222 protein-coding genes, 1 tRNA gene, 4 pseudogenes and 1 riboswitch (1 of these 228 cut by a window edge) are annotated in these 226330 nt (G+C 69.2%); of the genes and pseudogenes, 110 read left to right on the top strand and 117 right to left on the bottom strand.

The annotated features are described in order from the left end of the window. On the top strand, positions 1–268 hold the final stretch of the coding sequence (locus MRB58_RS10015; RefSeq protein ID WP_244781566.1) for a N,N-dimethylformamidase beta subunit family domain-containing protein. The gene continues 1904 nt to the left of window position 1, outside the view; 268 of the gene's 2172 nt are visible here — the last part of the coding sequence; the start codon falls outside the window, past its left edge; its stop codon occupies positions 266–268. Between the two features lie 83 nt (positions 269–351). Here MRB58_RS10015 and MRB58_RS10010 read toward each other — a convergent pair whose 3' ends face one another. The 10 genes from MRB58_RS10010 to MRB58_RS09965 form a co-directional block, all read right to left on the bottom strand. Continuing rightward, positions 352–1761, bottom strand: a complete 1410-nt coding sequence (locus MRB58_RS10010; protein ID WP_244781565.1) for an amidase — start codon at positions 1759–1761, stop codon at positions 352–354. Continuing rightward, entirely contained in the window at positions 1758–1943 is a 186-nt protein-coding gene (locus tag MRB58_RS10005) for a hypothetical protein (protein WP_244781564.1), read from the bottom strand. Before MRB58_RS10005 ends, MRB58_RS10010 begins: the two co-directional genes overlap by 4 nt. After that, on the bottom strand, positions 1940–3580 hold the full coding sequence (locus tag MRB58_RS10000) for an ABC transporter ATP-binding protein (protein ID WP_244781563.1): 1641 nt from the start codon (positions 3578–3580) through the stop codon (positions 1940–1942). Before MRB58_RS10000 ends, MRB58_RS10005 begins: the two co-directional genes overlap by 4 nt. Continuing rightward, positions 3577–4455, bottom strand: coding sequence for an ABC transporter permease (locus tag MRB58_RS09995; RefSeq protein ID WP_244781562.1), 879 nt, complete (start codon positions 4453–4455; stop codon positions 3577–3579). The genes MRB58_RS10000 and MRB58_RS09995 overlap by 4 nt, the downstream gene beginning before the upstream one ends. Further along, a complete protein-coding gene (locus MRB58_RS09990) occupies positions 4452–5432 on the bottom strand; it encodes an ABC transporter permease (protein ID WP_244781561.1) in 981 nt (326 codons plus the stop codon). Before MRB58_RS09990 ends, MRB58_RS09995 begins: the two co-directional genes overlap by 4 nt. Positions 5433–5514: 82 nt before the next feature. Beyond that, positions 5515–7107, bottom strand: a complete 1593-nt coding sequence (locus tag MRB58_RS09985) for an ABC transporter substrate-binding protein (RefSeq protein ID WP_244781560.1) — start codon at positions 7105–7107, stop codon at positions 5515–5517. 210 nt (positions 7108–7317) lie between these two features. Continuing rightward, positions 7318–8397: an ABC transporter ATP-binding protein gene (locus MRB58_RS09980; RefSeq protein ID WP_244781559.1), complete on the bottom strand. Its 1080-nt coding sequence runs from the start codon at positions 8395–8397 to the stop codon at positions 7318–7320. A 19-nt stretch (positions 8398–8416) separates the two neighbouring features. Continuing rightward, positions 8417–9247 carry a carbohydrate ABC transporter permease gene (locus MRB58_RS09975; protein WP_244781558.1) on the bottom strand — a complete coding sequence of 277 codons (831 nt, stop codon included), beginning with the start codon at positions 9245–9247 and terminating at the stop codon, positions 8417–8419. After that, complete coding sequence (locus tag MRB58_RS09970; protein ID WP_371747258.1) at positions 9244–10197, bottom strand: carbohydrate ABC transporter permease; 954 nt, start codon at positions 10195–10197, stop codon at positions 9244–9246. Before MRB58_RS09970 ends, MRB58_RS09975 begins: the two co-directional genes overlap by 4 nt. A gap of 13 nt (positions 10198–10210) precedes the next feature. Beyond that, entirely contained in the window at positions 10211–11488 is a 1278-nt protein-coding gene (locus MRB58_RS09965) for an ABC transporter substrate-binding protein (RefSeq protein ID WP_244781557.1), read from the bottom strand. 312 nt (positions 11489–11800) lie between these two features. Here MRB58_RS09965 and MRB58_RS09960 point away from each other — a divergent pair, with 312 nt between their 5' ends. Genes MRB58_RS09960 through MRB58_RS09945 form a run of 4 tightly spaced genes read left to right on the top strand, consistent with a single transcriptional unit; the run spans position 11801 to position 15466 of the window. Continuing rightward, positions 11801–12799, top strand: coding sequence for a TRAP transporter substrate-binding protein (locus MRB58_RS09960; RefSeq protein ID WP_244781556.1), 999 nt, complete (start codon positions 11801–11803; stop codon positions 12797–12799). A gap of 3 nt (positions 12800–12802) precedes the next feature. Then, a complete protein-coding gene (locus tag MRB58_RS09955; protein ID WP_244781555.1) occupies positions 12803–13396 on the top strand; it encodes a TRAP transporter small permease in 594 nt (197 codons plus the stop codon). Beyond that, positions 13396–14697, top strand: a complete 1302-nt coding sequence (locus MRB58_RS09950) for a TRAP transporter large permease (protein WP_244781554.1) — start codon at positions 13396–13398, stop codon at positions 14695–14697. The genes MRB58_RS09955 and MRB58_RS09950 overlap by 1 nt, the downstream gene beginning before the upstream one ends. Before the next feature lie 7 nt (positions 14698–14704). Continuing rightward, positions 14705–15466: an aspartate/glutamate racemase family protein gene (locus tag MRB58_RS09945; RefSeq protein ID WP_244781553.1), complete on the top strand. Its 762-nt coding sequence runs from the start codon at positions 14705–14707 to the stop codon at positions 15464–15466. Positions 15467–15492: 26 nt separating this feature from the next. Here the strand turns inward: MRB58_RS09945 and MRB58_RS09940 are convergent, their stop codons facing one another. Beyond that, positions 15493–17211, bottom strand: a complete 1719-nt coding sequence (locus MRB58_RS09940) for a methyl-accepting chemotaxis protein (protein WP_244781552.1) — start codon at positions 17209–17211, stop codon at positions 15493–15495. Positions 17212–17370: 159 nt separating this feature from the next. On the opposite strand from MRB58_RS09940, the gene MRB58_RS09935 reads away from it, so the two are divergent. Then, complete coding sequence (locus MRB58_RS09935) at positions 17371–18984, top strand: AMP-binding protein (protein ID WP_244781551.1); 1614 nt, start codon at positions 17371–17373, stop codon at positions 18982–18984. A gap of 52 nt (positions 18985–19036) precedes the next feature. On the opposite strand, the gene MRB58_RS09930 is transcribed toward MRB58_RS09935, so the two are convergent. Beyond that, a complete protein-coding gene (locus tag MRB58_RS09930) occupies positions 19037–19390 on the bottom strand; it encodes a DUF5818 domain-containing protein (RefSeq protein WP_244781550.1) in 354 nt (117 codons plus the stop codon). A 174-nt stretch (positions 19391–19564) separates the two neighbouring features. On the opposite strand from MRB58_RS09930, the gene MRB58_RS09925 reads away from it, so the two are divergent. The 4 genes from MRB58_RS09925 to MRB58_RS09910 all read left to right on the top strand — a co-directional run bounded on the left by MRB58_RS09925 (position 19565) and on the right by MRB58_RS09910 (position 22558). Continuing rightward, positions 19565–19777 (top strand): DUF1328 domain-containing protein, encoded by a 213-nt coding sequence (locus MRB58_RS09925; RefSeq protein ID WP_244781549.1) that lies wholly within the window; start codon positions 19565–19567, stop codon positions 19775–19777. A gap of 125 nt (positions 19778–19902) precedes the next feature. Then, positions 19903–20835, top strand: coding sequence for a histone deacetylase (locus MRB58_RS09920; protein WP_244781548.1), 933 nt, complete (start codon positions 19903–19905; stop codon positions 20833–20835). Positions 20836–20886: 51 nt separating this feature from the next. Next, positions 20887–21903 carry an aspartate carbamoyltransferase gene (gene pyrB, locus MRB58_RS09915; RefSeq protein WP_244781547.1) on the top strand — a complete coding sequence of 339 codons (1017 nt, stop codon included), beginning with the start codon at positions 20887–20889 and terminating at the stop codon, positions 21901–21903. 7 nt (positions 21904–21910) lie between these two features. Further along, positions 21911–22558, top strand: a complete 648-nt coding sequence (locus MRB58_RS09910; RefSeq protein ID WP_244781546.1) for a hypothetical protein — start codon at positions 21911–21913, stop codon at positions 22556–22558. A 2-nt stretch (positions 22559–22560) separates the two neighbouring features. Here the strand turns inward: MRB58_RS09910 and MRB58_RS09905 are convergent, their stop codons facing one another. From MRB58_RS09905 to mnmE, 5 genes are all read right to left on the bottom strand, one after another. Next, a complete protein-coding gene (locus MRB58_RS09905; RefSeq protein WP_371747257.1) occupies positions 22561–23439 on the bottom strand; it encodes a ParB/RepB/Spo0J family partition protein in 879 nt (292 codons plus the stop codon). Beyond that, the gene (locus MRB58_RS09900; RefSeq protein ID WP_244781545.1) at positions 23439–24245 is read right to left on the bottom strand and encodes a ParA family protein; all 807 of its coding nucleotides are present in this window, start codon (positions 24243–24245) and stop codon (positions 23439–23441) included. The genes MRB58_RS09905 and MRB58_RS09900 overlap by 1 nt, the downstream gene beginning before the upstream one ends. Further along, on the bottom strand, positions 24242–24817 hold the full coding sequence (rsmG, locus tag MRB58_RS09895) for a 16S rRNA (guanine(527)-N(7))-methyltransferase RsmG (protein WP_256461717.1): 576 nt from the start codon (positions 24815–24817) through the stop codon (positions 24242–24244). The genes MRB58_RS09900 and rsmG overlap by 4 nt, the downstream gene beginning before the upstream one ends. A gap of 40 nt (positions 24818–24857) precedes the next feature. After that, positions 24858–26717: a tRNA uridine-5-carboxymethylaminomethyl(34) synthesis enzyme MnmG gene (gene mnmG / locus MRB58_RS09890; RefSeq protein ID WP_244781544.1), complete on the bottom strand. Its 1860-nt coding sequence runs from the start codon at positions 26715–26717 to the stop codon at positions 24858–24860. A 119-nt stretch (positions 26718–26836) separates the two neighbouring features. Further along, positions 26837–28135: a tRNA uridine-5-carboxymethylaminomethyl(34) synthesis GTPase MnmE gene (gene mnmE, locus MRB58_RS09885; RefSeq protein WP_244781543.1), complete on the bottom strand. Its 1299-nt coding sequence runs from the start codon at positions 28133–28135 to the stop codon at positions 26837–26839. An 11-nt stretch (positions 28136–28146) separates the two neighbouring features. Here mnmE and MRB58_RS09880 point away from each other — a divergent pair, with 11 nt between their 5' ends. Then, on the top strand, positions 28147–30105 hold the full coding sequence (locus MRB58_RS09880; protein WP_244781542.1) for a thioredoxin domain-containing protein: 1959 nt from the start codon (positions 28147–28149) through the stop codon (positions 30103–30105). 6 nt (positions 30106–30111) lie between these two features. Here the strand turns inward: MRB58_RS09880 and rho are convergent, their stop codons facing one another. From rho to hemE, 3 genes are all read right to left on the bottom strand, one after another. Then, positions 30112–31368 (bottom strand): transcription termination factor Rho, encoded by a 1257-nt coding sequence (gene rho / locus MRB58_RS09875; protein ID WP_244781949.1) that lies wholly within the window; start codon positions 31366–31368, stop codon positions 30112–30114. Between the two features lie 185 nt (positions 31369–31553). After that, positions 31554–31985, bottom strand: a complete 432-nt coding sequence (hemJ, locus tag MRB58_RS09870) for a protoporphyrinogen oxidase HemJ (protein ID WP_244781541.1) — start codon at positions 31983–31985, stop codon at positions 31554–31556. Continuing rightward, positions 31982–32992 (bottom strand): uroporphyrinogen decarboxylase, encoded by a 1011-nt coding sequence (gene hemE / locus MRB58_RS09865; protein ID WP_256461716.1) that lies wholly within the window; start codon positions 32990–32992, stop codon positions 31982–31984. The genes hemJ and hemE overlap by 4 nt, the downstream gene beginning before the upstream one ends. Before the next feature lie 423 nt (positions 32993–33415). Between hemE and MRB58_RS09860 the strand changes: the two genes are divergently transcribed. The 4 genes from MRB58_RS09860 to dnaQ all read left to right on the top strand — a co-directional run bounded on the left by MRB58_RS09860 (position 33416) and on the right by dnaQ (position 36466). Then, positions 33416–34267 carry a pyruvate, water dikinase regulatory protein gene (locus MRB58_RS09860; protein WP_256461715.1) on the top strand — a complete coding sequence of 284 codons (852 nt, stop codon included), beginning with the start codon at positions 33416–33418 and terminating at the stop codon, positions 34265–34267. 2 nt (positions 34268–34269) lie between these two features. Continuing rightward, the gene (locus tag MRB58_RS09855) at positions 34270–35079 is read left to right on the top strand and encodes a shikimate dehydrogenase (RefSeq protein WP_244781538.1); all 810 of its coding nucleotides are present in this window, start codon (positions 34270–34272) and stop codon (positions 35077–35079) included. Beyond that, positions 35076–35669 carry a dephospho-CoA kinase gene (gene coaE / locus MRB58_RS09850; RefSeq protein ID WP_244781537.1) on the top strand — a complete coding sequence of 198 codons (594 nt, stop codon included), beginning with the start codon at positions 35076–35078 and terminating at the stop codon, positions 35667–35669. Before MRB58_RS09855 ends, coaE begins: the two co-directional genes overlap by 4 nt. A gap of 80 nt (positions 35670–35749) precedes the next feature. Further along, positions 35750–36466 (top strand): DNA polymerase III subunit epsilon, encoded by a 717-nt coding sequence (gene dnaQ / locus MRB58_RS09845; protein WP_244781536.1) that lies wholly within the window; start codon positions 35750–35752, stop codon positions 36464–36466. A 3-nt stretch (positions 36467–36469) separates the two neighbouring features. Here the strand turns inward: dnaQ and secB are convergent, their stop codons facing one another. Both secB and MRB58_RS09835 read right to left on the bottom strand, forming a co-directional pair. Beyond that, positions 36470–36958 (bottom strand): protein-export chaperone SecB, encoded by a 489-nt coding sequence (secB, locus tag MRB58_RS09840; protein WP_244781535.1) that lies wholly within the window; start codon positions 36956–36958, stop codon positions 36470–36472. A gap of 137 nt (positions 36959–37095) precedes the next feature. Then, entirely contained in the window at positions 37096–37596 is a 501-nt protein-coding gene (locus tag MRB58_RS09835) for an FxsA family protein (protein WP_371747256.1), read from the bottom strand. Between the two features lie 219 nt (positions 37597–37815). On the opposite strand from MRB58_RS09835, the gene MRB58_RS09830 reads away from it, so the two are divergent. From MRB58_RS09830 to MRB58_RS09820, 3 genes are read left to right on the top strand one after another with little or no spacing between them, the layout of a single operon-like run. Next, positions 37816–38526, top strand: a complete 711-nt coding sequence (locus MRB58_RS09830; RefSeq protein WP_244781533.1) for a Tim44/TimA family putative adaptor protein — start codon at positions 37816–37818, stop codon at positions 38524–38526. A 16-nt stretch (positions 38527–38542) separates the two neighbouring features. Further along, positions 38543–39613 (top strand): murein transglycosylase A, encoded by a 1071-nt coding sequence (locus MRB58_RS09825; RefSeq protein WP_244781532.1) that lies wholly within the window; start codon positions 38543–38545, stop codon positions 39611–39613. Beyond that, positions 39610–40164: a Smr/MutS family protein gene (locus tag MRB58_RS09820; protein WP_244781531.1), complete on the top strand. Its 555-nt coding sequence runs from the start codon at positions 39610–39612 to the stop codon at positions 40162–40164. The genes MRB58_RS09825 and MRB58_RS09820 overlap by 4 nt, the downstream gene beginning before the upstream one ends. Here the strand turns inward: MRB58_RS09820 and MRB58_RS09815 are convergent. From MRB58_RS09815 to MRB58_RS09795, 5 genes are all read right to left on the bottom strand, one after another. Then, a complete protein-coding gene (locus tag MRB58_RS09815; RefSeq protein ID WP_244781530.1) occupies positions 40134–40637 on the bottom strand; it encodes a hypothetical protein in 504 nt (167 codons plus the stop codon). The genes MRB58_RS09820 and MRB58_RS09815 overlap by 31 nt on opposite strands. A gap of 69 nt (positions 40638–40706) precedes the next feature. Continuing rightward, positions 40707–41288 (bottom strand): hemerythrin domain-containing protein, encoded by a 582-nt coding sequence (locus MRB58_RS09810; RefSeq protein WP_244781529.1) that lies wholly within the window; start codon positions 41286–41288, stop codon positions 40707–40709. Beyond that, positions 41285–42319: a tryptophan--tRNA ligase gene (trpS, locus tag MRB58_RS09805; protein WP_244781528.1), complete on the bottom strand. Its 1035-nt coding sequence runs from the start codon at positions 42317–42319 to the stop codon at positions 41285–41287. Before trpS ends, MRB58_RS09810 begins: the two co-directional genes overlap by 4 nt. Before the next feature lie 147 nt (positions 42320–42466). Then, positions 42467–44629 carry a pyrroloquinoline quinone-dependent dehydrogenase gene (locus tag MRB58_RS09800; protein ID WP_244781948.1) on the bottom strand — a complete coding sequence of 721 codons (2163 nt, stop codon included), beginning with the start codon at positions 44627–44629 and terminating at the stop codon, positions 42467–42469. Next, positions 44629–45006, bottom strand: coding sequence for a hypothetical protein (locus MRB58_RS09795; RefSeq protein ID WP_244781527.1), 378 nt, complete (start codon positions 45004–45006; stop codon positions 44629–44631). Before MRB58_RS09795 ends, MRB58_RS09800 begins: the two co-directional genes overlap by 1 nt. Positions 45007–45344: 338 nt before the next feature. Next, positions 45345–45434, top strand: a riboswitch (glycine riboswitch). A gap of 131 nt (positions 45435–45565) precedes the next feature. Between MRB58_RS09795 and MRB58_RS09790 the strand changes: the two genes are divergently transcribed. Beyond that, positions 45566–46816 carry a D-amino acid dehydrogenase gene (locus MRB58_RS09790; RefSeq protein WP_244781526.1) on the top strand — a complete coding sequence of 417 codons (1251 nt, stop codon included), beginning with the start codon at positions 45566–45568 and terminating at the stop codon, positions 46814–46816. Positions 46817–46855: 39 nt separating this feature from the next. On the opposite strand, the gene MRB58_RS09785 is transcribed toward MRB58_RS09790, so the two are convergent. Then, entirely contained in the window at positions 46856–47653 is a 798-nt protein-coding gene (locus tag MRB58_RS09785) for a metallophosphoesterase family protein (protein WP_244781525.1), read from the bottom strand. A gap of 88 nt (positions 47654–47741) precedes the next feature. Between MRB58_RS09785 and MRB58_RS09780 the strand changes: the two genes are divergently transcribed. Continuing rightward, positions 47742–48368 (top strand): hypothetical protein, encoded by a 627-nt coding sequence (locus MRB58_RS09780; RefSeq protein ID WP_244781524.1) that lies wholly within the window; start codon positions 47742–47744, stop codon positions 48366–48368. A gap of 70 nt (positions 48369–48438) precedes the next feature. Here the strand turns inward: MRB58_RS09780 and MRB58_RS09775 are convergent, their stop codons facing one another. Next, positions 48439–49851, bottom strand: a complete 1413-nt coding sequence (locus MRB58_RS09775; protein WP_244781523.1) for a uracil-xanthine permease family protein — start codon at positions 49849–49851, stop codon at positions 48439–48441. A 196-nt stretch (positions 49852–50047) separates the two neighbouring features. On the opposite strand from MRB58_RS09775, the gene MRB58_RS09770 reads away from it, so the two are divergent. Further along, entirely contained in the window at positions 50048–51283 is a 1236-nt protein-coding gene (locus MRB58_RS09770) for a urate hydroxylase PuuD (protein ID WP_244781522.1), read from the top strand. Here MRB58_RS09770 and MRB58_RS09765 read toward each other — a convergent pair. Both MRB58_RS09765 and MRB58_RS09760 read right to left on the bottom strand, forming a co-directional pair. After that, positions 51280–52569, bottom strand: coding sequence for a hypothetical protein (locus MRB58_RS09765; RefSeq protein ID WP_244781521.1), 1290 nt, complete (start codon positions 52567–52569; stop codon positions 51280–51282). The genes MRB58_RS09770 and MRB58_RS09765 overlap by 4 nt on opposite strands. Then, a complete protein-coding gene (locus MRB58_RS09760) occupies positions 52566–53357 on the bottom strand; it encodes an N-formylglutamate amidohydrolase (protein ID WP_244781520.1) in 792 nt (263 codons plus the stop codon). The genes MRB58_RS09765 and MRB58_RS09760 overlap by 4 nt, the downstream gene beginning before the upstream one ends. A 148-nt stretch (positions 53358–53505) precedes the next feature. Here MRB58_RS09760 and MRB58_RS09755 point away from each other — a divergent pair, with 148 nt between their 5' ends. From MRB58_RS09755 to MRB58_RS09730, 6 genes are all read left to right on the top strand, one after another. Beyond that, complete coding sequence (locus tag MRB58_RS09755; RefSeq protein ID WP_244781519.1) at positions 53506–55359, top strand: ATP-binding cassette domain-containing protein; 1854 nt, start codon at positions 53506–53508, stop codon at positions 55357–55359. Next, positions 55356–56513 (top strand): ABC transporter substrate-binding protein, encoded by a 1158-nt coding sequence (locus tag MRB58_RS09750; RefSeq protein WP_244781518.1) that lies wholly within the window; start codon positions 55356–55358, stop codon positions 56511–56513. Before MRB58_RS09755 ends, MRB58_RS09750 begins: the two co-directional genes overlap by 4 nt. After that, the gene (locus MRB58_RS09745) at positions 56513–57217 is read left to right on the top strand and encodes an ABC transporter ATP-binding protein (protein ID WP_244781947.1); all 705 of its coding nucleotides are present in this window, start codon (positions 56513–56515) and stop codon (positions 57215–57217) included. Before MRB58_RS09750 ends, MRB58_RS09745 begins: the two co-directional genes overlap by 1 nt. Before the next feature lie 6 nt (positions 57218–57223). Then, complete coding sequence (locus MRB58_RS09740) at positions 57224–58111, top strand: branched-chain amino acid ABC transporter permease (RefSeq protein WP_244781517.1); 888 nt, start codon at positions 57224–57226, stop codon at positions 58109–58111. 11 nt (positions 58112–58122) lie between these two features. Next, the gene (locus MRB58_RS09735; protein ID WP_244781516.1) at positions 58123–58782 is read left to right on the top strand and encodes a cysteine hydrolase family protein; all 660 of its coding nucleotides are present in this window, start codon (positions 58123–58125) and stop codon (positions 58780–58782) included. Positions 58783–59351: 569 nt separating this feature from the next. Continuing rightward, entirely contained in the window at positions 59352–59747 is a 396-nt protein-coding gene (locus tag MRB58_RS09730; RefSeq protein WP_244781515.1) for a MerR family DNA-binding transcriptional regulator, read from the top strand. Between the two features lie 132 nt (positions 59748–59879). Here the strand turns inward: MRB58_RS09730 and MRB58_RS09725 are convergent, their stop codons facing one another. The 6 genes and pseudogenes from MRB58_RS09725 to leuS all read right to left on the bottom strand — a co-directional run. Then, positions 59880–60392, bottom strand: a complete 513-nt coding sequence (locus MRB58_RS09725) for a hypothetical protein (RefSeq protein ID WP_244781514.1) — start codon at positions 60390–60392, stop codon at positions 59880–59882. A 126-nt stretch (positions 60393–60518) separates the two neighbouring features. Next, positions 60519–61544: a DNA polymerase III subunit delta gene (gene holA / locus MRB58_RS09720; protein WP_244781513.1), complete on the bottom strand. Its 1026-nt coding sequence runs from the start codon at positions 61542–61544 to the stop codon at positions 60519–60521. Then, positions 61541–62065, bottom strand: a complete 525-nt coding sequence (gene lptE / locus MRB58_RS09715) for an LPS assembly lipoprotein LptE (protein WP_244781512.1) — start codon at positions 62063–62065, stop codon at positions 61541–61543. Before lptE ends, holA begins: the two co-directional genes overlap by 4 nt. Continuing rightward, positions 62052–62579, bottom strand: a complete 528-nt coding sequence (locus MRB58_RS09710; protein WP_371747288.1) for a class I tRNA ligase family protein — start codon at positions 62577–62579, stop codon at positions 62052–62054. The genes lptE and MRB58_RS09710 overlap by 14 nt, the downstream gene beginning before the upstream one ends. A 24-nt stretch (positions 62580–62603) precedes the next feature. After that, positions 62604–62762, bottom strand: a pseudogene (locus MRB58_RS24940) (class I tRNA ligase family protein); the annotation flags it as partial. Between the two features lie 120 nt (positions 62763–62882). After that, positions 62883–64865, bottom strand: a pseudogene (leuS, locus tag MRB58_RS09705) (leucine--tRNA ligase); the annotation flags it as partial. Positions 64866–64945: 80 nt separating this feature from the next. On the opposite strand from leuS, the gene MRB58_RS09700 reads away from it, so the two are divergent. The 10 genes from MRB58_RS09700 to MRB58_RS09655 all read left to right on the top strand — a co-directional run bounded on the left by MRB58_RS09700 (position 64946) and on the right by MRB58_RS09655 (position 75768). Continuing rightward, entirely contained in the window at positions 64946–65623 is a 678-nt protein-coding gene (locus MRB58_RS09700; RefSeq protein ID WP_256461714.1) for a YggS family pyridoxal phosphate-dependent enzyme, read from the top strand. Continuing rightward, on the top strand, positions 65620–66054 hold the full coding sequence (locus tag MRB58_RS09695; RefSeq protein WP_244781511.1) for a GFA family protein: 435 nt from the start codon (positions 65620–65622) through the stop codon (positions 66052–66054). The genes MRB58_RS09700 and MRB58_RS09695 overlap by 4 nt, the downstream gene beginning before the upstream one ends. A gap of 88 nt (positions 66055–66142) precedes the next feature. Further along, complete coding sequence (hemH, locus tag MRB58_RS09690) at positions 66143–67207, top strand: ferrochelatase (RefSeq protein WP_244781510.1); 1065 nt, start codon at positions 66143–66145, stop codon at positions 67205–67207. A gap of 119 nt (positions 67208–67326) precedes the next feature. Beyond that, on the top strand, positions 67327–68301 hold the full coding sequence (gene dctP, locus MRB58_RS09685; protein WP_244781509.1) for a TRAP transporter substrate-binding protein DctP: 975 nt from the start codon (positions 67327–67329) through the stop codon (positions 68299–68301). A 22-nt stretch (positions 68302–68323) separates the two neighbouring features. Beyond that, complete coding sequence (locus MRB58_RS09680; protein WP_244781508.1) at positions 68324–68935, top strand: TRAP transporter small permease; 612 nt, start codon at positions 68324–68326, stop codon at positions 68933–68935. A 4-nt stretch (positions 68936–68939) separates the two neighbouring features. Further along, positions 68940–70259: a TRAP transporter large permease gene (locus MRB58_RS09675; protein ID WP_244781507.1), complete on the top strand. Its 1320-nt coding sequence runs from the start codon at positions 68940–68942 to the stop codon at positions 70257–70259. After that, complete coding sequence (locus MRB58_RS09670) at positions 70256–71788, top strand: malonyl-CoA synthase (RefSeq protein ID WP_244781506.1); 1533 nt, start codon at positions 70256–70258, stop codon at positions 71786–71788. Before MRB58_RS09675 ends, MRB58_RS09670 begins: the two co-directional genes overlap by 4 nt. A 219-nt stretch (positions 71789–72007) precedes the next feature. Further along, entirely contained in the window at positions 72008–72943 is a 936-nt protein-coding gene (locus MRB58_RS09665; RefSeq protein ID WP_244781505.1) for a Na+-dependent transporter, read from the top strand. A gap of 134 nt (positions 72944–73077) precedes the next feature. After that, positions 73078–74838 carry a DUF3300 domain-containing protein gene (locus MRB58_RS09660; RefSeq protein ID WP_244781504.1) on the top strand — a complete coding sequence of 587 codons (1761 nt, stop codon included), beginning with the start codon at positions 73078–73080 and terminating at the stop codon, positions 74836–74838. 24 nt (positions 74839–74862) lie between these two features. Next, positions 74863–75768 carry a DUF2950 family protein gene (locus MRB58_RS09655; RefSeq protein ID WP_244781503.1) on the top strand — a complete coding sequence of 302 codons (906 nt, stop codon included), beginning with the start codon at positions 74863–74865 and terminating at the stop codon, positions 75766–75768. Positions 75769–75772: 4 nt separating this feature from the next. Here MRB58_RS09655 and MRB58_RS09650 read toward each other — a convergent pair whose 3' ends face one another. The 4 genes from MRB58_RS09650 to MRB58_RS09635 are packed head-to-tail and all read right to left on the bottom strand — an operon-like array spanning position 75773 to position 79476. Beyond that, the gene (locus MRB58_RS09650; protein WP_244781502.1) at positions 75773–76546 is read right to left on the bottom strand and encodes a HesA/MoeB/ThiF family protein; all 774 of its coding nucleotides are present in this window, start codon (positions 76544–76546) and stop codon (positions 75773–75775) included. Continuing rightward, complete coding sequence (gene dut, locus MRB58_RS09645) at positions 76543–76989, bottom strand: dUTP diphosphatase (RefSeq protein WP_244781501.1); 447 nt, start codon at positions 76987–76989, stop codon at positions 76543–76545. Before dut ends, MRB58_RS09650 begins: the two co-directional genes overlap by 4 nt. 39 nt (positions 76990–77028) lie before the next feature. Then, entirely contained in the window at positions 77029–78222 is a 1194-nt protein-coding gene (gene coaBC / locus MRB58_RS09640) for a bifunctional phosphopantothenoylcysteine decarboxylase/phosphopantothenate--cysteine ligase CoaBC (RefSeq protein ID WP_244781500.1), read from the bottom strand. Between the two features lie 57 nt (positions 78223–78279). Next, complete coding sequence (locus MRB58_RS09635) at positions 78280–79476, bottom strand: penicillin-binding protein activator (protein ID WP_244781499.1); 1197 nt, start codon at positions 79474–79476, stop codon at positions 78280–78282. Between the two features lie 30 nt (positions 79477–79506). On the opposite strand from MRB58_RS09635, the gene rsmI reads away from it, so the two are divergent. The 3 genes from rsmI to MRB58_RS09620 all read left to right on the top strand — a co-directional run bounded on the left by rsmI (position 79507) and on the right by MRB58_RS09620 (position 82152). Next, complete coding sequence (gene rsmI, locus MRB58_RS09630; RefSeq protein ID WP_244781498.1) at positions 79507–80382, top strand: 16S rRNA (cytidine(1402)-2'-O)-methyltransferase; 876 nt, start codon at positions 79507–79509, stop codon at positions 80380–80382. Positions 80383–80455: 73 nt separating this feature from the next. Further along, on the top strand, positions 80456–81385 hold the full coding sequence (gshB, locus tag MRB58_RS09625; RefSeq protein WP_244781497.1) for a glutathione synthase: 930 nt from the start codon (positions 80456–80458) through the stop codon (positions 81383–81385). 2 nt (positions 81386–81387) lie between these two features. Beyond that, positions 81388–82152 carry an FkbM family methyltransferase gene (locus tag MRB58_RS09620; protein ID WP_244781496.1) on the top strand — a complete coding sequence of 255 codons (765 nt, stop codon included), beginning with the start codon at positions 81388–81390 and terminating at the stop codon, positions 82150–82152. Between the two features lie 81 nt (positions 82153–82233). On the opposite strand, the gene MRB58_RS09615 is transcribed toward MRB58_RS09620, so the two are convergent. Then, the gene (locus MRB58_RS09615) at positions 82234–83034 is read right to left on the bottom strand and encodes an RNA methyltransferase (protein ID WP_244781495.1); all 801 of its coding nucleotides are present in this window, start codon (positions 83032–83034) and stop codon (positions 82234–82236) included. Beyond that, positions 83031–83915, bottom strand: coding sequence for a class I SAM-dependent methyltransferase (locus MRB58_RS09610; protein ID WP_244781494.1), 885 nt, complete (start codon positions 83913–83915; stop codon positions 83031–83033). The genes MRB58_RS09615 and MRB58_RS09610 overlap by 4 nt, the downstream gene beginning before the upstream one ends. 135 nt (positions 83916–84050) lie before the next feature. Here MRB58_RS09610 and MRB58_RS09605 point away from each other — a divergent pair, with 135 nt between their 5' ends. From MRB58_RS09605 to MRB58_RS09575, 7 genes are all read left to right on the top strand, one after another. After that, positions 84051–84782 carry a CoxG family protein gene (locus MRB58_RS09605; protein ID WP_244781493.1) on the top strand — a complete coding sequence of 244 codons (732 nt, stop codon included), beginning with the start codon at positions 84051–84053 and terminating at the stop codon, positions 84780–84782. A gap of 48 nt (positions 84783–84830) precedes the next feature. Continuing rightward, on the top strand, positions 84831–85319 hold the full coding sequence (locus tag MRB58_RS09600) for a (2Fe-2S)-binding protein (protein WP_244781492.1): 489 nt from the start codon (positions 84831–84833) through the stop codon (positions 85317–85319). A gap of 3 nt (positions 85320–85322) precedes the next feature. After that, positions 85323–86120, top strand: a complete 798-nt coding sequence (locus MRB58_RS09595; protein ID WP_244781491.1) for a xanthine dehydrogenase family protein subunit M — start codon at positions 85323–85325, stop codon at positions 86118–86120. Further along, entirely contained in the window at positions 86117–86656 is a 540-nt protein-coding gene (locus MRB58_RS09590) for a prolyl-tRNA synthetase associated domain-containing protein (protein WP_244781490.1), read from the top strand. Before MRB58_RS09595 ends, MRB58_RS09590 begins: the two co-directional genes overlap by 4 nt. A gap of 78 nt (positions 86657–86734) precedes the next feature. Beyond that, complete coding sequence (trxA, locus tag MRB58_RS09585) at positions 86735–87670, top strand: thioredoxin (RefSeq protein ID WP_244781489.1); 936 nt, start codon at positions 86735–86737, stop codon at positions 87668–87670. 27 nt (positions 87671–87697) lie between these two features. Continuing rightward, positions 87698–88378 carry an LON peptidase substrate-binding domain-containing protein gene (locus tag MRB58_RS09580; protein WP_244781488.1) on the top strand — a complete coding sequence of 227 codons (681 nt, stop codon included), beginning with the start codon at positions 87698–87700 and terminating at the stop codon, positions 88376–88378. Between the two features lie 73 nt (positions 88379–88451). Continuing rightward, entirely contained in the window at positions 88452–88634 is a 183-nt protein-coding gene (locus MRB58_RS09575; protein WP_244781487.1) for a Trm112 family protein, read from the top strand. A gap of 106 nt (positions 88635–88740) precedes the next feature. Here the strand turns inward: MRB58_RS09575 and MRB58_RS09570 are convergent, their stop codons facing one another. From MRB58_RS09570 to pheS, 4 genes are all read right to left on the bottom strand, one after another. After that, entirely contained in the window at positions 88741–89031 is a 291-nt protein-coding gene (locus tag MRB58_RS09570; RefSeq protein WP_244781486.1) for a YggT family protein, read from the bottom strand. A gap of 136 nt (positions 89032–89167) precedes the next feature. Further along, positions 89168–91567: a phenylalanine--tRNA ligase subunit beta gene (gene pheT / locus MRB58_RS09565; RefSeq protein ID WP_244781485.1), complete on the bottom strand. Its 2400-nt coding sequence runs from the start codon at positions 91565–91567 to the stop codon at positions 89168–89170. Positions 91568–91603: 36 nt separating this feature from the next. Beyond that, positions 91604–92194 carry a DUF922 domain-containing protein gene (locus tag MRB58_RS09560; RefSeq protein ID WP_244781484.1) on the bottom strand — a complete coding sequence of 197 codons (591 nt, stop codon included), beginning with the start codon at positions 92192–92194 and terminating at the stop codon, positions 91604–91606. Next, positions 92191–93255, bottom strand: a complete 1065-nt coding sequence (pheS, locus tag MRB58_RS09555; protein WP_371747287.1) for a phenylalanine--tRNA ligase subunit alpha — start codon at positions 93253–93255, stop codon at positions 92191–92193. The genes MRB58_RS09560 and pheS overlap by 4 nt, the downstream gene beginning before the upstream one ends. 258 nt (positions 93256–93513) lie before the next feature. Here pheS and MRB58_RS09550 point away from each other — a divergent pair, with 258 nt between their 5' ends. Both MRB58_RS09550 and MRB58_RS09545 read left to right on the top strand, forming a co-directional pair. Next, the gene (locus tag MRB58_RS09550; RefSeq protein ID WP_244781482.1) at positions 93514–94170 is read left to right on the top strand and encodes a sterol desaturase family protein; all 657 of its coding nucleotides are present in this window, start codon (positions 93514–93516) and stop codon (positions 94168–94170) included. 4 nt (positions 94171–94174) lie between these two features. Then, complete coding sequence (locus tag MRB58_RS09545; protein WP_244781944.1) at positions 94175–94855, top strand: SDR family NAD(P)-dependent oxidoreductase; 681 nt, start codon at positions 94175–94177, stop codon at positions 94853–94855. A 78-nt stretch (positions 94856–94933) separates the two neighbouring features. Here the strand turns inward: MRB58_RS09545 and rplT are convergent, their stop codons facing one another. The 6 genes from rplT to MRB58_RS09515 form a co-directional block, all read right to left on the bottom strand. Beyond that, positions 94934–95320, bottom strand: a complete 387-nt coding sequence (rplT, locus tag MRB58_RS09540; protein ID WP_244781481.1) for a 50S ribosomal protein L20 — start codon at positions 95318–95320, stop codon at positions 94934–94936. A 4-nt stretch (positions 95321–95324) separates the two neighbouring features. Continuing rightward, on the bottom strand, positions 95325–95531 hold the full coding sequence (gene rpmI, locus MRB58_RS09535) for a 50S ribosomal protein L35 (protein ID WP_244781480.1): 207 nt from the start codon (positions 95529–95531) through the stop codon (positions 95325–95327). 181 nt (positions 95532–95712) lie between these two features. Then, positions 95713–96186, bottom strand: a complete 474-nt coding sequence (locus tag MRB58_RS09530) for a hypothetical protein (RefSeq protein ID WP_244781479.1) — start codon at positions 96184–96186, stop codon at positions 95713–95715. Continuing rightward, the gene (rlmN, locus tag MRB58_RS09525; protein WP_244781478.1) at positions 96187–97395 is read right to left on the bottom strand and encodes a 23S rRNA (adenine(2503)-C(2))-methyltransferase RlmN; all 1209 of its coding nucleotides are present in this window, start codon (positions 97393–97395) and stop codon (positions 96187–96189) included. Beyond that, positions 97396–97893, bottom strand: coding sequence for an invasion associated locus B family protein (locus MRB58_RS09520; protein ID WP_244781477.1), 498 nt, complete (start codon positions 97891–97893; stop codon positions 97396–97398). It lies immediately after the preceding gene. Positions 97894–98202: 309 nt separating this feature from the next. After that, entirely contained in the window at positions 98203–99087 is an 885-nt protein-coding gene (locus MRB58_RS09515; protein ID WP_244781476.1) for a LysR family transcriptional regulator, read from the bottom strand. 103 nt (positions 99088–99190) lie between these two features. Here MRB58_RS09515 and MRB58_RS09510 point away from each other — a divergent pair, with 103 nt between their 5' ends. Beyond that, positions 99191–99406 carry a DUF1127 domain-containing protein gene (locus MRB58_RS09510; protein ID WP_244781475.1) on the top strand — a complete coding sequence of 72 codons (216 nt, stop codon included), beginning with the start codon at positions 99191–99193 and terminating at the stop codon, positions 99404–99406. Positions 99407–99539: 133 nt separating this feature from the next. Here the strand turns inward: MRB58_RS09510 and MRB58_RS09505 are convergent, their stop codons facing one another. From MRB58_RS09505 to ispG, 3 genes are all read right to left on the bottom strand, one after another. Beyond that, a complete protein-coding gene (locus MRB58_RS09505; protein ID WP_244781474.1) occupies positions 99540–99923 on the bottom strand; it encodes a YkvA family protein in 384 nt (127 codons plus the stop codon). Further along, a complete protein-coding gene (locus MRB58_RS09500) occupies positions 99920–100207 on the bottom strand; it encodes a 4a-hydroxytetrahydrobiopterin dehydratase (RefSeq protein ID WP_244781473.1) in 288 nt (95 codons plus the stop codon). The genes MRB58_RS09505 and MRB58_RS09500 overlap by 4 nt, the downstream gene beginning before the upstream one ends. Positions 100208–100306: 99 nt before the next feature. Next, entirely contained in the window at positions 100307–101554 is a 1248-nt protein-coding gene (gene ispG / locus MRB58_RS09495; protein WP_244781472.1) for a flavodoxin-dependent (E)-4-hydroxy-3-methylbut-2-enyl-diphosphate synthase, read from the bottom strand. Positions 101555–101855: 301 nt separating this feature from the next. Here ispG and MRB58_RS09490 point away from each other — a divergent pair, with 301 nt between their 5' ends. The 4 genes from MRB58_RS09490 (at position 101856) to MRB58_RS09475 (ending at position 106635) form a co-directional block, all read left to right on the top strand. Further along, complete coding sequence (locus MRB58_RS09490) at positions 101856–102632, top strand: 3-hydroxybutyrate dehydrogenase (RefSeq protein ID WP_244781471.1); 777 nt, start codon at positions 101856–101858, stop codon at positions 102630–102632. Between the two features lie 19 nt (positions 102633–102651). Further along, the gene (locus MRB58_RS09485; RefSeq protein ID WP_244781470.1) at positions 102652–103590 is read left to right on the top strand and encodes an endonuclease/exonuclease/phosphatase family protein; all 939 of its coding nucleotides are present in this window, start codon (positions 102652–102654) and stop codon (positions 103588–103590) included. Between the two features lie 43 nt (positions 103591–103633). Continuing rightward, positions 103634–104647 (top strand): patatin-like phospholipase family protein, encoded by a 1014-nt coding sequence (locus MRB58_RS09480; protein WP_244781469.1) that lies wholly within the window; start codon positions 103634–103636, stop codon positions 104645–104647. A gap of 161 nt (positions 104648–104808) precedes the next feature. Beyond that, positions 104809–106635: a monovalent cation:proton antiporter-2 (CPA2) family protein gene (locus MRB58_RS09475; RefSeq protein ID WP_244781468.1), complete on the top strand. Its 1827-nt coding sequence runs from the start codon at positions 104809–104811 to the stop codon at positions 106633–106635. 58 nt (positions 106636–106693) lie between these two features. On the opposite strand, the gene MRB58_RS09470 is transcribed toward MRB58_RS09475, so the two are convergent. Both MRB58_RS09470 and MRB58_RS09465 read right to left on the bottom strand, forming a co-directional pair. Next, a complete protein-coding gene (locus MRB58_RS09470) occupies positions 106694–108034 on the bottom strand; it encodes an HlyD family type I secretion periplasmic adaptor subunit (RefSeq protein WP_244781467.1) in 1341 nt (446 codons plus the stop codon). Between the two features lie 21 nt (positions 108035–108055). Next, a complete protein-coding gene (locus tag MRB58_RS09465; protein ID WP_256461713.1) occupies positions 108056–109879 on the bottom strand; it encodes a type I secretion system permease/ATPase in 1824 nt (607 codons plus the stop codon). Positions 109880–110178: 299 nt separating this feature from the next. Here MRB58_RS09465 and MRB58_RS09460 point away from each other — a divergent pair, with 299 nt between their 5' ends. Continuing rightward, positions 110179–112266, top strand: a complete 2088-nt coding sequence (locus tag MRB58_RS09460) for a diguanylate cyclase domain-containing protein (protein ID WP_244781465.1) — start codon at positions 110179–110181, stop codon at positions 112264–112266. Between the two features lie 43 nt (positions 112267–112309). Here the strand turns inward: MRB58_RS09460 and MRB58_RS09455 are convergent, their stop codons facing one another. Both MRB58_RS09455 and MRB58_RS09450 read right to left on the bottom strand, forming a co-directional pair. Beyond that, entirely contained in the window at positions 112310–112735 is a 426-nt protein-coding gene (locus MRB58_RS09455) for a Crp/Fnr family transcriptional regulator (RefSeq protein WP_244781464.1), read from the bottom strand. Between the two features lie 43 nt (positions 112736–112778). Continuing rightward, positions 112779–113477 carry a response regulator transcription factor gene (locus tag MRB58_RS09450; protein ID WP_244781463.1) on the bottom strand — a complete coding sequence of 233 codons (699 nt, stop codon included), beginning with the start codon at positions 113475–113477 and terminating at the stop codon, positions 112779–112781. A 133-nt stretch (positions 113478–113610) separates the two neighbouring features. Between MRB58_RS09450 and MRB58_RS09445 the strand changes: the two genes are divergently transcribed. Beyond that, positions 113611–114201, top strand: a complete 591-nt coding sequence (locus tag MRB58_RS09445) for a L,D-transpeptidase (RefSeq protein ID WP_244781462.1) — start codon at positions 113611–113613, stop codon at positions 114199–114201. Continuing rightward, positions 114192–115052, top strand: a complete 861-nt coding sequence (gene dapF / locus MRB58_RS09440; protein WP_244781461.1) for a diaminopimelate epimerase — start codon at positions 114192–114194, stop codon at positions 115050–115052. Before MRB58_RS09445 ends, dapF begins: the two co-directional genes overlap by 10 nt. A gap of 4 nt (positions 115053–115056) precedes the next feature. On the opposite strand, the gene MRB58_RS09435 is transcribed toward dapF, so the two are convergent. Continuing rightward, positions 115057–115749, bottom strand: a complete 693-nt coding sequence (locus MRB58_RS09435) for a thermonuclease family protein (RefSeq protein WP_244781460.1) — start codon at positions 115747–115749, stop codon at positions 115057–115059. A gap of 162 nt (positions 115750–115911) precedes the next feature. Then, positions 115912–116289, bottom strand: a complete 378-nt coding sequence (gene rplS, locus MRB58_RS09430) for a 50S ribosomal protein L19 (RefSeq protein WP_244781459.1) — start codon at positions 116287–116289, stop codon at positions 115912–115914. A gap of 311 nt (positions 116290–116600) precedes the next feature. Between rplS and MRB58_RS09425 the strand changes: the two genes are divergently transcribed. Next, on the top strand, positions 116601–117050 hold the full coding sequence (locus MRB58_RS09425; protein ID WP_244781458.1) for an Hsp20 family protein: 450 nt from the start codon (positions 116601–116603) through the stop codon (positions 117048–117050). Between the two features lie 5 nt (positions 117051–117055). Continuing rightward, positions 117056–117322 (top strand): DUF1150 domain-containing protein, encoded by a 267-nt coding sequence (locus tag MRB58_RS09420; protein WP_244781457.1) that lies wholly within the window; start codon positions 117056–117058, stop codon positions 117320–117322. A 104-nt stretch (positions 117323–117426) separates the two neighbouring features. On the opposite strand, the gene MRB58_RS09415 is transcribed toward MRB58_RS09420, so the two are convergent. After that, on the bottom strand, positions 117427–117972 hold the full coding sequence (locus MRB58_RS09415; protein WP_244781456.1) for a hypothetical protein: 546 nt from the start codon (positions 117970–117972) through the stop codon (positions 117427–117429). 112 nt (positions 117973–118084) lie between these two features. Here MRB58_RS09415 and MRB58_RS09410 point away from each other — a divergent pair, with 112 nt between their 5' ends. The 5 genes from MRB58_RS09410 to MRB58_RS09390 all read left to right on the top strand — a co-directional run bounded on the left by MRB58_RS09410 (position 118085) and on the right by MRB58_RS09390 (position 123998). Next, positions 118085–118915, top strand: coding sequence for a hypothetical protein (locus tag MRB58_RS09410; RefSeq protein ID WP_244781455.1), 831 nt, complete (start codon positions 118085–118087; stop codon positions 118913–118915). Positions 118916–119029: 114 nt separating this feature from the next. Next, positions 119030–120049 carry an ABC transporter substrate-binding protein gene (locus MRB58_RS09405; protein ID WP_244781454.1) on the top strand — a complete coding sequence of 340 codons (1020 nt, stop codon included), beginning with the start codon at positions 119030–119032 and terminating at the stop codon, positions 120047–120049. Positions 120050–120427: 378 nt separating this feature from the next. After that, positions 120428–121468 (top strand): ABC transporter substrate-binding protein, encoded by a 1041-nt coding sequence (locus MRB58_RS09400; RefSeq protein ID WP_244781453.1) that lies wholly within the window; start codon positions 120428–120430, stop codon positions 121466–121468. Between the two features lie 123 nt (positions 121469–121591). After that, positions 121592–122623 carry an ABC transporter permease gene (locus tag MRB58_RS09395; protein WP_371747254.1) on the top strand — a complete coding sequence of 344 codons (1032 nt, stop codon included), beginning with the start codon at positions 121592–121594 and terminating at the stop codon, positions 122621–122623. Positions 122624–122711: 88 nt separating this feature from the next. Then, positions 122712–123998: a glycine betaine/L-proline ABC transporter ATP-binding protein gene (locus MRB58_RS09390; RefSeq protein ID WP_244781452.1), complete on the top strand. Its 1287-nt coding sequence runs from the start codon at positions 122712–122714 to the stop codon at positions 123996–123998. A 62-nt stretch (positions 123999–124060) separates the two neighbouring features. Here the strand turns inward: MRB58_RS09390 and MRB58_RS09385 are convergent. Beyond that, positions 124061–124669 (bottom strand): annotated as a pseudogene (locus MRB58_RS09385) (IS630 family transposase); the annotation flags it as partial. A 62-nt stretch (positions 124670–124731) separates the two neighbouring features. Between MRB58_RS09385 and MRB58_RS09380 the strand changes: the two are divergent. After that, positions 124732–125664: an IS1595 family transposase gene (locus MRB58_RS09380; protein WP_244781451.1), complete on the top strand. Its 933-nt coding sequence runs from the start codon at positions 124732–124734 to the stop codon at positions 125662–125664. A gap of 76 nt (positions 125665–125740) precedes the next feature. Here MRB58_RS09380 and MRB58_RS24935 read toward each other — a convergent pair whose 3' ends face one another. Next, positions 125741–126481 carry a DUF3800 domain-containing protein gene (locus tag MRB58_RS24935; RefSeq protein WP_371747253.1) on the bottom strand — a complete coding sequence of 247 codons (741 nt, stop codon included), beginning with the start codon at positions 126479–126481 and terminating at the stop codon, positions 125741–125743. Positions 126482–126492: 11 nt separating this feature from the next. Here MRB58_RS24935 and MRB58_RS09375 point away from each other — a divergent pair, with 11 nt between their 5' ends. Then, positions 126493–126741, top strand: a complete 249-nt coding sequence (locus MRB58_RS09375; RefSeq protein WP_244781450.1) for a hypothetical protein — start codon at positions 126493–126495, stop codon at positions 126739–126741. Positions 126742–126758: 17 nt separating this feature from the next. Here MRB58_RS09375 and MRB58_RS09370 read toward each other — a convergent pair whose 3' ends face one another. From MRB58_RS09370 to MRB58_RS09360, 3 genes and pseudogenes are all read right to left on the bottom strand, one after another. After that, positions 126759–127679 carry a P63C domain-containing protein gene (locus tag MRB58_RS09370; protein ID WP_244781449.1) on the bottom strand — a complete coding sequence of 307 codons (921 nt, stop codon included), beginning with the start codon at positions 127677–127679 and terminating at the stop codon, positions 126759–126761. A 44-nt stretch (positions 127680–127723) separates the two neighbouring features. Then, positions 127724–128104, bottom strand: a complete 381-nt coding sequence (locus MRB58_RS09365) for a helix-turn-helix domain-containing protein (protein WP_244781448.1) — start codon at positions 128102–128104, stop codon at positions 127724–127726. A gap of 1380 nt (positions 128105–129484) precedes the next feature. Further along, positions 129485–130762 (bottom strand): annotated as a pseudogene (locus tag MRB58_RS09360) (polyhydroxyalkanoate depolymerase); the annotation flags it as partial. A gap of 131 nt (positions 130763–130893) precedes the next feature. Here MRB58_RS09360 and MRB58_RS09355 point away from each other — a divergent pair. The 5 genes from MRB58_RS09355 to MRB58_RS09335 all read left to right on the top strand — a co-directional run bounded on the left by MRB58_RS09355 (position 130894) and on the right by MRB58_RS09335 (position 136432). Then, positions 130894–132186 carry an ActS/PrrB/RegB family redox-sensitive histidine kinase gene (locus MRB58_RS09355; RefSeq protein ID WP_244781447.1) on the top strand — a complete coding sequence of 431 codons (1293 nt, stop codon included), beginning with the start codon at positions 130894–130896 and terminating at the stop codon, positions 132184–132186. A 78-nt stretch (positions 132187–132264) separates the two neighbouring features. Further along, positions 132265–132828, top strand: a complete 564-nt coding sequence (locus tag MRB58_RS09350) for an ActR/PrrA/RegA family redox response regulator transcription factor (RefSeq protein WP_305853227.1) — start codon at positions 132265–132267, stop codon at positions 132826–132828. Positions 132829–133032: 204 nt separating this feature from the next. Next, positions 133033–134229 carry a chromate efflux transporter gene (chrA, locus tag MRB58_RS09345; RefSeq protein WP_244781445.1) on the top strand — a complete coding sequence of 399 codons (1197 nt, stop codon included), beginning with the start codon at positions 133033–133035 and terminating at the stop codon, positions 134227–134229. 59 nt (positions 134230–134288) lie between these two features. Continuing rightward, a complete protein-coding gene (locus MRB58_RS09340) occupies positions 134289–134774 on the top strand; it encodes an MmcB family DNA repair protein (protein WP_244781444.1) in 486 nt (161 codons plus the stop codon). 62 nt (positions 134775–134836) lie between these two features. Beyond that, complete coding sequence (locus MRB58_RS09335; RefSeq protein WP_244781443.1) at positions 134837–136432, top strand: helicase HerA-like domain-containing protein; 1596 nt, start codon at positions 134837–134839, stop codon at positions 136430–136432. 45 nt (positions 136433–136477) lie between these two features. On the opposite strand, the gene MRB58_RS09330 is transcribed toward MRB58_RS09335, so the two are convergent. The 6 genes from MRB58_RS09330 to MRB58_RS09305 form a co-directional block, all read right to left on the bottom strand. Then, on the bottom strand, positions 136478–136702 hold the full coding sequence (locus MRB58_RS09330) for a DUF2093 domain-containing protein (protein WP_244781442.1): 225 nt from the start codon (positions 136700–136702) through the stop codon (positions 136478–136480). A 4-nt stretch (positions 136703–136706) separates the two neighbouring features. Beyond that, a complete protein-coding gene (locus MRB58_RS09325) occupies positions 136707–137429 on the bottom strand; it encodes an aldolase (RefSeq protein WP_244781441.1) in 723 nt (240 codons plus the stop codon). 92 nt (positions 137430–137521) lie between these two features. Continuing rightward, positions 137522–138664 (bottom strand): esterase-like activity of phytase family protein, encoded by a 1143-nt coding sequence (locus tag MRB58_RS09320; RefSeq protein WP_244781440.1) that lies wholly within the window; start codon positions 138662–138664, stop codon positions 137522–137524. A gap of 77 nt (positions 138665–138741) precedes the next feature. Further along, complete coding sequence (locus MRB58_RS09315; RefSeq protein WP_244781439.1) at positions 138742–139197, bottom strand: N-acetyltransferase; 456 nt, start codon at positions 139195–139197, stop codon at positions 138742–138744. Between the two features lie 151 nt (positions 139198–139348). After that, positions 139349–139633 carry a hypothetical protein gene (locus MRB58_RS09310; protein WP_244781438.1) on the bottom strand — a complete coding sequence of 95 codons (285 nt, stop codon included), beginning with the start codon at positions 139631–139633 and terminating at the stop codon, positions 139349–139351. Between the two features lie 223 nt (positions 139634–139856). Next, complete coding sequence (locus MRB58_RS09305) at positions 139857–141272, bottom strand: TldD/PmbA family protein (RefSeq protein WP_244781437.1); 1416 nt, start codon at positions 141270–141272, stop codon at positions 139857–139859. 144 nt (positions 141273–141416) lie between these two features. On the opposite strand from MRB58_RS09305, the gene sdhC reads away from it, so the two are divergent. The 5 genes from sdhC (at position 141417) to MRB58_RS09280 (ending at position 145121) form a co-directional block, all read left to right on the top strand. Then, a complete protein-coding gene (gene sdhC / locus MRB58_RS09300) occupies positions 141417–141827 on the top strand; it encodes a succinate dehydrogenase, cytochrome b556 subunit (RefSeq protein ID WP_244781436.1) in 411 nt (136 codons plus the stop codon). After that, on the top strand, positions 141827–142270 hold the full coding sequence (gene sdhD, locus MRB58_RS09295) for a succinate dehydrogenase, hydrophobic membrane anchor protein (protein WP_244781435.1): 444 nt from the start codon (positions 141827–141829) through the stop codon (positions 142268–142270). Before sdhC ends, sdhD begins: the two co-directional genes overlap by 1 nt. Positions 142271–142272: 2 nt before the next feature. Beyond that, on the top strand, positions 142273–144084 hold the full coding sequence (gene sdhA, locus MRB58_RS09290) for a succinate dehydrogenase flavoprotein subunit (RefSeq protein ID WP_244781941.1): 1812 nt from the start codon (positions 142273–142275) through the stop codon (positions 144082–144084). A 74-nt stretch (positions 144085–144158) separates the two neighbouring features. Then, a complete protein-coding gene (locus tag MRB58_RS09285; RefSeq protein WP_244781434.1) occupies positions 144159–144506 on the top strand; it encodes a hypothetical protein in 348 nt (115 codons plus the stop codon). A 192-nt stretch (positions 144507–144698) separates the two neighbouring features. After that, positions 144699–145121 (top strand): BA14K family protein, encoded by a 423-nt coding sequence (locus tag MRB58_RS09280; protein ID WP_244781433.1) that lies wholly within the window; start codon positions 144699–144701, stop codon positions 145119–145121. 59 nt (positions 145122–145180) lie between these two features. Here MRB58_RS09280 and MRB58_RS09275 read toward each other — a convergent pair whose 3' ends face one another. Continuing rightward, positions 145181–145609: an EamA family transporter gene (locus MRB58_RS09275; RefSeq protein ID WP_244781432.1), complete on the bottom strand. Its 429-nt coding sequence runs from the start codon at positions 145607–145609 to the stop codon at positions 145181–145183. 62 nt (positions 145610–145671) lie between these two features. Then, complete coding sequence (locus MRB58_RS09270; protein ID WP_244781431.1) at positions 145672–146829, bottom strand: glycoside hydrolase domain-containing protein; 1158 nt, start codon at positions 146827–146829, stop codon at positions 145672–145674. Positions 146830–147083: 254 nt separating this feature from the next. Here MRB58_RS09270 and MRB58_RS09265 point away from each other — a divergent pair, with 254 nt between their 5' ends. Further along, complete coding sequence (locus MRB58_RS09265) at positions 147084–147692, top strand: 2-hydroxychromene-2-carboxylate isomerase (RefSeq protein ID WP_244781430.1); 609 nt, start codon at positions 147084–147086, stop codon at positions 147690–147692. 63 nt (positions 147693–147755) lie between these two features. Here MRB58_RS09265 and cysN read toward each other — a convergent pair whose 3' ends face one another. From cysN to MRB58_RS09245, 4 genes are all read right to left on the bottom strand, one after another. After that, positions 147756–149657, bottom strand: a complete 1902-nt coding sequence (gene cysN / locus MRB58_RS09260; protein WP_244781429.1) for a sulfate adenylyltransferase subunit CysN — start codon at positions 149655–149657, stop codon at positions 147756–147758. Then, positions 149657–150562, bottom strand: coding sequence for a sulfate adenylyltransferase subunit CysD (cysD, locus tag MRB58_RS09255; RefSeq protein WP_244781428.1), 906 nt, complete (start codon positions 150560–150562; stop codon positions 149657–149659). The genes cysN and cysD overlap by 1 nt, the downstream gene beginning before the upstream one ends. 86 nt (positions 150563–150648) lie before the next feature. Continuing rightward, positions 150649–151458, bottom strand: coding sequence for a 3'(2'),5'-bisphosphate nucleotidase CysQ (gene cysQ, locus MRB58_RS09250; RefSeq protein WP_244781427.1), 810 nt, complete (start codon positions 151456–151458; stop codon positions 150649–150651). A gap of 118 nt (positions 151459–151576) precedes the next feature. Next, positions 151577–152344 carry a sulfite exporter TauE/SafE family protein gene (locus MRB58_RS09245; RefSeq protein WP_244781426.1) on the bottom strand — a complete coding sequence of 256 codons (768 nt, stop codon included), beginning with the start codon at positions 152342–152344 and terminating at the stop codon, positions 151577–151579. Between the two features lie 714 nt (positions 152345–153058). On the opposite strand from MRB58_RS09245, the gene MRB58_RS09240 reads away from it, so the two are divergent. The 3 genes from MRB58_RS09240 to MRB58_RS09230 all read left to right on the top strand — a co-directional run bounded on the left by MRB58_RS09240 (position 153059) and on the right by MRB58_RS09230 (position 156808). Continuing rightward, positions 153059–153973, top strand: a complete 915-nt coding sequence (locus MRB58_RS09240) for a cation diffusion facilitator family transporter (protein ID WP_244781425.1) — start codon at positions 153059–153061, stop codon at positions 153971–153973. Positions 153974–154183: 210 nt separating this feature from the next. Beyond that, positions 154184–155302 (top strand): sensor histidine kinase, encoded by a 1119-nt coding sequence (locus MRB58_RS09235; RefSeq protein ID WP_244781424.1) that lies wholly within the window; start codon positions 154184–154186, stop codon positions 155300–155302. A 72-nt stretch (positions 155303–155374) separates the two neighbouring features. Further along, positions 155375–156808, top strand: coding sequence for an alkaline phosphatase D family protein (locus tag MRB58_RS09230; RefSeq protein ID WP_244781423.1), 1434 nt, complete (start codon positions 155375–155377; stop codon positions 156806–156808). A gap of 16 nt (positions 156809–156824) precedes the next feature. Here the strand turns inward: MRB58_RS09230 and MRB58_RS09225 are convergent, their stop codons facing one another. Continuing rightward, a complete protein-coding gene (locus MRB58_RS09225; RefSeq protein WP_244781422.1) occupies positions 156825–157586 on the bottom strand; it encodes an SDR family oxidoreductase in 762 nt (253 codons plus the stop codon). 217 nt (positions 157587–157803) lie between these two features. Here MRB58_RS09225 and ada point away from each other — a divergent pair, with 217 nt between their 5' ends. Both ada and MRB58_RS09215 read left to right on the top strand, forming a co-directional pair. Beyond that, entirely contained in the window at positions 157804–158901 is a 1098-nt protein-coding gene (gene ada / locus MRB58_RS09220) for a bifunctional DNA-binding transcriptional regulator/O6-methylguanine-DNA methyltransferase Ada (protein WP_244781421.1), read from the top strand. Beyond that, positions 158891–159613 carry a 2OG-Fe(II) oxygenase gene (locus MRB58_RS09215; RefSeq protein WP_244781420.1) on the top strand — a complete coding sequence of 241 codons (723 nt, stop codon included), beginning with the start codon at positions 158891–158893 and terminating at the stop codon, positions 159611–159613. Before ada ends, MRB58_RS09215 begins: the two co-directional genes overlap by 11 nt. A 21-nt stretch (positions 159614–159634) precedes the next feature. On the opposite strand, the gene uraD is transcribed toward MRB58_RS09215, so the two are convergent. From uraD to MRB58_RS09180, 7 genes are all read right to left on the bottom strand, one after another. Continuing rightward, complete coding sequence (uraD, locus tag MRB58_RS09210) at positions 159635–161110, bottom strand: 2-oxo-4-hydroxy-4-carboxy-5-ureidoimidazoline decarboxylase (RefSeq protein WP_244781419.1); 1476 nt, start codon at positions 161108–161110, stop codon at positions 159635–159637. Then, positions 161100–162137, bottom strand: coding sequence for a guanine deaminase (locus MRB58_RS09205; RefSeq protein WP_244781418.1), 1038 nt, complete (start codon positions 162135–162137; stop codon positions 161100–161102). The genes uraD and MRB58_RS09205 overlap by 11 nt, the downstream gene beginning before the upstream one ends. Beyond that, positions 162131–162940, bottom strand: a complete 810-nt coding sequence (gene xdhC / locus MRB58_RS09200) for a xanthine dehydrogenase accessory protein XdhC (RefSeq protein ID WP_244781417.1) — start codon at positions 162938–162940, stop codon at positions 162131–162133. The genes MRB58_RS09205 and xdhC overlap by 7 nt, the downstream gene beginning before the upstream one ends. 63 nt (positions 162941–163003) lie before the next feature. Further along, entirely contained in the window at positions 163004–164284 is a 1281-nt protein-coding gene (locus tag MRB58_RS09195) for a TRAP transporter large permease (RefSeq protein WP_244781416.1), read from the bottom strand. Between the two features lie 188 nt (positions 164285–164472). Beyond that, complete coding sequence (locus MRB58_RS09190) at positions 164473–165030, bottom strand: TRAP transporter small permease (RefSeq protein WP_244781415.1); 558 nt, start codon at positions 165028–165030, stop codon at positions 164473–164475. Beyond that, the gene (locus tag MRB58_RS09185) at positions 165027–165494 is read right to left on the bottom strand and encodes a GFA family protein (RefSeq protein WP_244781414.1); all 468 of its coding nucleotides are present in this window, start codon (positions 165492–165494) and stop codon (positions 165027–165029) included. The genes MRB58_RS09190 and MRB58_RS09185 overlap by 4 nt, the downstream gene beginning before the upstream one ends. Before the next feature lie 5 nt (positions 165495–165499). Then, positions 165500–166471 carry a sialic acid TRAP transporter substrate-binding protein SiaP gene (locus MRB58_RS09180; RefSeq protein WP_244781413.1) on the bottom strand — a complete coding sequence of 324 codons (972 nt, stop codon included), beginning with the start codon at positions 166469–166471 and terminating at the stop codon, positions 165500–165502. A gap of 319 nt (positions 166472–166790) precedes the next feature. On the opposite strand from MRB58_RS09180, the gene MRB58_RS09175 reads away from it, so the two are divergent. Beyond that, positions 166791–168143 carry an esterase-like activity of phytase family protein gene (locus MRB58_RS09175; protein ID WP_244781412.1) on the top strand — a complete coding sequence of 451 codons (1353 nt, stop codon included), beginning with the start codon at positions 166791–166793 and terminating at the stop codon, positions 168141–168143. 168 nt (positions 168144–168311) lie between these two features. Here the strand turns inward: MRB58_RS09175 and xdhB are convergent, their stop codons facing one another. Then, positions 168312–170636 carry a xanthine dehydrogenase molybdopterin binding subunit gene (xdhB, locus tag MRB58_RS09170; RefSeq protein WP_244781939.1) on the bottom strand — a complete coding sequence of 775 codons (2325 nt, stop codon included), beginning with the start codon at positions 170634–170636 and terminating at the stop codon, positions 168312–168314. 53 nt (positions 170637–170689) lie between these two features. On the opposite strand from xdhB, the gene MRB58_RS09165 reads away from it, so the two are divergent. Next, the gene (locus tag MRB58_RS09165; protein WP_244781411.1) at positions 170690–170902 is read left to right on the top strand and encodes a hypothetical protein; all 213 of its coding nucleotides are present in this window, start codon (positions 170690–170692) and stop codon (positions 170900–170902) included. Positions 170903–170912: 10 nt separating this feature from the next. Continuing rightward, complete coding sequence (locus MRB58_RS09160) at positions 170913–171794, top strand: NAD(P)/FAD-dependent oxidoreductase (protein WP_244781410.1); 882 nt, start codon at positions 170913–170915, stop codon at positions 171792–171794. A gap of 2 nt (positions 171795–171796) precedes the next feature. Here MRB58_RS09160 and MRB58_RS09155 read toward each other — a convergent pair whose 3' ends face one another. Both MRB58_RS09155 and MRB58_RS09150 read right to left on the bottom strand, forming a co-directional pair. Beyond that, positions 171797–172597, bottom strand: a complete 801-nt coding sequence (locus MRB58_RS09155; RefSeq protein ID WP_244781938.1) for an exodeoxyribonuclease III — start codon at positions 172595–172597, stop codon at positions 171797–171799. Positions 172598–172710: 113 nt separating this feature from the next. Next, entirely contained in the window at positions 172711–173568 is an 858-nt protein-coding gene (locus MRB58_RS09150; RefSeq protein WP_244781409.1) for a CoA ester lyase, read from the bottom strand. Between the two features lie 73 nt (positions 173569–173641). Between MRB58_RS09150 and MRB58_RS09145 the strand changes: the two genes are divergently transcribed. Both MRB58_RS09145 and MRB58_RS09140 read left to right on the top strand, forming a co-directional pair. Then, complete coding sequence (locus MRB58_RS09145; RefSeq protein ID WP_244781408.1) at positions 173642–174463, top strand: PfkB family carbohydrate kinase; 822 nt, start codon at positions 173642–173644, stop codon at positions 174461–174463. 13 nt (positions 174464–174476) lie between these two features. Beyond that, on the top strand, positions 174477–175199 hold the full coding sequence (locus tag MRB58_RS09140; protein WP_244781407.1) for a DUF429 domain-containing protein: 723 nt from the start codon (positions 174477–174479) through the stop codon (positions 175197–175199). Positions 175200–175202: 3 nt separating this feature from the next. On the opposite strand, the gene glmM is transcribed toward MRB58_RS09140, so the two are convergent. The 12 genes from glmM to MRB58_RS09080 form a co-directional block, all read right to left on the bottom strand. Further along, positions 175203–176546 carry a phosphoglucosamine mutase gene (gene glmM, locus MRB58_RS09135; RefSeq protein ID WP_244781406.1) on the bottom strand — a complete coding sequence of 448 codons (1344 nt, stop codon included), beginning with the start codon at positions 176544–176546 and terminating at the stop codon, positions 175203–175205. Positions 176547–176695: 149 nt separating this feature from the next. Beyond that, entirely contained in the window at positions 176696–177262 is a 567-nt protein-coding gene (locus MRB58_RS09130; protein ID WP_244781405.1) for a mismatch-specific DNA-glycosylase, read from the bottom strand. A gap of 149 nt (positions 177263–177411) precedes the next feature. Further along, complete coding sequence (gene ftsH / locus MRB58_RS09125) at positions 177412–179337, bottom strand: ATP-dependent zinc metalloprotease FtsH (RefSeq protein WP_244781404.1); 1926 nt, start codon at positions 179335–179337, stop codon at positions 177412–177414. Between the two features lie 137 nt (positions 179338–179474). Continuing rightward, on the bottom strand, positions 179475–180695 hold the full coding sequence (gene tilS, locus MRB58_RS09120) for a tRNA lysidine(34) synthetase TilS (protein WP_244781403.1): 1221 nt from the start codon (positions 180693–180695) through the stop codon (positions 179475–179477). Further along, positions 180692–181597, bottom strand: coding sequence for a tetratricopeptide repeat protein (locus MRB58_RS09115; protein WP_244781402.1), 906 nt, complete (start codon positions 181595–181597; stop codon positions 180692–180694). Before MRB58_RS09115 ends, tilS begins: the two co-directional genes overlap by 4 nt. A 60-nt stretch (positions 181598–181657) precedes the next feature. Further along, positions 181658–182098, bottom strand: coding sequence for a peptidoglycan-associated lipoprotein Pal (pal, locus tag MRB58_RS09110; RefSeq protein WP_244781401.1), 441 nt, complete (start codon positions 182096–182098; stop codon positions 181658–181660). 224 nt (positions 182099–182322) lie between these two features. After that, entirely contained in the window at positions 182323–183300 is a 978-nt protein-coding gene (locus MRB58_RS09105) for an ABC transporter permease (protein WP_244781400.1), read from the bottom strand. Between the two features lie 45 nt (positions 183301–183345). After that, positions 183346–183771, bottom strand: coding sequence for a VOC family protein (locus MRB58_RS09100; protein ID WP_244781399.1), 426 nt, complete (start codon positions 183769–183771; stop codon positions 183346–183348). Between the two features lie 174 nt (positions 183772–183945). Beyond that, a complete protein-coding gene (locus MRB58_RS09095) occupies positions 183946–185049 on the bottom strand; it encodes an ABC transporter permease (RefSeq protein ID WP_244781398.1) in 1104 nt (367 codons plus the stop codon). After that, a complete protein-coding gene (locus tag MRB58_RS09090; protein WP_244781397.1) occupies positions 185046–186602 on the bottom strand; it encodes an ABC transporter ATP-binding protein in 1557 nt (518 codons plus the stop codon). The genes MRB58_RS09095 and MRB58_RS09090 overlap by 4 nt, the downstream gene beginning before the upstream one ends. A gap of 13 nt (positions 186603–186615) precedes the next feature. Next, a complete protein-coding gene (locus tag MRB58_RS09085) occupies positions 186616–187623 on the bottom strand; it encodes a BMP family protein (RefSeq protein WP_244781396.1) in 1008 nt (335 codons plus the stop codon). 108 nt (positions 187624–187731) lie between these two features. Beyond that, positions 187732–188571, bottom strand: coding sequence for an isopenicillin N synthase family oxygenase (locus MRB58_RS09080; RefSeq protein WP_244781395.1), 840 nt, complete (start codon positions 188569–188571; stop codon positions 187732–187734). 151 nt (positions 188572–188722) lie between these two features. Between MRB58_RS09080 and MRB58_RS09075 the strand changes: the two genes are divergently transcribed. Continuing rightward, on the top strand, positions 188723–189346 hold the full coding sequence (locus MRB58_RS09075; RefSeq protein ID WP_244781394.1) for a LysE family translocator: 624 nt from the start codon (positions 188723–188725) through the stop codon (positions 189344–189346). A gap of 228 nt (positions 189347–189574) precedes the next feature. Here MRB58_RS09075 and metH read toward each other — a convergent pair whose 3' ends face one another. From metH to MRB58_RS09060, 3 genes are read right to left on the bottom strand one after another with little or no spacing between them, the layout of a single operon-like run. After that, positions 189575–193264, bottom strand: a complete 3690-nt coding sequence (gene metH / locus MRB58_RS09070; protein ID WP_244781393.1) for a methionine synthase — start codon at positions 193262–193264, stop codon at positions 189575–189577. Between the two features lie 11 nt (positions 193265–193275). Continuing rightward, positions 193276–194142, bottom strand: a complete 867-nt coding sequence (gene metF, locus MRB58_RS09065) for a methylenetetrahydrofolate reductase [NAD(P)H] (RefSeq protein WP_244781392.1) — start codon at positions 194140–194142, stop codon at positions 193276–193278. Further along, positions 194139–195164: an ArsR/SmtB family transcription factor gene (locus MRB58_RS09060; protein ID WP_371747252.1), complete on the bottom strand. Its 1026-nt coding sequence runs from the start codon at positions 195162–195164 to the stop codon at positions 194139–194141. The genes metF and MRB58_RS09060 overlap by 4 nt, the downstream gene beginning before the upstream one ends. A gap of 339 nt (positions 195165–195503) precedes the next feature. Here MRB58_RS09060 and MRB58_RS09055 point away from each other — a divergent pair, with 339 nt between their 5' ends. Then, complete coding sequence (locus tag MRB58_RS09055; RefSeq protein ID WP_244781391.1) at positions 195504–196853, top strand: MATE family efflux transporter; 1350 nt, start codon at positions 195504–195506, stop codon at positions 196851–196853. A gap of 100 nt (positions 196854–196953) precedes the next feature. Here the strand turns inward: MRB58_RS09055 and MRB58_RS09050 are convergent. Next, positions 196954–197038: transfer RNA gene (locus MRB58_RS09050), tRNA-Leu, on the bottom strand. A 239-nt stretch (positions 197039–197277) separates the two neighbouring features. Here MRB58_RS09050 and MRB58_RS09045 point away from each other — a divergent pair. The 19 genes from MRB58_RS09045 to MRB58_RS08955 all read left to right on the top strand — a co-directional run bounded on the left by MRB58_RS09045 (position 197278) and on the right by MRB58_RS08955 (position 216044). Next, entirely contained in the window at positions 197278–198141 is an 864-nt protein-coding gene (locus MRB58_RS09045; RefSeq protein WP_244781390.1) for a hypothetical protein, read from the top strand. A 125-nt stretch (positions 198142–198266) separates the two neighbouring features. Next, positions 198267–199082 (top strand): ion transporter, encoded by an 816-nt coding sequence (locus MRB58_RS09040; RefSeq protein WP_244781389.1) that lies wholly within the window; start codon positions 198267–198269, stop codon positions 199080–199082. Beyond that, positions 199079–199867 (top strand): alpha/beta fold hydrolase, encoded by a 789-nt coding sequence (locus tag MRB58_RS09035; protein WP_244781388.1) that lies wholly within the window; start codon positions 199079–199081, stop codon positions 199865–199867. Before MRB58_RS09040 ends, MRB58_RS09035 begins: the two co-directional genes overlap by 4 nt. A 21-nt stretch (positions 199868–199888) precedes the next feature. After that, the gene (locus MRB58_RS09030; RefSeq protein ID WP_244781387.1) at positions 199889–200854 is read left to right on the top strand and encodes a DMT family transporter; all 966 of its coding nucleotides are present in this window, start codon (positions 199889–199891) and stop codon (positions 200852–200854) included. Between the two features lie 372 nt (positions 200855–201226). Next, the gene (locus MRB58_RS09025) at positions 201227–201856 is read left to right on the top strand and encodes a hypothetical protein (protein ID WP_244781386.1); all 630 of its coding nucleotides are present in this window, start codon (positions 201227–201229) and stop codon (positions 201854–201856) included. Further along, complete coding sequence (locus MRB58_RS09020) at positions 201853–203556, top strand: methyl-accepting chemotaxis protein (protein ID WP_244781385.1); 1704 nt, start codon at positions 201853–201855, stop codon at positions 203554–203556. Before MRB58_RS09025 ends, MRB58_RS09020 begins: the two co-directional genes overlap by 4 nt. Before the next feature lie 277 nt (positions 203557–203833). Continuing rightward, on the top strand, positions 203834–204388 hold the full coding sequence (locus tag MRB58_RS09015) for a F0F1 ATP synthase subunit delta (protein ID WP_244781384.1): 555 nt from the start codon (positions 203834–203836) through the stop codon (positions 204386–204388). 1 nt (position 204389) lies between these two features. Next, positions 204390–205946: a F0F1 ATP synthase subunit alpha gene (gene atpA, locus MRB58_RS09010; RefSeq protein ID WP_244781383.1), complete on the top strand. Its 1557-nt coding sequence runs from the start codon at positions 204390–204392 to the stop codon at positions 205944–205946. Between the two features lie 27 nt (positions 205947–205973). Next, on the top strand, positions 205974–206867 hold the full coding sequence (locus MRB58_RS09005) for a F0F1 ATP synthase subunit gamma (protein WP_244781382.1): 894 nt from the start codon (positions 205974–205976) through the stop codon (positions 206865–206867). A gap of 139 nt (positions 206868–207006) precedes the next feature. Continuing rightward, positions 207007–207750: an FkbM family methyltransferase gene (locus MRB58_RS09000; RefSeq protein ID WP_244781381.1), complete on the top strand. Its 744-nt coding sequence runs from the start codon at positions 207007–207009 to the stop codon at positions 207748–207750. Next, positions 207747–208502, top strand: coding sequence for an FkbM family methyltransferase (locus MRB58_RS08995; protein WP_244781380.1), 756 nt, complete (start codon positions 207747–207749; stop codon positions 208500–208502). Before MRB58_RS09000 ends, MRB58_RS08995 begins: the two co-directional genes overlap by 4 nt. Positions 208503–208627: 125 nt before the next feature. Continuing rightward, positions 208628–210046 carry a F0F1 ATP synthase subunit beta gene (gene atpD / locus MRB58_RS08990; RefSeq protein ID WP_244781379.1) on the top strand — a complete coding sequence of 473 codons (1419 nt, stop codon included), beginning with the start codon at positions 208628–208630 and terminating at the stop codon, positions 210044–210046. Then, positions 210047–210280, top strand: a complete 234-nt coding sequence (locus tag MRB58_RS08985; protein ID WP_244781378.1) for a hypothetical protein — start codon at positions 210047–210049, stop codon at positions 210278–210280. It abuts the gene before it with no gap. Further along, a complete protein-coding gene (atpC, locus tag MRB58_RS08980; protein WP_244781377.1) occupies positions 210280–210672 on the top strand; it encodes an ATP synthase F1 subunit epsilon in 393 nt (130 codons plus the stop codon). The genes MRB58_RS08985 and atpC overlap by 1 nt, the downstream gene beginning before the upstream one ends. 70 nt (positions 210673–210742) lie before the next feature. Continuing rightward, positions 210743–211321: a hypothetical protein gene (locus MRB58_RS08975; RefSeq protein ID WP_244781376.1), complete on the top strand. Its 579-nt coding sequence runs from the start codon at positions 210743–210745 to the stop codon at positions 211319–211321. 251 nt (positions 211322–211572) lie between these two features. Next, positions 211573–212418, top strand: a complete 846-nt coding sequence (locus tag MRB58_RS08970) for a metal-dependent hydrolase (protein WP_244781375.1) — start codon at positions 211573–211575, stop codon at positions 212416–212418. Continuing rightward, positions 212415–213224, top strand: a complete 810-nt coding sequence (locus MRB58_RS08965; protein WP_244781374.1) for a class I SAM-dependent methyltransferase — start codon at positions 212415–212417, stop codon at positions 213222–213224. The genes MRB58_RS08970 and MRB58_RS08965 overlap by 4 nt, the downstream gene beginning before the upstream one ends. A gap of 88 nt (positions 213225–213312) precedes the next feature. Then, complete coding sequence (gene ahcY, locus MRB58_RS08960) at positions 213313–214728, top strand: adenosylhomocysteinase (RefSeq protein WP_244781373.1); 1416 nt, start codon at positions 213313–213315, stop codon at positions 214726–214728. 197 nt (positions 214729–214925) lie between these two features. Further along, positions 214926–216044, top strand: a complete 1119-nt coding sequence (locus MRB58_RS08955) for a pyridoxal phosphate-dependent aminotransferase (protein ID WP_244781372.1) — start codon at positions 214926–214928, stop codon at positions 216042–216044. A gap of 29 nt (positions 216045–216073) precedes the next feature. On the opposite strand, the gene MRB58_RS08950 is transcribed toward MRB58_RS08955, so the two are convergent. Next, a complete protein-coding gene (locus MRB58_RS08950; RefSeq protein ID WP_244781371.1) occupies positions 216074–216352 on the bottom strand; it encodes a hypothetical protein in 279 nt (92 codons plus the stop codon). Positions 216353–216677: 325 nt separating this feature from the next. Here MRB58_RS08950 and MRB58_RS08945 point away from each other — a divergent pair, with 325 nt between their 5' ends. Further along, positions 216678–217778 carry a calcium-binding protein gene (locus MRB58_RS08945; protein ID WP_244781370.1) on the top strand — a complete coding sequence of 367 codons (1101 nt, stop codon included), beginning with the start codon at positions 216678–216680 and terminating at the stop codon, positions 217776–217778. Between the two features lie 28 nt (positions 217779–217806). Here the strand turns inward: MRB58_RS08945 and MRB58_RS08940 are convergent, their stop codons facing one another. The 3 genes from MRB58_RS08940 to MRB58_RS08930 form a co-directional block, all read right to left on the bottom strand. Further along, complete coding sequence (locus MRB58_RS08940; protein ID WP_244781369.1) at positions 217807–218955, bottom strand: DUF3095 domain-containing protein; 1149 nt, start codon at positions 218953–218955, stop codon at positions 217807–217809. Between the two features lie 193 nt (positions 218956–219148). Next, entirely contained in the window at positions 219149–219355 is a 207-nt protein-coding gene (locus MRB58_RS08935) for a hypothetical protein (protein ID WP_244782093.1), read from the bottom strand. A 111-nt stretch (positions 219356–219466) separates the two neighbouring features. After that, the gene (locus MRB58_RS08930; RefSeq protein ID WP_244781368.1) at positions 219467–219955 is read right to left on the bottom strand and encodes a YtoQ family protein; all 489 of its coding nucleotides are present in this window, start codon (positions 219953–219955) and stop codon (positions 219467–219469) included. 171 nt (positions 219956–220126) lie between these two features. Here MRB58_RS08930 and MRB58_RS08925 point away from each other — a divergent pair, with 171 nt between their 5' ends. Beyond that, positions 220127–220426, top strand: a complete 300-nt coding sequence (locus MRB58_RS08925) for a YrhK family protein (RefSeq protein WP_244781367.1) — start codon at positions 220127–220129, stop codon at positions 220424–220426. Positions 220427–220504: 78 nt separating this feature from the next. On the opposite strand, the gene MRB58_RS08920 is transcribed toward MRB58_RS08925, so the two are convergent. The 6 genes from MRB58_RS08920 to MRB58_RS08895 all read right to left on the bottom strand — a co-directional run bounded on the left by MRB58_RS08920 (position 220505) and on the right by MRB58_RS08895 (position 226173). Continuing rightward, entirely contained in the window at positions 220505–221368 is an 864-nt protein-coding gene (locus tag MRB58_RS08920; protein WP_244781366.1) for a BA14K family protein, read from the bottom strand. Between the two features lie 119 nt (positions 221369–221487). Continuing rightward, the gene (locus MRB58_RS08915) at positions 221488–221793 is read right to left on the bottom strand and encodes a hypothetical protein (RefSeq protein ID WP_244781365.1); all 306 of its coding nucleotides are present in this window, start codon (positions 221791–221793) and stop codon (positions 221488–221490) included. Between the two features lie 16 nt (positions 221794–221809). Continuing rightward, complete coding sequence (locus MRB58_RS08910) at positions 221810–223141, bottom strand: acyclic terpene utilization AtuA family protein (RefSeq protein WP_244781364.1); 1332 nt, start codon at positions 223139–223141, stop codon at positions 221810–221812. Positions 223142–223145: 4 nt separating this feature from the next. Then, a complete protein-coding gene (locus MRB58_RS08905) occupies positions 223146–224186 on the bottom strand; it encodes a cyclase family protein (RefSeq protein ID WP_244781363.1) in 1041 nt (346 codons plus the stop codon). 91 nt (positions 224187–224277) lie between these two features. Next, positions 224278–224847 carry a c-type cytochrome gene (locus MRB58_RS08900; RefSeq protein WP_244781362.1) on the bottom strand — a complete coding sequence of 190 codons (570 nt, stop codon included), beginning with the start codon at positions 224845–224847 and terminating at the stop codon, positions 224278–224280. 75 nt (positions 224848–224922) lie between these two features. Then, positions 224923–226173, bottom strand: a complete 1251-nt coding sequence (locus MRB58_RS08895) for a PQQ-dependent sugar dehydrogenase (RefSeq protein WP_244781361.1) — start codon at positions 226171–226173, stop codon at positions 224923–224925. Between the last annotated feature and the right edge of the window lie 157 nt (positions 226174–226330).

Raw genomic sequence — 226330 nt, 5'->3', positions numbered from 1 at the left:
CCGCTCCGAGGGCCACTCGGAAAAGTTCATCGTCGTCCACGAGGAGATGCTCACCCACCTCACGACGGTGCCGCAGGAGCCGGCGCCGGCGCTGGTCCGGGCCGAGATCGTCTTCTTCGAGACACCGAAGGGCGGGGCGGTGTTCTCGACCGGGTCGATCACCTTCTGCGGCAGCCTGCCGGACAAGGGCGGTGAGCCGGGCACGGCGCGGATGCTCGCCAACGTCTTCCGCCGCTTCAGCGACCCAGCCCCGTTCCAGATGCCGTGACGGGGAGCCCCCCCCTGAGGCGCGTCTGCGCGCCGGGGGGATCCGGGCGGGTCGACCGCCCGCCCGCAGGTGCGACCGGCCGGCTACGCCGTAACGGTCGGCCGATGGCTCTCGTGAAAGCGGAGCGTCCGCTCCAGCGCGCGCGCCGCACGCAGCAGCTTGCGCTCGGCGAAGGGCCGGGCCACGAGCTGGATGGCCACCGGGACGCCGTTCCCGTCCAGACCGACGGGCAGCACGAGCGCGGGAAGGCCGAGGAAGTTGAAGGGCCGCGAGCAGTGCCCGCTGTCCGACACTTTTCCCGCGAAGCCCGGCGTGTTGTACGGCACGATCTGCGGCACCTCCATCGGCCAGGCCGGGGTGGCGACGATGTCGACCTCGGCGAACGGTCCGGCGAGCGCCGCCGCGAGGAGCGTGCGGCGATGCATCACCGCCGCGAGGTAGGCCTGGGCCGGCACGAAGGCACCGCCGACGAGGCGGGTCAGCGTCTCGGCGCCATAGTCGGCCGCGCGGGTCGCCAGCCACTCACGGTGCTGCGCCGAAGCCTCCACCGCGATCATCGTCAGGGTCAGCCGGTTGGCGACCTCGATCCCCGGCAGGGCGACGTCGCGAATGGCGGCGCCTTCGGACGCCATCGCCGCGATCGCCGCCTCGAGGCGGGCGCCGACCGTGGTCGTGACGGGATCGAAGAAGTAGCTCCGGGCGACGCCGAAGCGCAGGCCCTCGTAGCCGTCCTCGATGCCGGCCAGCGGATCGCCGAACGGCGCGTCCACGGACTGCGGGTCGGCGGGGTCGGGGCCGGCGAGCGCGCAGAGCATCAGCGCGGTATCGCGCACGGTGCGGCAGAGCGGACCGGCGGTGTCGAGGCTGCCGGAGAGCGGGAAGATGCCGGAGCGGCCGACGCGCCCGGCGGTCGGCTTGAGGCCGACGAGCCCGCAGGCTGCCGCCGGCAGGCGGATGGAGCCGCCGGTATCGGAGCCCATCGCGGCGGGGATCGCCCCCGACGCCACCGCCGCGCCCGACCCGCTGGACGAGCCGCCGGTCGAATGCGCCGTGTTCCACGGGTTGCGGGGCGGGCCGGTGTGGATGTTGCGCCCCTCGGTGCCGAGCGCGAACTCGACGGTGTTGAGGCGGCCGAGGTCGAGCGCGTCGGCGGCGTCGAGGCGGGTCACCGCGTGAGCGGTCGTCTCGGCGACGCGGCCGGCAAGGATCCGCGACCCGGCCTCGGACAGCCGGCCGGCGCGGTCGTAGAGGTCCTTGTGGGCGAGTGGCGCGCCGGCCAGTGGGCCGACCGGCTCGCCGGCGGCAAGGCGCCGGTCCAGCGCCTGCGCTCCGGCGCGCGCGGCCTCTGGCTCCAGCCGGGCGACGGCGTTGAGCGGACCGGAGATGCGCTCCAGCGCCGCGAGGTGGGTCTCGGCGAGGTCCGCCGCGCTGACCGTTCGGGTGGCCACCGCGGCCAGGATCGCCTCCAGCGAGGCGCCGAGTGTCTCGTTCACGTGTCCTCCCGCCCGGCGATGAGCAGGGGCATGATGTCGAGTGGCGCCGCGGCCTCGCTCGGTGCGTGTGGCAAGGCGGCGGCGACCGTCGCCAGGGCGGCGGCGGTCTCCTCGGCCTGATCCACGACGGCGGGATCGATGCCCTGCGCCGTCAGGATCGCGCGCCAGTCGGGCCCGCTCACGCGGGCGCCGTGGCCGCAGCCGGCCCCTCGGTCGAGGTCGACCACTCCCGACCCGGGATCGAGGCGAACAGCTCGCGCGTGTAGGCGTGGGACGGCGCGGCGAAGACGCCGGCGGTGGCGCCGGCCTCCACCACCTCGCCCCGCTGCATGACGATGATCTTGTCGCACACCTGGGCGGCGACCCGCAGGTCGTGCGTGATGAAGACCATCGACAGGCCGAGCCGCTCGCGGATCTCCTCCATGAGCTTCAGGACCTGCGCCTGGACCGACACGTCGAGCGCGGAGACCGGCTCGTCGGCGACCAGCACCTCCGGCTCCAGCGCGAGCGCGCGGGCGAGGCCGATACGCTGGCGCTGCCCGCCGGAGAACTCGTGCGGGTAGCGTTCCGCGACGCGCGGGTCGAGGCCGACGAGGTCGAGCAGCTCGCGCGCCCGTTCGTGCGCCTTGCGGGCGGGCTTGCCGAGGTTGATCGGCCCCTCGACCAGGATGTCCGCCACCTTCCGCCGCGGGTTGAGCGAGGCGTAGGGATCCTGGAAGACCATCTGCACGCGGTTGCGGTGCGGTTTCAGCGCGCGCCGGTCCATCGCCGCGATGTCGACCCCGTCGAGGTCGATTTTTCCGGTATCGGGTTGCAGGAGCCGCACCAGGCAGCGCGCCACGGTGGTCTTGCCGGAGCCCGATTCACCGACGATCCCGAGCGTCTCGCCGCGGTCGAGCGTGAAGCTCACGTCCTTGGCGGCATGGAAGGACGAGCCCTTGCCGAACAGCCCACCGCCGGAGCGGTAGATCTTGTTCAGCCCTTCGACGGTGAGCATCCGCCGGCCGAAGCCGGACCGGGCGGCGCGCGGCGTCAGGCTCGGCACGGCGCCGATCAAGGCCTTGGTGTAGTCCTCGCGCGGGGCGTTGAGGATCTGCTCCGCCGAGCCGACCTCCACCAGCTTGCCGTACTGCATCACGGCGATCTGGTCGGCGATCTCCGCCACCACGCCGAAGTCGTGCGTGATGAACATGACGCCGGTGCCGTGCCGCTCCTGCAGCTCGCGGATCAGGCGCAGGATCTGTGCCTGGGTGGTGACGTCGAGCGCGGTGGTGGGCTCGTCCGCGACCAGGATCTTCGGGTCGAGGATGAGCGCCATCGCGATCATCGCGCGCTGCCGCTGGCCGCCGGAGAGCTGGTGCGGGTAGGCGGCCATGATCCGCGGCGGGTTCGGCAGTTGCACCTCGGCGAAGAGGTCGAGGATCTTTTGCCGTCGCTCCCGCCCGCTGAACTTGGTGTGGACCGTCAGCACCTCGTCGATCTGCTTGCCCACGGTCATCAGCGGGTTCAGGGCCGTCATCGGCTCCTGGAAGATCATCGAGAGCTTTTCGGCCCGCATCAGCCGGCGCTCGTTGGGCGTCAGCTTCAGGAGGTCGCGCCCCTCGAACATGATCTCGCCGGCGGTGGTCTCCACCTTCGGCGGCAGGAGGCCCATCGCGGCGCGCGCGGTAAGCGACTTACCCGACCCGGACTCGCCCACCACGCAGGTGATCTCGCCCGGATTGACGGTGATATTGAGGTCTTCCACGGCGTAGGTGCGGTCGGCGCCTTTCGGCAGCGCGATCGACAGGCCGCGGATATCGAGCAGCGGCGCGGTCATGACGAACGCTCCCTCAGCCGCGGGTTCAGGGCATCGTTGAGACCCTCGCCGACGAGGTTGATGGCGAGAACCGTCAACAGGATGGCGATGCCGGGGAAGGTGCAGATCCACCACGCGCGGCGCAGCACGGTACGGCCGGCGCCGACCTCGAAGCCCCAGCTCATCACGTTGGGATCGCCGAGGCCGAGGAAGGCGAGCGCGCTCTCGATCAGGATCGCGGTGGCGACCAGGAGCGAGCCGGCGACGATGATCGGCGAGATCGCGTTGGGCAGGATCTGCACGACGATGATCTTCCAGTCGGGCATGCCCATCAGCACGTTGGCCTGCACGAACTCGCGGTTGCGCAGCGAGATGAACTCGCCCCGCACCAGGCGGGCCAACGGCGGCCAGGAGACCACCGCGATGGCGATCACCACGTTCTCGATCGACGGGGTCAGGATCGCGACGAGCAGGATCGCGAAGATGAACGACGGGATGGTCTGAAAGACCTCCGTGATGCGCATCAGGATATCGTCGATCCAGCCGCCGTAGTAGCCGGCGAGGCCCCCCATCAGGGTGCCGAGCGCGACCGCCACCAGCGTCGCGATGACGCCGATCATCAGCGACGTGCGCGCACCGTGGGCGATGGCGGCGGCGATGTCGCGGCCGAGCGTGTCGGTGCCGAGCGGGAAGCCCTCGGACAGCGGCGGCAGCATCGGCCGGCCGGCCAGCGAGAACGGGTCCGCAGGGTAGAGAATCGGCGCCAGCGCCGCCATCAGCAGGACGAGGATCAGGAACACGAGGCCGACGACGGCCGACTTGTTCCGGGCGAAGCGCCGCCAGAACGCGAAGCGTTGCGGGGGCGCGGTGAGGGTTGCGGTTGCCGCGTCCGTCACGACAGCTCAATCCGCGGATCGAGGAACGTGTAGAGGATGTCGACCAAAAGGTTCACCACCAGGACGATCACGGCAGAGAGCAGGAAGATGCCGAGAAGAAGGTTGAGGTCGCGCGCGAAGAGGGACTCGTAGGCGAGCTGGCCGAGACCGGGCCACCCGAACACCGTCTCCACGATCACCGAGCCGCCGATGATGGCCGAGACCTGCACGCCCGCCATGGTGACGACCGGCAGGAGCGCGTTGCGCAGAACGTGGCGGAAGGTGATGCGGCTTTCCTTGACGCCTTTGGCGCGGGCGGTGGTGACGTAGTCCATCCCCGACTGCTCGAGCATCGAGGCGCGCATGAGGCGCGTGTAGAGCGCCAGGTAGAAGAGCGAGAGCGTGACGGCCGGCAGCACCAGGTGGTGCGCGATGTCCCACACGCGGTCCCAGCCCTCATTGAACTCAGCGAAGTTTTCCATCCCGGAGGTCGGGAACCAGCCGAGGTTGATGGAAAAGACGACGATCAGCATCAAGCCGACCCAGAAGAGCGGCGTCGCGTAGCTGACGAGCGCCAGCACGGAGATGAGGCTGTCGCGCCAGGTGTTGAGATTGACCGCGGCGAGCAGGCCGAGGATGGCGCCGACACCGACCGACAGGACGATCGTCGTCACCATGAGGATCATGGTGGGGCCGAGCCGCTGGAGGATGAGCTCCCAAACGGGCATCTCGTGCCGGAAGGAATAGCCGAGGTCGCCGACGGCCACGCGGCCGATATAGTTGGCGAGCTGGATGGGCAGTGGCTGGTCGAGGCCGAATTTGGCGCGAAGCTGCTCCATGTATTCGGGCGTCGCGGACCCGGCCTCACCGGCCAGAACGTCGACCGCATCGCCGGGGGCGAGCTTCAGCAGACAGAAATTGAGAATGATGATCGCCAGGAGAATCGGGATCGCCTGGACGATCCGGCGCGCGACGTAGCGCAGTCGTGCGTTGGGCATCAGCCCTCCGATTTTTTGTAGGGCGCGAAGTGCGCCGGACACGATTGGCCGCCGGTGCAAGCCGGCGGCCAATCCAACGCTGTTACTGCTCCAGCCAGAAGTCGACGAAGCTGGTGTAGACGCCGAGCGGGCCGGTTTCGCCCGGGCCGTGCAGCTTGCTGTTGTAGACCGTGACGAACTCCATCTCGTGCATGAAGGCGATCGGCGAAGCCTCGACGATCAGCTTCTGGAACTCGGCGTAGAGCTCGGCGCGCTTGGCGGGGTCGGACTCGACGGACGCCTTGTCCATCAGCTCGTCGGTCTCCGGGGTCGACCAGCCCATGGCGTTCACGAACACCGTACCCTGGCGGATCTGGTTGGAGTGGAACTGGCGATGCACGCCGAGAACCGGGTCCGGCAGACCGTACAGGAAGTTGGACGAGAACTCGTAGTCGTAGTCGGTGTAGAGGCGCTTCAGCCAGGTGGGCACGTCCTCGACCCGCAGGTCGACCTCGATGTCGAGCTCGCCGAGTGCCTGCTTCACGTACTCGCCGAGACGGTTCCACTCCTCGCCATAGGGGATGGAGTCGAAGGTCACGGAGAAGCGCGGGCCGCCGTCGGCCGGGTAGCCAGCCTCGTCGAGCAACGCGGCCGCCTTTTCCATGCGGTCGTCGACCGTGAAGTCGATGACGTCGTCGGTGTAGAGGCCGGTGGGCTCGAAGAGAGAGGAGATCGGGCCGGTGGCGGGCTTACCGAAGCCGAACCAGATGTTGTCGATGATGAACTGACGGTCCAGCGCGTACGAGATCGCCTGCCGCACCTTCGGATCGTCGAAGGGCTTCGCGGCGGTGTTGAACTGGATCTGCATCAGCGGCGCGATGTAGCCGTAGCCGTTCGTCGTCACGCTGATGTAGGGCAGCGCCTCCATCCGCTCGACGTCGAAGTAGGGCACGGCGCCGAACGCGGCGTACTGGATCTCTTCGCTCTCCATCGCGGCGGTGCGGGTGGCCGCGTCACCGATGAAGCGCACCACGAGGCGGTCGAGGTAGGGCTTGCCCTCCTGCCAGTAGTCCTCGTTCTTGTCGAGGCGGACGTACTGGCCCTTGCGCCACTCGGTGAACTTGAACGGGCCGGTGCCGATCGGCTTGTTGGCCGTCTCGTTCTCGCGCGGGTCGCCACCCTCGAAGATGTGCTTGGCGACGATCGGGCTCTCGTAGCCGTTCAGCGAGACCAGAAGGTAGGGCGCCGGCTCGGAGAGGTGGAAGACCGCGGTCATCTCGTCCGGCGTGTCGACCGACTCGACGACGTTCAGCGTCGAACCGCCGCGCGGGTGGATCTCGCGCAGGACGTCCATGATGCCGAACTGCACGTCGGCCGAGGTGAACGGCTCACCGTCGTGCCAGGTGACGCCTTCCTGGAGATGGAAGGTGATGGTGAGGCCGTCTTCGCTGACCTCCCAGGACTTGGCGAGGCCGGGCTCGATCTCGAAATCGTCCCCGACCGTGATCAGGCCCTCATAGACCTTCGCCGCGACCTGGCCGATCGGGCCGGAGGTCGACAGGTAGGGGGCGAGGTTGGGCGGCTCCGGCTGGACGACCATCACCATGGTTCCGCCGCTCTCCTGAGCGACGACAGGTGTCGCCACCAGGCCGACGGCAACGCCGACAGCGGCCAGCATAGTCTTGAAAGACGACATAGGCTCCCCGTTCGATTGAAGTCGATTCCAAGCGGCTGCCTCAGCGCCGTGAGACATCAGCGCTCGTTCACGCGATTCTTATCCGCTTTCGTTTTGATCACGAATGGTCAGGAGGGGGGCAGGGTGCACAAATTTTAACAGAATCGCTAGGCAACGCGTCTAAACATTAAACACCCGCCGACTCTCGCGCTTTCGTCGGCCCATCAACCCTTATGGCGCGAGTGTGACCCCGTCTGCCGCAAAGAGGTGCACCTTCGCATCGTCTGCACGCAAACAGATCACCTCTCCTTCGCGCCGCACGGGGTCGCCGGCGACGCGCACCACCGTGACCGCGCCGCCCGCCTCGCGCACGTGGACGAGGTGGCTTTCGCCGAGCGCCTCGATCAGTTCCACGGTGCCCTGGAACGGTCCCTCGCCGGGGGCGACGACGGCGATGTCTTCCGGCCGGATTCCGACGGTCAGCATCTCGCCGGCGGCGGCATCGACGCGCCGCGGCAGCGTGAGGGTGACGCCCTCACCCGTGAGGCGGACGCTGCCCGGCGCGGCCTCGACCACCGCCATCGCGCGCAGGTTCATCGTCGGGGCGCCGAGGAAGGTGGCGACGAAGAGATTGGCCGGACGGCGGTAGAGATCGAGCGGGGCGCCGGCCTGTTCGACCCGCCCACGGTTGAGGACGACGATGCGATCGGCCAGGGTCATCGCCTCCACCTGATCGTGGGTGACATAGATCATCGTCGCGTCGAGACGCCGGTGCAGCCGCTGGATCTCCAGCCGGGTCTGGGCCCGCAGTCCGGCGTCGAGGTTGGAGAGCGGCTCGTCGAGCAGGAAGAGCTCGGGGTCGCGCACGATCGCCCGGCCGATGGCGACGCGCTGGCGCTGCCCGCCGGAGAGTTCACGCGGCAGGCGCCCCAAGAGCGGTGTCAGCTCCAGCGCCTCGGCCGCCTCCTCGACCCGCCGCCGCACGCCCGCGCGACCCAGCCCCGACCGGCGCAGACCGAACGCCATGTTCTTGAACACCGTCATGTGCGGGTAGAGTGCGTAGGTCTGGAACACCATCGCGACACCGCGCTGCACCGGCGGCAAGGCGTTCACCCGTGCACCGTCGATCAGGATGTCGCCGTCGGTCGCATCGTCGAGCCCGGCGATCAGGCGCAGGAGGGTGGACTTGCCGCAGCCCGAGGGGCCGACGAAGACTACGAACTCGCCGTCCGCGATGTCGAGGTCGATGTCGTGCAGCACCTCGACGTCGCGGTACGCCTTGCAGATGCCGCGCAGCGCCAGCGTCACCATCGCGCGTCCTCCAAGCGGCTCATCCCTTCACCGCCCCGGCGGCCAACCCGCCGACGATCTTGCGCTGGAACACCAGGACGAGGGCGATCAGCGGCACCGTGACGATCACCGACGCGGCCATGATGCTCCCCCACGGCAACTCGTAGGCGCTGCTGCCGCTCAGCAGCGCGATGGCGACGGGCACCGTTCGCACGTCGTTGGAGAGGGTGAAGGTGAGCGCGAACAGGAACTCGTTCCACGCGACGATGAAGGAGAGGAGCCCCGTCGTCACCATCGCCGGCCACAGGAGCGGCAGGAAGATCCGCACGATGACCTCCAGCGGCGTCGCCCCGTCGACGTAGGCGGCCTCCTCCAGCTCGGTCGGAAGCTGGCGCATGAAGGTCGTCAGGACCCACACGGTGAAGGGTAGCGTGAGGATGAGGTTGGCGAGAACGAGGCTGCCGAGCGCGTTGTAGAGCCCCAGCCAGCGCACCAGCTCGAACATGCCCGATAGCACCGCCACCTGCGGAAACATCGACACGGCGAGGATGGTCATGAGCAGCAGCCCGCGCCCCCGGAACCGGATGCGCGCCAGGGCGAACGCCGCCGTCACGCCGAGCGCCAGCGAGATGGCGACTACCGCCCCCGCCACCACGACCGAGTTGAGGATGTTGCGGCCGAACGGTTGGTCGCGGAACACGGCGCGGTAGTTTTCGAGCGTCGCCTGCGGCAGCACGTGCACCGCGAAGAGCTGCGACGGCGGCGTGAAGCTCGACACCACGGCGTAGTAGAAGGGAAAGAGCGACACCGCCACGATGAGCCCGACCAGCGCCGCGAAGGCGACCTTGCCGGACAGACGCCACCCCTTCACGCCCGCTCTCCCGAAAGGTCGACGCGGCCCACGACGATGTAGGCGATGGTGAGCAGCGCGATGATGAAGAAGAGCAGCGTCGCCGCCGCGGACCCGTAGCCGACGTCCTGGAAGTCGACCAGTTGCTGGCGCGCATAGACCGACATCGACATCGTGCCCTCGGCGTTGGAGGTGAGGACGTAGATGAGGTCGAACACCCGCATCGCGTCGAGCCCGCGGAAGATCACGGCCACGGCGATCGCCGGGTAGATCAGCGGCAGCGTGACGCGAAAGAAGACCGTCACCGGGGAGATGCCGTCGACCCGCGCCGCCTCGTAGCAGTCGCGCGGCAGCATCTGCAGCGCGGCGAGGATGAGGAGCGCCATGAACGGCGTCGCCTTCCACACGTCCACCATGACGACGGCGAGCATCGCGGTGTCGGGATCGGCGGTCCAGGCGACGGGCGCGGCGATCAGACCGAGGCCCATCAGCATCGCGTTGATGACGCCGAACTGATCGTTCAGCATCCAGGCCCACATCTGCGCCGAGACGATCGTCGGGATCGCCCACGGGATGAGCACGATGGCCCGCACCGCGCCCCGGCCGGGAAAAGGCACGTCGAGCGTCAGCGCGACGACGAGGCCGAACACCAGCTCCAGACTGACCGAGATCAGCGTGAAGCGCACCGTGTTGCCCACGGCGTTCCACCATGTCGGATCCGTGAGCAGACCGCCCCAGCTGGGGTTGTAGAAGTTCTCCAGGCCGATGAAGGCCGCCTCGTCCATCGACGAGAGCGTCGCGTCGGTGAAGGCAAAGGCCATTGTTCGCAGCAACGGCCAAAGCGCGACGCCGGCGAGCACCACCAGCATCGGCGCCAGGAGCAGCGCGGCGGAGCGCACCTTGGCGCGGGTCAGCTCGCCGCGGCGGGCCGGGCGGCGAGGGGCTTGGCCGATGGCCGGGCGCGGCAGCATCCAGGCGCCGGGCCTACCAGCCGCGGCGCTTGATCCGGTTCAACTCGCCGTCCAGCTCCGACAGCGCCTCAGCCGGCGCCATCTCGCCCGACAGCACCGTGTGGACGGCGTTGAACACGGCGTTGGAGACCCGATTGTACTTGTCTTTCGTCTGCGACGAGGGCCGGGCGACGGCGGCGGAAAAGGTCTCGTATATCGCGTCCAGATAGGGCAGGCGCGCGCGCACCTGCTCGTCCTCGTAGAGTGCCGGGATCGTCGGGATGAAGCCGCCCTCGGTGGCGCGCCGCTGCTGCACCACGCGCGAGGTGAGGTAGCGCACCAGGTTGATCGCGATGTCCGGGTTCCGGGAATAGCGCGACACGGCCAGAAGCTGCCCGCCGAGGGTGCCGGTGTGGCTGCCGTCCGCCCCGCCCCGCGGCAGCGCCGTCACGTCGACCCGGCCGTTCACCATGCTGGCGGGTGAGTTGGCCAGTGCGTAGGCATAGGGCCAGTTGCGCATGAAAACGGCGTTGCCGCTCTGGAACAGGCTGCGGGACTCTTCCTCGGAGTAGTTCAGCACCCCGGTCGGCGTGATGGTGCCGATCCAGCCCGCGGCCGTCTCCAGCGCCGCCACCGCCTGCGGGTTGTCGGCCGTGACCTCGCCGTTCCCATCGACGAAGGTGCCGCCGCCGAAGCTGTCGACCCATTCCAGAGCGTTGCAGGTGAGCCCCTCGTAGGCGCGGCCTTGGAAGACGTAGCCCCACATCTCGTCCTGCCCGGCGGCGCGCTCGCCATCCATCACGGTGGTGGCGACCTCGGTCAGCTCGGCCCAGGTGGCGGGGGGCGCGGCGCCGTATTTCTCCAGCAGGTCGGCGCGATAGTAGAGGAGCCCCGCATCGGCGAACCAGGGTATCGCCTTCAACTCGCCGTCGACAACGCTGCTCTCGATCAGCGCCGGGAAGTGCGCCTTTTCCGAGCCCAGCAGCTTGGGCCGCAGGTCGACGAAGTGCTCGCCCAGCAACCCCGGCCAGATCACGTCGATCTGATAGACGTCGATGTCGTCGCCGCCGGCGGAGAGGATCTGCTGGTAGAGCGCCAGTCGTTCGGTCGCCGAGTTCGGGGTGGAGACGATCTCGACGGTGTGGCCGGTTTCCCGGGCCCACTGGTTCGCCGTCTCGGTGCACAGGCGCAGCTCGATGCCGAGGGCGCTGCATGCGAGGGAGAGGGTCGCCGCTTCGGCATGCGGTGGCGTCGCGACCCCCGCGAGGCCGGCCCAGGCGATACCGAGCGCAACAGCTGACGTCCGTCGCATAGTGCCAATCCCCCTCGATATCGCGGCATCATCGGCCTTGTCCTGGAGTCGATGAGTTGTCGCATGACGTCAACCACTGGGTTGCAGTTTCTGCCCGTAGCGTTGGCATGCAATTCGTGCATCCGCCGCGCGCCCGCCGCAGAAGAGCCGCGAATCTCGACGGTTTCTCTGGACGGATGCTGATCGCCGCGGTCAATCTCCGCAGAGGTGAATTCGGCGCGACGCCGGGCCACGACCAAAGTGGCATGCCAAATGCACGAGTGCCGAGTGATCCCGCCCCCGGGCGACGCTAAACCGAATGAGGAGAGCACGATGAAACTGAGCGGAACGCGCAAAATCGCAGCCGCGCTGGGCCTCGCTGCCCTGACGGCCGCCGGACCGGCCAGCGCCGCGACCACCTGGCTGATGGCCTCGGGGTATCCGGAGGACAACTTCCACACCAAGAACATCCGCATGTTCATCGAGGAAGTGGAGGAGAAGAGCGGCGGCGAGCTGACCATCGACCTGCAGCCGAACGACTCGCTCATCAAGCTCGATTCCATCAAGCGCGCGATCCAGTCCGGCCAGATCCCCATCGGCGAACTGCGCCTGGGCGTCTATGGCAACGAGGATCCGATGTACATCCTCGCCGGCCTGCCCTTCGTCGCCCCGACCTACGCGACGGCGTGGGACCTGAAGGACGCGCAGAAGCCCTACTTCGACAAGCTGTTCGGCGATGCGGGCATGAAGGTGCTCTACTATACGCCGTGGCCGGGCCAGGGCTTCTATACGAAGTTCCCGATCGAGGAGGCGAGCGACCTCGAGGGCGTGAAGCTGCGCATCTACTCGACGTCGACGCAGGAGATGGGTGAACTCCTCGGCTTCCAGGCAACGATCCTGCCGTTCGCCGAGATCCCGCAGGCCTTCTCCACCGGCCTGATCGAGGCGCTGTTCACCAGCCCGCAGACCGGCATCGACATCCAGGCCTGGGACAACACCGACCACTTCACCGACGCCGGCGCGATCTACACCAAGAACGCCGTCGTCGTCTCCAGCGCCGCGTTCGACGCCCTCGACGAGGCCACGCAGAAGGTCGTCCTCGACGCCGCCGTCGCCGCCGAGAAGCGGGGCTGGGAGATGTCCGAAGCGACCAACAAGGAGCAGCAGGGCATCCTGGCCGACAACGGCATGACCGTGAGCCAGGCACCCGACTGGCTGATCGAGAAGATGAAGACGATCGGCGGCAAGATGCTCGTCACCTGGAAGGAGAGCGCAAGCCCCGAGGCGATCGAGGCCGTCACCCCCTACTTCCAGGCGCAGGGCCTGGAGTAGTCCATGGCTGACAGCGGCCGAAGCGGACCCCTGCGCCAATCGCTGGACGGGGTCTATCTCGTGAGCGGCGTTCTCGCCGGTCTGTTTCTCATGGGGATCGCGCTCAGTATCATCGCGCAGATCATCGGCCGCTTTGCCGGCGTGACCATCGACGGGACGGAGTTGGCCGGCTTCTGCATGGCCGCCTCCACCTTCCTGGGCCTCGCCTATACGCTCAAAGCCGGCACCCACGTGCGCGTCACCCTGGCGACGCGCGCGCTGCCGGCGGTCCTGAAGCGGGGGGTCGAGGTGGTGTGCTGCCTCATCGGCCTCGCCGCCTCGGCCTACTTCACGTACTTCGCCATCAAGCTGGTGCTTCAGTCGTACCAATTCGGCGACGTCTCTCCCGGGCTGATCGCGGCGCCGTTCTGGATCCCGCAGCTCGGCATGGCGACCGGCGGCACCTTGCTGGCGATCGCCTTCGTGGACGAGCTGATCATCGTGCTCCAGGGCGGAACGCCCGGGTACCAGACCGAAGAGGGCGTGCTCGCGGGTGAACCCGTCGAGAGTGTCGTCCCCGATGCCGGCGTGCCGGCCAACGCGGAGCGTTCCATCTGATGGCTGCCGGCGTCGTTTCCATCGTCCTCCTGGCCGTCATGCTGATCCTGCTGGCGGGCGGCGTCTGGATCGCCGTCTCGCTCGGCATCGTCGGCTGGGTGGCGCTGGAGTTCTTCACCCCGGCCCCGGCCGGTTCGCTCCTCGCCTCCACCGTCTGGGATTCGTCCTGGAACTGGGCGCTCACCGCGCTGCCGCTGTTCGTGTGGATGGGCGAGATCCTGTTCCGCACCCGCCTCAGCCAGGACATGTTCATGGGCCTTTCGGCCTGGCTCTCCTGGCTGCCGGGGCGGCTGGTCCACGTCAACATCGTCGGCTGCGGCATCATGGCGGCGGTGGCCGGCTCTTCCGCCGTCACCTGCGCCACCGTCGGCCGTATCTCGCTGCCGGAGCTGAAATCCCGCGGCTACGACGAGCGGATGATCCTCGGCACCCTCGCCGGATCGGGCACCCTGGGGCTCCTGATCCCGCCGTCGATCATGCTGATCGTCTACGGCGTCATCTCGCAGCAATCGATCTCGCGCCTCTTCATGGCGGGCGTGCTGCCGGGCCTCCTCCTGATCGGCCTCTTCATGGCCTACGTCATGATCTGGTCGTGGATCCGCCCCGAGCTGACCCCCGCCGACACCGATAAGCTTCCCTTGCGCGAAAAGCTGTGGCGCTCGCGCTTCCTCATTCCGGTGATGCTCCTCATCTTCGCCGTGCTCGGCTCGATCTACGGCGGCTACGCCACACCGACGGAGGCTGCCACCGTCGGCGTCATCGGCGCGCTGATCCTCGCCGCATTTTCCCGCAGCCTCACTCCGGCGACGTTCATGGACACGCTGCTCGGCGCGGTGCGCACCTCCTGCATGATCACTTTCATCCTGGTGACGGCGGCGTTCCTTTCGATGGCGATGGGCTTTACGGGGATCCCGCGCCAGCTTGCCGGGTGGGTGGATTCGCTGCAGCTTTCGCCCTACGCGCTGCTCTTCGTGCTGGGCGTCTTCTACATCATCCTCGGCTGCTTCCTGGACGGGGTGTCGATGCTGGTGCTGACCGCCACCGTGGTGCTGCCGATGGTCAAGGCCGCCGGGATCGACCTCCTGTGGTTCGGCATCTTCTGCGTGATCGTCGTCGAAGCGGCGCAGATCACCCCGCCGGTGGGCTTCAACCTCTTCGTGCTGCAAGGCATGAGCGGGCGGGACATATGGCACATCACCAAGGCTGCGGCCCCGTTCTTCTTCCTGATGATGCTGGGGCTCGTCATCATCACCCTGGTGCCGGGCATCGTCACGATCCTGCCGCAGACGATGATGCGCTGAGGGACCCGTGCGGCTGCTCTTCCTCAACCCGAACACCTCGGTCAGCCTCACCGAGCGCATGACCGAGGCGGTCCGCCCCTACCTCGCGCCGACGACGGAGCTGGTGCCCGTTACCGCGGCGCGGGGCTTCCCCTACATCTCGTCGCGCGCCGAGGCGGACGTTTCGGCCTCCATCGTCCTGGAGATGATCGCCGAGCACGAGGGCGCGGTCGACGCGGTGGTCGTCGCCGCGTTCGGCGACCCCGGCCTCCTCGCGGCGCGCGAGCTGTTCGATATGCCGGTCGTCGGCGTCGCGGAGGCCGCGATCCTGACCGCATGCGCCGTGGGCGACCGGTTCGGCATCGTCACGTTCTCGCAGGTGATGTCGACCTGGTACGTCGATGCGGTGACGCGGGCGCGGCTGGAGGCCCGGTTCACCGGGGTGCGCGTCGCCTCGCAAGGCATCCCCGCGGGCGTCGACACCGTGCAGGATACACTCGGCGACCGCCTGGTCGAGCTGGTCGACGAGGCCGCGACGATCGACAAGGCGGACGCCGTCATCATCGGCGGCGCGCCGCTCTCCGGTTTCGCGGTGACGGTCGAGGATCGCGTGGCGGTACCGGTGATCGACCCCGCCGTCGCCGGTGTGCTCCAGGCGGAGATGCTGGTGCGCCTGAGTCTGCCGGCACCCACCAAGGGTTCTTACGCGCGCCCGCCGGGAAAGCCGTCGATCGGCCTCGCTCCTGCGCTCGCACGCCGCATGGGCGGCCCGGTCGACCGCCCCGCCTGAGACGTCGCCCGCGAGGCGGCCGCTCTCTACGACGCCTTGCGGCTGGCGCCGTCGTCGTTGGCGTGACGCAGGCTGCGCAGGAAGCCGGCCACTGCGCCGGCGACGCCCGTGCTGCGCCCCCGCAGCGACGACGACGCCGACCACAGCCCGTCGACCGCCTCGCTCGTCTCCTCGGAGCTGTGCTTCAGCCGGCTCATGTTGTCGCCGATGAGCTTGGAGGACGACGAGGCGTTGGAGATGCTCTTGGCGATCTCCTGAATGGCCTCCACCTGCTGGTCCAGCGCACTCGCCATCGCGTCGGTGTTCTCCGACACGTGGCTGATGATCTCGACGATGCCCTTGATCGCGCCGACGCTCTGATCGGTCTCCGTCTGGATGGCGCGAATCTGCGTCTCGATGTCGGCGGTCGCCTGGGCCGTCTGCTCGGCGAGGCCCTTCACCTCCTGCGCGACGATGGTGAAGCCCTTGCCCGCCTCGCCGGCACGCGCCGCCTCAATGGTCGCGTTGAGGGCCAGAAGGTTCGTCTGTTCGGCGATAGAGTTGATGAGCTGCGTCACCTCGCCGATGCTGCGGCTCTTCTCCACCAGCGCGTTGACCGAGGTGGTCGCCCCCTCCGCGGCGGTGACGGCCTCGCGCGTGGTGTTGGCCGCCCCGTCGACCTGGCGGCTGATCTCCTGCGCGCTGGAGCTCAGCTCCTCGGCCGCGGTCGCCACCGTCTCGACGCTGGTCTGCCCCTCCTCGCACGCTTCGTAGGTCTCGTTCGCCATCGTGCGCATGCGCTCGGCGAGGTCGCGCAATAGGTTGATGCGCTCAACCATGGAGCCGACCTCCGTGTCCATGCCGCCCACCTCGCTGGACACCTTGGCGTCCAGCGCGTCGGCCATCTGGCGCATCTCGTCGGCCCGCTCGCCCTGCCGGACCTGCTCGTCGCGATCGCGCGCGTCCTGCATCTCGCGCCGTTCGATCACGCCCTGGCGCAGCGCACCGACGGCGCGGGCGATCTTGCCGATGGCGTCGGCGCGGTTCTGGTAATCCGGCTCGTCGACGATCTCGTTGTTGGCGAGGCGCTCCACCGTGTCGGCGATGCGGGACGCGGGGCGGGACAATTCGCGCGCCATCAGCCAGCAGGCGAAGGCGACCACCAGCATGGCGACGACGGTGATCCCCCCCGCCAGCCACTTGAGCTGCGCGAACTGCGCGTCGACACGAACCTTGTAGATGCCGGTGCCGACGAAGTAGCCCCACGGCTCGATCGGGAAGGCATAGGAGAGCTTGTACTCGGGCGTGTCGGATCCGGCGGGCTCCCACCAGTAGTCCGCCCGGCCGCCGCCGTCGCGCGCGGCGGCGGCGAGGCGCTGCACCACCTTGTTGCCGTGCGGATCGGTGAGATCCCACAGGTTCTTGCCGTCCAGCTCGGGCTTGGCGGGGTGGACGATCGTGCGACCGTCCATGTCGAAGACGAAGAGATATTCCTTGTCGTTGTCATACCACATCGCCCGGATGGCGTTGCGGAACTGCTCCTTGGCGGCGTCCTCCGTCATACGGCCGGCCTCCGCCTCGGCGGCGAGCTGGACGCCCAAGTTGCGGGCGACTTCGGCCACCGCCCGCGCCTTGTTCGCCTCCAGCTCGACGGCGTAGCGGTGCGCCTGCGGAATGATCGCCAGCGCCAGTCCGGCGAGGGCCAACACGCTGATCGCGGTGAGCAGCCAGAGCTTGGCGGCGATCGAAAGCCGATTGAGAAGCATCCCAAAATCCCAGTCTTGTTAATCACACTCGGGTGCTATCAGAGGGTCGGACACATTCGTCGCGCGGACCTTGCATCCCCGGCCGTGCAAGCCGCACAGCGCGACGTCGCCGCCCAAGGGCCGTGCGGCCGGCAGAAACGTTGAGGAGACGCAACGACCATGGATGAAAGCGGGCTTCACCAGCGGGACGCGAACTTCCGCGCACTCACGCCGCTCAACTTCCTCGCCCGGACCGCCGCCGTGTACCCGGAGCGGACCGCGATCGTGCATGGCGACCTGACGCAGACCTGGGGCGAGACCGACGTGCGGGTCCGGCGCCTCGCGGCGGGCCTGCGTGAACGCGGCATCGGCAAGGGCGACGTGGTGGCGATCCTGGCGCCCAACACGCCGGCCTTCGTGGAGGCGAGCTTTGCCGTGCCGATCGCCGGCGCCGTCATCCTGACGCTCAACACCCGGCTCGACGCCGGCACCCTGCGCTACTGCCTCGAACACTCCGAGGCGAAGATGATCCTGGTCGACGCCGAGCTTGCCGCCCGCCTCGCCGAGGCGGTGGAGGAGATGGCCGCGCCGCCGGTCATCGTGCGCATCGAGGACGTCCTCGCCAACCCGACCGACGGTCCCTACGAGTACACCTACGAGGAGATCTTCGCCGACACGCCGATGACCTACGTGCCGCCGAAGGACGAGTGGGCGTCCTTCACTCTCTCCTACACTTCCGGCACCACCGGCCGGCCCAAGGGCGTCGTCTACTCCCACCGGGGCGTGGCGATGACCGCCATCTCCAACGCGCTCGACTGGGCGATGCCGCACTTCCCCGTCTACCTGTGGACCCTGCCGATGTTCCACTGCCACGGCTGGTGCTTCCCCTTCACCATCGCGATGAAGGCCGGCGTCAACGTGTGCTGCCGGCAGGTCTCGGCCGACGCGATCCTCGACGCCTTCCAGAACCACGGCGTGACCCACTTCTGCGGCGCACCGATCGTGATGCAGATGGCGATCGACGGCGCCCACAAGCGCGGCTTCAAGGCCGACCACCCGATCCGCATGATGACCGCCGCGGCGCCGCCCCCCGCGGTGGTGATCCAGCGCATGGAGGAAGTCGGCATCGACGTCACCCACGTCTACGGCCTCACCGAGGTCTACGGCCCGTGCGTGGTCTCCGCCTGGAAGCCTGAGTGGGACGAGAAGCCGGTCGAGGAGCGGGCGCGCATCAAGGCGCGGCAGGGCGTGAACTACACGCTGCAGGAGGGACTTTCAGTCCGCCATCCGGAAACGATGGAGGAGGTCGCCTCCGACGGCGAGGCGGTCGGCGAGATCATGATGTACGGCAACATCGTCATGAAGGGGTATTTGAAGGACGAGGCGGCGACCGAGAAGGCCTTCGCCGGCGGCATGTTCCACTCCGGCGACCTCGCCGTGCGCCACCCCGACGGGTACGTCGAGATCAAGGACCGCGCCAAGGACATCATCATTTCAGGCGGCGAGAACATCTCCTCGATCGAGGTGGAGGATGCGCTCTACACCCATCCGGCCGTCGCCTCGGCGGCGGTGGTGGCGATGCCGAGCGAGAAGTGGGGCGAGACGCCATGCGCCTTCGTCGAGTTGGTCGAGGGGGCGGAGGCGACCGAGGCGGAGCTGATCGCCTGGGTGCGCGAGCGCATCGCCCACTTCAAAGCCCCCAAGAAGGTCGTGTTCGAGCCGATGCCGAAGACCTCGACCGGCAAGGTCCAGAAGTTCGCCCTGCGCCAGCGGGCCAAGGAGATCGGCCAATAGGCCGATCCGGCGCCGGCCGGCACCCGCGGGCGCCGGCCGCTGTCCCATCCGATCAGAGCTTCTCGAGCTTCTCGACCAGGATGACCTCTTTGACGTCGAGGCAGAAGTTGGCCGACGGGTCGATGTTGCCGCTGACGCGCACGCGCTGGCCGACGTCGGTCGCGTCGATGTCACCCTCGATCCCGTAGGTCTTGCCGTCCGTCGTGCGGATGACCGCGCACTCCTCGCCGGAGCCGAGGGTGCCCTCCACCGTGAGCGCCGGACCGAGCTTGTTGATGTCGATCTCCGAGCTTGCGTCGCCCCCGGTCGGGTCGGTGACCTTGCCGTCGCCGGGGTCGGACTGCGCCTGGGCCACGGTGACGGCCAGGAGCGCCGCGAGGCCGGCGCCAATCAGTGTCTTCATCATCGAGGGCATCCCTTATTCGTCACGGCCCACGCCGTATCCTTGGCCGGACGATAGTTCATCGAAAGGGCCGATGGCGAGAGGTGCAACGCTCTTGCGACGCCTCGGTGGGAACTTGGAGCCTGCCGAATGGTTATTTGAACACCATCACAACTTTGCCCCAACCTACGGTGTCACATGGACCTTCTCACTTGGGCGATCATCTTTGCCGTGATCGCGGTCATTGCCGGCTTCTTCGGCTTCTCCGGCGTCGCCGCCGGCGCAGCGTCGATCGCGCGGATCCTCTTCTTCATCTTCGTGGTCATCGCGGTGATCTTCCTGGTGCTGCTGCTCGTGGGCGGCGCGGCCGTGGCGGGGGTCGCGACGGTCGGCGCCGCCGCGCTGATCTAGCCGGGACGCGGAGCGGGCCGCACCGTCCGCTCCGCCCGACCGCCCGCCCAACCGCGGCGCGATGTGCCTTTGCCATCGTGCCGCGGAGCCCCTACCTTCGCGAGGCGAACCAACGAGTAGCCGCCTTGCTCCCCGTCGTCCACAATCCACACTACCAGGCCGTCATCCCACCGGGGCACCGTTTCCCGATGGGCAAGTTCGGCGCCGTCGCCCGCGTCCTCGCGGACCTCGGCTTCGGCCCCTTCCACGTCCCCGCGCCGGCGCCCGCGTCGTGGATCGCCCTCGCCCACGACCGCAGCTACGTCGACCAGGTGTTCTCCGCCGACGTCCCGGCCAAGGTCGCCCGCGAGATCGGCTTCCCGATGACCGACAGCGTCGCGCTCCGCGCCCGCGCGGCCTGCGCCGGCACGACGCTCACCGCCCGCCTGGCCCTGGAGCACGGCATCGCCTGCAACACCGCCGGCGGCAGCCACCATGCCCGCCGCGAGCAGGGCGCCGGCTTCTGCGTCTTCAACGACGTCGCCATCGCCATCCGCGTGCTGCAGGCGGACGGCGCCATCGCGCGCGCCTTGGTGATCGACTGCGACGTCCACCAGGGCGACGGCACGGCACACATCTTCGCGGATGATCCGAGCGTCGCCACCGTCTCGATGCACGGCGCCAACAACTACCCGGTGCGCAAGGCGGCTTCGACGCTCGACGTCCCGCTCGCCGACGGAACCGAAGACGACGCCTACCTCGCCGCGCTGGACGCGACGCTGGAGGCGACACAGGCGCTCCCGGCCGACATCGTCTTCTACAACGCCGGCGTCGACCCGCATCGCGACGACCGCCTCGGCCGCCTTGCGCTGAGCGACCGCGGCCTGGCCGAGCGCGACCGGCACGTGATCGCGGCGGCGCGGCGCCGCGGCCTGCCGCTGGTCGGCGTGCTGGGCGGCGGCTACATGCACGACGTCGAGACCCTGGCGCGGCGCCACGCCATCCTCCACCTCACCGCCCGCGAGGCGATCGGCGCGGCTCGAGCGTCCGTCTGCCATACGCCGATCGATCGGCCCTAGCGTGTGCTTCACGGACGGGATAATAGAGCGGTGATCTAGCTAGGGGCCGCCATGGACGCCTTCACCATCGCCGAGCCGCCCAAGAAACCACTGCAGCATATCCTGACATCCAGTCAGTTCGATCGGCAGTTTCTGGATTATCTCTGCCAACTCACCAATACCATTCGCCGCTTCGACAAGAGCCGCGAAGGTCTTGCGTATCTGGGATCTCTGCTCTCCCACAAGCGCGCGATGCTGTACTTCACGCAGCCCTCCACGCGTACCTTCCTCTCCTTTCACTCCGCGTGCCACATCCTCGGCGTCACCGCTTCGGAGATCCGCGATGCGGCGACGTCTTCGGAGCGCAAAGGCGAAAGTGTCGAGGACTCGCTACGCACGTTCTCGTCCTACGTGGACCTCATCATCATGCGCTCGCCCATTCCCGGCCTGTGCGATCGTACCGCCCAGCTCCTCGACGCGACACCGCGTCCGGTGCCGATCATCAATGCCGGCTCCGGTCCCGACGAGCACCCCACGCAGGCCCTCCTCGACATCTACACCCTCACCCGCTCGCTCAGGACACGCGGCGGGATCGACGGCAAAACCATCTGCATGGTCGGCGATCTGAAGCGTGGGCGCACGGTGCGCTCGCTGGCGCGGCTGCTCGCGAACTACGACGACGTCCGCATCATCTTCTCCTCTCCGCCCGCCTTCCGCATCGCCGACGACCTGCGGGCCGATCTCGCCGCCGCCGGCGTCGCATTCGAGGAGACCGCAGAATTCCTGCCCGCGATCGCCGAGGCGGACGCCGTCTACATGACGCGGATTCAGGACGAATACGACGTCGGCTCCGAGTCCGCCGCGGAGGACTACTCGCGCTACCACCTCAAGGCCGAGCACCTGTCGACGCTGCGCGACGACTGCGTGATCATGCATCCGCTGCCTCGCCGCGACGAGCTGGACCCCGCCATCGACCAGGATCCCCGCGCGAAATATTGGCGGCAGGAGCGCAACGGCATGTGGGTCCGCGCCGCGGTACTGACGATGCTCTTCCGCATCGACGATCGCATCCAGCTCCCTGAACTCTGACGGCCCCATGCGCAGGACGCACGCGGCTTTCATCGGGTTCGCGTGCCTCGCCTCGGTGCCGGCGCGCGCGCACGAGGCCACCACGGGGATCGCCGGCCTCGTCGACGGTGCGACGCAGATCGTCCTCTATCCCAACCTCGCCTTCGCCCTTGTGGTCGCTGCGGTCGCCACCAGCGCCATGCGGCGCGGCGTGGCGCTCAGCGCCGCCGTGGCGCTGGTTCTCGGCTGCGTCGCCGGCACGCTCACACCGCCGCTTCCCGCCCTGTTGTGGTTGATGCCGGCGCTGCTCGGCACCGCCGGCGCCGTTGCGGTCATCCTGATCGGCACAGCCCGCATGCCCCGGCCGCTGGCCGAGGGGCTGGCGCTCGTCCTGGGATGGGCCACGGGGCTCGCCACCGTGCCGACGCACGGAGGCCCGGCGGCGATGGTCGCCTCGGTCACGGGCACGATCGGCGCCGCCGTCCTGGCGATCGGACTCCTGGCGGGGTTGCTCGCGGTGCTGCGCCGCCTCCTGGCACCGCGCGTCGGCGATCTGGCACTCCGCGTGATCGGTGCGTGGATCCTCGCGATCACCATCATGATGCTAGCGCTCACCTTCGCGCCGCCGGCGACCACTCTCGTGCCGGATGCGCCGGTGACGGGCGACCCGGCTTAGGCTCAACTCTCGCCGAGCATCCGGCAGACGGCGTCGAGCTGGTCGAGCGACGTGTACTTGATCGTCAACGTGCCGCTCTCGTCGTCCTTGTGGTTGAGGTTCACCGCCAGCCCGAGCCGCGTCGAGAGGCGATTCACCAGCGCGCGAGTGTCGGCGTCGTCCTTCGGCTTGCGCGCCGGCATCGGCGCTTCGGCAGCCTTGGCGAGACGCGCCACCAGTTGCTCCGTCGCCCGCACCGAGAGGCCGTTGCGGATCACCTCGTCGGCCACCGCATCGGGATTCGCCGTGCCGATGAGCGCCCGTGCATGACCGGCGGTGAGCGCGCCCTCCGCCACGCTGGCGCGGATCGAGGCCGGCAGGTTCAGCAGGCGGAGCGTGTTCGCGACGTGGCTGCGGCTCTTGCCAATGATCTTCGCGAGATCCTCCTGCCGGTGCCGAAACTCCTCCATCAGCCGGTGGTAGCCCATCGCCTCTTCGATCGGATTGAGGTCCGAGCGCTGCACGTTCTCGATGATCGCCAGCTCCAGCGCCTCACCCTCGGTCGCCTCGCGCACGACGACCGGCACCTCGTGCAGCCCCGCCTTCTGCGCCGCCCGCCAGCGCCGCTCGCCGGCGATGATCATGTAGCGGCCGTCCTCGGTCGGCCGCACCAGCAGCGGCTGCATGACACCATGCTGCTTGATGGATTCGGCCAGCTCCTCCAGCGCCTCGTCGCCGAAGGTGAAGCGCGGATTCTTGTCGCTCCGGGCCAACCGGTCGATCGGGACGCGGGTCGGCGCGCGCTCCAGCGTCCCGGCGGTGCCGGCGGCGGAGGGAAGGTTCGTGTCGCCCAGCAGCGCACTGAGGCCGCGGCCGAGGCGCTTCTTGGTATCCTGCTCCATCAGGCCGCTCCCATCATGCGTTGCTCACGATCCATCAGCTCCGACACCAGCCGCAGGTACGCCTGGCTGCCGGCACACTTGATGTCATAAAGAAGCGCCGGCTTGCCGTAGGACGGGGCCTCCGACAGCCGCACGTTGCGCGGGATCGTCGTCGCGTAGACGAGATCGCCCATCGTCGAGCGGACGTCCGCCTCGACCTGGTTGGAGAGGTTGTTGCGCCCGTCGACCATGGTCAGCACGATGCCATGGATCGCCAGCTCCGGATTCACGCTCTCGCGTACTTCCGAGATCGTCCGCAGCAGCTGCGACAGCCCCTCCATGGCGAAGAACTCGCATTGCAGCGGCGCTAGTACGGCGTGTGCCGCCGTCAACGCATTGACGGTCAGCATCGTCAGCGACGGCGGGCAGTCGATCACGATGTAGCTGGGGCACACGTCGGAGCGCGACAGGGCGGCGATCGCGTCCGACAGTCGGCGCGCGCGATCGGATTGGGTCGACAGCTCGATGTCGATCGAGAGCAGATCCATCGTCGCCGGTGCCAGGGTGAGGCCGGGGATGCCGGTCTCGTGGATGGCGTCTTGCAGCGTCTTGGCCCGCGTCAACACGTCATAGGTGGTGACGTCGCGCTTGTCGGGATCGATGCCGAGGCCGGTCGAGGCGTTGCCCTGCGGGTCGAGGTCGACGAGCATCGCTGTCTGCCCGGTGGCGGCGAGTGCGGTGGCGAGGTTGATGGCGGTGGTCGTCTTGCCGACGCCGCCCTTCTGATTGGCGACCGCGATGACGCGCGGTCGTGCGGGGAGCGTCATGTCACTGTCCTCAGGCCGGTAACCCTAACAATCGCTGAATTTTCCGTGAGGCTCGGAAGGAGGCTCGCGGAAAAGTCGTGGCGGGCGTGCGCCGCGCCGGTCTCCGCGGTGGCGTCCTTGCCCTTGGGGAAGAGCCCGACCGTCGCCGCACCGAAGAAGGGCCGCGCCATGTCGATCAGCGTTTCCAACGGAGCCAGCGCCCGAGCGGAGACGATATCGGCCACGAACGGCGTCACCGCTTCGATGCGTTGGGGCAGCACGCGCACCTTCACGCCCGCCTCGGCCGCAGCTTGCAGCAGGAACGCGGACTTCTTCTTGTTCGCTTCGACCAGCGTCATGTCCGTCCCTTCGCGTGCGATGGCGACGACGATCCCGGGAAATCCTCCACCCGAACCGAGGTCGACCCAAGTGGGACCGGCCCCTTGCGCCAACGGGACGAGCTGCAGACTGTCTAGAACGTGACGTTCCCACAGCCGGTCCCGATCCGCCGCACTGACGAGGTTCGAGACGCGCCCCCAGCGCGAGCAAGCGCCCACAAACCTTTCAATTGCGTCAAAGGCGGCCGGCGTCACGCGAGAACGTACCGCCTCGCGCGCGTTTTCCTCAGTTACGTCAAGCAAGGGCGGCCCGCCGGGCGTGGGCGGCGATGAGCGCGAGCCCCGCCGGCGTCATACCGGAGATGCGCCTCGCCTCTCCGATTGTCGCCGGCCGTCGCGCCAGGAGTTTCTGCCGAAGCTCGTTCGACAGACCCGGAATCGCCACCTCCGCGAGGTCCGGCGGGATGGGGAGCCGGTCGGCCACCCGCGTCTCCTCCGCGATGCTCCGCTGGCGGTCGGTGAAGGTGCGGTAGAGCGCATCGGCCTCCAGACTGTCCCGCACGTCGCGCGGTAGCATGGCGAGTTGCGGGGCGAGGCGGTCGACGATGCCCCAACCTCCACCGGGGTGCGCCAGCAGTGCAAACCCGTCCCGCCGCCGCCCGTCACGATTGACGGCGACACCGAACGCGGCGGCCTCCGTCGGCGAGACGGCGAGCCCGCGCAGCGCCTCGGCGGCATGCGCCTTCGCCTCCACCATCGCCGCATGGTGTGCCCGCCGCGCCGGGCCGACGAGGCCGAGCGCATCGCCCCACGGGGTCAGCCGTTCGGTGGCGTTGTCGGCCCGCAGCATGAGCCGGTTCTCGGCGCGGGAGGTGAACATACGATACGGTTCATCGGCCCCGTTGCTGACGAGGTCATCCACCATCACTCCGATATACGACGTGTCCCGGTCCATCGTAACGCAGTCGCTGCCGCCGGCCAGCCGCCCGGCGTTGAGGCCCGCCAGCAGGCCCTGCCCCGCGGCCTCTTCGTAACCCGTGGTGCCGTTGATCTGCCCGGCGAGGAACAACCCCGGCAGGGCGCGCAACTCCAGGCTCGGAGCCAGCGCGCGCGCATCGATGGCGTCGTATTCGATCGCATAGCCGGGCTGGACGATTTCGGCTTTCCCGCAGCCCGCCATCGTCCGCACGAAGGCGATCTGCACATCCTGCGGGAGCGAGGTGGAGATGCCGTTGGGATAAACGAGATGGCTGGTGAGCCCCTCCGGCTCGAGGAACACCTGATGCGACGCCCGGTCCGCGAACCGCACGACCTTGTCCTCGATCGAAGGGCAATAGCGCGGGCCGACGCCGGTGATCCCGCCGCCATACATGGCCGACCGTTCCAGGTTGGCGCGAATGATGGCGTGGGTTTCGGCGTTCGTCGCGCTGACGTGGCAGGGGCGCTGCTCCAGCGCCGGACGGACACTCATGGCGCTGAGCATCACCGGCTCCGCGTCCCCTGGCTGCTCGACGAGCGCATCCCAGTCGATCGACGCGGCGGCGAGGCGCGGCGGCGTGCCGGTCTTGAGGCGCTTGAGGGGAAGCCCCAGCGCCCTGAGGCGAGTGGCGAGCGCCGTCGCCGCCGCCTCCCCCATCCGGCCGGCCGGCCAGGTCCGATCCCCGAGGTGGATGACACCGCCGAGAAATGTCCCGGTCGTCAGCACCACGGCGGCCGCCTGGATCGACCGCCCATCGGCGAGGGTCACACCGGCCACACGCCCGTCGCTCACGACGAGATCCGCCACCTCGCCCTCGATGATGCTCAGCGCGGTGATACCCGCCAGCTCCCGCTGCATGGACGCTGCGTAGGCGGCGCGGTCGATCTGCGCGCGGGGCCCCCGCACAGCCGGCCCGCGGCTGCGGTTGAGGAGCCGGTACTGGATACCGGCAAGGTCTGACACACGCCCTATGACCCCATCCAGCGCATCGACTTCGCGCACCAGATGACCCTTGCCGATGCCGCCCATCGCCGGATTGCAGGACAAGCGGCCGACGGCCTCTGCCGCAAGGGTTACCAGGGCGGTCGATGCGCCGAGCCGCGCGGATGCGGCAGCGGCCTCGCAGCCGGCATGCCCCGCACCGACGACGATCACATCATGTTTCACGTGAAACATGGACAAGCTCCAGAACAGGCGTGGGTGATACGGCGTCGCCGGGCCGGATGCTAGCCCCAATATGTTTTACCCCGGCGACGCACTGTGAGCGGCGAATGTTTCACGTGAAACACGGGGTGTTACTTGCCTATGCAGAAGCGACCGAACACATCGTCGAGCACATCCTCGATCCCGATTTCCCCGGTCATCCGCGCCATATCGTGACAGGCGAGACGAAGCGCTTCCGCTTGAAGCTCCAGCGCCGTCTCCGTCGATGCGTCCCTGAGATGACCGGTGAACGCCGTCAGCGCCGCACGTTGACGGGCCCGCGTGATCAACGCCGCCTCCGAGGGCTGCATCGCCGTGGTCACGATGCTGGCCAGCTCCGATTTGAGATGCGCGATCGACGACGGGTCATGCACCGAGGTCGCGAGAGCGGACTCCGCAGGGGGTGCGCCCGCCGCCATGTCCGCCTTGTGTGAGACGGTGAGGTCGGCCGGGATGTCCAAAGGTTGCGTGTCGGGGCTCACCACGGCGACGACGAGGTCAGCTGCCGCGATGCGGCTCCGCGTGCGCTCGATCCCGATCGCCTCGACGCCGCTCGCCCCCTCACGCAGACCCGCGGTATCCTGCAAGGTGACCCGGTAGCCGGCCAACTCGATCGTGACCGAAAGGACGTCGCGCGTGGTGCCCGCCTCGGGGGTGACGATCGCCGCGTCGCTGGAGGTCAACGCATTGAGCAGGCTCGATTTGCCGGCGTTCGGGGGACCGACGAGCACGACGTGAAACCCGTCCGTCAGCTTCTCGGCGTCAGTGCTGGCGGTGAGGACCGCGTCCACCCGGTCGCCCAGAGCGGCGCAGCGCACTGCGAGGTCGGTGAGATCGTCCGACACGTCTCCCTCGTCGGCAAAGTCCAGCCGGGCTTCGGCATCCGCCAGCAGCGCGATCACTTCGGACCGCCATTCGGCGATCAGTCGCGACAAGGCACCCTCCGCAAGACGCACCGCGCGGCGCCTCTCCGATTCGGTGCGAGCCTCGATCACATCGGCCAACGCCTCCGCGTCGGCGATCCCCATCCGCCCGTTCAACACCGCCCGCAGCGTGAACTCGCCGGGCTCGGCCATCCGCACGCCCGGCACGCGCACCGCGTCGGCCAGCACGCGCTCGACCACCGCCGGCCCGCCATGGCAATGGAATTCGACGATCTCCTCCCCCGTTGCCGTGTCCGGCGCCGGGAAGGCCAAGCACAACGCCCGGTCGACGATGGCGCCGTCCACCGGTGAGCGCAGTGTCCGCAGCACTGCGCGCCGGGGCGGCAAGGCGCCCGTGCCGAATGCTGCGGCCAGCGCCGGTGCATCGGGGCCACTGGCGCGAACAATCGCGATCGCACTGGGTGGTCGGCCGGAGGACAGCGCCACAATTGTTCCACTCAGATGCATGGAGAGTCTCGATGGCCAATCGACTGGCGCACGAAGCCAGCCCATACCTGCTGCAACACGCCGACAACCCCGTCGACTGGTGGCCCTGGTCTCCCGAAGCGCTCGCCGAGGCGGAACGCAGCGGCAAACCGATCCTCTTGTCCGTCGGTTACGCCGCGTGCCACTGGTGCCACGTCATGGCGCACGAGAGCTTCGAGGATGAAGCCACCGCCGAGGTCATGAACGCCCGCTACGTCAATATCAAGGTCGATCGCGAGGAGCGGCCGGACATCGATCAGATCTATATGTCCGCGCTTCACGCCACCGGCGAGCAAGGCGGCTGGCCGTTGACGATGTTCCTCACCTCCGCCGGCGAGCCCTTCTTCGGCGGCACATACTTCCCCAAGGACGCACGCTTCGGCCGCGCCGCCTTCATCGACGTGCTGACGGCCGTCGCCGATGCCTATTCGAGCCGCAGCGAGGTGGTACAGACCAACGTCACGGCCTTGCGGGAGCGCATCTCTGCGCCGACCGAGCCGGGCGAACTCCCCGCAGACACTGCCGACAAGGCCGCGCAGCAACTCCTTTCCATCATGGACCCGGAGAATGGCGGGACGCGCGGCGCGCCCAAATTCCCCAACGCCGGATTGATCGAACTGCTGTGGCGGGCCTACGCGCGCACCGGCGACGATGCCTATCGCACGGCCGTGACGACAGCGACGAATCGCATCGCCATGGGTGGGATCACCGACCACGTCGGCGGAGGCCTCGCCCGCTACTCCGTCGACGGCCGCTGGCATGTGCCGCATTTCGAGAAGATGCTCTACGACAATGCGCAGATGCTCGGCCTCTATGCCGAGGTCGCTGCCGCGACCGGCTCCCGCCTTCTCGCGACGCGGTGCCAGGAGATCGTCACCTGGCTCACCCGCGAGATGGAGGTGGACGGCCTATTCGCCGCCAGTCTCGACGCCGACTCGGAGGGAGAGGAAGGCCGCTTCTACCTCTGGTCGCTGGCCGCACTGAGGGACGTGCTGGGTGCCGACACGGAGCGCTTCGCCGCTCACTATGGGGCCACCGCCGAAGGCAATTGGGAGGGCACCAATGTCCTCCACCGGCTGGACGCCGCCGACCTCGCCGACGACGAGACCGAGACCTTCCTGACGGCCTGCCGCGACAAGCTGCTCGTGGCGCGCGAGCGTCGACCACGCCCCGCCCGTGACGACAAGGCGCTCGCGGATTGGAACGGCCTGATGATCGCCGGCCTCGCCCGCGCCGGCGGCGCGCTGCAGCGGCCGGATTGGCTCGACCTCGCCGAGCGCACCTACGCCACCGCCCGCGATACCTTCGAGGCGGAGGGCCGGCTGATCCACGCCGTGCGTGGCCCGGTGCGTCTCGGCCAGGGCTTCGCGCTCGATTATGCGGCGATGATCCACGCGGCGTTGACACTCGTCGCCGCCGGCCGGCCCGGTACCGCGCTGGCCGACGCCGAGCGTTGGTGCCGGACGTTGCGGACCCACTATGCGGCTCCCGGCGGCGGCTACTACTGGACGGCCGACGATGCGGACGCCTTGATCCTGCGTCCGGAGAGCCCGCTCGACGAGGCGGTACCCAATGCCAACGGCCTTATGGTTAAGAATCTCGCAACACTGTGGGCGCTGACCGGGGAAGAGGCCTACGAGGCCGAGGCCCGCGCTGTTCTTCGTGCCCATGCTCGCGCGCTGGCGGCCAACGTCTTCGGATGCGCCAGCCTGGTGAATGGCCTGGATCAGCTCTCCGCGGTCACCGTCACCACCTCCGCCGCACCGGAGCTGCGCGCAGCGGTGCTGGCGGCGGGCCACCCGGCGGCCATCGTGGTCGACGTGCCGCCCGAGGGTCATCCACTCGGCGCCTCGGCGCCGCCGGATGGCAGCGCGGTGGTGTGCCGGCACATGGCGTGCGGGCTCCCCATCGTTACGCCCGACGCGCTGACAGCGGCCCTGTGGGGCCGCTGAGGCGGATCAGGTGTTCATGGAGTCGAAGAACTCGGCGTTGTTCTTCGTCTGCCGCAGCTTGTCGATGAGGAACTCGATCGCATCCACGGAGCCCATCGGGTTGAGGATGCGGCGCAGAACGTAGACCTTCTTGAGGTCTTCCTTCTTGACCAGCAACTCCTCCTTGCGGGTACCAGAGCGCTGAATGTCTATCGCCGGCCAGACGCGGCGGTCGGAGACCTTGCGGTCGAGGATGATTTCGGAGTTACCCGTCCCCTTGAACTCCTCGAAGATGACCTCGTCCATGCGGCTGCCGGTGTCGATCAGGGCGGTCGCGATGATCGTCAGCGAGCCGCCCTCCTCGATGTTGCGCGCCGCACCGAAGAAGCGCTTCGGGCGCTGGAGGGCGTTGGCGTCGACACCGCCGGTCAGCACCTTGCCCGAGGACGGCACGGTGGTGTTGTAGGCCCGGCCGAGGCGCGTGATCGAGTCGAGCAGGATGACGACGTCACGACCATGTTCGACGAGGCGCTTGGCCTTCTCGATGACCATCTCCGCCACCGCGACGTGCCGTTGGGCCGGTTCGTCGAAGGTCGACGACACGACCTCGCCGCGCACGGAGCGCTGCATGTCCGTCACTTCTTCGGGCCGCTCGTCGATCAGGAGGACGATGAGGTAGCAGTCCGGGTGGTTGGCGGTGATGGACTTGGCGATATTCTGCAGCAGCACCGTCTTACCGGTGCGCGGCGGCGCGACGATCAGGCCGCGCTGGCCCTTGCCGAGCGGGACCACCAGGTCGATGACGCGGCCCGAGAAGTCCTTCGACGGGGGGCCTTCCACTTCCATGTTGAAGCGGTCGTCCGGGTAGAGCGGCGTGAGATTGTCGAAGTGGATCTTGTGACGAGCCGCTTCCGGTTCCTCGAAGTTGATCGTGTTGACCTTGAGGAGCGCGAAGTAGCGCTCACCTTCTTTCGGGCTGCGAATCTGGCCTTCGACCGTATCGCCCGTCCGCAGCGAGAAGCGGCGGATCTGGGACGGGGAGACATAGATATCGTCAGGTCCCGGCAGGTAATTCGCGTCGGGAGAGCGCAAGAAGCCGAAGCCGTCCTGCAGGACCTCGACGACGCCTTCTCCGATGATCTCAACGTCTTTGTTCGCGAGCTGCTTAAGAATGCCGAACATCAATTCCTGCTTGCGCAGGGTCGACGCATTCTCGACTTCGTGCTCTTCGGCGAACGCGATCAGATCGCCGGGGCTCTTGGCCTTGAGCTCGTGAAGTTTCATTTGCATTTGGTTGTCCTGGATGACGGACATCGGCCGCTCAAGAGGGGCAGAAAGGAAGGAAGGGATCCGGGGTCGTTCATGAGCGTCGGGAGACGCGCGAAAAACCAACGACCTCTGGATGCCCTAACTTACGCGCGCCGTCGCGCCTCCGCAAGTGTCCCCGAGCCGAATTCCGCCACATGCGCTCAGAAGGGCTTCACGATCACGAAAATCACGATGCCGATCATCAACAGCGCCGGCACTTCGTTCATGATTCGGAAGTATCGCGCCGACTTGGTGTTCCGATCCTTCTGGAAGGCCTTCATCCAGCGCACCATCATGTGGTGGATCACCGTCAGCACGACGACGAACAACACCTTCGCGTGGAACCAGCCGAAGTGCCATGCCTCCAGCACGTAGGCGAGCATGAGGCCGAACACCCAAGTCGCGATCATCGCCGGGTTGGCGATCGCCCGCAACAAGCGCCGCTCCATGATCTTGAAGGTTTCCGACTGCGGTGACCCGACTTCGGCAGCAACGTGGTACACCATCAGGCGCGGAAGATAGAGCAGCGCCGCCATCCACGCGATGACGGAGATGACATGCGCCGCTTTGATCCAGGTGTAATACTCGGTCATGACGCGGTCTTTGCCTTCACTCGCTCGATCACTCGGGTCACATGCGCCGGCGGCGTCTCCAACGAGATGCCGTGGCCGAGGTTGAACACGAACGGCCCCGCCCCCAGCGCCGCGCAGATCCGGTCCACCGCCGCATCGAGTTGCGCCCCGCCCGCCACGAGCCGCGCCGGGTCCAGGTTGCCCTGGACGCAGACCCGTGTCTGCAACGTCTTGGCGAGGTCCATCGGCACCGACCAGTCCAGCGACACGGCGTCCACCCGCGTCTCCTCCACGAAGGGGCAGTATCCCGCTCCCGCCCCGCGAGGGAAGCCGATGATGGGCACATCTGTCGCCGCGCGCACCTTGTTCACGATTTCCCCGATCGGCCGGATCGACCAGCGGGAAAACCCGTCCTCGTCGAGCGCGCTCGCCCATGAATCGAAGATCTGGAGCGCGTCGGCGCCGGCGCGGACCTGCGCCACGAGGTGCCGCGCGCACGCCTCGACCAGGAGATCGATCAGCGCCTGGAACGCCACGGGATCGGCCGCGGCGGCCTTGCGGGCCGCGAACTGGTCGCCGCCGCCCTTGCCCGCGATCATGTACGTCGCCAGCGTCCACGGCGCGCCGCAGAAGCCCAACAACGCCTTCTCGGCCGGCAACTCCGCTCGCAACCGCGCGATCGTCTCGTAGACCGGGCTGAGATGTGCGTCGAACCCCGCCAGCGACAGGGAGCCGACGTCCGTCAGCGGCTCCAGTCGCGGCCCTTCGCCTTGCACGAACCAAGTCTTCTGCCCCAGCGCGTCGGGCACGACCAGGATGTCGGAAAAGACGATCGACGCGTCGAAGGCGTAGCGGCGCATCGGCTGTAGCGTCGCCTCGACGGCGAGGTCGGGCGTGTAGCAAAAGTCCAGGAAAGACGCGGCCTTTGTCCGCAGTTCCCGGTACTCCGGCAGGTAGCGGCCCGCTTGGCGCATGAACCAGATCGGTGCCGGCGACACCGTCTCACCACGCAGACTTCGCACAAGCATCGGTATGCCGTCGAATTCACTCTCCATCAATCAAACAATCTTTTTTTAAGGAATCTGATGATTCTGATGGCGGTCGGATGTCGGGGATCATGGAACGATTCACCGCGTCGTGCGTTGAGGGGTCCCCGGCGCGGTGGCCGATGCGCCACTGTTCACATGTCCGGAGGCAATCGCGCAACTGTCGCTTGGTGCCGCAGGAACTCTCGCGATTCGACGCGGCCGGTCGTTCGGTGCGCCTGTGGACGCATTTCGCAAAGCTGTGATCTTCGTCACCGCTGCGGCCGCACGGTCCCGTGACTGTCCACCGGCGGCCGTCGGGGGATCCGTCAGTGGATGAGCGGGCGATGAATCCACAGGGTTGCGCCCGGGCCTCTCTGCCGTCACGACGTTCTCCACAGTGATCCTCAAGTTGCGAAGGCGTCCGTGAACCGAAAACGTACTTTTGTCCACGTACACTTGGTGTCGGACTCGACGGGCGAGACGCTGATGACCGCCTCACGTGCCGCCGTCGCCCGTTACGAGGACGTCGAGGCGATCGAGCACGTCTACCCGTTGGTGCGCTCGGACCGGCAGCTCGACCGCGTCCTCGCCGAGATCGAGGACGCGCCGGGGATCGTGATGTTCACCCTGGTGGATCCGGACATCCTGACCCGCCTGCAGGCCACCTGCAACGAACTGGGCCTGCCCTGCATCGACGTGCTGGATCCGCTCGTCGCCGTCTTCCAGTCCTATCTCAACGTGCAGAAGGCCTCGCGCATCGGCGCGCAGCATGAACTCGACGCCAGCTACTTCCGGCGGATCGAGGCGCTGAACTTCGCCATGCGCCATGACGACGGCGCCCTGCCGGACAATGTCGACGAGGCCGACGTCGTCCTCATCGGCGTGTCGCGCACGTCCAAGACGCCGACGTCGATCTACCTCGCCCACCGCGGCGTGCGCGCGACCAACCTGCCCATCGTCACCGACCTGCCGCTGCCGCCGAACCTCTTCGAGGCGCGGCGGGCGCTGATCGTCGGCCTGACCGCCAGTCCCGAGCGCATCGTCGCGCTGCGTGAGAATCGGCTCATTTCGATGAACGCCGAGCGCAAGGGATCCACCTACGTCAACCGCCAGGCCGTCGCCAAAGAGGTGACCTACGCGCGCAAGCTGTGCGCCGAGAACGGCTGGCCGCTGATCGACGTGACGCGCCGCTCCATCGAGGAGACCGCCGCCGCCATCGTCGCGCTGCTTTCCGACCGCCGCTACGGCTCCGGCGGACTTGCTGAGGACTTCTAACGATGACACGCCGCGTGGGGCTGCTCGGCTGGCCCGTCGCCCACTCCCGCTCGCCCACCATCTTCGCCCATTGGTTCGAACGCTACGGCATCGACGCCCGCTACGAGCTGCTGCCGGTCCAGCCCGAGGCGCTGAAGGCCTTCTTTCGCCAGTTCGACGAGATGGGCTTCGACGGGCTCAACGTCACCGTGCCGCACAAGATCTCGGCCGCGGCGTTCGTGGACCTCGACCCGGTCGGCCGGCGGCTCGGCTCGATCAACACCGTCTGGCGCGAGGACGGCCGGCTCCGCGCCACCTCCAGCGACGGTGCCGGGTTCATCGCCAGCCTCGACGAGCAGGCGCCCGCCTGGCGCAGCGCCGAGAACGCCTTGGTGCTCGGCGCGGGCGGCGCCTCGATCGCCGTGTGCGACGCGCTGATCACCGCTGGGCTGGACGTCGCGGTGGCCAACCGCCGGGCGCAGCGGGCGGAGCTGCTCGTCGGGCGCGTCGGCGGCCACGCCGTCCCTTGGGAGAGCGTACCGGGGCTGCTGCCGCGGGCGGATCTCCTGGTCAACACCACCTCCCTCGGCATGGAGGGCAACCAGCCGCTCGACATCGACCTCGCGCCGCTGCCGGCCCACGCCGTCGTCGCCGACATCGTCTACAACCCGCTCCACACCCCGCTTCTCCAAGAGGCCGCGGCACGGGGGCTGGCGACCGTGGACGGCCTCGGCATGCTGATCCATCAGGCGACGGTCGGCTTCGAGAAGTGGTTCGGTCACAGGCCGGAGGTCGACGCGGCATTGCGCGAAAAAGTGCTGGCGACGCTGTGAAGACGGTCGGTCTCACCGGCTCCATCGGGATGGGCAAGTCCACCACGGCCGCGCTCTTCGCCGCCGCGGGCGACCCGGTCTACGACTCCGACGCCGCCGTTCACCGCCTCTATGCCGCAGGTGGCGCAGCGGTGGCGCCGGTCGGGGCCGCCTTCCCCGGCACCGTGGTGGACGGGGCCGTGGATCGGACGCGGCTGCGCGAGGCGGTGCTGGGCAATGCCGCGGCGATGGCCCGTCTGGAGGCCATCGTCCACCCCCTCGTCCACGCCGAACAGAGCGCCTTCCTCGACCGCGCCCGCGAGGCTCGCGCCCGCCTCGCGATCCTCGATATCCCGCTCCTGTTCGAGAGCGGTCGCGACCGCCACGTCGACGCCGTGGTCGTCGTCAGCGCGCCGGCCGAGGTCCAGCGCGCCCGCGTGCTTGCGCGCCCCGGCATGACGGAGGCGGCGTTCGAGGCGATCCTCGCCAAGCAGACCCCCGACCGGACGAAGCGCGCCGGCGCCCACTACGTCATCGACACCGCGACCGGCGTCGATGACGCCGCACGTCAGGTCGCCGCGGTCCGCAAGGCGCTGATGGCGCTCGGTTAGGCGGTTGAAATCCGGCGCGGGGCGGTGAAATCGGGCGCGGCCTGTGGCACTGTCGGCGTCTTCGCTCTTGGAGGCAGACGTTGCGCGAGATCGTTCTCGACACCGAAACAACCGGCCTCGATCCGGCCACGGGCGACCGCGTGGTGGAGATCGGCGCCGTCGAGGTGCTGAACGCGATCCCGACCGGCAACGTCTTTCACGTCTACATCAATCCCGAGCGGGACATGCCCGAAGAGGCGTTCCGCGTGCACGGCATCTCGGCCGACTTCCTGGCCGACAAGCCGGTCTTCGCCGCCATCGCCGAGGAGTTCTCGGCCTTCCTGGGGGACGCCAACCTCGTCGCCCACAACGCCTCGTTCGACGTCAATTTCCTCAATCACGAGCTGCAGCGCTGCGGCAAGCCGATCATCGGTGCGCACCAGGTGGTGGACACGCTGTCGATCGCGCGTCGCAAGCACGGCGGTGCCAATTCGCTGGACGCCCTGTGCTCGCGCTACGGGATCGACGCGTCTCGCCGCACCAAGCACGGCGCTCTGCTCGACGCCGAACTGCTGGCCGAGGTCTACCTCGAGCTGACCGGCGGCCGGCAGGCGACGCTGGTGCTGGGCGGCACCGGTGACGGCAGCGCGCGGGCCGCCGGACCTGTGCGCCACGCACCCCGTCCGGTGCCGCTGGCCCCGCGCCTCACCGAGGGCGAGCGCGCCGCGCACGCCGCCTTCATGGCGACGTTCGCCGAGTCGATCTGGGCCAAGGTCACGGCCCAGACCGAGGACGGGCCGCGCATCGCCGCCGAGTAGGCGTCAGTTGGTGACGGGGGTCGCGTTCTGCTGCTGCTGCGCCCGCTCCAGGTTGCGGCGGTAGAGCGCGACGAAATCGATCGGGTCGATCATCAGCGGCGGGAAGCCGCCGTTGCGCACCGCCTCGGCGACGATCTGCCGGGCGAACGGGAAGAGCAGGCGGGGCCCCTCGATCAGCAGGAAAGGCTGCACGTGCTCGGGCTTCATCCCGGCGACGCGGATCACGCCGGCGTACTGAAGCTCGGTCTGGAAGGCGAGATTTTCGTCGTCCCCGGCCTTCGCCTCGAGGGTCAAAGTCACCTCGTAGTCGGTCTCGGCGAGGGACTTCGCGGCGACGTTGACGGAGATGTTGATCTGCGGGTTGGCTTCGCGGTTCTGCAGCGAGGCGGGCGCGCGCGGATTCTCGAAGGAGAGATCTTTGACGTATTGGGCGAGCACGCGGACGGAGGGCTGAGCCTGTCCTTCTGGCGCGCCGGCGGTGGCGTCGGTCATGGTGAGTCCGTTCGTTGAACGATGGTCAGTTCGCCGCGGGCTACCACTTTGCCCGCGACAATCCTAGACCTTTGCCGTCGATCCGCCGCCTTCGCCCGATCTTAGCCACCCATGGGAGACTTCAGGGCGTAGTCGCTCTACGCGTCGTTGCGCCACGGGGTGGACGGGTCGGGCTTCACCTCGGTCGCCTCGAGGTCGATCACCTGGGGCTTGCCGGGGCGGTAGGGGTGCCCCGCCGGGCCGCCGGCATCCGCACCGGGGCCGCCCGTCCCGGCGCCATGGATCCGCACCGACCCGGCGATCTGCTTCCAAAGCCAGCTGCGCACTGCCGGGATGAAGAGCAGGAAGCCCACCGTGTCGGTGATGAAGCCGGGCGTCAGCAGCAGGATGCCGGCGATCGCGACGGTGATCGCCTGGCCGATGGCGGCGGCGGGGACACGCCCGGCGCTGGCGTCGGCCTGGAGGCGGGCGAAGGCCGAGAGTCCCTGCCGCTTCAACAGGATCGCGCCGAGGACTGCCGTCAGGATGATGATGGCGATGGTCGGAAGCACGCCGATCACGCTGCCGACCGTCAGAAAGACGACGATCTCGGCGATCGGGATGATCAGCAGAAAAGCGAACAGGATGGATCGGATCACAAGCATTTCCCTTTGGCTCCGGCCGAATATGGGAACGTAGGGTGGTGTTTTCGAGCGCTGGGCGTAGACCGAGGTGCCTCAGTCCGATACGGTCCGCCGCATGCTGTGCCGCAAACTGGACCTGTACGACGCCGTATGGCGTCTTATGTGTATGGTGGAACGGTCGAGCGGCGAGGGGCCGTGGCAGAGCTCCAGATATGGGCTGACAGGTTTTAGTGGATGAGTGAATTCTTCGACATCTACAACTTGATGATCCTGGCGCTGGCCGTCGCGATCTTCCTGCGCCTGCGCAGCGTGCTGGGTCGCCGGACGGGGAACGAGCGTCCGCCGTACGACCCCTACGCGGCCCGCAGCGGCAACGAGTCGCGCGGGAACGACAATGTCGTCTCCCTGCCGCGCCAGCCGGGCAACGCCCCGGCGTCCGCGCCAGAGCCGAGCGTCGTCGAGGAGCGCCTGAAGCCCGTCGCGGCCAAGGACACGCCGCTCTACGACGCGCTGCGCGACATCGTCGTCGCCGACCCGACGTTCGATCCCAAGCAGTTCCTCAACGGCGCGCAGATGGCCTACGAGATGATCGTCACGGCCTTCGCCGGCGGCGACCGGGACACGCTGCGCCCGCTCCTGTCGGACGAGGTGATGGAGGGCTTCGCCGCCGCCATCGCCGACCGTGAGGCCAACGGCCAGTCCATGTCGACCACCCTCATCGGGATCGACAAGATGGCCATTACCGACGCCTCGCTGAAGGGCAAGATCGCCCGCGTGACCACGCGGATCGACAGTCAGATGATCTCCGCCACCTACGATCGTGACGGCAACCTCATCGAAGGCGACCCCAACAAGGTCGCCGACGTGGTGGACGTGTGGACCTTCGAGCGTCGGGTCGATGCCGACCACCCGAACTGGCTGCTGGTCGCCACCGAATCCGCGTAAAGACCGCGCCCCGCGCATGGACGGCCCGGCGTTCCCGATCCCCATCGCCGGGCTCCCCGGCTGGTCCGAGGCTGAAGCCGAGGCGCTGCTGGCCGGCCTCGCGCGCCACCTCGACCCTGGCGTCCTAACGCGGCCGGCGCAGGCTGCATGGCTGGGCGCCCTGGCACCTGCCCTCGCCCGCCGCGGCCGGTCCGCCCGCCGGACGGTCGAAGAGGCCTTCCTGGCCTGGCGGCTGCCCGAACCCGGCTTTCTCACGGCCTATTACGAGCCCGTCGTCGGCGCCTCGCGCCGCCGCGCCGGCCCGTTCCAGACCCCGCTGCACCGCCGCCCGCCGGACTTGATCCGCGTCTCTGCGCGGCCCGACCTTCCCGGTGACGGAACCTGGGCCCGCCGCCGGTCCGACGGCACGCTGGCGCCCTACCCCGACCGCGCGGCGATCCGCGCCGGAGCGCTGGACGGGCTCGGCCTGGACCTCGCCTTCGTCGCCGATCCGGTGGACGCCTTCTTCGCCCAGGTGCAGGGCTCGGCCCGCCTGCGTTTCGTCGATGGCGACGAGATGCGCGTCGGCTACCACGGCAAGACCGGGCATCCCTACACGGCCATTGGACGCGTCCTGATCGATCGGGGGTGGCTCCCCGAGGGCGGCGCCACCATGCAGTCGATCCGCGCGGTCCTCGCCGCGCATCCGCAGATCGTCGCGGAGACGCTGGAGGCCAACCGCTCCTATGTCTTCTTCCGGGAACGGCCGCTGGGCGACCCGGCGCTGGGGCCGGTCGCGGCGGGGGGCGTGCCGCTGGTCCCATACCGCAGCCTCGCGGTGGACCGCGTGCATCACGGCCTCGGCACTCCGATCCACATCGCGACGACGCTGCCCGGCGAGGGCGACTTCGCCGCTGTGATGATCGCCGAGGACGCCGGCTCGGCGATCGTCGGCCGGGGACGGGGCGACATCTTCATCGGCACTGGCGATGCCGCCGGGGCGGTCGCCGGGGCGATGAAAGCACCGGCGACGTGGACGGTGTTTCTCCCGCACGGCGTCGCCCCGCACCCGGTGGGGTCCGCCGCCGTTGGCGTGGTCACCCCATGACGCGCCGGCGCATTCTCTCCAGTTCGGAAAAGGCGCTGTGGGACAAGATCGCCCGCACCGTCGTCCCGCTGCGCCCCGAGCCGCCGCCGCCGTCCGTGACGCTGCCCGTGCCGCCGAAGGCCTCGCCGCCCGCCGAGGCGCCCAAGCTGGCGCAGCCGCCCGCCGAGCCGCCACCTGCGGCCCCGGCGCCCCCGCCCGCCATCAAGGCGCGCCCCGCCAGCGACCTCGACCGCAAGACCCGTCGCAAGCTCGCTCGCGGCGCCCTCGGCATCGACGCCCGGATCGACCTCCACGGCATGACGCAGGAGGAGGCGCACGGGGCGCTGTCGCGTTTCATCGTGGCCTCTGTCGGTCAGCGGCGGCGCGTCGTGCTGGTGATCACCGGCAAGGGCCTCGGCGAGGGCGAGGGGCGGGGCGTGCTTCGCCGAAGCGTGCCCCACTGGCTGGCCGGCCGCGACCTCGCGCGGCACATCGTCACCTTCGGGCCGGCAAACCCCACGCACGGGGGCGACGGTGCCCTCTACGTGCGCCTGCGCTCGCCGAAGCGGTAGTCCCGCAGCGGTGGCGGGTGGGTCCACCGCCCGGCGTCCGACCAGACGAGCCGCCCGATCGACTTGAATTGCGACACGTTGAGCGCGCGACGGGGCCGGCGGGAGGCAGCCGGATCGAGCGCGTCGAGCACGGCGAGGCGCTCGGCCCGCCAGATCTCGATGGCGTCGTAGCGCTCGTCCAGCAGCACCAGCAGTACGGCGTCCCAGCCGATCCTGCGCCGCACCGCGGGGACGCGCTGGTTGCGCTCGCGCCGCTCGGGCGTCACGCGGCGGCTGCGGATCAGGAGGCGTGAGCTGTGGAGGTCCAAGGCGTCGCAGTAGGGCTCGTGTGCGGGCGCGAGCGACAGGCCGAGCCTGGCAGCGGCCTCGCACTCGCCGATCTCGTCGGTCAGGCCCAGCGGGCGGCCGGTCACGTCCTCGTACTGGGCGGCGATGCTCTTGGCATCGGTCAGGATGGCCTGAAGAGGGCGCACGGCAATCTCCCGCGATCGATGACGGGAGGGTAGCGCGATCGCGCGGCAATGCAACCAAAGATTGTCGACTTAGAGGCCGAGGCCGCCTTCGCTGCGGTCGAGGATCAGTGGCACCACGATGTCCTCCTCGTCCTCCAGGTGGCGCAGGAGGCCGTTGGAGGCGCGCGTCAGCCGCTCGGCGAGGTCGGCAGACGGACGGGCGACGTCACCATGACCGCGCAGACCCTCTGAGAGGGCGTTGCCGGTGGCGGCCAGCTCGTGGATCAGCGCATCCAGGGTGTGGTGGTCGGCGTCGAGGATGTCGAACCCGCGCCCCAGCCGCGCATCGGCGGCCCGGAAGACGGGGAAATAATGCTCGTCCTCGACATGATGGTGCGTGTGCAGCTCGTTGAGGAAGAGCGACAGGCGCGGCCCCAGCCAGCCCATGAAGGGCTTGGCCTCGACCCGCCCCTCGGCGAACTCTACCGCGCCGGTCTTGAGCATGTCGCCCAGTTCGCGGAACATGCCGTGCCGGTCGAGCCAGAACCGCGCGGTCTGGCCGAGGTTGCGGTGCGCCGGCCACACCTCCCGCGGGAAACGCGCACGCAGGACGGCGATGTCGTCGCCGAAGGGTGCGCGCGTGAAGAGGCCGTCCGCCTCGGCCGCGCTCACGTCAGGAAGCCGACCACGCGCTTCACGTCCCGCAGGATGGGCTCTGCGATGGCATTGGCGCGCGCCGCACCGTCGGCCAGCACCGCGTCGAGATGGCCGCGGTCCGCGAGGAGCCGCCGCATCTCCGCGTTCATCGGCGCCAGCACCTCGACCGCCAGCTCCGCCAGCGCCGGCTTGAAGGCCGAGAAGCCCTGCCCGCCATATTGCGCCAGCACCGCCTCCTTGGTGGTGCTGGCGAGCGCGGCGTAGATGCCGACGAGGTTGTCCGCCTCGGCCCGGCTCTCCAGCCCCTTCGGCTCGGAGGGCAGCGGTTCCGGGTCGGTCTTCGCCTTGCGGATCTTCTGCGCGATCGTGTCTGCATCGTCGGTCAGGTTGATGCGCGAGGCATCCGACGCTTCCGACTTCGACATCTTCTTCGACCCGTCGCGCAGGCTCATCACCCGCGTCGCCGGCCCGGCGATGATCGGCTCGGTCATCGGGAAGAGGCCGTCCTCGTCATAGCCCAGCGAGGCGAGCCGCTCGGCATAGTCGTGGTTGAACTTCTGCGCGATGTCGCGGGTCAGCTCCAAATGCTGCTTCTGGTCGTCGCCCACCGGCACGTGCGTCGCCTGGTAGACCAGGATATCGGCCGCCATGAGGTTGGGGTAGACGAAGAGGCCCGCCGACGCGTTCTCCTTGTCCTTGCCGGCCTTCTCCTTGAATTGCGTCATGCGGTTCAGCCACCCCATGCGGGCGACGCAGTTGAAGATCCAGGCGAGCTCGGCATGCGCGGTGACGCGGCTCTGGTTGAAGACGATCGAGCGGGCTGGGTCGATCCCCGCGGCGAGATAGGCCGCGGTGACGCTGTAGGTGGCGTCGGCCAGCTCCACCGGGTCCTGCCACTGGGTGATCGCGTGCAGGTCCACCACGCAGTAGATGCACGGATACTCGTCCTGCATGGCGACGAAGCGGCGCACCGCGCCGAGGTAGTTGCCGAGGTGCAGATTGCCGGTGGGCTGAACGCCCGAGAAGACGCGGGGAGTGAAGGGCATGGGATCAATGCTGTCAGATGATGCCCGCGTTTATCGCTCGGTTGCCGCAGGGGCAACCCGCGTGCGACCGCGAACGACCGCCCCGCGCCCCGAAATGCGGAAAGCCGCCCACGAGGAGCGACTTTCCGGCGTCCGATCGCGCGAACTTTACTTCGGCAGCTTGTAGGCGATCACCGCGTCGCCGACCGGGGTCTCCATGAAGTGGTGCCCGCCCGGACCGATGAGGACGTACTGCTCGCCGTTCACCTCGTAGCTGATCGGGTTGGCCTGCGGCCCCTGATCGAGCACGTCGGACCATAGGGTCTCGCCCGTCTCGACGTCGATCGCGCGGAAGAGATTGTCCGTCGCCGCGCCGATGAAGACGAGGCCGCCGGCCGTCACCACCGAGCCGCCGTTGTTGGGCAGGCCGATGGTGAAGGGGATGCGCGAGGCGATACCGAACGGGCCGTTGCGCCGCGCCGTGCCGAGCGGCCGGTCCCACACGGTCTCGCCCGTCTCGATGTCGATCGCCTGGATCCCACCGTAGGGCGGCGCGGTGCAGGGAACGCCGGTATAGTCGTTGCGCCAGCCGGCGTTGACGTCGATCGCGTACGGCGCGCCCACCTGCGGGTCTCCGGCGCCCTCGGGCGACGAGGTACCGGCGTTGTCGGTCTCGTAGATCGGCTTCCACCCCTTCGCGTCCGCCTCCGCCCGCGGGACGAGCTGGTTGTGGTTCGGCACGTCGTTGTAGTTGGCGATGATGAGGCCCTTCTCCGGGTCGAAGGCGATCGAGCCCCAGTCGTTGCCGCCATTGTAGCCGGGGTACTGAATCCACGGCTTGTCGGCCGAGGGCGGGGTGTAGAAGCCCTCGTAGTTCGACAGGCGGAACTGGATCCGGCACCAGAGCTGGTCGATCGGCGAGAAGCCCCACATGTCCTTCTCTTCCAGCGGGTCCTTGCGCAGCGTGTGCCACTCGGATGTCGGCTGCGTCTGGGACAGAGTGTCCGGCTCCAGCTCGCCGGTGGACGGCACGGCGATCTCGCCGACCGGGGTCAGCGGCTCGCCCGTCTCGCGGTTCAGGATATAGATGTCGCCCTGCTTGGAGGGCAGGATCACCGCCGGCACCGTGTCACCACCTTCGCCGGGGTAGTCGATCAGCGTCACCTGGCTGCCGAGGTCGTAGTCCCACACGTCCTTGTGCACGGTCTGGAAGGACCACGCCGGCTCGCCGGTGGTCACGTCGATCGCGACGAGCGAGGTGGACCACTTGTTCTCCGCTTCGGAGCGGTTGGAGGCCCAGTAGTCGACCGCCGAGTTACCGAGCGGCAGATATACGAGCCCGAGCGCTTCGTCCGCCGTCGCGGTGGTCCACATGTTGGGCGTGCCGCGGGTGTAGGTCTCGCCCTCGGGCGGGCCGTCCTTCATCTCCTCGGGCGCGGCGAGGTCCCAGGCCCAGGCGAGTTCGCCCGTCACCGCATCGTAGCCGCGGATGACGCCGGACGGGGCGTCCTCGGCCTGCCCGTCCTTCACCTGCGCGCCGGTGACGGCGATGCCGCGCACGATGGCCGGCGGGGCGGTCACGGCGTACCAGCCGGGCACCTTGTCGCCAATGCCGTCCCACAGGTCGACCTGGCCGTTCTCTCCGAAATCGGCGCACAGCTCGCCGGTCGCGCTGTCGACGGCGATCAGGCGGGCGTCGAGCGTGCCTTCGACGACGCGCGTCTTGCAGGGCGCATCCTCCGGCAGCTCCGGCGCGGTGTAGACGGCGACGCCGCGGCAGCTGGCACCATAGGGGATCGCCTCGTTCGCCACCTCGGGGTCGTAGCGCCAGTTCTCTTCGCCGGTGGCGGCGTCGATCGAGATGAGGATGTTCTTCGCCGAGCACATCAAGAGGGCGTCGCCGACCTTCACCGGCGTGTTCTCGGGCGAATATTTGTCGGACGCCGAGCCCTCCGGCAGGTCGCCGGTGTGGAACACCCAGGCGCGCTCCAGATCGCCGACGTTCTCCGGCGTGATCTGTCCGAGCGGCGAGTAGCGCTGCGCATTCGGCCCGCCGCCCCAGAACGGCCAGTCGGCGCCGGCTTCGGGCTGCGGCTGCGGCTCGCGCGCGGTGGTTTGGGTGGCGACCGGCGCGGCCTCGGTCGGGGCGGCAGCGGCATCGTCGGGCGCGGCATCGCGGGGCGCCGCCTCGGTCTGAGCCGGGGTGGACTGCGGCGTCGACGGCTGCACGGTCGCGGCGGGCTCGGTGGTGTCCTGCGCGAGGGCAGGGGCGGTGAGGGCGCTCGTCACCAACAGCGTTGCGGCGAGCCGGGCGGACATGGAAATGTGCATCACAGAGCACCTTCGCGCGTGCGGCGGCCGAGGAGCGGCAGGAAGAGAAGCAGGATGACGAGGAGCACCGTCGGTGCGACCAGGCGCGGCACCTGCGCCCACCAGTCGGTCCCCACCTCCCAGAAGGCCCAGGCGACGGTGCCGGCCCAGACGAGCAGGTAGAGCCAGATGGCGGCCATGCTGCGCTGCGCCAGGAGGATGGCGACGATGATCAGGCCGAGCCCGGCGATGCCGTAATACCAGCTGCCGCCCAGCGTGATGAGCCAGGCGCCGAGGCCGGCGAGCGGCAGGCCGAGCAAGGCGACGAAGACGGCGAGGATACTCGTCGCCCAGTGGCCGCGGTGCGGCGGAGAATGCGGTTGGGATGCGTGCGCCACGGAGAACCCCTTCGTGCGTGGATCGGGATGGCGGTCGGTGCTGGGGGGTCGGGGTAGGTCCTGGCCCCGCGGCCGAGACGCCGTGGGTCTAACGGGCCAACGCGGTCGGCGCGCAATCGTTCACTCGTAGATGAATTACAAGGACGAAATTCCGGGGCACGGCCCGCGCTGCGCCCCGGTCCGCCGTCGTCGTCACGGACCATGCGGCGCCTGGGCCGTCGCCACGGAAAGGCCGGGCCTGTCCCGTCGGGGCGCGTTGCGCAAATTTGCGGCAAGTCAAGTTTTCGGTTGCGCGAGATCTTGCGAAATTCGCCGAAATGGCCTACCTCAGCAGTATTCAGACGGCACCGGGAGAAGAGGGGGTCCGCCCCCTCGCCGAAGGAGCAACCGCCCCGGAAACTCTCAGGTCCCAGGACCGGTGTCGTCTCAACACTCCGGAAAGCGGCCCGCACACCGGGTCCACCGTAGGAGAAAGCCCGCCACCGGTGGGCGAAGCTCTCAGGTTCCAAGCACGGAGGGGGCAACGCGGCAGACGCCGCCCGTGCGTGGAGCTATCTCGATGACCCATGTCGCCATCATCGGCGCCGGTGTGACCGGCTTGACCACCGCCTATGCCCTCCTCGACCGCGGGTTCGAGGTCACCGTCTTCGACCGCAACCGCTACGCCGCGATGGAGACGAGCTTCGCCAACGGCGGCCAGCTCTCCGCCTCCAACGCCGAGACGTGGACCCAGTGGGGCACGGTCCTCAAGGGCCTGAAGTGGATGCTGCAGGCCGATGCGCCGCTGCTGGTCAACCCGCGCCCTACCCTCCACAAGATGCAGTGGATGGCCAAGTTCCTCGCCAACATCCCGAACTATCGTGCCAACACGGTCGAGACCGTGCGCCTCGCCATCGCCGCCCGCGCCGTCCTCTACGAGATGGCCGAGCGCGAAGGCATCGACTTCGACCTCGAGCATCGCGGCATCCTGCACTTCTACTCCACCATGAAGGACATGCAGCACGCCCGTGAGGTGAACGGCCTCCTCGCCGAGGGCGGCCTCGAGCGGCGCGAGCTGTCGCCGGCCGAGGTCCGCGCCGTCGAGCCGGCCCTGCGCGGCGATTTCGCCGGCGGCTTCTTCACCGAGAGCGATGCGTCGGGCGACATCCACAAGTTCACCATGGGCCTCGCCCGCGCCTGCGTGCGCCGCGGCGCGACCCTGCGCATGGGCACCACGGTCGACACCGTCGCCGCCGTCGAGGGCGGCGTGCGCATCGCCGCCGACGGGATCGAGGAACGCTTCGACGGCGTGGTCGTCGCCGCCGGCGTCAAGAGCCGCGACGTCGCCCGTCAGCTCGGCGACACGGTCGATATCTACCCGGTGAAGGGTTACTCGATCACGGTGGAGCTGAAGGACGAGCTGTCCCGCGCCGCCGCGCCCTGGGTGAGCCTGCTGGACGACCGCGCCAAGATCGTGTCGAGCCGCCTGGGCGAGGATCGCCTGCGCATCGCCGGCACCGCCGAGTTCAACGGCGCCAACCTCGACATTCGCGCCGACCGCATCCGTCCGCTGGTCGCGTGGGCGGAGAAGTACTTCCCCGCGCTCTCCACCGAGCATGCGGTGCCGTGGGCGGGCCTGCGGCCGATGATGCCCTCGATGCTGCCCCGTGTCGGCCGTGGCAAGCACGCCGGCGTCTTCTACAACACCGGCCACGGCCACCTGGGCTGGACCCTGTCCGCCGCCACGGCCGAGCTGGTCGCCGACCGTGTGGAGGACGAACTGGCGCCGCAGCGCCCGGTGGTGCGGCCCGCCTTCGCGCTCGCCGCCTGATCCCGCGCCGCTTCGTTCTGCGAGACGTGCCCGGCCGGCCTACATCGCCGCGCCGGGCGCTGGACCGAGGCTGCCGAACAGAGCGACCTCGCCGTCCAGCCGCACACAGGTGAGGTTGTTGGTGTAGAAGGCGCCGGTGTCGATGCACAGGCGCCCCTCGCTCTCGATCGGTTTCACGTCCGCGTAGTGGCCGTGGACCACCAGCTTGTCGGCCCGCCATGTCGCGCCCGGATGCTCGGGATCGCCCCACAACATCACCGCCTCGTCCTGCAATTCCAGGTCCACCCCGGGCTCCAGATCGGCGTGGACGAAGACGACGTCGCCGGAGGTGTGGTAGTTGACGAGCTTGTCGCGCAGGAGCGCGACGTGCGGCCCCATCGCCTCCGCGAGGTCGGCCGCCAGCGCGGTCAGCTCCTCCGGTCCCGGCCTTCGCGGTGCGGCCAGCCCGTAGGACGCGAGCGTCTGAATCCCGCCGAACTGCAGCCAGTTGGCGCCCTTCACCGGATCGTTGACGAAGCCGAGCATGGCGGCCTCGTGGTTGCCGCGCAGCGCGATGGCGCCGCCGTCGACCAGCGCGGCGACACGGTCCAGCACCGTGCGACTGTCGGCCCCACGGTCGACATAATCGCCCAGGAGAACGAGCTGCGCCCGGCGACCGTCCTCATGGTGCCTCCAGTCCGCGTCGATCCGATCTAACAGTATATCGAGGCAATGCGCTTGCCCGTGAATGTCCCCCACCGCGTAAATTCGGTCCGTCGACGCAACTCTCGGTTGGTATGCGGGTTGGTGGACTTGTTGGTCTTTCCGGCGCAAAAAGCGCAGCAAGCATGCCTCCATGGTGGACTTTGGTCCACGCTGGACCAAGTGACAGTGAATTCCGAGTTGGGGCGATCCTCCGGCTAAGGCAAGTGCGGTCGAGATGAGTATGCAGCGAACCAGTCCATCGAAAACAAAAAAACGTTCTCGCTCTTTAGGTAAGACATTTGTTCGCGTGAGTTGTTTTGCCGTCTTGGCAATCGGCATGGCGGCATTTGTCGGAATCGCGAAGAATGCGCCGAGCCTCGCGGCTGATACTCGCATCGCCGTCGGCCTCGACAGCTGGCATCCCACCGGGCAGGCCGCGCTGTACGATCGCGCGCGCTACCTGCTCGACCGAGCCGAACTTGCATCTTTGCGTTGGCAGAACGAGCGCCTGTCGCTCCAGCTCGCGATCCAGGGGATCGAGGCTGCGCCGGGCGACGCCTATGCGTGGAACACGGCCGCCATCGCCGCCGCCGCGTCCGGCTACGACGATTTCGCCCGCACCGCCGCCGCGCGCTCGCGGGAGCTGGCGCCCAACTCGTCCCGCGCCGCACTTCAGCGCCTCGTCATCGCCGACATCGAGCTGAACGAGGCCAGTGACGAGACCCGCGACGGCGTCCGCCACGATCTCGAGCTCGCCAACGCCGACGAGGGGAACAGCCTGAAGGCGATCCTGCAAAACTCGCCGCCGACCGCCGACGCCCTGCGCACGCTCGGGATCTACGAGCCCTTCGCCAACCTGGGAGGCTGAGGGCCGGCCGCGGCGTGCGGAGCCGGCCAGGGAGGCGAGGGCGACCCGCATCGTCCGGCCCCGCCGCCGCTCAGTGCGAGGGTGTCGAGCGCAGGTAGGCGTCGTGCCGAACACCGTCCGGCTCCTCGCTGGTCTGGTCGTCCGCCAACGTCTGGGGCAGGAAGAGGTTGAGGACGATGGCGATCGTCGCCGCCGGCAGCAGGCCGGAGGTCAGGAGCACCTTCACCGTCGCGTCCGCGTGCTGCAGCGCGTCGGGCTCGAGCTGCAGCCCCAGGCCGACCGACAGCGCCACGCCGAAGATCACCATGTTGCGCCGGTCCCACTCGACCTCCGCCAGCATGCTGACGCCGGCCGAGGCGATCATCCCGAACATCACGATCACGCCGCCGCCCAGCACCTCGATCGGGATGGTGGCGATCACCGCGCCGATCTTCGGCACGAAGCCGCAGACGATGAGGAACAGCGCGCCGATGGTGACGACGTGCCGGCTCATCACGCCGGTGATCGCGATCAGCCCGACATTCTGCGAGAACGAGGTGTTGGGGAGCGCGCCGAAGACGCCGGCGATCGCGGAGCCCAGACCGTCCGCGAAGGTCGCGCCGCGGATCTCGTGGTCGGTCGCCTCGCGCCCGGCGCCGCCCTTGGTGATGCCGGAGACGTCGCCCACCGTCTCGATCGCCGAAATCACGCCCATCAGACAAAAGCCGATCACCGCCGCGAACGAGAAACTGACGCCGAAGTGGAACGGGTCGGGCACCAGGAGCCACGACGCGCGGGCGACGTTGCCGAACGAGACCATGCCGAGCACCAGCGCCACCACGTAGCCGGCGATCAGTCCCAGGAGGATCGCCGAGATCGACCACAGCCCGCGGGTGAAGAACTTCAGCCCCAGCGTCACGACGATCACGACCAGCGCGACGAACCAGTTGAGCGCCGAGCCGTACTCGGGCGTGCCGATCGCCGGGACGCCGCCGGCGGCGTACTGGATGCCGACCTTCACCAGCGCCAGGCCGATGAGGAGCACCACCAGCCCCGTCACCAGCGGCGGCAGCGCGAAGCGGATCCTGCCGACGAACGGCGCCAGACAGGCGTGGAAGAGGCCGCCGCAGATGACGCCGCCGGTGATGGTCGCCATCGCCTCCACCCCCTGGCCGGCCACCAGCGGGATCATGATCGGGATGAACGCGAAGCTGGTGCCCTGGACGATCGGAAGCCGTGCGCCGATCGGTCCGAGGCCGATGGTCTGGAACAGCGTCGCGATCCCCGCGAAGGTCATCGACACCTGGATCATGTAGACGAGGTTGCCGACGCCGGGCGTGCCGAAGCCGAAGCCCGCCGCGCCCGCGACGATGATCGCCGGCGTGACGTTTGAGATGAACATCGCCAGGATGTGCTGGATGCCGAGCGGTACCGCCTTGGCGAGCGGCGGCGTGTAGTTCGGGTCGCGCAACTGCTCGGGTGTGCCGAGCCCCTTCATCACCATGATCGCTGTCCCACCTTGCGTGCCTACGGGCCGCCCGGTCCCTGCACGTCGGGTGCCAGTCCAGGGCGCAGCGCCGGAGCGTGGGACGGGCGCCGCCGCAGGGGAGGCGCGCGCTTGCCGTGGGGTCCGGCTGGCGGCATCGTTCTCGCATGGTGGGGCCGGCGGCGCCCCCGCCGAGCGCAGATGGGAGAGTGGGATGGGCCTCGAATACCTGTGGGAATGGTCGATGTTCGCCCTCAGGTGGCTCCACATCGTGACCGCGATCGCCTGGATCGGCTCGTCGTTCTACTTCATCGCCCTCGATCTCGGACTGAAGACGGCGAAGTCCGCCCCCGCCGGGGTGCTGGGCGAGGAGTGGCAGGTTCACGGCGGCGGCTTCTACCATATTCAGAAATACGGCGTCGCGCCGGACCACATGCCGGACGATCTCGTCTGGTTCAAATGGGAGGCCTACACCACCTGGCTCTCCGGCTTCGCGCTGCTGTCGTTGATGTACTACGCCGGCGCGCACCTCTACCTCATCGACCCGGCGGTGATGCCGCTGTCGGTCGGTCAGGCGATCACGATCTCGCTGCTGGTGCTGGCGGCGGGGTGGATCGTCTACGACCAGCTGTGCAAACGGCTGATCGAGGCGGGCGATACCACCGTCTTCATCATCCTGTTTCTCTTCATGTGCGGGGTGGGGTTCGTCCTCACCCACGTCTTCTCGGGTCGCGGCGCCTTCATTCACGTCGGTGCGATGACGGCGACCATCATGGCCGCCAACGTCGCGATGGTGATCATCCCGAACCAGCGCATCGTGGTGGCGGACCTGATCGCCGGCCGCAAGCCGGACGCCAAGTACGGCAAGATCGCCAAGCAGCGCTCACTGCACAACAATTACCTGACGCTGCCCGTCATCTTCTTCTTCCTCGCCAATCACTACCCCCTCGCGACGTCGACCCGCTTCTCCTGGCTCATCATCGCGGTGGTGCTCGTCCTCGGCGCGGTGATCCGCCACTACTTCAACACCAAGCACGCGACCGGCCGGCACCTGGTGTGGACCTGGGTCGTCACCGTCGCGCTCTTCCTGGTGATCGTCGGCCTGTCCACCTACCCGCTGGTGCGCACGATGCCGACGCAGGAGGCGGCCGGTGTCCGCTTCGACCCGATGGACTCGCAGATGCGCGCGCTGGTGCGATCCGACGCGTTCCCGGCGGCGCAGAACATCATCCTGTCGCGCTGCTCGATGTGCCACGCGGCGCAGCCGATGTGGGAGGGGATGGTGCATCCCCCGCTCGGCGTCACGCTGGAGAGCGAGTACGACATCGCCCGCGAGGCCTCGCGCATCGCCCGCCAGGCGGTGCTGTCGCACGCCATGCCCCCCGGCAACGTCACCGGCATGACCGACGAGGAGCGCGAGCAGGTGCGCCGCTGGCTGGCCGACGGTTAGATCACCCGCGCCAGCTGCGCGCCGTAGTCGGCCGACTTGGCCGCGTCGTTGATCTCGTTGCGCCGCACCGACCGGTAGGCGCGCCAGAACGTCTCGCCGAACCACGCGGCGGCCAGCGGTTCCGCGGCGTCCAGCACCTGCGCCAGAGAGGACGGCACTCGCCGGATGCCCCGCGCTGCGCGCTCCTCGTCGCTCAGCGTCGCCGGGTCCTGGTCGACACCGACCGGCGTGGCGAGCTGATCGCCGATCCCGGCAAGGCCGGCGCGGATCAGGGCGGCGAGGGTGAGGTAGGGGTTGGCCGAACCGTCGGTCAGGCGATATTCCATCGAGGCGGCCGGGTTGTTGCCGTCCTTGTCGGCCGCGCGCGGCACGAAGCGGATCGCCGCCTCGCGGTTCTTCACCCCCATGCAATTGAACGCGCCGACCCAGGAGGAGGGGGCGATGCGGTCGTAGGAATTCGGCGTCGGCGCGGTATAGGCCATCACCGCCTCGATCTGGCGCAGGATACCCGCCGCGAACGCGCCGGCGACCGGCGTCGGCGCATCGTGCGCACCGGTCACCGGGGCGCCGTGCGTGTCCCACAGGCTCATGTGGATGTGCACGCCGCTGCCGGCCTGCGAGAGGTCCGGCTTGGGGGCGAACGTCGCCCGCAGGCCCCGCGCCAGCGCCGCGTCGCGGATCACCTCACGGGTGAACACGGCCTCGTCCGCCCCCTTCAGCGCACCGCGCACCGGGCTCGACACCTCGAACTGATGCTGCCCGAACTCGGACATGAACTGGTCGAGGCCGGCGCCCGCGGTGGCGAGCGTGTCCAGCACCTCGCTGGCCAGCTCGGCGACGGCGCGGCTGCCGGGCAGCGAGTAGGCCGGCGCCGAGATCTCGGTCAGGCCGTTGATGTAGAGTTCGTGCTCGAAGCCGACCTTCAGCTTGTAGCCGGCCGCCTCCAGGTCCTTGAGCGCGCGCTTCAGCTGGCTGCGCCCGCACGCCTCCCAGAACGACCCGTCGGGCTCGGTAATGTCGGCGAGGTAGACGTCCATCGCCGGCCGTCCTTCACGCTTGGGCAGGGTGATCCGCCGCTTGGGGTCCGGCATCAGCCGCGTCTCGCCCATCGGGCCGAACGGGTTGTCCGGCGGGATCGTGTTCGAGGCGGAGAGGCACACGTTGGTCGGCACCCAGGGCATGCCCGACTTGATCGCGCCATCCGCCAGCTCGATCGGCACCGAGCGCCCCCGGAAGATGGCCGATAGCTCGTGGTTGCCGAAGAAGGCGAAGCGGGGGGAGCTCATGTCGTGATCCGGTCGAGGGCGAGAGGGATGATATCGGCGAGGAGGGCGGCCGCGGCGGCGACCCCGGCGTCGTCGGCGAGGGTATCCTGACGCATCTCGACGAGGGTCGAGGGCAGGCCCCGCCGCTCGGCGTGCACGGGGATCGTATAGTCGCCGCGGTCGTCGACCACGTAGGGAACGTTGAGCCCGGCCATCACCCCGCGCGCCTGCGAGATGTGCGCGAGCGTCTCGGAAAGGGCGGGGAGGCGGTTGTAGAGGAAGGTGACCGGCCAGGGCCGTGCGCCCGGATAGTCGCGGTGCAGCGGCGTGAAGGAGTGCACGGCGACGAGCACGGTCCGCTCGCCGCGCGCCGCCCGCCGGTCGAGGCTGGCGCCGATCGCGGCGTGATAGGGCATGAAGACCTCCGCCACCCGCGCCGCCGCGTCCGCCGGCGTGACCGCGGCGTTGCCGGGCACCGCGGTCCCGTCGACGCGCGGTGGCATGGCGTCCGGCTCGTGCGGCGGCCGGTTGCAGTCGATCACGAGGCGGCTGTAGCGCTGGGCGATCAACTCGGCGTCCAGGGCGTCGCTCAGCCGCTCGGCCACGGCGGACGCGCCGAGGTCCCACGCGATGTGACGGCAAAGATCTTGCTCGGCGACGCCAAGGTGGCACCGCGACGGGACCCGGCGACCGGCATGATCACACACGAGGAGGATCGGCGAGGCACTGTCCGCCCGCCGCTGCAGCACCGGAGCGGGGTCGCCCGGCGCCAGGAGGCCACCCTCCCAGCGCGGGCCCGCGGCGTCCATCGGGGTTGGTCGCGTCTCGGCCAGCGTCATCCGTTACCGGTCGCACACTGGATGGACGGTGGCAAATGCCGCCATTCCGAAAGATTGTTTCGTTTGACATCGAACGAAGGGGTCGCTTTCCTTCGAGCGGAAATGACGATGGAATACCATGCCGACGACCGCTCTCGCTGAACTGCCGCGGCTCCGACTGGCGCGGGAGATCGGGCAGACGGCGCTCGCCGTCGTGTTCATCGCCGTCGTCGCGCTGGGGCTATGGTACGTGCTGGGCCGCACCGGCGAGCGCATCGCCATTCAGATGTGCGTGTTCGTGACCGCGGTGGTGGCGCTCGGCGTCTTCACCGGCAACTCCGGCATCGTCTCCTTCGGCCACTCCGCGTTCATGGCGCTGGGGGCGTACACGGCGGGCATCCTGGCGATGCCGGCGCTGATGCAGCGTACTGCGCTGCCGCAATTGCCGGCCTTCCTCGCCGGGTGGGAGCTGTCGCCCTGGGTGGCGCTCGTGCCGGCGGCGCTCGTCGGCCTGCTGGCGGCCGGGGCGAGCGGCCTCGCCATCGCGCGGTTGCGCGGCGCCTCGGCCACCATCGCCACTCTGGGGCTCCTCATCATCGTCCATTCGGTGCTGATCGGCGCGCGCGAGATCACCCGCGGCAGTCAGACCTTCTTCGGCGTCCCGCGGGTGACGACCTTCTGGGTCGCGCTCGCGGCGGCGATCGCATTCATCGTCGCGGCCCGCCTCTATCGCGAGAGCCGCTGGGGCCTGATGCTGCGCGCCGTGCGCGACGACGAGGCCGCGGCCACCGCACTGGGGATCGACGCGCGGCGCATGACGTTCATCGCCTGGGCCGGGTCGGGGGCGATGGCCGCCGTCGCCGGCGCGCTCTACGGGTTCATGCTCGGCGCCTTCTCGCCGACGTCGTTCTACTTCGGCCTCATATTCGCGCTCGTCGCGATGCTCATCATCGGCGGCATGGCGACCGTGTCGGGCGCGGTCACCGGCGTCGTCCTGGTGACACTGCTGCAGGACGGTGTCCGCCAGCTGGAGGGCGGCGTGACGGTGGCGGGCGTGGAACTTCCGGCCGTCTTCGGGCTTACCACGGTGGCGCTCTCCGTCGCGATCCTCCTCGTCATCTGGCTCCGCCCGGAGGGATTGATCGGCACGCGCGAGGCGTCGGTCTCGGGGCTCGGCCGTCTTATCGCCGCCTTCCTGCCTCGCAGAGACATCGCAAGGGGCGCGCCGATCCATGCCGCCAAAGGATTGACCGTAAGCCGGCTTACAAAAAGGTTTGCCGGCTTAACTGCAGTCGATCAGGCGGATTTTGCGGTGCCGCCGGGATCGGTGACGGGTCTGATCGGGCCAAACGGAGCCGGCAAATCAACGGTGGTGAACCTCCTCACCGCCCAGTTCTTAGCCGACGAAGGGTCGATGCGGTTCGGCGAAACCGAGCTGACGGGTCTGCCGGCACACCGCATCGCGCCGCTCGGTCTCGCACGGACCTTTCAGAACATCCGGCTCTTCGGAACGCTCACCGTCTACGAGAACGTGCTCGTCGCGGCGATCGCGGCCGGACATGCGCCGCCGGCCGCCAGTAGCCTGGCGCTGCGCGAAATCGCGGCGCTCGAACTCGGCGATGTCGCCGATACGCTCGCCGCTTCGCTGCCCTACGGAGCCCGCAAGCGGCTCGAGATCGCCCGCTGCCTCGCCCAGGAGCCCAGCCTCATCCTGCTCGACGAGCCGGCCGCCGGCATGAACCCGGACGAGACCACCGACCTCGCCGACCGTCTCACCGCCCTCACGGCCGAGCGCGGCATCGGCCTCCTCCTCATCGACCACGACCTCGAGTTCGTGAACCGCCTCTCCTCGTCCATCGTCGTGATGAATCGCGGCAAGGTCATTGCATCGGGCACGCCCGACACGATCCGCCAGGATCCGGCCGTCATCGAGGCCTACATCGGCCGCGGCCGGGCCCACACGAAAGACACCCAGGAAGGAGCACAGCCATGAGAACTGCCGCCTCGGCACTGACCCTCGCGCTTGCCGCCGGTCTCGCCATCCCTGCCACGGCCCAGGCCGAAGACTACAAGATCGGCGTGATGAGCGCCCAGTCCGGCTACCTCACCCCCTACGACCAGCCCAGCTACGCCGGCTTCAAGTACTGCGTCGACAAGATGAACGAGGCCGGCGGCATGGCCGGCCGATACAATGTCGTCCTCGACGTGCGCGACACCCGCTCCGACATGGCCGAGACCGTGAAGGTCGCGCAGGAGATGGTCGACGCGGGCGCCCGGTTCATCGTCTCCTCGGCTGACGCCGACCCGACGATCGCCGCCGGCCAGATCACCCAGCCCGAGGGCATCCCCACGATGACCTTCGCCGGCACCGCCCCGGTGCTGACCCAGGTGGGCGACTTCATCTTCGGTTCCTACCCCGCCGACAACCAGCAGGGCACCGTGCTGGCCGATTTCGCCACCGAGCAGGGATTCGAGAAGGTCTACATCGTCAAGTCGCCCGACAGCGCCTACACCATGGGCGGCCCGGAGTATTTCGCCGACGTCTTCCAGAAGAATGGCGGCGAGGTGGTCGGCGAGTCGCTCTACTCGCTCAACCAACCGGACTTTTCGGCCATCGTCACCAACATCAAGGCGACCGAGCCGGCGCCCGACCTCATCGTCACCTGGGCCTGGGAGCCCGACTTTCCGGCCTTCATCAAAGCGCTGCGCGGCGCCGGTCTGGACACGCAGGTCATGGGCGGCGACGTGCTCGATACGCCGACCATCCGCGGCCTCGGCGACGTCGTCGACGGCACCTATCACACCTCCGGCGGCTTCCCCGAGGAGGGTTCGCCCTATGGCGACTGGGTGAAGGAGTATACCGAGGCGACCGGCACCGAGCCCGACAACAACTACTACGTCAACGGCTGCGACATCGCCCACATGATCGAGCAGGCGGTCGAGGCGGCCGGGTCCACCGACCCGCAGGCGGTGCGCGACGCGCTGGCCGCGATCGAAGACGGCGAGGGGATCATGTCCAACTTCACCTTCGCCGGAACGGATCGGATGCCGCTGCGCCCGGTGGTGATCGCCAAGATCAACGCCGACGGCTCGAAAGACTTCGTCTCCCGCGGCACCGCCGACCCCGAGAAGCTGCCGCAGCCGTGATGCTGACCGTTCGCGACCTCGACGTTCACTACGGCTCGGTCCACGCCCTCGCGGGCGTCGACCTCGAGGTCGCGCGCGGCTCGGTCACGGCGCTGCTGGGGGCCAACGGCGCCGGCAAGACGACCACGTTGATGGCCGTCGCCGGCGCCCGCCGCATCTCCGCCGGCACGGTCGATTTCGAAGGCCGCTCGCTGGTCGGCCAGCGGGCCGAGGCGATCATCCGGTCCGGGATCGCGGTGGTGCCCGAAGGACGGCGCGTCTTCGCCTCCCTCACCGTGGAGGAGAATCTGCGCGTCGCGGGCAGCCTGGAGCCGGACGCCGCGAAGGCGGCGCGGCGTCGGGCGGCGATGATGGAACGCTTCCCGATCCTCGCCGAACGGCGGGCCCAGCGGGCGGGCCTGTTGTCGGGCGGCGAGCAGCAGATGCTGGCGATCGCGCGGGCGCTGATGTCCGCGCCGCGGCTGCTGCTGCTCGACGAGCCCTCCCTCGGCCTCGCCCCGCAGATGGTCGACCGCGTCTTCGACCTCATCGCCGAGCTGAAGGCGGAGGGATTGGCGATGCTGCTCGTCGAGCAGAACGTGCCCCTCTCGCTGGAGATCGCGGACCGTGTGGTCGTGCTCGCCAACGGCCGTGTCTCGGTGGCCGGCACGGCGGCGGAGCTGGCCGGCAGCGATCTCATCCGCGGCGCGTACCTGGCAGCGTAGGGCGATATGGACTTCGTCATCCAGCAATCGGTGAACGCGCTCTCGCTGGGCGGCATCTACGCGATGCTGGCGCTGGGGCTCGCCATCGTCTTCTCCATCGTCCGCCTCATCAACTTCGCGCACGGTGAGATCATGACGGTCGGCGGCTACGGCGTCTTCGCAGCGACCGCGTTCGGCCTGCCGATCCCCTTCGCCGTGGCGACCGGGATCTTTGCGGCCGTGTTCGCCGCCGTGGCGATGGAACGGGTGGCCTTCCGCGCCATGCGCGGCGCCTCGGTGGTGTCCCTGCTGATCACCAGCTTCGCCATCTCCGAGATCCTCAAGGTGCTGTTCCAGAACGGCATCTCGGCCCGGCCCAAGCCGATCGCGCTGCCGGCCTCGCTGTCCGGGACCTACCAGCTCGGCGACATCACGGTCGGCGTCGTCCCGACGATATCCATTGTCACCACGCTGCTGGCGCTGCTGGGCCTCACGCTCTTCCTGCGCCGCACCGAGACCGGGATGGCGATGCGCGCCGCCGCCGAAGACTTCGAGATGTTGCGGCTCCTGGGCGTGCGGGCCGATCGCGTGGTCGCCGCCGCCTTCGCGCTGTCGGGGCTGCTGGCGGGCATGGCCGCCGTGGTCTGGACGGCGCAGCGCGGCTCGGTCGACCCGTTGATGGGGTTCTACCCGGTCCTCAAGGCCTTCATCGCGACGGTGCTCGGCGGTCTGGGCAGCCTTTCCGGCGCGATCCTCGGCGGCTTCTTCGTCGGCGCGGTGGAGGTGTTCAGCCAGGCCTTTTTGCCCGATAGCCTGTCGCCCTATCGGGACGCCATCGTGCTCACCACCGTCATCGCGGTTCTGCTCGTGCGGCCGGACGGGCTCGTCCCCGCCGCCAAAGTCGACCGTTCCTAGGAAGGACCCAAGTGCCCAAGCTGACCGTTGCCACCGCCGAGAAGGCCGACCGCGATCGCCCCGTCGAAAAGGGCAAGACCGCGCTCTTGTCCGTCGACATGCAGAATATGGAGTGGACCGCCGAGCGGGCCGCCCGCGCCCGGCGCGGGGAGGAGGGCGACGCCCATTTCCTCACGCGTCTGAGCGATACCGTGATCCCCAACCAGCAGCGCCTGCAAGCCGCGGCGCGCGAGGCGGGGGTCGAGGTGATCTTCACCGTGATCGAAGCGCTCACCCAGGACGGGCGAGACATCAGCCTCGATCATATGATCTCCGGCCTGTTCATCCCGAAGGGCGCCTGGGAGGCGGGGGTGATCCCCGAAGTCGGCCCGGTGGGGGACGAGATCATCATCCCCAAGACCGCGTCGGGCATCTTCAATTGCACCAATATCGAGTACGTGCTGCGCAACCTCGGGATCGAGTATCTGGTGGTCTACGGCGTATGCACCGACCAGTGCGTGGAGACGACGGTCCGCGACGCCTGCGACCGCGGCTTCCTGGTGACGCTGCTGGCCGATTGTTGCGCCACCCACGAGGAGCGCCGGCACGACAATTCCATCGACATGATGGACGGCCACTATGCCCGCGTGCGCACGACCGACGAGATGCTCGCCGAATTCGCGTCGCTCTGAGATGCGCCGAGGGCCCGCGCCCGGTGGCAGGGCTCGCGCCGTCTTGACGGTCGGCGCCGAGGTGACGATGTCCGGGGTGCGGTCGGTTGCGCGCTGCGGGCGCTGGGCGGGGCGGAATACAACCGCAAGGTGGTTCCCGCCCGCGCAGGGCGCGCGGGGCGGTGGGGCCGCGCGAACTGCTATATTACCTTGCATAACACAAATCGATTGCGCTATAAATTCGTGTAATGATCGGAGCACTAATATCGAAGCGCTCAAGCAATTATAAATTGCAAGTAAGTGATCGTGATGTTGAAACGCTGGCGGCCGGGCCTGGAGCCTTCCCCTCGACCGGAGGACCGTCGCCCCGCCAGGTATTATGACCGCGGATGCGCCCACTGTTTGGCTCCGCGGAAGGGTCAAGTCTAAGTGATACGCGAATTTCGCCAGAGGGATGCCATTTTCGACGAACCTTCCAAGGCCCAGGTACCGCCGCACGGACGGAAGGCACCGTCGCAGGAGCGGGGCAGTGTATGCACGGAAAACGTGAATCGGCTGGGCAACCGCGGCTGGTCTGGAGCCGCCGCGCCATGAGTCATTCGTTTTACACGGTGACGCAACTCGCCGAAGAGCTCGGCCTCACGCCGCGCGCGGTACGGTTTTATGAATCCAAGGGTCTGATCAGCCCCAAGCGGGCCGGCACGACGCGGGTCTATACCGAGCACGAGCGGGACCGTCTGATCCTGGTGCAGCGGGGCAAGCGGCTCGGCTTCTCGCTGCAGGACATCAAGGACTACCTCGACCTCTACGAGACCGACCAGGCGGGGCAGGAACAGCTCAACGCGCTGCTGAGGGGCGTGCGCTCCCGGATCGAGAAGTTGGAGGAGCAGAGCGCGGCGCTCACTCAGACCCTCGCCGAACTGCGCGATATCGAGCGGAACGCGACCAACTCGCTCGCCGAACTCGGCCGCAGCAAGGCCTGCTGACGACGGTCGGCGAAGCAACCTCGGACCGCGTTCCGCCAGCCGCGTTCCGAATGCGAAACTGCGCCCGCAAAAGCGGGCGCACCCAAGTCGCGGGTGACTCGCAGTCCGCTGGAGGGCTGCTCCTCGAGAGACTCAGTTTCCGGAGACGACCGGCGGCGGTGAGAACACCGTGTTCTGCTGGAAGCGGATGCGTCGCAGCACGGCACGGATGCGCGTGCGGTTCGCTCCGTTGTTCTTCAAGATCAGAGCGAGACGCTGGCGGACCGCGGCGTTCTCCTGTCGCGTGTCCACACCGGCGCCGAGGCCGAAGAGGTTGCTCGACAGCAGGTTGTTCTGCGCGGTGGGCAGCGTCCGCAGGAAGGTGAATATGTTGACGTTGGGATTCACGAAAATGTCGCGCGGCGGGTTGAAGGAGCGCGTGATCACCGTGAGGTAGGAACTGAACGAGGAGAGGCTCAGGCGGGTCATGCGACGGCCGATGCCCTCGATGATCGCGAATGGCATCTGAGGCTGTTGGCCCAGCTCCTCGAGGTCGAATTTGAGGCCGGAGACGGCGGCGCGGATGCGCGTGTCGTTCACGGCATGGGCCGGGGACCAGAGACCGGCGACGAAGACGATTAAGATCAAGTACTTCAGCGGAGACACGAGCACCCCCAACAAATGATGGCTAGAATTCTCACAATTCCGTAACGCGCGCAAGTAGCCTCAAGGCAGCGGGCGGTCGACGACAGTGTTTTTTCTTAGGCGCACTGTCCGGCAGGCGGGCCGGGCTCAGCGCTGCGAGACCTGCGAGGCGATCCGGAAGAGGAGATCGCGGGTCGTCGCCGCGGCGAGGTGGGGCATGATGCGGGTTCGGAACGTCGCCTCGGCGATGGCCTCGGAGGCGGCGCGCAGCTTGCCGGGCGCCCATTGGTCCAGCGCGCGCGGCGCCATCGCCCGCTGCGAACCGAAGAGGGGCGGGCGCAGCTCCTCCACCGCCCGCGTCGGCGACGCGCCCTGCGCCACGGCGGCGGAGGCCAGCTCCAATGCGTGGCAGACCCGTTGTGCCATCATCAGGATCTGCACCGCGGCGCTGTCCTGCCGCAGCACGCGGCCGAGCGCGGCGTCGAGCGCGCGGCGGTTGCCGAGGAAGGCCGCGTCCACCGCCTCGCCGATCTGGCTGGCGGCAACGTCGCCGACCACGGCGTCGATGTCGGCGGTCGTCAGCGCCTCGCCGTCGGCGGCATGCAGGCAAGCCTTCAGCACCTCTCCGCGCGAGGCGGCGCGGTCGGCGCCAAGGCGCTCGCGCAGCATGGCGCGGGCGTCGGCGTCGACGGCGAGGCCGAACTTGGCCGCCTCCTCGTCGATCATCCGGTCGAGGTCTCGCTCGGTGTCGGCGGGGCAGTAGATCGCGACGGCGCGCGCGTGGTTCTCGACGTCCTTGCGCAGCCCCGTGCCGCGCTTCAGGTCGCCCGCCTCGACGACGACGACCGCCTCGGTCGGCGGACGGTCGAGCAGCGGCACGACCGCGGGCGACATGTTGCGGCCGGCGGCGTCGCGAACCAGGATCAGCCGCTTGCCGCCGAACATCGAGATGGTGCCCGCTTCGTCGATCAGCCGGGCGGGGTCCGCCGTCACCGTCGCGGCGTCGAGCTTGACGATGGCGAAGGGGTCGTCGCTGTCGTCGAAGAGGGCGAGGATCGCGTCCGACACCTCGGTCACGAGGCCGCGGTCGGGCCCGAACACCAGGACGACGGGGGGCAGCTTGTCGCGATGCGGGAAGCGGCGGCCGACCTCGTTGGCCTTCGCCGCGGTCACGTGTCGGAGCGCTTGGCCGCGAAGTAGGCGGCGATGCGGGTCGCGATGTTCTCCGCCATCGACCGCGCGGCCCGCTCCCGCGCGTCCTTCTCGGCCCGCACGTTGGCGAAGCGCTGGGAGGAGAAGTCGTAGGACGCGGTGGCGGTCGACGCGCCGGTCAGCAGCGTGCGCTCGGTCGCGATCTCGGACAGGATGAAGGTCGCGTTCAGCGTCACCAGGATGGCGGCGGGCAGGTCCTGCTCCAGCTCCACGGCGAGGCGGTCGTCGCTGACGTCGACCACGAAGCGCAGGCGGTAGCGCGGGTCGACGACGTTGCTGCCGTCGCCGCGGAACAGGAACTTCAACTCGTTGGTGAGGACCTGCTCGGTGCGGTCGCGCGGCGGGTCGACGGCGATCGCCATGAGGTCCGGCGTCGGCGACAACGGCCCGCCCGTCGCCGCGTCGAGATAGAGCGGGCGAACCTGGCACCCGGCGACCGCGAGGGCCGCCGCCAGTGCGATGATGGCGCTACGCCACGACATTGACGATCCGTTGGGGCACGACGATCACCTTGCGCGGGGGACCATTGAGGAAGCGTTTCACGTCCTCCAGCTCCAGCACCGCGGCCTCGATATCGCCCGCGGCGGCATCCTTGGCGACCGTGATCTCGGCGCGCTTCTTGCCGTTGACCTGGACGGGGAGGGTGACGGCGTCCTCCACCAGGAGGCTCTCGTCGACCTCGGGCCATGCGGCGGCGGTGACGAAGCCGTCCTTGCCGATCACGCGCCAGCACTCCTCGGCGAGGTGGGGCATCATCGGCGCGAAGCAGCGCACCATCGCCTCGATGCTCTCGGCGAAGACAGAGCCGGGGGTCGCATCGTCGCCGAGCGCCTTCTGCAGCGCGTTCGACCACTCGTAGAGGCGGGCGACGGCGCGGTTGAAGCCGAGGCCCTCGATGTCGTCCTCGATCGCCTTGATGGCGGCGTGGGTCGCCTTGCGCAGCGCCAGCCCGTCGCCGGTGCCGGGCGCGTCGGTCTTCGCGGCGGCCTCGTTCACCAGGCGCCAGATGCGCTGCACGAAGCGGTGCGCGGCGTCGAACCCCGCGTCCGTCCACTCGATGTCGCGCTCGGGCGGGGTGTCGGACAGCATGAACCAGCGCGCGGTGTCGGCGCCGTAGGTGGTGAGCACGGTGTCCGGATCGACCACGTTGCGCTTCGACTTCGACATCTTCTCGATGCCATAGGCAAACGCCGGGGCGAGGCCGGGCGCGGTGAGATCGACCAGCCACGCCGCGGGGTCCTGCGCGCGGAACGGGTGCGACTTGGAGAACCAGACGCGCTTCGCGAACAGCGGCGCCACCCCGGCCTCGGCGAAGATCGCGTCGTAGGCGGCGGCGGCCTCCGGCTCGCTGGAGGGGTCGAGGGTCTGCAACATGAGCGTCCCGTCGATCCCGCGGGTGCGGTCGAGTTTCTCGGACGCCTCGGCGTGGATGCGGTAGCGCGCGGCGAGGTCGGCCGCCTCTTCGGCGGTGGCGGGGCGCGTCTCCTCGGGGGCGAGCCAGCGGCGCAGCGGGTCGCCGAACGTCTCGTGCGTGACCATGCCCTGGGTGAAGAGGCCGCGGAACGGCTCAGGCCGGTCGCCGTAGCCGCACTTGGCCACCGCCCGCATGAAGAAGCGCGAGTAGAGGAGGTGCAGGATCGCGTGCTCGACACCGCCGATATACTGATCGACCGGGAGCCACGCCTCCATGACGTCCTTGTCGATCGGGGTGGCGGCGTCCGGTGCGGTGAAGCGCGCGAAGTACCACGAACTGTCGACGAAGGTGTCCATCGTGTCCGTCTCGCGCCGCGCCGGGGCGCCGCAGGACGGGCAGTCGACGTGCTTCCAGGTCGGGTGCCGGTCGAGCGGGTTGCCGGGCACGTCGAACGTGACGTCGTCGGGGAGCTTCACCGGGAGCTGGTCGTCCGGGACGGGGACGATGCCGCACGCCTCGCAATGGATCACCGGGATCGGGCAGCCCCAGTAGCGCTGGCGCGAGATACCCCAGTCGCGCAGGCGGAAGTTCACCTTGCGCGTCGCCTGCGGGGCGCCGTCCATCGTCACCATCTCAAGCCGGCTCGCGACCTCGTTCTTGGCGTCGGCGATCGACATCCCGTCGAGGAAGCGGGAGTTGAAGATGACGCCGTCGTCGGTGAACGCGTCGGCGCCGACGTGGAAGGTGTCGTCCGCATCGCGCGGGCGGACCACCGGGTGCACCGGCAGCGAGTACTTGCGGGCGAAGTCGAGGTCGCGCTGGTCGTGCGCGGGACAGCCGAAGATGGCGCCCGTACCGTAGTCCATCAGGATGAAGTTGGCGACGTAGACCGGCAGCGTGATCTCCGGATCGAACGGGTGGGCGACGCGCAGGTTGGTGAAGACGCCGCGCTTCTCCGCCTTCTCGATCTCGACCGCGCTCGTCCCCATCCGCTGCGTCTCGGCGATGAAGGCCGCGACATCCGGATTGTGCTCGGCGACCGCCCTGGCGAGCGGGTGCCCCGGCGCCAGCGCCACGAACGAGGCGCCGAAGATCGTGTCCGGCCGGGTGGTGAATACTTCGATCTCGGTGATGCCGGACGGCTCGTGCACCGTCAGCGGGAAGCGCATCATCAGGCCTTCGGAGCGGCCGATCCAGTTGCGCTGCATGAGGCGCACCTTGTCGGGCCAGCGGTCCAGCCCGTCGAGCGCGTCCAAGAGATCCTGCGCGTAGTCGGTGATCTTGAAGCACCACTCCGGCATGTCGCGCTGCTCGACCGGGGCGCCGGAGCGCCAACCCTTTCCGTCGATCACCTGCTCGTTGGCGAGCACGGTCCGGTCGACCGGGTCCCAGTTGACCTTGCGGTTCTGGCGCGAGACCAGCCCCTCGCGCAGGAAGCCCAGGAACAGGCGCTGCTGCTGCGCGTAATAGGCGGGGTCGCAGGTCGCGAACTCGCGGCTCCAGTCGAGCGAGAGGCCCATCGACTTGAGCTGCTTCTTCATCGCGTCGATGTTGGCGTAGGTCCACTCGGCGGGATGCGTGTTGTTCTGCATCGCCGCGTTTTCGGCCGGCATGCCGAACGCGTCCCACCCCATCGGGTGCAGGACGTTGAAGCCCTTCGCCCGGCGGTACCGCGCCACCACGTCGCCCATCGTGTAGTTGCGCACGTGGCCCATGTGGATGCGGCCGGACGGGTAGGGGAACATCTCCAAGACGTAGTATTTGGGACGCGGGTCGTCGTTGGCGGTCTTGTAGATGTCCGCCTCGTCCCAGGCGGCACGCCACTTGGCTTCGGTGGCGGGCGCGTTGTAACGCTCGTGGGTACTCATTCGTGTTCGGAACCGGCGTGGGAGATGTCGGCGGACCATGGGTGAGGGAAGCCGAAGGGTCAACCGCCATGACGGGTGAAGTGAGCGAAGCCGGGGTCGCGCAGGCGTTGAGTGTGGTCCAAAGGTCGATCGCGGACGCGATGAAGGCCGCCGGCCGGACGGATATGGTGGACCTCGTCGCCGTCACCAAGACCTTCGAGGCCGCGCACGTCCGCCCCGCGCTGGAGGCCGGCCAGCGCATCGTCGGCGAGAACCGCGTGCAGGAGGCGAAGGGAAAGTGGCCCGCACTGCGCGAGGCGTTTCCCGACATCGAGCTGCACCTCCTCGGCCCGCTCCAGTCCAACAAGGCCAAGGACGCCGTGGCCCTGTTCGACGTGATCGAGAGCGTCGACCGTGAGAAGATCGCCGAGGCGATCGCCAAGGCCGCCGACGCGGTCGGCCGCATGCCGCGCTGCCTGATCCAGGTGAACATCGGCCGCGAGCCGCAGAAGGCCGGCGCCGCGCCGGAGGACGCCGCCGCCCTGGTGGAGCGCGCCCGGGCTCTGGGGCTCCCGGTGATCGGCCTGATGGCGATCCCCCCGGCCGACGAGCCGCCCGGCCCGCACTTCGCGGCGCTGAAGACGATCGCGGACGGCCTCGGCCTCCCCACCTCGATGGGCATGTCCGGCGACTACCGCGAGGCGATCGCCCACGGCGCCCGCTGGGTCCGCGTCGGCTCCGCCATCTTCGGCGCCCGCCCGCCGATCGCCGCGGGGTGAGTGCGGCGCCCATCACCGGCCGCTGCTACTGCGGGGCGACCACGATCCACGCCGCGCAAGCGCCGCAAACGGTCGCCTACTGCCACTGCGACGACTGTCGGCGCGTGACCGGCGCCCCTGTCGCCGCCTTCGCGGCCTTCGCCGAAGGGGACGTCACCGTTGCCCCGGCGGGCGCCACGGTCCGCGCCAACCCCGGCGTGGCGCGGACGTTCTGTCCGGCGTGCGGCTCCCCGCTGACGGGACGTTACGACTATCTGCCAGGCCAGGTCTTCGTCTCGCTCGGGCTTCTCGATCAGGCCGCCGACCTCGCGCCGCAGCTCCACGCCCACGCCGGCACAGCCCTGCCGTGGCTGCACATCACCGACGATCTGCCGCGCGTGGAGGCGAGCTCGCGCGATACGCTCGGCGAGGCGGCCGATACCGGCGAGTAGAAGCCGTCCCGGCGGACTGCGGCGAACGGTGGGGTCGAACTCCCCCGCTCGGGTGATATGTAGATCCGAGCTGGAGGAGTTCTGAACCATGGACATGATCGAGACCAAGGTCGAGCCGTTCGCCGGGCGTCCCGGGCAGCTCCCGGCCGATCATCCGCCCGTGAAGTTCGGCCGCGTCGGGGTGCTGCTCGTCAACCTCGGCACGCCCGAGGGGACCAGCTACTGGCCCATGCGCCGCTACCTCAAGGAGTTCCTCTCCGATCGCCGCGTGATCGAGGTGCCGCGCGCCATCTGGTGGCCGCTCCTCAACCTCGTCATCCTGTCCAAGCGGCCGCAGGCGTCCGGCAAGGCCTACGACGAGGTGTGGAACCGCGAGCTGGACGAGTCGCCGCTCAAGACCGTCACCCGCAGCCAGGCCGAGAAGCTCGCCGCGACGCTGTCGACCGACCCGCGCATCGAGGTCGAATGGGCGATGCGCTACGGCCTGCCGCCCATCAAGGAGAAGCTGGAGGCGCTCCAGGCGAAGGGGTGCGAGCGCATCCTGCTCTTCCCGCTCTATCCGCAGTATGCCGCGGCGACGACCGCCACCGTCAACGACAAGGCGTTCGATGCGCTGAAAGCGATGCGCTGGCAGCCGGCGCTGCGCACCGTGCCGCAATATTGCGACGACCCGATCTATATCGACGCGCTGGCCCGCTCGCTGACCGACCATCTCGCCACACTCGACTTCGAGCCCGACATGGTGCTGACCTCTTATCACGGCATCCCGCAGGACTACCTCGACAAGGGCGACCCCTACCACTGCCATTGCCACAAGACGACGCGGCTGCTGCAAGAGCGGCTCGGCTGGCCGGACGGCAGGCTGATGGTCACCTTCCAGTCGCGCTTCGGCAAGGCGGAGTGGATCAAGCCCTATACCGACGCGACGGTGAAGAGCCTGCCCGGCAAAGGCGTGAAGAAGATCGCCGTCATGATGCCCGGCTTCGTGACCGACTGCCTGGAGACGCTGGAGGAAATCGCCGGCGAGAACGCCGAATATTTCCACGAGGCGGGCGGCGAGAAGTTCTCCGCCGTCCCCTGCCTCAACGACAGCGACCACGGCATGGCGGTGATCGAGCACGTCGTGCGGCGCGAGCTGATGGGCTGGATCTGACCCCTCGGGCCGAAAGCCCCCGTCCGCCGCGAATACTGCCTTGATTATGCGGCCGACAACAAGCAGGCTGCGGCGATCCGAAGCGGTCCGAAGACGGCCGCTCGATGGGGAGGAAAAACATGTTCTTTCGACTGACGGCGTCCGTCGCCGCGCTCGCTCTGGTCCCGACCATGGCCTTCGCCGTGGACCTCAAGCTCAGCCACCAGTGGTCCACCAGCGACGTTCGCCACAAGGTGGCGCAGATGGTGGCCGACGAAGTCGCCGACGACGGCATCAACATCCAGATCTACCCGTCGGCCTCGCTGTTCAAGGCCAACGAGCAGTACAACCCGCTGTCGCGCGGCCGGCTCGACATGACGGTCCTGCCGCTCTCCTATGCCGGCGGCCAGCGTCCCGCCTACAACCTCACCCTGATGCCGGGCCTCGTGAAGAGCCACGATCACGCCGCCCGCCTGGTCGACTCGCCGTTCATGGACGAGCTCGAGAAGATCATGGCCGAAGACGACGTGATGGTCCTCGTCCACGGCTACCTCGCCGGCGGCTTCGCGGGTGCGGAGGAGTGCGTGACCGGGCCGGACACCGTGAAGGGCAAGCAGATGCGCGCCGCCGGCAAGGCGTTCGAGCAGATGCTGGCGCAGGCCGGGGCGTCGATCACCTCGCTGCCGTCGTCCGAGCTCTACTCGGCGATGCAGTCGGGCGTGGTGGACGCGGCCAACACCTCCTCGTCGAGCTTCGTCTCCTACCGCCTGTACGAGCAGGTGAAGTGCTTCACGCCAGTGTCCGATTATTCGCTCTGGTTCATGTATCAGCCCCTGCTCATGAACAAGTCGACCTTCGAGAGCCTCACCGAGGACCAGCAGAAGGCCCTTCTGGAGGCGGGTGCCAAGGCGCAGGCCTACTACCTGGAGGAGGCCAAGCTGGAGGACGAGGCGGCCACGCAGAAGTTCCGCGAAGCCGGGGTCGAGATCGCCGAGATGAGCGAGGAGGAGTTCAACGCCTGGCGCGACGTCGCCAAGGAGTCCTCCTACAAGGAGTTCGTCGCCGAGACGCCGGACGGGCAGAAGCTCCTCGACGCCGCACTCGCGGTCGAATGATCCACCCCGCCTGGTCGACCCTATGACCTCTATCGAGACCAGCCGGCCCCCCAGGGGGCCGGCAACCGCGTTCGGGCGTGCGGTGCGCACCGTCTCGCGCATCTGCGGCGCCCTGTCCGCGGCGATGATCGTCGCGTCGGTGGTCATCACCTGCCAGCTCATCTTCGTGCGCTTCGTGTTGAACCAATCCACCATCTGGCAGACCGAGGCCGTCACCTACCTGATGATCGGCGCGACGCTCATCGGCCTCCCCTACGTCCAGCTCCTGCGCGGGCACGTGAACGTGGAGCTGGTCCCGTTGCTGCTGCCGCCGCGGGCGCGGCGGATCCTGGTCGGTGCGACGACGCTGCTGACGCTGGCGATCGCCCTCCTGATGCTCTTCTACGGCTACGAGCTGTTCAGCTTCGCTCTGGAGCGCAACTGGCGCTCGGACACCGTCTGGGGCGTCAAGCTGTGGATCCCCTACGTCGCCCTGCCGATCGGCTTCGCGCTCTATTCGCTGCAGCTCATCGCCGACATCATCGCCCCCGCGCCGCCGCCGCTGGCCGAGCCGACCCTCGGCGCCGCCATCCCCTCCGCGCCCGAGCGGCCGGATGCGGGCGAGAAGGCCGCGCTCTCCCAACCTTCGGAGTGAGCCGATGGACCCGTTGACTCTCGGTGCCCTCATCGGGCTCGCCACGGTGGTCGTCCTGTTCTCGGGCATCTCCGTCGCCGTCGGCCTCTTGGTGGTGTCGACCCTTTTCCTCCTGGTGTTCGACGGCCCGGCCTCGCTGGAGCTGCTGCCGGAGATCTTCTTCGCCAACCTCGACGACTTCGCGCTCCTGTCGCTGCCGATGTTCATCATCATGGGCGCGTCGATCGCCTCCACGCGCGCCGGGGCCGACCTCTACGAGGCGCTCGACCGCTGGCTGACACGTGTCCCCGGCGGCCTCGTCGTGTCCAACCTGGGCGCCTGCGCGCTGTTCGCGGCGATGTCCGGCTCCTCGCCCGCCACGTGCGCGGCGATCGGCAAGATGGGCATCCCCGAGATGAGGAAGCGCGGCTACCCGTCCTCGGTGGCGGCCGGCTCCATCGCCGCGGGCGGTACGCTCGGCATCCTCATTCCGCCCTCCGTCACCATGATCGTCTACGGCATCTCGACCGAGACCTCGATCGGCCGGCTCTTCCTCGCCGGCGTCGTGCCGGGCCTCGTCCTGGTGGTGCTCTTCATGGCCTGGTCGATCTTCTCGACCTGGCGGCAGGGGGCGGCGCACGTCGCGCTGTCGGCCACGCGCTACACGTGGGCGGAGCGGGCCGAGATGCTGCCGCGGGTGCTGCCCTTCCTTGCCATCATCGTCGGCGTCCTCTACGCCCTCTATGGCGGCGTCGCGACCCCGTCGGAGACGGCCGCGGTCGGCGCGCTCCTGTGCATCGTCGTCGCCGTCGTCATCTACCGGCTGTTCCACCCGAAGGCGCTTTGGGTCGTCCTGCGCGACTCCACCCGCGAGAGCGTGATGATCCTCTTCATCATCGGCGCGGCGGGCGTGTTCGCGTTCATGATGTCGAACCTTTTCGTCACCCAGTCGATCGCCGAGTGGATCAAGGATCTCGAGGTCAACCGCTGGGTCCTGATGACGGTGATCAACGTCTTCCTGCTGGTCGCCGGGTTCTTCCTGCCACCGGTCGCGGTCATCCTGATGACGGCGCCGATCCTCCTGCCGATCGTCACCTCCGCCGGCTTCGACCCCTATTGGTTCGCGGTGATTTTGACGATCAACATGGAAATCGGGCTGATCTCTCCGCCCGTCGGCCTCAACCTCTATGTCATCAACGGCATCGCGCCGGACATTCCGCTGAAAACGATCCTTCTCGGATCGCTCCCCTATGTCCTATGCATGATCGTCGCGATCGTGATCCTGTCGATCTTCCCCTGGCTCGCGACCGGACTGCCCAATCTTCTCATGGGACCTGCCCTATGAACCACCTCATCGACGCCCTTCTCGCCGGGAAGGACGACGCCGCCCCCTTTGCCGAGATCCCCGGCAACCCGACGCGTCACTACACCTACGGCGACGTGCGCCGCGTGTCCGGCCGGTTCGCCGCCCGCCTGATCGAGCTGGGCGTGACGCCGGGCGATCGCGTCGCCGTCCAGGTGCCGAAATCCATCGAAGCGTTGATGCTGTACCTCGCCGTGGTGCGGGCCGGCGGTGTCTTCCTGCCGCTCAACACCGCCTACACCGCCGCCGAGGTCGCCTATTTCGTCGGCGATGCCGAGCCGGCGCTGGTGGTGTGCGACCCGAAGGACGAGGCCGCCATCCGCCCCATCGCCGAAAAGGTCGGCGCCAAGCTGGAGACGCTCGGCGTGTGGACCGCGCCGGACGTTCCCGCCGGCTCCTTCCTGGCGGGTGTCTCCGAGGGCCTCGGCATCGAGAACGACGTGCCGCGCGGGCCGGACGACCTCGCCGCGATCCTCTACACCTCCGGCACGACGGGCCGCTCCAAGGGGGCGATGCTCTCCCACGCCAACCTGGCGTCCAACTCCGAGACGCTGGTCGGGCACTGGCGCTTCACCAAGGACGACGTCCTCATCCACGCGCTGCCGATCTACCACACGCACGGCCTGTTCGTGGCGACCAACGTCGTCATGATCGCCGGCGCGTCGATGATCTTCCTGCCGAAGTTCGACGCCAAGGAGGCGGTCGCGCTGATGCCGCGGGCGAGCGCGATCATGGGCGTGCCGACCTTCTACGTCCGCCTCGTCGCCGAGCCGGCGCTGGCCGAGGCGTCGAAGAACATGCGCCTCTTCGTCTCCGGCTCCGCGCCGCTGCTGGCCGAGACGCACGACCAGTTCGCCAAGATCACCGGCAAGGCGATCCTCGAGCGCTACGGCATGACCGAGACGAACATGAACACCTCCAACCCCTACGACGGCGACCGCCGCGCGGGGACAGTCGGCTTCCCGCTGCCGGGCGTGGAGCTGCGCGTCGTCGAGCCGGAGACGAAAGAGGTCAAGGTCCTGCCGCAGGGCGAGATCGGCATGATCCAGGTGAAGGGGCCGAACGTCTTCCAGGGCTACTGGCGGATGCCGGAGAAGACCGCCGAGGAGCTGGCCGCGGACGGCTGGTTCACCACCGGCGATCTCGGCAAGGTGGACGAGCGCGGCTATGTCCACATCGTCGGCCGCGGCAAGGATCTCATCATCTCGGGCGGCTTCAACGTCTACCCGAAGGAGGTCGAGAGCGTCATCGACGAGCTGCCGGGGGTCGACGAGTCGGCCGTCATCGGCGTGCCGCATCCGGACTTCGGGGAGGGCGTGGTGGCCGTGGTGGTTCCGCGCGCCGGCGAGACGCTGGACGCCGCCACCATCGAGGCCGCGCTGGCCGACAAGCTCGCCCGCTTCAAGCAGCCCAAGCTGATCGACTTCGTCGACGCCCTGCCGCGCAATACGATGGGCAAGGTGCAGAAGAACGTCCTGCGCGAGAAGCACGCCGGGGCCTTCAAGGCCTGACGCTCCGCGCCGCGCATCGACGATCGGCCGGCCGTCCCCGGCCGGTCAGCCATGCCGCGGCGCCTGCTACCGGGTGCGGGACGATCGGCCTATGGTCCGCAGCGGACCGGCGCGTCGCGGTCCAGCCCCGCGTCCCGCCACCCTCCACCGAAGCGACCCGCCCGTGAGATCCCCGCCCGACGGCCCGCCCCGCCTCGACCTCCGCCGCAAGGCGTCTGCGTGATCGCGGCGCTTTCGTGGCTGGGGCGGCAGGGACCGCGGGCTCTGGTCGTGCTCTTCATCGTCGCGATGGCCGTCCCGATGCTGGGCGACCTGCTGCGGCCTTATGTCGGCGAGGGCGTCTTCGCGCTCCTCGTCCTCGCCTTCCTGCGCATCGATCCGGAGCGCCTGCGCGCCACCGTGCGCCAGCCGCGCGTGGCGATCCTCAGCCTCGTCTGGTGCATGATCGCGGTGCCGCTCGGCGCCTTGGCGCTGCTGCGGCTCTTCGGGGTCGACACGGCCGCCCCCCAGCTCTTCCTGGCGCTGATGATGCAGGTCGTCACCATGCCGATGATGGCGACCCCGTCGATCGCCACCATGATCGGCCTCGACGGGACCGTCGCGCTCGTGGCCGTCGTCCTCGCCGGGCTGTCCATGCCTATCCTCGCCCCGGCGATCGTCGCGCTGGCGGACGTCCCGGTGGATCTGCCGCCGCTGCGCCTGGCGCTGCTGCTGGGCGGCATGCTGGCCGGCTCGGCGGCGGTGGGGCTGGCGATCCGCGCGGCGCTCGGGGCCGGGCGCATCATCCGCTACCGCGAGGCGCTCGACGGCATCAACGTCATCGTGATGTTCATCTTCGCGGCCGCCGTGATGGGTGACGTGGTGCCGACGGCGCTGCAGGATCCTTGGGGCATGGCCGTCCTCGGCGTGATCGCCATCGGCGCCAATGTCGGCCTGCTGACGGTGTCCTTCCTGGTGCTGCGACCCGCCGGCTCGCGCACCGCGCTGGCGCTCGCCATCACCTCGTCGCAGCGCAACATGGGCCTCATCCTCGCCGTCGCCGGCGCCGCGCTGCCGGAGACCGTTTGGCTCTACGTCGCGATGGGCCAGTTCCCGATCTACTTCGCCGCGATGGTTCTGAAGCGCGTCGCCGGACTGCTGAAGGAATCCGACTGAAACGCCACGGGTTCGACATGAAGCCGCCCGACCTTACCGCAATTACGGAGCTTGTGGCGGTGAGCAATTAAACATAAAGTTGCTCACGTAGAGTTTGTGTACCGGCGATAGAGAACCTCGAAGGAGGCGGTGGCGTGCGATCTCTTCGGTCCATGACGGCGTTGGCCGCGTGCTTCCTTGCTGCGACGGCGCACGCCGTCCCCGGCGTCACCACGTCGAGCGTCAACTTCCGCACCGGTCCGGGCACCAACTACGATTCGCTCGGCGTCCTTCCCAGCGGCACCACGGTCGACATCGTCGACTGCAACGACGGCGGGACATGGTGTTCCGTGACCGCGGGCGACGCGCAGGGCTTCGTCAGCGGCAACTACCTGACCGAGACCGCGCTTCCCGTCGCCGAACCGACCGGGACCGACCTCGTCGAGCCGACGGGCGACGTCGCCGGCGCCGACGGCGCGCTCCTGGGCGACGACGAGCTCGACACCCTCGTCGCCCGCATCGCCCTCTATCCCGACAACCTGGTCGCGCAGCTCCTCGTCGCCGCCACCTACCCGCTGGAGGTCGTCAAGGCCGGCCGCTGGGTGGAAGCGAACAAGGACCTCCCCGCCGACCAGCGCGAGGCCGCGGCCAATGCCGAGGGCTGGGACGAGAGCGTCGCCATGCTCGCCGCCGGCTTCCCCACCGTGATCGAGATGCTGAACCAGGACCTCGACTGGACCGAGGCGCTGGGCGACGCGATGCTGGCTCAGAGCGACGGCGTGCTCGACGCCGTCCAGCGTCAGCGCGCGCGGGCCCAGTCGGTCGGCAACCTGGAGAGCAACGAGGCGCAAGTCGTCGACACGGTGAACAACACCATCGTCATCGAGCCCGCCCAGCCCGACAAGGTCTACGTCCCGGCCTACGACCCGGTGACGACCTACACCACCCCCGCCCCCGCCCAGCCGGTCTATGTCGAGACGACCGACAGCGGCTGGAACACCGGCGCGGTGCTTGCGACCGGTGCGATCGCCTTCGGCACCGGCCTCGCGATCAGCTCGATCTACAACGACAATTATCGTGATTATTGGTACGGCCCGCCGCGGGTGCACTGGGACAACCACTACGTCTATCCGCGTCCGGGCTATCGTCCGCCGCCGCGTCCGGGCTGGGGTCCGCGTCCGGGCCGGCCGGGTTATCCGCCCTACTACCGGCCCGACCGGCCGGGTGGTCCCGATCGGCCGGGGCGTCCGGGGGCTGGCTGGCCCGATGGTCCCGGCGGGCGCCCGGATCGGCCCGGCCGTCCCGACGTCGGCCGGCCGGGGCACCGCCCCGGTGGCGACAATCCGGGCGCCTGGAAGCCGGACGATCGCAAGCGCCACCAGGCGCGCCAGAGCATCGAGAACCGCCACAACGGCCAGGCCGGTCGGCCGGGCACCAACCGTCCGGCCGCCAATCGGCCCGCGGGGAACCGCCCCGCCGGCAACCGGCCCGCGGGCAACCGGCCGAACGCCGGACGGCCCGGCGGGCGTCCCAACCAGAGCTCGGTCGAGCAGCGCCTGAAGGCGGGTTCGGGGAGCGGCAACGTCGCCAAGCGGCCGGCCGGGCAGGGGGGCGCTCGCGCGACTGCACCGCGCAAGGGCGGCTCGTCCGGCAAGGCGCTCTCCAAGCCGCGCAACCCCTCGGCGGGCAAGACGCGCCAGGCCGCCTCCCGCGGCAAGGCCAGCAGCGCCAAGCGCGCCGCCGCGCCGCGTCGCCCGGCGGCCAGCAAGAACGTCTCGCGGCCCAAGGCGGCCCGCGCGCCGCAGCGGCACGCCGCGCCAAAGCGCACCGCCATGCACAAGAGTTCGCACGGCGGCCGCGCCCGCGCCGCGGGAGCACGCGGCAAGCGTGGTGGCGGCGGACGGCGCCGGCGGTAAGGACGATCAACCATGGGGCAACACATGAACCGGGCACTCGCCATCCTCGCGGTCAGCGTCCTGCCACTGGGCGGCGCACACGCCACGCCGGCCACCTACGACAGTCCCGAGGCGGCGGTCGAAGCCGTCGTCGCCGCGCTCGAAGCGCAGAGCCGCGACGATCTCCTCGCCGCCTTCGGTTCCGAGAGCGAGGACGTCATCTTCTCCGACGACCCCGCCCGCGACCGCCAGGACTGGGGCGACTTCCTCGCCAGCTACAAAGCGATGAACCGGATCGTGGTGGAGGGGGACACCGCCATCCTCAACATCGGCGAGGATCAGTGGCCGGTGCCGATCCCGATCGTCCACGCGCCGGACGGCACCTGGTCGTTCGATGCCGAGGCCGGCCGGGAGGAGCTGACCGCCCGCCGCATCGGCGAGAACGAGCTCGACGTGATCGAGCTCTTGCGCGCCTATGTCCGCGTCCAGGCCGCCTTCCGCCAGATCGACTATGACGGCGACGGCGTGATGGAATTCGCCGGCGCCATCCTGAGCGATCCGGGCGAGCGCAACGGCCTCTACTGGCCGCAGGAGGACGGCGCGCCCGAAAGCCCGATCGGCGACTTCATCGCCCGCGCGTCCTCGCAAGGGTACAGCATCGGCGGCGAAGAGGTCGAGCCCGACCCCTATTTCGGCTATTATTACCGTATCCTGGAGGGGCAGGGCGACGCGGCCCCCGGCGGCGCGTTCGACTATATGATCAACGGCAACATGGTCGCCGGCCACGCGATCCTCGCCTTTCCCTCCGCCTATGGCGAGAGCGGGATCATGTCGATCATGGTGGGCGAGAACGGCGTCGTCTACGAGGCGGACCTTGGCGAGGACACGCTGGAGCGCGCCGGCGCGATCGAGACCTTCGACCCGACCGACGAATGGTCCGTCCTCGAGTAGCGCGCTACTCCGGCCGCCCGGTCAGCGGGTTGGCCGGATCCCAGTCGTAGCCGATCGCGTCGAAGCGCATGTCGCGTGCGTCGAACAGCAGGAGCCGGCCGCGCAACGGCTCGCCCACGCCCAGGATCAGCTTCAGCACTTCCGCCGCCTGGATGGTGCCGACGATCCCCGTCACCACCCCCAGGATGCCGGTCGCCGAGCAGGTGTCGATCAGCGCGTCGGGCGGCGGGTCGGGGAAGAGGCAGCGGTAGGTCGGCCAGGGCGTGCCGTCGGGCCGGCTTTCGTGCGGCGTCAGCGTGGTGATCGACCCGTCGTAGCCGTTGACCGCGGCCGTCACCAGCGGGACCCCCGCGCGGCAGGCGGCGTCGGAGACGGCGTAGCGCGTGGCCGCGTTGTCCGACCCGTCGACGATGACGTCGCACCCCTCCAGCAGCGCGGCGCTGCCGGGGGTGAACCGGTGGGCGTGCGCCTCGAAGGCGGTTTCGGGATTGAGGCGGGCGACGGCCTCGGCGGCGCTGTCGACCTTGGCGCGGCCGACGTCGGGCGTGCCGTGCAGGATCTGCCGCTGCAGGTTGGAGAGGGCGACGGTGTCGTCGTCGATCACCCGCAGCGTGCCGACCCCGGCGGCGGCGAGGTAGGCGATCACCGGCGAGCCCAGCCCGCCCGCGCCGATCACCGCGACCCGCGCCTCCTTCAGCTTCTGTTGCCCCGGCCCGCCGACGTCCGGCAGCACCAGGTGCCGCGCGTAGCGCTCGATCTCGGCCGGGGAGAAGCTCATCGCCCGGTGGACCCGAATCCGCCGGCCCCGCGCGCGGTCACGTCTAGCGAGGCGACCGGCGTCAGCGTCACGGTGGCGACCGGCGCGATCACGAGCTGGGCGATCCGCTCGCCACGTTGGATGACGAACGGCTCGTCCGACAGGTTGACGAGAATCACCTTCACCTCGCCGCGATAGTCCGCGTCCACCGTGCCCGGCGCGTTGAGCACGGTGACGCCGTGGCGCGCGGCGAGGCCGGAACGGGGGCGCACCTGACCCTCGGTGCCGGGCGGCAGGGCGAGGGCGATCCCCGTCGGCACCATCGCGCGGCCCCAGGGGGGAAGCGTGACGGGTTCGCCCTCGGGGACGGCGGCGGGCAGGTCGATCCCGGCGGCGGCGGCGCTGGCATAGCCGAGCGTCAGACCCTCGCCGTGGGGGAGCAGCGTGTAGGAAACGTCGATCATGGCGCACCTCTAGCACCGTTGCGGCGCGGTGGCAGCGGGTCAGTCGCCTCTCGCGCCGATCGTCTCGGCGATCCGGGCGACGAGGCGCGTGCCGACCTCCTCCTTGGAGAGCCGCGGCCAATCCTCCACCCGGTCCTCGCTGACGAGATGGACGGTGTTCTCGGTCCCGCCGAAGACGTCGGCCGAGACGTCGTTGGCGACGATCCAGTCACAGCCTTTGCGGGCGAGCTTGTCGCGCGCGTAGGCGACGACGTTTTGTGTCTCCGCCGCGAAGCCCACCACGAGCCGCGGCCGCGCGGACGAGGCGCTGACGGTGGCGAGAATGTCCGGGTTCTCGGTCAGCGTCAGGACCGGCGGGCCGTCGGTCTTCTTCATCTTGTGCGGCGCCGCGTCGACGCGGAAGTCGGCGACGGCGGCGGCCATCACCGCGATATCGGCCGGCAGCGCGGCCTCGACTGCCGCCAGCATGTCGCGCGCCGATTCCACCGCGACGAGGTCCACCCCCGCCGGCGCCGGGATCGTCACGGGGCCGGAGACGAGGGTCACCCGCGCGCCGGCGGCGGCGAGCGCGGCGGCGATGGCGTGCCCCTGGCGGCCGGAGGAGCGGTTGGCGATGTAGCGCACCGGGTCGATCGGCTCGTGCGTCGGCCCCGACGTGACGACGGCGTGGCGCCCCGCCAGCGGTCCCGGCGCGGCGGGCGCGAGCGCGGCGTCGATTGCGGCGAGGATCGCGGCGGGCTCGGCGAGGCGGCCGACGCCGGCCTCCCCGCGCTCGGCCATCTCGCCCGCTTCGGGCCCGATGAAGCGCACCCCGTCGGCGGCGAGGCGGGCGACGTTGCGCGCGGTCGCCGGGTGCGCCCACATGTGCGGGTTCATGGCCGGCGCGGCGAGGACGGGGGCACCGGTGGCGAGCAGCGTCGCGGTGGCGAGGTCGTCCGCCTGTCCGGCGGCCATGCGCGAGAGGAGGTCCGCGCTCGCCGGGGCGACCAGCACGAGGTCGGCCGAGCGGGCGAGGCGGATGTGGCCGATCTCGCGCTCGCGGTCGAGGTCGAAGAGGTCGGTCAGCACGGGAGCGTTGGAGAGCGCGCCGACCGACAGCGGGGTGACGAAGCGCGTCGCCGCGTCGGTCATCACCACCGGTGTCTCGTGTCCGCGCTCGCGCAGCCGGCGGATCACCTCCAGCATCTTGTAGGCGGCGATCCCGCCGGAGATCACCAGGAGGATGCGTGCCATCAGCCGCGGCTCGCGCATCGGCGGATCGTCCGAAGCACCGCGCGGGCGCGGGTCATGTCAGGAGCGGCCGAACTTGGTCGGCGCGGGCGAGATCACCTTCGACTCGCCCCCCGGCGCCACCTCGTAGACCGCGAGGCCCCGCTCCGACAGTCCGTCGCGCGTCAGCCGGAAGATGCCGTCGACACCCAGGAACCCGTCGCTCGCCTGGAGCGAGGCGGGGCGGAACGCGCTCGCGCCGCGGGCGCCGACGAGCCCGTTGGCCAGCAGCGTCGCGTCGTAGACGAGAGAGGCCGTCCGCGGCGGGGTGGACCCGAAGGCGGCGGAATACTTCTGCGAGAAGCTCTCGAACCCGCCCGGCGCCGGCCCCGGATACCACGCGCCGGCCAGCGAGGTCGCCGCGAGCACCGCGCGGTTGGCCCATTGCCCGCTGCCCAGGAGCTTGGGGTCGAGGCCGGCGGCCGTGAATGCCTTGGCGGCGATCGACGGGTCGTCCCCGCCGTTGGGGATGAACACCGCCTGCACCGCGCCGCGCCCGGTCAGCGCCTGTGCCGCGGCTTCGATGTTGCCTTGGTCGTAGCGCTCGACCGTGGTGACGCGGCCGCCAGCGGCCGACACCGCCTCGCGGAAGGCGGCCTCCATGACGAGGCCGTAGTTGTTGTTCGGCACCAGGCCCGCGAACGTGCGCATGCCCTGGCTGGCCGCATACGACACGATGCGCGAGGCGTCCTGCTTCGGCAGGAAGGACAGGAGATAGACGCCGCGCCCCGCGACGCCCGCGTCGGTCGAGAAGGCGATGACCGGGATGCCGGCGTTGCGCGCGGGCTCGGCCGCGCCGCGCACCGCTTCGGCGAACACGGGGCCGAGGATGAGCTGCGCCCCGTTCACCACCGACTGGTCGGCGGCGATGCGCGCGTTGTCGGTCTCGCCGCCGGTGTCGCGCACTTCGATGCGGATGTTGTCGGTCGGGACGTCTCTCAGGGCGAGGTCGGCCGCGTTCTCGAACGACTGGGCGAGGCCGGAGGCGCTGCCGCCGGCGCTGAGCGGCAGGAGCATCGCCACGGTCACGGACCCGTCGCCGATGGTCTTGACGGTCGGTTGCGTGGGCATGTCCTGGCGTGTGACGAAGGCGTCGGGCGTCGGCTCGTCGCCCCCGCCGAAGCCGAAGCAGCCGCCGAGGAAGAGCAGGGCCGCGAGGAGGCCGGCTCGCGCGGCAGGTTTTATCGTCGTCTTGCGCACGGCGCTAACCTCTACCATTGATCGTCGACCTTTCAAGCAGGGATTACCGTGGCACGCAGAACCTTCGTGGTCGACGGCGTTTCCTTCTCCGTCGACGCCGCCTCCCCCGGTCTCCACATCGTTGCGACCCCCATCGGCAATCTGGGCGACATCACCGTGCGCGCGCTCAAGACGCTCGCCGGGGTCGACATGGTCGCCGCCGAGGACACGCGTCACACCGGCCGCCTGCTGCAACACTTCGGCATCGAGGCCCACCTGGTGCGCTACGACGAGCATGGCGCCGCCGCGCAACGCCCGCGCCTCCTCGCCGATCTCGCCGAGGGCCGGTCGGTCGCGCTGGTGAGCGACGCCGGCACGCCCCTCATCTCCGACCCCGGCTACCGCCTGGTGCGCGAGGCGCGCGAGGCGGGCGCCGCCGTCCATGCCGTCCCCGGCCCGGCCGCGCCGATGGCCGCGGCGTCCGTGGCGGGCCTGCCGACCGATTCGCTCCTCTTCGCCGGATTTCTGCCGGCCCGGCAGACCGGCCGCATCGAGCGGATCCGCGAGCTGATGACGGTGCCGGCGACGCTCGTCTTCTTCGAGGCGCCGCACCGCCTCGCCGAGGCGCTGGCCGATCTCGCCGCGGTGCTCGGCCCGCGCGAGGCCGCCGTCGCCCGCGAGCTGACGAAGCGTTTCGAGACGGTGGAGCGCGCCCCGCTGCCGGACCTCGCCGCCCGCTACGCCGCCGAGCCGGCCAAGGGCGAGATCGTCATCCTGGTGACGCCGCCCGCCGCGACCGGGCCGCTGGACGAGGCCGAGGTCGACGCGCTGCTGGCGGCCGCGATCGAGAAGCTGCCCGTCAGCGCGGCGGCGGCCGACGTCGCCAAGGCGACCGGGCTCAACCGGCGGGACCTCTACAAACGTGCCCTGGCACTCAAGTCGTAACGGCCATGAAATGATGAAGGATTGCGTTTCGGCCGATTGAGCCGCATGTGAAGCGTCCGACAAGGAGACGCCCATGGTCAAGGTCGCGGTCCAGATGGACCCCATCGCAGGCATCAACATAGCCGGCGATTCCACCTTCGCACTCCTGTTGGAGGCGGCCCGCCGCGGGTTCGAGCTGTTCCACACCACGCCCGACCGCCTCACCTTCCGCGGCGGTGCCGTGCGTGCCGCGCTGGAGCCGCTCACCGTGCGCGACGAGAAGGGCGACCACTACACCCTCGGCACGCCGGTCACGACGCCGATCGACGAGATGGACGTGGTGCTCCTGCGCCAGGATCCGCCGTTCGACCTCGCCTACATCACCTCCACCCACCTCCTGGAGATGACCAAGGCGCTGGTGGTGAACGACCCGGCCGGCGTGCGCAACGCGCCCGAAAAGGTCTTCGTGCTCGAGTTCACCGACCTCATGCCCGACACGCTGATCACCCGCTCGCGCGACGAGATCGCCGCATTCCATGCCGAGTTTGGCGACATCGTCGTCAAGCCGCTCTACGGCCACGGCGGCGGGGCGGTGTTCAAGCTGGGGCCGAGCGACCCCAACCGCGGCTCCCTGCTCGACATGTTCGAGGCGACCTACCGCGAGCCATACGTCATCCAGCGCTTCCTGCCGCGGGTGAGCGAGGGCGACAAGCGCGTCATCCTCATCGACGGCGAGTTCGCCGGGGCGGTGAACCGCGTGCCGCAGAAGGGCGAGATCCGCTCCAACATGGTGCGCGGCGGCGCGGCGGCGGCGACCGAGCTGTCGGACAAGGAGCGCGAGATCATCGCCCGCGTCGGCCCGCGCCTGCGCGAGACGGGGATCCTGTTCGCCGGCCTCGACGTGATCGACGGGATGCTGACCGAGATCAACGTGACCTCGCCCACCGGCATCCGCGCGGTGGAGAAGCTCGGCGGTCCCGACGTCGCGGCGATGTACTGGGACGCGGTCGAGGCCAAGCTCTAGCCGTGGCGGCGGCGCGGGGGCTGGCCGCCTTCGCGCGGGGCTGGCGCGGCGTCGCCCGCAGCGTGCGCATCTACCATCTCGATCGCGCGCACCTCGCCTCCCTCGCGGCGCTGAAGCGCCCGTTCGTCCCACCCGGCGGCCTCGCGTTCGATATCGGCGCCCACGTGGGCGACCATGCGCGCGTGTTCGCCGGGCTCGGCGCCCGCGTCGTCGCCGTGGAGCCGCAGCCTCGGCTCGCCACATTCCTCCGCCTCGCCTTCGCCGCCAACCGCCGCGTGACGGTCGTGGCCGCCGCCGTCGGCGCGCAGGAGGGGACGCTTCGCCTCCTCATCAACCCGCGCAATCCGACCGTGTCGACCGGGTCCGGCGCCCTCGTCTCCGCCGCGGTGGAGGCCGAGGCGTGGGCCGGGGAGCGATGGGACGAGAGCGCCACCGTGCCCCTCACCACGCTCGACGCGCTGATCGCCCGCTACGGCGTCCCCGATACGATCAAGATCGACGTCGAGGGGCTGGAGGATCAGGTGCTGGCGGGTCTCTCGCACCGGGTCGCGACGCTCTCCTTCGAATTCACCACGGTGCAGCGCGGCGTCGGCCTCGCCGCGCTAGAGCGGGCCGAGGCGTTGGGCTATCGCCGCTTCAACCTCTCGCTCGGCGCCACGCACGCGTTCCATTTCGCGCAGCCGGTGGACGCGGCCACGGTGGCCGGCACGATCGCCGACCTGCCCGACGCGGCCAACGCCGGGGATGTCTACTGCTTCACCGGCTGACGGCGGCCCGACTCTGCGGCGAATGCCGCGGATTTGTCGGAATTCCATGACCTTGCGTTCACCATACCGGGCGCTGCCGGGTCACAGGTGGGGGCGGCGAAGCTCGTACAGCCCGATCGCGGTGGCGATGGCGAGATTGAAGCTGTCGGCCTTGCCCGCCATCGGGATGCGCACCAGGCTGTCGCACCGCTGCGCCAGCGCGGCGGTGAGGCCGGACTGCTCGGTCCCCATCAGCAGAATGTGCGACGGTCCGGCGTCGATGGTGCGGATGTCGACGCTGCCGGCGAGGTGGGTGCCGATCATCGGCCCCGGCCGCGCGGCGGCGAAGCGGGCGAAGGCGTCAGCGTCCATCCGGGCGAGCGGCATGTGGAAGATCGAGCCCATCGTGGCGCGCACGGCCTCCACGCCGAACGGGTCGGCGCTGGAGCCGATGAGGATCACGCCCGCCGCGCCGATCGCGTCCGCGGTGCGGATGATCGTGCCGACGTTGCCCGGATCCCGCGGCTCCTCGAGGGCGACGATGGTGCCGGCGGGCATCGTCTTCGGATCGGCGAGGTGCTGCTCGAAGACGCCGATCACGGTCTGCGGGTTCTCCCGTCGCGCGACCTTCTCCATCACGGCGGCGTTGGCGAAGACCACGTCCGCCCCCAGCGCCCGCACCCGCGCGCCGAGGTCGGAGACGGCGTCGGTCGCCGGCTCCATGGCGACGATCATCGTCGGCGTCCACCCGGCGGCGAGCGCGTCGAGGACGAGCTTGTGCCCCTCGGCGAGGAAGAGCCCGCTCTCCGCCCGCGCCTTGCGCTGGTGCAGCGCCCGCACGGCCTTGATGAGCGGGTTGGCGGTCGACGTGACGTGCTTGACGCTCCCCGTCCGCGCGCTCACGAGCGGGTCTCCGGCGCGTCGCCCGGCCGCCAGATGGCGAACATCGAGGTGGGCAGCAGGCGGCCGGAGCGCTCCCGCAGCGCCAGCTCGCCGGTCTCGACGTGGCCGCCACGGCCGGCCATCGTCTCCTCCATCAGCCGGCCGATCGCCAGCGCCGAGGCGCGGATCGCGTAGGCGGTGAGGATCACGAAGCGCGCGTCCGGCGCGGTGATGGCGGCAACGTCGGCCATGAGCGGCGGCAGATCATCGAACAGGTTCCAGACTTCGTTCTTGGGTCCGCGGCCGAACTTGGGCGGATCCAGCAGGATACCCTGGTAGGTCCGCCCGCGCCGCACCTCGCGCGCCACGAACTTCGACGCATCCTCGCAGATCCAGCGCACCTGCGCATCCTGCAGCCCGGAGGCCTCCTGGTTCTCGCGCGCCCAGGCGATCGCCTTCTTCGACGCGTCGATGTGCGTCACCTTGGCGCCGGCGGCCGCCAGCAGCAGCGAGGCCGCGCCGGTATAGCCGAAGAGGTTGAGCACCTCGGCCCCCTCCAAGCCCTTCAGCGCGGCGATGGCGTTGTCCCAATGCGGCTTCTGCTCGGGGAAAAGGCCCGGATGGTGGTTGTTGCCGAGGCGGCAGACCATGCGCGCCGGGCCGATCGGAACGGTGAAGTCGCCGACCGGATCGCTCCAGCGGCCGGGGCCGTCCTCGTCGTCGGTGCCCTCGAAGCGGGTGTCGGCGCTCTGCCACAGGGCGGGGTCGGCGGGTTGCCACATCGCCTGCGGCTCGGGCCGGACGAGGCGCACGTCGCCGTACTGCTCCAGCTTGCGGCCACCGCCGGAGTCGAGCAGGGCGTAGCCGTCCCAGGGGTCGGCGATGAGGACGGAGAGCGTCATGTAGGCACCATATCGCCGGAAGTGTTGAGGGGCCGGCGTGAACCGGGCAATGTCTGGACCAACGGCCGCGCGTGTTCAACGCCGTCCCAGCGGCCCGAGCGGCGTTCCAGCGCCGCCCTCAACGGAGACCTTTCTATGGAAATGACCGGCGAACACCGCATCCCGGCCCCGCGCAAGGTGGTGTGGGAGGCGCTGCACGACCCCGAAATCCTGAAGGACTGCATCAAAGGCTGTCAGACTCTCGAGAAGAAGAGCGACCATGAGATGGTCGCCCGCGTTCAGGCCAAGGTCGGCCCCGTCAAGGCGACGTTCGACGCCGACGTCGAGATCGTCAACGAGAACGCACCGGCCAGCTACACGCTGCAGGGCGAGGGCAAGGGCGGCGTCGCGGGCTTCGCCAAGGGCAAGGCCGACGTGCAGCTCGCCGAGGACGGCGAGAACGCGACGATCCTCACCTATCAGGTCGACGCCAAGGTCGGCGGCAAGCTCGCCCAGCTCGGCTCGCGCCTGGTCGACACCACGGCCAAGAAGTACGCCGCCGATTTCTTCGAGGAGTTCTGCGCCAAGCTGAGCGCCCCGCCGCCGCGCACCATGTCCCACGCCGATACGGTGGTCGACGCGCCGGTGGACCCGGCCGTGATCGCCGGCACCGCGGGGCGGATCGAACCGCAGCGCGGCAGCCGCGCCGAACTCGCCAGGAACGAGTTCGAGGACGCCGGCCAGGCCGGAATCAGCGCGCTGCATCCGGAAGATAGCATCGAAACGCAACTGGAGGTCGCGTCGGCCAAGCGCATCTGGGGCGGTGCGTGGTTTTGGGGCGTTCTAGCGTTTGCGGCTGTGCTCTTGATTCTGGTAGCACTGGGCTAAGTTGGAATAACGCTAAAGGGCGCCGGGCGCCCGAGAGCGAGGGGAGCGATGAGCGAAGTCAAACTGACGGTGAATGGCCGTGCGGTCTCGCGCGATGTGGAGGACCGGACGCTACTGGTCGAGTTCATTCGCGAGCACCTCGGCCTCACGGGCACCCATGTAGGCTGCGACACGTCCCAGTGCGGCGCCTGCACCGTCCATATCGACGGCAAGGCGGTGAAGTCCTGCACCGTGTTCGCGGCGCAGGTCGACGGGGCGGCGATCACCACCATCGAGGGCCTGGCGGACGGCGAGACGCTGCATCCGATGCAGTCCGCCTTCCGCACCCACCACGGCCTGCAGTGCGGGTTCTGCACGCCGGGCATGATCATGATGGCGGTCGACATCGTGAAGCGTCACCCCGAGGGGCTGGACGAAGAGACGATCCGCAAGGAGCTGGAAGGCAACATCTGCCGCTGCACCGGCTACCACAACATCGTCAAGGCGATCGACGCGGCGGCTTCGGAGATGAAGGCCACCCCGATGGCGGCGGAGTAAGCGATGTACGCCACGAAATACACCAAGGCGACCTCGCTGCACGACGCCGTCGCCAAGCTCGCCGCGGCCGAGGACGGCAAGTTCCTCGGCGGCGGGCAGACGCTGATCGCCACGATGAAGCAGCGCCTCGCCGCTCCGTCCGACGTGATCGACCTCACCAAGATCCCGGAGCTGAAGGGCATCACCGTCGAGGGCGACACGGTCGTCGTCGGCGCGGCGTCGACCCACTCCGAGATCGCCCAATCGGCCGACATCCAGCGCGTGCTGCCGTCGCTGGCGGGCCTCGCCGCCACCATCGGCGACCCGGCGGTGCGCAACATGGGGACGATGGGCGGCTCGGTCGCCAACAACGACCCGGCGGCGGACTACCCGGCCGCGCTGCTCGGCCTCGGCGCCACGGTGACGACCTCCAAGGGGTCCTACACCGCGGACGAGTTCTTCCAGGGCATCTTCGAGACCGCGCTCGACGAGGACGAGATCATCGTAAAGATCTCCTTCCCGGTGCCGCGGAAGGCCGCCTACGAGAAGTTCCGCAACCCGGCCTCGCGCTACGCCCTGTGCGCGGTGTTCGTGGCGATGACGGCGGACGGTCCGCGCGTCGCGGTCACCGGCTCGGGCAACGAGGGTGTCTTCCGCGTCACCGCCATGGAAGAGGCGCTCGCCGCCCACTGGTCGGCCGACGCGGTCGCCGGCATCGCCATCGACCCCGAGACGATGCTCGCCGACATTCACGGCTCGGCCGAGTACCGCGCGCATCTCGTCTCGGTGCTGGCGGCCCGCGCGGTCGCCAAGGCCGGTTGAGCGAAGGGGCGAGCCCCGACGCGGCACCGCGAGGCTTCGACCGTCTGGCCGAAGCCTTCGCCGCGCTCGGCATCGACCCGCCGACGGTGGAGCACGAGGCGGCCTTCACCGTCGATTCGGCGGTGGAGCTGCGCGGCACCATCCCGGGCCTGCACACCAAGAACCTCTTCCTGAAGGACAAGAAGGGGGCCTACTTCCTGGTGACGGCGCCGGAGGATGCGGCGATCGACCTCAAGCGCATCCACACCGTAATCGGCGCCAAGGGCCGCGTCTCGTTCGGCTCGGCGGAGGCGATGGTGGCGATGCTGGGGGTCACGCCCGGCTCGGTCACGCCGCTGGCGCTCATCAACGACGACGCCGGCACCGTGCGCTGCATCTTCCACCAGGCGCTGGGCGAGGCGGACCTCATCAACGTCCACCCCTTGCGTAATACGGCCACGGTGACGCTCGCGCGTGCGGAGCTGTTCGAGATCCTGCGCCGCGCCGGACACGAGCCGGACGTCATGACGCTTCCCGCGCCGGACGCGGACGCGTAAGAGTTTCGCCTCGGACCGATTGTCTTGGGCGGTCGCGAGCCCATGTTTCCACGAACGACAAGGCGAATGGGACAACGTATGAGCACCCTGTTGGGTCCCGGCGGACAGCAGCTTTCCTCCACTCCGAGCACGCCGTCCGCGGCGGCGCCCGGCGACGTGGTCGAGACCACGACGCAGACCTTCATGGCCGACGTGGTGGAGGCCTCGCGCGACGTGCCGGTGCTGGTCGACTTCTGGGCGCCGTGGTGCGGGCCGTGCAAGCAGCTCGCGCCGATCCTGGAGAAGGCCGTCGCCGCCACCAAGGGCGCGGTCAAGCTCGTCAAGATGAACATCGACGAGCATCCCGAGATCGCCGGCCAGCTCGGCATCCGCTCGATCCCGGCGGTCATCGCCTTCCGCCAGGGCCAGCCGATGGACGGCTTCGTCGGCGCGCAGACCGAGGGACAGATCAAGCAGTTCCTCGAACGCATCGCCGGCCCGGCCGACGACGGCGTCGCCGAGATGATGGAGCAGGCCGCCACCGCCCACCAGGCCGGCGAGTACGAGCAGGCGCTGATGCTCTACAGCCAGGTCCTCCAGATCGACCCGGAGAATACCGAGGCGATCGCCGGGCTCGGCATGGTCAGCCTTTCGTCCGGCAACATCGAGCAGGCCAAGGACATCTTCAGCCAGATTCCCGACGCCATGCGCGCCGACCCCGCCGTCGAGGCGCTGGGCAAGGCCATCGGCCTCGCCGATCAGGCCGCCGCGCTCGGCGGTGCCGCCGACCTCAAGGCCAAGGTGGACGCCGACCCGAACGATCATCAGGCGCGCTTCGAGTACGCCGTCGCCCTCGCCGGAGAAGGCGACAAGCTGGGCGCCGTCGCCGAGCTGATCGAGATTCTGCGGCGGGACCGCGAGTGGAACGAGGGAGCCGCACGCCAGGAGCTGATGAACTTCTTCGATGCCTGGGGCCCCAAGGACCCCGCGACCGCGGCCGGACGCCGCAAGATGGCGTCGATCCTGTTCGCCTGACACCACGCGAACGCGAGGAGGACGATCATGCGCATCGGTAATGCGCTCTACGAGACCGTCGACGAGATTCCGTCCATCGTGCCGGTGTTTCCGTTATCCGGCGCCCTGCTCCTCCCACGCGCCCACTTGCCGCTCAACATCTTCGAGCCGCGCTACGTCAAGATGATCGACGACGTGATGGCGGGCGACCGCGTCATCGGCATGGTGCAGCCGCGCTTCGGCGCCGACGCCGATGACGAGAGCGTCGAGGAGCCGGCGCTGTGTCAGGTCGGGGCGCTCGGCCGCATCGTCTCCTACCAGGAGTCCGGGGACGGGCGGTATCTGATCCAGCTCGGCGGCGTGTGCCGGTTCACGGTCCTGGAGGAGCTGCCGACCCCGCTCCCATACCGCAAGTGCCGCATTTCCGCCGAGCGCTTCAAGTCCGATCTCCTGACCGACGCCTGCGAGGCGGACGTCGATCGCGACGCGTTGATTCGCGCCTTCCAGTCCTATCTCGACGCCAACGACCTCGAGGCCGACTGGAAGTCCGTGCGTTCGGCCTCCAACGAGGCGCTGGTCAACACGCTGGCGATGATGAGCCCCTACGGCCCGGCCGAGAAGCAGGCGTTGCTGGAGGCGCCCGATCTCGCCGCCCGCGCCGCGACGCTGGTCGCCATCACAGAGATGGAAGTGGCCCGCCAATCCGGCGACGAACCCGTACTGAACTGACGGACGCCCGAACCGAACGCGCGTCCGGTCCGCACGTTGAAGAGGCGCGGTGCGCCTCGCTTTGAGGAACACGATGGTTGAGGAACACAAGATCGACCCGAAGCTCCTGGAGCTGCTGGTCTGCCCGGTCACGAAGTCGACGCTGCGCTACGACGCGGCGGCGAACGAGCTGATCTCCGACAAGGCCAAGCTCGCCTACCCGATCCGCGACGGCATCCCCATCATGATTCCGGACGAAGCCCGCAGCACCGAATAGCCCGCGGACGCGGGGACGCCGCCGCGCCATTCGGCGGCGCGCGAACGGCACGGGATGCCCGCCGGCGGGCATCCGGGCGAGGGTCGACCCCCGCCCTCCGCGTCGCTCAGTAGGCGAGGGTGCCGAAGTTGTTGACGATGATGAGCTGCAGGAAATAGAGGCCCAGCAGGAGGACGATCGGCGACAGGTCGATCCCTCCGAGGTCCGGCAGGATGCGGCGGATGGGGCGCAGCGCGGGCTCGGTCAGGCGGTAGAGCGTGCGACCGATGGTCTCGACGATCTGGTTGCGCGGGTTGACCACGTTGAAGGCGTACAGCCACGAGAAGATCGCGGACGCGATCACGATCCACTGATAGATCTGAATGACTTTGAGGATGAGGGTGAGAAGGGAGGCCATGGTCCGCCTTTGTCTGTGTCCGCCGCGGAACAGGTAAAGGTCGCAGCCGTCCGCCGCAAGCGAGGCGCGCCCGCGCACACCGTGTGCCCCAATGTTCGGGTCAGGCTGGGAGCCGGCGGGGCCGGCCCCCCGTCGCTCAGGCGCGCAGGGTCGCGCCCGTCGCCTTCGTCACCGCGGCGATGATGTCGGCCGAGACCTTGTCGATGTCGTCGTCCGTCAGCGTGCGGTCCTTCGGTTGCAGCACCGCCTCGACCGCGACCGACTTCTGCCCGTCCGGCACGCCCACCCCACGGTAGACGTCGAACACCGCGACGTCGGACACGAGGTCCTTGCGGGCGCTGCGCGCGGCGCGGGTGATCGCCCGCGCGTCGATGTCCTCCGGGACCACGAACGCGAAGTCGCGCCGGACCGGCATCAGCTGCGAGGCCGAGTAGTTCGGCTTCTTCGTCGCCTTGCGGCGCGGTTCGGGCACCTTCTCCATCGTCAGCTCGAAGGCGACCAGGCGCTCGGGGGCGTCCATCGCCGCCAGCACCGCCGGGTGCAGCTCACCAAAGTGGCCCAGGATGTTGGAGCCCAGGCGCAGGGTCCCGGAGCGTCCTGGATGATAGTGCGGCGGCGCGTCGCGGGTGATCTCGGCCCGATCGGCCGGCCCGCCGATCGCGGTCAGGGCGGCCATGATGTCGGACTTGGCGTCGAACACGTCGGCCGTCTCGTCGCCGTCCCAGTGGCGGCCGAGCGTCGCCGGCGTGTTGCGGCCCTGGCGCACGCCCGCGGCCTGCGTCGTCTGGTCGGCGGGCTCGTCGCCGGCGAACACCTGACCCACCTCGAAGAGGGCGAGGTCCGGATGGCCGCGATTGACGTTGCGCGTGACCGCCCGCACCAGCCCGGCCAGCAGGCTCGGCCGCATGTCCGACAGCGCCTCGGCGATCGGGTTGGCGAGTTGCAGCGAGGATTGCCCGCCGCCGAACGCCAACGCGTCCTCGTGGCTGACGAAGGACCATGTGACGGCCTCCGTCATCCCCTGCGAGGCGAGCGCGCGACGCACGGTCGCGATCCGCTGCTGCAGCGTGGTCAGCACCTTCGGCGCCACCGGGTCGACGCGCACCAGCGGCATCGGCGCTACATCGTCGATGCCGACGATGCGGACGATCTCCTCGACGAGGTCCGCCTTGCCCTCGACGTCGGCCCGCCAGCTCGGCGTCCTGACCGTCCATGTCCCTTCGGCGCGTGTGACCGCGAAGCCCAGACGCTCGAGTACCTCGGCCTGCTTCTCCTCGTCGACGTCGAGGCCGGAGAGGCGCGCGACCTCGGTCGCCGGAAACGCGATCGTCCGCGCCGTGTCGGGCACCGCACCGGCGAGCTGCACCGGCCCGGCGGTCCCGCCGCACAGGTCGAGGATCAGCCGCGTCGCATAGTCGAGGCCGGGGAGGGTGAACTCCGCGTCGACGCCGCGCTCGAAGCGGTGCCGCGCATCGGAGTGGATGCCCAGCGTCCGGCCCGTGCGGGCGATGTTGATCGGATCCCACAGGGCCGATTCCACCAGCACGCGCGTCGTCGTCTCGGAGGAGCCGGAGGCCTCGCCGCCCATGATGCCGCCCAGCGATTCGACGCCGTTGTCGTCCGCGATCACCACCATCTCGGGCGACAGGGTGTAGGTCCGCGTGTCGAGCGCCTCGAACCGCTCGCCGTCCTGGGCGCGGCGCACGACGAGATCGCCGGCCACCTTATCCGCGTCGAAGACGTGCAGCGGGCGGCCGACGTCGTAGGTGAGGTAGTTGGTGACGTCGACCAGCGCGTTGATCGGGCGCAGACCGATCGACACCAGCCGCCGCTGCATCCAGTCGGGCGAGGGACCGTTGCTGACACCCTCGATCAGCCGCAGGGCGAACGCGGGGCAGAGGTCGTCGGCCGCGATTGTCACGGTCGGCGCAGGGCTGCCGTCGGCGGCGAAGGGGGCCACCTCCAGCGACTTCAGCGTGCCGAGGCCGGCAGCGGCGAGATCGCGCGCGATCCCCCGGATGCCGAGACAGTCCGCGCGGTTCGGCGTCACGCCGATCTCGATCACCGGGTCGCCGACGTCGGCCCACTCCACGTAGGGCGTGCCGACGGGGGCGTCCTGCGGCAGGTCGACGATGCCGTCGTGGTCCTCCGACAGGCCCATCTCGCGCTCGGACAGCATCATGCCGCGGCTCTCGACCCCGCGGATGGAGCCGATGGACAGGTCCACGCCGGTGCCGGGGATGTGGGTCCCCGGCGCGGCGAAGACGCCCACCAGCCCGGCGCGCGCGTTCGGCGCGCCGCACACCACCTGCACGGCGGACCCGTCGCCCGGGTCCACGGTGAGGACGCGCAGGCGGTCCGCGTTGGGATGCTGCTTGGCGTCGACCACACGGGCGATGCGGAACGGAGCGAGGGCGGCGGCGCGGTCTTCCACGCCCTCGACCTCGAGGCCGATCGCCGTCAGTTGATCAACGATGGTGTCGATGGACGCATCCGTCTCCAGATGGTCCTTCAACCAGGACAATGTAAACTTCATGGATCGCGGGTCTCGCGAGCTTTCTGAGCGAGGGACTTAGCTGCCGGCAGTGTACCCGTACCGACGCAGGTAGCGCTGGAAGCGGGGAGCGTCCGTTCTATCGAACTCTTCCTGCTCCGCAACGTGTGAGGCTGCGATTGGCCTTATAGTGGCTGCCATTTGTGCATCCAATGCCTCACAAGTAGGCGCGGAGGCATTTTTATAAGCAGTCTCTAAAATGCGCGCATATTTCTGACTGATCTTTATGTGCCCGGCTTCGTGGATCACCGCGTATTGCGAGATCACATCCCACTTGGCTCTGAGGTCGGGCGACGCCCGGTCTCGCTGGCGCCACTCCGGGAGGATGACGTCGGAGCGGATGCCGACGCGGCCGTTGCGGCTATAGCGGCAACGCCCGCCCGCCTCAACCGGCTCGAAGTTGTGCAGGAACGTCGTCTCCACCGCGGCGAAGGCGCGCCCCTGGGTTCCCGGAACCGTCGGCCCGTGGACGCTCAGCGAGCGCTCCAGCGAGGACAGCGAGTTGCCGGACACCTTGTAGGTCGAAATCCGGACATCCGTCGGCGGTGTCGAGCAACCGACGAGCGTTACGGCCGATGCGATGGCGACAGCGGCCGCAAGTCGTTTCACCTAGAGAGGCCTCCGGCGAGAGATGGACGGTCGAGCGGCTGGAACCCGTAATGGGTGAGCCACCGCGCGTCGCCCTCAAATAGGTCGCGAAGGTCGGGCATGCCATACTTCAACATGGCGATACGATCGATGCCCATGCCCCAAGCAAAGCCCTGGTAAACGTCCGGATCGAGCCCGCAATTGGCCAGAACGTTGGGGTGGACCATGCCGGACCCCAAAATCTCCAGCCAGTCGTCGCCGACGCCGAGCTCGATGCCGTCGGCCGACCGGCGGCAACGAATATCGACTTCGTATGACGGCTCGGTGAACGGGAAGTAGGACGGACGGAAGCGCATCGCCGCGTCCTCGACCTCGAAGAAGGCGCGGCAGAACTCCGTCAGCACCCATTTCAGGTGACCGACGTGGCTCTCCTTGTCGACCACGAGGCCCTCGACCTGGTGGAACATCGGCGTGTGCGTCTGGTCCGAATCGCAGCGGTAGGTGCGGCCGGGGGCGATGATCCGGATCGGCGGCTTCTGCTTCAGCATGGTGCGGATCTGCACCGGGCTCGTATGCGTGCGCAGCAGGCGCCGCGTCCCGTCCGGCCGCTGCGGCAGGAAGAAGGTGTCGTGCATGTCCCGCGCGGGGTGACCCTCGGGGAAATTCAGCTTGGTGAAGTTGAGATCGTCGGTCTCGATGTCCGGCCCCTCGGCGACGCGGAAGCCGAGGTCGGCGAAGATCGCCGAAAGCTCCTCCCACACCTGGCTGATGGGGTGGATGCGGCCGCGGGCCAGCCCGGTCGGCCGCGGGTCGAGCGTGACGTCCAGCCGCTCCTCGACCAGCTGGCGCTCCAGCGCGGCGGTCTTCAAAGCCTCGCGGCGGGCGCCGATCGCCTCGGTGATCGCCTGCTTCAGGCCGTTGAGGGCCGGGCCCATCACCTTGCGCTCGTCCGGGCTCATCGCGCCCAGCGTCTTCATCCGCTCCGAGACGCTGCCCTTCTTGCCGAGCGCGGCGACCCGGACCTCGTCCAATGACGCCTCGTCCCTCGCCGCGGCAATCTCGGCCTCGATCGAGGCCTGCATCTCACTCAGATTGTCAGGGCTGATGACGGCATTCATCGGTCAGGCGATCCTTGGGTTGCAGTCAGACTAGCAAACGACGGCGAATGTTGAACTGTCGAGGATGGCGGACGGCAGCATTGTCTTGTAAACGTTGCCGTACTGCATCACGATTTTCACAAAGCTCCGCGTAGGGCAACCCTGACCGTCGTCGTACGACTGTTGCGCCGGAGGCGTATCGCAGGCAAAAGACGACTGTTCGGATCCAATTTGGGGATCGCCATGACCGACGCCACGCAGACCCAAGCCGCATCGGACAGTGCGCCGAAGCCGATCGTCGGCCAGATGTCACCCGTCGCGATGATCCGCGCCGAGGGGCTGACCGCCGTCTTTTGCGGCGTGATGGGCCTCACCATCCTCTACCTCGGCACCGCGCTTGCCTTGGGCATCGACCCGCTGATCATGGTCGGGCTGTTCGCCGTCGGCGTCTTCTATTGGACGTTCCTCGAATATCTGCTTCATCGCTTCGTGCTGCACTGGGAGCCGGAGCGGCCGGTGCTCAAGGCGATCCGCAAGATCTTCCCGGGCCACAGGGCCCACCATAACAAGCCGTCGCGTTTCCGCGAGGACGGCATCCACATGCTCAAGTTCTTCACCTGGCCGTCGCTCTTCGGGGTGGTCTTCTTCTGGCCGGTGTTCGGCTCGCTGCCGCTGAGCCTGACGTTCACGGCCGGCATCCAGATCGGCTACCTGCTCTACGAATTCACCCATTCGGCCTGCCATTTCATGCCGATGAAGTGGTTCTATGCGGCGCATTTGAAGCGGCACCACGCGATCCACCACCACCGCGACGAAACGGTGAACTACGGCGTGACGACCTCCATCTGGGACACCCTATTCCGCACCACGTGGAAGGGCCGCCGCGCCGCCGCGGCCTGATCGCCTGCCGGGCGACGGGAACGACCGCGCACTGATCGTCGGCGCCAGCGGCGGCATCGGCGCCGCCCTCGCGGCCGCCTTCGCCGCGCGGGGCGCCGCCGTCCACGGCCTCTCCCGCTCCGGCGACGGCCTCGACGTCGCCGACGAGGCGAGCGTCGCGCGCCATCTCGGCACGCTGCACGGCCCCTTCGCGCACATCCTGATCGCCACCGGCGCGCTCGTCATCGACGGGTCCGAGCCGGAAAAGACCATCCGCGCGCTGACGCCGGACGCGATGCGCCGGCAGTTCGAGGTCAACGCCATCGGGCCGGCGATGGTGCTGAAGCACGCGCTGCGGCTGGTCCCGCGTGACGGGCGGGCGGTGGTCGGCGTGCTGTCGGCCCGCGTCGGCTCCATCGGCGACAACGCGCTCGGCGGCTGGTACAGCTACCGCACCGCCAAGGCCGCGGTGAACCAGGTCGTGCGCACGGCGGCGATCGAACTGCGGCGCACGCGCCCCGAGGCGATCCTGGTCGCGTTGCACCCCGGCACCGTCGCCACCGGTTTCACCGCCGCCTATGCCGACCGCTACCCGACCGCCGCGCCCGCTCAGGCCGCCGCCGATCTATTGTCGGTGCTGGACGGTCTGTCCCCCGCCGACACCGGGTCCTTCTTCGACTGGCGGGGCGAGCGGGTGCCGTGGTGATCCGGTCCCGAAACGCAAAAAGCCGGCCCGAAGGACCGGCTTCCGTCGCGTCTCGCGCCCGGAGGCGCGGTATCGGCCTTACGCCGCGGCGGGCGTGCCCTGCTGCTCGGCCGGGAGCGCGGCGCGGGCCTGCTCGACGATGGCGTTGAACGCCGCCGGCTCGTTCATCGCGAGGTCGGCGAGGACCTTGCGGTCGATGTCGATGCCGGCCTTGTTCAGCCCGTCGATCAGGCGGGCGTAGGTGAGGCCCTGCGGACGGACCGCCGCGTTGATGCGCTGGATCCAGAGCGCGCGGAAATTGCGCTTCTTCTGCTTGCGGTCGCGATAGGCGTACTGGTTCGCCTTCTCGACCGCCTGCTTGGCGACGCGGATCGTGTTCTTACGACGACCGTAGTAGCCCTTGGCCTGCTTCAGGACCTTCTTGTGCTTGGCGTGCGCGGTGACGCCGCGTTTGACGTGTGCCATCGACTCAGCCCCTCGCGTACGGCAGGAAGGATTTCTTGACGACCTTGGTGTCGGCCTTCGACAGCGTGGTCGTGCCACGAGCCTGACGAATGAACTTGGTCGACCGCTTGATCATCCCGTGCCGCTTGCCGGTCTGGGCGACGAGAACCTTGCCCGTTCCGGTGATCTTGAAGCGCTTTTTGGCGCCCGACTTGGTTTTCATCTTGGGCATTTTCAACTCCGTGTAGCGGCCGCCGCGGCATGCCCCCAAACGCTCAAAGCGAACGTCAGCTCGGCAATCTTTGCCGAGCGTGGCCGGGCGACCTTTTCGGTAGAGCGCGCGATATAGACGCTCGCGGGCGAATACGCAACCGTCCGCGCGCGGTATCGTGCCGATGGCGGTGATGCGGCCGTCAGCGCCAGCGGCGCTCCTCGAACCAGGGCAGTTCCAGCCACTGGCCGGCCGTGCGCCCGGCGATGGCCCAGTAGGCGAGACCGCCGAGCGCACCGCAGGCGATGGAGAGTTGCGCGGCGGCTGTGTCCATCGGCGGGGCCTCGCCCGCCATCGTCGCGCCCAGCGGGACGGCGCGGATGAGGCCGACCGCCGCGCCCGCCAGCATCGAGGCGAGCACGCTGCGCAGCTTGAACCCCTCCATCATGGTCGCGGCGATGATCGCCGGCCAGAAGGACGAGACGATCGCCCCCAGCGTCATCGACAGGACGACGACGCCCAGGTGGATGATCTGCGGCCATGTCGATCCGGACAGCGTCGCCGGGTCGATGCCGAAGAGCACGAGTGTCGCGACCGTCGACGCCGCGAGGCATGCGGTCGGGATCGCCAGCGATATCATGATGATCTGTGCGGTGAGGCCCCAGATCGCGAACATCTAGACCGCCTCGGCCCGTCGCTCGCGCGCCGACATCTTCTGCGACTGGGACTTCAGCTGCCCGCACGCGGCGAAGATGTCCTGCCCGCGCGGCGTCCGCACCGGTGAGGCGTAGCCCGCGCGGTTGACGATGTCGGCGAACGCCTCGATCTGGTCCCAGTCGGAGCACTCGTAGGGTGCGCCGGGCCAGGAGTTGAACGGGATGAGGTTGATCTTGGCCGGAATGCCGCGGATCAGCTCCACCAGCGCCCGCGCGTCGACGAGACTGTCGTTCACGCCCTTCAGCATCACGTACTCGAAGGTGATGCGCCGGGCGTTGGAGAGGCCCGGATAGTTGCGGCACGCGTCCATCAGCTGGGCGATCGGGTACTTGCGGTTGATCGGCACCAGCACGTCGCGGACCTCGTCGCGCACCGCGTGCAGCGAGATCGCCAGCAGGACGTTCATCTCGGCGCCGACGCGCTCGATCGTCGGCACCACGCCGGAGGTCGACAAGGTGATGCGCCGGCGCGAGAGCGACAGCCCATCCCCGTCCGACACCACCGCCATGGCGGCCTTCACGTTGTCGAAGTTGTAGAGCGGCTCGCCCATGCCCATGAGCACGACGTTCGACACCATCCGCCCCTCTGACGGCCCGTTGGCGGCACGTTCGGCCCCCACGAGGTCGCCCAGGCGGCGCCGCGCGAACACCACCTGCTCGACGATCTCGCCGGCGGTGAGGTTGCGCACCATGCGCTGCGTGCCGGTATGGCAGAAAGTGCAGTTCAGCGTGCAGCCCACTTGGCTGGAGACGCACAAGGTGCCGCGGCTCTCCTCGGGGATGTAGACCGTTTCCACCTCGACCGGGCGGCCCGCGCCCTTGGCCGGGAAGCGCAGCAGCCACTTGCGGGTACCGTCGACGGAGATCTGCTCGTCGACCATCTCGGCGCTGCCGACCGGCAGGCGCTCGGCCAGGGCCTGGCGCACCGGCGCGGCCACGTTGGTCATGTCGGCGAGATCCTCGACCCCGCGGACGTAGAGCCAGTGCCACAGCTGCGCCGTGCGCATCGCGATCTGGTGCGGCGGCACGCCGATGGCGGCGAGATGCGTCGCCAGCTCGTCTCGCGAGGCGCCGATCAGCTGCGGCTCGCCCTCCACCTCGAGCGTGCGCACGTCGGGCGTGATCGCCTGCGGTGCGGTGCGCCGTTTGAGGAGAGCGAGATTGGCCATTCAGCTATTGCAACCCGTGGAAATGCGGTTCGAGCCGGCGGTCACGCCGGACAGCGAGAAGGTGTAGGTGGTCTCGGTTCCGCGAGCGGACTGGCCCTTGACCGTCATCCGGGTGCCGGCGCGCATCGCCGCCACCAGCTGGGCTTCGTCGGCCGGAGATTCAACCCAGGCGCCGTCGTCCTTGGTGAAAAGCGAGAACGCCTGCCCGTCGATGTCGACCGTGACGGTCGAGTCGGGGGCGAAGGGGTAGCCGACGAGGACGCTCGCCTCGTTGGTGACGTCGTCCGCGGGACGGCTCGTCAGGAAGAAGAAGACGTCGCCGTGGTTGCGGTTGCTCGGCGCCAGGGTCTTCGGCTTCGACAGCAGGTAGCAGGTCACCTTACCGTTGGCCTCGTAGCGGTAGGCCTCCCAGTCACTGTACTGCTGCAAGAGCTGCGGTACCTGCGCACTGGCGGATAAGGGGAAAAGGATGAGGATGAGGGCTGCGATCGACCGCATTCGGGAAAGTCCTTGTCCTTGGTCCGTCGAGGCACGCTTCACCCATTTCAGGTGTCGCGCGCCGGGGTCAAGTCCCGCATCATGACCGGTTTGTCATGATCCCACGATCTTGACCGTGGAGCGGGGGTCACACTCAAGCACTCTAACCGGCACCATTGAAGAGAGCCTGAACGAGGCGCTCGTCTCGGCATGCGTCGGTGTCGTGCCTTTGAGGTACGGCGGGCGGCTTGCACGGAGCTGGTGCGAGGCTTCCCTCGCGCCGCGCCCGCGCTGTCGTCGACCCGCACGAACCCCTTGTGACTGCGGGCCTTACTCCGCGGCGGCCGGTACGTCCAGCGGCGCCGATGCCGCCCACATGTTGCGGATGACCTCCGCGAGCTTGTGGGCCAGTCCCGCATTCGGCCCATCCGACACGTACATGGCGATGTAAGTGGTCGGCAACGGGGGCAGCTGGCCGCCATGGTCGATCTGCGCCAGCTGCGGCGGGAGGGTGTCCTCGATCCCGGCGTGGACCGCGAAGTCGGCCGCGACCGTCGCCTCCACCGTGCGGATCGACAGCGATTCCACCGCCATCACCCACGGGATGTGCGCCGCGTCCAGCGCACGCTGCACCCAGGGGCGGAAGATGCAGCCGTTCTCGAACGCCAGCGGCAGCGGACGCTGGCGGTAGGCCTGCCCGCCCGGCGCGCCGATCCACACCAGCGGCCCGGCCTGAAGCACCTCCGACCCCTGGTCCGGCGCCAGCTCGGTGGTGAGGATGACGTCGACCTCGCCGCGCGCGAACTGGTCCTTCAGGACGCTGGTGTAGGACGACTGGAGCTGCACGCGCACGCGCGGATAGGTGCGCGCGAATAGCCGCAGCACCTGCGGAATGTGCGGGTAGACGACGTCGTGCGGAGCGCCGAGCGTCAAGTCGCCCTGGTAGGACGGCTCGGTCAGGCGGGCGAGCGCCTCGTCGTTCAGCTCAAGCATACGCCGGGCGTAGGAGGCGAGCTGCTCGCCCGCCGCGGTCGGCGTCATGCCCTTGCGCGCGCGGTCGAGCAGGATGTGGCCGAGCCCGTCCTCCAGGCGCTTCAACTGCATCGAGACGGCGGACTGCGTCAGATTCAGTCGCTTGGCCGCCCGCGTCACCCCACCGTGCTCGACGATTGCGAGGAAACTTCGCAGTGCCGCCAAATCCAAGGTCCGCATCATAACATCAAATCCCGTGATCGAAACGATCAGGACGTTTCGTTTTACTTATAGTCCGAAGCATCGCAAATCAACGGCGCAACGGCTGGTACAAGGAGGACGGCCAGTGGAACACGTTCTGTCGCATCTCACCCTTCCGACGACAGGTTGGATCAAGCGCACCCGTATCGTCGGTCTCTGGCTCGACGTCTGGACCGAGCGCCGCCACCTCGAGCGTCTCGACGCGCGCATGCTCGCCGACATCGGACTGACGGACGTGGAGGCTCGTACCGAGAGCAAACGCCGAGCGTGGGACGTACCGCCGCAACGCATGGGCTGGTAGTCCGCCAGCGCGCGGCAGCCCAGCCTGACGAGGCGGCCTTGCCCCGGCCTCGCCCCGCGGCGCCGTACCGCAGCCGGCGTCGACGGCGCCCGGCCGATCAAACTTCCGCGAGCCGGCCGCCCGGCTCGCCTTCCTAGTCTTCCAGCGCCTTCTTCGCGCGTTCGCGGTGCCGGTCGGTGATGTGGCTGGCGACCATCGCGATCGCGCCCATCAGCACCGTCACGTCGTCGCTGAAGCCGACACCCAGCAGCATGTCCGGGATCGCGTCGATCGGGCTGACGAAGTAGGCGAGGGCGCCCAGCAGCGTCGCCCGCACCCGGAACGGCACGTCCGGGTCCATGGCGCAATAGTACGCGGCCACCAGGTCGCGGGTGAACGGCACCTGCCGCGCCGCCTTGCGCAAGGTCGGCCAGAACCTGCGGCGGACCTTGGCCTCGTCCTTCTCGAACGCCTGCCCAGTGTTCGCCCCGCGGGCGTCGGGGCCCAGGATCTCGCCGATGCGCACGTCCTCGCTCATGCCGCTCCTCCCGCCGCGCGGTCGATCGCCCGCGCCAGCTTCGCGTCACGTTCGGTGAGGCCACCCGCGTCGTGGCTCGTCAGGCGGATGTCGACCCGGTTGTAGACGTTCGACCATTCCGGATGGTGGTCCATCTTCTCGGCCGACAACGCGACCCGCGCCATGAAGCCGAACGCTTCGTTGAAGTTGCGGAACTTCACCGTGCGCAGGATCGCCTTGCCGCCGTCCTCGAGCCGCCACTCCGGCAGGCCGGAAAGATCGACCGTCCCTCTATCCAACGCCATGACCGCTCCCCTCGGATCGGCGCACCGGAGCGCGCGCCACCTGATAGAAATAGGTCAGCGCCGGCGAAGGTTCACGGGGGGGGGGCGCCGTCGCGGCGCTCAGCTCTCGGCGTAGCGCTTGGCGACGTAGTCCTCGACGATCGCCTTGAACTCGGCGGCGATGTCGGCGCCGCGCAGGGTCATCGCCTTCTCGCCGTCGATGAAGACGGGGGCGGAGGGGGTCTCGCCCGTGCCCGGCAGCGAGATGCCGATATCGGCGTGCTTGGACTCGCCCGGCCCGTTGACGATGCAGCCCATCACCGCGACTTTCAGCCGCTCGACGCCGGGATAGGCCTGCTTCCACACCGGCATCTGCGTGCCGATGTAGCCCTGAATGTCCTTGGCCAGCTCCTGGAACACGGTGGAGGTCGTGCGGCCGCAGCCGGGGCAGGCCGAGACGACCGGCAGGAAGGCGCGGAAGCCCATCGTCTGCAGGAGTTCCTGCGCGACCTTCACCTCCAGCGTACGGTCGCCGCCGGGCTCGGGTGTGAGCGAGATGCGGATCGTGTCGCCGATCCCCTCCTGGAGGAGGATGCCGAGCGCCGCCGACGACGCGACGATGCCTTTCGAGCCCATGCCCGCCTCGGTCAGCCCCAGATGCAGCGCATATTCGCAGCGCGCGGCGAGGTCGCGGTAGACCGCGATCAGTTCCTGCACGTCCGACACTTTGGCGGAGATGAGGATCTTGTCCGCCCCGAGGCCCAGCTCGACCGCACGGTCGGCCGAGGAGATGCCGGACCGCACCATCGCCTCGCGCAGAACCGCCGCGGCGGAGACGGGCGTGGCGGAGGCCTTGTTGACGTCCATCAACTGGGTCAGGAGGTCCTGGTCGAGCGAGCCCCAGTTCACGCCGATCCGCACCGGCTTGTCGTAGCGGCAGGCCATCTCGACGATCGAGGCGAACTGCGTGTCGCGCTTGGCCTTGAAGCCGACGTTGCCGGGGTTGATGCGATATTTCGCCAGCGCTTCGGCGCAGCCAGGATGGTCGGCCAGGAGCTTGTGGCCGATATAGTGGAAGTCGCCCACCAGCGGCACGGTCACGCCGCGCGCGGCCAGCAGGTCGCGGATCTTCGGCACCGCCGCGGCCGACTCGTCGCGGTCGACGGTGATGCGCACCAGCTCCGAGCCCGCAGCCGCCAGCGCGGCCACCTGGTCGACGGTGGCGGCGATGTCGGCCGTGTCTGTGTTGGTCATGGACTGGACGACGATGGGCGCGTCCCCGCCCACGGTGACGCCGCCGACGTCCACCGGGATGGATCGCCGCCGCTCCCGCGGTCCCGAAGCGACGATGGGGCTGACGATGTTCATGAAGGCCTCTCCGTCCACTGGGCGGGATATACGGCGTCGCACCGGGCGGGGCAAACGGGGGCCGGCCGCCCCGCGGCATCCCGCCCCCCGAAGATGACGTCCGCGTCACCCTCCGCCGATTACGTCACAAGTTTATGAAGCCTTATGCATGAAGAGGATCCGGTCGCTTTTTGACTTGTGCAGTGCAGCGCAGACGCTAATTCTGATGGGAACCCGCAGGCGACCGCAGCGCACCCGTCGGGCGCACCCGCCGACGCCGCCTCGATCCAGAACGCGCCCCGACCGGGCGAAGGAGTCCTCCATGCTCAAGGGTAAGTCCGCCGTCATCACCGGTTCGACGTCGGGGATCGGCCTCGCCTACGCCAAGGCGCTCGCCGACGAAGGCGTCAACGTGATGATCAACGGCTTCGGCGACGCGGCCGAGATCGAGACCGAGCGCAAGGGTCTCGAGGCCAAGGGCGTCAAGGCGCTCTACAGCGCCGCCGACATGACGAAGCCCGCCGAGATCGCCGACATGATTGCCACCGCCAAGGCGGAGCTCGGCTCGGTCGACATCCTGATCAACAACGCCGGCATCCAGCACGTCGCCGGCATCGCCGAATTCCCGGACGCGAAGTGGGACGCGATCATCGCGATCAACCTCTCCAGCGCCTTTCACACCTGCAAGCACGCCGTGCCGCTGATGCGCGAGGCCGGCTGGGGCCGCATCGTCAACACCGCCTCGGCGCACGCCCTCGTCGCCTCGCCGGGCAAGGTGGCCTACGTCTCGGCCAAGCACGGCATCGCCGGACTGACCAAGACCGTCGCCCTCGAGGTGGCCGAGGAGAACATCACCGTCAACGCCATCTGCCCCGGCTACGTGTGGACCCCGCTGGTCGAGAAGCAGATCCCCGACACGGCCAAGACCCGCGGCATCACCGAAGAGCAGGTCAAGCACGACGTGCTGCTCGCCGCCCAGCCGACCAAGAAGTTCGTCACGGTCGAGCAGGTCGCCTCGCTCGCCGTCTACCTCTGCGGCGACGGCGCGGCCTCGATCACCGGCACGCTGCTGTCGATGGACGGCGGGTGGACGGCCTGACCCCATCGACCGACATTCGATGACGGTCCTCGCGACTCTCTGGCGATGGGGCTGGAGCCTCATCGTCCTTGTCGGCGGTCTGGCGATCATCCTCGGCTACTTCGGATCGCAGCACCCCGCGCTCGACAGCCTGGCCCACTTCCGTGCCCATCTCGTGGTGCTGGTGGGGGTGGCGGCACTGGTGCGGCTCGTCTCGGGGCGGGGCGCCGGCCGGTGGCTGGCGCTCGTGGTGCTGGGGCTGTGCATCTATTCGGGTGCCGGCGCCGCCCACTACATGCTGCCGGACACGTCGATCCGCCTCACCGCCGGCAAGACCTATACGCTGCTGCAATTCAACGCGGCGCAGAACTGGCAGCGCGCCAGCACCCTCCTGACCGACCTCAAGCCTGACTTCGCCGCCCTGCAGGAGACCCCGATGCCGCAGGGGCGCCGGCTCGTCGAGCTGATGGAGGTCTATCCCCACGTCGCCACCTGTAGCGGCCGGAGCCGCTGGGCCGATACGGTGCTCCTCTCCAAGTACCCGTTCAGCGGCGAGCCCATCTGCGGCAACTCGTCCGCCTTCGTGCGCGCCACGGTGATCCTCGAGAACAAGGCGCTGACGCTCGCCTCGCATCACCTCAGCTGGCCGTGGCCCTACGGCCAGAGTGAGGATATCTCGCTGAACGTCGGCTCGCTGCGGGCGATCACGGGCTCGCGCATCATCGCGGGGGACTTCAACGCCGCGCCGTGGAGCCTCGCCGTCCGCCGCACCGCCTCGCTGACGCAGACCGTGCCGACCACGGGCATCGGTCCGACATGGCTGCTGCGCGGTGTCGAACTTGCATACCGACCCTACGTGGGGTTGCCGATAGACAACATTCTGACCGCGGGCGTCGCCATCGCACAGGTCCAGCGGCTCGACGATGCGGGCTCGGACCACCTTCCCGTGCTGATGCGCTTCGCCTTCGAGGATTACTAGGACGCCCGGACCCTCGCGGCCGGCGTGCCTCGGGGACCATTCGATGGGACGTAAGAAGATCAATCTGGCTCTGCAGGGCGGAGGCGCGCACGGCGCCTTCACGTGGGGTGTCCTGCGCACCCTGCTCGAGAGCGACAAGGTGGACATCCACGGCGTCACCGGCACCTCCGCCGGGGCGATGAACGCCGCGGTGATGGTCTCGGGCTACGTCAAGGGCGGCGAGACCGCGGCGGTTGCCGCGCTGGATAGCTTCTGGCGGGACGTGTCCGACGCGGCGCGCTTCTCGCCCTTCCAGCGCACGCTGATGGATCGCGTGTTCGGCAACTGGAGCCTCGACTCCTCGCCCACCTACCTCGCCTTCGACCTCGCCTCGCGGTTCATCTCGCCGGCGCTCGCCAACCCGCTCGACATCAACCCGCTGCGGCCGATCATCGAGGCCTATGTCGACCTCGACGCGGTCGCTGCCTGCCACGACATCCGCCTCTTCGTCGCCGCGACCAACGTGCGCACCGGCAAGGCGCGCATATTCGGGCCGCAGGAGGTCACGGTGGACGCGCTGCTCGCCTCGGCGTGCGTGCCGGAACTCTTCACCCCGGTCTTCATCGACGGGACGCCCTACTGGGACGGCGGCTTCATGGGCAATCCGCCGCTCTACCCCCTGTTCTACAACACCGACGTCGCCGACACCGTCATCGTCCAGATCAATCCGATCGAGCGCAGCGACACACCCGTCACGGCGCGGGACATCGTCAACCGCGTCAACGAGATCACCTTCAACTCCTCGCTGCTCAAGGAGCTGCGCGCGGTCCACTTCGTCCAGCGGCTGATCTCCGAGGGCAAGCTCGACGAGGAGGAGTACATGCGCGTGCGCATCCACCGCATCGCCAGCGCGGAGCTCATCCCGCTGTCGTCCTCGTCCAAGCTCAACGGGGAGTGGTCGTTCCTGCGCCACCTCAACGACATCGGCCAGCGGGCGGCCAGCGCGTTCCTCGACGCCCACTATGCCGACATCGGCGTGCGCGACACGATCGACGTCGCGCAGGAGATCGCCTCCTGATCGCGGCCTGCGCGCCCTGATCGCAAGGCACGACAACTTCAGATAAGCTACCCGCGCTCGACGCGCCGCCACCCGCCGCGCCGCCTGCGACCCGACCACCGATCCATCCCCCTGAGCGCCGCGGTCCCGCCCGCGGACGCCCGATACGACGAGGGTGACAGATGAACGGCGACCACACGCCGGCCTACCTGACCGTGCTCATCTTCCTGGGTGCCGCGGTCCTCTTCGTGCCGATCGCCAAGCGCCTCGGGCTCGGATCCGTGCTGGGCTACCTGTTCGCCGGCGTGCTGCTCGGCCCGTCGGTGATCGGCGTCACGCGTCAGCCGGAGCAGATCGTCGAGTTCGCGGAACTGGGCGTCGTCTTCCTGCTCTTCTTGATCGGGCTGGAGCTGAACCCGCACCGGTTGTGGGCGATGCGGCGGGACATCTTCGGCCTCGGCCTGTTGCAAGTGGTGCTGTGCGCGGGACTGATCATGACCTACCCGCTGTTGATCGGCATATCGTGGCGCACCGCGCTCGTCGCCGGCCTCGGCCTCGCCATGTCCTCCACCGCTCTCGTCATGCAGCTGATCGACGAGCGCGGCGCGATCCGTCTGCCCTACGGCCAGAAGTCGTTCGCCATCCTCCTCATGCAGGACCTCGCGATCGTGCCGCTGCTGATCGTGGTGGCGCTGCTGGCACCGGGACCGTCGATGGAGGGGGAGCAGGTCGCCTTCTCGATCGTCACGGCGCTCTCCGCGGTCGCGGTGATCATCCTCATCGGCCACTATCTGCTGTCGCCGATGTTCCGCATCCTGGCGCGGCTCGGCGGCACCGAGATCATGACCGCGGCGGCGCTCCTCGTCGTTCTCGCCTCGGCGACGGCGATGATGTCGGTCGGCCTCTCGATGGCGATGGGCGCCTTCCTCGCCGGCGTGCTCCTCGCCGAGAGCAACTACCGTCACGAGCTGCAGGCCGACATCGAGCCCTTCCGCGGCCTGCTGCTGGGCCTCTTCTTCCTCGCCGTCGGCATGACGATCGACCTCGACCTGGTGCTGGAGCGCTGGCAGACGATCCTCGGCGGGCTGGTCAGCATGATCGTCTTCAAGGCGGGGATGATCTACGTCCTGGTGCGCGTCTTCGGCGGCGATCATCCGACGGCGACGAAGACCGGGCTGCTGCTGTCGCAAGGCGGCGAGTTCGGCTTCGTGCTCTACACGGCGGCGGAGCGGCGCGGGTTGATCTCGGCCGAGGACGCCAGCCTCTTGATCGCCGTGGTGACGATCTCGATGGTGACGACGCCGTTCCTCATCCGCTTCCTGTCGCCGCTCCTCATCCGCAAGAAGCCGGCCGCGACGATGAACGAGACCTTCGACGATGCGGAGGGGGACGTCCTCATCATCGGCTTCGGCCGCTTCGGGCAGCTGGTGTCGCAGATGTTCCTCGCCGGCGGCTATCGCCCCATCATCCTCGATCATGACGCCGACCGCGTGACGGAGGCGCGCCGCTTCGGCAGCCGCGTGTTCTACGGCGAGGGCTCGCGGCTCGACGTCCTGCGATCGGTGGGGGCGGACCGGTGCCGGCTCATCGCGGTGTGCACGTCGCCGCCCGACCGGACCAATGCGATCGTGGCGCTGCTGCGGTCGCAGTATCCCGAGGCGAAGATCTATGTGCGGGCCTTCGACCGCCGCCATGCCCTGACGCTGTTCGACGCGGGCGTGGACTACCAGCGCCGCGAAACCATCGACGCGGCGATCCGGTTCGGCCGCGACGCGTTGGTGGGGCTGGGGATGGAGCCGAACCTCGCCAGCGAGACCGAGGCGCAGGTGCGCCGCCAGGACGAGGAGCGGCTGGAGTTCCAGCGCCTGGAGGGCCTCGTCGAGGGGCACCGCAAGTGGGCGGAGGTGACGCCGGAGCCCTACACCCGCCTCGCGCCCGGCGACGAGGGCGAGGCCCCGCTGCGCGCCGCCCCGGACGCCGACGCCAAAAGCAAGGAAGCGGCCGAGTAGGCACCCGGCCGCTTCCTTCGATCGTCAGGCGCCAGCGAGGCCCGGAGGGGGCCGCCGGTCAGCTCTCGCGCCAGGCGCGGCGGATCTGCTGCGTCAGCGGCTTGGTCAGATATTCGACCACGGTCTGCCCGCCGGTGGAGATGTAGATCTCGGCCGGCATGCCGGGCATCAGCACCAGGTCCTCCGGCAGCCGGTCCAGCTCGCCCTCCTGCAGGGAGATGCGCACGGCGTAGAACGTCGTGTTCAGCACTTCGTCGAAGCTCGCCTCGGCGGCCACGAACGATACCTCGCCTTTCAGCTGCGGGGTGGTCTTGTAGTCGAACGCGGAGAGAATGACCGTCGCCTCCTGGCCGATGGCGACCTTGTCGACATCGGTCGTGGCGATGCGCGATTCGATCACCAGCTTGTCGGCCTGCGGGACGATCTGCATGATCGTCTGCGCCGGCTGCACCACGCCGCCGACCGTATGCACCTCCAGCTCGAACACCGTGCCGTCGGCCGGCGAGCGGATGTCCATCCGCTTGAGCTGGAAGTCGGCGGCGATGCGCCGCTCCTTCAGGTTGGCGAGCTCCGGTTCCAGCTCGGTGATCTCGGAGAAGGTCTTCTCGCGCCGGTCGGTGGTGAGCTGCAGCACTTCGAGCTCGGTCTCGTTGATCTTGCCCTCGGCGATGGCGATCTGGCTCACCAGCTCGCCGCGCTCGCCCTCCAGCCGCGTCCGGTTGCGCCGCAGATTGACGATCTTGTCACGCGTCGTGCGGCCGCGATCGTAGAGCCCGCCCAGAACTTCGAGTTCCTCGTCGATCAGGGTGATCTCGTCTTCCTTCGCCTTCTGCTGCGCTCGCAGGCCCTCGATCTGCTGCTCGAGCTGCTTGGTGCGCTCGTTCAGCCGGTCGGTCTGCCCGGCGATCGTGTCCTTGCGGGCCTGGAAGACCTTGTGCTCGGAGGCCATCGCGCGCTTCACCAGCGGCTCGTTCATGCGCTGGGCCAGCTCTTCGGGCGCGGGGATGGTCTCGGAGTCGTCACGCTCGGCCTGAAGACGGGCGAGGCGCGCCTCCATGGCGACGATCTGCCCGTCGACCAGAGCGCGGTTGGCGGCGACCAGCGTCTCGTCGAGCCGCAGCAGCAGCTGGCCGGCCTCCACACGGTCGCCGTCGGCCACGTTGATCTCGCCGACGATGCCGCCGTCCGGGTGCTGCACCTGCTTGACGTTGCTGGCGACGACCACGGTGCCGCCGGCGATGACGGCGGAGGCGAGTTTGGCCGTCGCCGCCCAGCCACCGAAGCCGAACAGCAGCGCGAAACAGGCCACGGTGCCACCGATCACATACGAGCGGATCGAGGAGGAGAACTTGGGCTTCGCCGTGGAAGCCGTCGTCCCTTTTTTGACGGGAAGCGCCATCGGACTGGATCCCTTCGCGGGTTACGCTTTGTTGCTCGTGGAGGCCTGGCGCGGCGGGGTGTCGGCCCCGGCGTCGTCCTGCTGTGCGGGTTGCGCGGAGTGGTGCGTCTGCGCGGTCTGCCGCGCGGTCGCCGTGCCCTGGAGCTGCGGCGTCGGCCGCACGTTGTCGACCTTCTCGCGGCGCATCACCTTCTTCAGCACCTCGTCGCGGTCGCCGAAGTCGGCCATGCGGCCGTTCTCGATCAGGCACAGCTTGTCGGTCGCCGAGAGGGCGGACGGGCGGTGCGCGACCACGATGATGATCGCGCCGCGCTGCTTGGAAATCGTGATCGCCCGGTTGAGCGCCGAGTCGCCGTAACCGTCGAGGTTGGAGTTCGGCTCGTCGAGGACGATCAGGAACGGGTCGTTGTAGAGCGCGCGGGCGAGGGCGATCCGCTGGCGCTGGCCGGCCGAGAGCGTCGCGCCCTGGTCGCCGATGGCGGTGGAGTAGCCGTCCTTGAAGGAGAGCACCAGGTCGTGGCAGCCGGCGATCTTGGCCGCGGCGATGACCTTCTCGTCCTCGGCGTCGGGGTCGAAGCGGGCGATGTTCTGGGCGATCGTGCCCTCGAACAGCTCGACGTCCTGCGGCAGGTAGCCGAGGTGCCGGCCCAGCGAATCGGGCTTCCACTGCGGCAGCGGCGCGCCGTCGAGGGCGACGTTGCCGCGGACCGCCGGCCACACGCCCACCAGCGCCCGCGCCAGGGTCGACTTGCCGGAGCCGGACTGGCCGATGATGCCGAGCGCGGTGCCCGCCTTCACCTGGAAGCGGATGTCCACCAGGGTCGGCGTGCGCGAGCCGGGGGGCAGCACGGTGACGCCGTCGAGCGTCAGGTCGCGGCGCGGAGCGGGAAGGTCGATCGGCTCGATCTCGTCCGGCCGCTCGAACAGGGCCTTGAGGCGGCGGTAGGCCTGCTGCGCGGCCAGCATGCCGCGCCAGTTCTGCACCGCCATCTCGACCGGTTGCAGGCCGCGGGCCATGATGATGGAGGAGGCGATCATGGCGCCGGGCGAGATGATCTGCTGGATCGCGAGGAAGGCGCCGAGCGCCAGCACCGCGGATTGCAGGAACAGGCGGAACACTTTCGAGGCCACGGTCGACATGCCGATCACGTCGGCGGCGCGGGCGTTGGCGGCCAGGAACCGGTCGTTCACGTTGTCCCACACGGTGCCGACGGCCGACAGCATGCCCATGCCGTGCAGCACCTCGGCGTTGCGCCGGCCGGAGCTGACGACCGAATTGCGCTGCGCCGAGAACTCGCCGCTCTGCTTGATGAGCGGGCGGGCGGCGCGGTCGGTCACGAGGGCGATGGCGAAGAGGACGAAGGCGCCGAGGAGCGCCAGCATGCCCAGCAGCGGGTGGATCGCGAAGACGATGGCGATGTAGATCGGCATCCACGGCATGTCGAACAGGGCCGTCACGCCGGGCGAGGAGAAGAACTGGCGCAGCTGGTCGACGTCGCGCACCGGCTCGGACTTGGCGGCCAGCGGACCGGACTTCACCGGCGCGGACACCTGCGACAGGAAGGCCGAGCGGCCGACCGCGTCATCGAACCGATGGCCGACGCGGGTCAGGATCCGGTAGCGCACCAGATCGATGATGCCCATGAAACAGTAGAGGAAGACCACGAGGCCGGTCAGCGCGATCAGGGTCGGGACCGACCGGCTCGTCAGGACGCGATCGTAGATCTGCAGCATGAAGAGCGGGCCGGTCAGCATCAGCAGGTTGACCACGCAACTGAATGCGGCAACCGTGATGAAAGTCCGCCGGGTCGCCGCTATGGCGTTGGCAAGAATGTTCGACGACATTGGGCGACAGGCCCCTCGCAATTCCGTGCTGGTGATGTGGGAACGATCCGCGCGACCCTAGCGCGCGACGTGCCCAGGCGCTAGGCCGCCTGGCGTTTACATACGATGCAACCTTGGCGTTGCATCTCTTCGTCGTTCATGGCTGACCTATTTTCGTGCCGTGATTAAACCACGGCGATGTTACAAATGTGAACATAGTCGCCGCCGATGGCGCGCGTTGTGCTTTTGAGCACAGACGGGGGCATTCGCATGCTCCGTCGGCGGGAAATCGACCGTTCGGCCCGTGTGAAAGGCACACCGTGAAATCTCTGGAGCAGAAGCGACGCCTGATCCGCCTGGCGCGCTGGGCAGGGGGCCTCGACGATGTGGTCCTGGTGTGGCCGCAGTGCGGCAGCCGCATCGCCTCCGGCACCTTCGAGGGCCGCGACCTGGACGCCGCGACCGACAGCCTCGTGACACGCTGCATCGCCGCCGTTCGTGATCTGCCGCCCGGCGCGATCGCCCCGATCGGCATCGACGCACCGTGGACCGCCCTGTGCGACCGCCGCGCCGAAGACGACCCGATCCTCCTGATGCGCGGCGCGGGCGACGCCGCGAACGCCCCGGCCGCCCAGGCGAGCGCCGAAACCGTGTTCGACGTCCTGCGCGAGTCGAAGGCGCTCAACGCCGCCGTCAATGCGCTCGAGATCCGCAATACCGTGCTCTCCGGGGTGGAAACGTCGGTCGGCATCGGCTTTTGGCAGCTCAATCTCGATGACAACAAGGTGAGCTTCTCGGACGAGACCTACCGCATCCACGGCCTGCCGCCGGGCTCCGAGGCTCCGACGATCGACGAGGCGGTGCGCTACTTCGAGCCGGACGTGCGCGACGTGGTGATGAGCAACGTCGCCCGCGCGGTGTCGGAGCGGTCCGGTTACAGCTTCGCGCTTCCCTTCCGCTGCGCCGACGGGACGCCCCGTATCGTCCGCTCCATCGGCTACTTCACCACCGACGCGGACGGGAACGACATCATCTTCGGCTTCTACCAGGACATCACCGAGGAGCGGGAGACCCAGATGCGGCTCTGGACGGCCGCCAACATCGACGCGCTGACGGGCGTGTCCAACCGCTTCCACTGGCAGCAGCGCCTCGACCGGGACATCGCCAGCGCCATCCGCACCGGCCATGCCGTCGGCCTCCTGCTCGTGGACCTCGACGACTTCAAGTCCATCAACGACTGCCACGGCCACGAGGCGGGCGACGAGGCGCTGAAGGCCGTGGCGGCGACGCTGGCGTCCAACCTGCGCGGCGGCGACCTGCTGGCGCGGCTGGGCGGGGACGAATTCGCCATCGTCGTGCCGGAACTCGACAATCCGGACGATATCGGCCGCCTGGTCGAGCGCCTCGCCAACGTGCGCAAGGTGAGTTTCGACTACCGCGGCGGGGCGATGGCGGTGGAGTTCTCGATCGGCGCGGCCGCCTTTCCGACGGACGCGGAGAATTCCGCCGCGCTCTACCGCGCCGCCGATCTCGCTCTCTTCCACACCAAGGCGGACCATACCGTCGGCGCGACGCGCTACCAGGCCGAACTGCTGGTCGAGCACGAGGGGCGCGCCACCCGCCGCAAGAAGATCCGCCGGGCGATCGAGGCGGGGGAGGTGCTGAACCTCTACCAGCCCATCGTCGATCTGATGAGCGGCGAGGTCGTCGCGGTGGACGTCACGGCGCGCTGGTACGACGAGGGGCGCCTCGCCGAGCTGGGCACGCTCCCCGGCGAGGTGCCGGGCGACACCGACCGGGCGATCGTCCCGCAGATGGCGGCTGCGATGCTGGAGCTGCTGGAACACGACCTGGGGCTGCTGTGGGGGGACGGGCGGGGCCGGCTGCCGGCCTGCCTGGTGCCGCTGACGCGCGCGCAGCTGCGCAGCCACGAGGTGTTGGACCGCTTGCGGCGGATGGCCGGCCGGGTGAGTTCGCGCGCCGGCATCCTGCGGCTCCAGCTCGACGGCGACCCGCGCCGCGACCTCAACTGGCCGCTCCGCTCGAAGTTCCTGGAGGTGCTGGGGAGCGGCGTCGGCACGGTGCAGCGGGCGGCCGAGGCGGCGGGGACGCTGCTCGCCCCCGGAACACTGCCGCTCAGCCACGTGAAGGTGCCGCTGGAGGCGATCCGGTTCGCCCAGGGCGGCGCCGGCGACACGGTGCTGCGGGCGCTGATCGAAGCCGCCCGGCAGCAGCGGACGGACGTCTCGGCCGTCGCGGTCGCCTCGGCCGAGGACGTGGAGGCGGCGCTCGCCTACTCCATCCACTTCGGTCAGGGCAGCCATATCGACGATGCCATGCCCATCGAAGGGATCCTCGAGCGCATCGGGCGCCATCCGTCCAACCCGCAGCGCCGCCTCGCCGTCTGACGGGCGCGGCCTGCGTGGATGGCCGATCGCACCGGGTGGCGGGTCAGTCGCGTGTCGGGGGCGGGCCGCCGAGCCGGTCGCGCAACGCGTTGACCTCCTCGATCATCGACAGGGTCTTGCGGGCGAGCTGGGCGCGCAGGATCTCGGCCGTCTCCGGAAACTCGTCCAGGATCCGATGCATCTGGTCGCGCGGCAGGGCGAGCACCTCGCAGCTGGTCTGCGCGACCGCGCTCATCGAGCGGCGCGCCGGGACGACGAGCGCCAGGCCGTCCAGCAGGTAGCCGACGCCGACCACCTGCGGCCCCTCGCTCTGGGCCGGGGACACCAGCCTCACCTGGCCCCCGAGGATCAGGACGGCGCCATCGGCATCGTCTCCGACCTCGAAGAGGGCCTGCCTCGGTTTATAGGACCGCGGCAAGCTGCCGAACGCGAGGAGCTTGAGCGCCTCGTCTCCGAGGGGCTTCAGCATCGGCGCGTTCCGCATCACCGCCATATGACGGGCGAGACTCACGTTAGGCGGTCACCGCCCGCGGCATGAGCTTGTAACCACCGGCCTCGGTCACCAGAAGCTCGGCGGAGGCGGGGTTCTTCTCGATTTTCTGACGAAGGCGGTAGATATGCGTCTCCAGCGTGTGGGTGGTCACCCCTGAGTTGTATCCCCAGACCTCGTGCAGGAGAACATCCCGAGTGACAGGTTTTTCGCCCGCCCGATAGAGATACTTGAGGATCGCGGTTTCCTTCTCGGTCAACCGGATCCGCCGCCCATCGGGCTCGAGCAGGATTTTGGCCGACGGCTTAAAGGAGTAGGGCCCGATTGCGAAGGTGGCATCCTCGCTCTGGTCGAACTGCCGCAGGTGCGCCCGGATCCGCGCCAGCAGCACCGCAAAACGGAACGGCTTGGTGACGTAGTCGTTCGCACCCGCCTCCAGGCCGACAATCGTGTCGGCGTCGGTAGTGTGGCCGGTGAGCATGACCACCGGCGCCTTGAAGCCGGCATTGCGCATCAGCCGGACCGCCTCGCGTCCGTCGAGATCCGGCAGGCCGACATCGACGATGGCGAGCGCGATGTCCTCGCTCTTCACGGCCGCGACGCCGCGCTGGGCGGTGTCGGCGGTGATGACGGCGAACTCGTCGTAGAAGCCGATCTGTTCGCTCAGACCTTCGCGAAGGTCCTCGTCGTCATCGATAATCAGGATGGTCCTCTTGTTCACCTGGCCCTCCCATTGTGGTGTCCTGATCCCTTAGATAAGTGAAGAGTCGGGAAACATTTGTGCCGTCGATCACGAATTTTGCCCCACTCCGCCTCGGCTCGCCATCCATGGCCGAATGTGAAGAGATGTGATCTTGACCCCGTCATCCCTCTTGCCCGGTGTCCGGCCCGTGCGGCGGGAGCCGGCGCGACGGCGCCGTCCGGTGCTGGTGCGGCCGCGCCCGGGGCACCCGACCGAGGTGATCGTCAGCCATGAGGGGCGCGTTCTGCGCGCCGCGATGGGGCGCAGCGGGATCGCCGCGCTCAAGCGCGAGGGCGACGGGGCGACCCCGCGCGGGCGGGTCACTCCGCTGGCGGCGCTGACGCGGCGGCCCGTGCCGCTGCCGCTGCCGCAGCGCCCGGCGCGGGCGCAGGACGGCTGGTGCGACGCCCCGGCGAGCGGCCGCTACAACGCTTACGTAAAGCGCCCCTTCGCGGCCTCGCACGAGGCGTTGCGGCGCGCGGACGGGCTCTACGACGTCGTCGTCGTGACGGATCACAACCAGCGCCCGCGCGTCGCCGGAGGCGGCTCGGCGATCTTCTTCCATGTCTCGCGCCCCGGCGCGCGCGGCGCGGACCTGCGGCCGACGGAGGGGTGCCTTGCATTTCCGCAGGCGGCATGGCAACGGGCAGTCGTACCGCTCAGCACCTATCTCATCGGAATCGATCCGAGGCCATGCCGATGATTCCATTTCGCAAGATGAACGGCCTCGGCAACGATTTCGTCGTGGTCGACGCCCGCTCGCACCCCTACACCCCGTCGACCGAGGGCGTGAGGGCGCTGGGCGATCGTGCCGCCGGCATCGGGTTCGACCAGTTCATCATCATCGCCCCGCCGCCCGCGGGTGAGACGGCACTGATGCGCATCATCAACTCGGACGGCGGCGAGGTGGAGTCGTGCGGCAACGCGGCCCGCTGCGTCGCGGCCATCCTGCTGGACGAGCAGTCCGCACCGGAGGTGACGATCGCCTCCGCCGGCGGTCCGATGCGGGCCTGGCGCGCGCCCGGCGGCATCTCGGTCGACATGGGAACGCCCCGGTTCGCCGCGGCCGACATCCCGCTCGCCGCCGGCGCCGGCGACCCGCAGGCGCTGACGTTCGACGAGCCGCTCCTCGCCGATCTCGGCCCGGCGGCCTGCGCCAACGTCGGCAACCCGCACGCGGTCTTCTTCGTCCCGTCGCTCGACGCGGTGCCGCTCGGCGTCGTCGGGCCGATGCTGGAGCATCACCCGGTATTCCCCGCGCGCGCCAACATCTCCTTCGTCGAAGTGGAGGGCCCGGCGCGGGTGCGGGCGGTCGTGCACGAGCGCGGCGTCGGACCGACGCGGGCATGCGGCACGGCGGCCTGCGCCATCGCCGCCGTGGGCCACCACATCGGGCGGCTGGCCGAGGAGGTCGTCGTCGAGCTTCCGGGCGGACCGCTGACGATCGGCCTCGCGGGCGGGCGCATCGTGATGACCGGCCCCTACGAGATCGACTGGACGGGGATGCTCGGCGAGGGCGTCTTCACCCGCGATCCGGAGCCCATCAAAGGCTGACGGCCTAGCGCCCGTCGGCCTGGTAGAGGCCGCGCCCGGCGTCCACCGCCGCCTTGTTCAGCTCGGCATAGATCTTCGGCGCGTCCGCGGTGGGTCGGGCCCACCCCTGCTCAACCATCCATTGCGACAGGTTCGTATTGGCGACCTCGCAGTCGGCCGCGCGCACCGGCGCCTCGGACGTGCGGTCGAGCTGGAGGCAGTCGATCGCCCGGCGGCGCACCAGACGGCGCAGCGCGGTGCGCGCCCGCGCGCCGCAGGGCCAGGTGGAGCCGTTGGGGCGGGTGCAGGTCGCCTCGGCGTCCGGTGCGTCGATATAGGCCAGCGAAATCCGGTGCGAGCGCACGTTGACGGTGCCCGCATTCTCGATGACGACGAGTTTGAACCGTTCCGGGTCTGGGCCGCGCGCGGGGGCGGCGGGGAGGATCGTCGGCTGTTCCTCGCGCACCAGCGGTCCGGAGGGGCGGGGCGCAGCGATGCCGGACCCCTCCACGTAGCGCACCGGCCGGCCGTTCTCGTCGACCGCGCCGGCCGCGTCCCCTGCCTCGGTGGTGGCGGGCCGGCGTGAGGCGGCGGGGTCGGCGGTACTGGGGAAGCCGAGGATGATCGGCGCCGCGACCGGCGTCGGATCGCCGACGGCGGCGCGCGCATTCGCCTCCTGCATGGTGCCGCGGGCCGGCAGGTCCTCCAGCTGACCCATCGCGAACAGCCAAAAGCCGCCGCACAGGAGTACGGCGGCGACGAATACGCCTAACGGGAGAATGAACCCGCCGGATGAGCGGCGGGCACGGCGATATCGTGGGCTGGTCCGGTAGCGCGGGGCCGGGGGCGGAGGGAAATCCCGTCGCACCGCAGGCTCGGCTTACGCGGTGGCGGCGCGTTTCTCTTTGCGCTCGGCGATGCGGGCGGCCTTACCCGTGCGCCCACGCAGATAGTAGAGCTTGGCGCGACGGACCTTGCCGCGGCGCACCACGTCGACCGACTCCAGCATCGGCGAGAAGACCGGGAAGACGCGCTCGACGCCCTCGCCATAGGAGAGCTTGCGCACGGTGAAGCTCTCGTTGAGGCCCGCGCCGGACCGCGCGATGCATACGCCTTCATAGGCCTGCACGCGGGTGCGGGTGCCCTCAGTCACGCGCACGTTGACGCGGACGGTGTCGCCGGCCTGGAACGCGGGAAGCTTACGCTTCTCCTCGATCGCGGCCATCTGCTCACGATTGAGCTCGTCGATGATGTTCATGTCGTCGTGTCCCGTCGCGCCGCGCCGGCGGCGCGCTGAAATTCATATCGCCCGAAGGATTGCCAGAGGGCGTGAATAGTGACTCCGAACCGCTTTGTCGAGAGAGGATCGCCATCAAACGTCATGCAAAAATGACGGGCAGGCGACCTCGGCCGGATCCGCGGCTGGTTCGGAGCAGGGGTATGCCACCGCGTTATCGCGCCGCGCAAGCCTCCCACCTTCTTGCGTGTGCACCAATAAGGGCCAAATATCCATCCCGAAGGGGCGCCGACAGGGCTCCTTCACCGGTCGCTTGTCGCAAGGACTGTTGGATGACTCGTATGACACCGTTGTCGAGCCCGCTCTTGCTCGGGTTTGAAGATATAGAGCGCGTTCTGGATCGCGTGACGAAAAGCGGGAGCGATGGCTACCCGCCGTACAACATCGAGCGGATCAAAGGCCCCAAGGGCGATCTGCTGCGAATTACGCTGGCTGTAGCCGGGTTCTCGCGAGACCAGCTTTCGGTGACGGTCGAAGACAACCAGCTCGTCATCCGAGGCTCGCAATCGCCGGAAGCCGACAGGGATCGCCATTTCCTGCACCGCGGCATCGCCGCCCGCCAGTTCCAGCGGGCGTTCGTGCTGGCGGAGGGGATCGAGATCCTCAGCGCCGCCCTGGCCGACGGGCTCCTCGCCATCGACCTCGTGCGGCCGGAACCGGCGCGGACCGTTCGGACCATCGAGATCAGTGCGAGTGAGCAGGCGCTTGAACCCAGGAGTTGAGTACGATGCGTGAGACCAGAGAAACCGTACCGGCGCGCAACATCAGCCCGCAGACGCTGGCGTCACTCGGCACCGGCCACGTGGCCTACGTGCGCACCTTCCTTTCGGAGGAAGTGAACGAGATTTTCCCTCAAGCCCCGTCCATGGAGCCGGGACAGCAGCTGTGGGCGCTGCTGTCGGCGGACGGCACCCCGATTGTGCTCGCCGATTCCGCCCATGCGGTGATGGCGAACGCGGCCGAGAACAACCTGACCACGGTGAGCGTCCACTAGCTGGGACCCCGTGACGTCGAACCGAACGAAGGCCGGTTGCCCGCGCAGCCGGCCTTTTTCCATGTCGGGCTTCCATGTCACGCTTGTTTGCCGGGTGCGGCGCCTCAGTAGTCCAGCGGCGGTTGCTGCGCGCCGCCCAGCGGGCTCGGGGTCGCCGAGCGGTGGGCCCAGTTGAACACCGCCATCACCACCGCGACGATCGCCACCGCGACGCCGGCATAGGTGTCCACCGCCACCACGTCGCGCGGGTCGAAGAGGCTGGCGTTCAGCACCAGCTCGCCGACCGCCACCGCCAGCAGGAGCACCGCGGCGACCAGCTTGCGCAGGACGCTGCCGTCCCACGACACGAAGCCGACCACCGAAGTCGCGACGAAAAGTCCCGCGAGGCCGACGCCGCCCCCCGCCCCCGCGCCGAGGATCGGGCCGGGGAAGATCGCCACGAACGGGGCGAGCAGGGCGAAGCGGATCGCCATCATCACCAGCAGCAGCGCGGGCAGCCCCACCTCGACCAGGCGGTTGAAGGTGAGGGGCCGCCGCCGGCGCCACAGCGCGATCGCCGCGATGCCCACCGCGAACGGCAGGCCGACGAGCGCATCCACACGGGCGAGGGCGATGAGGGGGTCGAAGAGGTTCACGTGCGGGGCAGCCACATTTGAATGTCTAAGCGAAAGCGTCGCAACATGGTTGCGAGCGGGGCCGAGCATGGACAATGTGCGTCAGCCATCGCACTACACAAGCCAGCGCGTCAAAGTCAGTAAGTTCATGCTCTTCAGGCCATCCAAACTGCCGGACTGTGTCCGCATCCGTCCGCCGCTCTTCGACCCGTCGTTCCCCTACATCATCTTCTGGAGCCAAAAGTCCGGCTGCACCACCGTCGTCAAGTGGTTCTTCGCGCAGCTCGGCCTCCTGGACGAGGCGCTCGCCTACTCCAACTGGATCCACGACTATGAGGGCCAGGTGTTCAAGAAGCGCAAGTTCTACCGCCGCGAAGTGGCGGAGGCGCTGAACGCCGGCACCCACACCGCGATCAAGGTCGTGCGCGACCCGATGGCCCGCGCGCCCAGCTCGTTCCTGGTGCTGGCCGAGCGCGGCGCCGTCCTGGAGCGGCGGCACCATTGGTCGCAGGACCACTGGGGCCTCGTGAACCAGTGGCTCACCGAACGCGGCAAGCCGACCGAGCCGGGCCTCACCTTCCTCGACCATCTGGAGATGGTGAAGGAGTACGAGGCGCGCGAGCCGCACACGATCAACCAGCATCTGTCGCCGCAGTTCGTCGCCGGCGAGGAGCAATATCTCAAAGACGTGATCCCGATCGAGACGTTCGCCGAGTGGGTCGAAGGGCTGGCCGGCACCGACGGCATCAAGCCGATCGACATGGCCTCGATCAGCGAGTCGCGCCATCATCACCAGGTGACCGAGCGGCGCACCAAGCAGTTCGCCGAGGGGGCCGAGACGATCCCGGTCGCGCGCGGCGCCTTCGCCAACGGCAAGTTCCCATCCTCGAAGGTGTTCATCAACGATCGTACGCGCCCCCTCATCCGCGAGGCTTACAAGGCCGATTTCGACGCCTACGGCCACCTCTACGGGCACTGAACGCCGGCGCCGGTTCGGACGCGCGGTCGCGCCCCGCGGGCGGACGGGGACTTTACGCCCACCCGTCCCGCGTTAGGTTCAGCTCGAGCACGTCCAAACCGAGCGAACCGACCCATGCCCTTCCGCGTCATTTCATCCTCCGCCGGCCTTCTGGCGGCGCTGGCCGTCCTCGCCGGCCCCGCCGCGGCCGAGGAGGCCAGCTGCGACATCGACCGTCCCGTCGTCTTCGGCGGCCTCGATTACGGCTCGGCCGCCTTCCACACCGCGCTCGCCCGCACCGTGCTCGAAAAGGGCTACGGCTGCGAGACCGAGGTGGTGCCCGGCACCACGCTGGTTCTCAACACCGGCATGGGGCGCGGCGACGTCGACGTTCTGATGGAGGTGTGGACCGCCAACACCGCCCAGGCCTTCCTGGACGCGGAGGCCGCCGGCGACGTCGAGCGGCTGGGCGCCACCTTCCCCGACGCGAGCGAGGGCTGGTTCGTGCCGCGTTACGTCGTGGAAGGCGAGGGCGCGCCGGCGCCGGACCTCGTGTCCGTGTCCGACCTGAAGGACCACGCCGACCTCTTCCCCGACGACGAGGAGCCCGGCAAGGGCCGCTTCCTCAACTGCGTCATCGGCTGGCAGTGCGAGGTGGTGAACAGCAAGAAGCTCGCCGCCTACGGGCTGGACGAGCTCTATTCCAACGTGCGTCCGGGCGCGGGGGCGGCGCTCGAGGCGGCGGTCGAGGCCGCGGTCCTGCGTGAGAAGCCGGTTCTCTTCTACCACTGGGCGCCGACGTGGCTGCTCGGCAAGTACGACTTCGTAAAGCTCGAGGAGCCGGCGTTCGACCAGGCGACCTGGGACGAGATGATGGCGAGCGAGGATCCGGCCGCGGCGACCGCCTACCCGCTGACCAAAGTCGTCATCGGCGCCAACACCGAGTTCACGGCGCAAGCGCCCGCTCTGCGCGAGTTTTTCATGAATTACGGCACCACGGCGGAGGCGACGAGCCAGGCCCTCGCCTACATGCGCGACACTGACGCCTCCCCCGAGCAGACCGCGCAGAAGTTCCTCGCCGAGCACCCCGACGTCTGGCAGGCCTGGGTCCCGGAGACCGTGGCGACTCAGTTGAATGAAGCGATAAGTAAGTAGATATGAAGTACTCGGCGCGGTCACCGCGGCGTCGAGCCGATCCGCGAGGGCTATTGCGCGCGCATGTTTGCGGCGAGGCGAACGTTGCTTGCGCGCGGATCCGCGCGGTGCCATGCGGCAATAGCCTGCGAAGGGGCCGAGGATCGGCCGGCGCCGGTTTGTGTCGGCATTGCGACTTTACATAAGTCGTCGGCCCTCTATAGTTCTGCTCCACTGAAGCTTGCAGCGATCCCCTGTCGTCACCGTCAGGGGCTTTGATGCTGCACGAGTCGGTCCGTCTGTCCGGAGTGTCTGCGCGCCGGGTCATGCCCGGTGTTTGGTTCCCGTATCGGTTCGAGCCATCCGGACGGCGGACACCAAAACGAGGGAGACAACGGTTTGAAGAAGATTTTGCTCGCGGCCAGCCTCATGGTTGCGCCTGCCGCGCTGGCGACGTCGGGCGCCGCCCTGGCGCAGGACGACTGCGACGGACTCGGCCGGCCGGTCGTGCTGGCGGGTCTCGACTGGGACTCCAACTCGTTCAACAACGGCATCGCCGCCTATATCCTGGAGCACGGCTACGGCTGTGACACCGAGTCGATCCCCGGCTCCACCATCCCGCTCCTCAACGGCATGATCCGCGGCGACATCGACGTCACGATGGAGATGTGGATTCCCAACGTGAAGGACGCCTGGGACAAGGCCGTGGAAGACGGCGCGGTCGCCGAGGTCGGCGTCAGCTACCCGGACGCCACGCAGGCCTGGTACGTGCCCAAGTACCTCGTCGAGGGTGACGACGCCGCGGCGGCGGGCCTCAAGGCGGTGTCCGACCTGCCCAAGTTCAAGGACGTGTTCGAGGACCCGGAAGAGCCGGGCAAGGGCCGCTTCTACAACTGCATCCTCGGCTGGGGTTGCGAGGTGTTCAACACCAAGAAGCTCCGCGCCTACGGCCTGACCGAGGACTTCACCAACTTCCGTCCCGGCACCGGCGGCGCGCTCGCAAGCGCCATCGAGTCGGCGATCCTGCGCGAAGAGCCGATCGTCTTCTACTACTGGGGCCCCACCTGGGTGCTCGGTAAGGTCGGCGATCAGGTCGTCGCACTCGAAGAGCCGGCCTACGACGAAGCGGCCTGGGCCAAACTGGGCGACATGGCCGTCGAGGACGTGACCGCCGAGACCGAGGCGACCGCCTATCCGACGATCAAGGTCTCGATCGCCGTCAACTCCGACTTCCAGGAAGAGGCGCCCACCCTCGTCGAGTTCCTGGGCAAGTACGCGCTCGACGCGCAGACCATCTCGACCGGCCTCGCCTACATGCAGGACGAGTCCGCGTCCGCCGACGAAGCGGCCGAGTGGTGGATGAAGAACAACGTCGACACCTGGAAGGCATGGGTCCCCGACGACGTCGCCACCAAGGTCGAGTCGGCGCTGAGCTCGTAATCCAAGACCGGCCGGGCGGGGGTCTCCTCCGCCCGGCTTTTTTCGCGGCCCAGCCCTGTGGCGCGCACCGCCGCCACGCCGGTCCGCTCTTTCACTTTTGCTGCAACAACGTCATGGACCCGCATGTCTGACCTCTGGCTGGGCTGGCCGACCGAAATTCTCATCGTCATCCTCGCGGTGATCGTGGCGGTCTTCGTCGACCGCGCCACATCCAACCGCGTCGCCGCCGTCGTCAGCGGCGCCGGCCTCCTCGTCGTCATCCAGCTCGTGGGCATCATCCCCCTCGACACCCTCTTCATCGACGGTGACGTCGGGCGCGCCATCCGCGGCAGCACCAACGATTTCATCCGCTGGCTGGTAATCAACTACGGCGACTTCTTCGACGCCATCTCCGACCCCATCCTCAAGTCGCTCGTCTGGCTGGAGCACGCGCTGCGCGACGCGCCAGTGCCGGTCATCCTGACGCTCGTGGCGGTCCTCGCCTACCTCGCCTCGCGCCGCGTCGCCCTGTCGGTCGGCATGGTGGTGGCGCTGTGGTTCATCGGCATGCTGGGCCTGTGGGAGCAGGCGATGCAGACGGTCGCCATCATGCTGGTGTCGGTCGCGATCGCGGTCATCATCGGCATTCCCACCGGCGTCCTCAACGCGCGCTCCGACACCGCGCGGTCGATCATCAACCCGATCCTCGACCTGATGCAGACGATACCGAGCTTCGTCTACCTGATCCCGGCCCTGATGCTGTTCGGGCTGGGCAACGTCTCCGCCGTCCTCGCCACCGTCATCTACGCCACCCCGCCGCTGATCCGCCTCACCGACCTCGGCATCCGCTACGTCGACCGCGAGGTCGTCGAGGCGAGCCGCGCGTTCGGCGCCACGCGCTGGCAGATGCTGACCGGGGTGCAGATCCCGCTCGCCATGCCCTCGATCATGCAGGGCATCAACCAGACGGTCATGATGGCGCTGGCGATGGTGGTGATCGGCTCGATGATCGGCGCGCGCGGCGTGGGGCAGACGGTGCTCGTCGGCCTGCAGCGCAACGACGCCGGGCAAGGCCTCATCGGCGGCATGGCGATCGTGATGCTCGCCATCGTGTTCGACCGCATCAGCCAGGCGGCCGGCGCGCGGGCGCAGAAGCACCGCTCGGTGGCGCATTGATCGTCCGCCGGTTGCCGCTGTCGCCCGTTTTTCCCGCCGCGGTCCGGACCCCTCGGGGTCGCACCGTCGAGCCGCTGAGGACCCTTTGATGTCCCTGATCGAAGTCAAGAACGTTACCAAGATCTTCGGCCCGCACCCCAAACAGGCGCTGGAGCGCTACCGGGCCGGCCTGTCCAAGGAGGAGCTGCTGGCCGAGACCGGCCACACCCTCGGCCTCGCCGACGTGTCGCTCTCCATCGGCAAGGGTGAGATCTTCGTCATCATGGGCCTGTCGGGGTCCGGCAAGTCGACGATGATCCGTCACTTCAACCGCCTGATCGACCCGACCGACGGTCACATCCTGGTCGACGGCGACGACGTCGTCACGATGTCGGGGCGTGAGCTGGAGCAGTTCCGGCGCACCAAGATGTCGATGGTGTTTCAGCGCTTCGGCCTGATGCCGCACCGCACGGTGGTGCAGAACGTCGCCTACGGGCTCCGGGTGCGCGGCGTGTCGCGGGCCGACCGGGAGAAGAAGGCGCGCGAGTGGATCGAGCGCGTCGGCCTCGCGGGCTACGAGGACCAATATCCGACGCAGCTGTCGGGCGGCATGCAGCAGCGCGTCGGCCTCGCCCGCGCGCTGGCGACGGACGCCGAGATCCTCCTCATGGACGAAGCCTTCTCGGCGCTCGACCCGCTGATCCGCAGCCAGATGCAGGACCAGCTCATCGAGCTGCAGTCGGAGCTGGGCAAGACCATCGTCTTCATCACCCACGACCTCGACGAGGCGCTGCGGATCGGCGACCACATCGCCATCCTCAAGGACGGCCGCCTCAGCCAGGTCGGCACGCCGCCGGAGATCCTGCTGCAACCGGCGGACGACTACGTCACCTCGTTCGTGCGCGACGTGAACCGGGCCCGCGTCCTGACCGTGGAGACGGTGATGAAGCCGCCCAAGGCGCGCCTCACCGGCGAGAACATCGACCATGCGCTGGAGGAGATGCGCCGCGCGGGGGTGAAATACGGCTACGTGGTGGAGGACGACCGGTTCCGCGGCGTCGCCACGGCGGAGAGCCTGGAGGTGGCCCTCTCCACCCAGGACAACCGCAATCTCTACGAGATCGCCACCGAGGGGCCGACGCTGTCGGCCGAGGACGCGCTGGAACAGGCGCTGCCGGCCGCGCTCGAGACCGACTATCCGCTCCCGGTGGTCGACGACGAGGGCAAGCTGATGGGCATCGTCACCACGAGCGAGATGTCCTCCGCGCTGACCCCGCCGAAGACCGCCGCGGCGCCGACGGCCCCGAAGGCGTCCCGCGCCCCGGCGGCCGACGCGGACGGCGCCGCCCCGGTCCCCGAGCCGGCCGGCAGCCGGCAGAAAGAGCTGGAGGGCTGACGCCCGCCGGCCCCCGTCTCGATCGAATCGGGAGCGTGCCGGGCCGTTAGCGCACTTCGCGCTCAGTCCGGGTCATAGCCGGCGGCTCGGAAGTAGGCTCGGGCTTCGTCTGGCGTGACGAGGTCGAGGACCGCGCCGATGCGGTCCCACAGGTCATCGACGGTTCGCTCCGCCGCCTTTCGAAGGAGCGCCTTGATCTTGGCGAAGGCCATCTCGATCGGGTTGAAGTCGGGGCTGTAGGGCGGGAGGAACACGAGCCTCGCCCCGGCGCTCTCGATCAGGTCGCGAACGCGCCAACCCTTGTGACTGCCGAGGTTGTCCATCACGACGACGTCGCCCGGCGACAGGCATGGTGCGAGAACCTGCTCCACGTAGGCCTCGAACCATACGCCGTTGATCGCCCGGTCGAGCACCATAGGCGCGACGATCCCGGACAGCGAGAGCCCGGCGACCAGCGTGGTCGTCTTCCAATGGCCGAACGGCAGCGGCATGCGCAGCCTTGTCCCCCGGGCGCAGCGGCCGTGGGTGCGGGCCATCTTCGTGTTGGCCCAGGTCTCGTCGATGAAGATCAGGCGCTCGGCGTCGAGCTCGTCCTGCCCGTCGAACCAGGCGTGCCGCCGGGCAAGGACATCCGCGCGGTCCTGCTCGGCCGCGTGGCCGGTCTTTTTTTGGCTATTATGCATCTTGCAAACCCGCCCAGAATGAGCCATATTGGGGCTAAGGAGAAAGCCTCATGTCCGTCCATTCCAAGCCCTACTTCCACGACGAAGAAGCCGCCTTCGCGTTTCTCGAAGAGGTGATCTGGGGCGGGCAGCCGGTGTGCGCTCACTGCGGCGGTTTCGAGCGTATCTCGAAGATCAAGGCGAACCCTGAGAAGCGCGTCCGCTACGGCCTGCACAAGTGCGGTCAGTGCAAGAAGCAGTTCACCGTGAAGGTGGGCACCGTGTTCGAGCACATGCGCATCCCGCTGCATAAGGCGCTCCAGGCGGTCTACCTGATGACGTCCAGCAAGAAGGGCATCAGCGCGCACCAGCTCCACCGCGTGCTTGAGGTCCAGTACCGCACCGCGTGGTTCCTCGCCCACCGCATTCGCGAGGCGATGCGCTCTGGCGATCTCGCCCCGTTCGGCTCTGACGGTGGCGTTGTCGAAGTTGACGAGACGTTCATCGGCAACGACCGCACCATCAAGCCGAAGGGCGAGAAGAAGGGCCGCGGCTACCACCACAAGCACAAGGTCATGGCGCTGGTGGAGCGCAACACCGGCATGACGCGCATGATGATCGTGGACGACCTCAAGGCGACGACGGTGGGCGATATCGTCCGCACGAACCTCGCCAAGGAAGCCACGCTGATGACCGATGAGGCCGCCTACTACACGAAGGTTGGCCGCGAGTTCGCCGCGCATGAAATCGTCCGCCACAATGCGGGCGAGTATGGCCGTGGCGAGTTCCACACGAACACGATTGAGGGCTCTTTCTCGATCTTCAAACGCGGCATGAAGGGCGTCTACCAGCACTGCGCTAAGAAGCACTTGCACCGCTACGTCGCCGAGTTTGAGTTCCGCTACAACAACCGTATCGCGAACGGTTGCGACGATGCTGGGCGCAATGTGCGAGCGTTGGCTGGGATCGTCGGGAAGCGGTTGACGTATCGAACAGCGCCTTGACGAGGTAGGTGATTCACGCTATGTTCCACACAGCGGCCCGCGTCACGAATCCGCCGGCATTGCTGGCCTTGTCCGCCTAGCGTGGACTAGGGCGCGGGTCGCGTGGGGTTTTCGATTGACGGAAGTTCCAAACAGTGAACTTCCGTTCGGTCCAGGCAGTATTCGTCAACCATGTGCGCCGGCCTGACCTCTTGAGCACGTACTCCGCCAGCTCTGCCTTGTGCCCTCCGACGCGGGCGTTGCACTTTGCAGCTATGGCCCCTGTGACAATATCGACTGCTTGAAGAACGTTGTGGTGGTGCGAATGCTGCGGTGCGATCTCGCGAACGCAGTTGGGGCGCGCCCTATACTTATTGTAAGCCGCTGCGCATAGTTCATTGCGGAGTAGAGGGATATCACTACTGTCATTCCCGACATCGGGGAACACGGCTATCGAACATTTCTTTCCGTAAAATCGGCAAACCCGATGCTGAAGAAACTGGAAGTACATTCTATTAACGCTAGTATCTTCGCTATCGCCTGGGTCAAGTCTATGAGTGAATTCGTCGAATTTCGCGATAAGACAGTGGTATGCTGCATGGTGGCTATCGGTCCACGCGAATAGCAATTCAACCATCGCCTCGTATGGCGCGCGTTTAGCTCCACCCTTGTATTCCGACCACTTCATTTCCCGGGTTATACCGTGAACGCGCTTGATATCCTGTGCGGCGGATTCAAACTCCGCATATCGAGCGCGACGAAGCGCTAGGCCACCAGCCACCATGTACGTATGGTTTCGATGACTGCTCGTGTCAGCAAAGAAAGCGAGCGGGATCAATGAGGGTGGCAATGTTTAAATCGCTGTTTTTGGCAACAGTGCCCCGCGAGAGAAGTACGCGACGCCTGCGGACGACAATGGAGCGAATTTTGAATGAAACGAAGTCCCAAGCGGACAAATTCCGGGAAGCCGCCCGCGAATCGGGCGCCGACGAATCAGAAGATCACTTCAAGGCCCGCCTGCGCAAGATCGCCAAGGCGAAGGTGAGCGACGACCCGCCGCCGGAGCCGCCGAAGGACGACCCTGCCAAGCCCGAATGAATAGACTGGCGCGGATCCTATAGGGATGCTGGGGGTTCTGCGAACAGATCATCCTCACCAACGCTCGCGTCTGGGAACCTACGCGCGAACAGGCGCCTGAACTCAGACATGTCTGTTGAGACGGCAAGCAGTGTCTGCACGTCGCGCACTTGGGCCTTTAACTTCTCAAGGCCATAGCCCTCTGTGAGATGCTGGTGGAATCTCGTTCTCCGGTCGCCCCTGGCATTCACCTTCGGGTTCAGGCGGTCCAGTTCCTCAAGCACGGCACCATTCTCTAACGGATGGTAGACGTACTTTCGGGTGAATTTGGCAAAGTGCTGCGGTCTATTCTGAATGACGGCGCCTGACGTCGTGGTGGTGAGGCGGCGACTTCCGTAAATTCTGTTTAGCTCATCATAATACGCGTCTGGAAACTGTTTCTCCCACTGGCGAATCTCTTCTTCAATATATTGCTGAACGAGGATCCGCAGCGCTTTGGGATCGCGGATCTGCTGGTAGCCGGTTGCCTCGTCGATCAGCGCGACAACGCCGACCCCGGCAAACGCGTTCTGAAGGATCCGCGCTTGGTCGGCCAATCCGCGCTGGGATGGGGTGAGCAACCCAATGCGCTCTGCCTCTAGGATCGCCTTAGCCACATCGGCCAGCACTTCGGCCGGATAACCATGCCCCAGATCCTGGGTCAAAGGCTTGAAATTTATAGGCTTATTGATCTTTTCACGAAGAGACTCGGGGAGCGCGGATCCGATGCTTTGCCGGCCCATCGCCTTCATGAACGCATTGCCGCCAGCGGACTTCATGCCGAGGGCGCGTGCCATGCCGCGCTTGTGAAACACTCGCCGCCCATCCTCTAGGACGTAGCAATCGAGCACCACGTCTCCGATAGCCATCTGGCCTTGATGCGTGGCCTTCGGCATCTCAATTTCGCCGTCGCCGCTCATCCGCTGAAATCCCCTGCCTGAAACAGTGCAGGCAGGCTACCGGTTTACCGACGGTTTGCAAAGTGCATAATCGCCCTTTTTTTGCGCGTGATCCCGTGGCGACGGAAGAAGCGCGACAGCGCCGAGATGGAGACCGTGCCGCCGCTCTCACCGAGCCTTGCCTTCAGCTCGACCAGGGTGATGTCGCCGGTGCCGTCTAGGATCGCGAGGATGCGCTCGGCGTGGGCTTCGGTGACGTGGGACCAGCGGTCGCCGCCCTGGCGCTTGGCGCGGCATGAGCCGGTGCGTTGCCAAGCCTCGTACCATCGGATCGCCGTGGACGGGGCGACCTCGAACCGCGCCGCGGCCTGCCGGCGGGACATTCCATCGTCGATGGCGCGAACCACGCGAAGGCGAAGATCGTCAGAGAGCAGCTTGGGCATCATGACTGGCCCCCCCATCGCCAGCCATGATGCTGAATCAGACTTCCGCTGATTCGGGAATCCCACAGCGGTTCATTCCGAGCGCGAACTGCTCTAGCGCACGGCACGCCGTCGACCCGGCGCCTCGGCGGACCGGACGCGGTGTGCCTGTCGCCCCGCAGCCAATGCGTGCATCGCGGATTTCGACCCGAGGAGTGCCGGCGCGGGCGCCGCCGACGATCGCGGCGGCCGTAGCAGCGCCGACGGCGCACGCGTGCCGGTCGGGCGAGCGGCGGCGGCTCAGTTTCGCGGCTTGCGCGTGGTGCGGCGGCGGGGGCGTGGCTTGTCGGCCGGCGGTGTCGGCTCGGCGGTGCCGTCCGCGGCTTGCGGTGCGTCGGAGACGGTGCTGTCGCTCACCGACGAGGCCTTGCGCGTCGTCCAGCGCTTCGTCCGGGTCTTCGGAGCCGGCGCGTCTTCCTTCGACTTAGCCGCCTTGGCGCCGGCCTCCTTCCGAGCGGCCCCGCCGTGAGCCGTGCCGATTGCCTCAACGGCCGCACCGGCGGCCGTGGCCTCGGTCTCGGCGGCGGGGTCATCCGCCATGCCCGGTTCCGCGGCGGTAACCTGCGGCACGGGCGGCTCTGCCGCCACCTCCGTGTCCGCGCCCGCCGGCTCACCCTCGTCGGCCTGCGCGGTCTCGGCGGCGACGGAGACGGTTTCCGGCTCGCCGGCGGGGACCTCGGCGGCCGGCTCCTGCGCGGTCACCTCATCCGGCGCCGGCGGTTCTGTCGCCACCGCGGTGTCCGTGAGGGCCGGTTCGAGCTGCGCGGCACCGGTTACGGGTTCGGCCTCGTTCGGGGAGACCTCCGCCGTCAGCTCCTGCGCACCGGTCTCCTCGGCCTCGGCGGCTTCGGGGAGTGTCGGCGTTGCGACGTCAGGCGCCTCGGTGGCGGCGACGATCTCGGCGAGGTTGGCGACGCCGGCGATATCCTCGGCGGTGACGCGGGTCAACTCCATCGCCGAGGCGGCCAGCGCCTCGGAGTTGCGCGCCAGGGCGCCGGCCAGCGTCTCGGCCATTTCCTGCCCCGTGTCGGCGGCGGTCTCGGTCGCGTCGACGGCGGATTCGAACGCCGCGCTGGTGCTGGAGATCGCCGCCTCGACCGCTGCGGTCATCGCCTCGGCGGTCTCGGCCGCGAAGCCGGCCGACCAGTCGAACGGGCGGTTCATCATCCGTGCCGCGCTCTTCATCGTCTCGGGCAGCTTGGTGAAGTCGGGCTGGACCTCCATGCTGTCGGACGCCGCGCCGAAGCTGTAGGCGACCGCCTCGGCACCGATGTGCGCCACGGGCAGCACCATCTTGCGCCGGCTCGTCCGCGGCGGCATGTCGTGCGCCGCCTCGGCGACCATGCCCTCGACGATCTCCGGCGTGATCCCGCCGTTGTGCGCCGGGTAGGCGCCGTCATCGTCCCAGCGGTACACGAACTCGACGATGCGCGGCGCGATTTCCTTGCGGAAGCGCGAGCCGTTGAACACGCCGTAGTGGCCGACGCTGGGCTGCTCGTAGTGCTGGTGGCGGGCGGCCGGGAGGTTCGGCGTCATCCGATGCGCCGCGCGCGTCTGGCCGATGCCGGAAATGTCGTCCTTTTCACCCTCGACCGTGAAGATCGGGGTCCGCGTGATCGCGCCGGGGTCCACCTTCCGGCCGCGATGCGTCATCAGTCCCTTCGGCAGCAGCTGGCGTAGGAACACGTAGTCCACCGTTTCGAGGTAGAACTCGGCCGTCAGATCCATCACCGAGAGATATTCGTCGTAGAACTCGCGGTGCTTCTCCGCGCTGTCGCCGTCACCGTCGACGAGGTGGTCGAAATAGTCGTAGTGGGCGGCGAGGTGACGGTCGAGGTTCATGGTCATGAACCCGGTCAGCTGCAGGAATCCCGGATAGACCGGGCGCATGAAGCCCGGATGCGGTAGCGGCACGGTCATGACGACGTTGCGGCGGAACCAGTCGAGGTCGTGCTTGGCGGCGTATGTGTTGACCTCGGTGGGGCTTTCGCGGGTGTCCAGCGGACCGCCCATCATGGTGACGGACTTCGGCGCCACCTCGCCGCCCTGCTCCAGGATCGACATGGCGACGAAGACCGGCACCGTGGGCTGGCACACCGCGACGAGGTGCACGTCGCCGCCGAAATGGCGCGTGATATCGGCGACATAGTCCACATAGTCGCCGAAATCGAACGTCCCGGCGGACATCGGCACCATGCGCGCGTCGGCCCAGTCGGTGATGTGCACCTCGAAGTGCGGCAGCAGCGTCTCGACCGTGCCGCGCAGCAGCGTCGCATAATGGCCCGACATCGGCGCCACGATGACGAGCTTCGGCTGCTCGGGCATCCCCTCCGGCAGGTCGCGCTTGAAGTGGATGAGCTTGCAGAACGACCGCTGCCAGACGATCTCTTCCGTGACGCCGACGCGCAGGCCATTGACGTCGGTATGGGTGAGCCCGAACTCCGGCTTGGCGTAGCGCCGGGTGATGCGCTCGAACACGTCGGTCGCGGCGGCGACTTGCCGTCCGAACTGGGTGTAGGTGAGGGGGTTCAGCGGATTCTTGTAGTACAAGCGGACAGCGTCGTTCAGTGCACGCGCCGGGCTGAGGAAAGCGTGGTTCAGCTCGTAGAGTTGATAATACATGGAACCTCGACCGTGTTGTGGCGCCGAACTCGGGGCGCCGCGCATGCTGCACCGCAACATATCGCGCTCATGATGTGTTTTGGCAAGTTTGCCCGCCGTATGCGGCCGCGATCCGGGAGGTGTGGGGAAGAGTGATCGAAGGTACCGCCGTCCTCACCGCACGAGACCGGGTGGTCCGCGTCCGGACACTGCTCCTGCTGCGATGGCTCGCCATCCTCGGGCAGTTGACGGCGATCCTGTTCGTCGGCGTGTTCCTCGACTTCGACATGCCGCTCGCCGCCTGCCTGGGTCTCGTGGCCTTGTCGGCATGGTCGAACGTCTTCCTCCGCGTGAAATTCGCCGACAACCGCCGGATGACGGAAGGTTGGACCGCCGGCGTGATGGCGTTCGACATCGCCCAGCTCGCCTTTCAGCTAGGGCTGACCGGCGGATTGACCAATCCGTTCGCGTTGTTGCTGATCGCGCCGGTGATGGTTTCGGCGACGACATTGTCGGCCAGCCGGACATTTACGCTGGGGGCGCTCGTGCTTCTCTCGGCGACCATGCTGGTCGTCGCCCACGAGCCGCTGCCCTGGTACAGCGGCGAGCATTATAGCCCGCCGTTCCTGTTCATCGGCGGCATCTGGCTGTCGCTGGTGTGCAGCCTGATCTTCATGGGCAGCTACGCCTTCCGCGTCTCGGAGGAGAACCGCCAACTCGCCGACGCGCTGGGCGCGACCGAGATCATCCTGCAACGCGAGCAGAACCTGCACGCGCTGGACGGGCTCGCCGCGGCCGCCGCGCACGAGCTGGGAACGCCGCTCGCCACCATTCTGCTCGTCGCCAAGGAGATGGAGCGCGAGCTCGACCCCGAGAGCCCGCTCGCCGAGGACGTCGCGCTGCTGCGTTCGCAGACCGAGCGGTGCCGCCAGATTCTGGGCCAGCTGAAGAACCTCGGCGAGGACTCCGACAGCCCGCTGGTGCGCCTCAACGTGCGCACGCTGATCGAGGAGGTCGCCGAGCCGCACCGCGGTGTCGGCGTCGAGATCGACGTGGTCCTGCAAGGCGACATGGGGGACCAGCCGGTGGTGGCGCGCAACCCGGCGATCCACTATGGCCTCGGCAACCTGATCGAGAACGCGGTCGACTTCGCGGAGACGCTGGTTCGCATCACCGCGACCTGGAGCGAGGAGCGCCTCACCATCGTCATCTCCGACGACGGTCCCGGTTTCGCCGACGACGTGCTCGACCGGATCGGCGACCCGTACGTGTCGCGCCGGGGCGAGGATCAGCGGGGCGGGGGGATGGGCCTCGGCATCTTCATCGCCAAGACGCTGCTGGAGCGGACCGGGGCGACGGTGACGTTCGAGGCGCGCGGCGGGGCGACCGTCACCGTCACGTGGTTGCGGCGCACGCTGCGGGCGATGCTACCGGAGCGTCATTAAATTTTGCCCATCTTTCTGATGCCGGCCCATCCGGCGCCCTATTTAAGTCGGTGAAAGAGATAAACCGAGGGGATGAGCATGGATGCCATGCCGCAGGTCGCACCGACGAAGGCCGTGGACGGAACACGGCTGCTGATCGTCGACGACGATGCCGCATTCGGCCAGCGCCTGGCGCGGGCGATGGAGAAGCGGGGCTTCGTGACCGACGTGGCCGAGAGCGCACAGGACGCCGGCCAGCTGGCGGACCGCAACCCGCCGGACTATGCGGTGGTCGACATGCGCCTGGGCGACGGCAACGGGCTCGAGGTCGTGGAGCGGATCCGTCGCCGCAAGCCGGATGCGCGGGCCGTGATCCTGACCGGCTACGGCAACATCGCCACGGCGGTGACCGCCGTGAAGCTCGGCGCGGTCGACTATCTCGCCAAGCCGGCGGACGCGGACGAGGTGTTCTCGGCGCTGACGCGCGAGGGCGCCGAACGGCCGGAGCCGCCGGAGAACCCGATGTCGGCCGACCGGGTGCGCTGGGAGCACATCCAGCGCGTCTACGAGATGTGCGACCGCAACGTCTCCGAGACGGCGCGGCGCCTCAACATGCACCGCCGCACCCTGCAGCGCATCCTCGCCAAGCGCGCCCCGCGCTGATCCTGCAGCGGCGCGCGGGCGCCGCGCATCGTCCCCGGCGCCGCCGTGCTACGGCGCCGTAGTCCGCGGCCGTCTCGCACGATGACGCCGCCCGCTCGCCGACGAGCGGCGGCCGACGCGCCGCGCCCGCTTCCTTCCTCAGTCGCTCCGATCCGTCATCGCCCTGTTATCTTCTGCCGCGATGCGGGAGGGGGGAGGACGCCGATGACTGAGGACGACCGGGCCATCGACCCGCGGCAGGGCCGCGCCGTGGAAGTTTTCGCGGCGTTTCTGCCACTCGGCTTCACCGCGTTCGGTGGGCCTGTCGCGCACCTCGGCTTCTTCCGAACGGCGTTCGTGGAACGGCGCGGCTGGCTGGGCGACGCCGCCTACGCCGACCTCGTGGCCCTGTGCCAGTTCCTGCCGGGGCCCGCCTCCAGCCAGGTCGGTATGGCGATCGGCCTGCAACGGGCCGGCTATCTCGGCCTCCTCGCGGCATGGACCGCCTTCACCCTCCCCTCGGCCGTCGTGCTCGCCGCGTTCGGCATGCTGATCGCCGTCGTCGACGTGGGTGCGGCGGCGGGCTGGCTCGTCGGCCTCAAGGCGGCGGCGGCGGCAGTCGTCGCCCACGCGCTCTTGGGCATGGCCGCCAGCCTCGCCGCGACGCGCGAACGGGCGGTGATCGCGGGGGCCGCTACGGTCGCGATGCTGGTCGCGCCGGCGCCGCAGCTGATGCAACTCGGCGTGATCCTCGCCGGCGCGCTGGCGGGACTGGCGTTGCCGGTGCCCGAGGCGGCCACCGAGGACCACACGCCACGCGCGCCGGTCGGTCGGCGCCTCGGCGCCCTGGCGCTGGCGGGGTTCTTCCTGCTCCTCGTTCTCTTGCCGGCCCTCGCCGCCTGGGGGCCGGCGCTCGACCTGCTGGACCGCACCTACCGTGCCGGCGCGCTGGTGTTCGGCGGCGGCCACGTCGTGCTGCCGTTGCTGCAGGGGGAGATGGAAGGGCTCGTTTCGCCGGACGCCTTCCTCGCCGGCTACGGTGCCGCGCAGGCCGTACCGGGGCCCCTGTTCACCTTCGCCGCCTTTCTCGGTGCCGTCGCCGAACCGTTCGGCGGGCCGGCCGGGGCTGCGGTGGCGCTGATCGGCATCTTCCTGCCGTCGGTGCTGCTGGTGGTGGGCATCATGCCCTACTGGGACGCCCTGCGGCGGGCGACCTGGGCACGGCGGGCGCTGGCGGGGGTCAACGCGGCCGTCGTCGGCCTCCTGGCGGCGGCGTTCTGGGATCCCGTGATCGTGCAGGGCGTCCGCACCGACGGCGCGTTGGCGCTGGCGGTGGCGGCGTTCGTCGCTCTGCGCCATCTCGCGGTGCCGCCATGGGCGGTCGTGGCGGCGGCCGGCGCCCTCGGCGGCGCACTGCTCTAGGGGTTGCGCGGGGGGCCGCGGTGGGGCTTCATGCACCGTGCTGCAGCCGGGTTTGTCGTATGCCGCTCCTCTCCGTGTTCGATGTCGCGCCGATGGTCGACGGGCGGCAGTCGCCATCCGCCATCAAGGTTCGCCGCGGCGCCGCGCGTCTGCTGCGCGACCTCGGCTTCGCGGTCGTGCCGGAGCTGATCCTCTCCGACGGACGGCGTGCCGACCTCGTCGGCATCGGCGTCGACGGTGAGATCGTCATCGTCGAGATCAAGTCTTCGGTGGCCGACTACCGTGCCGACGACAAGTGGCCCAGCTACAAGCGCGCCTGCGACCGCTTCTTCTTCGCCTCGCTGCCCGAGGTGGGGGACATCTTCCCCGCCACCGAGGGCCTCATCATGACCGATGGCTACGATGCCGCCCTGGTGCGCGAGGCGGTGCCGCACCGGCTGACGGCGGCCACCCGGCGGGCGCTGCACCTGCGCGTGGCGCAGACCGCGGCGCGGCGCCTGCACGAGCTGGAGGACCCGCAGCCGAAGGTGTCGCTCGCGGTATAGAGACTTGCAGAACCGGTCCGCCGCCGCGCAACATACCGCAGCGGGGAGACGAGGCGGGGCCGATGACCATCCTGAGCGACAGCGCCGTCTACCTCGGCACCGCAGATGCGCCGCAATACCTGGCGCTCGAGATGGCCAACCGGCACGGCCTCGTCACCGGCGCCACCGGGACCGGCAAGACGGTGACGCTGCAGATCCTGGCCGAGGGCTTCTCGCGCGCCGGGGTGCCGTGCTTCTGCGCCGACGTCAAGGGCGACCTCGCCGGCCTCGCGATGCCCGGCGAGCCGAAGGACTTCCTGCTGAAGCGGGCCGAGGCCATCGGGCTCGCCGCGGAGTATGCCTTCGAGGCGACGCCCGCCGTCATGTGGGATCTCCTCGGCCAGCAGGGGCACCCGATCCGCACCACCGTCACCGAAATGGGGCCGTTGATGCTGGCCCGGCTGCTGGAGCTGACGGAGGTGCAGGAGGGCGTCCTGGCGGTCGCCTTCAAGCTGGCCGACGACCAGGGCCTGCCGATCCTCGACCTCAAGGACCTGCGGGCCTTGATGGTTCATGTCGCCGACCATGCCGACACGCTCTCGCGCGACTACGGGCTGGTGTCGGAGCGGTCCATCGGCGCCATCCAGCGCGCGCTGCTGACGCTGGAGCAGCAGGGCGGCAACCGCTTCTTCGGTGAGCCGGCGCTCCGGATCGCCGATCTGATGCGGGTGGAGGGCGGGCGCGGCGTGGTCAACGTGCTGGCGGCGGACCAGCTGATGCGGAGTCCGCGCCTCTACGCGACCTTCCTCCTGTGGCTTTTGTCCGAATTATTCGAGACGCTGCCGGAGGTTGGCGATCCGGACAAGCCCAAGCTGGTCTTCTTCTTCGACGAGGCGCACCTGCTGTTCGACGGTGCCCCGCGCGCACTGATCGACACGATCGAGACCGTGGCACGGCTGATCCGCTCCAAGGGCGTCGGCATCGTCTTCGTCACGCAGAACCCGCTCGACGTGCCGGAGGTGGTGCTGGGGCAACTCGGCAACCGCGTGCAGCACGCGCTGCGGGCCTACACGCCCCGCGACCAGAAGGCGGTGCGCGCGGCGGCGACGACATTCCGGCCGAACCCGGCGCTCGACACCGAGCGCGTCATCACCGAACTCGGCGTCGGTGAGGCGCTGGTGTCGACCTTGGGGCCGAAGGGCGTCCCGTCCATGGTGGAGCGTACGTTGATCCGCCCGCCATCGGGACGGATGGGACCGATCACGCCCGAGGAGCGGGCGGGGTTGATGGCGCGCTCGCCGGTGGCGGGCGTCTACGACGAGGCGGTGGACCGTGAGAGCGCCTATGAGATCCTCGCCGCGCGGACGGCGGCGGCGGCGGACGCGGCCCAATCACCCGACGTTGAGGCACCCGACGGAGAGGCACCCGACCGACCGGCGCCCCGGGCCCCTCCGCCCGTGGAGGAGCACGAGCCCGGCGCGCTGCGCAAGGTGTGGTGGTTCCTGTTCGGCGGGCCGAAGCGGCGGCGGCTGACCTCGGCGCAGAAGGCGGCGCGAGGGGCGGCGCGATCCGCCGCGGCTGAGGCCGGCGAGCAGATCGGCCGCGCGCTGGGCGGCACGACGGGGGCGAAGATCGGCAAGTCGATCGCCCGCGGCGCTCTGGGAAATCTGCTGCGGTAGGCGGCCGGCCGGGTCGCGACCGGGGGCGCCGCCGCAGCGGGTCCGTCAGCGCATGCGGCGGGTCATGAAGGCCTGGTGGGCGGCCGTCGCGTCGGCATAGGGTTCCTGATCGTCCACGCTCCAGTAGCGCAGCTCGGCGAGCGGGATCGGCCGGCCGGTCACCGCGCAGCGCACGAAGGCGCCGGGAGAAAGAACCTGGAAGTCACCGTCCAGGTATCTCAGTGTCGCTTCGGCGCCAGGACGCCCCGCCATCATTTCGTGCCTGTTCATTCCCTCACGCCGCACCAGAGGGCGGGTGCATCCGCTTCAGAACGCGGAAATGCTCGTCCGCCTGTACCTGCATCACCTGTCGCATCTGCCGCGCAGTATGCTCCACCATGTCGTTCGGCATCAACTTCAGCTCAAGCCCGGTCGACATCGCCAGCACCTGCTGACGCGCCGCCCGCTCCAGATAATAGAGATCGTCGAACGCTTCCGCCACGGATGCACCGCAAACCGTCACCCCGTGGTGGGCCAGAAAGAAGATGTCGGCCCCACTATCATGGCGCGCTGACCCGGCGATGGCCTCGCCCTCGTCCTCGTCGAGCGCCAGACCGCCGAACTCGGTGACGTAGACGATGCGGCCGGAGAAGCGGCAGGCGGTCTGGTGTGCCATCTCCAGCTTGCCGCCCTCCACCATCGTCAGCGCGGTGCAGTGGGGCATGTGGGTGTGCAGCACGGCGGCGTGGCGCGGATTGGCGCGGTGCGCGGCGACGTGGATGTATCGCGCGGTCGCCTCGACCTCGCCGTCGCCCTCCAGCACCCGGCCGTCCCCGTCGATCAGCAGGAGGTCGCCGGGCTGCATTTCGGACCAGTGGATTCCGTAGGGATTGATGAGATAGCGCTCCTCGCTCCCCGGCACGGTGACCGAGAAATGGTTGCAGATCCCCTCGTTCAAATCCATGGCCGCGGCGACGCGGAAGGCTGTGGCGAGATCCTCGCGCAACGCGTCGATCATGGGGCGCCCCTTTCGTTTCTTGTTGGCCGCCGGCTCGCGGCCGGCGGCCAATATTTCCATGGGGCCATGGCGCCTTGCAATGGCGCCGCGCGTCAGTCGGCCGGGTTCACCGCGAAGACGAGGAGCTGATTGTCGCGCTCGCCGTCGTTGTCGTTCAGCATGATGAGGCTGCGGCGGCCGTCGGCGAGATCCGGGCCGAAGATCAGCGCTTCGTAGGAGAGGACGCCGTCGACGCCGTTGTCGGCCGCGACCAGCGTGTCGAGGTCCAGCACCAGGCGCTTGGTGACGGGGGTGAACTCGGCCTCGGCGAGGGAGGCGACGTCGCGCACGTCGGTGGCGTCCGCAAGGCCGATCTCGAAGATCTTGATGTTGCGGCTCGGCGGGGTGGTGCCCGGCGTGTCCGGCCACTCGCGTTCCAGCGCCAGCAGGGTGGTGTCGTCGATCGCCAGCAGGTCGACCAGCGAGTTGGCGCCGTCGCCGGAGGTCGTGTCCTCGCGCGGGGAGACCTCGTAGACGTACTCGGCCGCGGCGGCGAAGGTATCGCCGTGCGGGACGTAGCGGATGATGCGGGCATGACCGGTGGCGCCGTCGCCGGACTTGGAGGACGGGCCGTCCTGCACCAGCGTATCCTCGGGCGCGGCGAAGAGGGCGGAGCCGTCCGGCGCGAAGGTCAGCGACTCGAAGCCGGCCGAGCCGAAGATGCCCTGCGTCAGCGCGCCGGCCGCGGTCTGGCCGCGGGTGTGGTCGTACTTGTCGTTGATCGCCACCTCGCCGATCGGCGTTCCGTCGGTCTTCGCCTTCAGCATGAAGACCGGGGTGTTGGTCCCGCCGCGGCTCTCGGACACCCAGTAGACGACGTCCGCCTCGGGATCGTAGGCGATCGCCTCGGGATCGAGGCTGCCGTCGGCCCAGGTCCCGTCCGCCGTGTGCGGGTTCCGGAACTGCCGGCGCTCCCGCCAGGCGAGGGTCGGCGCCGTGCCGTCCTCGCCGATGTCGATGGTGAGCACGTAGAAGGGCGCGGCGTCGGTCACGTCGGAGATGCCGAGGTAGGTGTCGCCCGCGAGGTGGGTGAGGCCGGAGATGCCGACCACCGGGCCGCCGTCGAACGGCTGCGAGAACGGGACGACCGCCTGGCCGACCAGCTCCAGCGAGCCGACGGTCTGGGCCCCGGCGGGGGCGGCGGTGAGGAACGAGGCCGCGAGGAGGGCGGCGGGAGCGAGAGGAGAGCGAGCCATCACGGGGTCCTTGGAGCGTGGTTGCCGTTGGCCCTGGTTCCTACGGTCCTTCTATGACACCCGTTTTGCCTCCCGCCTCAGTCCAGGTCGCGGCGCATCGTGGCCATGCCGGCACGGCGCGACAGCTCCTCGTAGCCGGCGTCCTGGTAGACCTTGAGCGCCGGGGCGTTCTCGGTCTCGACCTTCAGGCTGAGCGAGAGGGCGCCCAGCTCGCGCGCCATGTCCTCGGCCATTCCGGCGAGGGCGTGGCCGGCGCCGCCGCGCACCTCCGGCGCGACGTAGACGTAGGCGAGGTGGCGCACCTCCGGCCCGACGCCGATGCGCAGCGCGAAGAAGCCGACCTCGCGGCCGGCGTCGTCGAGCAGGTAGTAGGACGCGTCGTCGGGCTCGGCGAGCCACTTCTCCTGCCACTCCAGCGGGTCGAACGGATGCTTGGCGCTGGGATTGACGCGGGCGAGGTCGTCCGCGTCGGTCAGGAGGCGTGTCAGCGGGGTGAGGTCGAACGGGGCGTTCGGCCGGATGGACAGCGTCACGTCGGGGCCTCGTGCGGTTGAGCTGTTGGCTTTGGCGTGTCTCGTGGGCGCCTCGCACAACAGGCCGGGTCGACGCAACCGCCGCGGCGCGGTGGCCCCCCGCGCCCGTCCGCCTTCGGCCCCGTCACCGCCGAGAGCGGCGTGGGCGGGATCAGGCGCCGGGGCGGGGCGGGGCGCCTGAGACCAGCTCGCGCTCGGCGTCGAGGGCGTTTCGCAGGCCGCGGCCGACGAGCCAGTAGGCGGTGGGCAATGCGAGGGCGGCGGCGACGATCCAGCCGAGGATCGCCGAGTGGACGGCACTGCCGGCAAGCCACGCGGCCGCCGCCTCCATGGGGAGGACCATCACGGCGATGAAGGAGAGGCCGGCGAGGGCGTTGAGCCAGACGACGAAGGGCCGGGGGGAGACTGCCGGCAGGACGGACGACGAATCGACCATATGGTGTAGACCGCTGTGCAGAGGGGGCGCCGCCCGCGGCACAGACGCATGGCGGCTGCGGATAATTCGGTGCGAACCGCGCGCGGCGCAAGCGGCGCCGTCACCCCGACGATGTGCCACGGCGCCGCGGGTCGATGGCCGGCGGCGGGCCGCGGCGGCCGGGGGCCCGCCCCCCTGCGCGCGGGGGTTGGTCAGACGTGGTCAGGCGTGGGGTCAGGCGTGGTCAGGCCTCCGTGCCGCCCACGGTCATCGCGTTGATGCGGATGGACGGCTGGCCGACGCCGACCGGAACCCATTGGCCGGACTTGCCGCAGGTGCCGATCCCGTCGTCGAGCGCCATGTCGTTGCCGATCGCGGCGATCCGGGTCAGCGCGTCCGGGCCGTTGCCGATCAGCATCGCGCCCTTCACCGGCTCGCAGATCTTGCCGTCCCTCAAGCGGTAGCCCTCGGTACAGGAGAAGACGAACTTGCCGGAGGTGATGTCCACCTGGCCGCCGCCGAACGAGACCATGTAGAGCCCGTCCTTGACGCCGGCGCGGATCTCCTCGGGGTCGGTGTCGCCGCCCTTCATGATGGTGTTGGTCATGCGCGGCATGATGGTGTGCGCGTACGACTGGCGGCGGCCGTTACCGGTCGGCACCATGCCCATCAGCCGTGCATTCTGCCGGTCCTGCATGTAGCCGACGAGGCGCCCGTCCTCGATCAGCACCGTCTCGGACGACGGCGTGCCCTCGTCGTCGACGGTGATCGACCCGCGGCGGTCGGGGTGGGTGCCGTCGTCGACCACGGTGACGCCGGATGCGGCGACCTTCTCGCCCATCAGCCCGGCGAAGGCGGACGTCTTGCGGCGGTTGAAGTCGCCCTCCAGGCCGTGGCCGACCGCCTCGTGCAGGAGGATGCCGGGCCAGCCGGGCCCGAGGACGACGTCGAACGTGCCGGCCGGAGCGGGTACCGCGTCGAGGTTGACGAGCGCGCGGCGCAGCGCCTCGTCGACGGCGCGCCGCCACGAGGCCTCGGCGATGAAGCGGGCGTAGGGCTCGCGTCCGCCGGTGCCGTAGTTGCCGGTCTCCAGGCGGTCGCCGTCGCCGACCATGACGCTCACCGAGAAGCGCACCAGGGGGCGAACGTCGGCGATGGTCAGCCCGTCGGGCCGCAGGATGTTGACCACCTGGCGCTCGGCCGCGAGCGAGATCGAGACCTGCCGCACGCGCGGATCGCGGCCGCGGGCGTAGGCGTCGATGGTGGTGAGGAGGGCGGCCTTCTCGGCGAAATCGGGCGCGGCGATGGGGTCGAGGTCGGCGTAGAGGCGGCGGTTGGTGCCCGCGGGGGCGACGTCGAGCGTGCCGGCGTGGTTGCGCCCGACCGAGCCCACCGTGGCGGCGGCGCGCACCAGCGCGGCCTCCGAAACGTCGGACGAATGCGCCACGGCGACGGCCTCGCCGGCGACACCGCGCAGGCCGAAGCCGTCCGACACGTCGAACGCGGCCGATTTCATGCGGCCGTCGTCGAAGACGAGGCTCTCGGCGGTGCGGTGCTCGAGGAACAGCTCGCCGTCGTCCGCGCCGGCCAGCGCGTCGGCCACGATCCGCTCCGTCCGGGCTGGGTCCAGGCCGTGGCGCTCGAACAAATTGTCGGTCATCGTGCGTCCTCGCGGGTTGGGTTGTGATAAAGGTGGCCGCTCGCACGGACCGCGGCAAGCGGCTGAATCGAATGGGATCGCGGTTTGCTTTGACCCTAGAACCATTCGAGGCTAGTCAAGTCGCGGAATGCCAGGGGGAGCTTCATGGCGAGCGCAGACACCGAGGTGAGCCGTCGGCCACGGCCACTTTCGCCGCACCTTTCGATCTATCGGCCCATCGTGACGATGGTGATGTCGATCATGCACCGCGTGACCGGCATGATGAACGTCGCGGGCCTCGTTCTGGTCGTGATCTATCTGCTGGCGCTCGCCGGCGGGCCGGAGTCCTACGAGTGGGCCAACGGCATCTACTCCTCCTGGCTCGGCCGCATCGTCCTGGTGGCCTTCACCTGGTCGCTGATCCATCACATGCTGGGCGGCATCCGCCACTTCGTCTGGGACACCGGCCACGGCTTCGGCGACGTCCGCTACGACCTCGCCCGGCTGACGATCTTCGGGTCGATCATCCTCACCACCGCGCTGTGGTCGCTGATCGTCGTGCTGGAGGTGATCTGATGCGCAGCCCCCTCCACAAGTCCGGCGAGGAGTTCGGCGCCGACCGTACGCCGCTGAAGACCATCCGCCACCTCGGTTCCGCCAAGTCCGGGACCGAGCATTTCATCCAGCAGCGCCTCACCGCGCTCGCCAACATGGTGCTGGTGATCGTCCTCGCCGTGGTGGCGATCATGCTGTCGGGGCGTGACTATGCCTCCGCCGTGGCGCTGGTCGGCTCGCCCTGGGTCGCGGTGCCGCTGGGTCTCGCGATCATCTCGGTCGCGGTCCATATGAAACTCGGGATCCAGGTGGTGATCGAGGATTATGTCCACGGCGGGATGGGCATCGTGCTGATGCTCCTCAACACCTTCTTCGCGGTGGCGATCGCCGCGACGGCTATTTTCGCGATCGTGAAGATCATGCTCGCCGTTCTGACCGGCGGCAGCGTCGAGACGGGGGCTTGAGTATGGCGACCAACGGCAACGGGGCCACCGGCCCGGCCTACAAGGTCATCGATCACGAGTACGACGTCGTCGTCGTCGGTGCGGGTGGGGCGGGTCTTCGCGCCGTGGTCGGCTGCGCCGAGGCGGGCCTCAGGACCGCCTGCATCACCAAGGTGTTTCCGACCCGCTCGCACACCGTCGCGGCGCAGGGCGGCATCTCCGCCGCGCTCGGCAACATGGGCCAGGACGACTGGCGCTGGCACATGTACGACACCGTGAAGGGGTCGGACTGGCTGGGCGACCAGGACGCGATCGAGTACCTGTGCCGCAACGCGCCGCAGGCCGTGTACGAGCTGGAACACTGGGGCGTGCCGTTCTCGCGCACCGAAGAGGGCAAGATCTACCAGCGCCCCTTCGGCGGCATGACGACGAACTACGGCAAGGGCACCGCGCAGCGCACCTGCGCCGCCGCGGACCGCACCGGCCACGCCATCCTGCACACGCTCTACGGCCAGTCGCTGCGCCACTCGGCCGAGTTCTACATCGAGTATTTCGCGCTCGACCTCATCATGGACGAGGGCCAATGCCTCGGCGTGATGGCGATGTGCCAGGAAGACGGCACCATCCACCGTTTCCGCGCGCAAAAGACCATCCTCGCCACCGGCGGCTACGGCCGCGCCTACTTCTCCTGCACCTCGGCGCACACCTGCACCGGCGACGGCAACGCCATGGTGCTGCGCGCCGGCCTGCCGCTGCAGGACATGGAGTTCGTGCAGTTCCATCCGACCGGCATCTACGGCTCGGGCTGCCTCATCACCGAAGGCTCGCGCGGCGAAGGTGGCTATCTCACCAATTCCGACGGTGAGCGTTTCATGGAGCGCTACGCCCCCTCGGCGAAGGACCTCGCCTCGCGCGACGTCGTCTCACGTTCGATGACGGTGGAGATCCGCGAGGGACGCGGCGTCGGCAAGAACGGCGACCACATCCACTTGCACCTGGAGCACCTCGACCCGGCGATCCTCGCCGAGCGGCTGCCGGGCATCTCCGAAAGCGCCAAGATCTTCGCCGGCGTCGACGTGACCAAGGAGCCGATCCCGGTGCTGCCGACGGTGCACTACAACATGGGCGGCATCCCGACGAACTTCCACGGCGAGGTGCTGACCAAGGTGAACGGCGATCCCGACACCGTGGTCCCCGGCCTGATGGCGATCGGCGAGGCGGCGTGCGTCTCGGTCCACGGCGCCAACCGCCTCGGCTCCAACTCGCTGATCGACCTCGTGGTCTTCGGCCGTGCCACGGCGCTGCGCTGCGCCGAGACGGTGACCGCCGGCGAGTCGCTCCCTCCCTGCCCGGATCGCGCGACCGAGCCGGCCCTGTCCCGCCTCGACCATTTCCGCCACGCGAACGGCAGCACGCCGACCGCCGAGCTGCGCGACCAGATGCAGCGGACGATGCAGAACAACTGCGCCGTGTTCCGCACCGGCGAGGTGCTGGAAGAGGGTCACGAGCTGATCCACAAGGTGGCCGGCGGCGTGACCGACATCCAGGTCAAGGACAAGACGCTGATCTGGAACACCGATCTCCTGGAGACGCTGGAGTTCGACAACCTGATCGGCCAGGCCGTGGTGACGATGGACTCCGCGCTGAACCGCCAGGAGAGCCGCGGCGCCCACGCCCGCGAGGACTTCCCCGAGCGCGACGACGCCGAGTGGATGAAGCACACGCTGGCCTTCCTGTCGGACGACTACAAGGTGCAGCTGGAGGACCGGCCGGTTCACGCCTACACCCTGTCCAATGCGATCGAGTACATCGCACCGGCCAAGCGCGTGTACTAGATAGGGATCGGGCGCCGGCTCGTCGGCGCCCGTTTCCGGCGGGCCCGCCCGCCACGATCGGGAGGCCACCATCCATGCGCACGCTCACCGTGACCGTCGCCGCAGCCTTCCTGGCCGCAGCCCTCAGCCCCGCCGCGGCCGACCCCGACGACGCGGACCCCAAGATCAAGTCCTGGGTCGGCGGCCGTCCGGTGTGGCAGCAATATTCAGGCTATCCCGCCCCCGACCCCGCCCTGAGCACCGACGCCTACCATATCGACCAGTACGGTAACAAAATACCGAACGACGCGGGCTTCTCGCTGTTTGGGCCGCTGGGGGCGAACCTCTTCGGCAACACCGCGGGGCCGGTGATCCGCAGCCTCATCCCCTCGCAACGGTACGACGGGCCGGCGGGCCCCCGCGTCAATTCGGCGCCCCGCTAGGCCGCCGTTTCTCGGGGCGTTCGGCCGGTCCGGCGCGCGGTGCGCCGGTACCCTGCGAACCGGCGATGCAACCATCGTGATCTCGGCCGCGTTGTCTGTGCCTAACTCAATATCGATCAGCCGATGGCGTGTTCAGCTGGCGTTCAGCTTCTGAATTCGTGTTCGACGGTCGAGGTATAGTGAGGTATCGAGATGCGTAAGTTCATGGCAGGTGCTGCCGCAGCGGCACTGATGATGTCCGGCGTCGCCACCGTGACCACGGCGTCGGCGGATCCGGGTCCCCGTGTCTACCACAATGGTGGCGGTAAGGGTCACCATGGGGGCAAGCACTACCGCGGCCACCGGTACGACGGCCATCGCGGCGCCCGCTACTACGACCGCGGCTGGGACAACGACGACAATTGGGGCGCGGCGGTCGGCGCCGGCGTGATCGGTGCCGCGGCCGGGGTGATCGCCGGCAGCGCGCTCGCCAACAGCTCGCAGCCCCGCGTGGTGCAGACGGTGCCGTCCGGCAGCACCCACGCCCAGCGGTGCGCCGCGCAGTACCGGTCCTACGACCCCCGGACCGACACTTACGTCACCTACGGCGGTGATGTCCGGCGCTGCCCGCTCTAAGGCGGTCGGCGCATGAGAGACCGCGAAGGCGTCGGCTTCGGCCGGCGCCTTTTCGCGTCTCAGCCCTTGTAGGCGACGAGAATCGCGCCGGCGCCGATCAACGCCACGCCGGCCCAGTTGGGCGCACTGAGATGCTCGCCCAGGAAGACCACGCCGAACACCGCGACGAGCACGACGCTCAACTTGTCGATCGGCGCGACGCGCGCCGCGTCGCCGATGGCGAGGGCGCGGAAGTAGCACAGCCACGACGCGCCCGTCGCCATTCCCGACAGCACCAGAAAGACGTAGCTGCGCCCGGAGATTCGCGCCAGACCGCCCAACTGACCGCTGACCGTGACCATCGCCGCCACGATGGCGAGGATGACCACGGTGCGCACCAGGGTGGCGAGATCGGAGTGGATCCCTGCGACGCCGACCTTGGCGAAGATCGCCGTCAGCGCCGCGAACACGGCCGCCAGTACGGCCCAGAGCTGCCAGGATTGCGTCATCGAAGGCTCCCGCGGTGTTTCGCCGAAAGCGGATGCACGGTGGGTGCCGGCCGGCGTTCGCCTCAGCGGCACTGCGCCGCGCGGCGCGCGTCACGCTGGTGGATCCACTGCGGCTTTTCATTGAAGGTGGACGTCAGGTTGGCGGAGGCGGTCCAACCGTCGAACGTGCCGTCGTCGTCGTAGTCGACCTCGGTCGCGTCTCCACGGGTGCGGCCGATGCGGGCGGCATTGGCGTAGTCCACCGTGTCGGAATGGCTGACGGTGCGTCCGCCGCGGCAACGCCGCTCGCTGGAAATCAGGTCGCGCGCGCCCGAATTGGCCTCCTTGCGGATGCGCGCGTCCCCGTTGCAGGCGAAGCGCCGGGCGACGTAGATCGAGCGCGTGCGCTCCGGCGGCAGCTGAAACAATCCACGGTGTGTCCAGAAGCCGAGCGACTGCTCGGCGAAGCGCGCGTTCTTGACGTTGACGTCCAACGGCAGGCCGGGCTTGCAGGCGCCGGGCGTTCCACCGAACCACTCGAGGTTCACGCCGCTCTGGAAGAGGTGCCAGCGGCCCGTGTTGTGAAACGCGGTGGTGCCGGGGTAGGCGCGCGAGGCCGACAGCCAAGCGACGCGGATGAGCCGCTTGTCCTGCAGGACCTCCAGCGCGTCGCCGTTGCCGTAGGCGCCCAGGATGTAGCCCGCCCGGTCGAGGTGGGACTTGATCTCCTCGAAGTAGCGGATCATCGCGCGTTGGGTGGCGATGTCGGTCTTGGAGAAGGCGATGTCGACACCGAAGAAGATCGTCGTGCCGGTGGGCTGGCCGACGGCTTTCGCCTGCGCGATGGCGGCCTTGGCATCGAGTGCGCCTTCGTCGTCGGGCGTGCGTTCGCGGGTGGTGGGGCGGCAATCGGCGTCGGGCAGCGGCTTGCCGTTGCGGTCCTTGCCGACGAACTTGTTCTTCGAGTCGTTGTTGAACTGGTAGATCGAGAGGATCGCCATGCCGGCGCCGGTGATCCGGTTGACCTCGCTGTCGGGGTCGCGGCGGTCGCCCTGGTCGATCAGGCGCTTGGAGGGGATGTGGCGCTCGGGCTGCGGGCAGCGGGCGTAGTAGCGGCCGATCACCAGGACGCCGTTCTCGCGCAGCTGCGGGATGTAGTCGCGGGTGTCCCAGGCGGCGTCGATGATGGCGGCACGGGGGTCCGCGGCGTGGCTCGCCGTGGTGAGCCCGAGGGCGAGCATGACCGCGGCCACGCGAAGGGCGCACCGCCGAACTGTTGCCGAGCGTATCTGCATGGCCGGGACGATGCCGAGCAGCGCGTCACCCGTCAAGGATGCGGCCGCGCCTCACGCAGGTTTGTCCCGCGGGCGGCGGCACGTGCTGTGGCACCCATACTTGATCGCACGCGCCAGACGGATCAACCTCGGCCGACGGCTGCGCGACGCAGCTCGGACAACTGACACGCGCCGGCCGGTCCGGCGCATAGGGAAGCGCCATGGCCATCCGATTCTTCTTCGATTTCTCCTCCTCCTACTCGTACCTGACCGCCATGCGGATGGAGGCGCTCGCCGACGCGGAGGGCATCGAGGTGGTCTGGACCCCCTTCCTCCTCGGCCCGATTTTCGCCGAAGCCGGCCTCGGCGGCACGCCGAACCTCTCCTCGGAGGCGAAGGGGGCGTTCATGTGGGAGGACCTGGCCCGGCGCGCGGCGCATCGCGGCCTGCCGTTCGTCAAGCCGGACGTGTTCCCGCAGAAGAGCGTCGCGGCGGGCCGCGCCGCGCTGGCGTTGGAGGGGGCCGAGCGTGCCGCCTTCACCCGCGCCGTCTTCCACTGCGAGTGGGGCAAGGGCATGGACATCGGCCAGCCCGAGACGCTCGCGGAGGCTGCGCGTGCGGCCGGGCTCGATCCCGAGCGCGTCGCCGCGGGGGCGACCAGCGACGCGGCGAAGGCGGGGCTGTTCGCCAACGTGGCGGCGGCGAAGGCGGCGGGCGTGTTCGGCGCGCCGACGTTCGTCACCGAGGACGGCAGCCGCTTCTGGGGTGACGCGCAGCTGCGCGACGCGTTCGGCTGGGAGCGCGCCGGCACCCTCGCCGACCTCGCCTGAGGCCGAAACGCGACAGGCCGCCCCGAGGGACGGCCTGCCGTATTCAGCCGCGGGCGCGCAGGATCACTCGATGATGCCGCGGGCCTTGAGAAGGTCGACGATCCGCTCGGCATGCGCCTCGGGGTCGCCGGTCGTGGTGTCGATCGAGATCTCGGCGTGCTCGGGCGCCTCGTAGGGCGAGTCGATGCCGGTGAAGTTCTTCAGCTGGCCCGAGTCGGCCTTCTTGTAGAGGCCCTTCGGATCGCGGCGGCGGCACTCCTCGATCGGCGTGTCGATGTACACCTCGAGGAACTCGCCCTCGCCGACCAGCTCGCGCGCCATACGCCGTTCGGAGCGGAACGGCGAGATGAAGGTGACGCACACCAGGAGACCCGCGTCGACGAAGAGCTTCGCGGTCTCGGCGACGCGGCGGATATTCTCGACGCGGTCCGCGTCGGTGAAGCCGAGGTCGCGGTTGAGGCCGTGCCGGACGTTGTCACCGTCGAGGATGTAGGTGTGACGCCCCATGGCCGAGAGGCGCTTCTCGACCAGGTTGCCGATCGTCGACTTGCCGGAGCCGGAGAGACCGGTGAACCACAGGATGGCAGGCTTCTGGCCCTTCATGGCCGCCCGCGTCTCCTTGTTCACGTCCGTCGCCTGCCAGTGGATGTTGGTGGCGCGGCGCAGCGCGAACCAGACCATGCCGGCGCCGACCGTCGCGTTGGTCAGGCGGTCCACCAGGATGAAGGCACCGGTGTCGCGGTTGGCCTCGTAGGGGTCGAAGGCGATGTCGGCCGACAGCGAGACGTTGCAGAACCCGACCTCGTTGAGGCCCAGGTCCTTGGCGGCGAGGTGGTCGAACGTGTTGACGTCGATCCGGTGCTTGATCTCGGTGACGGAGGCCGAGACGGTCTTGTTGCCGATCTTCAGGATGTAGGGCCGGCCCGGATAGAGCTTCTCCTCGGCCATCCAGACGATGTGCGCGGCGAACTGGTCGGCGACCTCCGGGCGGTGCGACGGCGGCACCAGGATGTCCCCGCGCGAGACGTCGATCTCACGGTCGAGCACGACGGTGACGGCCTCGGAGGCGCCGGCCTCGGCGAGGTCGCCGTCCATGGTGACGATGCGCTTGACGATGGCGTCCTTGCCGGAGTTGGCCACCACCACCGGGTCGCCTGGCCGCAGCTTGCCGGACGCGATGGTGCCGGAGAAGCCGCGGAAGTTGAGGTTCGGGCGGTTCACCCACTGGACCGACATGCGGAACGGGCGCTCTTCCAGGTCCGACTGGACCTCGACGGACTCGAGGTAGTCCAGCAGCGTCGGCCCCTGGTACCAGCCCATCTTCTCGGAGCGGGCGATGACGTTGTCGCCATAGCGGGCCGAGATGGGGATCGCCTGCATGGTGTCGAAGTCGAAACCGTGGGCGAACTTCTCGAACTCGGCGCGGATCTCGTTGTAGCGATCCTCCGAGAAGTCGACGAGGTCGATCTTGTTGACGGCCAGGACGACGTGACGGATGCCCAGCAGCGAGACGAGGAAGGCGTGCCGCTTGGTCTGGATCTGGATGCCGTTGCGCGCGTCGACCAGCAGCACGGCGAGGTCGGCGGTCGAGGCGCCGGTCGCCATGTTGCGCGTATACTGCTCGTGGCCGGGCGTGTCGGCGACGATGAACTTGCGCTTGTCGGTGGTGAAGAAGCGGTAGGCGACGTCGATCGTGATGCCCTGCTGCCGCTCGGCCTCCAGGCCGTCGACGAGGAGGGCGAGGTCGATGTCTTCGCCGGTGGTGCCGTGGCGGCGGCTGTCACGCTCGACGGCGGCGAGCTGGTCCTCGAAGATCAGCTTCGACTCGAAGAGCAGGCGCCCGATGAGCGTCGACTTGCCGTCGTCCACCGACCCGCAGGTGATGAAGCGCAGGAACGACTTCTTCTCCTGGCTCGCCAGGTACTCGGAGAAGGCTTCCGGGCTGAGGTTCTCGGCAACGGACATCAGAAGTACCCCTCGCGCTTCTTCTTCTCCATGGACGCGGCCTCGTCATGGTCGATCAGGCGGCCGGACCGCTCGGAGGTGCGGGCGATCAGCATCTCGGCGACGATTTCTTCCAGCGTCGCGGCCGGGCTCTCGACCGCGCCGGTCAGCGGGTAGCAGCCGAGGGTGCGGAAGCGGACCATCCGCATTTCGGGCGTGCGGCCCTCCAGCGGGAAGCGCTCGTCGTCGACCATCAGGAGCTGGCCGTCCTGCTCCAGCACCGGGCGCTCCTTGGCGTAGTAGAGCGGCACGATCTCGATGTTCTCCAGCATGATGTACTGCCAGATGTCGAGTTCGGTCCAGTTGCTCAGCGGGAAGACGCGGATCGATTCGCCCTTGGCGACGCGGCAGTTGTAGAGGTGCCAGAGCTCGGGGCGCTGGTTCTTCGGGTCCCAGCCGTGGTTGGCGGTGCGGAAGGAGAAGACGCGCTCCTTGGCGCGGGACTTCTCCTCGTCGCGCCGGGCGCCGCCGAAGGCTGCGTCGAAGCCGTACTTGGTCAGCGCCTGCTTCAGCGCGTCGGTCTTCATCACCTGGGTGTGGTACGACGAGCCGTGCGTGAAGGGGCCGACGCCCTGCTGCACGCCCTCTTCGTTGGTGTGCACCAGGAGTTCGAGGCCCAGCTCCTTCACCTTGCGGTCGCGAAACTCGATCATCTCGCGGAACTTCCACGTCGTGTCGACGTGCATCAGCGGGAAGGGGGGCTTCGACGGGTAAAAGGCTTTCATCGCAAGGTGCAGCATCACTGCCGAATCCTTGCCGATAGAATACAGCATCACCGGATTGCGGAACTCGGCCGCCACCTCGCGGATGATATGGATCGACTCGTCTTCGAGTCGCTTCAAGTGCGAGCCGCGATCAACGGCCATAACGCTACTCCATCTTCATTCAGCACGAGGGGCGACGCGTCCCCTCCATTTCACAGCAAGCAAATTATGGGATGCAGGAGCCTATATTACGACGCTTTTGCGAGTGCAAAAGGGTCGAAGGCGGCGGCAGCCACGAAATGCGGGTTGGCGTAGGCCCCGGTCGGGGTCTCGGTCTTGCCGTAGGCGAGCGGCGCGCCGTCGAGGGTGTAGACCTCGCCGCCGGCCGCCTTCAACACGGCGTGACCGGCCGCCGTGTCCCATTCCATCGTGCGGCCCATGCGCGGGTAGAGGTGGGCCGTGCCGTCCGCCACGCGGCAGAACTTCAGCGAGGAGCCGAAGGAGAGGAAGCTGTCGACCTCGAAGCGGTCGATGAATTCTTTGGTCTCGTCCGTCAGGTGCGACTTGGAGGCGACGACCTTGAGCGCCGCCCCCGGCGTGGCGACGGAGATCCGCCGCGCGCCGGCCACGGCGCCGCCCTCGATGCGGGCATGGTGGGCGCCGGTCTCGTCGGCCCAGTAGACCTCGTCCAGCGCCGGGCACAGGACGACGCCGGCCACGGGGCGGCCGCCGACGATGCGGGCGATGTTGACCGTGAACTCGCCGCTGCCGGAGATGAAATCCTTGGTGCCGTCCAGCGGGTCGACGAGCCAGAACTCCTCGCCGACCTCCGGGATGTGGCCGGCGGCCACCGATTCCTCGGCGATGACGGCGGTGACGCCATGCTCGGCGAGGCGCTTCAGGATGATCGCTTCCGCGGCTTCGTCGGCGGCCGTCACCGGCGAGCCGTCGCCCTTGGTGCGGGCGTCCTGCCCGTTCGGATCGTAGAACGGCAGAATAGCGGCGCCCGCTTCGATGGCGATTGAGACGAGCGTAGATCCTGAAAGGGGTGACGTCATGGGGGCTCCCAATTTCACCTGACGCCTATACGACCGGATTGTGCGGTGCAATCCAACCAGAGCATTCCCGCCATACGCAAAAGTTGATCGTCCGCGAGATCTTCAACCGGCGGACGGGTCATCCGCCGAGGCCGCGGCGCACCAGGTTGAGGCCGGCGATGACCAGCACGGCGAGCGTCGCCTGGCGGAAACGGGACTGATCCATCTTGTCCGACACGCGGCGCCCGACGAGCATGCCGACGAGCGCCGGGACGACGAGCAACGCCGAGAACGGCGCGGTCTGGGCGTTCAGGACGCCGGAGCCGATGTGCGCCGTGGTGAGCACGACGGCGCCGATGCCGTAGACGATCCCCTGCACGCGGAGCTGCTCGACCTTCGGCGTGTCCATCGAGGTGAGGTAGATGACCGTCGGCGGGCCCCAGACCCCCGAAACGCCGCCGATGAGCCCGGCGACCGTGCCGAGCGCGAAGCTGACCGCCCCCTGATGGCGCGAATGGAAGGCGATGCGCCGGCCGGTGAGCTGGATGAGCGCGAAGATCGTCACCGGCACGCCGATGGCGAGATAGAGCACCTGCGCCGGCAACAGGTTCACCATTTGCGCCGACAGCATGATGAAGACCGAGACGATCGCCACATAGCGCCAGTGCGTGCGCGCGGCATCGAGCGCGGCGGCGACGCCGTCACGGAAGGCCTGGGCGAGGTTGGCGATGAGGGTCGGCAGGATGAGCGCCGCGAGGGCCAGCTCCGGCGCCAGGAAGGAACCGAGGCCGGAGACCATGACCATCGGCATCGCGAACCCGACGGCGCCTTTGACGAAGCCGGCGAGGAGGGTGACGCCGAGGACGGCGAGCCAGATGGAGGTCGGAAAGTCGAATTGGGAGAGCATCGGCGCAACATCGCATGCGGGGCGGAGGGCGTCACCGCGGCCGGGCGCGGAGGCTCGTCGCCCAGAGTTTCGGCAAATCCGGCAGTGATGTGCGCAATTCTAGGCAGTCACGGGCGTCAACGGGCTGGCGCGGCGGTACCCAGGCGAGTTGTCACGGCGCGGGAGCGATCGAAGGTGGGCGCCAAGGCGCGGTTTGGTGCAGGGGAATGTTCAGAAATTGAACCGGAGCATTGGACCAATGCTCAAAAAGGCGCGACCGGCTGGAGGGCCGATCGCGCCAAACGTGTTGCTCTTTTTTATCACGTCGGCGCGCCTTTGGCTGCACCGACGTGTCCGTTTGAACGGGGCTTCCTCCCTAGACGGTTCTGACGACCGTTGATTTGCTGTGTGGCATATCTGCCAAGCTATGCGCAAGAGGCAGATGAGCGTCCTGGGATACGAATAGCATGACTGACTGTCGGTTCACGCATCGCTGAAGCGCATATTGGAAAAATCCAACGACGAGGCCGGCGGCGGAGGCGCCCACAACCGCACTATAGAGGGGCATTCGAACGCCACGACGCGACGGCGCCCCTCACGATGCATAATCCCAAAATAGGGTGCGACATTCCGTCGCAACACTCGCGTCGGCGAGGCCGCGCGCGCCACGTGAGTCGCGTGTCGGGCCGTGCAAAGGTCGACGGACGCCCGGAATTCGACCACGGCCGGAGGCACATGGGACACGACCACCACCACCATGCGCATGGTGCGAGTGACGCCGGCGATGCCCGAATCACCGGGGCCATCGCCGTCAACGTACTCTTAACCGTTGCTCAAATTGCGGGCGGTCTCGTCTCGGGCAGCCTCGCCCTGATCGCCGACGGACTGCACAATCTTTCCGACGCCGCGTCGCTGATCATCGCCTTCGTCGCTCGCCGGATCGGGCGCCGCGGATCCGACGCGACGATGACCTTCGGATATCGCCGCATCGAGATCGTCGCCGCCCTCGTCAACTACACCACCTTGATCGTCCTCGGCCTCTACCTCGCCGGCCAGGCGGTCGAGCGGTTCTTCGACCCCCAGCCGATCGACGGGTGGATGGTCGTGTGGATCGCCGGCTTCGCGCTCGTCGTCGACGTCGTCACCGCGTTGCTGACGTTCGCGCTGGCCAAGGAGAGCATGAACATCCGCGCCGCCTTCCTGCACAATGTCGCCGACGCGCTGGGCTCGGTCGGCGTCATCGTCGCCGGAACGCTGGTGATCCTGTTCGGCTGGTGGGTGATCGACCCGATCGTCACTCTCGCCATCTCCGGCTATATCCTGTGGATGTCCTTCGCCGAGATCGGCGGCGTCATCCGCATCCTGATGCTCGGCAGCCCGCCGGGCATCGCCACCGAGGATGTGCTCGCCGCCGTCCGCACGGTCGACGGCGTCGACAACGTCCACCGCGCCCGCTTCTGGCAGGTTCACGAGGAGGCCTATGCGTTCGACGCCCACATCGTCGTCCTCGGCGGGGCGTGGGGCGAGGCGGACGCGATCAAGACCCGGGTGAAGACCCTCCTGGCCGACCGGTTCGAGATCCACCAGTCGACCCTGGAGCTGGAATGCGCCGCCCACGCCTGCGACCCGGCCCCCACCATCGGCACCTAGCCTTTCGGGTCGCCGCGGCCCACCCGATCGGCGGGGTAGCGCCCCCGGATGGGGCGGCGCCATCGCCCCATGGTCGCGACCCGGACTGTAGAGCCTGATTTATCGTCCAAAGCGTGAAGACAGCCCGCTCTTCCGAAATGGATCGAGGCATACATGCTGGCATTGGCGCGAACGGGGTGCTTTGTAGCCTCCGAACACATGAGTGCACACGTGACAGCCCAGACAGACGTGGCCGCCGCCGGCCGGCGCAAGGCGCTCGAACAGTACGAGATCCTCGACACGCCGCGCGAGAGCGAGTTCGACGAGATCGCCGAGCTGGCCGCGGCGATCTGCGAGGCGCCGGTCGCGCTGGTGAGCTTCGTCGACACCGACAGGCAGTGGTTCAAGGCCGAGGTCGGCTTCGGCTGCCGGCAGACCCCGCTCGACCAGTCGATCTGCCGCTATGCCCTCGGCGAGGCCGATATCCTCGAGATTCCCGACACGCGGCTCGACCCGCGCTCCATGCACAACGCGCTCGTGGTGGACGGCCCCAAGGTCCGCTTCTACGCCGGCGCGGTGCTGCGCTCGTCGGACGGCGTCGCGCTGGGCACCCTGTGCGTGCTCGACGTGCGGCCGCGGACCTTGACCGACCTGCAACGCAAGACGCTGCGGACCCTGGCGCGCCAGGTGGTGCGCGAGATGGAGCTGCGCCTGTCCCTGCGCCTGCAGGACGTCCTGCGGCGCGAGATCGACCACCGCGTGAAGAACCAGCTCCAGTCCGTCGCCTCGTTCGTGCGACTGAAGGCCGGGCGCGCGCCGAACGAGGCCACCCGGCGCGCGTTGCAGGAGGTCTCGCACCGCATCTCGGCCGCCGCGCTGCTGCACGAGGAGCTCTATTCGCTGGACAGCGGCGACGAGGTCGCGCTCGACCGCTACATGGACAAGCTCGGCCGCTTCGTCGCCGCGTCGGCGCCCGAGGGCGTCGCGCTGGTCGTCGAGGTCGATCCGGTGCGGGTCACTCCGGCGCAGGCCGCGTCGGTGGCCGCCATCGTCAACGAGTTCGTCACCAACGCCTTCAAGCACGCTTTTCCCACGGGTCGCGCCGGCCGCATCCTGGTCGTGGGCCGCGTGGGGCAGGGGGAACTGGTGGTGCGCATGTCGGATGACGGGGTCGGGTGCGACGGACCGCTCGCCAGCGGCGGCATCGGCATGCGGATCATGTCCGCCGCCGCCGAGAAGGTGGCCGGCACCCTGGCGTTCGACACCGCGGGCCCCGGCGTCGCGCTGACGCTGGCGATGCCGCTGGTGCGGCCCGCCATACCCGCGCGCCTGGGTCGCTCGGGGGGCTGACGCCGGCCCCAGCCGCCCCTGCGGCGATCTTCGGCCTGGGGATCGCGCCGCGGCGTTCCTAACTGGTGCGGCATGACGCTCCACACCCCCCCGCCCACCGGCCCGGTGCTGATCCTCGACGACGTCCGCGACGGGCGGATCCACCTCGCCGCCCTCTTCATCGCGCCGGAGGGCGCGCCGCCGGCGCCGATCGAGACGGCCGACGGCGCCGTCGCGCCCACGCCGCTCGCCCGCTACGACGCGGCGACCGTCTGGCGCGCGCGGTTCGCGATTCCCGCCGACCGCACCTCCACTTACACATGGCGCGGCGAAACCCACGAAGTGGCCGGCGACCTGCGCGCGGACCTGCGCATCGCCTACGTGTCCTGCAACGGCGAGGAGATCGGCGACCTGGAGCGCGAAGGATCGGAGCGCAACGCCATGTGGGCGCGCCTGCGGGACGAGCATCGCCGCGCCCCCTTCGCCCTGCTGCTCCACGGCGGCGACCAGGTCTACGCCGACGAAATCACCGACGGGCACCCGCTGAGCGACCGCTGGCCGGACGACATCCCCACCGACCCCTCGCCCGACGCGCTGGCGGCGTTGCGTCACCATCTGCGCGAGCGGCTGCTGGAGCGCTATGCCTCGCTCTACCGCTCGCCGGAGTTCGCCTGGGTCGCGGCGCGCGTGCCGTCGCTGATGCAGTGGGACGACCACGACATCTGCGACGGATGGGGCTCGCTGCCGACGGCCGCGACGCGCTCGCAGGTCGGCCGGACGCTGTTCGCGGCGGCGCGCGAGAGCTTCCTCACCTTCCAGCACGCGGCCGCCGACGGTGATCTGCCGCGCCGGTTCGCCGATCGCGCCGGTGCGCATCTCGGCTTCACGGTCGATTTCCCAGGGCTGCGCATCCTGGCGCCCGACCTGCGATCGGAGCGCACGCGCACGGCCGTCATGGGGGCCGGGGGCTGGGCGATGATGGACGCCGAGGCCGCCCGCGACGCGCCGGGCCACACCTTCCTGATGTCGAGCGTTCCGTTGCTGGGGCCGCGCATGTCGCTCCTGGAGGCGCTGATGGTGGCGATCCCGAAGATGCAGAAGTACGAGGACGACCTGCGCGACCAGTGGCAGAGCCGCAACCATCGTGAGGAATGGCGCCGAATGCTGCGCCTGGTGAGAGCTGTCGCCCGGTCGGACGGGCACGACGTCGTCTCGCTGTCGGGTGAGATCCACCTCGCCACCCGCGCCGTGATGGACCTCGGCGCGGGGCAGGAACTGCACCAGCTCGTCGCCTCCGGGATCGCCCATCGGCCGCCGCCGCAGGCGTGGGCGCGCACGCTGGGCGCCCTCGCCGTCCTCGGCGAGGACCCGTTGCCGGAGTGCCCCATCCGCGTCGCCCGCCTGCCGGGCCAGCCCACGCGCTACGTCGCCGAGCGCAACTACCTGACGCTGGAGCGAACCGGCGACGCGTGGGCGGCGCGCTGGGAGCTGGAGCGCAGCGGCACGACCTCGCCGCTCGCGCTATGACCCGGCCTTCGCCGCGTCAGATGCAGCGTCCGCCGTCGATCTCGAGGTTCACGCCGGTCACGAGGTCGGCATCGTCCGAGGCGAGGTAGACCGCGGCGCCGGCGATGTCGGACGGTTTGGAAAGGCGGCCGAGCGGGATCGTGGCGATGAACTTCTTGCGGTTTTCCGGGGTGTCCGGCATCCCCATGAAGGTCTCCAGCAGCCCGGTCTCGCCCATCACCGGGGCGATGCCGCAGACGCGGATCCGGTCGCCCGCCAGCTCGATCGCCAGCGACTTGGTGATATTGTTCACCGTCGCCTTCGTCGCGTTGTACCAGACGAGGCCGGGGCGTGGGCGCAGGCCCGCCGTGGACCCGACGTTGATCATCACGCCGCGCCCGATCGCGCGCCAGTGCGGGACGATCGCCCGCGTGAAATGGAAGATCGACTTCACGTTCACCGCGAACAGCTTGTCGAACGTGGCCTCGTCCACGTTCATCACCGGCGTGTTGGGGTTCGACCAGCCGGCGTTGTTGACCAGGATGTCGAGTTCGCCGAAGGCCGAGGTCGCGGCGTCCACCGCAGCGGAGACGGCGGCGCCGTCGGTGATGTCGCAGGCGACGGCGGTGGCGGCGTCGCCGAGCGAGCCGGCGACCTCCTTCGCTCCGCCCTCGTTGATGTCGAGCACCACGACGCGCGCCCCTTCGGCGACGTACCGCTCGGCGATGCCGCGGCCGAAGCCCGAGGCGGCGCCGGTGATGAGCGCGGTCTTGCCCTTCAGGCGCTGGCTGTCCGTCATACTCAACCTCCCATGCAGATTGTTGTTTTGACGCGACCGTAGACGCAGCGCTCGCGACGGGGAAGAGTTTGCGATCAACTGCCGAGACGACGCCGAGGGGCGGGCGGGCCATGTGGTGACCGAAGAGACGCCTCGCCGTGTCGGGACCGGGCCGAAAGCCCGCCCGGCCGGCGACAGAGCCGGGCGCCGTGACGCGCCCCGGCATGGAGCCGAATCGATGAGCATCCAGGAAGAGATGAGCCACAGTGCCCGCCCCCTGCCCGAGGATTCCCGCTGGACCGCCGTCTGCGCCCGCGACGCGGAGCAGGACGGGGCGTTCGTCTATGCGGTGGCGACCACCGGGGTCTATTGCCGCCCGAGCTGCCCCTCGCGTCGCCCCAACCGGGAGAACGTGACGTTCTATCCGCTCCCGCGCGAGGCGGAGGCGGCGGGCTACCGCGCCTGCCGCCGTTGCACGCCAACGCAGATGTCCCCCGCGCAGCGCAACGCGCTGATGGTCGAGGCGGCGTGCCGAGCGCTGGAGCGGGGGCCGGTGCCGCTGGCGACCCTGGCCGAGGCGGCCGGCGTGAGCGCGCACCACTTCCACCGTACCTTCAAGGCGCACACCGGGACGACGCCGGCGCAGTACGCCCGCGCCGGCAGGGCGCGACGCGCGGCGGAGGCGCTGGCGGCGGGCGATCGTCCCGCGGGCGCGGCGTTCGCGGCCGGGTTCGCCAGCCTCTCGCGCTTCTACGACGAGGCGGCGGCGCGGTTCACGATCGCCCCCGCCACGCTCGCCGACGGTGGTCGCGGCGAGGTGATGGTCCTGGCGAGCGGGCAGGCCGACCTCGGCGTCGTCACCGTGGTCTTCTCGCGCCAGGGCATCGCCGCCGTTCGCCTGAGCGACACCCTCGAGGCGGGCCGGCTGGAGGCCGCCGCCCTCTTCCGCGATGCCCTGCTGATCGACGGGGGGGCACCGTTCGACGCGCTGGTGGCGGACGTCGTCGCCGCGGTACGCGAGCCGGCGCGCGCCATGGAACTGCCGGTCGACATCCGCGGCACCGCGTTCGAGGAGCGCGTGTGGGCGGCTCTGCGGGCGATCCCGATCGGGTCCACCGCCAGCTACGCCGAGGTTGCCGCGGCGATCGGCGCGCCCACGTCCCACCGTGCCGTCGCGCGCGCCTGCGGGGCCAACAGGATCGCCGTTCTGGTGCCGTGCCACCGGGTGGTGCGGGCGGACGGCTCGCTGGCGGGATACCGCTGGGGCGTGGAACGCAAGGCCGCGCTCCTTGACCGGGAGCGCGACCACCGGAGGGAGACCGCTCATGGCCACTGAGGGAAAGCCGGCAGCGGACGTGAAGGCGACCGTAGACGCGCTGGACTGGGCGGCGATCGGCGCCGAGATCGATGCGTACGGCGTCGCCCGCACCGGGCCGCTGCTGAACCCGGCGACCTGCGCCGCGCTCGCCGCGCTCTACGCGCAGGAGCGCTTCCGTAGCCGCGTGATCATGAAGCGGCACGGCTTCGGCTCGGGCGAATACAAGTACTTCGCCGACCCGCTGCCGGAGACGGTCGCGACGCTGCGCGAGGCGGTCTACCCGCACGCCGCGCGGATCGCCAACGGCTGGGCCGATCGTTTGGCGATGGACCGCTACCCCGCGACGCTCGGCGAGATGCTGGCGCGGTGCCACGCCGAGGGGCAGGAGAAGCCGACGCCGCTGATTCTGAAATATGGCCCCGGTGACTACAACTGCCTGCACCAGGACCTCTACGGGGCGGTTGCCTTCCCGCTACAGCTCGTCGTGCTCTTGTCGGATCCGGCGGGGTTCGAGGGGGGCGAATTGGTGCTCACCGAGCAGCGGCCCCGCATGCAGTCGCGCGCCGAGGTGGTGACGCTGGCGCAGGGCGAGGGGGCGCTGTTCACCACCTCCGTCCGCCCGCGCCGCGGCACCAAGGGGGACCACCGGGTGATGCTGCGGCACGGCGTCAGCCGGCTGCGCTCGGGCGAGCGCTATACCCTCGGCGTCATCTTCCACGACGCGGCCTGATCCGCGTCGGCGACGCGCCCGTCACCCGGAGCCGACGAGCGCCCGCACCTCGTCCAGGATCCGCGCTTCGACCATGATCGGCCCGCCCTTGCGGCGGTTGCGGTGGCGCCGCTCGCCGGGCACCCGCACCCCCGGCACGCGGCGCAGCCGGTCGACGAACGCGCCCGCCTCGGCAAGCGCGTCCGGTCCGCCGAGCGCTGCCGGCGACAGCGCCAGGACGAACACCGCGCCGACAGGGACGCCGGCGCCGGAGGCGTCCACGGCGACGTCGCTGTAGGGCCCGCCGCAGAGGCCCGCCAACAGCTCCACCATCAGCGCAACGGCCGAGCCCTTGTGGCCGCCGAAGGGGAGCTGCGCGCCTTTCAGGATCGCGGCGGGGTCGGACGTGGGGATGCCGTCGGCGTCGACGCCGACGCCGTCCGCCACCGGCCGCCCCTCCCGTGCGGCGAGCATCACGTCGCCGCGGGCCATGGTGGAGGCGGCCATGTCGATCGCGACGGGCGGGTCGCCCGGCAGCGCGAACGCCAGCGGATTGGTGCCGAACACCGGCCGCGTGCCGCCGGCGGGGGCGAGGTAGGGGAAGTTCGCCGTGCAGGCGAAGGCGACGAGGCCGCGCTCGGCGAGCCACTCGGTCTCCGGCCACATCGCCTGGAAGTGTGCCACGTTGGCGAGCGCCAGGACCCCGACTCCGAGCCGCTCGGCGACCTCGGCCAGCTCCGGCAGCGTCACCGCGTAGGCGAACGGAGCGGCGGAGCGTCCGGCATCGTAGCGCAGGACCGCCCCCTCGCGGGCGAGGAGGCGCGGCACGGCATGACCGTCCAGCGCGCCGGCCTTCAGCGCCTTCACATATCCCGGTACGCGGAAGACGCCGTGCGAGTGCGCGCCGTCCCCCTCGGCGGTCACCACCATCTCGGCGATCGCCGTCGCCGCCGCCGCGCTCGCCCCGTTGCGGGCCAACGCGGTGCCGACGAGGCGCAGCAGGTCGTCGCGCTCCACCGGTACACGCTCGACCTCGGACGCAGTGCCAATTGCGGCGATCCGCAGCGCGGCGATGCGGTGGACCTGGTCGAGCGCGGTGCGGAACTCGGCCTCCGGGTCGCCCTCCACGCGGCGGCGGAACGCGGCGAGGATGGCGGCGCGGTCCAGCCCGCGCACGGCGATGATGAAGGGAAAGCCGAACCGCTCGACATAGCGTGCGTTGAGGGCGGTGAACTCGGCGAATTCGGCCTCGGAACACTGGTCCAGACCGGCGCCGGCCTGTTCGGCGGCGGAGTCGGCCGTGAGCGCGCCGACGCCGAGCCGGCCCGCCAGGTCCGGGTGGGCGCGCAACAGCGCGAGCTGCGCGGCGTGCCCTGCCCGCTCGACGACCCGGCGCAAGGCCGGCACGACGTCGCCCGCCTCGGGCGCGCCGCCGTCCCACGCCCGCTCCGCCACCCAGGGGCTGTGCTCGTAGACACCGCCGTAGCGCGCGACGAAGGCGTCCCGATCAGTCGCCATGAGGTGCCCTCCCGTGGCGCGTCACCCCTTCGGCCTCGGCGGCGACTTCCATCATGTCGAACGTGGTCCCACCGCCCACGTCGCTGCCGAGCTGCACCGCGACGCCCGCCTTCAGGAGGCGGGCGACATCGCAGCGGCCGGAGCCGAGGAAGCGGTTGGCGGTGGGACAATGGGCGACGACGGCGCCGCTCTCGGCGAGGAGGCCCACCTCGCGATCGGACAGGTGGATGGCGTGGGCAAAGATCGCGCCCGGCCCCACGAGCCCGAAATTCTCGTACACGCCGAGATAGTCCGGTGCGTCGGGGAAGAGGCGGCGCACCCACTCCACCTCGTCGGTGCTCTCCGACAGGTGCGTCTGCATCGTGCAGCTCGGGAACTCCTGCCACAGCGCGGCCGCGGCCTCCAGCAGCGCGGGCGTCGACGTCGGCGCGAAGCGGGGGGTGATCGCGTAGGTCAGGCGTCCGTCCTCGGCGCCGTGCCAGCGCTCGATCAGCTCGCGTGCCTGGTCGTAAGCGTCCTGGGCGGGGGTCAGCAGCGCGGAGGGGGCGTTGCGGTCCATCATCACGAGGCCGGCGCAGATCCGCAGCTGCCGCCCGCGCGCCTCATCGAACAGCGCATCCACCGACACCGGGTGGGACGTGCAGTAGACCGTCGCCGAGGTGGTGCCGACGGCCTCCAGCGCGTCGCAGAACTCGCGCGCGACCATGGCGGCGTAGGACGGATCGTCGAACCGCGCCTCCTCGGGGAAGGTCACGCTCTCCAGCCACTCCAGCAGCCCGCCGGCGAAGGTGCCGATGATGCGGCTCTGGCTGTAGTGGATGTGCGCGTCGTAGAGGCCGGGCGTCAAAAGGCTGGCACTGTCGACCACGGGGGCCTCGGGGTAGGCGTCGATCATCGCGGCGGCGGTGCCGTGGTCGATCACTTCGCCGTCGTCCAGCACCAGCGCGCCGTCGACGATGACGGCGAACGGGTCGGCACCGGTGATCGTGCCGTCGAACGGGCGCAGGCGGCCGCGCTTGATCAGCATGTCCGGTCCACGGCGAGGAGCTGGGCGGCGACGGAAGCGGCGATCACGGCGGGCTCCTTTCCCGGAATGTCCAGCCCGATGGGGCAGGTGAGGCGCGAGGTGTCAAGATACCGCTCGTGCAGGCGATGCAAGAAGGCGGCCCGCTTCGATTGCGACCCGATCAGCCCCAGAAAGCCGAAGGGGCGTGCCAGCACCGCGGCGACGATCTCGAGGTCCACCGCGTGGCTGTGCGTCATGACGAGGTGGAAGGCGTCGTCCGGTGCCTCGGCGGCGACCGTCTCTGGCAGCGCGATGCGGCGGCACGGCACGTCGCTCAGCACCGGGAAGGCGTCCTCGTGGCGGGCGTCGACCCAGGTGAGGTTGAACGGCAGCGGCTCCAGCGCCCGGATCAGCGCCTGGCCGACGTGGCCCGCGCCGTAGACGAGGACCGTGCGGCGGAACGGGTCGCTCAGCAGCGGCCCGCCTTCGGTGAGCGCGAAGGGGCCGGCCGGCGGCGCGGTGATGCGCTTCAGCGCGACGACGAGGTGACCGCCGCAGCACTGGTCGAGCGCGGGGCCGAGTGGCATGTCGAGTTCCATCTCGTCGATCCCGCTGACGAGCATGCCGCGCGCCGCCTCGACCGTACGCCGTTCCGCCTCGCCGCCGCCGATGGTGCCGGAGAACCGGTCCGCCGCGACGATCAGCCAGGCGCCGCGGTCGCGCGGCGTGGAGCCGGCCTTCTTGGTGATGGTGGCGACCACGGTCGGCCCGTGCGCCACCATCGCGCGAAGCTCTGCCAGCGATGCTTCGCCTAGTCCTGCCATGACCCGTTCGACCCTCCGCCACACCGGTGACGTTCGGACCGGAGGGCCGGTCCCGTCAACGGGTCAGCGGTAGATCAGCGTCGGCAGCCACATCGTGATCGCCGGGACGAACGTGATCAGGACGAGCACGATGCCGAGCGGGATGAGGAAGGGAGCGGTGGCCGACACGCACCGCTCGAACGGCACCTTGGACACGCGCGACAGCACGTAGAGGACCATGCCGATGGGCGGCGTCAGCAGCCCGATCATCAGGTTCAGCACCATGATGACGCCGAAGTGCACCGGATCGACGCCCACCTTCACGGCGATCGGCAGCAGCACCGGCACCAGAATGGTGATCGCCGCGACCGTCTCCAGGAAGCACCCGACCACCAGCAGGATCAGGTTGATGAGGATGAGGATGACGACCGGATTCTCGGACGCCGAGAGCAGCAGCGCGGCGAAGTGCTCCGGCACGCGATTGGAGGTCAGCACCCAGGCGAAGATCGACGCGGCGGCGACGATGAAGAGGACGACGGCAGTCGTCTCGATCGTGTCGTACGAGACGCGCAGGAAGCGGCGCCAGGTGAGCGTGCGGTAGACGATGAGCCCCAGGAACAGCGCCCACACGCAGGCGGCGATGGCGGCCTCGGTCGGCGTGAAGGCGCCGGTGAGGATGCCGCCGACGATGATGATCGGCGTCAGCAGCGAGAGGAAGGCTCGCCGGTACGAGGAACCCAACCGGCGGATAGAGAAGCGCGCATCGCGCGGATAGTTCCGGATGCGGGCGTAGAAGAACACCATCACCATCAGCGACACGGCCATCACCAGGCCCGGAATGAACCCCGCGGCGAAGAGCTGGCCGATGGAGGCGCCGGCGACCACGCCGTAGATCACCATCGGCAGCGACGGCGGGATGATCGGCCCGATCGTCGACGACGCCGCCGTGACGCCGACGGAGAAACCGGGATCATAACCCGCGTCGCGCATCGCCTTGATCTCGATGGCGCCGAGGCCGCCCGCGTCGGCCACCGCCGCACCCGACATGCCGGCGAAGATCACCGAGGCGCCGATGTTCACATGGCCGAGGCCGCCGCGCATCCAGCCGACGAGGGCCTTGGCGAAGTCGAAGATGCGCTCGGTGATGCCGGCGGTGTTCATGAGGTTGCCGGCGAGGATGAAGAACGGCACCGCCAGCAGCGGGAACGAGTCCACGCCGTTGATCATGCGGTGGGCGACGACCATCTCGGGCACCTGCCCGGTGACCATGATGAAGATCGCCGACGACCCCGCCAGCGCGATGGCGACGGGAAATCCGAGCGCGATGGCGCCGAAGAGGACGCCGAACAGAAGGACGAGATCCACGCGTGTCCTTTCTTACGCTGCGGCCGCCGGGCAGGGCGCCGCGCGCAAATGGGCCTGGTGTCCGTGCCCCTCGCGAGTGGTGGTGACGAGGGGCGGTGTGAGTGTCGCGAGGCGGGGCGCCTGCGCCGGTTCGGAGCCTTTCGGAGGGCCGCACCGGGCGCCTGCGGAGGGCATCGGTGCCGCCGGGGTCATTCCATCGACGGGGTGGCCTCGTGCAGGTGCGGGTCGATCAGCCGGCTGGTGCCGGTCCGGACGTGGCGCACCGCGACGATGACCGCGTACATCGTCATCAGCGCGAAGCAGACCATGATGCCGTAGTAGAGCCACGACTTGGGCACGTCGATCGACACCATCATCTGGAAGGTGCGGCCGGCGAGCTGGTAGGTGAGCCAGGTCAGCGCGCCGTAGAAGAGGACGGCGGTCACGTCGACCAAAGTCTGAAGCACGCGGCGCAGCGGGCGCGGAAACCAGCGGTAGAGGATCTCCACCGCGATGTGGCTCCCTTTGCGCACCGCCATGATCGCCCCGATGAAGGTGACGGCGATCAGGAGGAAGCGCGCGATCTCCTCGGTCCAGCCGAGCGAATTGTTCAGCACGTAGCGCGTAAAGAACTGCAGGAAGACGACGAACGCCAGCCCCCAGAAGACGACCAGCACGGGCGCATCGTCCCACTGGATGTCGGAGAGGTCGATCGGCTCGTCGTCGGCCGGGAAGGGGGCGGAGGGCGCCGTGTTGTCGTCGCTCATGCGGGTACTTCGCGAAACGCTCGGGTCAATGCGTCGGGGTCGTCGGGCTGCTCGGGGTGGGCGTAGGCCGCCGGTGGGATGACGACGCCGGGCAGTGCCCGCGACGTCCAGATGTGGGCGCTGGGCTCGACGAAGGAGGGGTCGTCCAGCGTGCCGGCGCGCAGGTTCACCACGTCACGGTCGGTGCGGGTGTTGACGATGCGCGTGCCGCACTCGGCGCAGAAGTGGCACAGCATGCGCCCGCCCGAATCGCCGACCCGCTCGATCGCCGTCAGCGAGTCCCAGTCGACCGAGAAGGCGGCGACGGGGACGCGCAGCACCAGCACGTAGGCCGAGCCGGTGCTGCGCTGGCAGTCCCGGCAGTGGCACGCGTAGATCGCGACCGGCGGACCGGTCACGAGATAGCGCACCGCGTGGCAGGCGCAGCCGCCGAGCCAGGGCAGGGGAGGCTGCGCCGGAGCCATCGAGCCTACTTGATCGCCTGAAGGCGGTCGTAGGTCTCCTGATCCCAGGTGGCCATGTCGCCGTTATGCATGGCCTTCGTCGCCTCGATGAACGGGCCGCGGTCGACCTCGTTCACGGTCACGCCCTGCTCCTTGAACCAGGCCGCCAGCTCGTTCTCCTTGTCGATGATCTGCTGGGTGGCGCAGTCGGCCGTCTCCTCCAGCACGGTGGAGAGCGCCGCTTTGTCCTCGTCGGACAGCTGGTTCCACGTCGGCCCGCCGACGATGGTCAGGAGCGCGTCGGTGATGTGGCCGGTGAGGTTGATGTCGTCCTGCACCTCGTAGAACTTCTTGGCCTGGATGGTCGGCAGCGGGTTCTCCTGCGCGTCCACCGTGCCCTGCTGCAGCGCCAGGTAGACCTCGGCGAAGGCGATCGGCGTCGGATTGGCGCCGGTCGCGCGGGGGAACATCATGTAGAGCGGCGCGTTCGGCACGCGGATCTTGAGGCCCTTCATGTCTTCGGGCTTGAGGATCGGCTTGTTCGAGGTGACGTGGCGGGCGCCGTAATAGGTCAGCGACACGATGTGGTTGCCGGTCGCGTCCTCGTAGCCCTGGCTCAGCTCCTTGAAGAGGTCCGAGTTTCGGAAGTGATCCCAATGCTCGTAGTCGCGGAACATGAACGGGGCGCCGCCGATGGCGATCGGCCCATACGCGCGACCGGCGAAGAGCTGGCCGGTATAGATGATGTCGACCGTGCCGAGGCCGAGGCCCTCGTTGATGTCGACTTCCTTGCCCAGCGAGGACGCGGGGAAGACCTCGATGCCGTAGCGATCGTCGGTCGCGGCGAGGAGCTTGTCGGACGCCGCCACGGCGCACGTGTGGTACGGCTCGCTCGATTCGTAGACGTGCGCGAATTTCAGCATCGTCTGGGCCGACGCGGTCATCGGCGCGAACGCGATCGCAGCGGCGGACGCCGCAAGAATAGTGCGGATAATCATTATTTCCGTTCCTCCCTGGGATGGACGGCTTCGGCCGTTCTTTGACGCGGACCCTATGACGTCCGCGCCTATATCTCAACAGGATTTCGTTATGCCTCACGCCGCAGGGTAGAAGAATCAGGGGGATGGCCTCTCGCCGCGACGAATGCCGCCATGCCGGGCCTTCGTCCGCCCCGCGGTCGCGGGCTCCGGCGGCATTGCGCGCCGTCCGAACACGGGCGAACCCCAAACGGCGCGTCAGCGAAACGTCAAAAACCCTTCATCGCCTCGTCTTGTCGCCGGCGTAGGTGCCTGACCAGTCAACGATCACGAGGTTGTTATGCTCCGCCTGTCCGTTGCGCTCGTCGCGCTTCTCACCGCGCCCGTTCTCGCGCAGGCCGACGACGTCGTCGGCAAGACCTTCCCCGCGACCCTCGCCGGTCATGCGGTGCTGGAGGCCAACACCATCATCCCCGCGCCCGCCGACGCCCCGGCCGACGCGCAGGTCTCCGGCAAATTCGCCGCCGGCAGCGCCCGCGTCGACGCGCCTGGCACGGTCGAGGGCGATACCGGCGGCCTGCACGGCAAGCGCGGCACCGGCCTCTCCTTCCCGTTCGAGGGGCAGCCGGTGCAGGGCTTCTCCGGCTTCGCGATGGAGCGCGCGGAGGACGGCTCGATCATCGCGCTGACGGACAACGGCTTCGGCTCGAAGCTCAACTCGCCCGACGCGCTGCTCTTCTTCCACAAGATCAACCCCGACTGGGAGACCGGCGACGTCGCCCGCGAGACGATCTTCCTGAAGGACCCAGACAAGGTCGTGCCGTTCCGCATCGCCTATGAGGGCACCGCCGAGCGCTACCTCACCGGCGCCGACTTCGACCTCGAGTCGATCCAGCTCGTCGACGGGACGCTGTGGATCGGCGAGGAGTTCGGCCCCTACCTCATCGAGGCCGGCCTCGACGGTGTGGTGAAGGGCGTCTACCCGACCATGCTGAACGGCGAGGAGATCCGGAGCCCGGACCATCCGGCGCTGCGGATCCCGGCCGAAGAGGGCAAGGACTACCAGTCGGCCCGCTCCGGCGGTTACGAGGGCATGGCGTTGCAGCCGGGCACCGGCCTCCTGTGGGCGATGCTGGAGAAGCCGCTGCTGGGCTCGGGCGAGAACGCGCTCACGGTGATGGCGTTCGATCCGAAGACCAGAGAGTGGACCGGCGACGTGGTGAAGTTCCCGCTCGCCGAAGGGGCCACCGCGATCGGCGATTTCAACTTCATCGACGAGACCCGCGCCCTGGTGATCGAGCGTGACAACGGCGAGGGTGACCCGTCGCTGAAGTGCGAGGGCGAGCCGACCGCCGACTGCTTCCCCGCCCCGGCGATGGTCAAGCGCGTCGTCCTGGTCGACATGTCCGACGTCCACGAGGACGGCACGGTCCGCCGCATCGGCCACATCGATCTGATGGACATCGCCGATCCGGACGGCATCGCCCGCCTCGAGACCGCCGCCGCGCGTGACCTCACCGGCAAGTACACGATGCCGTTCTTCACGATCGAGGACGTCATGAAGGTCGACGACACGCACATCATCGTCGCCAACGACAACAACCTGCCGTTCTCGTCGGGCCGCCGGCTCGACGCGCCGGCCGCCAACGAGTTCCTGCTCCTCGCGGTGCCGGAGCTGCTCGCGGCCGAATAAGGCCGCGGTCGCCGGGCCGGCACGCCACCGGCGCGCCTCAGCGGGCGCGTCGGCCGGCCCGGATATCTCGTCTGCGCACCGCCCGGGCCGTGCGCATGCCGCCGGATCGGTCCGACCCCGATCCGGCGTTTTTCGTCGCCGGACGGTTCCGCCCGCGCCGGCGTTCTCTCAGCGCGCGAGCGCCATCAGCACGCACTCCGGCGTCGCCGGAGCGTCGAGCGGGCGCCAGCCGCCGGCGGCCGCGGCGACAGCGGCGGCGACGGCCTGGTGCGCGGAGATCGCCAGCATGAACGGCGGCTCGCCGACCGCCTTGGAGCGGCGGACGGTCAGCTCGCGGTTCTCCCCCGGCGCCCAGATCTCGGCCCGGAGGTCGATCGGCCGGTCGGAGGCGCAGGGGATCTTGTAGGTCGATGGGGCGTGCGTCAGCAGGCGCCCGTCCGCCGACCAGACCAGCTCCTCAGTCAGAAGCCAGCCGCAGCCCTGGACATAGCCGCCTTCGATCTGGCCGAGGTCCACCGCCGGGTTCAGCGAACGGCCGCAGTCGTGCAGAATGTCGGCCCGCAGGAGGCGCGTCTCGCCGGTCAGCGTGTCGATCGCGGCTTCGGTGACGGCGGCGCCGTAGGCGAAGTAGTAGAAGGGGCGGCCGGTCGCCTTCTCGCGGTCCCAGTGGATCTTCGGCGTCGCGTAGTGCCCGCTCGCCGAGAGCGAGACCCGCGCCATGTAGGCGTCGCGCACCAGCTCGCCGAACGCCAGCCGCTCCCCGGCGACCGCCACCGTCCCGCCCTCGAACCGCGCGGGGCCCGGCTCCGCCCCCGCGCGCTCGGCCGCGAACGCTACCAGCCGCGCCTTGATCCGCTCGCAGGCGTCGAGCGCGGCCATCGCGTTCATGTCCGCGCCGGAGGAGGCGGCGGTGGCGGAGGTGTTGGGCACCTTGTCGGTCCGGGTGGCGGTGATCTTCACGTCCGACAGCGGCACGCCGAACGCGTCCGCCGCCACCTGCGCGACCTTGATGTACACCCCCTGACCCATCTCGATGCCGCCGTGATTGATCATCACGGAGCCGTCCTTGTAGACATGCACCAGCGCGCCGGCCTGGTTGAGGAAGGTCGTCGTGAACGAGATGCCGAACTTCACCGGCGTCAGCGCGATACCCCGTTTCAGCACCGGCGACGCTTCGTTCCAGGCCGCGATCTCCGCCCGCCGCCGCTCGTATTGCGAGCGCGCGACGAGGTCGTCGATGATCGGCGCGGCGACGGCGTCCTCCACCTCCATGCCGTAGTGGGTCGTGCGCTCGGCCGCGGGCGCTGAGGCGCGGTAGAGGTTGGCCCGGCGCACCGCCAGCGGGTCCATGTCGAGCTCTGCGGCGACATGCTCGATCACGCGCTCGATGCCGACCATTCCCTGGGGCCCGCCGAACCCGCGATAGGCCGTGTTGGAGACGGTGTTGGTGCGCCAGCGGTGGGACACGACGTCGAGCGCGGGGATCCAATAGGCGTTGTCGGCGTGGAACATCGCCCGGTCGCAGATCGCGCGGCTGAGGTCGAGCGACCAGCCGCATCGCGCGTGCTGCACGAACGCGACGCCCAGCAGCTTGCCCGCCTCGTCGAAGCCGACCTCGTATTCGATGATGAAGTCGTGCCGCTTGCCGGTCATGACGAAGTCGTCGTCCCGGTCGAGCCGCACCTTGGCGGGGCGCCCGGTGTGGCGGGCCGCGAGCGCCGCCACCGCGGCGCACAGGTTCCCCTGCGTTTCCTTGCCGCCGAACCCGCCGCCCAGGCGCCGCACCTCCACCGTCACCGCGTTGTTGGGAGTGCCCAGCACGCGCGCGACCACCTCCTGGCACTCCGAGGGATGCTGGTTGGAGGAGACGACGTGCATGTCGTCGTCCTCGCCCGGCGTCGCGACCGCGATCTGACTCTCCAGCGCGAAGTGCTCCTGCCCGCCGATGACCATGCGTCCGGCAGCCCGGCGCGGCGCGGATGCGATCGCCGCCGCCGCGTCGCCACGGGCCATGCGGTAGCTGTCGTCCACCTTGTCGGCTCCGGCGGCGACGGCATCCTCGATCGTGACGATCGCCGGCCGCGGCGCCGCGTCGATCACCGCGAGCCTCGCCGCCGCCCGTGCGGCACGGCGCGAGGTGGCGACCACGGCGAACAGCGCCTGCCCCTCGACCATCACCTCCGCCCGCCCGCCGACGAGCGCCAACATGATCTCGTCGTGCTTCACCGGGCCGACGTTGTTCTCGCCCGGCACGTCCTCCCCCGTCAGTACGGCGACGACGCCGGGCGCTGTGCGCACCGGGGCGATGTCGGCCATCAGCGAGCCGCAGGCGAAGGTGGCGTAGGCGATGTGGACATGCAGGAGGGCGGCCGGCTCGGGAATGTCGTCGGCATAGATGGCGCGGCCGGTGACGTGCTTCTCGCCCGAGTCGTGGCGGATGGAGCGGTGGACGACGCCGGGCGTCTCGGCGAGGTGGACGGGCGCGTCGGGCATCAGCCGACCCTCGGCGGAACGCGGCAGCGCATCTTCGCTCATCGGACCCTCCAGTGACCCGCTCACCTTACATCTTTCGGGCCAACCTTGGCACGCGCCGCTGCCCGTCGGAGCCCGCCGGAGCACGGCGGCTTGCCATCCGCGTCGCGCTGCTCCTGGAGCGCTTCGCCCACGTCACCCTCACCGACCTCGCGGCCGACTTCGCCCGTCGCCACGCCGAGCTGCGGCATGCCCAGCTCCACGCCGCGTCCGAGCCGGGCCGATGAGGACCACCCCATGACCTACGACGTTCTCGTCATCGGCGGCAGCTATGCCGGCCTGTCCGCCGCCTTGCAGCTCGTGCGCGCCCGGCGCAGCGTGCTCGTCGTCGACGCCGGGCGGCGGCGCAACCGCTTCGCCAGCCACGCCCACGGCTTCCTCGGCCAGGACGGCGTCGACCCCGCCGAGTTCGCGCGCCGGGCCCGCGCCGAGCTGGAGGCCTACCCGACGCTCGCCTTCCACGAGGGGGAGGTGACCGCCGCCAGCGGGGCGAAGGACGCCTTTGTCGCCACCACCGCCGACGGGAGCCGGCACGCGGCGCGGCGCATCCTCCTCGCCACCGGGGTGAGCGATAGGCTGCCGCCCGTCGAGGGGATCGCGGAGCGCTGGGGGCGCGGCGTCTACCATTGCCCCTACTGTCACGGCTATGAGCTGGACGAGGGCGCCATCGGCGTCGTCGGCGCGGGCGCGATGTCGCTCCACCAGGCCGAAATGGCCAGCGAGTGGGGCAGGGTCACGCTCCTGGCCAACGGCGCCGTGCCGCTCGACGCCGAAGCCCGCGCCAGCCTCGACCGGTATGGCGTCGCGGTGGAGGAGACACCCGTCGCCCGCATCTGCGGCACCGCCGACGTGCTGTTGCAGGACGGCCGAATGCTCGCCTTCGCGGGCCTCTTCACGATCCCCGTCAGCGCCCCGTCGTCGCCGGTCGCGTCCGAGCTGGGCTGCGAGATCGAGGAGACGCCCTTCGGCACCCAGATCCGCACCGACGCCACGAAGGAGACGACGGTGCCCGGCGCGTTCGCCTGCGGTGACGTCGCCCGCGTGCCGCACTCGCTGGCGCTGGCGGTGGGGGACGGCGCCTTCGCCGGCGCGGCGGTCCACCGTTCGTTGGTGTTCTGACGTTAGCCGATGGCCGCGGGCGCGATCGTCGCCACCAGAGGCACGTGGTCGGATGCCTTCTCCCATCCGCGCGCTTCGGTCAGCACCGTGGTGGTCACCCGGTCCGCGATCTGCGGCGAGGCCCAGACATGGTCGAGCCGCCGGCCGCGATTGTTCCCCGGCCATACCGGATTGCGGTAGCTCCACCAGGTGTAGATCTTCTCCGGTTCCGGGCGATCGCGGCGCACGACGTCCACCCAGCCCTGCTCGGCGCGCACCCGCTCCAGCGCATCGGTCTCCACCGGCGTATGGCTCACCACCTTCAGGAGCTGCTTGTGGGACCACACGTCGTCCGGATAGGGCGCGACGTTGAAGTCCCCGGTCAGCAGCGCCGGCTCGGCGACGGCCCGGTGGCCCCAGCTTCGCATCTCCTCCAGGAAGGCGAGCTTGTGGGCGAACTTGGGGTTGATCGCGGTGTCCGGCTCGTCCCCACCGGCCGGGATATAGAGGGAATGGAGACGGATCGGGCCGCCGAAGTCTACCACCGCCGAGACGTGACGCGGGTGGTCGATGCCGCCCAATGTGTCGGCGGTCACGTCCAGGATCGGCACCTTGGAGAGGATGGCGACGCCGTGATGGCCGCCGACGCCGTTGAGCGCGGTGTACTTGAATCCCCGACTGCGCATCGGCTTCATCGGAAACTGCCCGTCGGCGCAGCGGGTCTCCTGTAAGAGCACCACGTCCGGCTTCACCTTGCGCACCATCTTGGCGAAGAGCTCGACCCGCGCGCGGATGGAGTTGACGTTCCAGGTGACCACCGTCAGCGGCGGGCGCGCGTCGAGCGCGGGCACGGCGTCCGTCGTGCCGCTCTCCGGCGTGCGGGGGCTGTCGCTCGCGGCGGCGGCGTCGGCGGCGTCCCAGGCCGGGCTGTCGCCGCTCACGGAGCGTCGGACCCGGCGACGGCCTCGGCGAGGGCGAGGACCCGCCGCGCGGCGTCCGCGTGCAGGCGCTCCACCATGCGCCCGTTCAGCGTGGCGACCGAGCGGCCCGCCGCGTCGGCCTCCTCCATGGCGGCGACCACGGCGCGGGCGTGCGCGACCTCCCCCTCGGAGGGGGCGAACGCGGCGTTCACCGGGCCGATCTGCGCCGGGTGGATCACCGTCTTGCCGGTCATGCCGAGCGCGCGGCCGGCCTTCGCCTCGGCCACCAGACCCGCCTCGTCGCGAAAGTCGTTCATCACCCCGTCGATCACATCGGCCCCCGCCGCGCGCCCGGCCAGGACGATCGCCTGCAGCGCGAAGGCGAGGTTGGCACGGTCCACGCCCGGATCGGCGCCCAGCTCCAGCGCCAGATCGTTGGTGCCGACGATAAGCGCGGTCGCCGCCGCCCCGCCGCCCGATGCGACGGCCGCCCGCGCGATCGCCAGCGCGTTCCAGACCCCTTCGGCGGTCTCCAGCATCGGCCACACCGTGCCGGCGGCGGCGGCGAGCCGGGCGACGTCGTCCGCCGTCTTCACCTTCGGCAGCACCACCGGGACGGCGAGGCCGGCCGCGAGGGCAACGTCCTGGGCGTGCCACTCGGTGTCGGCGCCGTTGACGCGCAGCGCCACCTCCTTCAGGGGCGTCAGCGTCTCCACCGCCTGCCGTGCGGCGTCGCGGGCGGCGGCCTTGCGGTCCGGCGCCACGGCATCCTCGAGGTCGACGATGACCGCATCGGCCGGCAGCTCCGCCGCCTTGGCGAGCGCGCGGGCATTGTCGGCCGGAATGTAGAGGACGGTTCGGCGCAGCTTCGGCATTTTCGTCTCCGACCGCGAAAGGTGCGGTCGTCCCTGCTATCGTCCCGTCGACGGGTTGAGCAAGAGGACGACAATGCAGGGCAAGACGGTGGTGGCCATCTCATCCACGGTGATGCGTGGGGCGGTGGGTCTCCGCCCGATCACGTTCGCGCTGGAGCACCGGGGCTGCACCGCCTGGCCGGTGCCGACGGTGCTCCTCCCATGGCACCCCGGTCTCGGCCCGTCCACCCGCACGCCGAATCCGGACCTCGCCGCGCACCTTGCCGACCTCGGCACCCACGCCGACCGGGTCGACGCGGTGCTGACGGGCTACTTTGCGAACGCCGGGCAGATCGACGCGGCGGCGAGCTTCATCGACCGCGTGCGCGCGGCACGGCCCGATGCGCTGGTGCTGGTCGACCCGGTGATGGGCGACGAGCGCGGCCGCTACGTGCCCGACGCCATCGCCGAGGCGATCGCCACGCGGCTGGTGTCGCGGGCCGACATCATCACACCGAACGTCCACGAGCTGGCCGACCTCGGCGGCACGAACGACCTCGCCGCCGCCGCCGCCGCGATCGGGACGCGCCAGGTGGTGGTGACCTCGGCGATCCGTCGGGCGGGTCGGCTGGGGACGCTCGTCCTGGGTCCGGATACGGCGGCGGTGGCGCTGCACGAGGAGCGCGCCCACGCCCCGCGCGGCACCGGCGATCTCTTCAGCGCCGTCTACCTCTCGGCCGCGCTCGCCGGGGCGCCGGCCGAGGCCGTGCGCGACGCCGCCGCCGCGACCTTTGCCGCCGTCCGCGCCTCCGCGACCGATATGCTGGACTATGCCGCCGCGGCCGACGCCATCGCCCGACCCGACCGCGGGAGCGTCACCCTGGAGCCGTTCGCGGGCGTCCCGGCGCGATCGTGAGGAGACCAGGCGGATGGACGACGCCATAGCCCGGGTTCACGGCGCGGACGGCTGTCGAAGCGGTTGGGCCGTCTGCTCCATCATGGCCATAGGAGAGACGCGAGCGCGCCTCTCGTTCCATCGGGACCTGAGAGAGATGATCGCCGGCGGCGAAGTGCTCGCCGTCGACATGCCGATGGGGCTCCCTGAACGCATCGTCGGTCCCGGTCGGCGGGCGGAGCAGGCCATCCGCCGGTTGCTCGGGCCGCGCCAGTCGTCGGTGTTTTCCATGCCGTCGCGGGCCGCGGTCTATTCCCTCGACTATCGGACGGCATGTGACGTCGCGCTCGCGACCTCACAGCCCCCGAGGAAAATCAGCCGCCAGGGGTTCGCCTTGTTCCCGGCGATCCGCGCACTGGACGCGATCCTGACACAGGAGAACCAGCACACCGTCTTCGAGACCCATGCCGAGGTCGCGTTCTGGCGGCTCAACGGCGATACGCCGATGCCGACGGCCAAGCGTGTGAAGGGTGTGCCCGCAAAGGAAGGCCTTGCCGAGCGGATCGCGCTGTTGGAGCGCCACGGCATCCCGTCCGCGCTATTCGACGCGCGTCCGGCGGGGATGCCGCTCGTCGATGCGGTCGACGCCGCCGCCATCGCGCTCATCGCCCGCCGTTGCGCCCGCGGTGAGGCGCAACCCTTCCCCGACCCGCCGGACGTCGACGCGCGGGGGCTTCGTGTGGCGATCTGGGCCTGAGCGTCAGCCGTGCGCGCCGACGACGGTGCAGAGTTCGTCGACCAGCGTGTGGATCAGCGCCGCATCGTCGCCCTCGGCCATGATGCGGATCAGCGGCTCGGTGCCGGAGGGGCGGATGACGATGCGCCCGCCGCCGCCGAGCCGCGCCTTGGCGGCGTCGATCGCGTCGATCACCGGCTCGGCCTCCAGCGGCTTGCCGCCGTTGAAGCGCACGTTCTTGAGGATCTGCGGCACCCGCTCGAAGCGGTGGCATACTTCCGACACGCGCCGGCCGCTCTCCACCACCACCGCCATCAGCTCCAGCGCCGCGAGGATGCCGTCTCCGGTGGTCGTATAGTCGGACAGGATGATGTGGCCGGACTGCTCGCCGCCGATGTTGAAGCCGCCTTCGCGCATCCGCTCCGCGACGTAGCGGTCGCCGACCTTGGTCCGCTCCATGGTGATGCCGCAACCGTCGAAATAACGCTGCAGGCCGAGGTTCGACATGATCGTCGTCACCACGGTGTTCTGCTCCAGCCGGTCCGACTGCTGCCACGAGCGGGCGATCACCGCCAGCAGCTGGTCGCCGTCGACCACGTCGCCCTTCTCGTCGATGATGATGACCCGGTCGGCGTCACCGTCGAGCGCGACGCCGACGTCGGCGCGGACCTCGCGCACCTTGGCGCGTATGGTGTCGAGCGAGGTGGACCCACAGTCGCGGTTGATGTTCGTGCCGTTGGGCGTGACGCCGATGGAGATCACCTCCGCGCCCAGCTCCCAGAAGACGTCCGGCGCGACGCGGTAGGCCGCTCCGTTGGCACAGTCGACGACGACCCGAAGGCCGTCCAGCGAGCGGGCGCGCGGGAAGGTGCGCTTGGCGAACTCGACGTAGCGGTCGCGCACGCCGTCCAGCCGGGTGGCGCGGCCGATGTCGCCGTTGCGCGAGAGCTGGGGGCTCATGTCGCTGTCCATCAGCGCTTCGATCTCGGCCTCGACGCTGTCGGACAGCTTGAAACCGTCGGAGCCGAAGATCTTGATGCCGTTGTCGGCATAACCGTTGTGCGAGGCCGAGATGACGACGCCGATGTCGGCCCGCAGCGAGCGCGTCAGCATGGCGACGGCGGGCGTGGGAATCGGACCGAGCATGAACACGTCGGCGCCGACGGCGGTGAAGCCGGCGCACAGAGCCGTCTCCAGCATGTAGCCCGACAGTCGGGTGTCCTTGCCGATGACGATGCGCTGGCTGCCTTCGCGGGTGGCGAGGACGATGCCGGTGGCCATGCCCACACGCATGGCGATTTCGGGGGTCATGTTGGCACCGTTGGCGGGCCCCCGGATGCCGTCGGTTCCGAAATACTTTCGTGACATGTACTCGACCTTCAATACGTGCCGGCGACTAAGCGATCCTGCCGGATGGGAGTCAACCATTCGTAAGGGAACGCAGAATTGCTGCATCCTCGTGACCGCGCCCCGTATTTCGGCGGATATGGCGGGTGAGCCCGGCGCGGGCGGCACTGCTAGCGGCGGGAGCCGTGCGTCGTGCGTGTGGCCTGGACCGCGTCGGCGAGCGACTGCCACACCGCCGTGTCCCAATAGCGGCGCGCCTGGCCCGAGGGCGAGGGCAGCACGAAGAGGCGCGTCGCGCCGATCCTCTCGGGCTGGGCGCCGAGGGGGACGGCACCGGTGGGGCGCTGGAGGACGGCGGCCGCGGCGGTCTTGGAGGTGAAGGCGAGGATCCGCGGTGCGTGCCGCTCGATCTTGGCGCGCAGGGCGTGTGTATCGAACGCGCCGGCGGGGAGTTCGGCGTCGTTGCCGAAGTGGGCCTTGCACACGTCGGTGAGGCCGATGCCCCATTCGACGAGGCGTGGCCAGTCGGCCGGCGCGAGGCGGATGGGCGTCAGCCCCGTGGCGTGCAGGGTGCGCCAGAAGAGATTGCCGGGGTGGGCATAATAGGCCCGCTTCTGCGCCGAAACGCGGCCGAGCGCGGTCCCGCAGAACACCACGCGAAGGTCAGGTCCGAGAAGGTCCGGCACATGGTCCGGCGGCAGTGGGCCGAAGCGAGGGGCAGGCGCAGGTGCAGGCATCCCGCCACGCTACCAGATGGGCCGCCGGCCCAGAAGCAGGCCGTGGCGAGCTCGCGGCGCCGGGCTGCGCTCCGGTTCGAGGTCGCCGGGGCATCTGCACGAAAACGGCCGCCTGGGGAGGCGGCCGTGATGTCGTCGTCGCGATGCCGTCAGGACGGCTGCGGTTCCCAGCCACCCTCGTTGGCGGGCGGACGGGGCTTGGGCGCGCCCGTGGGCGGGACGGTGGACGCCCGCGGCGGGGTGTCGTCGTCGGCGCTCTCGCGGACCGGGGGCTTGCCCTTGATGAGGTCGCGGATCTCTTCGCCGGTCAGCGTCTCGTACTCGAGCAGGCCCTTGGCGACGGTGTGCAGATCGTCGAGATTGGTCTTGATGACGGCCATCGCGGTCTCGTAGCCGTCATTCACGAAGCGCTTCACCTCCGAGTCGACCAGCTCCTGCGTCTTCTCCGACACGCTCTGGCTGCGGGCGACGGAGTGGCCGAGGAACACCTCGTCCTCGTTCTCCGAGTAGAGGAGCGGCCCCAGCTCGTCCGACATGCCGAACTGCGTCGCCATCGCGCGGGAGAGCTTGGTCGCCATCTTGATGTCGGCCGAGGCGCCGGAGGTCACCTTCTCGTGGCCGAAGATCAGCTCTTCGGCGACGCGGCCGCCCATGGCGACGGCGAGGTCCGCCTTGCACTTGGCGCGGGTCAGCGAGATCTGGTCCCGCTCCGGCAGGCGCATCACCATGCCGAGCGCACGGCCGCGGGGGATGATGGTCGCCTTGTGGATCGGATCGGACGCCGGCATGTGCAGCGCGACGAGGGCGTGGCCCGCCTCGTGGTAGGCGGTCAGCTTCTTCTCGTCCTCGGTCATGACGAGGGTGCGGCGCTCGGCACCCATCATCACCTTGTCTTTGGCGTCCTCGAACTCCTGGTGGGTGACGAGGCGCTTGTTGCGGCGCGCGGCCAGCAGCGCCGCCTCGTTGACGAGGTTGGCGAGGTCCGCACCGGCGAAGCCCGGCGTGCCGCGGGCGAGGGTCTTGAGGTTCACGTCCGGCGCCAGCGGCACCTTGCGCACGTGGACCTTCAGGATCTTCTCGCGGCCGACGAGGTCCGGATTGGGGACGACGATCTGGCGGTCGAACCGGCCCGGACGCAGCAGCGCGGGGTCGAGCACGTCCGGACGGTTGGTGGCGGCGATGAGGATGATGCCCTCGTTCGCCTCGAAGCCGTCCATCTCGACGAGGAGCTGGTTGAGGGTCTGCTCGCGCTCGTCGTTGCCGCCGCCCAGGCCCGCACCACGATGGCGGCCGACGGCGTCGATCTCGTCGATGAAGATGATGCAGGGGGCGTTCTTCTTCGCCTGCTCGAACATGTCGCGCACGCGGCTGGCGCCGACGCCGACGAACATCTCGACGAAGTCGGAGCCCGAGATGGAGAAGAAGGGCACGTTCGCCTCGCCGGCGATGGCGCGGGCGAGCAACGTCTTACCGGTGCCCGGAGGGCCGACCAGCAGGACGCCGCGGGGGATCTTGCCGCCGAGCTTCTGGAAGCGGGACGGGTCCTTCAGGAAGTCGACGATTTCCTGCAGGTCTTCCTTCGCCTCGTCGACGCCGGCGACGTCCTCGAACAGGACGCGGCCGTGCGCCTCGTTGAGGAGCTTGGCCTTGGACTTGCCGAAGCCCATCGCCTTGCCTGCGCCGCCGCCCTGCATCTGCCGCATCAGGAACAGCCAGATGCCCAGGATGAGGAGCATGGGGAACCACGTCGCCAGGATGCCCCAGATGGAGATCCCGTCGTTCGGCGGCTCGGCCCGGATGGTGACGCCCTGGGCGTCCAGCGTGTCGATATAATTGTTGGCGCCTTCGGGGGCGTAGGTCGAGAAGCGGCCGCCCGAATTGTACGTTCCTGTAATATCGCGCTGTTGGATCGTGACGGCGCGCACGTTGCCCTGCCGGGTCTCGGTCAAGAATTGCGAGAACGAGATATCCGACGTGTTGGTCCGCTGGCCCGGATTCTGGAACAGCTGGAACAACGCGATCAGCAGCAGCGCGATCACCACCCACAGGGCGAAATTGCGGAAATGGTTGCTCATGACATACCTTGATTGGCACCAACACTGGCGCGCGAGCGGCTCGGCGACCCCTCGGAGACTGCCAACAACATAGGAACTTCGGGGTCTGGTGCCAACTACTTGGCGGTTATGGAAGCCAGTGGACCAAAGAGCGCACCTCAACGCAAGGGCCGCACGATCGCCGCGTTTGCGGGCCAGTCGCGCCGACGCACGCCCAGCGTCGGCAACGCGACCAGGGCGCCGGCCACGAAAACCGCCGGCATCGTCTCGGCCGCGGCGCCGACCTCGTCCCGTGCGGCCCACGCGCGGCCCGCGGGCCCGGCCGCCGCGACGCGCACTTCGGGCGCGCTCGCCCGCAGCGCGACGGCGTAGCGTCCGTCGAACACGCCGCGGCCTCCGGGAGCTACCGCGATCGCCTCGATCCCCCGTGCCTCGCGCCACAGCGCCAGCGACGCACCGTGCGGAACGGCGCGGCAGCGGCCCAGCGTCGTCGCCTCCCCGCGACGCAGCGCCGCATCCGCCGCGGCCAGCGTGGCGAAGCGCGGCGGGTGCGTGAGGCCGCCGGTGCTGCGAAGCGCCTCGGCGAACGCGCGCAGCCGTACCTCCTCGTGCGCTGCGAACCACGGCGCCGGCGCGATGACCGTGGCGCCCGTGCGGCGGCGCCGCGCGGCCCGGGCGAGGAGCTCGGCGGCGAGGGTGTCGACCAGGTCGCTGGCGCGGGCGAGGTGCGTCGCCGTGGCGGCGAGACGCGTGGTCGAGAGCCCGGCGCGCTCCAGCTCCGGGGCGAGGGCACGCATGGCGATCCGGTCGAAGCGCGTGTCGTCGTTGGAGGGATCCTCGCGCCACGCGATGCCGCGCTCGCGCAGGAAGACGCGCAGCGTCTCGCGCCGTGTGCCGAGGAGGGGGCGCAGGATGCGCAGGCCGTGATGGGTGGTATCCGGCCGCATCGCCGCCAGGCCTTTGAGGCCGCTGCCGCGGGCGAGGCGCAGGAGCATGGTCTCGGCCTGGTCGTCCGCCGTATGGGCGGTCGCGACGGCGGCGAGGCCGAGCGTGGCGGCAGCCTCGGCCAGGGCCGTGTAACGGGCCTCACGCGCCCAGGCCTGGAGCGAGCCGACGGGCGGCCCGTCCGCCGTCAGCACCTCGACCCGGCGGCCGAGGGTGGCGCCGAGGGCGGCGACGAAGCGGCATTCGTCCGCCGCCTCGGGCCGCAGGCCGTGGTTCACGGTGAGGAGGGTGATGTCGCGCTGCGGCCGCGCTCGGCACAGGAGCACGGCGAGAGCGACGGAATCGCCGCCGCCGGAGACGGCGACGCCGAGCGCACCGCCGACGGCGTCGACGTGCGAAAGGTCGAGCTCGGGAGCGGTCGCGGCCGCGATCAAGCGCAGTTTGCGGTGCGTCGCTCGGCCTCGGCCTGGGCGCGCAGGCTGCCGCTCACGTTCGGATAGGCGCCGAACAGCTCTTCCAGCGAGGAGCACGCCGCCTCGCTCTCGCCCAACCCGTTGAGCGAGGTCGACAGCTTCAGGAGACTTTCGGCCGCCCGCGCCCCGTTGGGGTCCGTCGTGTAGGTCTCGAGAAACTGGTTGGCGGCGGCGCGAAAGTCGCGCTGCGCCAAGAGGGCCTCGCCCAGCATGAACCGGGCTTCGCCGGCCACGGGGCCGCTCGGATTGTCGGTCAGCACCGTGCGCGCGGCGTCCGCGGCCATCGCGAAGCGCCCCGAGTGCTGCAGGTCGCGCACCTTGTCGAGTTCGGGATTGCTCGGCGCGGCCCGGGTGGAGGGCGTGGGCGAAGCCGGCGGCGGCGTCGCCGAAAGGTCGCCGTTGAGCGCCGACAGGTCCACCGGGCCGGTGCCCGACTGGCCGAAGGTGTTGGACGGCGCGGCCTGCCCGACGGTCGACGACGGGGCGGGCTGCGCCGGAACCTGGCCGAGGGAGCGCGGAGGCGCGCCGGCGCCGGGCTGCACGGCGCCGCGCTGGTCGGTGCCGATGGCGCCGCTGGTCTGACCGGCGCCGCCGGCCTCGATCAGCTGTTGCAGGCGGCGCACGGTGAAGGTGAGCTGCTCGACCTGGCCGGTGAGCATCCGCACCTGGGTCTCCAGCTGCTGGATGCGCAGCTCGGAGTTCGCCTCGCCGCCCTCCTGCTGTTCTCCGCCGTCACCGAAGAAGCGCGGCAGAAAACGGTTCTGCACCGCCGTCACCGTGGTGTCGGCGTCCGCGGTCCAGCGCGGCAGAGAGAGCGCCGGGGTGGTCAACGCGACCATCATCAGCGTCAGAACGATGCGCATGGGACTCTCCATCACGACGTCAGCCCCGCAAATAGGGCGCCGACGCCGTGGGGAACATAATTAACCGCCCAGAACAGTGACCGCGCGGCGGTTCTGGTTCCAGCAGGACTCGTTGTCGCACACCGCGACCGGGCGTTCCTTGCCGAAGGACAGGGTCCGCATGCGGCCGGCATTGATGCCGCGGCCGGCGAGGTAGCGGCGAGCGGCCTCGGCCCGGCGGGCGGACAGCGCGATGTTGTACTCGCGCGTGCCGCGCTCGTCGGCGTGGCCTTCGATGGTGATCTGGTATTGCGAGTACTTCTGCAACCAGGTCGCCTGGCGGTCCAGCACGCCGGCCGCCGTCGGGTTGATCTCCGACGAGTCGACGGTGAAGAACACGCGGTCGCCCACGTTGACCGCAAAGTCTTGCGGCGAGCCGGGCGTGGCGGCACCCGCGCCGCCGGTGTTCGTCGGCTTTTGGGCGCACCCGGCCAACGCCACTGCCACGAGGGCGGCGGTCATACCCCGCGTCACCCAACGCCTCGTTCGGAACTCAGTCATTCACGCGACTCCGACGCATAAATTTCGATTGTGGATTAGCAAGCCACGGTTAACGCACCATTGGCAAAACAGCTTGCTTTCGTTTGGCCGGGTACGTTGGCGACGCTCTTCACACGGCCGCGCGCGCTCTTCAAGGGCCAATCTGCGTGATTGTGCACGACCGGCCCGCGGACGCCGCGCCGGCCTCACCGCTCCTTGAGATACGGCACGCCGAGCGCACGCGGCGGGATCGCCCGGCCGAAGAATCCGGCCAGCAGAACGACGGTCAGCACATAAGGCGCGATGAGGATGACCTCGATCGGAATTTGCCCGACCAGCGGGACGGACACCCCCGACAGCCGCGCCGCGGAGCTTTCCAGCACGCCGAACAGCAGGCACGCCAGCAGGGTCGGCAGCGGGCGCCATTTGCCGAATATGAGGGCCGCCAGGGCGATGTAGCCTTTGCCCGCGCTCATCTCGCGCACGAACCCGCCGCCGTGCGCGGTCGACAGGTACGCCCCGGCGATGCCGCACAGGACGCCGGTGATGATGATCGCCCGGTAGCGCAGCCAGGCGACCGAGTAGCCCGCGCTATCGACCGCCTCGGGCGCCTCGCCGACGGCCCGCAGGCGCAGGCCGAAGCTCGTCGAGAACAGGACCAGCGAGGCCAACGGGACCGCCAGCAGCGCGGCGTAGACCAGGAGATTGTGGCCCGACAGCAGTTCCGAATAGAACGGGCCGAACCATGGGACATCCGCCACACCGGCCTCGAACGGCAGGGTGATGGGGCCGAAGCGCTCGTCACGCGACAGCGGCGGCGTCTGTCCGCCCTGGGTGAAGAGCGCGATGCCGATCACCACCGTCAGCCCCGAGGCGAGGATGTTGATGGCGACACCGGAGACGATGTGGTCGCCCCGGTGGGTGATGCAGGCGAAGCCGTGTACCAGCGCCAGCGCGACCGCGGCGGCGATGGCCGCGCCGAGCCCGGCCCACGGGGTCCCGGTGAGGCTCGTCACGGCGGCGGCCGCGAAGGCCCCCATCAGGAGCTTGCCCTCGAGGCCGATGTCGACGATGCCGGCACGCTCGGAGAACATGCCGGCCATCGCGCACAGGATCAGCGGCGTGGCGAGCCGCAAGGTGCTCGCCAGGATCTGCATGGCGTCGAGCCACATTTCAGCCGCCATGCCGGGCCCTCCATGCGGGCGGGGCCGGCGACGCGGCCGGCCCGGTCAGAACTCGAAGCTGACCCGCCCGTCCGCGGCGATCTTCACCATGGGCTGCCAGGCGATCTCCCAGGCGTGTCCGTCCGGGTCCGCCACGTAGCCGCGAAGGCCGCCGTGCGGCGGCGCATCGGCTGCGCGCAAGAGGGTGCCGCCCGCCGCCAGCAGCGCGTCCATCACCGGCTGCACCCCGTCCGCCGAGGTCACGTTGTGCGCCAGCGCGAAGGCACCCGGCCTCTGGAAGGGCGCCGGCTGGTTCATGTCGGCCGCCAGCGACGCGGCGAGGAAGGTGCCCAGGATGACGCCGTTCATCTGGTAGAAGACGATCTCCTCGTTCTGGAAGACCGGCTCCCAGCCGAAACCGTCCTGGTAGAAGCGGCTGGCGGTGGCGAGGTCGTCCACGCCGAGGGTGATCACGGAGATCTGGTGTTGCATCGAGACGTCCTTTCCCGTTCCCCGGCGCACCATGCGGCGGGGTCGGGTCAAGGGGCTCATGCCGCGGCAAGGCCTGGACCCGCGCTGCGCGGGGGGCGCGCCAACCAAGCCACGCCCTCACCATTTCTGACGGCGCGACGGTGCACCCGCGGGCGCGGCGGTGCAAGGCCCGCCTCATGACGGCGCCAGCCGTGTGCGCGGCGCGAAGAGGCGCGACAGCGGCCCGTCCAGCATGTGCGCCAGCGCGCCGGAGAAGAGGATGATGAAGCCCTGCAGCACCAGCACGACATTGCGGTCCAGGGTCTGGTAGGTGAACGAGAGCTCCGTGCCGCCCTGGTAGAGCGCCCCGAAGAGGAGGCTCGCCATGACGATGCCGACCGGATGCGCGCGCCCCATCAGCGCCACGGCGATGCCGGTGAAGCCGAACCCGGCGGTATAGTTGTTGACGAGCTTCTCCTGTGCCCCCAGCACCGCGTTGGTCGCCATCAGCCCGGCCAGGGCGCCGGAGACGACCATCGTCACGATCACCATCCGCGGCACCGAGACGCCGGAATAGCGCGCCGCCGGCTCCGATTCGCCGAGCGTGCGCAGGCGGAAGCCGAACGGCGTGCGCCAGATCAGCACCCACACGCCCGCCGCCGCCGCCAGGGCCAGGAGGATCGACAGATTGAGCGGCGAGGAGGACGCCTCGAAGCCCAGCGCGCGCGCCAGTTCGTGGAACTGCGGGATGGTGGCGTCGGGCGCGATGTTGCGCGTCTGCGGGGTCGACTGGCCGGGGCGGATCAGCGGGCCGGTGAGGAGCCACACCAGGATGCCGGCGGCGATGAAGTTGAACATGATCGTGGTGATGACGACGTGGCTGCCGCGGGTCGCCTGCAGCAACCCCGGCAGGAACGCCCACGCCCCGCCGAACAAGGCCGCGCCCAGGATCGCCGCCGGGATCACCATCACGCCCGGCAGGTAGGGGTCGAGCGCCAGGCACACGAGGACCGCGCCGAGCCCGCCCATCGCCGCCTGCCCCTCGCCGCCGATGTTGAACAGCCTGGCATGGAAGGCGACCGCCACCGCCAGCCCGGTGAAGACGAAGTTGGTGGCGTAGTAGAGCGTGTAGCCCAGGCTGCCGGGATAGACGAAGGCGCCCTGGATCATGACGTCCAGCGCCTCGACCGGATTCTCGCCGATCAGCGCCACCACCAGCCCCGCCACGACGAAGGCGAGCGCCACGTTGAGCAGCGGGATGACGAAGACGTCCGCCCAGGCGGGGAGCGGGCCTCTCACGCGCTGGCCTCCAGCGCGCCCGCCGAGCCGGCGATGCCCGCCATCATCAGACCGACGTTGCGCCGGTCGGCATCGGCCGCCGCCACGGTGCCGACGATGCGCCCGCCGTTCATGCCGATGACCCGGTCGGAGAGCGCCAGAATCTCGTCGAGCTCGACCGAGACGAGGAGGATCGCGCAGCCCGCGTCCCTGAGCGCCAGCAGCTCGCGGTGGATGAACTCGATGGCGCCGATGTCGACCCCCCGCGTCGGCTGGCCGACCAGCAGCACGCGAGGTGCGGCACCGTGTTCGCGGGCGATGACGAGCTTCTGCTGGTTGCCGCCGGAGAAGCCGGCGGCGGCGAGGCGCGGGTCGGCGGGACGCACGTCGAAGCGGTCCATCAGCGCCTGACAGCGGGCGCGCATCCGGCGCGTCTCGAGAAGCCAGCGTCGGCGGGCGCGTGCCTCGTCGAGGTATCCCAATACCGAATTCTCGCTCATGTCGAACGGCAGCACCAGGCCTTCGCGGCGTCGGTCCTCCGGCACGTGGGCGACGCCGAGGGCGCGGATCTCGCTCGGATCCGCCGGCGAGCCGGGACCGACCGACCGCCCGCCGACGGTGAAGGTGCCGCCCGCCGGCTCGACCAACCCCGCCAGCACGCCCAGCAGCTCCGACTGTCCGTTGCCGGCGACCCCCGCGACGCCGACGATCTCGCCCGCATGCAACGCGAAGGAGACGCCGTCGAGGCGCGTCACGCCGGCCTCGTCGCGAACCGTCAGCCCCTGCGCGATCAGCACCGGGGCGCCGGCCGGGCGCGTGCCCTGGTTGCGGACCGTCGCCACCGCGCGGCCGACCATCAACTCGGCCAGCTCCTCGCGATTCGTGTCCTCGGTGCGCCGCTCGGCCACCATCCGGCCGCGCCGCATGACCGAGACATCGTCCGTCGCAGCCATGATCTCGCGCAGCTTGTGGGTGATGAGGAGGATGGTGACGCCCTTGGCCTTGAGCGTCGCCAGGCTGTCGAACAGGCGGTCGGTCTCGTCCGGGGTCAGCACGCCGGTCGGCTCGTCGAGGATGAGGATGCGCCCGCCCGCCAGCAACGCCTTGATGATCTCGACACGCTGCTGCAACCCCACAGGCAGCCGCTCGACCACCGCGTCGGGATCGACCGACAGGCCGTAGGTCGCTTCGATCTCCTTCAGCCGCTCCCGCACCTCCGCCCGGCTCGCCTTGAGAAAGGGCGCCTTCGCGGTCTGGAGCATCAGGTTTTCGAGGACCGTGAAGTTCGGCACCAGCATGAAGTGCTGATGCACCATGCCGATGCCCTGCGCGATCGCGTCGGCGCTGGAGGCGAGCTTCACCTCCTCGCCGAAGAGCCGGATCGTGCCCGAATCGGCGTGGTAGTGGCCCGAGAGGATCGACACCAGGGTGGATTTGCCCGCCCCGTTCTCGCCGATGATCCCATGGATGGAGCCGGCGCGGACGGTCAGCGAGACGTCGTCGTTCGCCTGGACCGCGCCGAAGCGCTTCGAAATGCCGGCCAGCGCGATGGCCGGCGCTTCGCCGGTGGTCATGAGTGCGCGGGTCTCAGACCGGGCACCCCTGATCGTCCTCGTAGTTGTGCACCTCGATCTCGCCCGAGATGATGCCGGCCTTCGCCGCCTCGACCGCCTCGCGGATCTCCGGCGTCAGGAGCGCGGCGTTCTTCTCGTTCTCGACGAGGCCGACGCCCTCCTCCTGCAGACCCAGCGAGACGATGCCGGGGGTGAACTCGTCGTTCATGGCGTCCATCAGCGTGTCGTATGCGGCATTGTCGACGCGCTTGAGCATCGAGGTCAGCACCTGGCCGGGCGCCACGTCCTCCTGATTGGAGTCGACGCCGATGGCGAGCTTGCCCGCGTCCGCCGTGGCGCGGATCACGCCGAGGCCGGTGCCGCCGGCGGCGTGGTAGACGACGTCGGCCCCACGGTCGATCTGGCTCTGCGCCAGCTCGGCACCCTTGGACGGGTCGTTCCAGGCCGAGGGGGTGGTGCCGGTCATGTTCTGCAGCACCGTCGCTTCGGGCTTGGTGTCCATCACGCCCTGCACGTATCCGCAGGCGAACTTGCGGATCAGCGGCACGTCCATCCCGCCGACGAAGCCGACCGTGCCGCTTTCGGAGGCCATCGCCGCGGCGACGCCGGCGAGGTAGGACCCCTCGTGCTCCTCGAAGCGGTATTGGCGCAGGTTCGGCTGGTCGAGCCAGTAGACGTCGATGATCGCGAACTCGGTGTCGGGATATTCCTGGGCGACCTTGTCGATCGCGTCGGCCTGCGCGAAGCCGACGCCGAGCACCAGGTCCGCGCCGCGCTGGGCCATGCGGGTGATCGCCTGCTCGCGCTGCGTCTCGTTGGTGACCTCGAACTCCATCACCTCGACGCCGGTCTCGTCCATGAAGCGCTTGACGCCGTTCCAGACGCCTTCGTTGAACGACTTGTCGAACTTGCCGCCCATGTCGAACACCACGGCGGGCTTGAAGTCCTGCGCGTGCCCGGTCGCGGGGACGGAGACGGCGAAGACGGCACCGGCGACGCCGGCCAGAACGGCCTTGAGCATTGAACCCTCCAGTTGCTTGTTCTCGACACTAGTGCCGGATCCGGCCGCTTGGCTAGCAAGTCGCCGGCCAGGGCCACGATACGAGTTCGTCCCGCCGCCCGGCCGGGCTCAGGCGAGGCCGATCTCCTTCAGGCGCTCCATCAGGTAGGCGCCGGCGGTCTTCTCCGGGCTCAAAGGCACCTCGGAGCGGGGGTGGATGAACATCGGCATCGAGAACCGCGCGCCGCCTGCGCCCCCCTCCGGATTGATCACACGGTGCGTGGTGGACGGATAGTAGCCGCCCGAGGCGAGTTGCAGCATGTCGCCGATGTTGACTGCGATCATGCCGGAATCGCACGGCACCTCGTGCCACTCGCCGGTGCGGTCCTGTGCCTGCAGGCCGGGCGCGGAGCCGGCGAGCAGCAGGGTGATGAGGTTGATGTCCTCGTGGGCGGCGGCACGGGTGGCGCCGGGCTCGGGCGGCTCACCGGCCTGCGCCGGATAGTGCAGGATGCGGAACATCGAGTTGTCCGACCCGCGCAGCATGTCGGGCAACGGCTCGGCGAAGGTCGCGCGCACGTCCGCCGGGGTGTTGGTCTCGATCCACTCCAGCAGCGTGACGCCGAGGCCGAAGAGGTCGTCGTAGAGGGCACGGGTCACGGGCTCGACCGAGCCCGGCAGCGGGGTCTTGGGATAGACCTGGAAGAACTCCTTGAGGTCCTTCGCCTTGGATCCCTTGGCGTTCTCCGACCGGAAGGGGAAATATCCCTCCGGCGACGGCGGCTGCACCTTGAAGCCGAACTTCGTCTCCTCGGCGAAGAACTCGCCCCACTGGGCGTAGGCGCGGTCGATCCGGTCGGGGGTGATCGGGTGATCCTTCAGGACGGCGAAACCGGTCTCGTGCAGCGAGCGGGCGAACTGCGCCGGCGCCTCGGGGTCGGTGTAGCTGACGGCTTTGATGGCGAACATGGCATCCCTCGACAGGCCGGCGAAGTGGGGACAGTATCGCGCCGCCTCGCGCGGTTTCAATGCGGGCCGCGGGCGCACCCCCCGCCGCGTGCGGGCGCACCCCCCGCGTCTGCGGGCGGGTCGCGCCGGAGGCCGGACAGCCGAGGTTCCCATGAGCGATCATCTCCACCTGCCCCTCATCCTGCTGGCGGCGCTCCTCGCGATGGCGAGCCCCGGCCCGGCGACGCTCGCCATCGCCGGGACCGCGATGGCGCGCGGCCGCCGGGCGGGGCTGACGCTGGCGGCCGGGATCTCGACCGGATCACTGATCTGGTCGCTGGCGGCGGCCTTCGGCCTCGCCGCGCTGATGGCCGCGCACGGCTGGGTGTTCGAGATCGTGCGCTATGCCGGCGCGGCCTATCTCGCCGTCCTGGCCGTCAAGTCGGCCCGCGCCGCGCTGTCGGCCGGGGCGCTGCACCCGCGCGCGATGAGCGGCGGGCCGGGCGCCGTCTACCGCAAGGGACTGGCCTTGCACCTCACCAACCCCAAGGCGATCTTCTTCATCGGCTCGATCTACTCGATGGGTGTGCCGCGGGACGCCACGCCCGGCGAGTTCGCGGTGGTGATCGCCGCGCTGACCGTGCAGAGCGTCCTCGTCAACACCACGTACGCGACGCTCTTCTCGGTGCCGGCGATGACGCGGGCCTATGTTCGCGCCCGCCGCGGGTTCGAGGGGGTGTTCGCCGCCGGCTTCGGCCTCGCCAGCCTCAAGGTGCTGACCGCACGCCTCTCCTGACAGCCGGGCGACGAAAAGCCGCCCCGCGGGTGGCCCGCGAGGCGGCTGGTCGGATCGCGCGGTGGACCGTGGCGGACCGTCCCACCGCGCGCACCTCAGGCCGTCGCGAGGACGGCACCGGGGATCCGGTCACGAACCGGGAGGGAGCCTCCCGGCCGCTTGAGCCGCTTTCGCCGGCTCGAACAAGTCGCGCGGTGGACCGTGGCGGACCGTCCCACCGCGCGTGCCTCAGGCCGCCGCTTTCACGGCACCTGGGACGTAGTTGAGGATCGGCGCGAGCCACCGTTCGCAGGTGTCGATGTCCCAACCCTTGCGTCTCGCGTAGTCCTCGATCTGATCCTTCTCGATCTTGCCGACACCGAAATAGAAGCTGTCCGGATGCGAGAAGTAGATGCCGCTGACCGACGAGGCCGGCCACATGGCGAAGCTCTCCGTCAGCGTCACGCCGGTGCGCGCCTCGGCTTCGAGGAGACGGAACAGCGTCTCCTTCTCGGTGTGGTCGGGCTGGGCGGGGTAGCCCGGCGCAGGGCGGATGCCGCGGTAGGCCTCGGCGATCATTTCCTGCGGTGTCAGCGTCTCGTCGGCCGCGTAACCCCAGATCGTGCGGCGCATGCGCATGTGGGCGTACTCGGCGAAGGCCTCGGCGAGCCGGTCGGCGAGCGACTGGAAGAGGATTTTGCCGTAGTCGTCGCCCTTCTGGACGAAGCGGGCGACGATGTCGTCCTCGCCGACGCCCGCGGTCACCGTGAACCCGCCGAGATAGTCGGCCGGTCCGCCCACCGGTGCGATGAAGTCCGACAGGGCGACGTTGGCGCGCCCGTCCGACTTCGGCATCTGCTGGCGCAGGGTATGGAAGCGGCCGACCTCGCGCCCGCCGTCGGAGATGACGATGTCGTCCCCGTCCGCCTGCGCGCCCCAGACGCCGACGACGCCCTTCGCCTTCAGCCATTTGTTCGAGACGATGTCGGCGAGCATCTTCTGCGCGTCGTCGAACAGCTTGGTCGCCTGCTCGCCGAAGCGCTCGTCGTTCAGGATCGCCGGGTAGATGCCCTTCATCTCCCAGGCCGAGAAGAACGGCGTCCAGTCGATGTAGGACACCAGCGTCTGGATCGGCACTTCGATGTTCTTGAGCCCGGTCTCGACCGGCACCGGCGGCGTGTAGGCCGACCAGTCGATCCGGAAGGCGTTGCGGCGCGCCTCGGCGATCGGCGTGCGCTTCTTCTCGCCCTGACCCTTGAGGTAGCGCTCGGCGGTCTTTTCGTAGTCGGTGCGGATCTCGGTCGCGTAGGTCGCCCGGTCTCCCATCAGCCGCGAGCATACGCCCACCGCCCGCGACGCGTCGGTGACGTAGACGGTCTGGCCGGCGGAGTAGTTCGGGTTGATCTTCACCGCGGTGTGGATCTTCGAGGTGGTGGCCCCGCCGATCAGGAGCGGCACGTCGAACCCGCTGCGCTGCATCTCGCCGGCGACCGACACCATCTCGTCGAGCGACGGGGTGATGAGGCCCGACAGGCCGATGATGTCGACGTTCTCTTGCTTGGCGGTCTCCAGGATCTTGGCGGAGGGGACCATCACGCCGAGGTCGATCACGTCGAAGTTGTTGCACTGCAACACGACGCCGACGATGTTCTTGCCGATGTCGTGCACGTCGCCCTTCACGGTGGCGAGCAGGATCTTGCCGGCGGTCTGGCGCTGGCCCGCCTTCTCGGCCTCCATGTACGGCATCAGGTAGGCGACGGCCTGCTTCATCACGCGGGCGGACTTCACCACCTGCGGCAGGAACATCTTGCCCGAGCCGAAGAGGTCGCCGACGACGTTCATGCCGGCCATCAGCGGGCCTTCGATGACGTGCAGCGGCTTCTCGGCCTTCTGCCGGGCCTCCTCGGTGTCGGCCTCGATCCACTCGGTGATGCCGTGCACCAGCGCGTGGCTGAGCCGTTCCTCGACCGGGGCCTCGCGCCAGGTGAGGTCCTTCACGCGGGCCGCTCCGGCGCCGCCCTTCCAGCGTTCGGCCGCCTCCAGCATGCGCTCGGTGGCGTCGTCGCGCCGGTTCAGCACCACGTCCTCGCACAGCTCGCGCAGCTCGGTGTCGAGGTCGTCGTACACCGCGAGCTGGCCGGCGTTCACGATGCCCATGTCCATGCCGACCTTGATGGCGTGGTACAGGAACACCGAGTGCATCGCCTCGCGCACCTGCTCGTTGCCGCGGAACGAGAACGAGAGGTTGGAGACGCCGCCCGAGATGTGGGCGTGCGGCAGATTCTCGGAGATCCAACGCGTCGCGTTGATGAAGTCGTTGCCGTAGTTGTTGTGCTCCTCGATGCCCGTCGCCACCGCGAAGATGTTCGGGTCGAAGATGATGTCTTCCGGCGGAAAGCCGTGTTTGGTCAGGAGCTTGTAGGCGCGCTCGCAGATCTCGATCTTGCGCTGGTAGGTGTCGGCCTGGCCGGTCTCGTCGAACGCCATGACGACCGCGGCGGCACCGTAGCGGCGGACCAGCTCGGCCTGCTCCAGGAACTGCGCTTCGCCTTCCTTGAGCGAGATCGAGTTGACGATCGCCTTGCCCTGGACGTTGCGCAGCCCCTCCTCGATGACCTCCCACTTGGACGAATCCACCATCACCGGCACGCGCGCGATGTCCGGTTCGGAGGCGATCAGGCGCATGAAGACCGCCATCGCCTCTTTCGAGTCGAGCAGCCCCTCGTCCATGTTGACGTCGATGATCTGGGCGCCGTTCTCGACCTGGTCGCGGGCGACGTCGAGCGCGGTGGCGTAGTCGCCTTCCTTGATCAGCTTGCGGAAGCGGGCCGAGCCGGTGACGTTGGTCCGCTCGCCGACGTTGACGAACGGGATCTCCGGCGTCAGCACGAAGGGCTCCAGGCCGGAGAGGCTCATCAGCGGCCGGCGCTCGGGCACTTCGCGCGGGGCGTAGCGCGCCACGGTGTCGGCGATGGCGGCGATGTGGTCGGGCGTGGTACCGCAGCAGCCGCCGACGATGTTGAGCAGCCCCTCGTCCGCGAAGTCCTTGAGCTGGCGGGCCATGTAGGCCGGGCTCTCGTCGTACTCGCCCATCTCGTTGGGGAGGCCGGCGTTCGGGTAGACGCAGGTCAGCGCGTCGGCGACCTTGGCGATCTCGGCGATGTGCGGGCGCATCTCGTTGGCGCCGAGCGCGCAGTTGAGGCCGATCGACAGCGGCTTCGCGTGCATCACCGAATGCCAGAAAGCCTGCGGCGTCTGGCCGGACAGGGTGCGGCCGGAGCGGTCGGTGATCGTTCCGGAGATCATCACCGGGACGCGGCGCCCGCCGTTCGCGAACAGCGTCTCGATCGCGAAGATCGCCGCCTTGGCGTTCAGGGTGTCGAAGATGGTCTCGACGAGGAGGAAGTCGACGCCGCCGTCGAGCAGGCCGCGCGCGGCCTCCTCGTAGCTCGCCACCACGTCCTGGAAGGTGACGGCGCGGTAGCCGGGATCGTTGACGTCGGGCGAGATCGACAGCGTGCGGTTGGTCGGCCCCATCGCGCCGGCGACCCAGCGCGGGCGGTCGGGGTTGGCCGCCGTCACCGCTTCCGCCGCCCGCTTGGCGACCTGCGCCGAGCCGACGTTGAGGTCGTAGACGCGGTCCTCCAGCCCGTAGTCGCCCTGGGCGATGCGGGTCGACGAGAACGTGTTCGTCGCGACGATGTCGGCCCCCGCCTCCAGGTACTGGCGGTGGATCTTCTCGATCGTGTCCGGCTGGGTCAGCGACAGGAGGTCGTTGTTGCCGGATTGCGCATGGTCCGAATGGATGTGGCAGCCACATCCGCCGTGGGCGCCGACGAAGGCGTCCTCGTCGAACTTCTCCTTCTGGATCATCGTGCCCATGGCACCGTCGATGATCAGAATGCGTTTTTTCGCGGCCTCGAGAATGGGGTGGCTCATAGAAACTCCGGTCAAGCCGCGGCGGCCGGCTGCGTCGCCGGGTTGATCCCGATGAGGCGGCACAGCGCGTAGACGAGCTCGGCGCGGTTCATCGTATAAAAATGGAAGGTGTCGACACCGCGGGCCTGCAGGTCGAGCACCTGCTCGGCGGCGATGGCGGCGGACACCAGCATGCGCTGCTCGGCGTCGTCCTCGAGGCCCTCGAAGCGCGAGGCGAGGCGGTCCGGCACCGAGGCGCCGCACATGTCGGCGAAGCGCTTCACCTGCTTGAAGGAGTGCACCGCCATGATCCCCGGCACGAGGTTCACCTCGATGCCGCGTTTGGCGATGCGCTCGCGGTAGGCATCGAACAGCGCGTTGTCGAAGAAGAACTGGGTGATCGCGCGGTCGGCGCCGGCGTCGACCTTCTGCTCCAGCATGTCGATGTCGGCCTCCCAGTCGGCCGAGTCGGGGTGGCACTCGGGGTAGCAGCCGACGGACACCTCGAACGGGGCGATCGCCTTGATGCCGGCGGTCAGCTCGGCACCGTTGGCGTAGCCGTCGGCGTGCGCCTGATAGGGGGTGCCGGGCCCCTCGGGCATGTCGCCGCGCAGGGCCACGATGTGGCGCACGCCCGCGTCCCAATAGTCGTGGATGACGGCGTTCACCTCCTCCTTGGAAGCGGCGACGCAGGTGAGGTGGGCGGCGGCCTTGAGGTTCGTCTCGTCGGCGATGCGCTTCACCGTGCGGTGGGTGCGCTCACGCGTCGAGCCGCCCGCGCCGTAGGTGACCGAGACGAAATCCGGCTCCAGCGGCTCCAGCTTCTTGATGGTGGCCCAAAGCGTCTCTTCCATGGCGTCGGATTTGGGGGGGAAGAACTCGAACGAAACCCGGGTCATGCGTAGGCGCCTTCCTCTTGGCGAATGTCGTCGGAAATGATGCGGGGGTCCTTGGCGAGCCACAGGGTGACGGTGAGCGTGTCGCTGGCGTCCGCGCCGGTGAGGCGCTGGGTGGCGACGCTGACGAGACCGGCGCTCTGGAGCCAGTCGGCCATCTCGCTGTCGGCGATGCCGAGGCGGCGGTGCTGGTCCTTGAGACGCAGCTCCTCCAAGGTATGGGGGGCGAAGTCGACCACCAGCAGGCGCCCGCCGGGGGCGAGGGCGCGCGCCGCTTCGGCGAGCGCGCGGCCGGGATCGTCGAGATAATGCAGCACCTGGTGGATGAGGACGACGTCGAACCGGTCGGCGCCCGCGGAGAGGGCGTAGATGTCGTCCTGGGCGAGGCGCGCGTTGGCGACGCCGGCCTTGGCGAGATTGGCGCGCGCCACCGAGAGCATCGCCGCGCTGGCGTCGACACCCAGGGTGCGCTGGGCGTGCGGGGCCATCAGCTCCAGCATCCGGCCGGTGCCGGTTCCGACGTCGAGCAGGTTGCGGATCGGCTTCTCGCCGAGGATGGCGCGGATCGCGGCTTCGACCTCGGCCTCCGGTACATGGAGGGAGCGGATGCGGTCCCACACCTCGGCGTTGGTGGCGAAGTAGTCCGCCGCGGCGGCGGCCTTGGCGGCACGGATGCCGCTGCGCCGCTCGCGGTCGCGCTGGTGGATCGGATCGTCGGGGTCGAGCTGGGCGAGGAGCGCCTCGGCGAGGCGGGTGCCGGCGCCGGTGTCGGCCAGGCGATAGAAGGCGAACGCGCCCTCCGCCGAACGGGCGACGAGGCCGGCGTCCGCCAACAGCTTGAGGTGGCGGGAGATACGGGGCTGGCTTTGGCCGAGGATGAGCGTGAGGTCCTTTACCGTCAGATCGGAGTCGCTGAGGAGGGAGAGGATGCGCAGGCGTGTCGTCTCGCCCGCGGCCCGCAGAGCCGCGACGAGCGTTTCGTGTCCACTACCGGAGGAGCCGGCATCCATCGTGCGCACTTCCACATAAAGAAATCTTTATAAGATTATGCGGACGCCCTGCCCCCCTGTCAACCGCCGCTCTCGCTCCCGGCCGCCCCAATGCCGCGGGAAGTTGCGGGAAAAGCGCGTTATTACAGCGGACTAACAAATACCTCGCGACCCGTCGCCGAGGAGGCTGCGACGGTCACCTGCCGGGGCGCATCGGCGTCCGGCGACCGAGCCTGCCCCGGAGTTGCCGCTCCCGCAGCCCGGCGGCGAGGCGCGGCGCGCGGCAGAGGCGCGCCGCCGGCTGGTGGAATGTGGGGTTGCAGGTCTTGCCTCGGGACGCGCAGGGCGCGATGAGCGGGCGAACGAGGACAAATCATGATCACCGTCAGTCGAACGCCTCGGCCCTTCGCAGTGACCGTGCGCACGGTCGCCGGGATCGCCGTGCCGATGACGCTCGCCTACCTGTCCACGCCGCTGATCGGCATCGTCGACGTCGCGGTGATCGGCCAGCTGGGCGACGCGGCCCTCCTCGGCGCCGTCGCGCTCGGTGCGCTGCTGTTCGACTTCCTGGGCGTCAGCCTCAACTTCCTGCGCTCGGGCACCACCGGCCTCGTCGCCCAGGCGATGGGCGCCGAGGACCGCGAGGCGGAGGCGATGGTGCTGTGGCGGGCGCTGCTCTTCGCGGCGGTCGCGGGCGTCCTGATCGTCCTCCTGCGCCGGCCGATGCTCGACCTCTTCCTTCTCGCCATGGGACCGTCCGAGGCGGTGGCCTCGGCCACGCGCGACTATTTCACCGTCCGCGTCTTCGCCATGCCGCTGATGCTGGGCAACTACGCGATTCTCGGCTGGCTGCTGGGATTGGGGCGCTCGCGCGTCGGCCTGATGCTGCAGGTGGTGACGGCGCTCGTCAACATCACCGCTTCGGTGTGGATGGTCATGGGGCTGGGCTACGGCGTCGCCGGGGCGGCGGCGGCCTCGGTCCTCGCCGAGGCGGTGACGCTGGCGCTGGGCGCCGTGGTCGTGGGGCGCGCGCTCGGCCGCCGGCCGCGCCCGGCGCTCGCCGCGGTGCTGGAGCGCGCCGGCTTCTTCCGGATGATGGCGGTCAACCGCGACATCTTCATCCGCTCGATGCTGCTCATCGGCACCTTTTCGTTCTTCTCCGCGGTCGGGGCGCGCTTCGGCGACGTCACGCTCGCGGCCAATGCCATCCTCCTCAACGTCTTCCTTCTCGGCGGCTACTTCCTCGACGGGCTGGCCACCGCGTCCGAGCAACTCGCCGGCCGCTCGGTCGGCGCCAACTATCGGCCCGCGTTCGACCGCACGGTGCGCCTGTCGGTGGTGATCGGCATCGCGATGGCGGCGACCCTCTCGGCCGCGGCGCTCGTCTTCGGCGAAGCGTTCGTCTACGCGCTGACGACCTCGCCGGAGGTGCGGGCGATGAGCCTCGTCTATCTCGGCTGGGCGGCGGCGACGCCGATCGTCGGGGCGCTGGCCTTCATCATGGACGGCATCTACATCGGCGCGACGTGGTCGGTGATGATGCGCAACATGATGGTCGTGTCGGCGCTGGCGTTCTTCGCGGTGTGGGCGGTGGCGGTGCCGCTCCTGGGCAATCACGGCCTGTGGCTGGCGTTGCTGGTCTTCCTCGGCGCCCGCGGGTTCACGTTGCTGCTGGCGGTTCCCGCCCGCGCCCGCGCCACATTCGGCCCCGCGGCCCTGGCGTAGCGGCGCGCCCGATCCTGGTGCGTCGGCCGTCGGCCGTCGGTCGGCCGCGGGCCGGCCGTCCCCGCGCGGGGCCCTGGTGATCCGGCGTGATCGGAGCGAGTGGTGCGAGAGGGGGGACTCGAACCCCCAAGCCTTGCGGCGGACGATTTTGAGTCGTCTGCGTCTACCGATTCCGCCACTCTCGCGATGCAAGATGCGCCCATTCGAAGCCGAGCTGGGGGATGGCCCGGCCGGGCGCACGGGCCTGACCGGCCCGTCTCGCAGGCGGGGCACCATACAATGTCGCCCGCCCCGCACAAGGGGGTGAACCACCCGCCGCCAAACTGCTTCCGGAGGTTGCAAAAGCGCCACTGTCATTCAACATCGGGTTGCTGTATGGGTAAATCATAGATTGTATTCATCCACAGGTGAGCGGGAGCGCGCCATGCGGATTGCCCTTGCTGCCCTGATCGCCGGTTGCGCCACCACCTCCGCGCTGGCCGGCGCCTGGACGCTCGAGCAGGGCGAGACGAACACCTACATCACCTCCAGTTTCACCTACGGGGACCACGGGTTCGACGGCAGCGGCAACCTCGTCGCCGTGCCGGAATACCAGAAGCTCACCCTGTCGGCGGCGTTGGAATACGGCCTGCGCCCGTGGCTGACCGCGGTGGTGCGCGGCGAGATGACGGACGAGCAGATCGAGCGGGAGATCACCCCCACGCTGATCGCCCCCGAGCCGCAGACCTTCGCCTCCGTCGCGGGCGGGGCGCGGATTCGCCTCTTCCAAGGTCCGTTGTGGGTCGCGTCGACGGAGATCACCGCCTTCTCCGGCGGCTACTCCACCGCGGGGGACGAGAAGCCCAACGACGGCCCGGCGTTGGAGGTGCGCGCGCTGGCCGGCTACGGCACGACGATCATGGACAAGCCCGTCTTCGCCGACGCGCAGGTCGCCTATCGTGCCCGGTTCGAGGCGGAGGCGCCGGATGAGCTGAAGGTCGACCTCACCCTCGGCGCCCAGGTGCTGCCGAACTGGATGATCCTGGCGCAGACCTTCTCCACGTTCGAGATCGGCGGCGACGTCAGCTATCACAAGGTGTCTGGCAGCGTGGTGCGGCAGGTGACGGACAACCTGCGCGTGGCCGTCGGCGCCGGGGCCACGGTGGCGGGCCGCAACGCGATCGCCGAGGTCGGCGGGCACATCGGCTTCTGGTACGAGCTGCCGAAGGAGAAGCCGATCTCCGAGCGCGAGGCGCGCCTCGAGGCGCAGTTCCGCGAGCTGCAAGGCTATCGGTCGATCTTCAAATAGGCCTCGCATGGGGGCGGCGCGGCGCGCCGGGAGGGGGGCACGGCATGCCTGGGCTGCCCGCGCGTCCTTGACGCTCGCCGCGCCGGACGGCAACGACGGCTCCGATCAACGTGCGGAGACCTCCGTTGCAGCAGCCCCTCCAAAGCCTCCTCCTCTCGCGCCGGTGGGAGATCTTCATCGTCAGCCTGATCGTGGTGAACGCGATCATCCTCGGCCTGATGACGTCCTCGCGGGCGATGGCCACCGTCGGCCCGCTGCTGGAGGTCGTCGACGGCATCATCCTCGCGGTGTTCACGGTGGAGATCCTCCTGCGGATCTACGCCTTCCGCCTGCGCTTCTTCACCGACCCCTGGAGCCTGTTCGACTTCTTCGTCGTGGCGATCGCGCTGCTGCCGACCTCGCGCGGCTTCTCGGTGCTGCGGGCGCTGCGGATCCTGCGGGTGCTGCGCCTCATCTCGGTGGTGCCGACCCTGCGCCGCGTGGTCGGCGGGCTGGTGGCGGCGCTGCCGGGCATGGCGTCCATCATCCTGCTGATGGTCATCATCTTCTACGTGTTCTCGGTGATGGCGACCTCGCTTTACGGGGCGACCTTTCCGGAGTGGTTCGGCTCGATCGGCACCTCGGCCTACTCGCTGTTCCAGATCATGACGCTGGAGTCCTGGTCGATGGGCATCGTGCGGCCGGTCATGGAGGTGCACCCCTATGCGTGGGCCTTCTTCGTGCCGTTCATCATGGTGACGACGTTCGCGGTGCTGAACCTCTTCATCGGTATCATCGTCTCGGGCATGCAGCAGGACGTGGAGCAGGAGGCGGCCGCCAGCCGCAGTGCCATGATGGAGGAGCAGACCCACGTGGCGCACGACGTGAAGGCGCTGCGCGAGGAGGTGCGGGCACTGACCGCGGCGGTCCAGCGGCTCGACGCCGGGGCGCCGCGGCGATGACCGCCGGCACCGGCCCCGGCACCGAGCGGGCGCCGCAGGTCGTCTTCCTCCACGCCGTCACCCGCGACCGCTTCGACTTCGACGAGCTCGCCGCCGCGCTCGACGTGCCGACCCTGGCGCTCGATCTCCCCGGCCACGGCGACGGGCCGCGCACCGCGCCCTATCGGATCATGCGCATGGCCGAAGCGATCCGGCTGCCGCCGGGGCCGCCGCCGATCCTCTACGGCCACTCGCTGGGCGGGTGCGTCGCGCTGGCGTTGGCGGCGCAGCGGCCCGGGGCGATCCGCGCGCTGGTGCTGGAGGATCCGCCGCTCTTCGCCTTCGATCCGGCACGGACCGAGCGGCGCGCCTTCTACCGTGGCTTCATCCGCCTCAAGGAGCAGATGGAGGGGCCGTTCGCCGGCTACTCGGCCGAGGCGTGGGCGGCCGAGGTCGCGGGCTGGGGCTCCGGCCACGGCCGCGTCAGCCTCGCCGAACGGTTCGGCCCCGAGGCGGTGCGGCGCCGGGGCCGTCAGCTCGCCACGTTCGACAGCCGCGTCCTCGACGGCCTGATCGACCTGTCGATCGGCGCCGGGTTCGACCCGGTCGCCTGCCTCGCCGCGCTCGACGTCCCGGTCACGCTGATCGCCGGGGATCCGGAGCAGTCGAGCGTGCTGGCGGCGGCGGATGTCCGGCGGCTTGATGCCGAACTCGGCGTGACGGTGGTACAGGTCGCCGGCGAAGGGCACTTTATCCACGAAGTCCTCCCCGAGACGTGTCTCGCCCCGGTGCGCGAGCGGCTCTGATACGGCCAGAAGGAAGCTGCGATGGCGACGGCGACGCGCATGGACGGTCTCGCGTGGGCGATGCTCGTCGGCCTCGCGCTGGTGTGGGGGCTCTCCTTCCCCTTCGCCGAGATCGCGCTGACCGAACTGCCGGTGCTGACCGTCGTCGCGCTGCGCGTCGCGCTGGCCACCGTGTGCCTGTGGGGCGTCGTCGCGGTGATGCGGATCGCGCTGCCGACGTCGCGGGCGGCGTGGCTGTCGCTGGGGGCGATGGGGATCGTCAACAACGTGATCCCGTTCGCGCTCATCGTCTGGGGGCAGACCGCGATCACCTCGGGGATGGCCGCGGTGCTGATCGGCACGACGCCGCTCTTCACCGGTTTCATTGCCGGCGCCCTCCTGCCCGACGAACGGCTGACCGCGCCGCGCGTGATCGGCATCGTCCTGGGCATCGCCGGGGTCGTGGTGATCGTCGGGCCCAGCGTGCTCGACGACCTGGGCGGCGCCGTCTGGGCGAAGGTGGCGGTCCTGGGGGCGGCGCTCTCCTATGCCTTCGCCTCGGTGTTCGCGCGGGGGCTGGGGCGGTTCGCGCTGCACCCGGTGCTCCTCAGCGCGGGACAGACCCTGTCGGCCTCGCTGATCCTGGTGCCGGCGGCGCTGATCGTCGACGCTCCGTTCACGCTGCCCGTGCCGAGCGGGACGGTGTGGGCCGCGGTGGTGGCCTTCGCGGTGCTGGGTACCGCGCTCGCCTACATCCTCTATTTCGCGATCATCGCACGCGCCGGAGCCATGAACGCGATGCTGGTGACGGTGCTGATCCCGGTCGTGGCGCTGATGAGCGGCGTCCTCCTCCTGGACGAGACGGTCACGGTCTTCCAGCTCGCCGGCCTCGGCCTCATCATCCTCGGCCTGTCGGTGATCGACGGCCGCCTGTGGCGCCGTCGCGCGCCGCCCGCCCGCCGCGCCGGCGGCCCGGCGGTGAAGGTCGAGGCCCCGCCGCGCGGCTGAGCGGCGCGCGGGCAAGCCCGGCCCCAGGCTGTCCGAACGGGCAGGCAACGCCCGAGTGCGCTCCGGAGTCTAGTTTGTGACTCTCCCGCCGCGGGGCCCATCGGCCCGCACGATGCGCCGGGGCGAGCTCACGCCGCGCCGGTACGCGGCCGGGCGTGCACCGTCGTCGCGGGTCCGTCTTCGGTCGTTCGAGGGTGATCGTCCGCGCGTCGCGGGGTTCGGCCCAAGTCCATTCAGTTTCGCAAAGCTGAATACACGCCTCTCGGAAGCCCCGAGAAAGGTGCGCGCACTACTTTTACGCTTGGCGTTCGGTCTTGGCGTGTGCGGAACCTGCCAGAGCCACTGAACAGCACCAGTTAAAAGGAGGGCGCCTTGCGTCAAACAACACTCGCTTGCGCGACCGCACTGTCGATCTTGGCGAGCACATGGCTCGCGACGGGATCGACGGCTGGGGCGGTCGAGGTGGAGAAGGGGCTCACGGCGTCGCTCATCACCGAGCAGGTCATCGCCGATGCGCGCCAGTTCCTGGCCAATCCGCTGGTCGCGATGTCGGTCAAGATGCAGAACGAGAAGCGGCGTGGCTTCACCCAGCAGGAGATCGAAGCGCTCGACGAGGTGTGGCGGGCGGAGCGCAAGACGGCGCGCAAGCCCCTCATCGCGGCGACGATGTCCAGCCCGCTGTCGACCTATCTGACGCGCGTACAGGCGCGCTCGATCGGTCTCTACAGCGAGATCTTCGTCATGGATGCCTACGGCCTCAACGTCGGCCAGTCGAGCATCACCTCCGACTATTGGCAGGGTGACGAGGGCAAGTGGCAGAAGACCTTCCTCATCGGCCCGGAGGCGATCTTCGTCGACGAGGCGGAGTGGCACGAGGACACCCGCACCTGGCGGGCACAGCTCAACATGACCGTGAACGATCCGGATACCGGCAAGCCGATCGGCGCGGTCACGATCGAACTCAATCTCACGGAACTTCAGCGGCGGGCGTTCAAGCGATGATGGCCAATCTCTCGATTTCGAAAAAGCTCTGGGTCGCGTTCGCCGGCATCATCGCGGTGACGATGCTGTCGGCCGGATTCATCCTGTACGAGTCGCTGAAAGTGGTGAACGGGCTCGAAGAGAGCGGCCGCCGGTCCGAACAGCTGGAGCTGGTCGACGCCTGGCACCGCGCCGCGTCCGACACGCACGCGGCGCTGCTGGCGTACATCAACAGCGGCGACGTCACCAACGCCGAGCGGGTGGAAGGCGGCTTCGCCCGGTCCGACGCGGCGCAGCGGGACCTGTCGCGCGTGGTCGACCCCGGCGCGGACCTGTCCGGCGACGTCAGCACGCTGGCGCGGCTGCTGGAACAGTGGCGCAGCGAGGTCGCCGAGACCCAGCTCGACGAGATGACCGATCCGCTGACCTTCGACATGGCGCGCCTGCGCGAGTTGTCGGTCCTCAATCAGCGCCTGTGGAGCGACATCGACCGCGGCTTCGCCAAGATCAGCAGCGAGTCCGGCCGCGCCCTGACGATGCAGCGCGAGTACCAGCTGCGCGACCTGAAGTTCCTGATGTACGGCTCGCTCGGGTCGGCGGTCGTCATCCTGGTCGTCTCGATGGTGATGGCCATCGTCATGCGGCTCGGCGTCGCACTGCCGGTGAAGCGCCTGGCGGAGACCACCGGGCGCCTCAAGGACCACGACTGGTCGGTCGAGATCGAGGGCACGACGCGGGGCGACGAGATCGGCGAGATGGCCCGCGCGCTGGAGGTGTTCCGCGAGCAGGGCGAGCACAACGAGGAGGTCGAGGCCGAGCACAAGCGCGAGGCCGAGGAGAAGGCGCGCCGCGCCGAGGAGATCACCGAGGCGGTGCGCGGCTTCCGCGGCCAGTCGAGCCAGCTTCTGGCGCAGCTGTCCGAGGCGGGCATCAAGCTCGACGGCGCGGCCACCTCGCTCGACGACGTGGTGGGCGCGAGCTACAGCTACACCCGCACCGTGAACGACGCGGCGATGGCGACCGGGCTCAGCGTGAAGGGCGTGGCCGCCGCGGTCGAGGAGATGACCGCCTCGATCCACGACATCTCCGGCCAGCTCCAGAACGTCTCCAACCTGACGCAGACGACCACCGACGCCACCGAGACGGCGACGGCGAAGGTCAACGGCCTCAAGGAACGCTCGGACGAGATCCACCAGGTGGTGGACCTGATCAACGGCATCGCCGGGCAGATCAACCTTCTCGCCCTCAACGCCACGATCGAGGCGGCGCGGGCCGGCGATGCCGGCAAGGGCTTCGCGGTCGTCGCCCACGAGGTGAAGCAGCTCGCCGACCAGACGGCCAAGGCGACCGAGGACATCGGCCGCGTCATCGGCCACGTCTCCAGCGAGGTGGACGAGGTGGTCCAGGCGATCGGCCTGATCTCCAGCTCGATCGCGGAGGTGAACGGCAACTCCGCGGCGGTCGCGGCGGCGGTCGAGGAGCAGTCGGCGGCGCTGGGCGAGATCTCGCGCAACGTCAACGAGGTGTCGGCGCAGACCACGGGCGTCGCGGACAACGTTCAGGGCGTCGAGAACAAGGTGGGCGAGACGCGCCAGGTGGCGACGAGCGTCAACCAGCTCTCGAAGGCGCTACAGGCGTCGAGCAACGACCTGTCGGGCAGTATCGACGCGTTCATCGGCACGGTGGCCAACGACGACGTCAGCGCCCGCTCGGCGGTCTGACGGGCGGCACCGCCGCCGATCCGAGCCGCGGCATTGCGCGCGACGGCCTTCGCCCGGTCGACCTTCGTGTCGGCCGGGCGTTTTGCCGTCGCGGGCGGCGTTCGGGGCGGTTCTGGTCGGGGAGGGCGGGCGCCGGTCACCTTTGCGGAACAAAAACCTCGCCCCCGGCGGCCGGTTCGATGGCTTTACGCGGCCCGCCGACGTTGCGCCCCAAATACGCGTATGCTAAGCGCGCCGCTGTCCCCCCACGGGCAAGACGAACACCAGAAAGAGCGCCTTGGCTACATCCGAATCATCAGGCGTCGCTGAACGCTATGCATCCGCGTTGTTCGACCTCGCGCGCGATCAAAACGCGCTCGATGACGTCGAGTCCCATGTGACCACACTTCGCCAGATGATCAGCGAAAGCGATGATCTGCGGCGACTTCTGGAGAGCCCCGTCTTCAAGGCGGAGGATCAGATCCGCGCCCTGGACGCGGTGATGCAGTCGCACGGCGTGTCCGGCCTCGTGGCGAATTTCGCCAAGTTGACGGCCCGGAACCGCCGCCTCTTCGCCTTGCCGGACATGTTGAAGGCGTACGGCGACCTGATGGCCAAGCACCGCGGCGAGACGCTCGCGGTCGTCACCAGCGCCGAACCCTTGAACGACGAGCAGCTCGAGACGCTGCGCCGGGTGCTGTCGGAGAAGACCGGCGGCACCATGAAACTCGAGACGATCGTCGACCCGTCGCTCATCGGCGGCTTGATCGTTCGCCTCGGCAGTCAGATGATCGATACTTCCGTGCGCACCCGCCTCCAGGGGATGCGCCAGGCCATGAAGGAAGCCGCATAAGATGGACGTTCGCGCCGCCGAAATTTCGGCCATCCTGAAAGACCAAATCGCCAACTTCGGCAATGACGTCGAAGTTTCCGAGGTCGGCCAGGTGCTGTCCATCGGTGACGGCATCGCCCGTGTCTACGGCCTCGACAAGGTGCAGGCCGGCGAACTCGTCGAGTTCCAGGACGGCACCCGCGGCATGGCGCTGAACCTCGAGGTCGACAACGTCGGTATCGTGGTGTTCGGCGACGACCGCAGCATCACCGAAGGGCAGACCGTCAAGCGCACCGGCGCCATCGTCGACGCGCCGGTCGGCATGGGCCTCCTCGGCCGCGTGGTCGATGCGCTCGGCAACCCGATCGACGGCAAGGGCCCGATCCAGTACGAAGAGCGCCGCCGTGTGGACGTGAAGGCGCCGGGCATCATCCCGCGCAAGTCCGTGCACGAGCCGATGTCGACCGGCCTCAAGGCGGTGGACGCGCTGATCCCGATCGGCCGCGGCCAGCGCGAGCTGATCATCGGCGACCGTCAAACCGGCAAGTCGGCGATCATCCTGGACACCTTCCTCAACCAGAAGCCGATCCACGACGCAAACGACGAAGCCAACAAGCTCTACTGCATCTACGTCGCCGTCGGTCAGAAGCGCTCGACCGTCGCGCAGTTCGTGAAGGTGCTCGAAGAGTCCGGCGCGCTGCCCTACTCGATCGTCATCGCCGCGACCGCCTCGGACCCGGCGCCGATGCAGTTCCTGGCCCCGTTCACCGGCACCGCCATGGGCGAATTCTTCCGCGACAGCGGCAAGCACGCCGTGATCGGCTACGACGACCTTTCCAAGCAGGCCGTCGCCTACCGCCAGATGTCGCTGCTGCTGCGCCGCCCGCCGGGCCGTGAAGCCTACCCGGGCGACGTCTTCTACCTGCACTCCCGCCTGCTCGAGCGCGCCGCCAAGATGGGCGACGAGGCCGGCAACGGTTCGCTGACCGCCCTCCCGGTCATCGAGACGCAGGGCAACGACGTGTCGGCCTTCATCCCGACCAACGTGATCTCGATCACCGACGGCCAGATCTTCCTCGAGACGGACCTCTTTTACCAGGGCATCCGTCCGGCGGTGAACGTCGGCCTCTCGGTGTCGCGCGTGGGCTCCTCGGCCCAGATCAAGGCGATGAAGCAGGTCGCGGGCAAGATCAAAGGCGAGCTCGCCCAGTACCGCGAGATGGCCGCCTTCGCCCAGTTCGGCTCCGACCTCGACGCCGCGACGCAGCGCCTGCTCGCCCGCGGTGCCCGCCTGACCGAGCTCCTGAAGCAGCCGCAGTTCTCGCCGCTGACCACGCAGGAGCAAGTCGCGGTGATCTACGCCGGCGTGAACGGCTACCTCGACGAAGTGCCGGTCAACAAGGTCGGTGCCTACGAGGAGGGCCTGCTCTCCCTGATGCGCGGCCAGCACAAGGACGTGCTGGAAGGCATCTGGGACAAGAAGCAGCTGACCGACGAGCTGACCGAGAAGCTGAAGTCCATCGTCGAGGGCTACACCAAGCAGTTCAAGAGCCAAGAGGCGCCGGCGAAGGCTGCGTAAGCCCGCCGCCGACACCGGGAATTCATAATGGCGTCTCTGAAGGACCTCAAAGTCCGCATCGCCTCCGTCAAGGCGACGCAGAAGATCACCAAGGCGATGCAGCTCGTCGCCGCCGCCAAACTGCGCAAGGCGCAGGAGGCGGCGGAGTCCGCGCGCCCCTATGCCGAGCGCATGGCGGCGGTGCTGGCCAACCTCGCGCAGCTCACCGAAGGCGATCCGGACGCACCGATCTTGATGACCGGCACCGGGTCCGACCAGCGCCACCTCCTGGTGGTCTGCACGGCGGACCGCGGTCTCGCGGGCGGCTTCAACTCGTCCATCGTCAAGAAGGCGCTGGCCGACGCGCAGAACCTCATGCTGGCCGGCAAGGACGTCCAGTTCCTCTGCGTCGGCCGCAAGGGTTTCGACATCCTCAAGCGCGGCTACCGTGACAGGATCGTCGAGCTGGTCGACTTCAAGTCGATCCGCAAGATCTCGTTCGCCGAGGCGCACCTGGTGGCCGACAAGGTCGTCAGCCGCTTCGAAGCCGGCGAGTTCGACGTCGCGACCGTCTACTATTCGGCGTTCCAGAACGTCATCAGCCAGGTGCCGACCGGGCAGCAGCTGATCCCCGCCGCGCCGATCATCGGCGAGGACGAGGACACCGAGCTGCAAGCCGAGGGCGGCGGCGTCTACGAGTACGAGCCCAGCGCGGCCGAGATCCTCCAGGCGCTGGTCCCGCGCAACATCCGCGTGCAGATCTTCCGCGCGCTCCTGGAGAACGACGCCTCCGAGCAGGGCGCCCGCATGACCGCGATGGACAATGCGACGCGCAACGCCGGCGACATGATCGACCGCCTGACCCTCGAGTTCAACCGGACCCGCCAGGCGCAGATCACGACGGAGCTGATCGAAATCATCTCCGGCGCCGAGTCGCTCTGAGGCACACCGCCCCCGATCCGTCGGGGGCGTGGCCGCGCCGGCCAACGGTGCGGCGTTCGCCTGCGCGCCGCCGATTTCGACACGACCCGGCCCCCGAGACCCCGCGACCGCGCCGCGAACCGCGCGACGAGAGCGTTGGATGCACACGGACGACGACTTCGAGATCATGAAAAACGAGTACGGCGCCTACGCCGTGCCGAAGTCGTACCACATGCGCGTGCTGCCGAAGGTGCTCGCCCGCGGCAAGGTCTACGAGCCGCAAACCATCAAGTACATCTGCGACCATGCCGCCGATGGCGACGTGGTCACCGGCGGCGCCTTCATCGGCGACTTCCTGCCGGCGATCTCCAAGGCGCTGGCGCCGGGCAAGCTGGTCCACACGTTCGAGCCGAACCCGCTGTGTCATGAGGCATGTCGCCGCACCATCGAGCTGAACAAGCTGGCGAATGTGCGCCTCCACCAGGTCGCGGTCGGCAACAAGCCCAACAAGCTCCCCTTACGCGTGCACGACTTCGACAAGGACGAGCCCGCCGCCGCGCAGAGTGCGCTCAACGCCCGTGCGAGCGCGGAGGACGAGGGCTACATCGAGGTCGACGTGGTGCGGGTCGACGAGCTGGTCGAGCGCGGCCGCAAGGTCTCCGTCATCCACCTCGACATCGAGGGATTCGAGCGCCAGGCGCTGCGCGGTGCCGGCCGGCTGGTCCGCCGCTTCCATCCCAAGCTCGTCATCGAGGGGCGGCGCACCACCGCCGAGTGGCTGGCCCAGTCGTTCCCCAAGGCGGGCTACCAGGAGGTCGGCGCCTGGGAGAAGAACCGCATCTTCGAGGCGACCAATGCTCCCGTGGTGCGGGCGCGCCCGGCCGGCGCCCGGCGCCCGTCATGAGCGCGCAAGCCGAGAAGGTGGGCCGCAAGACCACCGGCGACACTGCGGCCTACTCGGTCGCCTACCGCCCGGCCAAGGTCGGCGCCGAGACGCACTTCGTCCCGGCCTACGCCGCCGGCCGCCCGGCCTCGAAATGCGTGCTCGACGGGCGACATTTCGAGCCGATGACGCACGCGCTCGTCGCCAAGCTCTTCGCCGACCGGCCCGGCGACATGGTGCACGCCGGGACGTTCTTCGGCGATATGCTGCCGTCCTTCTCCAAGGCCTGCCCCGGCCGCGTCTACGCGTTCGAGCCGGTGCTGGAAAATTACGTGCTCGCCAAGCAGTGCGTGGAGGCCAACGGCCTCGCCAACGTGCTCCTCACCAATGCCGGCCTGGGCGAGCGGATCGACGTCGCCTACATCGACACCGGCGAAAAAGGTCACCGCGGCGGCGCGTCGACGATCTCCGAGCGCGGGCAGCCGACGATGCTGACCACCATCGACGCCTACGCAATCGCCGACCTCTCGGTGCTTCAGCTCGACGTCGAGGGCCACGAGATGGCCGCCCTCGCCGGCGCACGTGCGACGATCGAGCGCTGCAAGCCGGTCATCCTCGTCGAAGACAAGAAGCGTCAGTGCGACGAATTCCTCGAGGCGCTCGGTTATCGCCGTGCAGGACGGCTGCCGGGCATCTTCGCCTGGGCGCTGCCGCAGGACAAAAAACGCGTGAGGCCTTTCATTCGCGAGATGCGACAGGCAGAAGTCTCATGATCGGCGCGATTGTCGCCCCCCACCCCGTTTTCTTCTCAGGACGTCACCCTTAAGGTCGCCGTTGTACTGGACAATAGCGCACCACCGGTTAAGAAGCGCGCGACGAACGCGCGAAGGCAGAGGATATGGCTGAAGCTACCGGACAAGTTACCCAAGTCATGGGCGCCGTCGTGGACGTGAAGTTCACGGAGCATCTGCCCTCCATTTTGAACGCGCTCCACACGGACAACAACGGGCAGATGCTCGTGCTCGAGGTTGCCCAGCACCTCGGCGAGAACACCGTGCGCTGCATCGCCATGGACGCGACCGAGGGCCTGTCCCGCGGCACGCCCGTGTCCGATACCGGCATGCCGATCGAGATGCCCGTCGGTCCCGGCACGCTCGGCCGGATCATGAACGTGATCGGCGAGCCGATCGATGAGGCCGGCGAGATCCCGCACACCGAGACGCGGCCGATCCACGCCCCCGCCCCGGCCTACACCGAGCAGTCGACCGACGCCGAGATCCTGGTCACGGGCATCAAGGTCGTCGACCTGCTCGCCCCGTACGCCCGTGGTGGCAAGATCGGCCTGTTCGGCGGTGCCGGCGTCGGCAAGACCGTGCTGATCCAGGAGCTCATCAACAACGTCGCCAAGGCGCACGGCGGTTATTCCGTGTTCGCCGGCGTCGGTGAGCGGACCCGCGAGGGCAACGACCTCTACCACGAGATGATCGAGTCCGGCGTGAACAAGCCGGGCGGCGGCGAGGGCTCCAAGTGCGCCCTGGTCTACGGTCAGATGAACGAGCCCCCCGGCGCCCGCGCCCGCGTCGCGCTGTCGGGCCTGACGATCGCCGAGAACTTCCGCGATCAGGGCCAGGACGTGCTCTTCTTCGTCGACAACATCTTCCGCTTCACGCAGGCGGGTTCCGAGGTGTCGGCGCTTCTGGGCCGTATCCCTTCGGCGGTGGGCTATCAGCCGACGCTGGCGACCGACATGGGCGCCCTGCAGGAGCGCATCACCACCACCACCAAGGGCTCGATCACGTCCGTGCAGGCGATCTACGTGCCGGCCGACGACCTGACCGACCCGGCGCCGGCCACCTCGTTCGCCCACCTGGACGCGACGACCACGCTGAACCGGTCGATCGCCGAAAAGGGCATCTACCCGGCCGTGGATCCGCTCGACTCCACGTCGCGCATGCTCTCCGCGCAGATCATCGGCGAGGAGCACTACAACACCGCGCGTGAGGTGCAGCAGATCCTCCAGCGCTACAAGTCGCTGCAGGACATCATCGCGATCCTGGGCATGGACGAGCTGTCGGAAGAGGACAAGCTCACCGTCGCCCGCGCCCGCAAGATCGAGCGGTTCTTCTCGCAGCCCTTCCACGTCGCCGAAGTGTTCACCGGCAAGCCGGGCGTTTTCGTCGAGCTGGCCGACACCATCAAGGCCTTCAAGGGCCTGGTGAACGGCGACTACGACGATCTGCCCGAGCAGGCCTTCTACATGGTCGGCACGATCGACGAGGCGATCGAGAAGGCGCAGGAACTCGCCGAAGCCGCGTAAGTGGCCGCGGCGGACACACCGTGCTGCGCATCCCTCGCCGAGGTCCTCGCGGGCCCCGGCGAGGGGGCCGAGCCGGCGCTGTTCGTCGACGATGACGGGGTGCTGACGATGGTCGTGGCGACCCTCCCCACCCCCGGCGGCCTCGGTTTTTTCGACCGGCCCGTGCTGTATTGCCCGTTCTGCGGAACGGGCCTTCAGACCCCAGAACAGATCAACGCTAAGGCTGAGTCCTGATGGCCACCTTCCCCTTCGAGATCGTCTCCCCCGAGCGGCTCCTCTTCTCCGGCGAAGTCGAGGCGGTGAAGCTCCCCGGTGCAGAGGGCGAGTTCCAGGTCATGGCCGGCCACGCGCCCCTGCTGGCCCTCCTCGATCCCGGCATCTTGGAAGTGACCGGCGGTGGCGCCGCCGGCGAAAAGCTCTTCATCGACGGCGGCTTCTGCGACATGAACGGCGTCACCTGCACGGTGCTGGCCGAGTCTGCGACCCCGATCAGCGAGCTGTCGGCCGGTTCGATGACGGCGATGATCGAGGCGGCGCAGAAGGAAGCGGCCGAGATGGAGCCCGCCGACCACGACGAGGCGATGCGCCGCATCTCCGTGCTGCACATGGTGCACTCGCAGCTCTGACGATCGTGACGACCCGCGGAACCGTTCCTTCACGAGCGCGTTAGCAATGCGACGTATCGTGAGGAACGCAATGATCCGCTTGATCGCCGCCGTCGTGGGTGCCGCCGGGCTCGCCGTGGCCGCCGCCGGTGCGCAGACCGTCCCGGACGACGAGCCCGCGACCATCGCCGAGCTCGCTGCCTCTCGGCTCGGCGACGACATCCCGCAGCCGTCCGCCGACCTCGCGCAGGTCCAGGCCGAGCCCGCGGCCGGCGAAGAAGCCGCGCCCCCCACCGCGCCCGACACGCCCGCCGCGCAGCCGAAAGAACCGGTCGCCGCCGAGGCCGTCACGCCCAGCGAAGAGGCCGAGGCCGAGGCGACCGCCGACGCGGTCGAGGCCGCGACCGCCGAGCCGAACCCGGACGAAGCGATCCCCGCCCCCGCCTCGCAGACCGACGAGCCGATCTCCGTGCAGGAGCTGCAAGCGAGCTACAACGCCCGCTTCGCCGACTACGACGCCCGTTTCCTCGACTACGACCTGCGCCTGGAAAGCCTCCAGCGGCGCATCGCCGACCTCGAGATCGCGGCCGAGCCGGACACCGGGGACACCGTCGCCGAAGCGCCCACCGCGCCCGACGGCGAGACGCCCGAGGTTCCGTCCTCGCAATGACGGGCCGTGCCCGCCGCCTCTTCACGGCGGGCTGCATTATGCGCTACACGCAGGGCAGCATTGCGCCGACCGCGCGGTTTTAGCCATTCGACGGCCATGGTACAGCGAGACCGTGCGGGGCCGCCGCTGGCGACACGCGGCCCGCCCAATGCCGCAGTCAACCTGACGAGCCCGGCGGCCACGGCGCAACGGTGTCGGTCCTTCGCCGCGAGCTTCGCAGGGGGGCGTGCGCACCGCGATCCGGGGGCCTCATGGACATCATCGCACGCAACCTCCGCTTCGGCATCTCCGGCGATCCGCAGCGCCGATGGTTCGACGACGACCTCGTCAAATCCGCGGCCGTCGACGCCTTCTCGATCTTCCTGCCGGAGGGGGAGCGGTTCTTCATCCGCTCACTGCGCCACTATGCGCCGCAACTCGACGATCCCGAGCTGAAGGCGGAGATCAAGGGTTACTCCGTCCAGGAGGCGTACCACACCCGCGAGCACGAGGATTACAACGTCGCCCTGCGCTCGCTCGGCTACGACATCGACGGGATGGAGGAGACCGTGCGCAAGGTGCTCGGCCGGGTGAAGCGCCCGATCGACCGCCTCCTCGTCACCTGCGCCATCGAGCAGATCACCTACGGCACCTCCAAGATGATGCTGAAGACGCCGGACCTGTTCGACCAGTCGGCCGACCACTACGGGTGCCTCTGGATCTGGCATGCGGTCGAGGAGCTGGAGCACTCGGCCGTCGCCCCGCACGTCCTGACCGCCGCCACCCCGCAGATGTCCGGCATCCAGCGCTACGTCATGCGCACCGCGGCGATGGCCGGCGTGCTGGCGCTCTTCTACCGGCTGTGGATCCGCCACACGGTCGCGATCGCCGTCGCCAACGGGCGCAAGCGTGGGCCCAAGCTCTACGGGCGCATCGTCTGGCTGCTGTTCGTGCGGCCGGGCCTGCTGCGCCGCACTTCCTCCGGCCTGCTGCGCTACTTCCTGCCGTTCTACAATCCCATCGCGCCGGAAGACGCGAGGCTGCTCCAGGCCGGCCGCGCGCGGCTCGACAAGATGCTGGAGACCGCGCACCTGCCCCAGCCCGTGTCCGCCGCGTGAGCCGCGCCTTCAACCGCGTCCTGCGGGCGGCCGAGCGGGGCGAATATCCCAAGACGCTCAAGTTCATCTGGAAGCGCTGGTACCAGGCGATCTCGCTGATCTCCTCCGAGCGCGCCTTCGCCTTCATGAACTACGGCTACCTGCCGCCGGATCCGGTGCCGCTGGCGGCGGAGGACGAGCCCAACCGCGCCTTCATCGGCCTCTATCATCAGGCGGTCGAGGGGTTGCCGCTCGCCGGCGCCCGCGTGCTGGAGGTGGGCAGCGGCCGTGGCGGCGGGGCGGCCTACATCGCCCGCACCTTCGCCCCCGCCGCCGTCGTCGGCGCCGACTTCTCGTCCACCGCCGTCAAGCGCGCCCGCCGCTTCCATGCCGACGTGCCGAACCTCACCTACGAGGTCGGCGACGCGGAGGCGCTGCCGTTCGCCGACGCGAGCTTCGACGTCGTCGTCAACATCGAGTCCTCGCACTGCTACGCCGACGTGCCGGCCTTCGCGCGGGAGGTGGCGCGCGTCCTGAAGCCCGGCGGCACATTCACCTGGGCCGACATGCGCAACCCCGCGATGCTCCCCGCGCTGGACACCGCGTTCGCCGTGCCGCGCCTCGAAAAGGTCGCCGAGACGGACCTCACCGCCGGCGTCGTCGCCGCGCTCGACGCGACCGACGGCGACAAGCGCGCCCGCCTCGCCCGCTACCGCTGGGCGGGCCGCGTGTTGCAGGAGTTCGCCGGGGTCAAAGGCTCGGTCCTGCACAAGGGATTGCGCAAGCGCGACGTCCTCTACCTGGCGCGCCGCTACCGCAAATCCTGAGCCATGCTGGAATAACGATATCTTTATATCCTTGATCCGAAGCGCCGGGCGCCATATAGACCCGTCAACGGAAGGACAAGGAATCCACATGGCCCTCGCAGACACCGCTCCCGCGACCGACTACATCGTCAAGGATATCGGCCTCGCCGACTACGGTCGCACCGAGATCGAGATCGCCGAAGTCGAGATGCCCGGCCTCATGGCCGTGCGCGAGGAGAACCGCGCTGCGCAGCCGCTGAAGGGCGCGCGCATTGCGGGCTCCCTCCACATGACCATTCAGACCGCCGTCCTCATCGAGACGCTGGTCGCGCTGGGCGCCGACGTGCGCTGGGCGTCCTGCAACATCTACTCCACGCAGGACCACGCCGCGGCCGCCATCGCCGCCTCCGGCACCCCCGTCTTCGCCGTCAAGGGCGAGACGCTGGAGGAGTATTGGGAATACGCCGACCAGATCCTCGATTGGGGCAACGGCGAGACCTGCAACATGATCCTCGACGACGGTGGCGATGCCACCATGCTCGTCATGCTCGGCTCCAAGGCCGAGACCGATCCCTCCGTGCTCGCCAAGCCGGGGAACGAGGAGGAGGAGTACCTCTTCGCCACCATCAAGAAGCGCATCGCCAAGGACCCGACGTTCTATTCGCGCTGCAAGAAGGCCATCAAGGGTGTCTCCGAGGAGACGACCACGGGCGTTCTGCGTCTCTACCAGATGGAGAAGCGCGGCGAGCTGGCGTTCCCGGCGATCAACGTCAACGACTCGGTCACGAAGTCGAAGTTCGACAACAAGTACGGCTGCCGCGAGTCGCTGGTGGACGCCATCCGCCGCGGCACGGACGTCATGATGGCCGGCAAGGTCGCCATCGTCGCCGGCTACGGTGACGTCGGCAAGGGCTCGGCCGCCTCGCTCGCCGGTGCCGGCGCCCGCGTTCTGGTGACCGAGATCGACCCGATCTGCGCCCTCCAGGCAGCCATGGACGGCTTCGAGGTCGTCACCCTCGAGGACGCTGCCCCGCGTGCCGACATCGTCGTCACCGCGACGGGCAACAAGGACGTCCTCACGGTCGACCACATGCGCGCGCTGAAGGACATGGCGATCGTCTGCAACATCGGCCACTTCGACAACGAGATTCAGGTCGCCGGCCTGAAGAACATGAAGTGGAAGAACGTGAAGCCGCAGGTGGACCTCATCGAGTTCCCGGACGGCAAGCGGATGATCCTCCTCTCCGAGGGCCGCCTCGTGAACCTCGGCAACGCGACGGGTCACCCCTCGTTCGTGATGTCGGCCTCGTTCTCGAACCAGACGCTGGCCCAGATCGAGCTCTGGAACAACGGCGGCGCCTACGAGAACAAGGTCTACGTGCTGCCCAAGCACCTCGACGAGAAGGTCGCCGAGCTGCACCTCGCCAAGCTGGGTGCCAAGCTGACCAAGCTCTCCGCCGAGCAGGCCGACTACATCGGCGTCGGCGCCGAGGGTCCGTTCAAGACCGACCAGTACCGCTACTGACGGGTCGCCGCGGGCCGTCGCTCCGGCGGTGGCCCGCGGCGGCTGACGGCCTCTTCGGGCCGATCCTTCGGGCATGTGCGGCCGGTTCCGACCGGCCTCTGTCGGCGGTCCCCTGGTGGGCCGCCTTTTTCGCATCTCGGCCGTCGCGCGCTCGGCGGCCTCGCCAACTCCGGCCCAACCCGCATTCGAGGCCCCCGATGCTTCCCTTGACACCCCTTGCGGCAGCGCTGCCCTCCACCGTCCCCTTCGTCGGACCCGAAGCGCAGGAGCGTGCCCGCGGCGCCGCCTTCCGTGCGCGCATCGGCGCCAACGAGAACGCCTTCGGGGCCTCGCCGCAGGTCGCCGAGGCGATCGCCGCCGCCGGGCCCGACGCCTGGCAGTACGGCGACCCGGAGAATTTCGAGCTGAAGCAGGCGCTCGGCGCGCACTACGGCATTTCCCCCGCGCGCATCGGCGTCGGCGAGGGGATCGACGGCATCCTGCAGGTGATCGCCCGCCTCTTCGTGACCGACGGGACCGCCGTCGTCACCTCCGCCGGCGCCTATCCCACCTTCAACTACCACGTGAACGGCTTCGGCGGCCGGCTCGTCACCGTGCCCTATGCCGGCGACCACGAGGACCCCGACGCCCTCGTCGAGGCCGCCCACCGTGAGAGGGCCGCGCTCGTCTATCTCGCCAATCCCGACAACCCCATGGGCACCTGGCACGACGCCGACCGGCTCGCCGCGATGATCGACCGGCTCCCCGACCATGCCGTCCTGGTGCTCGACGAGGCCTACGTCGAGTTCGCGCCCGCCGCGGCGCAGATGCCGATGATGCTGGAGCACCCGCGCCTCATCCGCCTGCGCACATTCTCCAAGGCCTACGGGCTGGCGGGCCTGCGCGTCGGCTACGCGGTCACCACGCCGGAGATGGCCACCGCGTTCGACAAGGTGCGCAACCACTTCGGCGTCAACCGCATCGCCCAGGTCGCCGCGCTCGCCGCGCTGCACGACCAGGCGTGGTTGCGCCACATGCTGGCCGAGGTCGACGCCGCGAAGGTGCGCATCGGCGCCATCGCCGCCGCGCACGGGCTCACCGCGCTCCCCAGCGCCACCAACTTCGTCGCCCTCGACACCGGGCGTGACGGCACCGTCGCCCGCGCGCTCGTCGCCGCGCTCTCGGCCCGCGGCGTCTTCGTGCGCATGCCGTTCGTGGCGCCGCAGAACCGCTGCATCCGCGTCACCGCCGCGCCCGACGCCGCGCTCGACGTGCTGGACGCCGAACTCGCCGGCGCGATGGCCGAGGCGACGGAGGTCGTCGAGGCCGCCGAATAGGGAAGGGCGCCGTCTAGGAAACGGGGGCCTCAGCGCCCCCGGAGCCGCCCGTCCGGGCCGATGAGGTCGGGCGACGGGTCGCGCCGCGTGCGCTCCAGCGTGCCGTAGGTCACGCCGTATGTGCCGCGCGCCACCGGTTCGTACTGGTCGCCGCCGTCGTAGGACGCGTTCGGTCCGCGCCCCGGCACCAGATCGTCGTCGTAGACGATCCCGTCGCGATAGCTGAGTTGCGTGTCGCCGAAGCCGTCGGCCGCGGCCATTCCGCCGAGCGCCACAAAGGCGGCGGCGCCGATCACGATGCGGTTCATCACACACGTCTCCCACTCGACAAAGAGGGCCCCGCGCGCCACCCGCGCGACCGGCCCGTCCGTGCCCCAGCCTACAACTTAATTCCTGACGAAGTCGTTAGACCCCGGCTCGCACGCTGCGGCCCGATCACGTCGGCCGTCCCCGCATCACATTCACGAGAGAGTTGATGCCGAGCGTATTTTAATCTTGCGCGAAAACTGGAACATGCGGGCCGGAACTTCTCGATTTTCGCGCACCGATTTCATATTCGGTCGTTGGAGTCGCGGCTTACCCGCGGCACCGCGCCGCCGATCTTTGACCGATTCATCCCGAGAGGAGGCGCGCTTGGCCATCAAGTTCGGCTTCGACTTTTTCGATTCGCTCGTCGGCACCACCGATGCCGACGTCCTCATCGCCCGTGGTGGCGACGACATCGTCATCGGCGACCATGGCCGCGACTGGCTGGACGGCGGCCCCGGCGGCGACCTCCTCGTCGGCGGCCGGGTCGTTCCCAGCTCGCTCAACGAGGCCGAGTTCTTCGACCACGACGACGACGTCCTCATCGGCGGGCTGGGCGACGACACGCTCGTCTCCGTCGGTGGCCGCGACATCATCGACGGGGGCGAGGGCGAGGAGGTCGACCAAGGCGACTTCGTCGTCGTCAGCCGGCCGGATCATCCCACCGCGCTCAAGGTCTTCGGCCGCGACGCCCCGCGCCTGCCGGCCGCGATCGAGCTGCTCGACGGTCAGGCGATCGTCGTCAGCGACGGGACCATCGTCGTCAACGTCGAGAACCTGACCTTCCGCGGCACCGTGGGCTCCGACAGGGTCCTCCTCGCCAACGTCACCTCGTTGGACACCGCCGTCATCCGCGGCAACGCCGGCGGCGACGTCATCATCACCGATCGCAGCGTCGACAGCCTCTTCGGCGACGCCGGCGACGACTATCTCGCCGCCGGGGCCGAGGACGACAGCCTGGAGGGCGGCCCCGGCGACGACACCGCGCGCGGCGGCGCCGGCGACGACGTGATCCTCGGCGGACGCGGCGACGACCTCCTGAACGGCGGCCGCGGCGACGACGAGGTCTACGGCGACGGCGGCGACGACACGCTCGTCGGCGGTGCGGGGAACGATACCCTAGGCGGCGCGGGCCCCTTCGCGCCGCAGAACGTCTTCGATACCGACGTGATGACCGGCAACGGCGGCGCCGACCATTTCCTGCTGATCTTCGGCGCGATGAACGAGGACGTCATCACCGACTTCACCCGTGCCCAGGGCGATACGATCGAGATCCAGTTCGGGATCGGCGTCGACCGGCAGGACGTCGAGATCGCGGTGGCGGACCGTCGCGCCGGCCTCTTCGAGGTCACGGTCGACGGCGAGGGCACGCATACCTTCACCGCCGAGGGCGCCACGCTCTTCGACCTCGACCTGTCCTTCTTCTGACGCCGGCCGCGTCGGTCGGGGGAGCCGGTCAGGCCAGCTCCAGGCGCTTGCGCGTCAGTTGGGCCGCGGCCGCGGCGTACCCGCCGCCCGCCCCGTCGACGAAGTGGAAGTGCCCGTCGTCCTGGTAGGAGGGGACGATGCAGGTCATCAGCGCCGCGTCCTGGCGGTGGATGCCGGCAACCAGCGCGCCGTCGCTCTCGGCAGCGTCGATCACGGCCATCAGCTCGGCCTCCAGCGCGGGGTCGCAGTCGATCGTCAGGTGCAGCGCGTCGCCGAACTTGCGATAGTCGGCGTTGTCGGCCACCGCGTCGCGGTAGCTGGCGGGGTTGAAGGCGCCGAGTTGCAGCCCGGTGCGGAAGAGCACCCAGCCGAGCACGTTGTGCGCCGCCACCGCCAGCGCCTCGGTGAGGCGCGCCCAGCCGCCGCGCCGCGCCAGCGCCTCCAGCCATATCCCGCGCGACAGCAGCGCCGGCTGCAACGCGGCCGCGTCGACCGGCTGGAACCGCTCCGCCTCGCCCAGCACGGCGATGATCCTGCCCACCGCCTGGCGGAACGCCACCCCGCCGCGTGGCCCCGGCACCACGATCACCGAGACCATCGCCCCGTGCCGCGGCGCGATCGGCCGCCAGCGGCACGAGAGGCCCGTCAGGTCCGGACGGGAGCCGGGGGCGGCCGGTGCCACCCGGTGCTGGCCGGCCTTCATCCACCGCTCCGCCTCGGCGACGCCGCCGCCGTCGAACATCGCGTAGGCCACCGGCGGTGCGGGACGGAAGAGCGCGACCCGCACGTCCTTGGCCGCCGCCCGCAGCGCCGCCACAGGCACGATCGCCGCGCGCTGCTCGAGGCCGAGATCGTCCCGCACCCAGGCCGCCGTCTCGGCGAGGGCGCGCTCGGCGGCCTCGCGGTCGCGCGCCGGCAGTGCGAACGCGCACCCGTCGCCGCCGAACGCGAAGGGAAAGTGCGGCGTGCCGAGCCGGTTCATCACCGCCGAGATCGCCGCCGACCCGGCGACGTTGACCGCCTTGTAGCGCCCCGCGAGGATCGCCTGCGTGGAATCGACGACGTCCGTCAGGCCGACGAACCAACCGTCGGGCAGCGCCGCATAGAGGGTGGGGTCGGTGACGCGGCCGAAATCGGCGAAGGATGGATAATCGTCGAGCCGGCTGTGATCGGCCATCGCGGGCGCCCTCGGGACGTTGCTGTCCCTTCATACGTAGGCGCCGCCGTGCCGGAGGGCAGCCCGGCAACACGAGGGCGTGACCGCTCCGCTGGCCCGTCCGAGCGGCGCAACGACGTCCCGCATGCGTGCTGGCGGCGCCCATGGGGGTGGCCCTGCTCCATCAGTCGACCCGAACCGAGGGAGAAGGGCGCTAGGCCCGCCGCTCCAGGCTCGCGAGCGCCGCCATCGGCTCGACCGAGGGCTCCGGCCGCAGCACGATCACCGCCGCGAACAGCACGAACGCGACGACGACGAGCTTCCAGGCGTCCGCCCGCCGCCGCAGGCCCGGAAGCCCCAGCGGGCGGATCAGGTGGGCGATGATCGCCAGCGCGATGATGACGGAGATGATTCGGGTCATGCCGCAAGCGTAGCGCATCGCCGCCCCCCGGCCTACGCAAGCCGTCCGAGCTGAGCGAGCGGCCGGCGAGTGCGGGGCGCGACGGGCAGCGCGGGAGGGGAGCGGTGCCGCCTACCGCACCAGCGACAGGTTGGGGCTCGGCCGCTCCAGTTCGCCGCGGGTGACATAGCGCAGGATCGCGCTCACCTGCTCGGGCGTCTCGCACACGGCCAGTGCCTGGGCGTCCACCTCCTTCAGCGGATGGGTGTGCTCCTTGGCGTGCATCACGATGTAGGGCGTGCCGAGGGCGGCGGCGTAGCCGGCGTCGAACGCGGCGTTCCACTGCTTGTACTTGTCGCCGAAGCGGATCACCACGAGATCGGCCTCACCGATCAGCGTGCGCGTGCGCATCGCGTTCAGCTTGGCGCCCTTGTGGTCCTTCCAGAACGGGTTCTCCTCCGGCCCGAGGATGGTCACGCCGCAATCGTCCGATGCGTCGTGATCCGTCACCGGCCCGGTGAGGTTGACGGGGAGGTCCATCTCCTCGCAGGCGATGGCGATCTGATCCCGCCAGTCGGTGTGGATCTCGCCTGAGAGGTAGACGGTGAGTTCGACGTCCATGTTCGGTCCTGTCGCGTTCCTTGCTAGGCACGGATCATAGGGGATCCGCGCCGATTTGCGACCCACGCCGCCCTGCCGACGCGACGGTGGCCTCGCCCGCGGCGCCGGGGGTTGCCGTGCGCCGCCGCTGCCGCACCTCGTCCATTGTCGCAGTCGCAGAGCGAGGGACGCATGGCACAGCACGATGAACGCGAGATGTTCGAGCCGCACTCCGACCTGTCGCCGCGCGAGAGGCGCATCTATGCGGCCTACGAGCTGGCCTACACGCTGGTCGATTTCGGGGCCGCGGCGGCCTTCCTCGTCGGCTCGGTGCTCTTCTTCCGGGATGCCACGAAGACGGCGGGCGTGTGGTGCTTCGTGGTGGGCTCGCTCCTCTTCGCGGCCAAACCGTCGATCCGCCTCGCCCGCGAGCTGCGCCACCTCGGACGGGGCGACGTGCAGTCCCTCGCCCGCAAGGCCGCCGGCGACTGACCGTCCCCGCGGCCGACGAAAAAAAGGGCCCCCGGAGGGGCCTTTTCGTCTCATGTCGGAGCGAGAAGGGCTCGAAGATCAGCCGCGGTAGACGCAGAAGTGGCGGCGGCCGTCGTAGCCCAGGAACGTGCCCGTGTTGGGGTCGAAGCTGCGGTAGCGGGCGTCGCACCAAGCGAACCACTCGTCGGTCCACGGCTCGAACGACTGCGTCACGACGACGGTGGTGGTGTTGGACCAGGTCGGGATCGTCGCCGCGATCACGCCGATCGCCGGGGCCCAGATCCAGGCGCTGTTGGCCCAGTAGTACCAGCCGTCGTAGGCCGGGCGCCAATAATAGCCGTTGTGGTAGCGCCGGTCGCCACGCCACCGCGGGTCGCCATTGTACCAGCGGCCACGGCGGTAGTAGCGCGAGCCGTGGTGGCCGGCGTGACGGCGGGCGTCGGGCCGGCGGTGGCCGTTGTGGGGCGGTCTGCCGGCGTGCGGGCGGCCGCCGCTGGGGCGCCCGCCGGAGGGCCGCCGGCCGGCGTCGCGCATGTCACGGCGCCACCGCTCGTAGCCGCCCGGCCGGTTGTACGGGCCGGGGGCCTGACCGCGCACCGTCTGCCGCGCTGCCGGGCTCGTCCCCATCCGCGCCGAACGCGGCACGCCGCCCCGGATCGCGTTGCGTGACGGCGCACGGCGCGCGGTGCCGCCGCGCGGAAGGCGCCGGGGCGAGGCGCCGGCGCGCGGTGCCCGCCCGCCGCCGCCGCGATAGGCCGAGCGCCCACCGCCGCCGCGGGCCTGCCCGCCACGGTTCTGCACCGCCACAATGCCGTCCGGCCCGGCGCCGAGTGCGCTCTCCAGCCCGCCCGAAGGGAGGCCCATCGGGCCGGCGGCGCGCACCTCGAACGGCTGTGCCAGGCACAAGACCGCCGCCGCGGCCGCTGCCAGGATCACTCGCATGGTAAGCCTCTCCCTCGTGTCTCGTGCGATCGACGACGGTGCGCGTCGCATTCCGCGCATTCAACGCCCTCCCGATGAGGCATATTTACAATTTGGCGCTGAACCGGGACTGAATGACCTCAGCCTTCGATCTCCATGTCCAGGAGCACGCCGGACAGGCATTTGCCGTGCGCGTCCTGCGCCAGCGAGCGCGTCACCCCGCCGCGCAGCGCGCCGCGCAGCACGAAGTTCAGCGCCCCCAGCTGCGGCAGCGCGTAACGCACCACCTCGCCGGTCGCCAGCGCGCCGAAATGCGCCTTCACCCGCGCCGCCGTCACCTCCCGCTCCAGCCGCGCGAAGTCCCCCGGATCGTAGGCGATCAGCGAGATGTTGGAGGTGTTCCCCTTGTCTCCCGCGCGCGCGTGCGCCACCTCGCGAAGCCGCATCACCTCACCTCCCGCATCAATTGACCACCGTCACGCGCGGCACGACGTCCCCTTCGGCCACGTAGGTCGAGGCGATCGCCAGCACCTCGCGCACGCTCTTGGTGGCGCCGCCGCCCCCCGCCGGCCCGCAAAGATACAACGACTCCACTTCTTGCCCGATCGCCGCCGCCGCCGCCCGGTCCGCCGTTCGCGCCGCGACGCGCAGTCGCACCTCGCCCGGCTCGCCCCGCGCCGCCGCCCCCTCGAACACGCTGTCGACGCCGATCAGCTCCGCCCGCAGCTCGCGCACCGGCACCCCGGTCAGCGCCAGCCGCGCCTCGACGATCTCGAGCGCCAGCCGCCCCCGCGCCAGCGCCCCGCCGCCGGCATAAGAGATCTGCCCCTCGCCGATGAACCCGTCGAGGTACCCGACCGACACCTTGTACGATCCCGTCCGCGCGCGCCCGTCCGCACCCTCCACGCGCACCCGGTCCGGCCCCACCTCACGCACCGTCACGGCGGAGAAGTCCGCCGCCACGTCCGGCTGCAGGTAGGTCGCCGGGTCGTGCACCTCGTAGAGCAGCTGCTCGATCACCGTCGCCCGGTCGATGCGCCCGCCGGAGCCGGCCACCTTGGTGAGCGTCAGTCCCCCGTCCGCGTCCACCTCGCCGATCGGGAAGCCCAGCCGCGCCAGATCCGCGACGTCCTTCACCCCCGGATCGGCGAAGTAGCCGCCGGTGACCTGCCCGGCGCACTCCAGCAGGTGCCCCGCCAGCGTGCCGCGTCCCAGCCGCGTCCAGTCGTCCATCGCCCAGCCGAAGGCGTGCACCAGCGGGCCCAGGAACAAGGCCGGGTCCGCCGCCCGCCCGGTGACGACGATCTCCGCCCCGTCGTCCAGGGCCGCCGCGATCGGCCCCGCCCCCAGGTAGGCGTTGGCCGAGATCACCGCATCGCCCAGCGACGAGAGCCGCGCCCCGGTCTCCTCCAGCACCGGGTCGGCCGCGGCCAGCCCCTCCAGGACGTCGTCGCCGGTGACGGCCGCGACCACCGGGTTCAGCCCCAGCTCGCGCGCGATCGCCCGCACCCGCGAGGCGGCGGCGACCGGGTTGGCCGCCCCCATGTTGGTGACGATCCGCACCCCGTTCGCCGCGCACGCCGGCAGCACCGCCCGCATGCGCGCCTCGAGGAGTGGGTCGAACCCCGCCTCCGGGTCGGCGCGGCGCACGCCCTGGGCGAGGGCGATGGTCCGCTCGGCCAGGCACTCGAACACCAGGAAGTCGAGCGCGCCCTTTTCCGCCAGCTCGACCGCCGGCTCGATCCGGTCGCCCGAGAAACCGGCCCCCGCGCCGATCCGCACCGTCCGCGCCACGCGGTCAGACCGTCGCGATCGGATTGGCAGGGCTTCCCACGGCGCCCGGCAGCCGCAGCGGGGGCGCCGTCAGCAGGAAGCGCGACCGGCCCCGCGCGCGCAGCCATTCGGCCAGCGGCGTCAGGTGCCACAGCTCGCCGAGGTGGATGCCGTTTTTGAACAGGCAGTGCTCGTGCAGCGGCATGCGCGCGCACGGCAGCACGCCCTCCTCGGCCGGCAGCCCCTCGACGGCGTAGTTGTCGGCGATAAGCACCGCGAGCCCGCTGTCGGTGATCCACTGCAGCAGCCGCGTGTCGCGTCCGTTCAGCGCGCAGCACATGCCGTGCAGCAGGTCCGGGTCCGGCTGGCGCTTCATCTCCAGCACCCGCTGCGCGAACCCGGTGTGCAGGCACACCATGTCCCCGGTCTCGACGACGACGCCGTCGGCCTCGATCACCCGCATCATGTCGTCGTAGTCGACCAGGCGGCGCGCGTCGCCGAAGTGGGCACGCAGGTCGATCATCACGGCGCGGCCCTGCACCCCGTGCGCGGCCATCCCCTCGATGCCCAGCTTGCCGGCACCCGAGGTGCTCTCGCGGCGCATCCCGTCGGTGATCCCGCCGTCGGCCGCGTCGTCCGGTCCGACGATATGCTCGTCGGCGCGAAAGCCGTTGTAGTAGACGCGCTCGGCCACCCCGTCGCCATCGGCGTCGAACTGCGAGCCGACGTGGCACAGCGCGTCCCACTGCGTCGAATATTGCAGGTGCATGATGACGAGGTCGTCGCACACCACGTCGGTGGTGCCGACGTCGGCGGCGTTGAACATCGGCAGGCCGTCGCGCATCGTCGGGCGCAGAACGGGCGGGTGCCGGCGCGGATTGAGCCCGTTGCCGCCGGGATAGTCGAGCGGCAGCGAGAGCGAGAAGGTCAGCCCCTCCTGCACCTCGGCGACCCCCTGGCGCACCTTCTCGGCGGTGATGAGGTTGAGCCGCCCGAGCTGGTCGTCGGGGCTGAAGTCGCCCCAGTTCGCTCCGTCCGGCCGCTGCGTCCAGCGCGGATTGTCCATATGCGTTTCCTTCCCTGCCGTGTGCCCCGGCCTCGAGGACGTCTAGCACCATATCGCCGCAAGGCCAGCGGCCCCGTCCGCCGGCGCCGGCTCAGGGCTGATGCGCGAAATAATGCGCGAGGTCGGCCATCTCGGCGTCGCTCAGCTCGGCGGCGACCTCGACCATGGCGGCCCGCTCGCCGATGCGCCGCTCGGCCCGGTAGTCCTGCAACGCCTTGACGATGTAGTCCGCCCGCTGGTTCCGCAGGGCCGGGATCTGCTGTCCGCCGCGGTATTCGGCGCCGTGGCAGCGGGCGCAGCCGTGCTGGGCGGAGAGGGCGGAGCCGGCCTTCATTTGCGCCGGGTCGCCGGGGCCGGGGGCGGGCGCCGGCGGCAGGCTGCCGACGAAGGCGGCCGCGGCCTTCAGGTCGTCGTTGGTCATGCCGTCCACGGTGGCCGCCATCTCGGGCGAATCGCGGTTGCCTTCGCGGAACTCCACCAGCTGGAGGAGGGCATAATAGTCCGGCTGCCCCGCCAGCGAGGGGACCTCCGGGATCTCGGAGACGCCGTTCTCGCCGTGGCAGGCGACGCAGGTCTCCTGGCGTTCGGGGAAAAATTTCAGGTCCGCCGCCGCGGGGCTCGCGAGCCCCAGCGCCAGCGCGATCGTCGTCAAGGTCCGCATCGTCGGTCCGTCGTTCGAGAGGGGAGGCCGGCCGTCGGCGCAGGCGGGGGCGGCGGACCGCCCCCGCCCGGCCGCTCAGTCGCCGGTGTAGGACACGCGGTAGACCGCGCCGTTCCAGTCGTCGGTGACGAGCAGCGAGCCGTCCGCCATCTGCTCGACGTCGACCGGGCGGCCGATATACTCGTTGTTCTCGATCAGGCCGGAGAGGAAGGGCTCCATCCCGGTGACGTCGCCGTTCTCGTCGAGGAAGACGGCGAGGATGTCGGCACCGATCTTCTTGGTGCGGTTCCACGGGCCGTGGCGGGCGACGAAGATCGCGCCCTGGTACTTCTGCGGGAACGACGAGCCGGTATAGAAGCGCATCCCCAGCGGGGCGACGTGCGGGCCCAGCTTGGCGACCGGCGGCTCGAAGTCGGCACAATCATAGCCCCAGCCGAATTCCGGGTCGGCGAGGTCGCCCTGGTGGCAGAAGGGGAAGCCGAAGTGCTGCTTGCCCGGCTCGGTCATCCGGTTCAGCTCGCCGTTGGGCAGGTCCTCCGACAGCCAGTCGCGGTTGTTGTCGGTGAAATAGAGATGCCCGTTGCCGGGATGGAAGTCGAAGCCGACGGTGTTGCGCATGCCCCGCAGAACCGGCTCCGCGCCCGACCCGTCGAGGTTGATCTTGCGGATCTCGCCGAAGCCCTCGTCCAACATGCAGATGTTGCAGGGGGCGCTGTTGGAAACATACAGCTTGTCGTCGGGGCCGACGTCGAGGAAGCGCCAGCCGTGCGGCCGCGGGTCGCCGAGGTCGTCGTAGATCGTCTCCAGCGGCGGCGGATCCTTGAGGTGGCTCTCGATGGCGTCGACCTTGGAGATGGTCTTGTGCTCGGCGACGTAGAGCGTGCCGTCGTGCAGCGCGATTCCGTTGGGCCAGTCGAGCCCGTCGTAGAGCACCTCGGCGGTGCGCTCACCGTTCTCCTCGGTGATCACCCAGATCTTGTTGCCCTGCCAGTTGGACACGAACACCGCGTTCTCGCCGACGCGAACGGTGCGGGCGTCCTTGATCCCCGCGGCATAGACCTCGACCTCGAACCCGTCCGGCACGACGATCTTGGCGAGCGGCAGGTCCGCCTCCTCGGTGGCGAAGGGCGGGGAGGAGAGGGGGGCGAGGCGCTGGGCGCCCGGCGTCTCCGGCCGGCCGGCGAGGGGGCCGTCGGCAGGGGGCGGATTGTCGATCGCGGCGGGGGCCGGCGGGTCCTGCTGCGCCAAAGCGGGCGCGGCCGACAGCATGAAGAGCGCCGCACCCGCCATCAGGGCGGTACGGCCGACATCGGTCATCATAGGCATCACAGTTTCCTCCTGTGTGCCACGGCCTCGTTGATTGGCGCCCGGCCGGATCGGCGGGCTGTTGGTGACTCCGGCGCACGCCAGGACATGAGACGCCGGGCCGGTTTCGGCCATGGCTTCGCCAGCTCATCATACAATCTTGACGAAATAAACGCGC

The sequence above is a fragment of the Acuticoccus sp. I52.16.1 genome (genome assembly GCF_022865125.1).
Classification (GTDB): domain Bacteria; phylum Pseudomonadota; class Alphaproteobacteria; order Rhizobiales; family Amorphaceae; genus Acuticoccus.
The sequence above is the reverse complement of the archived record's forward strand: the minus strand, read 5'-3'. Positions and strand labels throughout refer to the sequence as shown.

Coding starts and splice junctions, on each gene's coding strand:
- coaBC (WP_244781500.1), bottom strand. CDS start 78,222: ATGGCACGCATCCTCCTGGTGATCTCCGGCGGGATCGCCGCCTACAAG.
- MRB58_RS09930 (WP_244781550.1), bottom strand. CDS start 19,390: ATGATGAAGACACTGATTGGCGCCGGCCTCGCGGCGCTCCTGGCCGTC.
- MRB58_RS09320 (WP_244781440.1), bottom strand. CDS start 138,664: ATGGCTCGCTCTCCTCTCGCTCCCGCCGCCCTCCTCGCGGCCTCGTTC.
- MRB58_RS09470 (WP_244781467.1), bottom strand. CDS start 108,034: ATGGCGCTTCCCGTCAAAAAAGGGACGACGGCTTCCACGGCGAAGCCC.
- MRB58_RS09880 (WP_244781542.1), top strand. CDS start 28,147: ATGGCCAATCGACTGGCGCACGAAGCCAGCCCATACCTGCTGCAACAC.
- MRB58_RS09765 (WP_244781521.1), bottom strand. CDS start 52,569: ATGAGCTCCCCCCGCTTCGCCTTCTTCGGCAACCACGAGCTATCGGCC.
- MRB58_RS09760 (WP_244781520.1), bottom strand. CDS start 53,357: ATGGACGCCGCGGGCCCGCGCTGGGAGGGTGGCCTCCTGGCGCCGGGC.
- MRB58_RS09085 (WP_244781396.1), bottom strand. CDS start 187,623: ATGCTCAAGGCCGTTCTGGCCGGCGTCGCCGGTGCCGTCTTCGCCGTC.
- MRB58_RS09185 (WP_244781414.1), bottom strand. CDS start 165,494: ATGGCTCCGGCGCAGCCTCCCCTGCCCTGGCTCGGCGGCTGCGCCTGC.
- cysQ (WP_244781427.1), bottom strand. CDS start 151,458: ATGACGTCACCCCTTTCAGGATCTACGCTCGTCTCAATCGCCATCGAA.
- MRB58_RS09970 (WP_371747258.1), bottom strand. CDS start 10,197: ATGCTGCCGCGCCCGGCCATCGGCCAAGCCCCTCGCCGCCCGGCCCGC.
- MRB58_RS08930 (WP_244781368.1), bottom strand. CDS start 219,955: ATGGACGTCGAACTCACCGTCTACCTCTCAGGCGAGATCCACACCGAC.
- MRB58_RS09080 (WP_244781395.1), bottom strand. CDS start 188,571: ATGTTCGCCATCAAAGCCGTCAGCTACACCGACCCCGAGGCGCCGGCG.
- MRB58_RS09280 (WP_244781433.1), top strand. CDS start 144,699: ATGCGTAAGTTCATGGCAGGTGCTGCCGCAGCGGCACTGATGATGTCC.
- MRB58_RS09570 (WP_244781486.1), bottom strand. CDS start 89,031: ATGGCCTCCCTTCTCACCCTCATCCTCAAAGTCATTCAGATCTATCAG.
- ada (WP_244781421.1), top strand. CDS start 157,804: ATGAGCATCCAGGAAGAGATGAGCCACAGTGCCCGCCCCCTGCCCGAG.
- MRB58_RS08950 (WP_244781371.1), bottom strand. CDS start 216,352: ATGAACCGCATCGTGATCGGCGCCGCCGCCTTTGTGGCGCTCGGCGGA.
- ahcY (WP_244781373.1), top strand. CDS start 213,313: ATGGCCCTCGCAGACACCGCTCCCGCGACCGACTACATCGTCAAGGAT.
- sdhD (WP_244781435.1), top strand. CDS start 141,827: ATGCGCAGCCCCCTCCACAAGTCCGGCGAGGAGTTCGGCGCCGACCGT.
- MRB58_RS09365 (WP_244781448.1), bottom strand. CDS start 128,104: ATGATGCCCAAGCTGCTCTCTGACGATCTTCGCCTTCGCGTGGTTCGC.
- MRB58_RS09020 (WP_244781385.1), top strand. CDS start 201,853: ATGATGGCCAATCTCTCGATTTCGAAAAAGCTCTGGGTCGCGTTCGCC.
- MRB58_RS08925 (WP_244781367.1), top strand. CDS start 220,127: ATGGCACAGCACGATGAACGCGAGATGTTCGAGCCGCACTCCGACCTG.
- MRB58_RS09680 (WP_244781508.1), top strand. CDS start 68,324: ATGACCTCTATCGAGACCAGCCGGCCCCCCAGGGGGCCGGCAACCGCG.
- MRB58_RS09350 (WP_305853227.1), top strand. CDS start 132,265: ATGGATGCCATGCCGCAGGTCGCACCGACGAAGGCCGTGGACGGAACA.
- MRB58_RS09670 (WP_244781506.1), top strand. CDS start 70,256: ATGAACCACCTCATCGACGCCCTTCTCGCCGGGAAGGACGACGCCGCC.
- pheS (WP_371747287.1), bottom strand. CDS start 93,255: ATGCAGGCCTCGATCGAGGCCGAGATTGCCGCGGCGAGGGACGAGGCG.
- MRB58_RS09245 (WP_244781426.1), bottom strand. CDS start 152,344: ATGCTCTCCCAATTCGACTTTCCGACCTCCATCTGGCTCGCCGTCCTC.
- dctP (WP_244781509.1), top strand. CDS start 67,327: ATGTTCTTTCGACTGACGGCGTCCGTCGCCGCGCTCGCTCTGGTCCCG.
- MRB58_RS09575 (WP_244781487.1), top strand. CDS start 88,452: ATGGTTGAGGAACACAAGATCGACCCGAAGCTCCTGGAGCTGCTGGTC.
- MRB58_RS09270 (WP_244781431.1), bottom strand. CDS start 146,829: ATGCTCGCCCTCGGGCTCACCACGGCGAGCCACGCCGCGGACCCCCGT.
- MRB58_RS09960 (WP_244781556.1), top strand. CDS start 11,801: ATGAAACTGAGCGGAACGCGCAAAATCGCAGCCGCGCTGGGCCTCGCT.
- MRB58_RS09755 (WP_244781519.1), top strand. CDS start 53,506: ATGCCGACGACCGCTCTCGCTGAACTGCCGCGGCTCCGACTGGCGCGG.
- ispG (WP_244781472.1), bottom strand. CDS start 101,554: ATGAACATCGTCAGCCCCATCGTCGCTTCGGGACCGCGGGAGCGGCGG.
- dut (WP_244781501.1), bottom strand. CDS start 76,989: ATGATCGACGTTTCCTACACGCTGCTCCCCCACGGCGAGGGTCTGACG.
- atpD (WP_244781379.1), top strand. CDS start 208,628: ATGGCTGAAGCTACCGGACAAGTTACCCAAGTCATGGGCGCCGTCGTG.
- atpA (WP_244781383.1), top strand. CDS start 204,390: ATGGACGTTCGCGCCGCCGAAATTTCGGCCATCCTGAAAGACCAAATC.
- MRB58_RS09485 (WP_244781470.1), top strand. CDS start 102,652: ATGACGGTCCTCGCGACTCTCTGGCGATGGGGCTGGAGCCTCATCGTC.
- MRB58_RS08955 (WP_244781372.1), top strand. CDS start 214,926: ATGCTTCCCTTGACACCCCTTGCGGCAGCGCTGCCCTCCACCGTCCCC.
- MRB58_RS09955 (WP_244781555.1), top strand. CDS start 12,803: ATGGCTGACAGCGGCCGAAGCGGACCCCTGCGCCAATCGCTGGACGGG.
- MRB58_RS09965 (WP_244781557.1), bottom strand. CDS start 11,488: ATGCGACGGACGTCAGCTGTTGCGCTCGGTATCGCCTGGGCCGGCCTC.
- MRB58_RS09925 (WP_244781549.1), top strand. CDS start 19,565: ATGGACCTTCTCACTTGGGCGATCATCTTTGCCGTGATCGCGGTCATT.
- MRB58_RS08975 (WP_244781376.1), top strand. CDS start 210,743: ATGATCCGCTTGATCGCCGCCGTCGTGGGTGCCGCCGGGCTCGCCGTG.
- MRB58_RS09605 (WP_244781493.1), top strand. CDS start 84,051: ATGGAAATGACCGGCGAACACCGCATCCCGGCCCCGCGCAAGGTGGTG.
- MRB58_RS09500 (WP_244781473.1), bottom strand. CDS start 100,207: ATGGCGTTGGATAGAGGGACGGTCGATCTTTCCGGCCTGCCGGAGTGG.
- MRB58_RS09335 (WP_244781443.1), top strand. CDS start 134,837: ATGACCATCCTGAGCGACAGCGCCGTCTACCTCGGCACCGCAGATGCG.
- MRB58_RS09480 (WP_244781469.1), top strand. CDS start 103,634: ATGGGACGTAAGAAGATCAATCTGGCTCTGCAGGGCGGAGGCGCGCAC.
- MRB58_RS09420 (WP_244781457.1), top strand. CDS start 117,056: ATGCGTGAGACCAGAGAAACCGTACCGGCGCGCAACATCAGCCCGCAG.
- secB (WP_244781535.1), bottom strand. CDS start 36,958: ATGACCGACGCCACCGCCGGCGCGCCAGAAGGACAGGCTCAGCCCTCC.
- MRB58_RS10000 (WP_244781563.1), bottom strand. CDS start 3,580: ATGACCGCGCCGCTGCTCGATATCCGCGGCCTGTCGATCGCGCTGCCG.
- MRB58_RS09000 (WP_244781381.1), top strand. CDS start 207,007: ATGCACACGGACGACGACTTCGAGATCATGAAAAACGAGTACGGCGCC.
- MRB58_RS09530 (WP_244781479.1), bottom strand. CDS start 96,186: ATGTTCGCGATCTGGGGCCTCACCGCACAGATCATCATGATATCGCTG.
- MRB58_RS09390 (WP_244781452.1), top strand. CDS start 122,712: ATGTCCCTGATCGAAGTCAAGAACGTTACCAAGATCTTCGGCCCGCAC.
- xdhC (WP_244781417.1), bottom strand. CDS start 162,940: ATGGCAGGACTAGGCGAAGCATCGCTGGCAGAGCTTCGCGCGATGGTG.
- pal (WP_244781401.1), bottom strand. CDS start 182,098: ATGACCGCCGCCCTCGTGGCAGTGGCGTTGGCCGGGTGCGCCCAAAAG.
- hemE (WP_256461716.1), bottom strand. CDS start 32,992: ATGCTTGTGCGAAGTCTGCGTGGTGAGACGGTGTCGCCGGCACCGATC.
- MRB58_RS09285 (WP_244781434.1), top strand. CDS start 144,159: ATGCGCACGCTCACCGTGACCGTCGCCGCAGCCTTCCTGGCCGCAGCC.
- mnmE (WP_244781543.1), bottom strand. CDS start 28,135: ATGCATCTGAGTGGAACAATTGTGGCGCTGTCCTCCGGCCGACCACCC.
- MRB58_RS08915 (WP_244781365.1), bottom strand. CDS start 221,793: ATGCGGCTTCGCGAGGTGGCGCACGCGCGCGCGGGAGACAAGGGGAAC.
- MRB58_RS09055 (WP_244781391.1), top strand. CDS start 195,504: ATGATCACCGTCAGTCGAACGCCTCGGCCCTTCGCAGTGACCGTGCGC.
- MRB58_RS09980 (WP_244781559.1), bottom strand. CDS start 8,397: ATGGTGACGCTGGCGCTGCGCGGCATCTGCAAGGCGTACCGCGACGTC.
- rplS (WP_244781459.1), bottom strand. CDS start 116,289: ATGAACATCATCGACGAGCTCAATCGTGAGCAGATGGCCGCGATCGAG.
- MRB58_RS09405 (WP_244781454.1), top strand. CDS start 119,030: ATGCCCTTCCGCGTCATTTCATCCTCCGCCGGCCTTCTGGCGGCGCTG.
- MRB58_RS09175 (WP_244781412.1), top strand. CDS start 166,791: ATGCTCCGCCTGTCCGTTGCGCTCGTCGCGCTTCTCACCGCGCCCGTT.
- MRB58_RS09550 (WP_244781482.1), top strand. CDS start 93,514: ATGACCGACGCCACGCAGACCCAAGCCGCATCGGACAGTGCGCCGAAG.
- MRB58_RS09410 (WP_244781455.1), top strand. CDS start 118,085: ATGCTCTTCAGGCCATCCAAACTGCCGGACTGTGTCCGCATCCGTCCG.
- pheT (WP_244781485.1), bottom strand. CDS start 91,567: ATGAAGTTTACATTGTCCTGGTTGAAGGACCATCTGGAGACGGATGCG.
- MRB58_RS09150 (WP_244781409.1), bottom strand. CDS start 173,568: ATGCCGAAGCTGCGCCGAACCGTCCTCTACATTCCGGCCGACAATGCC.
- MRB58_RS09035 (WP_244781388.1), top strand. CDS start 199,079: ATGACCGCCGGCACCGGCCCCGGCACCGAGCGGGCGCCGCAGGTCGTC.
- MRB58_RS09800 (WP_244781948.1), bottom strand. CDS start 44,629: ATGCACATTTCCATGTCCGCCCGGCTCGCCGCAACGCTGTTGGTGACG.
- MRB58_RS09770 (WP_244781522.1), top strand. CDS start 50,048: ATGGGCCTCGAATACCTGTGGGAATGGTCGATGTTCGCCCTCAGGTGG.
- MRB58_RS09475 (WP_244781468.1), top strand. CDS start 104,809: ATGAACGGCGACCACACGCCGGCCTACCTGACCGTGCTCATCTTCCTG.
- MRB58_RS09325 (WP_244781441.1), bottom strand. CDS start 137,429: ATGATCGACGCGTTGCGCGAGGATCTCGCCACAGCCTTCCGCGTCGCC.
- MRB58_RS09005 (WP_244781382.1), top strand. CDS start 205,974: ATGGCGTCTCTGAAGGACCTCAAAGTCCGCATCGCCTCCGTCAAGGCG.
- MRB58_RS09435 (WP_244781460.1), bottom strand. CDS start 115,749: ATGGGTCAGCTGGAGGACCTGCCGGCCCGCGGCACCATGCAGGAGGCG.
- MRB58_RS09180 (WP_244781413.1), bottom strand. CDS start 166,471: ATGATTATCCGCACTATTCTTGCGGCGTCCGCCGCTGCGATCGCGTTC.
- MRB58_RS09490 (WP_244781471.1), top strand. CDS start 101,856: ATGCTCAAGGGTAAGTCCGCCGTCATCACCGGTTCGACGTCGGGGATC.
- MRB58_RS08905 (WP_244781363.1), bottom strand. CDS start 224,186: ATGGACAATCCGCGCTGGACGCAGCGGCCGGACGGAGCGAACTGGGGC.
- ftsH (WP_244781404.1), bottom strand. CDS start 179,337: ATGAGCAACCATTTCCGCAATTTCGCCCTGTGGGTGGTGATCGCGCTG.
- MRB58_RS09105 (WP_244781400.1), bottom strand. CDS start 183,300: ATGGCGGCTGAAATGTGGCTCGACGCCATGCAGATCCTGGCGAGCACC.
- MRB58_RS09160 (WP_244781410.1), top strand. CDS start 170,913: ATGACCTACGACGTTCTCGTCATCGGCGGCAGCTATGCCGGCCTGTCC.
- MRB58_RS09775 (WP_244781523.1), bottom strand. CDS start 49,851: ATGGTGATGAAGGGGCTCGGCACACCCGAGCAGTTGCGCGACCCGAAC.
- MRB58_RS09330 (WP_244781442.1), bottom strand. CDS start 136,702: ATGAACAGGCACGAAATGATGGCGGGGCGTCCTGGCGCCGAAGCGACA.
- MRB58_RS09075 (WP_244781394.1), top strand. CDS start 188,723: ATGAGCGATCATCTCCACCTGCCCCTCATCCTGCTGGCGGCGCTCCTC.
- rlmN (WP_244781478.1), bottom strand. CDS start 97,395: ATGGCCAATCTCGCTCTCCTCAAACGGCGCACCGCACCGCAGGCGATC.
- metF (WP_244781392.1), bottom strand. CDS start 194,142: ATGACCCGGGTTTCGTTCGAGTTCTTCCCCCCCAAATCCGACGCCATG.
- rplT (WP_244781481.1), bottom strand. CDS start 95,320: ATGGCACACGTCAAACGCGGCGTCACCGCGCACGCCAAGCACAAGAAG.
- sdhC (WP_244781436.1), top strand. CDS start 141,417: ATGGCGAGCGCAGACACCGAGGTGAGCCGTCGGCCACGGCCACTTTCG.
- MRB58_RS09750 (WP_244781518.1), top strand. CDS start 55,356: ATGAGAACTGCCGCCTCGGCACTGACCCTCGCGCTTGCCGCCGGTCTC.
- MRB58_RS09635 (WP_244781499.1), bottom strand. CDS start 79,476: ATGGTAGAGGTTAGCGCCGTGCGCAAGACGACGATAAAACCTGCCGCG.
- MRB58_RS08935 (WP_244782093.1), bottom strand. CDS start 219,355: ATGACCCGAATCATCTCCGTCATCATCGCGCTGGCGATCATCGCCCAC.
- MRB58_RS09515 (WP_244781476.1), bottom strand. CDS start 99,087: ATGATGCGGACCTTGGATTTGGCGGCACTGCGAAGTTTCCTCGCAATC.
- MRB58_RS09730 (WP_244781515.1), top strand. CDS start 59,352: ATGAGTCATTCGTTTTACACGGTGACGCAACTCGCCGAAGAGCTCGGC.
- MRB58_RS09580 (WP_244781488.1), top strand. CDS start 87,698: ATGCGCATCGGTAATGCGCTCTACGAGACCGTCGACGAGATTCCGTCC.
- MRB58_RS09205 (WP_244781418.1), bottom strand. CDS start 162,137: ATGCTGATCAAGCGCGGCCGCCTGCGCCCGTTCGACGGCACGATCACC.
- sdhA (WP_244781941.1), top strand. CDS start 142,273: ATGGCGACCAACGGCAACGGGGCCACCGGCCCGGCCTACAAGGTCATC.
- MRB58_RS09425 (WP_244781458.1), top strand. CDS start 116,601: ATGACTCGTATGACACCGTTGTCGAGCCCGCTCTTGCTCGGGTTTGAA.
- MRB58_RS09275 (WP_244781432.1), bottom strand. CDS start 145,609: ATGACGCAATCCTGGCAGCTCTGGGCCGTACTGGCGGCCGTGTTCGCG.
- MRB58_RS09785 (WP_244781525.1), bottom strand. CDS start 47,653: ATGGAGGCATGCTTGCTGCGCTTTTTGCGCCGGAAAGACCAACAAGTC.
- MRB58_RS09505 (WP_244781474.1), bottom strand. CDS start 99,923: ATGAGCGAGGACGTGCGCATCGGCGAGATCCTGGGCCCCGACGCCCGC.
- MRB58_RS09395 (WP_371747254.1), top strand. CDS start 121,592: ATGTCTGACCTCTGGCTGGGCTGGCCGACCGAAATTCTCATCGTCATC.
- MRB58_RS09830 (WP_244781533.1), top strand. CDS start 37,816: ATGAGTGAATTCTTCGACATCTACAACTTGATGATCCTGGCGCTGGCC.
- MRB58_RS09455 (WP_244781464.1), bottom strand. CDS start 112,735: ATGCTGAAGCCCCTCGGAGACGAGGCGCTCAAGCTCCTCGCGTTCGGC.
- MRB58_RS09145 (WP_244781408.1), top strand. CDS start 173,642: ATGCAGGGCAAGACGGTGGTGGCCATCTCATCCACGGTGATGCGTGGG.
- MRB58_RS09190 (WP_244781415.1), bottom strand. CDS start 165,030: ATGAGCGACGACAACACGGCGCCCTCCGCCCCCTTCCCGGCCGACGAC.
- xdhB (WP_244781939.1), bottom strand. CDS start 170,636: ATGCCCGACGCGCCCGTCCACCTCGCCGAGACGCCCGGCGTCGTCCAC.
- hemH (WP_244781510.1), top strand. CDS start 66,143: ATGGACATGATCGAGACCAAGGTCGAGCCGTTCGCCGGGCGTCCCGGG.
- trxA (WP_244781489.1), top strand. CDS start 86,735: ATGAGCACCCTGTTGGGTCCCGGCGGACAGCAGCTTTCCTCCACTCCG.
- MRB58_RS09240 (WP_244781425.1), top strand. CDS start 153,059: ATGGGACACGACCACCACCACCATGCGCATGGTGCGAGTGACGCCGGC.
- MRB58_RS09305 (WP_244781437.1), bottom strand. CDS start 141,272: ATGACCGACAATTTGTTCGAGCGCCACGGCCTGGACCCAGCCCGGACG.
- MRB58_RS09940 (WP_244781552.1), bottom strand. CDS start 17,211: ATGCTTCTCAATCGGCTTTCGATCGCCGCCAAGCTCTGGCTGCTCACC.
- MRB58_RS09910 (WP_244781546.1), top strand. CDS start 21,911: ATGCGCAGGACGCACGCGGCTTTCATCGGGTTCGCGTGCCTCGCCTCG.
- atpC (WP_244781377.1), top strand. CDS start 210,280: ATGGCCACCTTCCCCTTCGAGATCGTCTCCCCCGAGCGGCTCCTCTTC.
- MRB58_RS09340 (WP_244781444.1), top strand. CDS start 134,289: ATGCCGCTCCTCTCCGTGTTCGATGTCGCGCCGATGGTCGACGGGCGG.
- MRB58_RS09030 (WP_244781387.1), top strand. CDS start 199,889: ATGGCGACGGCGACGCGCATGGACGGTCTCGCGTGGGCGATGCTCGTC.
- MRB58_RS09230 (WP_244781423.1), top strand. CDS start 155,375: ATGACGCTCCACACCCCCCCGCCCACCGGCCCGGTGCTGATCCTCGAC.
- MRB58_RS09905 (WP_371747257.1), bottom strand. CDS start 23,439: ATGGAGCAGGATACCAAGAAGCGCCTCGGCCGCGGCCTCAGTGCGCTG.
- glmM (WP_244781406.1), bottom strand. CDS start 176,546: ATGTCACGAAAGTATTTCGGAACCGACGGCATCCGGGGGCCCGCCAAC.
- MRB58_RS09595 (WP_244781491.1), top strand. CDS start 85,323: ATGTACGCCACGAAATACACCAAGGCGACCTCGCTGCACGACGCCGTC.
- dapF (WP_244781461.1), top strand. CDS start 114,192: ATGCCGATGATTCCATTTCGCAAGATGAACGGCCTCGGCAACGATTTC.
- MRB58_RS09935 (WP_244781551.1), top strand. CDS start 17,371: ATGGATGAAAGCGGGCTTCACCAGCGGGACGCGAACTTCCGCGCACTC.
- MRB58_RS09370 (WP_244781449.1), bottom strand. CDS start 127,679: ATGAGCGGCGACGGCGAAATTGAGATGCCGAAGGCCACGCATCAAGGC.
- MRB58_RS09215 (WP_244781420.1), top strand. CDS start 158,891: ATGGCCACTGAGGGAAAGCCGGCAGCGGACGTGAAGGCGACCGTAGAC.
- MRB58_RS09520 (WP_244781477.1), bottom strand. CDS start 97,893: ATGCGGTCGATCGCAGCCCTCATCCTCATCCTTTTCCCCTTATCCGCC.
- lptE (WP_244781512.1), bottom strand. CDS start 62,065: ATGTCGTGGCGTAGCGCCATCATCGCACTGGCGGCGGCCCTCGCGGTC.
- mnmG (WP_244781544.1), bottom strand. CDS start 26,717: ATGTTTCACGTGAAACATGATGTGATCGTCGTCGGTGCGGGGCATGCC.
- MRB58_RS08970 (WP_244781375.1), top strand. CDS start 211,573: ATGGACATCATCGCACGCAACCTCCGCTTCGGCATCTCCGGCGATCCG.
- MRB58_RS09990 (WP_244781561.1), bottom strand. CDS start 5,432: ATGCCCAACGCACGACTGCGCTACGTCGCGCGCCGGATCGTCCAGGCG.
- trpS (WP_244781528.1), bottom strand. CDS start 42,319: ATGCCCTTCACTCCCCGCGTCTTCTCGGGCGTTCAGCCCACCGGCAAT.
- MRB58_RS09130 (WP_244781405.1), bottom strand. CDS start 177,262: ATGCCTGCACCTGCGCCTGCCCCTCGCTTCGGCCCACTGCCGCCGGAC.
- MRB58_RS08900 (WP_244781362.1), bottom strand. CDS start 224,847: ATGCGGACCTTGACGACGATCGCGCTGGCGCTGGGGCTCGCGAGCCCC.
- MRB58_RS09600 (WP_244781492.1), top strand. CDS start 84,831: ATGAGCGAAGTCAAACTGACGGTGAATGGCCGTGCGGTCTCGCGCGAT.
- MRB58_RS09610 (WP_244781494.1), bottom strand. CDS start 83,915: ATGACGCTCTCCGTCCTCATCGCCGACCCCTGGGACGGCTACGCCCTG.
- MRB58_RS08940 (WP_244781369.1), bottom strand. CDS start 218,955: ATGGCCGATCACAGCCGGCTCGACGATTATCCATCCTTCGCCGATTTC.
- hemJ (WP_244781541.1), bottom strand. CDS start 31,985: ATGACCGAGTATTACACCTGGATCAAAGCGGCGCATGTCATCTCCGTC.
- MRB58_RS09650 (WP_244781502.1), bottom strand. CDS start 76,546: ATGAGCTTCTCCCCGGCCGAGATCGAGCGCTACGCGCGGCACCTGGTG.
- MRB58_RS09950 (WP_244781554.1), top strand. CDS start 13,396: ATGGCTGCCGGCGTCGTTTCCATCGTCCTCCTGGCCGTCATGCTGATC.
- MRB58_RS09140 (WP_244781407.1), top strand. CDS start 174,477: ATGGACGACGCCATAGCCCGGGTTCACGGCGCGGACGGCTGTCGAAGC.
- MRB58_RS09100 (WP_244781399.1), bottom strand. CDS start 183,771: ATGCAACACCAGATCTCCGTGATCACCCTCGGCGTGGACGACCTCGCC.
- MRB58_RS08895 (WP_244781361.1), bottom strand. CDS start 226,173: ATGCCTATGATGACCGATGTCGGCCGTACCGCCCTGATGGCGGGTGCG.
- MRB58_RS09855 (WP_244781538.1), top strand. CDS start 34,270: ATGACACGCCGCGTGGGGCTGCTCGGCTGGCCCGTCGCCCACTCCCGC.
- cysN (WP_244781429.1), bottom strand. CDS start 149,657: ATGTCCGTTGCCGAGAACCTCAGCCCGGAAGCCTTCTCCGAGTACCTG.
- chrA (WP_244781445.1), top strand. CDS start 133,033: ATGACTGAGGACGACCGGGCCATCGACCCGCGGCAGGGCCGCGCCGTG.
- MRB58_RS09825 (WP_244781532.1), top strand. CDS start 38,543: ATGGACGGCCCGGCGTTCCCGATCCCCATCGCCGGGCTCCCCGGCTGG.
- MRB58_RS09465 (WP_256461713.1), bottom strand. CDS start 109,879: ATGTCGTCGAACATTCTTGCCAACGCCATAGCGGCGACCCGGCGGACT.
- MRB58_RS09675 (WP_244781507.1), top strand. CDS start 68,940: ATGGACCCGTTGACTCTCGGTGCCCTCATCGGGCTCGCCACGGTGGTC.
- MRB58_RS09740 (WP_244781517.1), top strand. CDS start 57,224: ATGGACTTCGTCATCCAGCAATCGGTGAACGCGCTCTCGCTGGGCGGC.
- MRB58_RS09375 (WP_244781450.1), top strand. CDS start 126,493: ATGTTTAAATCGCTGTTTTTGGCAACAGTGCCCCGCGAGAGAAGTACG.
- cysD (WP_244781428.1), bottom strand. CDS start 150,562: ATGGCCGTTGATCGCGGCTCGCACTTGAAGCGACTCGAAGACGAGTCG.
- MRB58_RS09745 (WP_244781947.1), top strand. CDS start 56,513: ATGCTGACCGTTCGCGACCTCGACGTTCACTACGGCTCGGTCCACGCC.
- MRB58_RS09225 (WP_244781422.1), bottom strand. CDS start 157,586: ATGACGGACAGCCAGCGCCTGAAGGGCAAGACCGCGCTCATCACCGGC.
- MRB58_RS08995 (WP_244781380.1), top strand. CDS start 207,747: ATGAGCGCGCAAGCCGAGAAGGTGGGCCGCAAGACCACCGGCGACACT.
- MRB58_RS09265 (WP_244781430.1), top strand. CDS start 147,084: ATGGCCATCCGATTCTTCTTCGATTTCTCCTCCTCCTACTCGTACCTG.
- MRB58_RS09985 (WP_244781560.1), bottom strand. CDS start 7,107: ATGTCGTCTTTCAAGACTATGCTGGCCGCTGTCGGCGTTGCCGTCGGC.
- rho (WP_244781949.1), bottom strand. CDS start 31,368: ATGAAACTTCACGAGCTCAAGGCCAAGAGCCCCGGCGATCTGATCGCG.
- MRB58_RS09380 (WP_244781451.1), top strand. CDS start 124,732: ATGTCCGTCCATTCCAAGCCCTACTTCCACGACGAAGAAGCCGCCTTC.
- MRB58_RS09820 (WP_244781531.1), top strand. CDS start 39,610: ATGACGCGCCGGCGCATTCTCTCCAGTTCGGAAAAGGCGCTGTGGGAC.
- MRB58_RS09780 (WP_244781524.1), top strand. CDS start 47,742: ATGCAGCGAACCAGTCCATCGAAAACAAAAAAACGTTCTCGCTCTTTA.
- metH (WP_244781393.1), bottom strand. CDS start 193,264: ATGAGCCACCCCATTCTCGAGGCCGCGAAAAAACGCATTCTGATCATC.
- MRB58_RS09090 (WP_244781397.1), bottom strand. CDS start 186,602: ATGACCACCGGCGAAGCGCCGGCCATCGCGCTGGCCGGCATTTCGAAG.
- MRB58_RS09115 (WP_244781402.1), bottom strand. CDS start 181,597: ATGCGCATCGTTCTGACGCTGATGATGGTCGCGTTGACCACCCCGGCG.
- gshB (WP_244781497.1), top strand. CDS start 80,456: ATGGTCAAGGTCGCGGTCCAGATGGACCCCATCGCAGGCATCAACATA.
- MRB58_RS09045 (WP_244781390.1), top strand. CDS start 197,278: ATGCGGATTGCCCTTGCTGCCCTGATCGCCGGTTGCGCCACCACCTCC.
- MRB58_RS08920 (WP_244781366.1), bottom strand. CDS start 221,368: ATGCGAGTGATCCTGGCAGCGGCCGCGGCGGCGGTCTTGTGCCTGGCA.
- MRB58_RS09310 (WP_244781438.1), bottom strand. CDS start 139,633: ATGGTCGATTCGTCGTCCGTCCTGCCGGCAGTCTCCCCCCGGCCCTTC.
- pyrB (WP_244781547.1), top strand. CDS start 20,887: ATGGACGCCTTCACCATCGCCGAGCCGCCCAAGAAACCACTGCAGCAT.
- MRB58_RS09790 (WP_244781526.1), top strand. CDS start 45,566: ATGACCCATGTCGCCATCATCGGCGCCGGTGTGACCGGCTTGACCACC.
- MRB58_RS09900 (WP_244781545.1), bottom strand. CDS start 24,245: ATGACGCTCCCCGCACGACCGCGCGTCATCGCGGTCGCCAATCAGAAG.
- rpmI (WP_244781480.1), bottom strand. CDS start 95,531: ATGCCCAAGATGAAAACCAAGTCGGGCGCCAAAAAGCGCTTCAAGATC.
- uraD (WP_244781419.1), bottom strand. CDS start 161,110: ATGGCGACTGATCGGGACGCCTTCGTCGCGCGCTACGGCGGTGTCTAC.
- MRB58_RS09655 (WP_244781503.1), top strand. CDS start 74,863: ATGAACCGGGCACTCGCCATCCTCGCGGTCAGCGTCCTGCCACTGGGC.